This window comes from Amycolatopsis ultiminotia (genome assembly GCF_039536925.1).
GTDB lineage: Bacteria > Actinomycetota > Actinomycetes > Mycobacteriales > Pseudonocardiaceae > Amycolatopsis > Amycolatopsis ultiminotia.
Genome location: NZ_BAAAZN010000016.1, coordinates 1 through 230,686, shown reverse-complemented (window position 1 = coordinate 230,686; position 230,686 = coordinate 1). Strand labels below are relative to the sequence as shown.

The following is a 230,686-nucleotide window of genomic DNA, read 5'->3' as shown; positions in this document are numbered from 1 at the left end:
CGAGGAGATCGGGCGGATGAGCGAATCGAGCGGTCGAGACCTCTGGCGGCCTGGGCAGGACTGTCAGGCGGTAGCCACGGCGCTGGCGCTGGGCCAGGACGTGGATCGGATCCACGGAGCGCCGTGGGGTGTCGTCGGAACCCTGGGTGACAGCATTTGCTATGTCGGTGTGAACGACAAGGTCGATGCCATCCACGCCGCCATGGGACGCCGGATCGCGGAGCGGGACCTGCCGGTCCGGTTGCTGGCGCCGAACTACTCGGGCGGGATCTCGGACGGGCAGCGCAACGGCACACCGCAGATGCGCTACTCGCTGATCGGCCGGGAGACGACCAATGACGGGCTGTCCCTGCACTTCGAGGGCAGCGACATCCGTGGTGTGGTCGCCGTCGTCGCCTGTGACAAGCCGCCCGTCGGTACCACTGCGGCGATCATGGAACGCAACGTTCCCGCCGTGGTGCTTTCGGACGGCTCCATCCGTCCGGGCACGGATCCGCTGACCGGCGAGACGATCGACCTCGTCAGCTGCTTCCAGGTCGCGGGAGATCCGGATGCGGCGAAGCGCGAGCGCTGGGCCCGCAATGCCTGTCCCGGGCACGGCAGCTGCGGCGGGATGTTCACCTACAACACCATGCAGACCTTCATCGCGCTGCTGGGGCTCGAACCGCTGCACATGGTGTCGCCCGCGTCCGAGGACCCCCGCCGGACCGAGCTGTTCCCCGAGCAGCTCGTGGACTGCCTGGAGATCATGACCCAGCGGGACATCACTCCCCGCGACCTCGCCACGCCCGCCGCGTTCCGCAATGCCACGGTCGTGGCCATCGCAATGGGCGGATCGACGAACGTGCTGCTGCACGCCCCCGAGATCGCCCGGGCCACCGGGATCGACTTCTGGGCCGAGGTCATGTCGCAGCACGAGTTCAACCAGCTCTCCCGGACCGTGCCGGTGCTGATCAACGCCCGTCCGTTCGGGAAGTACAGCATGGTGGACATCGACGCGGTCGGCGGTCTCCCGGTGATCGTCAAGGAACTCCTCGACCACGGCGTTCTCGACGGCTCGACGCTGACCTGCACCGGCGAGACCCTGGCCGAGCAGGTCGCCCGCCTCGACCCGCCGGCACCGGACGGCGAGGTCGTCCTCGGCGTGGCCGCGCCGTTCAAACCGACCGGTGGGCTCCGCCTGCTGTCGGGCAATCTCGCCCCGAACGGCGGTGCGGTGATCAAGCTGGCCGGTGTCGAGACGGGCATCGTGGACAACCGGTTCGTCGGGCGTGCACGGGTGTTCGACAGCGAGCGGGACCTGTTGAGCGCGCTCGTCGACACGCCGGACGTATTCGCGGATCAGGACATGGTCGTCATTCGCTACGAGGGCCCGCGCGGTGCGCCCGGAATGCCTGAGATGCTGGATCCGACGTCGCGCATCACTGCCCTGTGCAGGCGGAAGGGGATCTCGGTCGCGCTGATGACGGACGCGCGTTTCTCCGGCGGATCGGTCGGCCTGGTCATCGGGCACGTCGGGCCGGAGGCCGCTCTCGGCGGGCCGATCGCGTTGATCGAGGACGGGGACACGATCACCGTCGACCTCGACCACGACACACTCGAGTGCGCCGAATTGGCCGACTCGGCGACGCTCGAGGCGAGGCTGCGACGTTGGCAGGACGAGGCCACCTCTCACGGCGGCGAGCATCCCCTTGTCCGGCCGGTCGCGACGCGGTTGTTGCGTCGCATGCGCGCCGCTGCCGCCACGGCTCTGGAGGGCGCCGGGATGGCCACGCCTTCCGGTACCTAGCGCCGAGTCACAGGTCCCCGGTACAGAGGCCCCGCGCTGCATCTCAGGGCAGCGGGATACGTGAACGTCCTGCGCGTTTCCCGGACATACCACCGGGCGGTTGCTGCATCCATCGACGCATTGCACGAGCTACTCGTTGGCGCGGCCCCCGGCACCCTAGCTCTGGCCCATCCGCTGTTCGTGATAACCGGTGCCGAGATCGAAACTCCCACAGTCCTACAGGTTCTCTCCGCACGGCCAGCCTGTAACCACGGTGACGACCTGTGCCGGGCCCATCGTCTCCGGTTACGGTTCGCCGATCTGCCCGTTGACGATGTGTCATCGGAGTCGGCGCTCGCCATCTTCCAGGTTCATGCCCGCCCGGAATGGGATGCCGGGGGACCAGGTACTGGCGCGTTGTCTTGAGCAGTACGAGCTGCTCGCTCTGGTCGGACTGCGGACCGTAGCGCGTTCTTGTCGCGGTAGCTTCGCGGATGGGTGCCCGGTGCCGGACACGTCAGCACGGTAATCCTGTCGGCGCTCCTGGAACTTGCGGGCGAGCCGCGCACTGCCCGTCGACGATCGTGGCGAGAAGCCCTTGAGTGAAGCGTCTGGCATCGATCTCCGTTCCGCGTTCGGCTTGCGGATGCTCTTGGTTCCGCGGAGGAGCGAGGTAAGCCTCTGGCTTGTTCTCTTGGTGGTGTTCTGGACCTGTCGGCGGTATGCGGATGACGGCGCATCCCAGTTCGCAGATGACGCTTCGTCCAAAGCGCCTTGCCAGCTGGTGACACGCTAGCACTTGGCCCTGCGACGACATCCGCTTGCCGGAGCGAGCACACTGCCTCGGCTTGAGGCGATCGTGGATCGGCTCAAACCGGAGTCCGCGCTGTGTCAGAGGTGTTGGCACTATCCGAGTACGCCGAGCCGCCGCAGGCGTGCCGGCGCGGCGGCGGTGTGCTGGCGCAAGACTTCGTCCAGGTCGCGGCGCTCTGCTGGCAGAGCTTCCGGCGATACGAAGTACTCGTCGACTTCGGAGACCAGTTCGTCGAGGATGGCGAGCACGTCGTCGGGGTGCAGAGCCTCGTTGTTCTTCATCAGGTCGAGGTATTGCTGCTCGAACTGGCCAGCGTCGATGGTGTGGTCGACGAACCGTCCGATCAGCGTGCCGTAGTCGGCCGCGTCGCGCTTGTTCTCTGCGGAAGTGCTCATCTTCATCCTCCACCCAAGGATCCTCGGTTGATCACGTTGCGAAGCTGCTGGACGTTCAGTTTCCAATCCGTCAAGTGCGACGCCGTCGACGTGTACGAGGTACGGAAGATCAACGCACCGAACATCGGCGTCGCCGCGAATGCGGAAAAGTTCTTAGGTCGGCGCGGTTGGGCATCGATTCGGTCGACGTGATCGGTACGTCGAACCCGGTGGTGGCGCACGCCTGGTCCTGCGGCTGTGCCGGTTGAGCGGGCGAAGCTGGCGGAGCGGTTCCCGCATCTGCATGATAGGCCCAGCCGGTGGTACCTCGAGGCCGCACCCGCGGCCATCACCTTTGATCGCCGTTGAACGACGAATGAAGAGGGACAGGAATTCTGACTTGCGAATACTGCTCGTGCGCAGTGGCGGCTTCGAGTGTTGATTCCGGCTGAGCTGCGGTACGACGGACGACGACCCACGCGGCGCGGATGGCCCGCTCGCCCGGCGCCAGCACGCCGCCCTTCGTGATGACCGGCGCGGAGTCCGGCGTGAGGAACCGCAGGTCGATCGGCGCACCGGTGACCCGGGTATGCGCGAGCGTGCCAGCGATGGCTGTCGTCATGTAGGCCGGGATTTCGTCCTGTCCTTTCCGGTGTACCCCGGGAAGGATCATCGTTCCGTCGGGGGTGAACGTCCTGGCGAACGCGTCGCTGTCCTGCTCGGCCCACGCCGCGACGATCTGCACGGGGACAGCGTTGACGGCAGCCTGGTCACTCTCGAGGTTTGTAGTCATATCGTTGAAGTCTCAGCTTTCTAGGTCGACTGAGCTGGCTCTGCGGACGGGAATCGATGTCCGCACAGACTTGCTGGTGCGGCCCGACGGTGGTCTCCGGCGGGCGCCGGACGGGCCGAAGAGGACCGCAACCGACCTTGCCAGCCGCGACTCGGCCGCCGCATCTCTGCGATTGCCTTGTGTCTGGAAGGGGTCTGAACTGCGAAGACCTTATCCACGGGGCGGCACGGCCACCGCTCGATCGGAGTAACCCGACGACCGCTTCCGTGGTGGGTCTTCGGGCGGCAGCTACTTGAAACGCTCTAAACTGGGACACGGTGTCCGGTCGGAAGGGTCGGCTTCGACGTCCCCGTTGACAGCCCGGCACGCAGGTGCCGACGCGACCGGCAGAGGGAGAAGACGTGAAGTACATGATCCTGGTCAACGGATCACAGCAGGACTTCGAGACCGACCTGCCCGCGGAGGAGATGAAGGCGATCGGCGCGGCGCTCGATGAGTTCAACGACAACCTGCGCGAATCCGGTGAGTTCCTCGACGCCCAGGGTCTTGCCGCACCGGCCGAAGCCCGCAGGATCAAGATCAAAGAAGGCATTCCGGTCGTCACCGACGGTCCCTACGGCGAAACACAGGAAGTGGTCATCGGCTACTGGCTGGTGGAATGCGAGAGCTACGACCGGGCGACCGAGATCGCCGCCCAGCTGGCCCGCTGCCCCGGACCCGAGTCCGTCATCGACGTCCGCTCGATCATGGAGTAGAGAACCGAATTTCCATGCGGGAAACAACCGAGGTCGAGGGCCTGGTGCGCCGGCTGGCGCCCCAGGTCCTCGGCGCGGTGGTACGGCGCTACGGACACGTCGACCTCGCCGAAGACGCCACCCAGGAAGCGCTGCTCGCAGCGGCGACCCAGTGGCCCGCCGAGGGCATACCCGAAAACCCGCTCGGCTGGCTGATCACCGTCGCCGCCCGCAGGCTCACCGACCTGCTCCGGCGCGAGCAAGCCCGGCGGCACCGTGAAGAAGCCAGCTTTGCGTGGACACTGCCCGACCAATGGCTGGCCCCCGCCGCGGACAGGGCCCCCGAAGACTCCGACGACACGCTGATCCTGCTGTTCCTCTGCTGCCACCCCTCGCTCTCACCCGCCTCACAGATCGCGCTGACCCTGCGCGCCGTCGGCGGGCTGACCACCACCGAGATCGCCCGCGCGTTCCTCGTGCCCGAAGCGACGATGACACGCCGTATCACCCGGGCCAAACAACGCATCACCGCCAGCAAACTCCCCTTCGGCATGCCCTCCGGTGCCGAACGAACGGCACGCCTCAGCGCCGTCCTCCACGTGCTCTACCTGATCTTCAACGAGGGCTATGCCCCGACCTCCGGACCGAATCCCTATCGCCGCGACCTCTCCGTCGAAGCCATCCGCCTCACCCGCATCGTCCACCGGCTGATCCCCGAGGACGGCGAAGTCACCGGGCTGCTGGCGCTGATGCTCCTGATCGACGCGCGTAGCGCCGCCCGGATCGGCCCGGACGGCGCACTCGTCCCGATGGCCGAACAGGATCGCTCCCAGTGGGACGCCGAAGCCATCGCCGACGGGACAGCACTCATCACCCAAGCGCTGCCACACGGCCCGACCGGCCCGTACCAGCTGCAAGCCGCCATCGCAGCGGTCCACGACGAAGCACCCACCGCCGAACAGACCGACTGGCCCCAGATCACCGCCCTCTACGAACTGCTGATGCGCACCACCGACAACCCGATCATCGCGCTCAACCACGCCGTCGCGGTCGCCATGACCCACGGCGCGCCCCAGGGCCTCGCACTGCTCGCGGAACTCGAGACCGAGGAACGGCTCATCTCCGACCACCGCCTGCACGCAGTACGAGCACACCTCCTGGAAGCCGCCGGCGAACGGGAGGGCGCGCGCGAGTCCTACCTCACCGCCGCCGAGCTGACCGGCAACGCCCTTCAACAAGACTACCTCCGGACGAATGCCACCCGGCTGGACTCGACCAGCCAGTGTCCTGCGTCGGAAATCCGGTGACCAGAAGCGTGTCTTGCGTGGAGACCATCGCTTCTGAGCGATGACCTCGGCTGGGCCTCGGCGGCGCCGTCGATCCCGTTGTTCGAGCCTGACAACCGGGCGGTGGTGCTGCTCCGCCGGCCGACCGTCAAGGTGGGCGGCCCTCTGAACGGTACTCCGGGATCGACTTCGATCTGCGGCGAGGTCGCTCCTCCTGGACGAGTGGGCCACGATCGGCTGGCCTCGCCGGCGCTGATGGCCCCGGCTGATCACCGGAGAACGTTCAGCTCACGGCTTCGGCGGCGAGCCGGGTGCCCTCCACCCGCGCCACGATCTTCGCGAAAGCGAGGTCACGCGAGGTCGAGAGGTCGTCGGCGAAAGGCGAGAACCCACAGTCGTCGCAGGTACCCAGGCGCGCCGGCGAGATGATCTTCGCCGGCTCGAGGACCCGGTCGCGTAACTCCTCCGCCGTCTCCACCCGGGGGTCGATCGGATCGATGACCCCGATGAAGATCCGCTGCTCCGACCGCGCGTGCTGCTGGACCGTCTTGAGGATCTTCCGCGGATCCGTCTCACTGGCCATCTGCAGGTAGAAGTTGCCTGCCCGCAGCTCGAACAGCATCGGGATCAGCTCGCCGTAGTCGACATCGAGGCTGTGTGGGGAATCCTGATCCCCGCCGGGGCAGCTGTGCACCCGGATCTTCGCCGCCTCGTCATCGGAGAACCTCTCCAGAACGCTGTTGGTTGAGGTCGATGAACGAGCGCAGCAGCACACTGCTCGGATCAATTTTCAGCGCGAGCCGGGCTGCACTGGCCTTCAGGCTTCGCCGAATTTCGGTATCGGCCTCGTTCGCCAGGTCCGCTATGAATTCTACTTTCGAATACCTGTCCAGCCCATTTGTCGGGTATATCAGGCTCAGTGCGGAAGCTGCGATGACCGCCTAGTTGACCGGTGTCGCCGCGGCAACCCGAGCCCGATCGGCGCGCAGTCGACTGCGCGCGGTTCGGGACCGGTGCACAACAGGTCGAACGTGACTTCCGCGGTGTCGAGCACCGCTCGGGTCCGGGCAGGATCGTCGCCGGTGGGGTGGTCGCGAATTGGCTCGCCGCGTTCGGCGCGCGGACTGATGTGTGGCATCGCAGGACTCCCGGTGTGCGGGCCGACCTACGCCCGCAGGCAGAGTGGATCGGACAGGTCGCTTGACGCCGTCCGGCCCGCCCGAGACCGCTTGCTGAAACCTTCCCTGTTGATCTTGAAAACCCGGGCGCAAGAAACCGGCAGGAGGTGCTCCGCCGGCTCGGCGCACATCACCGGCCGACTTCGTGTGCCGCACGATCTGGGATGAAAGGAATCCGCAAGGCGCTACATGCGGTCTCGTGTGCCCGCCCGGTGCTTCGGCGAAGAAAGCGGCAAAGGATCGAGCGATGCCGTGCATGCAGGCTGCTGGCTGCTGGGTGAGAGCGTGTGCGCGAGAGAGCGTTGCTGTGGTGCGCCTGATCTGAACTTGCAGTTACTGTCGGGCTCCGAGTCCCCACTGTCGGCCCCCTGGCGGAGCGCTGCCGAACACGACGCGGTCCGGGTGGAGTGAACTGTCTTTGAGGTGACCTCGGCGGCGAGCGCGCGACAAGTAGCACGCGCAGGGGTCGCCGCCCTCTGCGCGCCGAGTGAACGTCTTCGCCGGCGGCGCGAAAGTGAGCTGACAGCAGACCGCTCTCGTATGTCAGAACCTGGCCGATGGGCAGTCGTCGCAGCGGCATGGGGCGTCCGGTTCGACGTTCGCGGCGGAGCGGCGCCGTACCCGATGGAGGACATTGCACCGGCGGGGCACGGCCCCGCCATGCGGGTGCAATGTTCGGGAAACGGCTAACTATCTGCCGTCGTGAGACACAGCGGCGGGCCCGGCCGACAAGGACCCGAGTGCAGTTGGCTGCGCGCGTTGATGCCGGGGCGACCGGCGAATGCGGCACCCGGCGACACCGCACAGCCGTGCGCACACTCAAGATCTCGCGGACCGTTGGCCTTCTGCCCTCTGGCAGCGACAGCCACGGTTCGCGTGCCCTTCGGCGCGGGTACGTCGTCCGGGACGGCCGACTCCCGTCTTCGGCAGGGGAGCGAACCCGGAGCCGTCGTCAGCGCCAGCTCTGGGACGCGCCGGGAAAGTTGAACTCGTCTGCAAAATCCGCTCGTGTGCCTCGCTTTAGAACGGTGTCAGAACCCGCCGCAGTGAATTGCTAGGTTGCGCACCATGGGCACTATTCCTGCATCGTCGGAATCCGCTTCGCGAAGCGAGGGGGAACCCGGAGCCGCGGGCGCAGAAAACCGCGTCGGAACCGTTGGGTACCTGGGCGTGCCCGACTGGCGCCGCCGATGAGTACGGGCTGCAACCGTTGATCTAGGGCCTCACTCTCGGACTCGTTGTCCAGGTCGTGACGGTCCTGGCCGGGAGCGGGGACACGGTCACCGTGACCGGTCCGGACGCGGGGCGAATCGCAGCGGTCGCAGACTCCGTCAGCGACCGCCGGATTCTTTGCGTCGATCCGGAATCGGTGACTGCGGACAGCCGTCGCAGCCGGGTCGGGGGCGGCGCGCACGAGCCGGAGGCCGGGTCGGTCGATCTCGTACTGGCGGCCGAGCTGCCTACCCCGTGGGTAGACGTGTGCGGCCAGCCGCACCGGACGTGGCGCAGTGGCTGGCACCGGGCGGAGCGTTGGTCGTTGCCACCCACAACCCGGAGCAGGCCGGTTCGCCGATTACGCGGGCGCGGTGGTCGCCGCCGCAACGAACGCCGGACTGTCCTTCCGACAACGCATCATCGTCGTACTCGACGGCGTCGAGGGCGACTGGCTCCTGGCGTCGAGCCCGCGCACCTCGGTCACGGTGCCCCGCTGGCGCGGCGCATACCGACCTGCTCGTGTTCGGCAGCGATGCCGGAGCCGCATGATGCGCGCGCCATGCGAGTCAGGTGCCGGGGCGGAGTACCTCCTGTCGATGCTGACCGCTGGTTCCTCGGAATCGAATGCGCCGGCAACGGGTCTTCCGGTCGCGACGTTGCTCGAACCTGTACCGGACAGTTCGCTCTACTTCGTGGTGACGGTGGTCGACCATCGTGGACGCGCGGCTGACGGGTCGCCGGTGCGCGTCCTCGGCTGGGCCCGTCGTGCCCGACTTCGATCAGGGTCGTCGGTAGTGCTGTCGTCGTCGTGACGCGCTCGGCCGGGCCGGACGCCGTCACCGGGCAGGGGCATCTACGGTTGCCTGCGTGGGTCTGCCATGCCTGCCGCATCGACACGGGCGCTCGCGTTCTGGTCACCGCTGTGCGAGCCCAGGACGTCCTTTTCATCTATCCTGCGGCGGCGGTCGAGGTGAGCCTGCGGGGCGTTGCGCGATCGGGCTGTGCGATGAATGACGCGGAGATCAGCGCGGCTCGTATTCTGCTCGACCGGTTCGGAGTTGCTCCCGAACAACTACTCGCCGCTCCCGCGGATGTTCTGGTCGCCCCCGCAGGTGGCAAGACGATGCCGTTGATCCGGGATTACGTCGACCGTGTGTCCGCTGCGGTTCCGGCTGGGACGCGTCGGGTCTATGGCACGTATTGGCGCAAGGTCGTGGATGCGTGGGGGCGATCGGCGGCTGGACGAGCCGATGCCGTTGGAGATCGAAGCCGCGGGTCAGCCCGGCCAGCCGTGCGGCCATCGGGTGGTCGTGCAGCAGTTCGGGAAGGTCGGTGCGCAGCGCTGCGGTGCAGCTGGGTTCGAGCCCGACGATCGGGATGTTCCGCTCGAGGGCGGGGGTGAGCGCACCGAGTGCCCTGCCCGCGATCCGCTGCGCGATTCCCAGCTGCCCGGTGGTGATCCAGGTCAGCCCGCAGCGGCGGCACCTCGACCCGGTAACCGGCGTCTTCCAGTACCGCGACACCCGCGCGGAGCACGTCCGGGCTGAAGTGGTTGTTGAACGAGTCGACCCACAGGACGACAGGACCGCGGCCGCCGTCGCTTCGGGGCACGCGGGAACGGAACCAGCCGAGGAAAGTCGACTCGGCGAATCGCGGCAGGGGCCAGCCCATCGAGTAGTGCGACGCCGGGCGAAGCTGCCGTTTGTAGTTGCTGGTGCAGGAACTCGGATTTGTTGCTGGCCACATCGACGCCGACCGGTCAGTCGGAGCTGCATCCTTTGCACGACAGGCAGAGGCCGAGGGCATCCCGGACTTCGGTGGAACGCCATCCTCCGGTGACGGCCTCGCCCTGAGCCATTTCGTAGAGCGTCCGGGCACGGCCGCGTGTGGAATCGCGTTCGTCGCCGGTGGCCCGGTAACTCGGGCACATCGCACCGTCGCGGGGCGAGCCGGACCGGCTCTTGCCGACGCCGACGCAGGGGCGGGTCGCCTTGGCGAAATCGCCGCCGGCCGCGTGGAAAAGCAGCACCGTGGCCAGCGGCAAGGACTTGCGCGCGGGGCTGACCCGGAGGCCCGCGTCGAGGGGGTGCAAGATCATCCCGGAGTTGAGCTTGTTGCCGGGATCCCAGGCCGCCTTGAGCTTCGCGGCGTCGGTGGGGAGGGCACGGAACTGCTCAGTTCCCTCTCGGGTCGTGAAGTCGAAATCGATCCGGACGTGCAGGCAGCCCTCGCCGAAGTGTCCGTAGACAGGCCCGCTGAGTCCGTGCTGGTCGAGCAGCGCGGTGAAACCCCGCAAGTACGAGCCCAGGCGGTCAGGCGGGACCGCAGCGTCCTCCCGTCCGGGCCAGGCCTCGTCGCCGTCGGCGGTTGTGCCGAGTTCCGCGGACAGCCAGGTGTTCGCCGGGGGGAGCGTTTCGATGGTGGCGCGGATGGTGGCCCGGGTGACAACGCCGGTCAGGGTTTGGTCGAGACCCTCGAGCGCCAGAAGGCCGGGCTGGGCGTCGGCCGCAGCGCAGGCGTCGGTGAACCCGGGCACGACCAGGCGCCGCGCAGCGGGAATGGTGACCAGGCGCAGGGTTGCGGAGAGGATCACCGCGCAGGTTCCTTCGGAGCCCACCAAGGCGCGGGCGAGATCGAACCGGTGTTCGAGGGCCAGGTGTTCCAGCGCGTAGCCGGATACTTGGCGCGGGAACCGGGCCAAGGCGGGTGCGGAGTGTGGGCAGGTTGTCCTGGGCGAGTTGGTGCAACTGTTCGATCAGCTTGCCGCGTCGACGGCTGTCCGGATCTGCGCGCCCGTCATTTCCCCGGCGGTCAGCACGGTGCCCTGGTAGGTGAGCACTTCTAGTTCGAGGACGTTGTCGGAGGTGCGGCCCCAGGCCACCGAATGGGATCCGCAGGCCTTGTTGCCGATCATCCCGCCGATTGTGCAACGGCTGTGGGTCGAAGGGTCGGGCCCGAACAACAAGCCGTGCTCTCGCGCGGCGGACTGGAGGTCGTCGGGCACCATGCCGGTCTCGCCCACGGCGCGCGGCGTCCGGCGTGCGCGCCAGCCTGGCCGCCGAAGCGCCGACAGCAATTCCTCTGCCGGTCGGATCTCCGCCACTGCCGGTAGCTCCCTCCGCTCGTCCCGGATCCGGTCCGGGGCTGGGGACAACCATGCGGGCAGTAAGCCAAGGGCCAGGAGACCGCGACAATGGAGAGTCAAGCACAAGATACACTTGTGCTAAGGGTCGATCGGCCGGTTCCGGCACGGTGGGAGCGATGTACAAGTTTCAGCACCTGGAAACGTTGCGGGCGGTGGTGCGAACGGGATCGTTCGCCACGGCGGCGCGCGACCTGGGCTACACGTCGTCCGCTGTGTCACAGCAGATCGCCGCGCTGGAAAAGGCGACCGGGCTGGTGCTGTTCGAGCGGGAGGCGCGGGGGATCCGGACCACGGCCGCGGCGACCACGCTGGTCGGACTGGGCCGGAATGTCCTGGCCGGCCTCGCGGAACTCGAGGCGCAGGCGCGTCTGCTGGCGACCGGTGCGATCGGCGGGATCCGGCTGGGCAGCTTCCCCACTGCGAGCGAGCGCGTGGTGCCCGCGATGTTGTCAGGGTTCGCGCGGGCGTTTCCGAAGGCCGAGATCAGCCTGGCGGAGGGCGAACCTGACGAGCTTCTCGACCTGCTTCTCGACGGTGGCCTCGACCTCGCGTTCGTCTATGAGTACGGCCTGACTCCGCGGTGCTGGCCGGACGGGACGGTCACGTGCCCGCTGCTGCGCGAGGACTTGCTTCTGTTGACCCGTGCTGACGATTCCGCCGCGGCGGGCGTGGAGCTCTCCGAGCTGAGCCGCCGATCGTGGATCACCAGCCGCGAGGGTACGGCAGGCGCGGATTCGGTCGACCGGCTCTGCGCCGTGGCTGGCTTCACCCCGCGGATCCTGTACCGCAGCAACAACTACGACGTGGTGCGCGAATTGGTGGCCGCGACCGGGGGCGTGGCGATCCTGCCCGCGCTCGGGCACCGGGCCGATCCGCGGATCACCGCCCGGCCGGTCGTGCGCGAGGCAGCGCATCGCCGGGTGCTGATCGTCCATCGGGCGGGGAGCACGAACCCGGTGCTGGCCGAGTTCCTTGCCATGATCCGCGCGGCCTCGCCGATCACCCTGCCGCATGTCTCATCGCTCGTGCCGCCCGCCGGCGGCTAGGGCCTGTTTCGATGTGCTGACTGGCGGAGTTTGTGGCAAGCGTTGCTGGGTGCGGTGTGTCGTGGGTCGAATGGGTGAGGTCTGCGGTGGACCGATCAACGACCAAGCTGATCAAGAACACTGGAGACCTCGTGTGCAGCGTAGCTGTGTCGGGGCGAGCCGATCTGGCTGACGCGCAGTGGGCGATCCTGGAACCGCTGCTGCCTGTGGGTAAGAGGCCCGGCCGTCCACCGCTGTGGAGTAGACGCCAGCTTGTGGACGGCATTGGTTGGCGGGTTCGTGTCGGTTCGCCGTGGCGTGATGTTCCACCCGGGTAGGGCTGCTGGCGACCCGTGTATGGCTTGTTCCGGCGCTGGCGGCGTGCCGGTGTGTGGGTGCTGATCCTGGCGGCGTCGCAGACCCGGGCCGACGCTGCCGGGCTGATCATCTGGGAGGTGAGTGTGGATTCCATGATCAACCGGGCGCATCAGCACGCAGCCGGGGCGCGCATCGAGAGCGATCTGCAGAAAGAACCACCAGGCGGTATCGGCGAGCCCGAACCGGCCGACCACGCGCTGGGCCGGTCGCGGGGAGGCTTCACGACCAAGCTGCACCTGGCCACCGAACAGGGTCAGAAACCGTTGGCGTTGCTGGTGACCGCCGGTCAACGGGGTGATTCACCGCAGTTCGAGGCGGTGCTGGCCAGGGTCCGGGTCGCCCGGATTGGTGGTGGGCGAGCCCGGAGCAGGCCGGATCGTGTCTTGGCGGACAAGGCCTGCAGTTCCCGCGCCAGCCGGGCCTATCTGCGGCGGCGCGGGATCGCGTGCACGAGCCCGCTGATCAGGTTCGGCATCGCCGCAACCGCGGCCGGGCCGGTGGCCGGGCACCGGCCTTCGACCCAGAGGTCTACAAGCAACGGCACGCGGCCGAGTGCGGCACCAACCGCCTCAAACGCTACCGAGGCGTCGCCACACGGTTCGACACACTCGCCGTCCGCTACGAGGCAACCGTGCACACCGCGGCGATCAACGAGTGGCTACAACACTGAAACAGGACCTAGATCAGGTTGCTCGGCCAGTCCGCGCAGTACGTTCACCACCGCGGCGACGCTCGGCCGGTCTTGGACCGCGGAACGCACGATGGCGACGATGTGCCGTTCGAACGGCTCGGCGAGGGCAAGCACGTCGAAGCGCGACGGGCGCAGCCGAAGCATCAGATCAGTGGTCGGACTGACCCCGATCCCGGCTTCGACGAGCGCGAGCGATGCCGCTGTGTCGGTCACTTCGTGGCGCACCCGCGGCTCGAACCCGGCGCGCCGGCACACTGTGCGGATCGCTTGGCCGTAGTAGCTGGACTCGGGAGGAAGGATCCAATCCAGCGACGCAGTTTCCGGCAGGCTGATCAGCCGTGTGTCCGGCAGCGAGCCGGCAGGCACGGCGAGGGAGAACTTCTCGCGGTACAGCCGGACCAAGCGTAGCGACGGGTCGCGCCGTATGGGCACGTCCGGGTAGTCCAAGCCTACCGCGAGACCCACCGTTCCGGAGGCGACGGCATCGTAGACGTCGTCGACGTCGATTTCGTGGCTTCGCACCGACAAGCGCGGATGGTGCTGGCTCAGCTGGGCCAGCATCAGGGGAAGAATGTCCGCCGCCGCAGTGGCGAACATCGCGACCCGAAGCTCTCCGGCTGCTGCCCGGTCACTTCGCTCCAGCGCGGTGGCCGCCTCGGCCTCGATGTCGAGGATGCGCTCGGCGTGCCCGGCCAGGGTCAACCCAGCCTCGGTCAGTTCGACACGACGGCCCACCCGGCGGGTCAGCGTCGTGCCCGCAGCCCGCTCCAGGGTCGTCAGCTGCTGAGAGACCCCGCCCGGGGAATAGCCGAGGGCCTCGGCGACCGCGCTGATCGTGCCGCGCCTGCGCAGCTCGACCAGGGACCGCAGTTGAACGCTTGTCCACTCCACGACGTGGATTCTGGCAAAAGCAATAGCTCAGCTAAATATTTAGAGGCATTTTTCGTCAATAGACGTGAACCTTCGAGGCGGTGCACCATGAGCCTGTCTCCGGCCGGGGCATCAGCCAGGTCCCGACTTCGCCACTACCGCCGCACGGGTGCCCCTGCTGCGGACCGAAGGAGAAAGCCGTGACCATCCCGTACGCCCGCGCTCTCCCGTCGGTCGCCGAGGTCGTTATCGTCGGCGGCGGTGCCATCGGCACCAGCATCGCCTTCCACTTGGCCGAGGCGGGCGTGACCGACGTCGTGCTCCTCGAACGGGACCGGCTCGGAACCGGTTCCACGTGCAAGGCCGCAGGCGGGGTCCGCGCCCAGTTCTCCGACCAGATCAACATCCAGCTCGGAGCACGCAGCTTGGAGGCGTTCGCCCGCTTCGGACGGCGTCCGGGCCAGGAGATCGATCTGCACCGGGTCGGTTACCTGTTCTTGCTGTCCACTCCGGACGACGTCGAGTCCTTCGAGCGTGATGTCAAGCTGCAGAACGAACTCGGCGTCACCAGCCGGATGATCGACGTGGCCGAGGCCAAGCGGCTGTCCCCGCTGATCCGTACCGACGGTCTTCTGGCCGCGGCCTTCTCGCCGGAGGACGGTCACTGCACGCCCGAGTCGGTGGTGCTCGGCTACGCGAGCGCCGCGCGCCGGCTCGGCGCCCAGCTGCTCACTGGCGTCACTGTCACCGGGATCGACGTGGAGGGCGGCGAAGCGCGGACCGTGCACACCGAACACGGCACGATCACCGCGGGAACTGTCATCTGCGCGGCGGGCGCCTGGTCTCAGCCTCTCGGCGAAATGGCGGGTACCGAGTTGCCGGTCACCCCTGTCCGGCGCCAGATCATCTTCACCGAACCCATGTCCGATCTCGCCCCGCTGGTGCCCTTCACCATCGATTTCGCCACCTCCTACTACTTCCACCGGGAGGGACGCGGACTGCTGATGGGCATGTCGGACCCGGACCAGGTTCCGGGCTACGACCTGCGGTACTCCGAGGAGTGGCTTCCGCGGCTCGGCGACGCGATCGCCGCCCGGACCCCGAGCCTGCTCGACGTCGGCCTGGTGCACGGATGGGCCGGGCTCTACGAGATCACCCCCGACCACAACGCGCTGATCGGCCGCTCGTCGCAGACGCCGAATTTCCTTTACGCCACCGGGTTCTCCGGGCACGGGTTCCTCCAAGCCCCGGCGGTGGGCGAGGTCATCCGCGATCTGTATCTGGACCGCGAGCCGTTCGTCGACACTGCTCCGCTCAGCGTGGAGAGGTTCCGCGACGGGGCCGCGGCCCGTCCCGAGTCCCACATCGTCTGAGCACGCCACCGACCACCTTCAAGGGCCGTTCCGATGGCAGTAGTCGAGCAATGGCAGCTGCGGGCGAGCTTCGCCCGCCGGCTGTCGCAGATGTACGGGCGGGAAGTGCCCGCGTACACACGACCCTGGTCGAAGTGTCGGAGGAGGTGAATCGTGAGGTGGCCGAAAAGGACGATGTGAACGCCGAGCGGCTCGGAACGATTCGCCGCATCACCGCGGAGCGGCACGGGGCCATCCGCGTGGGCACGCCCGGCGAGCTGAGCCAGGTGGCCCGCATCTTCGGAGCCCTCGGCATGCTGGCCGGTGGGTTTCTACGATCTGCGGGAGGCGGCGTCCAGCGCCGTGCCCGTGGTCTCCACGGCCTTCCGGCCGATCGAAGCCGACGAACTCGCCCTGGACCCGTTCCGGGTGTTCACTTCGATGCTCACTCCGGCGGATCCGCGGTTCTTCGACCCGGAACTCCGTGCCCAGCTGGAAGAATTCCTGTCCCGGCGCGAGCTGTCCAGCCCGGAGCTGCTGTCACTGGCCGACCGTGCGGAGAAGGAACCCGAACTGCCCGAGCACGACGCCGAACGATTTCTCGACCTTGCCGTGGGCGCGTTCCGGCTTTCGGGCGAACCTGTCGAGCGGGCATGGTACGAGCGGCTGGAGAAGGTGTCCGCCGTCGCCGCGGACATCGGGGGTGTGCGCAGCACTCACATCAACCACCTGACGCCCCGAGTCCTCGACATCGACGAACTGTATCGACGAACTGTACCGACGAACTGTACCGACGAACTGTACCGGCGGATGTCCGCCCGCGGCATCGAGATGATCGACGCGATCCAAGGTCCGGCGAAATGGGAGGGGCCGGACATCCTGCTGCGCCAGAAGTCTTTCCGGGCTCTGGCCGAACCTCGCACGCTGCGCGAACCGGACGGCCGGGTGACCGGTGGAGCGCTGCGGGTCCGGTTCGGCGAAGTGGAAGCTCGTGGAATCGCGCTGACCCGGCAAGGCCGTGCCGTCTACGACACGCTGCTCGCGCAGGTGGATCGGAACCTGGCAGCCTCGCCCGGCAAGGAGCAAGACGACGCCGCGCGACGGGTCTGCCGGCGACCGAGAGCGGCCTGCTCGCGAGTGACCTCGCCCTCTTCACCTTCCGCGTCCGCGAGGACCGGCCAGGCGGCGTCCCGCCCGGAGACCTCCTCGGGCTCGTCTTCGGCGGATGTTCACGTGTCTGGAACGAAACGTACATTCAGCGGCTCGATCCATCCCACAAAAGATAGCGTCGTCATGGTTTCGTCTGACGTTTTCGAGAAGTTGCTCAAGGAACTCGAAGATTCAATGTCCACCGAGCCTGATCCGAAGAAACGCAAACAAATCGCCAAAATACTAGGAGATTCACGCATGGCAGGGAGGAGTATCGAAATAGGATCAGGTGAGCCCGTGCCAGAAGAAGGTTGAATGGATTTATTAGTCCGCCGCCGCCGCCGCCGCCGCCGTGGCCGAGGCGGCCGGGGCACCCGCCGTCGACAAGAGCTCCGAGGTCTACCGGGAAGCCCGCGCTCTCGTCGAAGCGGTGCTGGACCTCTCACCCCGGCTCGGGCCGGCACTGGTGACCGCGTTCGAGCGAGGGGTGCTGGACGTGCCCTACTGCCTGCACCCGGACAACCGCGGCGCGGCGCGCAGCTGCATCGACGGTGACGGGCGGCTGCGGTGGACGCGGATCGGCGGCCTTCCCATCGCCGGGATTGCCGCTGCCGGGACCGGTTCGCCGATGACCGATTCCGGCCTGCTGGAAGCCCTTTCCTACGTCTCGCGCCGTTCCGACGAAGGCGCCCTCGAACACCACGAATACCGGACCGTCAACACAGGGAGCAGTTTGTGAGCACGACGACCGAGAGCACAGCCGCCATCCGCGAGCCGAGCGGGACGAACGGGATCGGCGTCCCGGACCGCTGGTACAACGTGCTGGCCGACCGCGGTCTGGAGCTGCCGCAGGCACAGCAGGCACCCAACGCGAGCGGCGGCGGGTCGGTTTCGGCCGCGGTGCCCAAGGCCCTGGTCCGGCAGAACCTGCCGATGCGGGCCTGGGAGCCCATTCCGGAGCCGGTCCGGGACGCCTACCGGCAATGGCGGCCGACGCCGTTGATCCGCCTGCGCCGCCTGGAACGGGAACTGGGCACGACGGCGGCGATCTACATGAAGTACGAAGCGGGCAACGTCGCCGGCTCCGCCAAGTACAACACGGCCGTGGCCCAGGCCTACTACTACGCCGAAGCCGGGGTCCAGACCTTGATCACCAGCACGGCCGCGGGCCAGTGGGGCACCGCGATCGCCGCGGCCGCCGCCCGGTTCGGCATGGACTGCGTGGTGCACATGGTGCCCGGCAGCTATGACCGGAAGCCCGGCCGGCGGATCGCGATGGAACTACTCGGCGCGGATGTGCGGCGTGGCACCGAAACCGCGCCAGGACGCTCGACCGCGCTGAGTGACGTGATGAGCGAGGCCATCGAACACGCCGGCCAGACCAAGGCCGCGCGGTGGATCCTCGGCGGCAGCGAACCGTTCGCCATCCTGCACTCGACCGTCATCGGCCAGGAAACCCGCGAACAGCTGCGGGCCGTGGGCGAGGAGCGGGAACCGCTGCTGATCGGCTACCTCGGCGGAGGCAAGAATGTCGGCGGCCTGGGCCTGCCGTATCTGGCCGAAGGCGGCACTGCCCGGCTGGTCGCCGTCGAATCGACCTCGTACCCGGTGCTGACCCGGGGCCGGTTCCGTTACGACGCGACGGATCGGGCCGGGCGCAGCGCGTCGGCGAAGATGTACACCTTGGGCGCTGCGTTCGCCGGAGCGCCCATCCAAGCTGAGAGCATGCGGTACCACGCGGCACCGAAACTGTTCAGTGTCTTGCGTGAGGAGGGCCTCGTGCAGGCAGTCGCCTACGACGAGGGACCGGTCTTCGACAGTGCCAGGCTGCTGTTGCGGACGGAAGGCTTCCTGGCCTCGGCCGAGGCCGCTTACGCCGTCCACGCAGCTTGCGAGCAGGCACGGGATCCCCGGAACGACGGCCAGGCCATCGTGTTCTGCCTGTCTGACCACGGCCACCTCGACACAGACGCGTATCGCGCCTACCTCGACGGGCGGTTGGAGGGCCGCGTGCCGCTCGACAGCGAAATCGAGTAGTGATGGGGTGCGCGGACGCTGTCGAGGTCGCGGATCGGGTCTGGGTGCGTGCGCGTCGGATGTCCCCGCGGTGGCCGCAAACCACCGCGGAATCTTCGGCAGCCGTTCGTGTGGTCCTGCGTGACCTGTTGTGGCTGGTGGCCCCTGGATCGTGCGGTGTGGCACTGGGCCGTTCCCCGGCTGGCGCTCCGTACCTCGTAGGGCGGCCGGGTATCGGGATCAGCCTGTCCCACGACGGGCCGTGGATGACGGCGGCCGTCGCTGTCGGCCGGTCGGTCGGGGTGGATGTGCAGCTGCCGGTGGCGGGCTCCGCGCGACGTCTGGCCCGGCGGTGCCTCGGCGCCCGGGCGTCCCTGCTGGCGGGCCTGCCATCGGCGGTCGCTGACGAAGAGGTCGCCTGGGTGTGGAGTGTCCAGGAGGCCGGTGCGAAGGTCGCCGGCCGGGGCCTGGAATGCCGGCCGTGGACCTTCCCTGTTGCACCGGTGTGCCCGGCCGGAACCTTGCCCGGGGTGCGCTGGCGGCAGCTGCGCGGATCGGCTGCCCTGCCGCTCAGCTGCGCTTGGTCCGCCTGATCTGAGGGCCACCACCGGCAGCGGATAGCGCTTTCCCCGCGGTGAGCGCAGTGAAAGCGTCATCAGCGATAACCAGCCGGCCTCGGGCTGGGTGGGCCGTCAATGTGCCGACGCGCGCAGATCTTCATGGTCGGTAAGGATTTGCCGGTACACCCCAGCCGCGCCCGGCCCGGGATCGGCCCCGTAGGACTCCACCAGCCGCATGCGGAGGTTCTTGTATACATCGCAAGCTTCGGCGCGTCGTCCGCTGCGGTAGAGGGCGATCATCAACTGCTCGAACGCCCGCTCTCTCGGAGGATCCGCTTCACAGCTGACGCGTAATTCGGGAATCAGCTGGCCGCCGAGGCCGAGGCCGAGCTTGGCGTCGATGAGCGCCTCGGACAGCAGTTGGTGCTCTTCGGCCAGCTTCATGACCAACGGAGTGGACCGGGGACTGTCCGGCAGGTCGGCGAGCATCGGCTCGCGCCACAAGCAGGCCGCGCGCTCGAGGAGCGCCTCGGCCTCAAGGAAGTCCTGCCGGCGCAGTGCTTCGTGCCCCCGGCGGGCGAGCTCGCGGAATTCGGCTACGTCCGACTCGCCCTGGCTGGTCTCGACGGTGTACCCCGCAGCCTCCGTCCGGACCCGCTCGGCTCCCGGGCCCAGTGCCCGGCGCAGTGCCGCGACGTGGGTGCGCAGCGTGCTTCCGGAAATCGGCCGGGCCCCGGTGGAAAGCCAATGCCGCAGCACGTCCTCGGATACCGGGCCGTCGTGTATCAGCAGGATCGCCAGCAGATGTCTCACCCGGCCGCGCGGCAGCTGCACCGGACGGCCGTCGTCGCCGGTGACACGCACCGGACCTACCACATGGAACTGCAATTTCCCCCCAAGCTGTACGGCGGCCCCAGCCCGCTCGCGTGCCTTCCACTGGACGCCGTCAGTGGCGAGAACCCCGCGATCCGAAGCTAACAGAAAGCGGATGAACCTCTATCCGGCGAACGGGTGACTGGCTGTGGTGTTGCTTTATAATTTCCCAACCGTTCAAACACTTTGTTACTATTTTATCGAGAGGCGGGAGCGTGATCGCGCGCCAAATCGGACATCGGCGACGATGGCTACCGCTTCGGGCGGGCGGCTTCCATTAATTGGGAAATCCCGATGGTGGCTTGACGGAACGGTTCGTCGCTGTCGGCCAGGCGGGCCAGGGTGTATGCGCCTTGGCGAATGGCCAGAATGGTGACGGCCAGCGCCTGGACATCGGTGTCCGGCCGGAGTTCTCCGCGTTCCACGCCGTCGGTGAGCATCGTTTCCAGGCGGTCCTGGATCCAGGCGTAGGTCTCGGCGATGGGTTTCATAAGGTCGGGATTTCCGGCGACTTCCTCGTCCTGGACGAGCCGGCCGAGCCGGCAGCCGCGTGTGACCACGCCGTCGGGGGCGAGATATGACTGGACTCGGTCCAGCGTCTGCTCGCGGTCGACGAAGCGTTGTTCGACCTCGGTTTTGAGGTCTTCGCCCATCCGGATTTCCGCGGCCAGTGCGAGCCCGGCCTTGCCCTGGAAGAAGTGGTACATGCTGCCCTGTCCCGCGCCCGCGCGCCGCTGCACTTCCGCGGGCGTGGTGCCGGAGTAACCACGCTCCCACAGCAATTCCTGCATGCTCTGAATCAGCAGTTCTCCCTTGCTTGGCCGCTCGCTACCAGCGGCACCGGCGCTGCGATCGGCCTGCACATCCATACCCCAACGCTACCACGTCGTACTTGTAGGTACAGTGTACCTGTGAGTACGCTGTACTCACAGGTACAGACGGGCGGAAGACAGAGACGGCGGGCCGTCGTCAGGAGGAGGAGCCGGATGGGGACCGTCGACCAGGAGCGTGCGGCCGCACCACCCCGGAGCGCACGCGCTGCGACGTATGCGTTGTTTTCGGTGTGCCTGGGCTACTTCATGGTCCTGCTGGACGGCAGTGCGCTGAACATCGCGCTGCCGTCGATCCAGCAGGACATCCAGGGGTCACTGGCCACGCTGCAGTGGCTGGTGAACATCTACACGATTCCGTTGGCCTGCCTGCTGCTTTCGGCGGGTGTGCTGGCGGACCGGGCCGGATCGCGGCGGGTGTTCATGATCGCGTTGGCGGGGTTCGTGCTGATGTCGCTGGCGTGCGCGTTGAGTATCGACGCCCGGATGCTGATCATCTGCCGGGCGTTGCAGGGCATCAGCGCGGCTGGGGTCCTGCCGACCACCCTGGCGATCATCGCCCGGAGCTACCCGGTGCTGGCTGACCGGGCCAAGGCGATCACCGCGTGGGGCGCCACCGGGGGCATTGCCCTGGTCCTCGGCCCGATCGGCGGCGGCTGGCTGACCCAGGCTCTGGGCTGGCGGGCGATCTTCCTGGTGAACGTGCCGGTCGGGCTGCTCGCGCTGTGGCTGTCGTTCCGCTACGCCAAGGAGACCGAGCGACGAGCGGTTGCCTCGTACGACCTGCTCGGCCAGGTGACGGCGATTGCGGGACTCGGTCTGACCGTCGCCGCGTTGATCGAAGGCGGGGCGCGTGGCTGGGACGACCGGATCACTCTGCTGCTCGGCGCGGGCGGGCTGCTCGCGCTCGGATTGTTCGTGTACGTGGAAAACCGGGTGCAGTCGCCGATGCTGCCGCTCCGGATGTTCCGCGCCCCTGCGTTCACCGCGGCGGTGGTGGCGGGATTCGCCTATCAGTTCGGTGCGTTCGGGCTGCAGTTCATCGTGGCCATCTTCGTCGAAGAGGCTTGGGGTTACTCGCCGGTGCGGGCCGGGGTGCTGTTGCTGCCGTTCGCGATCCTGTTGACGATCGGCACCTCTCTGCTCAACCGGCGATGGAAGACACGGGGAATGCGCTGGCTGCTCGTCAACGGCGCGCTGATCGCGACCGCGGGCACCCTGGCGTGCCTGGCCGCGTCGGCTCCGTCGAGCTGGCCGGCCCTGGCGATCGGGTTCGCCTTCACCGGCCTCGGTGGCGGAATCCTGGCGCCCAGCATCAACGGCGCGGCACTGGCCGAAGTGGACAATCAGTTTGCCGGCCTCGCGTCGGGTGTGCTCAACACCTTCCGGCAGATGGGCCTGGCGATCGGCGTGGCCGTGCTGGGCGCGGTGCTCAGCACAGCCGGGCCCGCCACCGGCTTACGCATCGACCTGGTGATCGGAATCGTCTGCTTCCTGGCCGTCGCCGGTCTCGCCGCCCGCTACATCCGCCGCTGACTCCGCCTCTTTCACCATCTCGTGAGCCGCCTTGACCCGGCGTCTCCGCACCTGCCGCTCAACCTGCACACGGTTCACACACTCGTGGCCAGCCGCCCTGCTCTGCTCAGTGAACACTCCGCTGCTCGTGACGCGCTGCCCGCAACGCTAGAGAGCCTCACCTCTGCCGGCATGCTGACCCGTGACGGACGTGACCAGGTCGCCGGGCTTCACTACGCTCTGCGTCTCGCCGATCGATAGGGAGAACACACCTCATGCCAGACGAGTCCACCGCACTCGCCGCGTTCGGCTACGAACTTGGGTTGCTCAAGCGCATCCGGCGCGCAAGCTGGTGGCACGCGGGCGTCCGCGATCCCGAGTCGGTCGCAGAGCACAGCATGCGTGCCGCTCAGGTCGCGGCACTCCTCGCGGCGGAGGAAGGCGCGAGTTCCTGAGCGGGCTGCGTTCCTCGCGCTCTGGCACGACACACAGGAGACTCGGACTGGGGACCTGCCGCACACCGCGGCGAAGTACCTGAGTAAGCCCGAGCCCCGCGAGATCGCCGCCGACCAGACGGCCGCTCGGCCGGGCGCCTCCCGCGACTTGGTCCGGGCTGCGGTCGAGGAGTACGAGACCCGGCAGACCCCTGAGGCGCGGTGCGCGAAGGACGCGGACAAGATCGAAATGCTGCTCCAAGCCGTCGAGTACCGAGACATCGGAGTCGAGCGTGTCGCCGGATGGATCGAGTCGGCACGCACGGGCCTCACGACCGAGACCGCTGAACGTATCGCCGAGGCCGCCGTCACTCTGTCTCCACTGGCCTGGCGGGACCGCTGAGAACCAATCCGCAAACGCAGGGAGCCCGGTTCCCGCTCAGGTGACCGGGCTCGCTGCGATATCTGGCGAAGGTCAGTACGAGCAATCCCAGCCGAACAACGGGGCCACGCTGGCCGGAGCTGTTGCGTTTGCGGTGGTGGCCGTCCGGGCCGGTGACTCGTTGCCGCAGGCCGAGCGCGACGACAGTCGCCCCGGTGAGGTGCGCAATACGCTTGATCATGGTGATGTCGCGGGGTGTGGTGTGTCGGGAAGTCAGATGCGGGCGCCGAGGCGCACCGGCGCTCAGGCGTACGTCACTCGGTGCGCAAAACGGGTATTGGTGTGTTCCCGCGGAACGCGTTCCGTGCCGGCGATTCGGTGATCGTCGTAGAGGATTGCGCATCGATCGGGGCGGCGACGTGAAGGGGTTCCCTGCCCGTCGGTACGCGGTCCTGAGCCGAATCGTCATCGCCGTGGCGACGGTCGGCAGGGTAGTACCCGTTCGCGCGATCGTGGAGGACCCAGGTACACCGGGTACGGGGTGGTCGGACGGTGGACGAAACAAGATGTGTTGCTCGACCCTGACGACGTCGAGGAGGGGAGTGTGGTGCGGTTTCGGCGTTCCCGGCCGGAACGTACGGTCCGGTCGCGGCGCCGCGCTCATCCGGAGATCGTGTCGGTCGAGGTCTTCGTCCAGGCGCAGCTGCTTCCGCGAGCCAAGGGCGGAATCTCGGCCGGAACAGGCGAAAGCGAGCGGGCTGGGCGTGCGGGGAGGTGCGTCTACCTGTGTCGTGGAATGCTTCGGTGCGCGATGTGCGGCCGCAAGATGGAAGGGTCACCGAGGAAGAGCTACATGCTCTACCGGTGCCTCGCCTCGAGCTTGGCGCTGTGGGCGGGCCTGGATCACCCTCGGTCGATCTGCCTACGGGAGGACCGGATTCGGCGTCGGGTCAGCACGGGGTCGGCCGTCTCGTCAGGAAGGGCGCGTTGCCGTCGGGGTCGATCAATCCGCGCGGGGAGGAAGGTCCGGGGGACAGCGGCCGTCTAGTGCTCGCTGAGGCGTGTATCGGCCTGGGGGTGGTGCGGTCCTCGTGGACCGTGGCCCGTGGACGTTGTTGTCGCTTCGGGACTGTTGCGGCGTTCTGGGTGTGGAGGCACCTGCCACCGGGTCTGGTGTCTAGCCCTCCTGCAGTGTTGGTGATTTTGTGCTGCGGAGGTTGGGTCATGAGGGCAACGCCGGAACGTGAACCGGAAGCCGTGGTCCCGGTTGCGGGGGTTGACGGACGGTCCGGGCGGCGCAGGGTCGCGGACTCGGCGTTGGTGCCGCCGGGGCGTCCGGCGCGATGGCAGAGGACGCCGCCGCTTCCGCTGCCTGGGCTGCATAGCTTTCAGCCGGACTCGTCGGTGGTAATGGGTCTCGGCCGGATCGACGGATCGGTTGCCGTGCCGGTGAAAGCTGTACTCCGCGCCCTGGACTGGCAGTCAGGCCGTTCGATCGTCTACCGGGTCGAGGCGGGACTGGTTGTTGTCGTCGCCGATTGCCGCGGTGCGGGGAGCGTGCCGGTCAAGGGGAATCTGGTGGTGCTCTATCCGCAGGAGAAGGTGAACGAGATGGTCGCTGGCTTCCACGATGCGCTGCGAAGGAGTTTGTCCTCGTCGGCGTGATCGCGGGTCTGCGCCGGTGGTGCGGGTGCGAGGGGTGTGGGCACCCGCACTCCGGGTCAGGTCGTGGGTGTGAGTGGGTGGGGTTCGCCGGTGAGGGTGCTGAGTGCGGTGGCGATTTCGGGCGTGTCCAGATGTAGTCGTAGCGGCGCCGGGTGATGGGGGCGCCGTTGGCGTAGCGCAGGAGTTGGTCGTCGCGGTGGCCGGTGCCGCGTTCCTCGGCGTCGGCGAGCAGGTGCCGCATGAGGGTGGGGGAGACCGGTTGCCATCGGGTGGTCTCGTCTTTCTCCCGGAGGTAGATCAGGCATTGGTCGCGGTCGAGGTCGCGTGGGCGGAGTGTGAGGGCTCCGCCGCGGCGGCAGGCGGTTTCTTCGTGTAGCCGGACGATGAGGGCGTCGAGTTCGGGGTTGTCGCCGGTGGTGGAGACGATCTCGTTGAGTTCGGCGATCCGTGCGTCGGGTAGTGCTCGGCGGGTGGATTTGTTGCGTCGTGGTTTGGTGGCGCGGCGGGCGGGGTTGCGGCGTTCGTCGATGGTGCCGTCGGCTTCGGCGTGGCGGTAGAGGCAGCGCATGGCGGCGATGAAGTTTTCCGCGGCGTTGCGGCCTGCGCGGGAGTTGCTGCGCACGAGCGCGGTTGCTTTGACTTTTTCCGACATGGTTTTGATGTCGGAGGCGGTGATCTCGTCGAGTCGCCGCTCGGGCCGTGCGGCGAGTGCTTTCTTCCAGTAGGAACCGTACGAGCGAGCGGTATTGGGGGAGACCAGCTCGGCCACGACGGGAATCCACGCCGCCAATGTCGGGGCTCGCCGGGTGGACTCGGCGGGTCCGTTGGGGGTGCCGGGGTAACGAGGTCGCTGGGGTCAATACCCATCTTGGCGAGCAGTAGCCGTGCCGCGTCGAGTTCGGCAGCGGTGGTTGCAGACTCGCTCATGCGTGTCCACCTCCGGCGAGCTGGGTGTGGAGGTGGGAGAGCATCGCCGCGACCGCGGCAGGAGGGTGCACGAGGAGCGCGTCCTGCGCGGGATCGGCGGCTACCAGGACCCGGCTGCCGGCGTGGAGTCCGCACCGTGCCCGCACGGGTGCGGGTACGACGACGTAGGGCTTGGCGGTCATGGTGAACACACCGTCGGCGCGGCGTTGGTAGACCGCGGAGGTCTCCACGACCGTGATCATCAGACGGTCACCGGGCAACCACCCGAGCGCGGCGACCGCGTTGCGGTCGTGGACGCGTCCGGAGCGGTCCATACCCGCGGTCCCGTAGTACAGCGCCCGGGCGGACACCGTACGCAGCAGGGGAAGAGCCAACGGAGCGGCTGATGCCGCCGGACTAGGTGAGGTGTTGGCAGGCTGGGCGATTTGCCCGGGAGGAGTCAGCGGCGTGATGGCACCGGTCATGACACACCTCCCCGGGAAGGACCTGCAGGGGAGGATGCCGCCGCGCTCAGCCTACCGGCGACCGCAAGCATGTTGAACGACGAAAGACCCACCGTAATGGGTCCGTCACTGACTGGTGCGGGAGATTTACCGCATTTGAGTGTCCGAGGGAGAGTTGCACACTAACCACACGCCTTCGCCTGGCCCCGTGAACGACTAAGCTTTCCCGCAGAAGCTAGCCCGTCGGTTCGGCTGTGGCTTACCGTCGGCGGAAGATGATTCCACGGCCGTAGCGCGCGTTGGTTATCCGAGTGCGCCGAGCCGCTGCAGGCGTGCCAGCGCGGCGGCGGCGTGCTGGCGCAAGGCTTCGTCCAGGTCTTGGCGCTCTGCCGCTGAAGCCTCGGGCGATACGAAGTATTCGTCGACATCGGAGAACAGCTGGTCGAGGACGGCGAACACGTCGTCAGGATGCAGGGCCTCGTCGTTCTTCATCAGGTCGAGGTATTGCTGCTCGAACTGGCCAGCGTCGATCGTGCGGTCGACGAACCGCGCGATCAGCTCGCCGTAGTCGGCAGTGTCGCGCTTGTTCTCTGCGGCAGCGCTCATCTTCACCCTCCACCCAAGGATCCTCGTTCGATCACGTTGCGAAGCTGCTGGACGTTCAGTTTCCAACCCGTCCAGTATGTTCCATCAGGCCTGAGCACCTCGCAGACGCGGGTGTTCTCGTTGTAGATCAGGATCGCGGGCTCCCCGCGGTAGCGGCCGACGTCCGCCGTCTTGATCGAGTTGGCGGAGTCTTCCGCGAACTTCCGCAGTGCGTCCTCGTATGCTTTGGCACCGGCGTTGCTCCAGTTCTGGTCGACGCCGAAGTCCTTCGCGTGTTTGAAGTGGCTCTGCGGCTGGCCTTTCGGATAGTTCGGTTCAGGGACTTCCTGCGCGGCGAGTTCGTCGCTGATTTTTGCCGCGTCGGAGCTTTCGATGTTCGGGTTCGGGGTGCTGCTCATCGCTGTTTGCATGGCGGGCACGACGCCTTGGGTGATGGCGATCGCGCCGCCCGCGGTGATCAGGATGGCTTCGGCTGCGGTGACGACTTCGGCGACCGGTGCGACGAGTGCGCCGGCGGCGTCGACGCCGAAGAGTTCCAGTCCTTCGATGACGGCGGCGATGAGGACGTCGAGGGCGCCGTCGGTGGCGATGCTGCCGATGACGAGGATGACGCCGACGACGGCCATGTCGTCGACGACTTCTTTGATCTTGTCCTTGATTTTCTCCTGGGTGTCCACGTTCCAGACGCGGAAGTCGACCAGGCTTTCGCTCAGCTTCCCAGTACGGCAGGCAGTTCGGCGAGGATCGACCGCGGTCCTGCGGCGCGCTGCCAGAATTGCTCGAGCGCGGTCAGGTCGTCGGAGGTGTTGTTGCCGACCAGGCTTTGCAGTTGGGTGTGGAGGCCGTTGACGAGGTCCTGTACTGCTCCGCCCGCGTTGCGGCATGCTGTCGCAGCGTCGTCGAGCCGGTTGGTGTCTGCGGTGGGGATGTATTTTTCCAGGAAGCCGGGCATCCACCAGGGCGAGTCGCCGGTGAGGACCGTGAAGTCGGTGTTCCCCGGCCATTGTTGCGGTGTCAGCGGTGCGCGTGGTGGTCCGCCCTGGTTGCCGGGGACGCTCGACTGGTCGGCGCCGACGTGGTTGAGGGCGGAGACATCGATGCCCTTGCCGATCGAGCCGAGAAGGTCGAAGGCGGTGCGGAAGCCGTCGTTGACGATCGAGTCCATCGCGGCTGCCCAGCCGTTCTGGTACTGGTGGGCGCCCTCGCACGCCCCTGCGGCGCCGGAGGCGGCGTCGAGAGCGTTGAGGAAGTTCTGCCGGATCTGTTCCAGTCCGCCTTGGGCGTCGACGAAGCGCTGCGCCACGGAGTGGAAGTCGGGGGGCGCGATGCTGACCGGTGTCGTCGGCGCGGCTTGAGCGGCTGCCGCGGGCGGCATCAGGACGCCCGCCAGATCGAAATGTTGGCGTGCACTGCCCGCGCGTGGTTGTCGTGGGTGTTCAGGACGACCTCTCGTACCCAGTGCAGCTGGTCGCGAAGCTCGCGACCGGAACGCGACCATTCGTCGATCGCGTCGTGGAAGCGGTCGTGCGCTTCGCCGTGCCAGCTCCGCCCGAGGTCGCGCACGAGTTCCTCGACGCCGTCAAGGTGCTCGGTCGTCGCATCGATGTGCCTGGCGATCGAATCGGCGAGATTGCGGAGCACGGCGAAGTCCACCGTCAGCTGATCCACTGGCCTCTCCCTCGGAAGGTCCGCACCTTCTCCCCGACGCCAGGCTAAACCAGCGAAGGGCCAGCTGTGATGCTTTTCCGTAGTCAGTCCATAACGCCCGGTATTGTCCGGTTTCTCAGCCAAGGTGGCCTCGGCGTTCCTGAGCTGGTTGCGCCGGCGCCGTGGCGCCGTGCTACCCGACCACTCGTGTGCATCTGGGGATTGGCCAGGGCATGGTGCACGGGGTTCGCCTGCGTCACGGCCGGGCCGAGTGATGTCGCAACCGGTTCGTCCGTATGCCCGGCTTCGCTCACATGGTGCACGCGGTTGAGCACGCCCGGCGCACCTTCGCCACGTCCGAAGGCGGCCCGCTGCCCGCCGAGCTGGACGAGAAGCCGAACACCGTGGGCGAGTGCGCGCTCGGAGGGACCGTGGAAGCGTTCACGGTGGGGCGCACTCCAAGCACGACCCGCTCACCGGCGAGCTGCGAAGGCAATGCGGTCACCCCAGGCTGGGGGCGGTCCGTCGGACGGCCCGCCCCCAGTACAGCTTCCGTGCGAGGAGGAATCGCGCCTGCCGCGGGTCTGGTCAGCGCTGGCGGCGTGCCCACGGACCGGTCGGATCCGAGGCACTTCGCCGCGCAGTGTCTCCAGGCCGGGTCCGGCGGAGGTCGTTGGCCGTTCCGCTGAACACCGGCCACTACATGTCCACAGTGTCCTCATCGGCCGTGCCGCCGCCGGCTTTGCGCTGCGCATTCGGATGAACCATGTCGCGGAAGTGCTGCAGCGCGAGTCCTCAGAGTGCTGACCTGGGGCGGAAGCGCCGTGTGAGCCGAGTTCTATCGCCCCACGATCGGCGGCTAGACATTGCACACTCTGTGTACTCGACTTTAAACAACGGGTAGTAGGGGGTGTGATGGGAGCACTGTACATGCCGATTCTGAAGGGCAAGGGCGGCGAGTTCGAGGCACTTGCCCATATGGCCCGAAGTACGGCGAGTTCAGTCACGCCGCTGATCGAAGCGGTGCCAAAGTCCAGCGCTACAGAACTTGACGTGTCCTGGTTCGTCCGTGAAATCAGGACCGTTTGGCCGCTTAGCGAGATGGTGGTCATCGATCTCTGCCATCTTGGCGCCGCCGGTCAGCCAGCGTTGTGGGAAGAGGTGCTCAGCGAGGCTCGGCACTACCAGGCCAAGGTCGTTCCTGCCGTGCATTTCGATGACGAAGCATCAGTTGTGGAGTTGCTGGCTCGGGCATTGGCGGTGGACAGACGTGGCTGCTGCTTGCGCGTGGACGCGGCGGACCTGCTCGCTGACCTGCGCATCGAGCCCGATGAAGCGGACTTGGTCCTTGACTTCGGCGCGCTGAGCGACGACCAGACCGTCTCACACGCAATCGAACGAGCCATCGAACATCTAGAGCGGCTTCCGCGGCTGGAGCGGTGGCGTTCTGTCGTGGTCGCCGGCGGAGCTTTTCCCGAGAACCTGTCGAAGGTGGATTCGTGGTCGCTGACGTCGTTGCCCAGGCGGGAAGCCGACCTGTGGGCAGGCTTGGCATCGCGGAAGAGTTTCTTTCGTCAGCAGCCTATTTTTGGCGACTATGGCGTCGCCTACCCGCCGCACACTCGCCCAGTTCGGGCCAATCCTCCGCCGAATATCCGCTACGCAGTAGATGGTCACTGGATGGTTTTGCGTGGCAGGAAAAACGATCCGCGAGGAAACGAGCAGTATCGCGAGATCTGCCGGGTCATGTCTCAGCTACCGGATTTCGGGGGCGCAGGACTGAGCTGGGGCGATGTGTGCATCGCCAAGGTCGTCGCCAACGAGATAGGCCCGGGTAATCCTAAAAAATGGCGGGCGTACGGGACGAGTCATCACCTCGAATACGTCACGAGCAGGCTTGCCAGTCTGGGCGCGCCATGATTGCAGCGTGCACGGTTCGCTGAATGTCATCGATCGACATCGTGTCCGCCATGCGCTCCCAGAGCCGGAAGCGAGTCGCCGAAGAGAGCCCCCGATGGAGGCCGCGCAGGCGCAAGGCGGCCATAGCCTCGTCGCGCCAGAGCAACTGAGCGACGGTGTAGGGGTCGGGGGACGGATTGCGTAATGCCCCACGTATCGGCTGGAAGGTAATCTGGCCGTCGCGGTCGTCGGCTACCCAGATGCCCCACCAGGCGGGCAGCATGGCTGATGCCTTGGCTTCGTGACGAGGTCCGCAGACTAGGGTGGCAAAGTCGAGGACCTGGCTGTATCGATCGATCTGGCCTGGCAGCCGGTCAAGCCTGTCGCGGTCACTCTTGATCTCGAACCCGGCGAGAGTATGCCCGATGACCGCGATATCGACTCGGGTGTCTCCCAGGCACAGCCCGAGTTCGTCGCGGATGATCGCACCGCTTAGCGTTGCCGACTCGAGGTGCGCGCGCAAAGCAGTCCGGATGTCGCGGTCGTTCACTTGAGCACCATACGTCACATCTGCTCAGCCCAGCCGCGGGCCGACTACTACCTGAACGCTCCAGGAGCTCGACCCGCGGCAGTGGCGCGGCCAACTCGGGCCTCCGAACGCCAGCTGGACCGACAAAGCCTCCCCCTGTCCTTCCGTATACGACCAGCCGGACGGTCTGCGGCCAAGTGCTATCGGGACGCTCGCGGCGAGGCTCACGGACACGGACCAGGCGGCAGTCGTAGCTCGATTAACCCATCAGGTTCGTCGTTGGCCTGGCAAGAGGTGACCGACCTCGTTCCACTCGGCAGGTCAGACGATCGGTTTCCCCACGGAGCAGCAAAGGCCGGTGGCTCTGATCCTCACAAGGATCAGAGCCACCGGCATCGAGACACGGGTTCAAGTCCAGAGGGACTTGAACCCCCACGTGCCCGAGGGGGGACTCGAACCCGGAATTGTCGCATCCATGCGCAGGATGCGTGTTCATGCGACGAATTGTAGCTGTGTTCGGCGACGACGCAATCGTGTCTTCGGCCGGGTTGAGCATGGGGCGAGATGTCCATTGTGTTCGTGCAAGTTTCCCCGGCTGCTGGTCGTCAGCCGTCGGTGTGCGGGCGCGGGCGGGGAGCGCCTGTGGAGGCGGATGGGGGTCGGGGCGCAGCCGTGGTTCGATCGGGTTGCGCTACGGGCGTGCCGAGGGGGCAGTGCCTGAGGTCGGCTCGGCTGCAGGCACGTCGGTCGGTCTGGTTGGTCGGCCCGGTGCCGGAGTGACCGCACATCGTCTGGAAGCTCGCTACCTGGACATGACGCCGACTCTGCCCGGCCTGATCGTCGAGCTCGCCCGTGCCTCCGCCCAGGGCACAGGCGAGTCCCGTCGTCACGCCAACGGCCCGCTGACCCTGGCGTACCGCGCAGCGGACGGCATGGCGTACAAGTACGGCTTCCAGGATCTCTCCGCGCGCATGATCGACCGGATGCGCGCCGCCGCGCTGAAGGCGGAGGATCCGCTGCTCGTCGCTGCTGTGGCGTATGTGCGGACCGAGACGTTCTTCGCGACCCGGGACCTCGAAACTGCGACCGGAGCCTTGGTCAGGGCAGCCGACACTCTGCGTGAAGCCGGACCTACTGGCGTGCCGGGTATCGCCGCGGATGGCGCGCTCCACATGCGTGCGGCTGTCGTCAACGGGCGAGCAGGCAGGTCCGACTCGGCATGGAACCACCTCGCCGAAGCACGGCGGGCAGCCGCGCGTGTGCGTGACGGCGTGTACTTCGGCACTGTGTTCGGGCTGTCCTCGGTCGGGATCCACGACCTCGCTGTCGCGACCGAGCTGAAGGAGAGCGGCACTGCTGTGGAACGGGCCGGATCTTGGACCCCTCCCGTCCGCCGCCCGGCTGAACGACGATCGCACTACTACATCGAGCTAGCCGGAGCACAGCTCGACATCGGGCTTCACGAGGACTTCTGCCGATCGGTGGAGCTTGCTCGGGAGATTGCACCGCAGCACACACTGGAACATCCCGGGGCGCGGTCTCTGGTCAAGCTGGTGCAGAGCCATCCGCGTCCGAGCGCGAATGCGCTCGCCCTCGCGGACTGGGCCCACGTCCTCTGAGTTCCGACGGCTCTCACCCGGCAAGAAGCACCGGCAGTTCGTCGAGAGAGCTGATGACCCAGTCTGCATGCTGGCACGTTGTGGGGTCGTCAGCCCAGAGATGTCCCCACGGACCGCGCCGGATCAATGCAGTGCGCAGGTCCGCCGCCTTCGCGGGCACGACGTCGTTGTCACGGTGGTCGCCCGCGTAGACAATCTCGTCAGGCGCGCCGGGGGCCAACTCCGCGAGCCTCTCGAAGAAGCGCGGATCCGGCTTCGCCACTCGCCCGACGTGGCAATGTGGTCGACCGGCAGCTGCAAGGCCCGCAAGAGGCCACCGGCACGGACGGTCTGGTTCCCGGCGATGCCCAGCCAGAGCCCGAGTTCGCGAAGAGCGCAGAGCGCGGACCGCACGTCGGAATACAGATCGCTCTCATCGATCTGCTGACCGCAGCCGGTCTCTTCGCGCAGCTCCCGCTCGCGCGCGAGATCGAAACCGGGACGGAAGTACTCGAAGGTCTCGGCGTTGTCCCGGCCCGCCACTGTGACCGCACCGAGCACCGCGGAGAAAGTATGACGGCGCACATTGAGCCAGTCGGCCCACGCACCCCATTCGCGCGAGTCGTCGAGCAACGTTTCGCCGACATCGAACACCACGGAAGTGACCATGTACTACTCCTACGCCGTAATCGCCCCAGACATTCTGCCGGGCGGGGTCCTTCCTCGCGAAGCCCCTGCGGCGGAGGTCTGATGGTCGCTGACCTGCGAGGAATGACGCAATGCCACGGTGCAGGCGGCACGATCGTTTGGGCGAGCTGAGCACGGGGCCGCTCGAGGCTACAGTCCGCGGAGGCGAGTGACAGAGCTACGGCGATGCTGCATCCGCCGCAGCGCAAGGGCCTGAACGCCTCGTACGGAGGCGGAACCTGATCAATCGCGGCGCGCCCGTGCACCTGACCGCGGCTGTCGCGCGCAGCCGGAATTCCTACCCGCTCAGCCATCGCCCCCCTAGGCGCCGACTCGCCAATTGACATCGACACTAACTGGGATAAACACTCACGAGGCCTGTTAGACGTCCCGCCGGCGCAGTGTCAGGTAGCCGCCTAGCACGGCTGCCACAGCCCAGCACAGTGCGATGACGATCGCCCCCGGCCTGCCGTAGTACTCGTTGGGAATCCCGGACATCAGCACCGATCCGGCCTTGCCCTGCAACATCGCGCCGACCACCTTCAGCCCCACCGAGGGCAGCAGGGACGGCAGGATCAGCAGCAGGACGAACGCGGCCACGGTGGCGCTCGCCGCGCTGCGCAGCATCGTGGCCAGCCCGAGGCAGAACACCCCGACCATCGGGAGGTAGAGGGCGATGCCGAGGACGACCTCGGTCGCGTAGGACAGGGGGTAGGGCTCGCCGAACTCGCCGAGCCCGATGATCGCCCCGCCGATTCCGACCACGCCGACCGCCAGGCCGACGAGGAACAGGATCGGCACCAGGACCAGGACCTTCGACATCAGCATGCGCCCTCGGTTGGGCACCCACTGCAGGGTCGTGCGAATGCTCCCGGTGCTGTACTCGCCGGCGATCATCAGCACCGCGAGGATCACCGCCGCCCACTGCACCAGGAAGTCCGCGGTCTGCGCCGCCACGTACGGCGCCGAACTGGAGAAGGCGTCCGCGCCACCCGCCGCGTGCTGTGACCTCGTCGACACCGACGCGACGATGACACCCGCGGCGAGCAGGGCGAACGCGACGCCGAGGGTCCACCAGGACGAGCGCAGGGTGCGGAACTTCGTCCACTCGCTGCGCACGGCCCCGAGCAGGCCCGCCTTGCCTCGTCCGGTGTCCGCGCGGCCGGCGGCCACTTCGTGCGCGACCGTCATGACTGCCCCACCTTCGCCTTCTGTTCCATCAGCGCCCCGGCTTCGGGGACCCGCTCGACCGGTGCGGCGTACTCGGCCGCTCCCGCTGTCAGCTCCATGTACACGTTCTCCAGCGAGGCTTCTGAGCTCTGCAAGCGGTGCACCGGCACGCGATGGCGGAAGCACGCGTCGCCGACTTGCTCCGGTGCAGCGCCGCGGACCACCAGTTCGTAAGGCGAGGGACGGCGGACGTCGTGGAACGCCGCGCGCAACTGCTCGGCGACGGCGCCGAGCCCGCGCGTCTCCGGGCTGCGCACGGTGACGGTGTTGCCCTCGTTGTTCCTGATCAGGTCGGCCATCGAGGTGTCCGCGATCAGCTCGCCCCGGCCGATGATCACCAGGTGGTCGGCGGTCAGCTGCATCTCGCTCATCAGATGGCTGGACAGCAGCACGGTCCGGCCTTGCCCCGGCCATCGCGCGAACCAGCTCGCGCACCCAGCGCACCCCGTCCGGGTCGAGACCGTTCACCGGCTCGTCGAACATCAGCACCTCGGGATCGCCGAGCAGCGCGCCGGCGATCCCGAGCCGCTGGCTCATGCCCAGCGAGAACTCGCCCGCGGGCTTGCCCGCGACCTCGGTCAGGTGCACCTCGTCCACCCGGCGAGCGGGAATGCCGTGGCTGTGCGCTTGGGCCAGCAGGTGATTGCGGGCCGAACGCCTCGGGTGCAGCGATTTGGCCTCCAGCAGCGCGCCGACCTTGCGCAGCGGGTCCTTCAGCTCGCGGTAGGGCTTGCCGTCGACGAGGGCGGAGCCCGACGTGGGGCTGTCCAGCCCGAGGAGCATCCGCATCGTGGTCGACTTCCCGGCGCCGTTGGGGCCGAGGAAGCCGGTGACCTTGCCGGCTTGCACGGTGAAGCTCAGGTCGTTGACGGCGACCCGGTCACCGAAATGCTTGGTGAGTCGTTGAATGGAGATCATGGTCGTCCTTCGGTCGCATGCGAGCGCAGGGGGCAGACGGCACGCCGTTCCCGTTGCTGCCGCAGCTGGTCCTCGACGTGGTGCCGGAAATGCCCTGCGGTGAGGGAGACATCCGGGTCCAGTGCGCTGTCCGGGAAGCGGACGCCCAGCTGTTTCTCCAGCCGCAGCACCAGTTCCACCACGCCGATCGAGTCCAGGCCCGCTTCGGAGAGGTCTTGGTCGTCGTCGATCGTGGGCTCGTCGGCCAGCGCGGGGATCAGATCCCGCATGATCCGGTCGAAATTCGCCCTCTGGTCGGTTGAGCGCATAGGCCACCTCCACAGTGGACGCGGCACCGGCTCGGTGCCACGGAGGTGCGGCCCTGGAATCGGAGTCAGACCCGGATTCCAGGGCGACGTACGGTCACCGGTGATCGCGGCTGCGCGGGTCGAAACCGGGCCGCGGCTCGGCGCGGCCGTCCGAGGGCCAGGCGGTCTGTCCCCGGTCCGGCGGCGTCTGGCGGGACTGCGGGGGGCCAGACCTGCGGGGCTGGTCGCCGTAGCCGTGGTCGGCGGGCCGGTTCTGCCGCGGGTGCCGCATCGGTTCTTGAACGTTCGGCGCCTGCCGCGGCGCGGGGCGCCCCTGCGGCTGCATCGGCTGGCCCTGCCGTGGCCTCCGCAGCTGCTCCGTGGGCTGCTCGGCCGGGTTCGCGACGCGCCGGGCCGAGGGAGCCCTGGCGGCAGCACGCTCGCTCGGTTCCGCCTGGGCCGGGGCCTCGGCCGTGAGCAGCTTGCCCACCAGGGGGTGGCCGGTGAACCGCTCCACGAGGCCGGTCATCACGCCGGTCGAGAAGTACACGGCCGCCGCCGCGACCACCGCGCCGAGCAAGAGCCCGACGAGCACGTCGTGCGGGTAGTGCACACCGACGAAGACCCGGGAGAAGGTCATCAGCAGCGCGATGGCGATCACCCACGGCATCAGCTTGCGCCAGGCGAAGATCAGCCCGACCGCGCCGGCGGCCGCGATCGTGGCGTGGTTGCTCGGCATCGACCAGTCGCCGACCTCCGGGCACTCCACCACCGTGGCGGTGCCGGGCAGTCCCCGGCACGGGCGGTCTTCGCTGACGAGGGTCTTGACCACTTCGCTGATGATGTAGGCGACGCCGGTGGCCAGCGGAGCGAGGATGGCCAGCGCAACCTCCCGCGGATTGCCGGGACCGCGGCCGCGGGCACGCCACCAGGTCACGAGGTACAGCACGGCGATGATCAGCAGACCCGCCTTGGTGAACGCCGCGCCGAGGCTTTGCATCCACGACGGCGTGCTCGCCGCGAACTTGATGACGGCGTCGTACAGGCCGTTGCCGGTGCCCGCGCCGATCGCGTCCGGATCGGCGGCGGCGTAGGCCGGAGCCGCGCCCAGCACACCGATCGCGGCGGCGATCCCGCCGGCCGCACCCACCTTCTTGATCATCGCTGTCCTTCCCCGTTCGGCTCGCGGTGTTCGCCGCGCTGCCTGGCTTTCATGATCACCACGGTAGGTAACCGAACGGGTCCGGCGCTGCGATCGATCGGCAACGGCCGCCGCATCCTTCGTCAGGTCCTCACCTGACTTTCGTTATAAAGCCCTGGTCACGACCTTCCAGGTAGCCGGCGAGCAGACGTCCGATCCGGCCGGTGGGCGCGGACTCGGTGAGCAGCTGTTCGTGCTCCGCGTCGATCTCGTGCGTGCGCACCTCGCCTCGCAGGTAGGGCGCCCAGGAGTGCGGCCCGAGCACGCCGGCCAGCTTCGCCGGGACTCGCGCCGCGGTGAACAGCACGGCTCCGCTGTCCAGCACCCCCGGCCGGTAGCCCCGCATCAGGCGAACGTTGTTGACGTAGACGTCCTTGAGCCCGCCGACGCGGTCCTCGCCCACGCCGCCCATGGCCTGGCCGGTCTCGGCCAGATGACGGACGAACCGGGCGAGCACGGCATCGGGGTCCGCGGCCAGTTCGCGGTCGTCGACCTCGAAACCCGCCGCCCGCAGGTTGCCCGCGACGAGGGAGTGCTCGTCCAGGTCCCCGGGATCGAGCCCCTGCTGCGGAGGGAAGGCGTCCACCAGCGCCAGCAGGGACACCTCCTGACCGCTGTCCTGGAGCAGGCGGGCGGCCTCGTGGGCCACGAGTCCGCCGAACGACCACCCGAGCAGCCGATAGGGCCCTTCCGGCTGGATCCGCCTCAGCTCGGCGACGTAGCCGGCGGCCATTTCGGGCACGCTCGCCGCGAGCGGGTCGGCCCGGTCCAGCCCGCGGGCCTGCAGCCCGTAGACGGGCACTGTCCGCGGCAAGTGCGTCATCAGCCCGGCGTAACACCAGCTCAGCCCCGCGCCCGGATGGACGCAGAACAGCGGCGGCTCGTTTCCGGTTCCGCGCAACGGAAGCAGGGCGTCGTACGAGCCCGCCGAGCGGCGCTCGCCGCCACGCCGGACCTCCTCGGCGAGCAGCCGCACCGTGGGTGCTTCGAACAGGCTGCGCACCGACAGTTCGACGCCGACCCTGGACTTGATCCCGGCGACCAGCTTGGTGGCACGGAAGGAATGGCCGCCCAGCGCGAAGAAGTCGTCGTCGATCCCGGGCTCCGGCACTTCGAGGATCTCGGCGAACAGCCCGCAGAGGGTCCCCTCGAGCGGGGTGCCCGCGGCAGCGCCGCCGCCCGCGCTCTCGGGCTCGGGCAGGGCACGCCGGTCGAGCTTGCCGTTGGGGGTCAGCGGCAGCGCTTCCAGCACCACGAACGCCGAGGGCACGAGATAGCCGGGCACCCGTTCGGCGAGATACTTGCGCAGGACTCCCGCGTCCGGCGCGGCCAAAGCCGGCACGACGTAGGCGACGAGCCACAGTTCCCCTCCCGCCGCGCGCTTCGGCACCACTGCCGCCCGCGCGAGCTGCGGGTGCTCGGCCAGCACGGCCTCCGCCTCGCCCGGTTCCACCCGGACGCCGCGGATCTTGACCTGGGCATCGGACCGGCCGACGTACTCCAGCAGCCCGTCGGCACGCCAGCGGGCCAGGTCGCCGGTGCGGTACATCCGCGAACCCGGCACCCCGCCGGTCGCGGCGACGAACCGCTCCGCGGTCAGCCCTGGCCTGCGGTGGTAGCCGCGGGCCAGCGCGGCGCCGGAGAGGTACAGCTCTCCGGGCACGCCGGGCGGGACGGGCCGCAGCGACGCGTCGAGCACGTGCGCGCCGGCGCCCGGCACGGGCCTGCCGATCGGCGGTGCGGCGGGCCACCGGTCCGGATCGCCTGCGACGGCGGCGCTGGTGACGACGTGGCTCTCGGTCGGTCCGTACTGGTTGACCAGGTCCCGGTCCGGCCCCGTGCGGTACAGCGAACGCAGCGCGGCGCGTGGCACGAGCGCCTCGCCCGCCTGCACGATCCGGCGCAGCGCAGGCAGTTCCGCACCGCGGGCGAGCGCGGCTTCGGCGACGGCCTCGATCACCAGGTTCGGGGCGAACAGCTCCACGATCTCCTGTTCGGCCAGCCAGCCTGCCATCCGGTCCGGGTCCGTGCGCACCTCCTCCGGGCAGACGACGAGGGTCCGGCCGGTGGCCAGTGCCAGCAGCATTTCCTGCACCGAAACGTCGAATCCGACGGCAGTGGCCAGCGCGGTCCGGGTGCCCGGCTCGGCGGGCAGCTGCGCCCGCTGGCCCTCGATGAGGTTGACCATCGCTCCGCCGGGCATCGCGACGGCCTTCGGCTGCCCGGTCGAGCCGGAGGTATAAAGCAGGTACGCCAGCTGCGCCGGTCGTACTCGCCCGGAGAGGGCGGCGGCCGGCTCGCCGAACGCGGCGAGGTCGAGCCTGATCGCGTCGGTCTCCTCGGGCAGCAGCCTTTCGTGACCGGGGGCGACAAGCACGACGGCGGGCTCGGCGTCGGCGAGCATCAGCTCGATGCGTTCGGCGGGCAGGTCCGGGTCGAGCGGGAGGTAGGCCAGGCCCGCGTGCACCGTGCCGGCCAGTGCGACGACCAGCTCCGCCGAGCGCGGTGCGAGCACCGCGACGACGGCGTCCGGCTCGGCCCCGGCGGCGAGCAGCGTGCCTGCCAGCCGTCTGGCGGCGAGGTCCAGTTCGCGGTAGGTCAGCCCGGTGTCCGCCACGGCGACGACGTCCGGGGTCCGCGCGACCTGGTCCCTGAGCAGGTCGGACAGCGTGCGGCCGGGCAGCGGCCGGGGGAGCCCCGACCATTCGGCCAGCGGCCCGCGCTCGGACTCGTCGAGCAGGGGAGCCGCGCCGATCCGGCGGGCGGGCGCGGAGACGAGCGCGTCGAGCAGCCGGACCAGCCGCGACATCATGACCTGCACCGTGCCGCGGTCGAACAGGTCCGCGGCGAACTCGGCGGACCCGCTGATCCCGCCGGGCAGGCCGGTCTCGGCGTAGCGCTCGGCGAAGGACAGCATCAGGTCGAACTTGGCGATCTGCTTGCCCGGGAGTTCGGGGGTGACCGCGAGCCCGGCCGGGCCCGTGGCGAGCGCGCCGTGATCGTTGTTGTCCCAGGAGAACATCACCTGGAACAGCGGGTGCCTGGCCAGCGAGCGCTCCGGGTTGAGCGCCTCCACCAGCCGCTCGAACGGCACGTCCGGATGGTCGAACGCCGCGAGGTCCCAGTCCCGCACCCGGCCGACCAGTTCGGCGAACGCGGGGTCGCCGGAGGTGTCCGTGCGCAGCATGAGGGTGTTGACGAAGAAGCCGACCACCCGGTCCAGCGCTTCGTCGGAGCGGCCCGCGACGGGAGTGCCCATGACGATGTCCGGCCCGGCGCCGAGCCGGGACAGCAGCGCCGAGACCGCCGCCTGCACGACCATGAACGCGCTGGCCCGGTATCGCCGCGCCACGTCGAGCACCTTGCGGTGCACCTCGGGAGGCACTTCGAAGCGCACCGAGCCCCCGCGGTGCGAGGCGACCGGGGGCCGGGGCCGGTCCGCCGGAAGCCGAAGCTCCTCCGGGGCGTCGGCGAGCGCGTCCCGCCAGAAACCGAGCTGACCGGCGACGACGCTCGCCGGGTCGTCCTCGTTGCCGAGAAAGTCCCGCTGCCACAAGGCATAGTCGGCGTACTGCACCGGCAACGGCGTCCAGCCGGGCGCGGTGCCGCGGTCGCGGGCCTGGTAGGCGGTCAGCAGGTCGCCCGAGAGCAGCGGCAGCGACCACCCGTCGCCCGCGATGTGGTGCAAGACCAGGACGAGGACGTGCTCCTCCGGCCCGATTTCGAGCACGGCGACCCGCAACGGAGGTTCGGTCAGGTCGAACGGTTCGTGGACGATCTCGTCCACGGCGGCGGCCGCCTCGTTCGCGTCGATCCGGGCGACCCGCACCGGCGGAGTCTCCGTCGCGGGCAGCACTCGCTGGAACGCGTCCTGCTCGCCCTCGCCGAACACGGTGCGCAGTACCTCGTGGCGCGCGACGAGGTCGGCGACCGCCGCGCTCAGCGCGTCCACGTTCAGCTTTCCGGACAGACGCAGCACGACCGGCATGTTGTAGACCGGGCTGGCGCCCTCCAACCGGGCGAGGAACCACAGCCGTCGCTGCGCGAACGACAGCGGCAGCCGGTCCGGCCGCTTGGCTCGGACGACCGCGGGCCGGACCGGCCCGTCGCCGTCGAGGATCTCCGACAGCGCCGCGACTGTCGGAGTGGAGAACAACTGGCGCAGCCCGAGCTGCGCGCCCAGCACCGAGCGGACGCGGCTGACCAGCTTGGTGGCGAGCAGCGAATGCCCGCCGAGGGCGAAGAAGTCGTCGTCGATGCCGACCCCGCCGACGCCGAGCACCTCGGCGAACAGTCCACAAAGGACCTCTTCGCGGGCGTCGCGCGGGCGGCGGCCCGCTCGGGCCAGCTCGAAGGAGGGCGCGGGCAGGGCGTCGCGGTCGAGCTTGCCGTTCGGCGTCACCGGCAGCACCGGCAGCGGCACGAACGCCGCGGGCACCATGTAGTCCGGCAGCTCGCCGGCTAGCTGCTCCCGCAGCACCTCGGCATCCGGCGCCGCGGCGTCCCCGGTCGCCAGGTACGCGACAAGCCGGGGAGAGCCGGGCTGGTCCTCGCGCAGCAGCACCGCCACCGAGGCCAGCCCGGACACCCGGGACAGCGCCGTTTCGACCTCGCCCAGTTCGATCCGGAAACCCCGCAGCTTCACCTGGCCGTCGGCCCGGCCCGCATACACCAGGTCGCCGGATTCGGTGGCCCGTACGAGGTCTCCGGTGCGGTACAGCCGGTCACCGGGACGGCCCCACGGGTCGGCCACGAAGCGGGAGGCGGTCAGCCCCGGCCGGTCGTGGTAGCCGCGGGCCACGCCGGTCCCGCCGAGATACAGCTCGCCGAGCGTCCCGGCCGGAACGGGGCGCAGGCTCCGATCGAGGACGAGGGCACGCGTGTTCTCCACCGGCACGCCGATCGGCACGGCCTCGGACACCGTGTCTCCCGACCACGCGGTCGCGTACACAGTGGCTTCGGTGGGGCCGTAGATGTTGGCGATCCGCGCCGTCGGCGCGGTCGCGCGGAGCTGGTCGAACAGGGCAGGCGGGAAGGCCTCCCCGGCGAGCACGACGGTGCCGGCGCCGTCCAGCGCCGCCGAGTCGATCACCGGCGCCAGCGCGCTGGGCACGCCGCTGACCAGGCAGCCCGCCGGCAGACCGGGCAGCTCGCCGACGGCGAGCGCGTCCCGGACGACGCGGATGCTGCCGCCGCAGGTCAACGGGGCGAACAGCTCGAAGACCGACACGTCGAAGTTCAGCGAGGTGGACGCGATGACGTGCACCGGCCCGAACTCGCGGTGTGCCCAGGCGAGCAGGTCCGCCACGCTCTGCTGGGCCACCACGACGCCCTTGGGCCGCCCGGTCGAGCCGGAGGTGTAGATGACGTAGGCGGCGTTGCCGGGCCCGGTCGCGGTGACCGGGACGGTGTCCGGGCGGCCCGCGGTGTCCGGCAGCCGGTCGAGCACCAGCACCGGCTTGGCGTCCGCCAGCATGAACTCGATCCGGTCGGCCGGGTAGCCGGGGTCCACCGGCAGGTAGGCGCCGCCCGCGGCGGCCACCCCGGCGAGATAGCTGTTGGTGGAGAGCACGTCGTGCCGGTAGGCCGCGCCCACCAGCTCCGCCCTCTCCGGCTTGAGCTCGTCCAGTTCCACATAAGCGCTTTCGCGCAGCAGGCGCGCGGTGATCGCCCGGTTGTCCACCCCGTCGAGCTCCGCGTTCTCCGCCCGCAGACCGGCCAGGTCGTCGAGCAGCATGGCTCCGAAGAACACTCGGTGCGGCGGAGTGCCGTCGCGTTCGAGCAGCCTGGTCAGTGCCAGCGCGTGCGCGGCTCCCGCGCAGTGTCCCCAGATCAGCAGCGGGCCGCTCGTCGCGCGGCCCAGTTCGCTGTGCACCCGCCGGGCGATGTCCTCGACGTCGGTGAGATCGTCGCCGACGGCGAGATCGTGGCCGGGCAGTTCGACGCCGTACACCGCGATCCCGTCCTGCTCCAGCTCTTTGGCCAGCTGCTGGAAGTTGACCGCGTTCCCGCCCGCGTAGGGGAAACACACGAGCGTCGCGGTCGCGCCGTCCACTGTCCCGGACAGTTGCTGGAGCAAGCCGGAACCGGCGGGCTCGGACCCGGCATCGGCCGCGTCGATGGCCGCGGCCAGATCCTTCAGCACCGGGGTGCGCACGAGGTCTTTCAACGAGACGAGCCGGTCCAGCGCCACCACCAGGCGCACCGCGGCCAGCGAAGTGCCGCCGAGCGCGAAAAAGTCGGCGTCCCGGCCGACTCGCTCCAGCGGAACGGTCAGCACCTCGGCCCACGACGTCGCCAGCAGCCGCTCGGTCGCGGTGTCCGGCGCGGCGTAGGAGGCCTCCCCGTGTCCGAGCGTGCCGGCGAGGTGGGTCAGTGTTTTCCGGTCGACCTTGCCGTTCTCGGTCAGCGGCAGCTTGTCCAGGCGGTGCACATAGGTCGGCACCATGTAGTCCGGCAGAGATTTGCCGAGGAACTCGCGCACCGCGTCGCCGCCGAGATCCGCCGGGCCGCCGAAGAAGCCGACGAGGTTGCGGCCGCCGTGCTCCCGGTCGATCACCACGGCCGCGTCGCGCACGCCGGGCATCGCGAGCATCCGGTTCTCGATCTCGCCGATCTCGATCCGGAAGCCCCGGATCTTCACCTGATGGTCCTTCCGGCCGAGGAACTCGACCCTGCCCTCGGGCAGCCAGCGGCCGAAGTCGCCGGTGCGGTAGAGCCGTTCGCCGGGGAAGTACGGGTCCTCGCCGAACGCCTGGGCGGTCCGCTCGGCGTCGTTGACATAACCGCGGCCGACGCTGATCCCGGCGAAGGCGATCTCGCCCGGCGAACCGAGCGGCACGAGCCGCAGCCGCTCGTCCAGCACGTAGACGCGGACATTCCGCAGGGCGCGGCCCACCGAGACGAAGTCGCGTCGCGGCGCTTCGGTCAGCACCTCGTGCATCGTGTCGTCGGAAACCTCGGTTGCGCCGTAGGCGTTGACGAGCGCGATCTCCGGCTGCACGGCGAACCACCGCTGTACCAGCTCCAGCTTCAGCGCCTCGCCGGTGATCGAAATGACGCGGACCGCGCCCAGCGCGCGGTGGTGCTGTTCCAAGTGGGACAGCACGATCTCAAAATAGGAGGGTACGAGCTGCAGCACGCCGACGCCGGCGGTGACGATTTCGTCGAGGAAACTCGGCACGTCCAGCAGCACGTCAGTGTCGATGATCCGGACCCGGCCGCCGACCAGCAACGGGGCCGCCAGCTGCCACAACGAGATGTCGAAGCACTGTGACGCGGTCTGCGCGACGAGGTCGCCCTCGGCCAGCCCCAGGTCGTCGACCTTCATGTGGAGATGGTTGAGCATGCCCCCGTGCTCGCACATCGCGCCCTTCGGCTTGCCGGTGGAACCGGAGGTGAAGTAGATGTAGGCCAGGCTTTCCGCGGCGATCGCGACGCCAGGATCGGTCGTGGGCCTGCCTGCGGCGTAGACGGCCGAGACGGTGAGCGCGACGGGCCCGTCCGGCCGGGCGGCCAGCGCCGCCTCGATGTTCTCCGTGCCGTGCTCCGCGCTGATCAGGAAACGGCAGCGGCTCTGGTCGAGCTGCGTGCCGATGCGCTCCGCCGGGAATTCCGGCTTGGTGGGCAGGTAGACGCCGCCTGCCTTCAGCACGCCGAGCATCGCCGCCAGCCAGTCCAGGTCGCGCTCCATCACGACCGCGACCACTTCCTCGGCGGCGAGCCCCCGGCGGAGCAGCTCGTGCGCGATCTGGTTGGCCCGGTCGTTGAGTTCGCGGTAGGTCAGCCGCAGGTCGCGGTGCGCGGCGGCCTCGGCGTCCGGCCTGGCTCGGACCTGCGCCTCGAACTGCCGCACGAACATCTCGTCCGGCAGCGGTTCGCGCTTGCCTGCCAGTTCCTCGAGCTGGGTGTGCAGTTCCGGCTCGGACAGCAGCACGGCGGCCCGGTGGTCGGCCGAAGGCTCGTCGAGCAGCGCGGCGAGGGCGCGCAGGTGGTAGCCCGCGACCCGGTCGGCGTAGCTCGCGTCGAGGTGCCCGCTGTCGTAGCCGATCCGCAGCCGGAGTTCGCCCGCCTCGCCCTCGTAAGCGATCCACAAGGCGGCGTCTCCGTCGCCCGGCTGGGCGGGAGCGCCGAACGACGAAAGATCCAGCACCGCCCCGTGCGTGGTGCCGGACCTGGCCGAACGGGCTTCGAGCCGGGCACGCTCGGCCAGCGTCCGCCGGTAGGTCTCGGCCGCGAAAGCGACCAGTTCGGCCCAGGAGCCCTCCGGCAGCTCCACGGTCACCTGGGCCGGCGGCCCGCCGTCCGCGCGCAGTGCCGTGCACAACTGCGGCTCGCCGGTCAGCACGCCGAGCACCTTCAGATGCACCGCGAGCAGAACAGCGCCCGGAGCCGTTCCCGCCTCCGCGGTGAACCGCTCGATTCCGCCGGCGAGCCGCCCGGGGACCGCGATCATGACCTGGGCTCGTCCCGGCTCGGCCGCCGCCCCGGCGGGCAGCCACGAAGGCACGGGTGTGCACGCCTGCTCATTCTCTGCCACTTCGTCTCCCCAGTCGGGCGGTGCGGCCGCTGCGAAAGAAATGCGAAGTGCCATGCCGAATGACGTTCGCCAATTCCTTCGGGGACGCACCGTCAAGCCCTGAACATAGTCAAGCCCATTTGATCGTGAAGCTAGTCAGTCGGAAGAAGGGCGGTCAAGCCCTGGCGGAGCGGTTTAATGCTGTGGCAAAACTGTCCTTTATGGATAGTCAGGTCCGGGTGCGGGCATTGCGCAGGACGCTGGAAATGGGTAGCCTTCGGGAAGATTCGGGGATTTTTCCAGCCATTTCGGCGACTGCCTTTCTCGGGCGGGGAACCTGCGCGGAGAAAGGACGAGGGGACTTCATGGGCGACGTGGTCGTGGAGGCCGTCGAGGTCACGAGAACGTTCGGGCGGGTACGCGCCCTCGACAACGTCAGCCTCGCCGTGCCGAGAGGTGCGGTGCTGGGGCTGCTCGGGCACAACGGCGCGGGCAAGACGACCCTGGTGCACATCCTGGCCACGCTGCTCCCGCTGACCAGCGGAGCGGCGAGCATCGCGGGCTACGACGTCTGCACGCAGGGCCGCGAGGTGCGCAGGCGCATCGGGCTGACCGGGCAGTACGCCTCGGTCGACCAGCAGCTGTCCGGCCGGGAGAACATCCGGCTGATCGCCAGGCTGCTCGGCGCGAGCAAGGCCGAGGCGCGGCAGCGCACGGACGAACTGCTCGAGATGTTCGACCTCGCGCACGCCGCCGACCGGACGGCGAAGACCTACTCCGGCGGCATGCGCAGAAGGCTGGACCTGGCGGCGAGCCTCGTCGGCAGGCCGGACGTGATCTTCCTCGACGAGCCGACGACCGGGCTCGACCCGACGAGCCGGACCGCGCTGTGGGAACACGTGGAGCGGCTGGTCCGGGACGGCGCCGCGGTGCTGCTGACCACCCAGTACCTCGACGAGGCCGACCGGCTCGCCGACCGGATCACCGTTCTCTCCCAAGGAAAAGTGGTGGGAGCCGGGACGGCGGCCGAGCTCAAGGCGCAGGTGGGGGAGAAGGCGCTCCGGATCACGCTGCCCGCGGACGCCGACCTCGCGGTGGCGAGCGACGCGCTGCGCCGCAGCGGGTTCACGCCCGCGGCCGACGAGAAGGACTACGCGCTCAGCGTCCCGGTGACCGGATCGGCTCGACTGTCCACTGTGGTCCGCGCGCTCGACGAAGTCGCTATCGACGTGGTCGAGGCCACCGTCACCGAACCGACCCTCAATGACGTGTACCTGAACCTCGCGGGGGAAACCCCGGCAGCGGCGAGCACGGCGGGAGCGACCGCATGACCACCCTCGACACGACCGCCGCCACGCGGCACCGAAGCTGGCGCGGCAGCAGCGTGCGGGTCCAGCTCGCCGTCCTCACCGGGCGCTCGCTGCGGGCGATGGCGGCCGAGCCCCGGCTGATGATCCTCGGCATGCTGCAGCCGCTGCTGATGCTGCTCGTGCTGAGCGAGGTCTTCGGCAGCATGGCCAACCCGGCGCTGTTCCCGCAGGGGGTGGCCTACGTCGACTATCTGATGCCCGCGATCCTGCTCAACACCGGTCTCGGCGCCGCGCAGGTGGCGGGCATGGGGCTGATCAAGGACATGGACAACGGGGTGCTCGCCCGGTTCCGCTCGCTGCCCATCACGATGTTCTCGGTGCTGTTCGCCCGCAGCGTCGCCGATCTCGGGGAGGAACGACCACTCGCCGCGCACCCCGGAGACCAGCTTGGCCAGCACGTTGGTGAAGCCGCTGAGCTCGTAGGCGAACCCGTGCCCGTCCACCGTCTCGGTGAGCCGCTCGTCGGCCCTGGAGCCGTCGGTGAACCAGGTCTGGCGCGAGGTCCCCGGCCGGTCCCAGCTGCCGGTCTGGCCGCGCACCTCCGCGACGCCGGGGAACGGTCCCCACGGCTTGAACACCCGGGGGAGGTCGATCGGCGCGATGACCCGGTAGGTGTGGGCTGGGCTGGCCGCGGTACGGGCGAAGACGGTGATCGGAACGCTCTTTTTCATCATGCCACGAGCATCGCGGGCCGCGCGTGCCCGAGGCAGACACCTGTCAGTACATACCCTCGCGCGAGGGCCGGCTTGGCGGCCTTTGCGGCGTGGTCCGTGAGGGAATCAGACTCCCTCAGGGTTCCCTTCACGGACGAGCTTCCGCGCGGTCTCAGCCGAGGGTGACGGTGAGGTCCGCGACGGCGGATTCGGCCGCTGCCACCGCGTCCAGCAGGGTCCGGTTCGCAGCGACCACGTAGGCGACCCGGTCCCGGAACGAGCCGGACGGCCGGACCGGGGCGCCGGGTACGGCGGACGGCTCGGCGATCGCGATCCCGGGCCGTGAGCGGGCCGCGTCGAGCCCGTGCACGCCGCGCAGCACACCCTGTCCGGCGGGCAGGACGAACCGCACGCAGCCGGAGCCGGGCCCGCCCGCGGGCGCGGGCCGGTCCTGCCCTGTCGCGGCCGCGACCACCGCGTCCACCAGGTCCAGTCCCGTGGCGGCCCGGATCATCGCGGGGATCATGCCGCCCGCCAGCCGCGGGTTGACCTCGATCACCGCCGGACCCGCGGCGGTCAGCCGCAGTTCGGTGTGCGCGGCGCCCCAGCCGAGGCCCAGCGCGGCCAGCGCCGCGCGGGTGGTCGCGGCCAGCACGCGCCGGTCGGCCTCGGGGACGGGGGCCGGAAAGTCGTGCCCGGTCTCCACGAAATGCGGTGCGGGGCCGAGATGCTTGGCCACCACCGCGACCGCCTCGCCGTCGAGGGACTCCACCGAGAACTCGGGGCCGTCGGCGAAGGATTCGACGAGGATTCGCGCCTCGGCGGGCAGTCCTCGCTCGTTGACCGTCGTGCCGAGCAGCTGCTCGGCGTGGCTGGCCACCTCCGTGCTCGTCGCGCACAGCCGCACCCCGACCGAGCCGGAGCCCGCGGTGGGTTTCACTACCGCGGGCAGGCCCAGCTCGCCTGCCGCCCGCACGGCTTCGGCGACGGAAGTCGCGATCCGGAACTCTGGCTGGCCGACACCCGCGCCGGCCAGCACCTCGCGCTGGCGGTCCTTGTTCCGGCACCGCGCGATCGCGTCGGCGTCGGGGCACGGCAGGCCGAGCTTCGCCGCCACTCGGGCGGCGACCGGCACGAAATACTCCGAGCTGGAGCTCACCCCGGCCAGTCCCTGCGCGGCGAGGTCGTGGCAGCGGTCGGCGACGGCGTCGGGATCGGCCGTGTCGAGCACCAGCACGTCGATGCCGTCTTCGGCCAGGTAGGGATAACGGGCGGGGTCGGCCGCGAGCACGACCGGGCGCAGCCCGCGGGCGCGGGCGGCCCGGCAGAATTCCCGGCCGGACCCGGTGGTGTTGCTCTCCACCAAGGCGAACCATTGTTCTCGCCGGGTGCTCATTTCGCGGTCTCCCCGTTCATCATCGCGGCGACAGCCATGTCGAGTTCCTCGCGGGCCGTTTGCTGGGCCGTGCGCGCCGCGGCGAGCCAGCTGCGGTGCTCGGACCAATCTCGGCACGCTTCGGCGAACACCTCGTCGAACGCGCCGGGCCCGCCACCGAAGGACGCCGCTTCGGCGGCCGCGGCGACGTCGTAGGACCGGCCGGACATCGCGGCGCGATGGTCCTGCGGCAGGTCCGCCGCCTCGACGGCCGAGCCGCCGCGTTCGAGCGCGGCGCGGACCGCGGCGCCCACGAGATGATGCGCGGCCCGGAACGGCACTCCCGCCCGGACGAGATCGTTGGCCAGTGCCGTGGCGGTGACGAATCCGCGCTCCGCCGAGGCCCGCATCCGGTCGGGCATCGGACGGGCCCCGCTCGCGACCACTTGCGCCAGCAGCACGCCCTCGGCCACCGCGTCCAGGCCGGGCCAGATCGCGGCGACCGCCTCGGTGCCGGTTTCGATGGAGTTGGTGAACGGGGTCGACTTCATCGTGCTGGCGGCCGCGGTCCACGCGCCGATCGCGTGCCCCGCCTTCGCCTTGAGGTGTTCGAGCAGGAACGCGTTGCGCTTTTGCGGCATCGCGGAGCTTCCGCCGACCAGCCGCTCGGGGAACGTCACGAACCCGAACTCGGCCGACGACCACAGTTGCAGGTCGGTGGCGAGCCTGCTCAACGTCACGCCCAGCCCGGCGACCGCGCCCAGCACCCGCAGCGGGACGTCCCGGCTGGCGACCGCGTCGAGCGCGTGCCGGGCGGGCCGGGCGAACCCGAGCAGCCGGGCGACCGCCGCCGGATCGATCGGCAGGTCGGTGCCCGCGACCGCGCCCGCGCCCATCGGGCACCGGTCGAGCCCGTCCGCGGCCTGCCGCAGCGCGGCGAGGTCACGGCCGAGCAGCTGGGCGATCCCGGCGAGGTAGTAGCCGTAGGTGATCGGCATGGCGGGCTGGAAGTGCGTGTGCACCGGCATCACGGTGTCCCGGAACGTCCTGGCCCGGTTGAGCAGAACGGCCTGCAGCCGCACGGCCTGCTCGCCCGCCTCGCGCACCCAGCGGCCCAGCCGCAGCGCGGTGCAGGCGGCCTTGAGGTCGTTGCGGGACCTGCCTGTGTGCAGCATCCCGCCCGTCCGCGCACCGAGTTCGGCGACCAGGAAGTCCTCGTACATCAAGTAGAGCCCGCGCGGGGCGGGCCGGCCGGCCACTTCGGCGAAGTTCCCCTCGCGCAGCCGCGTGATCAGCCGCAGCAGCTCGGCCGCGGCGGGTCCGTCGAGCAGGCCCTGCCTGGCCAGCATCACCACGTGCGCGAGGTCGACGGTCGTGCTCAGTTCGAGCTCGGGAGCGATGTCGTGCTGACGGGACGTGCCGAAGACAAGCGACCCCGTCCGGCGACCGAGTCCTGCCTTCAGCCGTCCGGTGTCGGTCACTGCCGCCCCGCCGAGGGCGCCGTCCCGAGAACCTCCGAGTACTCCCGCCTCGCCCAGCGGAACCGGTTCCAGTCGCCGTCGGCCGCGCGCGGTTCGGACACCTCGACCGGCTCGGCGGCCGGCAGCACGGCCGTGAGACCCTGACCGGCCAGCCACTGGTCGTCGTAGACGGTCTCCTGGTAGCGGTAGCCCTCGTCGGGCATCATCACCACGCACAGGGCGTCCGGGTTCTTGGCCGCCCACCAGCGCGCCGCGACGTAGGCGGCGCCGCTCGTCGGCCCCTGGAACAGGGCATGCCTGCGGTGCAGCTCGCGGGTGGCCGCGTACGCCTGGCCCGCCGAGCACCAGTGCACCTCGTCGAAGATCCGGTGGTCCAGGTTCGCGGGCCAGAGACTGTTGCCGAGCCCGCGCAACGGGCGGACCCCGTCCTCGTGTCCGAAAAGGACACTGCGATGGGTGTCCACCGCGACCGCGGCGGTCAACGGCGACCCCGAACGCAGCGCGGACACCGTGCCGCACAACGAACCTCCGGAGCCGACCGGCCCGATCACGCAGTCGATCTCGCCGAGCGAATCCCGCAGGTGCTCGGCCACGACCTGATAGGACTTCGGGTTGTCCGGGTTGGTGTACTGCTCGGGGCAGAACGTGTCGGGCCGCTCCGCGCGGATCTCGGCGAGCCGCCGCAGCCGCGCGCCCTGATGGCCCCCTTCGGCGGCGGGCTGGTCGACGATTTCGACCTCGGCCCCGAGATCGGTGAGCCTGCGGTACAGGTTCCGGTCGATCACCGGATCGCTGACCAGCACCAGTTCGCGTTCCAGCAACGCGGACTGCATCGCCAGCGCCAGCCCGAACGTGCCGGACGTCGTTTCGACGATGACCGTGTCCGGCCCGATTTCGCCCCGGTCGTAAGCGGACCGGAGGATGTAGCGGGCGGGCACCAGCTTCATCAGCGTGAACACGGCGCCGTAGAGGTTGGGACCGAGCCGGACCAGCCGGGGCAGCGACTGCGCCTCGGTGATTTCCCGGAAAGGTGTTTTCGCTGCGGTCATGACTTCCTTCGTCGGGTGTGGTGGACGGTCAGCGCAGCGCCGCGGGCTCGAACGGGTCGGCGAAGGCCGCCACGACGTCCCGTTCGCCGCGGTAGGGCTCCCTGCTGTGCGCCATCCGGATGTTGTCGACCAGCCGCAGGTCGCCGCGCTGCCACGGTTCGCGCGAGGTGTGCTCGCCGTAGACTTTGTTGACGAGGTCCACAGTGGCCCGGTCGAGAGGTTCGCCGTCGCCGAACCTCGTGGTGAACGGGAGCCCGGCCGGGCCGAACGCCGCCAGCAGGTAGTCGCGGACGTCGGGTTCCATGGTGTGCTCGTTGAGGAAAGCCAGCTGGTTGAACCAGCAGCGCTCGCCGGTGCCGGGATGTGTCACCACACCGGGCCGGAGCTGGCTGGTGCGCAGCCCGCCGTCCGTCCAAGCGAACTCGATGTCGTTGTCCCGGCAGTACTTTTCGACCGCGGCGCGGTCAGAGGTGCCGAAGGCCGCTTCCCAGGGAACGCCGATCTCCTCGTGGTAGTTGCGGTCCAGCCACCACCCTTCGCCTGCCACCCGGCGCACGAGGTCGCCGGGCAGATCGCCGAGCACCGCGGCGGCGTCGGCGACGGCCGTGGCGCCGCCTTCGCCCGGCGCGGTCAAACACGAGAACATCAGCAGGCTCGGCGCGGTGCGCAGGTAGCTGAGCTCGTGGTGCATGCACATCACTTGGTCCGAGGGCCATTTGGTGCCGGAGTAGAGGTGGCGTCTGCGCTGTTCCCTCGGCGCGAAGCCTTCTCGCTCGACCATGACGCTCGTGCTGAGCAGCCTGCTGGCCAAATCGATCCGGGGCAGCTCGACCAATTCGAGCCCGCGTACGACCACGGCGCCGTGGCCGGCCACAACGGACCGGATCCGGTCGCACTGCCGCTCGACCCACGCTTCGGGACCGCCGACCCGCTCCGGCTTCGCCAGGATCACGGCGGGCTTTCCCCGCTCCGTTACGACATCGAACTCTTCGCGGCTTTCCGTCATGCTGTGTGAGTCCCCCTAGAAGTGGCAGAACGGCCGGCCCGGCCATGACATCGTCAGCCCCGCGCCGATTCAACCTGGCTCCGCGCGGAGCCGACAAGGCTTTAAGCCGACCGTTAACCACGTGGTGTCCCGCTCCGGCGGGCACTAGCGTTCGAGCCGAAACCGGTTCGAGACGAGGTGCCCGCCGTGCCCAGCAGGATCGACGTGGTCTGCCCGACCTACAACAGGGCCGAGCTGCTCAAGGCCGCGGTGCTGAGCGTGCTCGAACAGAGTGTGCGCGACTGGCGCCTGATCATCGTGTCGGACGGGTCGACCGACGACACCGAGGAAGTCGTGCGGTCGTTCGACGACGCGAGGATCAGCTTCGTCGCGGCGCCGCACAGCGGGCACCCCGGCGGACCCCGCAACCGGGCGCTGGAGTTGGCGACCGCTCCGTACGTGGCCTATCTCGACGACGACGACCGCTGGCGGCCGAACCACCTCGAAGTGCTGCTCGGCCTGCTGGAGCGGGGTGCCAGGTGGGCGGGCACCGGCAACGTGCACGTCGCCGGGGACGGCAGGGAACTGAACAGCCCCAGTCTGTTCGGCACCGTGTGGCATCCCGATCTGCAGCTGATGCTGCCGATGTACGAGCCGTCGCGGATCGGCCACGTGCGGGGCATCGCCGAGGCCGCGGGCGGCTGGGCGACCGAGCGCATCGCCATGGAGGACTGGGATCTCTGGCTGCGGCTGGCCGAAGCGGGCGAGCGGCTGACCGTGACCGGCGAAATCACCGTGGTCACCAGGTTCGACCCGAAAAGCAGGCAGCGCACGGCCGAAGAGGGCTTCGCGGACCTCGTGCTGGGCACCGTGCCCAGCGAAGAAGCCGCCGAGCGAGTACTGGCCGAAGCGCGCTCCGCGCCCGTTCGCGCCGAGCTGCGCCGGTTTTTCCACGAGGACATGCGGAAGTGGCTGCTGGACATGTACTCGTCCGGGTCGATGTCGCTTCCCGCCGGCCGTACCGATCGCGATCTGGTGCGGGCGTGGGACGAGATGGACGCCAAGATCCCGGTGACCGCCGAACTTCCCCTGACCAGTGCGCTCACCTTCCGGCCCGGCGCGGGCGGCTATGCGGTCGTGATCCCCGTCCCGTGCCTCGGCGGCACGCACGCCGACCGGGTCCGCACCTTGCTGTCCACAGTGGACCGCCGGCGGCTGGACCGGCTCCGCGACCTCGTCTTCTCCGGCAAGGACGAAGCCGCCTCGGGACGCTAGCTCAGTTTCTCGACCACTCCGGCCTCATAGGCGATGATCGCGGCCTGCACGCGGTTGCGGACGTCGAGCCGGTTGAGGATCGTGCTGACGTAGCTCTTCACCGTGCCCTCGACGAGGTAGAGCTCGCGCCCGATTTCCTGATTGGAGCGGCCCGCGCCGACCAGCGCGAGCACCTGGAGTTCCCGCTCGGACAGCGCTTCGATCCGTTGCCTGGCCGCGTCGCCGCGGGCGGTCCGGTCGTCGTTGAACGAGCCGATCACGGTCGTGGCCGCGTGCGGCGAGAAGTAGGCGGCGCCGTCGGCGACGGCCCGCACCCCGGCGATCAGCTCGCGCGGGTCGCCGGACTTCACCAGGAACCCGCTGGCCCCGGCCCGCAAAGCCTTGGCGATGTAAGTGCTTTCGGAGAACGTCGTGAGCATGATGACCGCGGTCCGGTTCGACTCGGTGGCGCAGATCCGTTCCGCCGCGGCGAAACCGTCGAATTTGGGCATCCGGATGTCGAGGACGGCCACGTCGGGCCGGTGCCGGGCGACCAGTTCGATCGCCTCCAGCCCGTTGCCCGCCTCGGCGACCACTTCGATCTCCGGATCGGTGGTCAGGATCCCGCAGACCCCAGTGCGCACCATGGCCTCGTCGTCGGCGAGCACCACTCGGATCATGCTTGTGCCTCCTCATGTTCCGCGGCCATGCTAGCGGACCGCCGTTGTCCGCGGCGCCGCCGCAACTATTATGGACCTTGTGAAGATCGCCGCCGCCCGCGTCGCGAGATTACGCGCGCTCGCCACCGACAGGACGTACCGGGAACTGGGCATGTGGGCCGGGCTGATCCTGCTGGTGCTGGCCGAGCGCACGCTGCAGGGGGAGCGGGGCGTGCCGTGGCTGTCCCTGCTCGCCGGGGTCGGCGCGCTCGCCGTCGCGGGCGCGCTCGCCAGAGCGGTGCCGCTGGTCTCCTGGCTGCTCGTGGGAGCGGTCGCGCTGACGCAGGTCTCGAACCTGAGCATCAGCCCGCCGTTCCTGCTGTCCTACGTCGTCGCGCTGGTCGTGGTGAGCTACCGCATCGGCCGCACGGTCGATGCCGTCCGCGGGCCGCTGCTCGGCTTCTCGTTCAGCGTGCTGGCCGGGCTGCTGGTCGCGGTGGCGGCGGGAGTGCTCAGCGGCGGCTCGCTGCCGCGGATCGCGAGCAATCTGCTCTACTGGTTCTACTTCCTCGCCGCGCTGCTGTTCCTCGGCGTGCTGCCGTGGCTGGCCGGCCGGTACCGCAGGCTGTACGCCGGATTGATCAGCGCGGGCTGGGAGCGGGCACGTCAGCTGGAACGCGAGCAGGAGATCACCGCGGAGCAGGAACGGCTGCGGGAGCGGGCCAGGATCGCGCAGGACATGCACGACTCCCTCGGCCACGCGCTGAGCCTGATCGCCTTGCGGGCCGGGGTTTTCGAGGTGGACCCGGCGGTGGACGAGCGATGCCGCGAGTTCGCCGGGGACATGCGGCTCGCGGTGACCAACGCGACCAAGGAGCTGCGCGCGGTGGTCGGGGTGCTGCGGCACGATCTGGCGCCCGCGCCGGCCGAGCCGGTGCACGAGAGCGTCGCCGAACTGGTCGAGCGCACCCGGGAATCCGGTCTCGCCGTCCGGCTGGAGCACGAGGGCGAACCGGTCGAGCTGGCCCCGCTCGCCGACCGGGCCGCCTACCGGGTCGTGCAGGAGTCCCTGACCAACGTGACCAAGCACGTGCCCGGCGCGCAGGTGCTGGTCAAGCTGGTTTACCACGCTGATCAGACGGAAGTGACCGTGACCAACGGCCCCGCTCCGGGCAGCCCGCCGATCTCCGCGGTGCGGGGGCGGCGAGGACTGATCGGCTTGGAGGAGCGGGTGCGGCTCGCGGGCGGCGAATTCGCCGCCGAACCGCACGACGGCGGATTCCGGGTCACTGCACGGCTTCCGCACGGCGAGGGGATCGCTGTGCGGACGTCGGCGGGCGCGGCGGGCGAAGCCGGGTCGCCGACGGCGCGCGGAATGGCACGCGCCCAGCGGCGCATCCGCTGGCGGCTGGTGAAGGGGATCGCGCTCCCCGTGGGCATCAGCGCGGCCGCGACGATGCTGGTGCTCGGCGTCTACGCGGTCTGGGTGTTCAACACCGTGCTCTCGCGCGCCGACTTCGACCGGCTGAGCATCGGCGAGACCAGCGAACAGGTGGAGAAGTCGTTGCCAGCCTTCGAATTGAGCGCACCTGAGCTCACTGACGAGGTGCCTCAGCCCGCCGCGGCGTCCTGCCGCTATTACCTGACCGGGGCCGCGATCGTGCCCGCGCCGGAGTCGTTGTACCGGTTGTGTTTCCGGGACGGTCAGCTGGCCGGCAAGGATTTCGTGCGCACTGGGCTGGGCTGAGCGCCAACCGTCCGCCCCAGCACCGCGTCCCCGAGCTGGGTTCCCGGGGTGCTCAGGTCGAGCGGCAGGTCGAAGTGGTTGCGCTCCCGCGCCACGAAGTCGGTCAGCGACGCTGCCCTCGGGCGTGCGGCGGCCACGAACTCGTCGTGCTGCCAGGCGAAGGCGTCGGTCTCGTTGTCGCCACGCGCGACCACGAGCGGCGGCAGGCGCTCCGGCAGCAGCGCGATCGGGCTGTTCCGGTCGGCCGCCTCGGCGTCGAGGCCGACAGCGTCGTTGATGTAGGTCCCGCGCAGCGGGTCGAGCAGGTAGACGCCGCTGAGCAGGGTCGCGCTGGTGAAGACGTCCGCGGGGTGCAGTCCGTCCGGCAGCCAGCCCGTCAGCAGGGCCATCGCGATCAGGTGAGCGCCGGCGGAGCTGCCGCTGAGATGGATCGCGCCCGGCCGTCCCGGCAGTCTGCCCGCCGTGCGGAGCAGCCAGAGCAGGCCCTCCCTGACCATGGTCACGATCTCGTCCAGCGAGTAGCGCGGGGCGAGGCCGTAGCCCAGCGCGGCGAAACCCGCGCCCGCCCGCAGGAAACCTGGCGCGGGGAAGTGCGAGTCGTTCTTGTCGAGCTGCTGCCAGTACCCGCCGTGGATATAGACGTGCAGCGGGGCGCCCTCGCCGGTCGGCGGAAAGTAGTCCAGCAGCTGCTCGGGACGGGGACCGTAGCGGAGGCAGTGGCGCCGGGGGAAATAGGCGCGGACCTGCCTGCTGCGCACGGCGTACTCGTCGAGATAGACGCCGATGTCAGGAATGCGCGAGCTGGGCGAGTATTCGCGGTCGAGAGTGTCGCGGTCGAGTGCCGGACCGAACGCCATGACGAGTTCCCCCTCGGTGCGCGAGCGGGCGGAACTGCCGCTCCACGCCGAATGATCGGTTCGCCGCCGCCGGGCCGTCAATCTGTTTAAGCAGGGAGTTAACATTTCTCGCGCCGCATATTTAGGCTGTTCTTGACCTGCTTGACACGTTTATCGTCGACTATAGGCTGCCATTGTCCGAGGGGAGGTCAGCGGTGGTGGAAATGGCTGCGGTGAAACTGGACCTGGTCGACGGCTTCGCGTGCTACGCGACCGTCGATCCGGCAGGCAAGTACGCCGAGATCAACTTCATCTACGACGAGGTGTTCACCCGGCGAAGCTATCTTCGGGAGGGGATCGACATCCCGGACCGCGCGCTGGTGGTGGACGTCGGCGCGAATGTGGGACTGTTCTCCTTGTTCGCGAGCAAGGAGGCGGCCGAGGTCGACGTGCTGGCCTTCGAACCGCATCCGGCGCTCGTGGCGGCCCTGCGCGCCAACCTGGAACTGCACGGAGCCGACCGGGTCCGGGTGTTCCCGTCCGGGCTGGGCGAGCGCGCGGAGGCGGGGGTGGACTTCACGTTCTACCCGCAGCTGCCCGGCAATTCCACGCGGTACCGGGAACTCAAGGAAGGCCCGCTGCTCGATCTGGTCGGCGAACGGGTTTTCCAGGAGGTGACCACGACCGGAGCGTTCCGGAGCGAGACGGTTCCGGTCGAGATCAGGCGGCTGTCCGACGTCCTCGCCGAGGTCGAGCCGACGCGCCCGATCGACCTGCTGAAGGTCGACGCCGAAGGCGCCGAGGTGGACGTGCTGCGCGGACTGGACGAAGGCGACTGGGCCCGGATCCGGCAGGTGGTCGCCGAGATCCAGGACACCGGCGGGGCGCTGGCCGCCGCCGAGGCGCTGCTCGGCGAGCGAGGTTTCACTGTCACGGCCGTGCTCGCCGACGACCTGCCGGACGGCATCGCCATCTATACCCTTTACGCCTCGCGCTGAGCGTCCGCGCGAGTCGCTCCGTTTTCGCGGTGCGCGGGCCTTTTGCGCGCCGCCGAAGCCGAACACATCCGCGGCTAGCCGGGAGATCGGCCCCGGTGCACCTGCCGCCGTCGTCGGAGAGGCGAAGTTTTGGCCGAAGACATGGACAATCTGGTCGACGGCGCCACCTATCTCGACGGCCTGCCGTTCTCGCTGTGGCAGTGGATGCGCGAGTACGAGCCGGTGGCCTGGCACGAACCGGCGGCGTTTCCGGGATTCTGGTCGGTGACCCGGTACGACGACGTCAAGGCGGTCCTGCGCGACCCGGAGCACTTCCGTTCCTCCTCGGGGATCGTACTGCGGCCTTCGGCGCAGGGAGCCGATCCCGGCGGCAATCGCACTTTCGCGCTGTCTGATCCGCCGAGGCATGCGGTGATCCGGGAAGCGGTCGCGGCCTGGTTCGCCCCGCGGCATCTGAATACCTTGCAAGCCGAGCTGGACGTCGCTGCTCACCGCATTGTGCAGAAGGCGGTCGAAGCGGGCACGATCGACTTCGTCGCCGATGTCGCCGCGCAGTTGCCGGTGGATTTGATCTGTGCCTTCCTGGACCTCCCCGAGGCGGACCGGCCCGCGGTGGCCGGCTGGACCAATCAAGCCTTCTGTGCCGGCACCGCGAGAGAGCGCAGCCTCGCGCATGCGAAAATCCTCGGCTATTTCGCGGACCTAGCGGCGGAGCGCCGGGAGAAACCGGGAGACGACCTGGTCAGCGCGCTCGCTTCGCTTGCGGTCGACGGCGAGCTGATGTCACTCGACGAGGTGGTGCTCAATTGCGACAACCTGCTGGTCGGCGGAACGGAAAACGTCCGGCTCGCCACAGCGAGCGGAATGCTCGCCCTCCTGGAGCACCCGGAGCAATGGGAGCTGCTGCGCCGGCGTTTCGACGCGGTGGAAAGCACTGCTGTCGACGAGATCCTGCGGTGGACCTCAAGCGCGACGCATATGATGCGAAAGGCGGTCGCCGACACCAGGGTCGGCGATCAGCAGATCCGCGAAGGCGATCTGGTGGTGTGCTGGCTGCCGTCGGCGAACCGCGATCACCGGCAATTCGGCGATCCGGACGTGTTCGACCTCCAGCGCTCTCCTAACCGGCATCTCGCGCTGGGAGCCGGACCGCATTTTTGCGTGGGCAGCCGGCTGGTGCGGCTCGAGATGCGGACCATCTTCCGGGAGCTCTGCGCACAGGTCGGCTCGGTCCGGTCCGCGGGAATTCCGGAGCGGCTGGATTTGATCGTGGTCAACGGTCTGCGAAGCCTTCCACTGACGTTACAGCCAAACAAATAATGCGCGACGCTCGTCAAGGAGTCTTTCGAGTTCTTTGCCGTGCGGCCGAAGTATCTGTAAAGTCCGATCTGGCGCAGGCAGGCGCCGGTCCGTGAGACAGTCAGGCGAGCGTACGGCCGCCTTCGAATGTCCCTTCCAGTTTTCCTTTGAACGTCATTGTCGCGGTGGGCGCGCGAACCAGGAGCGCGGGACGGCCGACCACGTGAACTGAGGTGCTGATGTGAGTGCGAAGAACCCTGACCGGGTGGTCATTGTCGGCGGCGGCACCGCCGGGTGGATGACCGCCTCGTACCTGAAGGCTGCGTTCGGCGACCGGTTGTCGGTGACCCTCGTCGAATCCGGGAAGATCGGCACTATCGGGGTCGGCGAGGCGACTTTCAGCGATATCCGGCACTTCTTCGAGTTTCTCGACCTCAAGGAAGAAGACTGGATGCCGGCGTGCAACGCCACCTACAAGCTCGCTGTCCGGTTCGAGGACTGGCGCGGGCCGGGCCATCACTTCTACCATCCGTTCGAGCAGCTGCGCTCGGCAGGCGGGTTCCCGCTGACGGATTGGTGGCTGCGGAACGGACCGAGCGAACGCTTCGACAAGGACTGCTTCGTGATGGCGTCCTTATGCGACAACGGACGCAGCCCGCGGCGGCTGGACGGCTCGCTGCTGGATCAGGATTTCGCGGAGGGGGCCGGGGAACCCGCCGGGCTGACGATGTCCGAGCACCAGGGCAAAACCCAGTTCCCGTACGCCTACCACTTCGAGGCGGCGCTGCTGGCCGAGTATCTCGCCGGGTATTCGATCGACCGGGGAGTCCGGCGCATCGTCGACGAGGTGCGGCACGTGCGGCTCGACGAACGGGGCTGGATCGACCACGTCGTCACGAAGGAACACGGACAGATCCACGGCGACCTGTTCGTCGACTGCACCGGGTTCCGCGGCGTTCTGCTGAACCAGGCGCTCGACGTCCCGTTCGTGTCCTATCAGGACACCCTGCCCAACGACAGCGCGGTAGCCCTGCAAGTGCCGCTGGACACGGAAAAGGCAGGCTTCCGGCCGTGCACCACCGCGACCGCGCAGAAGGCGGGCTGGATCTGGACGATCCCGCTGATCGGCCGGATCGGCACGGGTTATGTGTACGCCAAGGACTATTGCGAGCCGGAGGAAGCCGAACGCACTCTGCGCGAGTTCGCCGGCCCGAGGGCGGCCGAGGTCGAGGCCAACCACATCCGGATGCGGATCGGCCGCAGCGAGCAGTCGTGGAAGAACAACTGCGTCGCCGTCGGACTGTCCAGCGGATTCGTCGAGCCGCTGGAGTCCACCGGGATTTTCTTGATCCACCACGCGATCGAGCAGCTGGTGAAGCACTTCCCGGCGGCTGACTGGCATCCGAGGCTGCGAGAGCGGTACAACTCCGCCGTCGCCAACGTGATGGACGGCGTGCGGGAATTCCTTGTCGTGCACTACAAAGGCGCGGCCCGCGACGACACGCGGTACTGGAAGGACACGAAGACCCGCGCCATGCCCGACGCGCTGGCCGAGCGCATCGAACGGTGGCAGGTGCAGTTGCCGGATTCGGAGAACGTGTTCCCGTACTACCACGGGTTGCCGCCGTACTCGTACATGTGCGTCCTTCTCGGGACCGGCGGCATACCGCTGCGTCCTTCTCCCGCGTTGAACATTTCCGACGAAACGGCCGCGCGCAAGGAGTTCGCCGCGATCCGGGACAAGGCAAAGTTCCTGGTGGACACGTTGCCGAGCCAGTACGAGTACCTCGCCGAGCTGCGCGCATGACCGGTATCGAGGCCGTGCTCCGGACTTCGCACGTGCTCGCGGCGCTGGTCGTCGTCCTCGCGATCGGCTGGCTGGGCCGGACCGCGGCGCGACGGCTGCGCCAGCCGGAGGTGATCGGCGAGATCGTGGCGGGCCTGCTCGCCGGTCCCGTCGCTGTCGCGCTGCTGGGCCAGGCGTCGTTCGCGACGGTCCTGCCCGCCGAGGTCAGCAAGATCCTGTCGCTGTTTGCCGAGGCGGGTCTGGTCCTGTTCCTTGTCGGGCTCGCGCACAAGCTTCGTCTCGGCGGACAGCAATTCTCCTGGCGTACAACGGGATGGGTCGTCGCTGGTGGGTTCGTGCCCGCGCTGCTGTCGGGAGTGCTGTTCGCGTGCTGGGTCATCTTCGTCGAGGACGGACAGGTGCGCGGCAGCGCGCCGCTGCCTGCGTTCGTGCTGATGTGCGCGGTAGCGCTGTCGATCACCGCGGTGCCGGTCCTGGCCAGGATCCTCGCCGACCGGGGCATCAGCGAAACGGCGGAGGGACGGCTGTCGATGACGGCCGCGGTGGTCATCGACGTCGCGGGCTGGTTGCTGCTGTCGGTCGCGGTCGGGCTCGGTTCTGGCCGGATAGACGGCTTCCTCCAGGCTGTCGCGGTGCTCGGCGGCGGTGCGCTGGCCGCCTTGGCGGTGCGGTACGCATTGCGCAGCCGGGCCGCGAGTGTCCTTTGCGGACGCTGGCCGATGGTCACCGCTGCCGGGCTCGGGACGCTCGCGGTCGGGGTCGCGATCGCGGTCGAACGGCTTGGCCTGACAGCGATCTTCGGCGCCGTGCTGGTCGGGCTCGCGGTGCCGCACGATGCTGCGTGGGCGAAGGTGGTCACCGCGGTGACCAGAGTGGGAAAAGCGCTGATTCCGGTGTTCTTCGTGGTGACCGGCCTGACCGTGTTCTCATCGGGGATCGGTTCTCTGCCTTGGGCGCTCATTGCCGTCGCGGTGCTGATGGCCGTCCTCGGCAAGGGCGGCGGAAGCTACCTCGGCGCCAGGCTGGCCGGAGAATCGAACCGGACGGCCGCGAAGGTCGGGACCTTGATGAACACCCGGGGTCTGACCGAACTCGTCGTCCTCAAGGTCGGATACAGTGCGGGGCTGCTCACCGCGCCGATCTTCGTCGCGCTGGTCGTAACGGCGGTCGTGACGACGATGATGACGGGTCCCTTGCTGTCGCTGCTCGAGCGGAAGCCGGTCTTGGCCGGCTTACCGGATCCGGAAGGCCTTTCCGGCTCGAATGGTGATTCGCCCGATACGACGCGCACTCCGCGCGAAAAGTCTGGGAGTTCCTGACGTGCAGGACAGAAAATTCCGTTGTTCGCATGAACCCGGTGAGTCCGGGAAATCCGCGGCTGACCGGGCCGGCCAGGCGCTGGAGTGGATGGAGAGCTTTGTCGCCGCGCCGCACCCCGATCTCGGCAGGCCGGGCGATGTCTGTCCGTTCATGCGCAACGCATTGCGGAACGGGCGAGTGGAGCTGCGGCAGTGGGACGCGACCGCAGGCCGGGCCGAGCTGGACCGGATTCTGGTTAGCGTGCGCGAAGAACTCGCTGGCGACGAGTCGGCCGAAGCAGCCCGCCGAAGCGTCGTCGTAGTGCCCTACGGCATTCCGGACGACGAGCTGATCGGCCTGGTGCAAAGTGTCCAGCGCGAATTGAAGTCGAGCTTTGTCGAGTCCGGGCTCATGCTCGGGGAGTTCTTCCCCGGCAATGCCGCGGCAGGCCTGCACAATTCGGAATTTCACCCGTTGGCGAGCCCGGTGCCGCTGCTCGGCGCGCGGCATATGGCACCCACGGATTTGGCCTTCCTGGCCGCTTCGGACATTCCTGGGGACGAAGCCCTCCGGTTGCTCGGGCACTATCGGCGGATCTTCGCCGGTACGCTCGGCGATGCCGCGGAACGCAAGCTGGCCGAGGCGGAAGAGCGGGCGCGCGCGGTGGTTCTCGCTCCTTCGGAGGCGCGCAGGCTGCGTTCGCTGGCCGACCCGGCTCCCGGGCGGGTGCTGCACGCCCTGGCCGTCCTCGGGGTGGCCGATCACCTGGCCACGCCGCGGTCCGCCGTCCAGCTGTCCGAACTCGTCGGTGCACCGGTACCGGTACTGGACCGGATCCTGCGGGCCGCGGCGACGCTGGACGTGGTGGCGCCGGGGCCGGGGGACGAGTGGCGGCTTCTTCCCGCGGGCACGCTCCTGGCGACTGACACGCCGGGAAGCCTGCGGGCGGAGTTCGCCGACAACGACATGTTCGCCCTGTGGACCGGCTTCATGCACAGTGTCCGCACCGGCGAACCCTGCTATCCGGAGGTGTTCGGCGCTCCCGTGTTCGAGCGGATCACGGACACGCCCGAAAAGCTCGCCGCGTTCCATCGCCAGATGCACAGCCGCGCGCACGAAATGTACGAGCCGTTGCTGGAACTGCCGGTGTGGCCCGGCACCGGGCTGATAGTCGATGTCGGCGGCGGCACCGGCGCCCTGCTGGAGCTGCTGCTCGGTTTGCGCCCCGGGCTGCACGCGGTCTTGGTGGACCTGCCCGAAGTGGTGGCGCTGTCCGCACTTCCGGAGCATCCGCTGCTGTCGGACCGGGTGCGCCTGCGAGGCGCGGACATGCTGACCGACGAACTTCCCCGGGGGGATGTCGCTGTACTGGCCGCGGTGCTGCACAACTGGCCGGACGAACGCGCTGTCGACATCCTGGCCGCCTGTCGCGACGCGGCCCCGCGCCTGCTGATCGTGGACCGGGTGCTGGCCGAGACCGGAGACCGGTCCGGGCGCCTGAACGATCTCCTCATGTTGTCAGCCTGCGGAGGCAGGGAAAGAACCCGATCCGGCTGGAGCGAACTGCTGGGTGCGGCCGGGTTTCGGCTCGAAGGCGTGCACGAGATGCCGGGCGCTGAGCTGTCGGTGATGGAATGCGGCGTGGCTTGGCCCGGCCGCGCGGGGAGGCGACCTTGAGACCGGCGAGCCGTGGCGCAGCTGGCGGTCCGTCTATCCCGGTCCTGTTCCGGCGCTGGGTGCGCGAAACTCCGGAGGCCGTCGCGGTCGAACTCGGCCGGCGGAAGCTCACCTACCGTGAACTGGGCGCCGCCGCGAACCGGGTCGCGCGGGCCCTTGTCCAGGCAGGCGCGGCCGCGGAATCGGTCGTCGCGGTCGCAGCGGAACGCTCCCCCGACTGGGTCGCCGCGGTACTCGGCGTGGTCCAGGCCGGGGCGACCTACCTGCCGCTCGACGCGGACTACCCAGCAGAACGCATCAGCTTCATCGTGTCCGATTCCGGCTGCGCAACGGTGTTGACGGACTGTGCGACCAAGGCGAAGCTGCCTGAACTGGCAGTGCCCATACAGGAGCTGCCTGTACAAGAGCTGCCCGAGCTTCGAGCCGGTGCTGTGCGGCTGCCCGAGGTCAGGTCCGCGCAGTCGGCGTATGTCATCTACACCTCAGGTTCGACCGGGCAGCCGAAAGGCGTGGCGGTTACCCATTCCGGCATGGAGGCGCTCGTCGCGCAGGCACGCGGCCATCTTCGGATAGCGCCGGGCAGCCGGGTCCTGCAAGCCTCGTCGCCCGCGTTCGACACCTCGGTGTGGGAGCTGTTCGCCACGCTGCTGTCCGGCGCGACGCTGGTGCTGGCGAAGAAGGAGGAACTCGAGCCGGGCCGCCCGCTGGCCGGCACGATCGACCGGAACGGGGTGACCCATGTCGCGCTGACGCCCTCGGTCGTCGTCCCGCTGCGTCCGGAATGGGTACCGGGCCTGCGATGCCTGATCGTCGCCGGCGAGACGACCAACCCCGATCTCGTGGGGACCTGGGCGCCCGGACGCACGATGATCAACGCCTACGGTCCGTCGGAGACCACAGTCTGCGCCAGCATGAGCGGTCCGCTGGCCGTCACCGGGAAAATGCCCACGATCGGCCGTCCGGTCGAGAAGGCGTCGATTCAGGTGCTGGACGGACGGCTCGCTCAGGTCCCGCCCGGTTCGATCGGCGAGCTCTACGTCGCCGGACCGGCATTGGGACGCGGCTATCTGAGCCGCCCGAAGCTGACGGCGGAACGGTTCGTCGCGAATCCGTTCGGCGGTGCGGGCGAACGGATGTACCGCACCGGCGATCTGGCCTCGTGGACGGCGGGCGGCGAGCTGATGTTCCACGGCAGAGCCGATTCGCAGATGAAGATCCACGGCGTCCGGATCGAACCGCACGAGGTCGAGGCGGTGCTGACCGGCCATCCGGGGGTCGCGGACGCACTGGTGACTTCGCTCGACCTGCCGCGGGGCAAGCAACTTGTCGCCTATGTCGTGCCCGCCGCGGAGACCGGCCTCTCGACGAGCCGCGATTACGGGTCCATCGCGCTGGATTCCGAATTCGTGCACAGCGAATTGCGCCAGCTCGTCCTGAGCAGGCTTCCCGCCCCTTTTGTCCCCGCCTCTTTTGTCACGGTGGACCGGATACCACTCACGCTGAACGGCAAGCCGGACCTGTCCGCGCTTCCTCAGCCCGCGCCCCGCCGCACGGAGTACCGGGCGGCGCGCAATGAAATCGAAGAGAGCTTCGCCGCGCATTTCGCGGAAGTGCTCGGGTTAGGCCAGGTCGGCATCGACGACGACTTCTTCGCCATCGGCGGCGACAGCATCCAGTCGATTCAGGTCGTCTCCCGGGCAAGGCGGCACGGCGTCGAGGTCAGTGCCAGGGAGATCTTCGAGAAGCGAACGGCCGCGGCGCTCGCCGCTCTGGTGGCATCGCGATCGGCCTCCGGGGCCGCGCCTCGCCCGCCGGAACTCGAGCACGGCAGTGCGGGCTCGTTCCCGCTTCTGCCGGTCGCGCAATGGATCCGGGGCTGGGGAGCGGGCTTCGACCGGTTCCTGCAAGCGATGGTCGTGCAGTTGCCGGAGGGGATCGACAGCACGACGCTGACTGCGACATTGCGAGCTGTTCTCGAGCATCACGACATGTTTCGGATGCGTCTGACGGCCGACGAGATCGTCCTGGCGCCGCGGGGGACTGCGGAGCCTGCACTGGACCGGGTCGAGTGGACCGGCCAGTGGGGCGCTGAGTGGCAGGCCAGCGTGCGGCAGGAACTGGAACGGGTCGCGGCCGGACTGAACCCGGCTACCGGTGACGTCGCCCGGTTCGTCTGGTACGACGGCGACCCGGGAAGACTGCTGATCGCGTTGCACCACTTGGTGATCGATGGCGTGTCCTGGCGCATCCTGCTGGCCGACCTCGAGGACGCGTGGGCAGCCGTTCGCGAGGGACGCCGGCCCGAACTGCCGAAGGCCGGGACTTCACCAGGCGTCTGGGCGCGCGCCCTTGCCGAAGAAGCACGCAGTTCGCGGCGCGCGGCGGAGTTGCCGCTCTGGCAGTCGATCTTGGCGGGTCCGTCCTCGTCGCTCGGAACGCGGTCGCTGGATCCGGACGTCGATACGCTGGAAACCGTTGTCCGGACCTCGATTTCGTTGCCGGCGGCGGTCGCCGAGTCGCTGCTCACCGCGGTGCCGACGGCATTCCGTGCGGAGGTCATGGACGGCTTGACCGCCGGTCTGGCTCTCGCCTTGGCGAAGTGGCGAAGCGACAAGGGAATGGACGAAAGCTCTCTGCTGCTTCATGTCGAGGGGCATGGCCGGGAGGAGGAAGCTGTTCCCGGCGCGGAGCTGTCCCGGACCGTGGGTTGGTTCACCACGGTGTTTCCGATCCGGCTCGATCTCGCCGGAGCCGACCTCGAAGACGCATTCGACGGCGGTGCCGCAGCAGGCAAGGCAGTCAAGCTCACCAAGGAACTGTTCCGGTCGATTCCCGACAAGGGTCTCGGCTATGGATTGCTCAGGCATTTCAACCCCGACACCGCCGCCGAACTCGACGGCCCGCCTCTCGGCGAGATCTGCTTCAACTATCTGGGGCGCTTCGCGCCGACGGACTCCGGAGCCTGGAGCCAAGTCGAAGTGCCCGCGCTGACCGTGCTGGATGCCGCGCAGGACCCGAAAATGCCCGCTTCGGCGAGCCTGGAAGTCACTGCGTTGCTCAAAGCCGGTCCGGAGGGGGAACGGCTGCAGGCTGTGCTGGCGGCGCCGAGCGGCCTGCTGTCCCAGGACGAGCTGACCGCACTGGCCGGTCTCCTGACGGCCGCGTGGACGGGGCTGGCCCGGCACGCGAGGGCGGCGGCCTCCTCGTTGACTCCGTCCGACGTGCCGCTGGCTCCGGTCGCGCAGGACGATCTGGACCAGTGGGCGCACGAACATCCGGGTCTCGCCGAGGTGTGGCCGCTGCTGCCGTTGCAGGCGGGGTTGCTGTTTCACAGCCTGCACAGCAATTCCGGCGCCGACGCCTATCAGATGCAGTACGTTTTGCGCCTGACGGGCGACCTCGACCCCGGGCGGATGCGGGCCGCGGCACAGGCGCTGCAGGACCGGCACGCCGGATTGCGGACGACCTTCGCCCCGGACAGCCGCGGCGAGCTGTTTCAGCTGGTGCTCGAGTCGGCGGCGCTGCCATGGGAAACGAGGGATCTGTCCGCCCTCGACGCGGCCGAAAGGGATCGGCTATTCGAGCGTTTCCTCGCGGAGGATCTGCGCGATCGGTTCGCTCTCGGCACGCCGCCGATGGTGCGAATGACCCTGATCCGGATGTCGGAAGGCGAATCCGAACTCGTCCTGACCGTGCATCACGCGATTCTCGACGGGTGGTCGGTGCCGGTTCTGGTGCGAGATCTCTTGCTGCTCTACGGTTCGGCGCCTGCCGGACTGCCCAGGGCCGGAAATCAGCGGGATTTCCTGGCCTGGTACGCGAAACAGGACAAGATCGAGGCCGAACAAGCCTGGAAGCGCGAACTGGACGGCGGGCAGCCGACGCTGGTCGGCGACGCGGCGGGACGTCCCGGCGGCACCGACACCATCCGAAAGGCGCACGTGCCGCTCGACGCCGCCGACTCGCGTGCGCTCGTCTCGGCCGCCGCTGATCTGGGCGTCACCGCCAATACTGTCTTCCAGGCCGCTTGGGGCATGCTGCTTTCGCAGTTGACCGGCCGTGCGGACATTATCTTCGGCGCGGCGGTTTCGGGCCGGTCGTCGCCGGTTCCCGGCATCGAAACAGTGGTGGGCATGCTGCTCAATACGGTCCCCGTGCGCGTGGACTGCTCCCCGGAGCGCACCGTCGGCGGTTTGATCGTCGCGCTGCAGGCTCGGCAGGCCGCATTGGTGAGTTATCAGCACCACGGGTTGAGCGAGCTTCAGCAACTGACTCGCAGGCGGACCTTGTTCGACACCATGGTTTCCTTTGAATCGTTCCCGCTCGATCGGGCCGGGATCGCGCAAGAGGGGGAAAGCGCCGGCGTCAGCGTGACCGGCATCCGTGCCTTCACGCCGAATCACTATCCGTTGTCGCTCGTGGTCTATGCGGATTCGGAGAGTCCGTTGCGCGCCATCGTGCACTACCAGAGCCACATTTTCGATGCCGACGCGGCGGCATCGATCGCGAACCGGCTGGCCGCGATCCTTCAGCAGATGGGAAAAGACGTCGCGAAAAAGGTCGGCGCCTTGCTGCTCGAAGGTGCTGCGGGAGACGCGAGTGCGGCTGACATCAGGAGGCTTGGATGGAACGCGAAGTGACAGGTTCGAACAGCGTCAATGCGGGCGCACCGCAGGACCTCAAGACCGCTTGGGAGCTGTTCGCGGAACAGGTTGCGGCACACCCTGAATCCATTGCTTTGGCCTGCCCCGGGGAGCAGGTCTCTTACCGCCGGTTGGCGGCCGACGCCGAAGGGCTGGCCGCCGAGCTGCTCCGGCGGGGCGCGGGCCCGGAGTCGATCGTCGCGCTGAGTTTCCCGCGTGGCCGCGCCCTGATCACGGCGATGCTCGCGGTGTGGCGCGCTGGAGCGGCGTACTTGCCGGTCGACCACACCTATCCGGCCGAGCGCATCGAGGCGGTGCTGAGCCAGGCCAGGCCCCGGCTGCTGGTGCGCGCCCGGGACATCGCGGTGCCCGGCTCGGAATTCGACTGGCTGCCGACCGTGGTCGTCGATGACCTGGCGGGCGGCGACCCGGCCGGCGAAGTCCCGGCCGTCCCGCCTTGCCTGCCCGCGCATCCCGCGTACGTGATCTATACCTCCGGCACGACCGGGGTGCCCAAGGGCGTGGTCGTCACCCATCAGGGCCTGGCGAACCTGGTCTTGTCGCATGTGGAGCCGCTGAAAGTCGACACTCGGTCCCAGGTGCTGCAGTTCGCGTCCACGAACTTCGACTCGCCCATGGCGGAGGTCGCGATGAGCCTGTTCGCCGGCGCGACCTTGGTGGTCGCCCCGGCGGAGCAACTCACGCCTGGCCCGGAGCTGGTCAAATTGGCCGCCCGCACCGGCACCACCCACTTGACGGTGCCGCCCTCCGCGCTGTCGGTCATGAAGGAGACCGAGCTGCCGTCGGTGACCACGCTCGTAGTCGTCGGCGACACGGTTACCGGCTCGACGGCGGAGCGCTGGGCACCCGGTCGCCTGATGATCAACGCGTACGGTCCGACGGAGAGCACGGTGTGCGCGACGATGAGCCGAGCGCTCGCCGGCGCGGAGCGGCCGCCGATCGGCAGCCCGATCGCCGGGACGACGGGGTACGTGCTCGACGATGCACTGCGCCCGGTTCCTCCCGGCACCGTCGGCGACCTCTACCTCGCGGGCACCGGCGTCGCCCGGGGCTACCTGCAGCAGTTCGGTCTCACCGCGCAACGCTTCGTCGCGTGCCCCTTCGGGTCGCCCGGCGAGCGCATGTACCGAACCGGCGATCTCGCCCGCTGGCGCGACGACGGCCAGCTGGACTTCCTCGGCCGCACCGACGACCAGGTCAAGGTGCGCGGCTACCGGATCGAACCGAACGAGGTCGAGTCGGTGATCGGCAGCCACCCGGATGTGGTGCACGTCGCGGTCGCCGCGCACGAAGACCTGCTTGTCGCCTACGTCGTGCTCGCTCCGGACCGCGGGGACGCGAAGACGGTGAAAACCTTCGCCAAGAGCAGGCTGGAACCGCACCTGCTGCCGGATCGGTTCGTCGCGACGGACAAGCTTCCGCTGACCCCGTACGGAAAGATCGACCGCAGGGCCCTGCGCGCCCCGGCCGGCGAGTACGCGCCGAAGGGCGAGGCTCCGAGCACGTCGTCGGAGCGCGGGCTGTGCGAGGTGTTCGCCGAGGTGCTCGAGTTGCCGTCGGTGGGCGTCGACGACGATTTCTTCGACCTCGGCGGGCATTCGTTGCGCGCCACCAGGTTGATCATGCGCGCGCGGGCACGGCTGGGGCTGGAGATCACGATCCAGGACCTGTTCGATTGGCCGACGCCGGCGGGTTTGGCACGGTTGATCGACGGCGTCCCCGATCAACCGCCGCCGGGCCCGGAACCGGCGCCGTTGTCCTTCGGGCAGCGCCAATTGTGGTTCCACCACCGCTTCCACGGCCCCAGCCGGACTTACAACATCCCGCTGGCCTTGCACCTCGAAGGCAGGCTCGACGTCCCGGCGCTGCGATCCGCGATCCGCGATGTCGCCGACCGGCACGAAACACTCCGCACGATCGTGGCGGAAAGGGACGGCGATCCCTTCCAAGAGCTCGCCTCAGCCGAGCGAATCGAGTTCCGGCACCACGAAACAGCGGCGGCCGACCTCGACGCCCGGCTCGCGCACGCCGCCCGGCTTCCGTTCGACCTGGAAGCCGAGCTGCCGCTGCGAGCGGAATTGTTCACGACTGGGCCGGAATCGCATACTCTGCTTCTTCTCCTGCACCATATCGCCGCCGACGGATGGTCCTTTCGCCCGCTTCTCGCCGACCTCGGCACGGCGTACGACGCGCGCCTGGACGGCACTTCGCCGAAATGGGCGGAGCTTCCCCTTACCTATCGCGAATACACGCGTTGGCAAGCGGAGCGTCTCGGTGAGGTGACCGATCCGCACAGCATCGCGCATCGCCAGCTGGACTACTGGCGTGACGCCCTTTCCGGAGCGCCCGCGCAGCTGGAATTGCCGGTGGACCGTTCGCGACCGGTGGTGCCGGCTTACGAGGGGGAGGTGCATTCCTTCGGAATCGACGCCGCCCTGCGCAAGCGGCTTCTCGCCCTGGCCAAGGACACCGGCACGACCCTGTTCATGGTGATGCAGGCGGGCCTCTCCGCATTGCTGACGCGGCTCGGCGCGGGCACTGACCTCCCGCTCGGCACTCCGATCGCCAGCCGCGCGGACGAACGGGCGGACGATCTGGTCGGGTTCTTCATGAACACGATCGTCCTGCGGACCGATACCGCCGGCAATCCGGAATTTCGCGAACTGCTCGGCCGGGTCCGAAAGACCGGACTGGCCGCCTACGGGAATCAAGACCTGCCTTTCGAATTGCTCGTGGAACACCTCAGCCCGCATCGCTCCGGCACCTATCAGCCGCTGTTCAACGTGATGATCACGATGGACCGCGATGACGGCGCCGAAATCGATCTGCCGGGTCTGGCCGTGCGGTCGAGCTTCGTCCCTTTCGGAGTGTCGCGGTTCGACCTCTCGCTGTCGGTCACCGATCGGCCGCGCGGCGGACGCGGGGAGGGCGAGATCGAGTGCCATCTGGAATTCAACACCGCGATTTTCGAGAAGGAGACGATCGCCGCCTTCTCGTCCCGGCTCCTGGGCATCCTCGGGCAGGTGGCCGGCGGACCTGACATCGCGCTCGATGCCCTGGACGTGCTGACTCCGGGTGAGCGGGCGGCTTTGACCGCGGCGGACCAGGCCGGTGCCGACCACGGCACGAGCGGCACTGTCGCGAGCGCATTCGAAGAGCGGGCAGCGGAAACGCCGGACGCCGTGGCTCTCGTCGCCGGTGCGCAACAGCGGACCTTCTCGGAGCTCAATGCCGCCGCGAACCGCCTCGCTCGCGTGCTGGCCGGTCATGGCGCCGGGCCGGAAACCGTGGTCGCCGTGCAGTTGCGCCGCGGTCTGGCGCTGGTCGAAACCCTGCTCGCGATCAGCAAAGCGGGCGCGGTCTATCTGCCGGTGGATCCGGACTATCCGGCCCATCGCGTCGCCAGCATGCTGAACGACGCGAAGCCGATCCTCGTCGTGCGCGACTCCTCGACGAGCACGCCGGCTCCAGGCGACTGCCCGGTACTGCTCGTCGAGGAGAATCCCGGAGACGTGCGGGCGGACAATGTCGCCGACGCTGAACGACGTTCGGCGCTGCGTCCGGACCACCCCGCGTATCTGATGTACACCTCCGGTTCGACCGGACGCCCCAAAGGGGTGCTGGTGCCGCATCGCGGCGTGCTCAACCTGCTCGCCGGGTCCCGGACCCAGCTGGGCCTGCTCGGGCCGGACACGGTCCTGCTCCACTCCACGTCGCCGAGTTTCGACACGTCGTACTGGGAAATCGTCGTCACGCTTCTCGCGGGCGGGCGGGTCGTCCTGTCGCCCGCGGGCGGCTGGAACGCGGGGCGCGACCTGGTGCCGCTGATCGCCGAGCATGCCGTCACGCACGTCCCGGTGCCGCCCTCCTTGCTCGCGGCTTTCCCGGCGGACGCCATCCCGGACGGCACGACGATCATCGTCGGCGGCGAGCCGTGCCCGCCGCGTCTCGTGCGGGAATGGAGCGGGCGGTGCCGGATGTTCAACGCCTACGGCCCGACCGAGGCGACGATCGCCGCGACGGCCGCGGGCCCGCTGACCGACGGCCCGCCGCCGATCGGCAAGCCGCTGCACGGCGTGCGGACCTATGTGCTCGATCAGCGGCTGCGCCCGGTGCCGACCGGCGTCGCCGCGGAGCTTTATCTCGCCGGCGCCGGTGTCGCCCGGGGCTACCGCGATCTTCCCGCCGCCACCGCGGAGCGGTTCGTGGCCGACCCGATCGGTCCCGCCGGCTCCCGCATGTACCGCACGGGCGACCTCGCGCGGCTGCGTCCGGACGGCGAGCTGGAGTTCGTGGGCCGGTCCGACGAGCAGGTCAAAGTCCGCGGCTACCGGGTCGAACTGGGCGAGGTCGAGGCGGTGCTTCAGGACTGCCCGGGCACGGCGGGTTCGGCCGCGACGGTGCACCGGGGCACAGGCGGCGCGCACCTTGTCGGCTACGTCGTTCCCGGTGCGGGCGAGGCACTGGACCCGGCCGCGATCCGCGCCTTCGCGGCGGATCGGCTGCCCGCCCACATGGTGCCCGGCACGGTACTGGTGATCGAGGCGCTTCCGTTGTCTCCCAACGGGAAACTGGACCGAGCTCAGCTCCCTGAGCCGGATTTCGCGCAGCTGGCGGACGGGCGCGCGCCGCGGACCCCGCTGGAGGAGGCGCTGACCGGTCTCTTCTCGGACGTGCTCGGCGTGCCATCGCTGAGCATCGACGACAACTTCTTCGATCTCGGCGGGGACAGCATTGGCGCGATTCGCCTCAGCAGCCGCGCGCGCAAGGCGGGAGTGGAGTTCGCCCCGCGCGACGTCTTCCGGCACGGAACGGTCGCCGGACTCGCGCTGACGGCCAGGCAGGCGAGCGAAGAATCGCCCGCCGAGCCCGACGACGGCATCGGCGAACTGCCGCTCACCCCGGTCATGCACTGGCTTCGGGAGCTCGGAGGGCCCAGCGCGGGCTTTCACCAATCGATGCTCGTGGTGACGCCGTCCGGGCTCGGCCGGGACACGCTGGAGTCCGTGCTGCGGGTCGTCGTGGACACTCACGACGCCCTGCGGCTGCGGCGAACCGTCCGCGGCGCCGAATGGTCGCTCGAGGTCGAGCCGGCGGGAGTGCCGGTCGAGCTGCGCCGGGTGGAGGTCGCGGGACTGACCTCCGGCGCACTGGCCGATGTCGTCGCGGCCGAGTCCTCGCGTGCGGTGCGGAAACTTGATCCCGACGCGGGCCGGGTCGTGGTTCCGGTCTGGTTCGATGCCGGCGAGACAGCGCAGGGACGCCTGTTCGTCGCGATACACCATCTCGCGGTCGACGGCGTGTCGTGGCGGGTTCTTCTGGACGACCTCGGCGACGCGGCCGCCGCGGCGGCCACGGGCCGGTCGCCGCTGCTGCTCCCGCCGCGAACGTCGTTCCGGCGTTGGGCGAAGACCCTGACCGCCGAGGCACGCCAACCGCGCCGAGTCGGCGAATTGCCGTACTGGCGGCAGGTTCTTTCGCATCCGGAACCCGCCGATCTCGTGCCGGTTCCCGGCCGGGACACCACGGCGACGACGGACCGGTTGACGGTCACGCTGGCCAGTGACCACACCGCGCGGCTGCTCGCGGAGGTGCCGGCGAAGTTCCATTGCGGAATCGACGACCTGCTGCTCACCGCGCTGGTGCTCGCGGTCGCCCAGTGGCGAGGCGACTGTCCGGTCATCGACGTCGAAGGGCACGGCCGAACCGATCTGGCGGACGTCGACACCTCCCGCACAGTCGGCTGGTTCACCAGCGCGCACCCCGTGCACGCGGACCTCGGGGGCATCGACGCGGGCGCGGTGCGGCAGGGAGGCCCGGCGCTCGGCACCGCGATCAAACACGTGAAGCAACAGCTGCGCCGCACTCCGGGCGACGGCCTCGGTTACGGTTTGCTGCGGTACCTGAATCCGGAGACCGCGCCGCAGCTGGCCGGACGGCGGCCGCGGATCGCTTTCAACAATCTCGGCCGGTTCTCGCTGGGGCAGAACAAGGATTGGTCGACAGCCCCGGACGCCGGATCCTTCGGCGGCGGTGCCGGCCCCGAGCTGCCCCTCCAGCACGGGCTGGCCCTGGACACGATCGTCGAAGAGCGTCCGGAGGGGCCGCTGCTGCGCGCGACCTGGACCTGGCCCAGCGCGCTCGTGCCGGAAGCGACGGTCGGCGCCTTGGCCGGCTCGTGGCTCGCGGCTCTCGTCGCCATGGCCGCGCTCGGGGACGACGCCGGCGGCTTCACTCCGTCCGATCTGGCGCTGGTCGAACTGGACCAATGCCAGATCGAACGCCTCGAGAACGCTTGGCGGCGGCCATGACGGCATCCGGGATCGCCGATGTGCTTCCGCTGTCCCCGTTGCAGGAGGGCCTCTTCTTCCACACCCTGTACAACGAAGACGGCCCCGACGTCTACGTCACCCAGCTCGTGGTGGAGCTGACCGGCAGACTGGACCGGGACGTGCTGCGCGCCGCGGTCAACGCGCTGCTGTCCCGGCATCGGCACGTCGGCGCCGCGTTCGTGGTGGAGCATGTCGAGCGCCCGGTGCAGATCGTCCCGCGCGAAGTCGCGGTTCCGGTGCGCGAGGTCGACGTCGCCGATCAAGCGGAGCTGGCCGGACAGCTGGCCGCGGAAAGGGAATCCCGCTTCGTTCTGTCCGAGCCTCCGTTGCTGCGGCTGCTGCTCGCGCGGCTGGGCCCCGAGCGCAGCGAACTGGTGCTCACCGGTCACCACATCCTGCTGGACGGATGGTCGCTTCCGGTCCTCGTGCGGGAACTGCTGCAGCTGTACCGGACCGCCGGAGACGTTTCCGGATTGCCCGCCGCCCTGCCGTACCGCGAATACCTGCGGTGGCTGGCGGGCCAGGACCGGGAGGCCGCGCGCGCGGCGTGGCAGGCGGAGCTGTCGGACCTGGACGAGCCGACGCTGGTGGGTTTGCCGCGGCACGCCCGGAACCAGCCCACGCTGCCCCGGCAGGCCGTCGCGGAACTGTCCGCGGGCACCACCGCGGCGCTGCTCCGCAGGGGACGCGCCCGCGGCGTGACCCTCGCCGATGTCGTGCAGGCAGCGTGGGGCATCGTGCTGGGCCGGTCGACCGGCCGGGACGACGTGGTCTTCGGCACGGTGACGACGGGGCGGCCGCCGGACCTGCCGGACGTCGAGCAGATGGTCGGGCTGTTCGTCAACACCGTCCCGGTCCGGCTTCGCCTGCGCCCGGACGCGCCGGCGTGGGCCGTCGCGCGGACGGTGCGGGACCGCCAGCTCGAGATGACGCCGTTCCAGCATGTGCCGCTCGCCGAGATCCAGGCCCGCGCCGGGCTGGACGAATTGTTCGACACGATCGTCGTGTTCGAGAACTATCCGGTCGAGCCGCTGGACGCCGAGGACTTCGGCGGCGTCCGGGTCGCCGGGGTGCGCGGGCTGGACGCCTCGCATTACCCGCTGATGCTGGCCGCGATCCCCGGCGAACGGCTGCGGCTGCGGCTGGACTATCAGGCGGACGCGGTCGGCCGGGACGCCGCGGAGACGATGCTCGCCGCGCTCGAATCGGTTTTCGAGACCCTCGCGGCGGATCCCGGCCGCCTGCTCGGCAGCCTCGACCCGCTGGGACCGCGGTCGCGAACGTGGCTGGAGACGGGCAACGCGACGGGGCGGGACCTCCCGGCCGCCACTGTCGCCGAGCTGATCGAGGATCGCCGCGCCCGCCATCCGGACCGCGTCGCGGTGCTCGCCGGACCGCTGGAGCTGACCTATGCCGAGGTGAACGCGCGGGCGAATCAGCTGGCCCGGTTGCTGGTGGCCCGCGGGGCCGGTCCCGAGCGGACCGTCGCACTGGCGCTGAGCCGGTCGGCGGATCTGGTGGTGGCGCTGATCGCCGTGCTCAAAGCTGGCGCGGCCTACCTGCCGGTCGACACCGCTTACCCGGCCGAACGGATCGCTTACCTGATCGGGGACGCCCGGCCGGTGCTCGTGCTGACCGACGCGGACGGGATCCCGGCGACCGAGGCGCCGGTGGTGGACCTGCGGGACGTCGTGCTGACCGGGTTCCCCGCCGGCAACCTCGCGCCCGCCGAACTGCCGGGCGGTCGCACCGCGGAGTCGGCCGCGTCGGTGCTCTACACGTCCGGCTCGACCGGCCTGCCCAAGGCGGTGATCGGCACTCAGGGCGGGCTGGTCAACCAGGTGTCGTGGTATCGCGATCTGCGTCCGTCCGACGGCGACGGCGTCGTGTGCGCGCGGACCTCGATCAGCTTCGTCGACGGCCCGCTTGAGCTGCTTCGCCCGCTGGCGCACGGCGGACGCGTCGTACTGGCCGACGAGGAGACGGCGCGGGACATGGCGGCGCTGGCGGACCTGATCGCGGCGAGCCGGTCGAGCGTCCTCACCGCGGTGCCCACGGTGTTGCTGGCGTTGCTGGACGAGGCGGGCGGAGACCACCGGCTGGCGACGCTGCGCCTGGTGGGCAGCAGCGGCGAGCCCATGCCCGCGGAGTTGCCCGCTCGGCTCGCGGCCGCGAGCCCCGATGCCAGGCTGGTCAACCTTTACGGCTGCACGGAGGTCAGCGGCGACAGCCTGTTCGTCTTCTGCACCGAAGACGACCGGCCGGTCGGCCGTCCGCTGTGGAACACCCGGGCGTACGTGCTGGACGGGGCTCTGCGGCCGGTGCCGATCGGGGTGGCCGGAGACCTGTACCACAGCGGGATCGGCGTCGGCCGGGGCTACGCGGAACGGCCGGGAGCGACTGCCGCGCGGTTTGTCGCGGATCCGTTCGGCCCGCCGGGCGAGCGGATGTACCGGACCGGGGACCGGGTCCGGCGGCGCCGGGACGGCGCGCTGGAGCATCTGGGGCGGGCGGACGATCAGCTCAAGGTGCGGGGCGTGCGGATCGAGCCGGGCGAGGTCGAGGCCGCGCTGGCGCGTCATCCCGGCGTCGAGCGCGCGGCGGTCGCGGTGCGCGCCCGGCCCGGTGCCGGACCGGCGCTGGTCGGGTACATCGTCGGCACCGCGAAAGCGGCGGGCCTGCGCGCGCACGCCGCCGAAGTGCTGCCCCGCGCGTTGGTGCCGAACGACTTCGTCTCCCTCGACCGGCTGCCCACGACGCCGAACGGGAAACTCGACCGACGCGCTCTGCCGGTGCCGGAAGCCTCACCGGAAGCGTCGCCGCCCGCTACTCCCGCCGAGCAGGTGATCTGCGAATTGTTCGCCGAAGTGCTCCAGCTCCCGTCGGTCGGCACGCAGGATGACTTCTTCGCGCTGGGCGGCCATTCACTGCTGGCCACCCGGTTCGTAGCCCGTGTGCGAACAGTGCTCGGCTACCGGCCGACAGTACGGATGTTGTTCGCCGCGCCGACTCCCGCCGCATTCGCCGCGCGGCTGGGAACCGCTGCCGCGGAAGGGTCCCTCGACGTGCTGCTCCCGCTGCGAGCCGGCGTCGGGAGGCCGCTGTTCTGCCTGCCTCCGGCCAGTGGATTCAGCTGGTGCTACGTGGGTCTGCTCCGCTACCTCCCCGTCGACCGGCCGATGTACGGGCTTCAGGCCCGTGGCCTGACCGACCCCGGCCGGATCGACGCGACGATCGAAGACGTGGCCGCCGACTATCTCGCGCAGATCCGTGCTGTGCAGCCGAAAGGACCGTACGACCTGCTGGGCTGGTCGCTCGGCGGCCAGTTGGCCCATGCCGTCGCCGTCGGGCTGCGCGGACTGGGGGAGGAGGTGTCGCTGGTGGCGATGCTGGACTCCTATCCACCCGGACAAATTCCGCTCGGCGAACCGGCGGCCCCGGATCAGGGCCTGCGGGCGCTTCTCGTCGAATACTTCGGTCTCGACGCGGTGCCCGAAGGGCCGCTTCGGCCGGCGGCGGTCGCGGAGATGCTGCGAGCACGCGGGATCGCGGATCTCAGCGAAACGCTCCTGTCGGCGATGAGCGAAGTGCTCACGGCGAGCGTTTCGCTGGCGCGGTCGCACCGGCCGGAAATGTTCGACGGCGACGTCTTGTTCTTTCGCGCCGCACAGGGATGGCCCGGCGCCCCGCCCGATCCGCAGGCGTGGCGCACCCTTGTGTCCGGCCGGATCGAGGTGCACGACGTGCGGGCAGCGCACGGAGCGATGACGAAACCCGCGTCGCTGGCCCAGATCGGCCAGGTGCTGCGCACCCGGCTCGGCCGATGAACGCCGGAAGCGAACCGGTTCCCGGTCCCGTGCCGGGAAGAGCAGAGGAATTGTCGATGAGTTACCGAAGGAATGGCTTTTCCGGTGTTCGGCCCTTGGTGGACCCGGCCCCGCTCGAGGACCGGGGCGGGGGAGGGCCGGAGATCGGAGCCGCGCACCGGGTGTACGAACACTTGATTTCGCTCTGGGCTCCTGGCGTGATCGAGGCGGCGCACGACCTGGGCGTGTTCGTCGAGCTCGCCGGGGAGCCGCGTTCCGGAGCCGAACTCGCGCGGGCCCTCGACGCGGATCCGCGGGCGATGTCGGTCTTGCTCGACGCGCTGTGCGCCTACGACCTGCTCGTGGAGGACGGGAACGCGCGCTACGCGCTGCCCGCCGAACTCCGGGAATGCCTGCTCCCGGACGGATTGTTCAGCCTGGTCGGGAAAATCGAATACGACCGGACCCTCGCTTGGCGCGCGTGGCGGAACCTCGCCGATACGGTGCGCGCGGGCACCCGCGTCGAAGACGGCTCCGATGCGCCGAACCAGATCGGCGAAACCGAATACCGGTCGCTGGTGCACGGCATCAACTTCTGGGCGCCGCCGATCGTGAACGTGCTCGCCGGAGCGCTCGCCGAGCGCGGCTGGACGCCCCGGCGGCCCGTGTCGCTGGTCGATGTCGGCTGCGGCAGCGGCATCTACAGCCACCTGCTGCTCCGCCGGTTTCCGGCGCTCACCGCGACCGGGATCGACGTCCGGCGGATCATGCCGCTGGCGCTCGCCCAGGCGGACCGGCTGGGGGTCGCGGACCGTTTCCGGCCTGCGGTGATGGACTTCTGGTCGGAAGACTGGGGCCTCGGCTACGACCTCGCGCTGTTCGTCAACATCTTCCACCTCCAGACCCCGGCCTCGGCTGAAGAACTGTTGCGCAGGGCGGCAAAGTCGCTGGCAGGCGGCGGCCTGGTCGCCGTTGTCGACCAGATCGTCACCGGCGACGCGCACTCCGCCCAGAACCGGTTCTCCCGGCTGTTCGCCGCGTCGATGCTGGCCACCGGCGGCGGCGGGGCGTACCGGACGGAGGACTACGACCGCTGGCTCGACGGCGCCGGGCTGACCAGGGTGGCGCTCCTGGACACCCCCATGCATCGCGTCCTGCTCGCCGGGCCGCGGTAGCCGGAGGATGACCATGGAAACCGGAGAACCGTTCGGCCCGTTGCTGTGGCGTTACGGCAGCGGAAACCCGGAACGCACGTTCGTGCTGGCGCCGTACGCCGGGGGCAGCAGCTTCGGCTTCGCCGAGTGGGTGCCCCCGCTGGTCGGGCCGGACGAGGCCGCGCTCGTGCTCCGGTACCCGGAACCGCGGTCCGGGGAGGACAGCGCGCTCGCCGCGTTCGCCGCGGAGGCCGCCGAAGCGGTGGCCGAGGCCGCGACGGGACCGCTGGTGCTGCTCGGGCACAGCATGGGCGCGCTGGTCGCCTATGAGATGGCTGTCCGCCTCGGCCGCCGGTCCCGGTCGCCGCTGCTGCTGGTGGTGTCGGCCAGCCGGCCGCCCGGCCAGCCGGCCGCCCGGCCAGCCGGCGATCACCGAGGCGGAGGTGCTGGGCAGGACCGGCGAGCAGTGGCGCGCAGAGGTGCTCGCGCAGGGAATTGTCGACGAGGAAATGCTCGATTCCCCGCGAGTGCTGGATTTCGTGGTGTCCCGGCTGCGCGCGAACTGCTTGCTGGCGGCGCGGTACCGGCCGAGTGCCGAACGGGTTTCGTGCCCGCTGCTGGCGATCGGCGGAGACGCTGACGCCTTGGCGCCTCCTGAGCTGCTTGCCCGCTGGGCCGCGCACACCTCGCGCGACTTCCTGTCGAAAACCTATTCCGGCGGCCATTTCTACTACCGGGACCAGTTGCCGTCGGTCTGCCGGGAAGTCTTGGCCGCGGCCGGATCGGGCGCTGCCCGGAGAACGGAGCGACCGTCTTGACAATCGAGGGCGAGAATCAGAAGGCTGGAGATCGCACGATTTATTCGGCCGGCGGCGGCGAATCATTTCGGCGGGCCGGCGACGCGCGTTCCGTGCCTCCGAAGAACGGGGTTGCCGCGATGGCGGAGCACGATCTGTGCATTCATGAGCTGGTGGCGGAGGCAGCGGCCCGGAATCCCGATTCGGCCGCGGTGGTCGCGGGCGAGACCGTGCTGAGCTACCGGCGGCTCGACCGGGCCGCCGCCGTGCTCGCCGGGGACCTGCGCGCACTCGGCGTCGGTCCCGAGACGGTCGTCGGCGTGCACGCCCGCAGATCGCCCGCCCTGGTCGTCGGGGCGCTGGCCGCGCTCAAGGCAGGCGGCGCGTACGCCCCGATGGACCCGGACGGCCCGGCGACCCGGGCGCTCGGCCGGAATTGGGGCGCGATCCTGACCGAACGCGAGTCGGCCGCGCGGTTCACCGGTAGCGGCCTGCCAGTGCTGGATCTCGACGAGAACCGCGACGACCGGACCCCGGCTGGGCTTCCGGGCCCCGCGGCCGCCCCCAGGAACCTGGCCTACGTCATCTACACCTCCGGGTCCACCGGGCGGCCCAAAGGCGTCGCCGTCGAGCACCGCTCGATCGTCAACTCCACCCGCGCGCGGCTGGCCGCTTATCCGCCGTACCGCAGGTTTCTCCTGTTGTCGTCGGTGGCGTTCGACAGCGCCGTCGCCGGGGTCTTCGGCACGCTGGCCGGCGGCGGGACGCTCTACCTGCCGCCGACAGGAACCGAAAGCGACGCACGGGCGCTCGTCCGCCAGATCGCCGACCACCGCATCGACACGGTGCTGGCGCTGCCGTCCCTGTTCGATCTCGTGCTCGAAGCCGCGGGCCCGGACGAGCTGGCCTCCCTGCGGACAGTCGTCCTGGCAGGCGAAAGCTGCCCGCCCGCACTCGTTCGCCGGGCGCGGCAACGGGTTCCGGACGCGCGGCTGGCGAACGAATACGGTCCGGCGGAAGGCACCGTGTGGAGCACCGCCTGGCACGCGCCGTCCGGTGTGCTGCCCGAACTCGACACCGTGCCGATCGGCCGCTCGATCCCCGGCGTGCGAGTGAGCGTGCTCGACGAGTCCGGCCGTCCGGCGCCCGCGGGCGAGATCTACCTCGCCGGTGCCGGGCTGGCGCGCGGATATCTGGGCAGGCCGGGCGAGACGGCGGCGGCGTTCGTCGCGGACCCCGACGGCGTTCCGGGCGCGCGAAGGTACCGGACCGGCGACCGCGGCCGGTGGCGCCCCGATGGCGAACTGGAGTTTCTCGGCCGGACGGACCGCCAGCTGAAGATCAACGGCTACCGGGTGGAGCCCGGGGAAGTCGAGGCGGCGCTCCTGGAGTTCCCGGGCCTCCGGCAAGCGGCGGTCGTCGAATCCCCGCGCGCCCCGGGCCGCGCGCTCGCGGCCTGCGTCGCGCCGTCCGGGACCGACCTGCCGGCCTTGCGGGACTTCCTCGCCGGCCGGCTGCCCGCGTACCTGGTCCCGCCGGACATCCGGCCGGTGCGAGCGCTCCCGGTCAACCTGAACGGAAAGGCCGACTACGCGGCGGTGCGAGCGCTCCTCGCGACGCCGGTGCCCGCCGCGGTGGAACCGCCGCGCGGCGCGGTGGAACAGGCGGTCGCGCGAGTGTGGTGCGACGTGCTCGGCCTGCCGGACGTCAGCCGCTCGGCGGGCTTCGCGGACCTGGGCCGCTCGATCGACGCGATGCGCATTTCCTTGCGCCTGTCCCGGATCTTCGGCGTCGAGGTGCCGCTGCTGTGGGTGTACGAGGCCGCGAGCGTGGCGACTCTGGCCGCCTGGCTTTCCCGCACCGCCCCGGACGCCGGCGTCGCCGCGGAGAAGCGGCTCGCACTCGACCCGCCCACCCCATGAGGGACGAACAAACGACACGAGGGACGCACATCATGGATCAATCGGCACACCCCGAGTTCGACGTCATCGTGGCCGGCGGCGGGCCCGGCGGGGCGACGGCGGCGACGCTGCTGGCCAAACGCGGACACCGGGTCCTGTTGCTGGAGAAGGAAAGGTTCCCGCGCTACCAGATCGGAGAGTCCCTGCTGCCCTCGACCGTGCACGGGGTGTGCGAGATGCTCGGGGTCTCCGACGAGCTGGCCCGCGCCGGGTTCCCGGTCAAACGCGGCGGCACTTTCCGCTGGGGAGCCAATCCGGACCCGTGGACCTTCACCTTCGCGCTGTCGCGGAAGCTGGCCGGGCGCACCTCGACGGCCTACCAGGTCGACCGTGCGCGGTTCGACCAGATCCTGCTGGAGAACGCGCGCAAGCACGGCGTCGACGTCCGCGAGGAGCACGAGGTGCTCGCGCTGATCGAAGAGGACGGCCGGTACCGGGGCGTCCGGTTCCGCGACGATTCCGGCGCGGTGGCCACCGCCGCCGCGCGGTACGTCGTGGTGGCGGCGGGGAGCTCGACCGCGCTGTACAAGGGAGTGGGCGAACGAGTCTATTCGGACTTCTTCCGGAACGTCGCGGTATTCGGCTATTTCGAAGGCGGGAAACGCCTTCCCGCGCCGAACGAAGGCAATATCCTCTGCTCGGCCTTCGACGACGGCTGGATGTGGTACATCCCGATTTCGGACACGCTGACCAGCGTCGGAGCCGTGGTGGCGAGCGAGCGGGCGGCTACGATTCAGAAAGACCGCGAAGGCGCTTTGCACGGTTTCGTCGACTCGTGTCCGATCGTGCGCGATTATCTTTCGGAAGCGCGGCGCGTGACCTCCGGGAAATACGGTGAGGTGCGGGTGCGCAAGGATTACTCGTACCGCAGCACCCGATACTGGCGGCCGGGGGCGGTCTTGGTCGGGGACGCCGCGTGTTTCGTCGACCCGGTGTTTTCCACCGGCGTCCACCTGGCGACTTACAGCGGTGTGCTCGCCGCGCGATCGATCAGCACCGTCCTGTCCGGGAGCCTGCCGGAAGCGGAGTGCTTCCGGGAATTCGAACGGCGGTACGCCCGGGAATTGGAGGTGTACCACACGTTCCTGCAGGCGATGTACAACATCAACGAATCGGAATCGTCGTACTTCTGGGAAGCGCGCAAGGTGCTCGGCACCGACCAGCCGGACGAGGAGGCGTTCGTCGACCTGGTCGCCGGGGTGTCCGCGCCCGGCGCGTCGCGGTTCGGGGACGCGCTGCGAGACGCGACGCGGCCGGAATCGCTCGACGAGGGGGACGCCGTGTTCGCAGGCGAAGGGACCAGATTCCTCGGTTCCGTGCTGCGCGAGGCCGGGGATCTCCAGTTGCGGGCGGTTGCCGGCGAACAGGACGGGCCGGAGCCGGGAATGTTTCCCGACGGGCTCGTGTCCTCGGCGGACGGTCTCTCCTGGGAACGCCGCGCCTGACGGGTCCAGTGATCGGTATTTCTTTCGCGCGCGAAATTCGACGGGAACCGGCCGCGCCTTCGAAGCGGCCTGGACGAAGTGGAGGCCACAACGGATGAAATGCTTGAGCGGTGGACCGGGCGCGAGCGGATGTCGGCCGGAGGCACGGTGAGCGGGGTGCCGAGGCCGGCGGATTTCCGGGAACTGCCCAGCGTTTTCGGTGCCGTCCGGAGGCTGGGCGGTCAGCCCGTCCCGCCCGCCGATTCGCCTTATGTCCGGGTGCTGCGCGCCCAGGCGTCCGGGGACGCACTCGACGTGGCGTTCGACGAGATGTGGTGTCACGTGCGCCCGGACGGCGCGTCCCATCCCGTGCAGGGCTGGAAGATCCACGTCTCCGCGACGACCGAGGCGGCGGCCGAAGTGCTGGACCGCTCGGCGGAGGTCCTGCTGCGGAACCGGTGCGTGTTCAAGTTCGCGAGTTCCCCGGACCGGCTGGCCCTGCTCAATTCCGCCCATTATCCGCGGCAAGGCGCGGCCAAGTTCATCACCTGCTACCCGCGTGACGACGAGCATTTCCGGCTGCTCGCCGAAGAGCTGCACGAGGCGGCCGAAGGACTTCCGGGTCCCCTCATCCTCTCCGACCGCGCGTACCGGCCGGGAAGCCCGGTGCACTACCGCTACGGCGGTTTCTCGCCGCGCCGGATGCTGACCAATGACGCGGAACTGGTCGGAGCGCTGGTGGTTCCCGGCAGCGGAACGGAACCGGTGCTGGTTCCCGACCGCCGCGAGGCCTGGTTCGCCCCGCCGCCGTGGGCGCGGGATCCGCTGGCGGACCCCGCGGCGCCGAGCGCCGCGCCCACCGGGCCCGCTCCGCGGGTCGAAGTGCTGCTGGGCGGCCGGTTCGCCGCGGCCGAGGCGATCCGCCACTCCAGTCGCGGCGGGGTGTATCTCGCGACAGACCGGGAAAACAGCACCGGCGTCATCGTGAAACAGGCCCGCCGGCATGTCACCGGAAACTCGGGAAAAACCGCGCAGACGGCGCTGCGGCACGAGGCCGCGGTGCTCGGGGAACTCGAAGCGCTGGGGCACACTCCGGCGAAGCTGGCCCTGTTCGAGCAAGACGGGGATCTCTTCCTGGCTGAGGAAAAGATCGAGGGAGCGGCGCTGCGGCGGTGGGTCCGCGAGCACAGCGGGGTCGTCGGCGCGCAGACGCGTCGCGAGCCGGGCGTCCCGCTGCCTGCCGCGCGCGCCATCCTGCGGCAGCTGGCGGACGTGGTGGAATCGGTGCACCAGGCCGGTTGGGTGCTGCGCGACCTGAGTCCCGGCAACGTCATGGTGCGGCCGGACGGCACCGTCGCTCTGGTCGACCTGGAGTTCGCCGCCCCGGCCGGCAGCGACGCGCAGCCGGGCGGCACACCCGGGTACGCCGCCCCGGAACAGCTCGACGGCGCCCCCGCGGCCGCCGCGGCGGACTGGTACAGCGTCGGCGCACTCGGGTTTTTGCTGGTGATCGGCACGGACCCGGTGTTCCCGGCGGACAGCCCCGAGCCGCGTCCGGCGCGGGACCGGATGTCGCCCTGGCTGGCAGCTGCGAACTCGGCGGGGGCGGCCGCGCTGACCCCGTTGATCATGGGGCTCGTCGATCCTGACCCGCAGCACCGGTGGACCGGCGGCGAGATCCGCGCATTTCTCGCCGCCGAGACGCCAGCGGCGCGGCCGGCGACGCCCGGTCACTGGCCGGATTCGACCGCGCGGCGGGTGCTCGCGGACGGCCTCGCCCACCTTTGCGCCACTTTCGACCAGCAGAACACGAAGCACGGGCCGTGGCCGAGGACTTGCACGACCGGGTTCGTCGACCCGGCCAACGTGCAGCACGGCGCCGCCGGTGTGCTCGCCGTGCTGACCACTGCCCTCCGGCAGCAGCCGGACCAGGGACTGCGCGACACCGTCCAGACGGCTTCGCACTGGTTGCGCGACTACGTGGCGACGGAGTCCCGGCGGCTTCCCGGTCTGCACTTCGGCCGCTCGGGCACGGCCTGGGCCATGCACGACGCCGCCGGAGCGCTCGGCGACCGGCAGCTCGCCGACGCGGCGGTCGCACTGGCCAAACAGGTCCCGACCGACTGGGAAAACCCCGATGTCGCGCACGGGGCCGCCGGAGCCGGGATCGCGCAGCTGCGGTTCTGGCAGGCGACCGGCGACCCCGAATTCCGGGACCGGGCCCAGTCGTGCGCCGAAGGTCTCGCCGCCAGGGTCGTCCGCACCGGAGACGGAATCCGCTGGCCCATTCCCGCCGCATTCGCCTCGCGGCTCGCCGGGCTGACCCATCTCGGATTCGCGCACGGCACCGCGGGAATCGCCTGTTTCCTGCTGAGCGCAGGACTGATCTGCGACCGGGACGACTGGGTCTCGCTCGCGGCCGACGCCGGCCGTAGCCTGGTCGCCGCCGCGGTCGGCGCGGACGCCACCGCCGCGTTGTGGCCGTCCTCCGCGGACGACGACAGCGATCCGATGGAACACTGGTGCAGCGGATCGACCGGTGTCGCGACATTCCTCCTCAGATTGTGGGAGGCGACCGGCATCCAGGAATTCTTCGACTTCGCCGACCGCGCGGCCACCGCCGCTTACCGGCGGCGGTGGCACGCCTCCCCAGTGCAGTGCCACGGGCTGGCCGGAAACGGGGAATTCCTGCTGGACCTAGGCGACGCGACGGGCGACCTCCGCTACCGGCAATGGGCCGAAGAACTTGCCTCGACCGGCTATCTCCGGCACGCGCTGGTCGAGGGCAAGGTGCTGATCCCCGACGAAACCAGCGTCGGATTCGGCACTCAGTACGGTGTCGGCATGGCCGGGTATCTCGGCTTTCTCCTGCGGCTGAGGTATTCCTTGCCACGACAATGGATGGTGACGACGCCAGCACCGCGCCGGCACCGGGACGGCGGTGCCGCCCCGGCGGAACTGTCGTCTGAATTCGCGTGATTCCACCACACAAGAAAGGGAAAACGGAATGGTCACGACCGACGTTTCTCAGCTGCAAGTTCTGCCCGAGCGAGAAGCTCTGCCCGCCGGCGCGCATGTTGCCTTGTCGTGTCACGTAACCTGCCCGGTCGACACGAGCGACTCGCTGCCCAGCGACAACTGCCTGGGCTGATTGACCAGCACCCGAAACCGGAGGAGCGCGGTTGGCCGCGGTCAACCGCGCTCCGCCGGATCTCTTCCGCGGCAAGCCGGCAGCGGACAGTGCTCGGCCACACCGGCCGCCGCGCCGCCGTGTCCCGCCGCTCGCCACGCGCCGCCCGCCACTCGCCGCCCGTCGCCCGTGCGGTCCGCGGCAGTGCGGGTGGGTGTCGTGAGTGTTTATCCCGGTTCGAGCCAACACTCAATTGGTTGCCTATCTGTGACCTGGGCATGCAGGCAAGGGAACCCGGCACCCGCCACTGCGACTGGCCGCAGCGTCAAGCATTGTTGATCAATATCTAGCCGCCTGCTGGCGACCCCGGCAGGCGGCTAACCTTCCTGGCGCAGTCCCCCCGATAGTGGATCGTCGTTCTCGCGCTAGACCGCGAGTGCGCAGCTCGCGCTCCCGCGTGACGGAGCCTGCCCTCCGTCCCCTCAGGAGGCGTCGGCTCCGTTGCCAGAAAAGCTGGAGGGGCCGTTGACGTAGATGTTGGGCGAGTCCTTCGTAGCCTGGGAAAAAGCCTTGGATTCGGCAAGGGAAGAGATATCGGATAGCGATGTGGGTGAACAGCCAGCAAACTGGATTGCGATAGCCGCACGCAGCGAATCCTGCACAGCGATATTTTGAACTTGGTCAATTACGCCAAGCGCACTGATGAATTGCCTGTCAGCTTCACGATCAGTCCGCAGGCGATCGATCATGGCAATCATCAGGTCTCTCGCTTTGTCAGCGCGCTGGAAGAACAGGAACCCGATTGCCTCGTTGACTGCTCCGGCAACGGTGGCGATGATGGCACCGCCCGCCTGGTCCGGGTTGCGCAGGTAACTGGCCGCGGCGAGGCCGAAGACGACGAACCCGATGACAGCGAAGGAGATGCTGAGCATAAAGCTAATAGCGGTTTGTTGACGGGCGTGCACGTAGTATTTGACTGTGAGTCGAGCGTTGCCGTCGGAGTGCTCACGTAGCGTCTCGGCAAGTTGCTCGGTCGACATAGTCTGACCGGAGGATATGTTGATCTCGACTGGCTGGTGGGCTGTCGGACTTGCCGGGGAAGAAGCGGCATCATCTTGGGCTTGCCCTTCGACCCCCTCTGTCGCCCGCTCGGCATCCCCTGGAGGCATTGCAGGCTCGGCCTCGTCCGGCGATGGTTCGACGTTGAGGGCTCGCAGTGTCCTGCCCTCTCTGTTGTGGATTCCGCAGCGTTGCCAGGGTAGGCGAACCGAATTCCGGCATGTGTCGCCAGATCGGGCGGTAGCGCCACATCGCCACATTGGCCGCAGTCCCCGTAATCGCATAAGGGAAGCTTGCCTTATTGCCCGCCGGCATCCGACCGGGCCCGCCTGGAGCAGTCGCCGCCTGGCGGCGACTGCTCCAGGTCCGACATAGCTAGTAAGCCGCCAATCGGGGCGGGAACAGGCCGGCGTCTTGCGAAAGATGAGCCGAAAAGTCAAACAGCCTTCCCGTTGCGGCCTCGTGTATATTATTTTTGATAATTCCACTTGAAGGACTTCCGGAAACATCCTCAGTATGGTGCGATTGTACCGCTGCGCAATGGGCGCAGATTCAACCGATCAGTCACTGTTGGATGAAATTCGTTGCTCGCACACCGCGTGGCAGATTATTGACGACCATGGGTAACATCGCAAGCTTTCGGTTTAATGGAACGAAATAGAACAGGATCGTGCATGCTGATGCCTGAAAGGAAGAGTGCGGGCTGCTGCAAGTTCAGTCGGCGTGGTTATCGTGACCAGTCGGGCTCGCCTGCGGCGCGCGAGGCGGTCTGCTGAGCAGGGGTTTTCGCTGACCCAGGGGGTCTGTCGGGGATCGTCTCTTGGATGACGGGCCGTAGGCGTCCGGGACGACCGTGCGAGCGACGCCCCATCGACGCTGGTGTCTGGACGGCTATGATTGATCGACGGGACTTTGTTGCCGAATTGCGAACCGTGGGGTTGGAGTAGTTGTTCGAAGTAGTTATTCGACAATGGGGTCATGTGCGCACTGATGGAGATCTGTCAAATATGGAACCGGTGTCAGGCTCGGGTTCTAGGTCGATTTCACGCAGGCTTGCACGTAGGCGCTGATAGGTGCTGTAAGCGGCATCAGGTCGGCCTAAATCGCGTTGCAGGATAATGGTACGCCGATAGAGCGCTTCAGTGTAGGGGTCCCAGGAAATCGCTATGGCGAGCGCATCGAGGGCTTCGTCCGGGTTGTCGCTGCGGACCGCGTCTGCGAGGGCAACGAGTGCGTCTATGACGTGGCTGCGCCAGTGTTCGGCCACTGGTTCGGCCCAGGAGTAGGTAGCACCGTCCAACGGCGCTCCTACTCGGCACAGTTGCGCGAGCTGGCGCAGGAATTCCAGACGGATGGCGGGTTCGCTGCTGGTGCGGGCGAGAATGAGGGTGCGGTCGAGGTCCCAGACGTCGGCGACGACGCTGGCCGGGTCGAGGCGGTAACGGCCGGATTCCGTGAGCACGAACCGTTCGTCGTCGAGGCCGGTGGCGGTGCGCAGCGCGCCGCGGGCGAAGGAGACGGCCTCGTGCAGGCGTGCGGCGGGTTGCTCGGGCAGGATTGCCTCGTGCAGGGCGTCTGCGGTGGTGCCGTTCTGGTGGGCGGCGAGCTAGGCCAGGACTTCCCGGGCTCGGGCGCGTAGTCCTGGGACATGGTTGCCGCGCGTCTCGACGCGCACACCTCCGAGCAGGCGGACCAGGACGGCTGGTGCTGCCGTTGCTTCGGTGCTGTCCGGTGGGGGGTCACCGGCCAGTTCGTCCGGGTCATCGAGGTCGTGGGGCTCGGTGTCTGTAGCGGGGTGTGGGGTGGGTCCGCGGGCTGAGGCGAGCAGGCGCCACAGTTCGTCTGCCTCTGCGGGGCTTAGGACTTCGGTACGGGCTCCGACTTCGATGCTGTGTTCGCCGCGCGCGGTCTGGACTGTGCCGTCAGCGTCGACGGTCAGGCCCGCGAAACCGGCGTTGTGGAGATCGTCGTCGCCGAGGAGCAGGATGTGGACGCCGACGTCGCTTCCTAGAGCGCCGACCGCGGCCCACTCCCGGTGGTGCTGCGCGGACGGCAGCGCTAGCACCAGCAGCAGCGGCACCGGGGCAGCGTGCTGACTTGCGGAGCGGGTATCGGGCTGGACATCGGCGTCGAACTGGTCGGTGTCGCGGAGCCGGACGCGCTGGGCAATCACGGTGTTGAGCTTCGCCAGCGCGGTTGTCTCGTCGTCCACGATCTCGACGCCGGGAGCTTCGTGCAAGGACGTCTGACCAGGGAATCCGGCGATGAGTTGAGCTGTTTCGGGGCTGGCTAGCAGTGCTTCGGTCGGGTAGCGGGCGTCGACCGCCAACACAGCGGCAAGCACGGCTCGGGCCGCAGATGCCGCACCGGGGCCAGCCAATACAAGTCCGCCGGACTCGCCCAGGTCCGCGGATTGCGTGGTGGTGCCGGCGTATGCGGTGAGGACAGGAGCGGGAGGCGGCCACACCCGGCGGTTTCGTGCCACGACGTCGATCGTCCTGCTCGAATCGGCTTCGTCCTCGTCCAGGTCGGCGTGGTGAGCGGCGGTTGCGAGCGTTGCGACAGCGGCACCGGGCGGGAGCGCTTCGGCTCCGTTGACGTCGGCTGGCGGCATGAGGCAGCCGGTTGGTGTGCGGCGTGCTCGCCGACGGCGACGGGCCAGGTAGAGCAGGACGAAGACGCTGAGTGCGAGCCCGAGACCGACGAGGCCTCCTCCGGGAAGTGACACCTGTTCGGCAGTGGGCCGGGTGTCGTGCGCGGACTTGGGCGACGACGAGTTGGTGTTGGGTCGCGGAGCGGTCGATCGGGGCGGTCCGAGCGGCACTGGCTCGGCCGCGGGCCGTTGTTCGTGGGGTTCGGCGAACGGCGACGCGACAGGCAGGTGCAGTTGCCAACCGGGAAGCAGTTGGCTGGGGTCTCGCAGCGCGCGCCCGTCAGGTTGAACGCGGCCTGCGTTGAGGTCGAAGAGAGTCCGCCAGACGTACGGGTTGCCGAGTTCCCGCTCGGCGATGCCGGTGAGCGTGTCCCCGGGTACTACGTCCACGGTGCGGCCGGTTGGCGCGGTCTCGGCGGGCCGAGGTAACCCCACGGCATCTTCGGGGAGCTGAAGCGTCCACCCTGGCTCCAGTTCGTCCGGTGTCGTGCGCAGGCTGGGGTTGAGCTGCACGATTTCGTGGTAGCGGATGCCCTGGCCCAGATGCCGTTGGGCCAAGCCCCACAAGGTGTCCCCGTGCACCACGACGTACGGCACGACGTGCTGGCCGTGCTGTTGGTCGGAACCTGTTGCGGCGTCGGGGATCGAAACGGTCGCGGCCTGCAGGCGAGGTTCGGGCGTAGCGCGATGGCGGTCGGGCCACGGCGGAGCAGTGGCCGCGACTGGTGCCGCCGGAAGGCCGGAAGCAGCAGCGGTGCCTGCGGAGGCGGCGATGAGCACGGCGGCGACGAGGCCGGCGATCCATCGGCCGCGCGGAACCCGGTTCAGCAGCCCGCGCGCGGTACGGACACCTTGTCGAGTCTGGCGGATCACCTCGACAACGACGGAGACGGTCAGCAACAGCCAGCCTGCCCACGCCGCGGCGACGACCAGCCAGAGCACGAGGTCGCCGGTCAGCCACGCCCAGCGCAAGGAGGTCCAGATCCGTCCGGGCCACTGGCTGATCGGCACCGGGTCGGGCCAGCGGTCCGGAAGCAGCCGCGAGGGATCGGCGCCGAGTGCAAGGAATCCGCAAGGCACCCCGGCGACGAACGCGAGCAGCGCCAGCGCGGCCAGCGCCCCGCGTATCCGTTGTGCCGCTGTGGCGGTCATGGCAGATTGCCGCTGCGCGTGCCGACGCCGAGTACGGCGACGGCGGTGCTGGTCGCTTCGATGGTGCCGCCGAGCAACCCGATAGGGGCTGGTTCGGTCACCGTCACGGTCACCCGCACTGTGCGGGGGCCGGTGATGGTGACCCGTCCGGCGTGTCCGGCATGGGCGAGGTAGCCGGACGCGGTGCGGGCAGCGGCGGTGGTGTCGATCCCGATGCTGGAGCTGCGGATGTCGACGGCGGTGTTGGCCGCGCGGGCACCCTCTGCGGCGAGGGCGTCGGCGCGGGCGATCGCGCGCAGCCGTGCGGAACCGTCGACGACCAGAGCGAAGACGAGCAGCAGCGCGGGCGCTAGGACGGCGGCCATGATGCTGACCGACCCGGCGTCCCGCGGCGTCTTCCGGGGAATCATGTGATGCCTCGGTACGGGTCTGCGGGGCTGGTGAAGCTGCCGGTGATCGTGCGGGTGCCTTCGGGAAGGGGAAGGGCGAGGTCGCTGAGCGCGACGCGGCACTCGACGGTGGCCCGGACGTGTCCGGCGCGGCCGAGGGCGATCTGGCTGGCATCAACTTCCACCCGGGAGTCCTGGCTGGACATGCCTTCGTGCTGGAGTCGTTCGCGGGCCACACGGGTTCCGGATTGCTGCGCAGCGGCGGGGCTGCGCGCGATGGAGGCAGCTCTCGCTGCGGCGCTGGCGGCGTTGTCGACTGCCTGCTGCGCCGAGCTGACCCGGGCTCCCGCGACGATCAGCAACCCTGTGAACAGGACGACAGGCACGAGGACAGCGGCCTCGACGCTGACTGAACCCTCGTCGCCCCAGCTGCGGCTCGTTCGGGTCCGGTGGTTCACGATCCACCGCCGGTGGCGAGCGCGGGAACGGTGAAACGCTCCCGAACAGCGCGCGCAGACGCTTCGACGCGGAAATCCAGCCCCGGAATCGGGACCAGGCGGGCGGCGGTGCCGGACACGGTGACCCGGACGGTGTCCACAGAGACCGTTGCGCGGATCGCTGGGTTGGTGAGCACACCCCGTCCGGCACGCGCAGCGAACGACCGAGCAGCTTCGGCTGCCGTGGCGTTCGTTCCGTCGACCGGACGTCCGGCGTCGACACCGGCCTGCGCGGCTTGCGTGACGATGGCATGCGCGTGCCACCACAGACCTCCTTGCACCGCCGAGAGGATCAGCACCAGCACGACCGGGAACAGCACGGCCAGCCCCGCCGACTCCGACCCGCCGTCAGCACTTGCCTTCGCGCGGGAGAAAGCTCTCCGCACGATGCGTTCCGCTGTCCGGATCGGCGTCTCGGGCTGCATTAGGCCACTTCCTTTGACGATGTTCCAACTGTCTCTGGCGTGCGAGGAGGTGCCTTTGGCGCGGCGGTGTTTTCGGTGCTCGGCGCGCGGGGCGCGGGCGGCTTCGGCCGCTGGACGTTGTTCGCGCCGGATACACGGGCTGGCTTCTTTTGCTTCGTGCGCCGGGTTTTCCGGTTCTTCACCTGGCTGTCTCGCCATCGGGCGAGGGCTACTGCCGGGATGTCGGTGAACTGCGAGAGTTCGCTGATCTCGATGACGGTGCTGGAGTTCACGAGGACTTCGCCGAGTTCCCGTTCGACGTCGTCGAGTTCGTTGACGATGGTGGTGCGGCGTGCTGCGAGTTCGCCGATTCGTTTCGCCACGGTCGTCCTCTGGGCGGTGCGGGGCGAGTCGTGGGATTCGACGCGGTTCTCGATTTCTTCGCTAGTGGCCATCGCGGGTCCTGTCTCCTTTGTGCTATTGGTGATCTGGCCTTGGTACTTCTGCACGACGGCGCGGATCGCGAAAGCGAGTCCGATGGCGACTGCGAGTCCGATGGCGACGAGGACGGCTTTGTCCACGCTCTCCGATCCGCGGTCGCCGGTGGCGCGGATGCGTTCCCAGCGGTTCGCGAGGGCAGCGGACAGCAGCACGAGGCTGCCGACGGTGAGTGCGAGGTGCGCGGCGCGGTGGCGCGCGGCGGTGAGGTCGCGGTCCGGAATCGTGTTCATGACGGTTCATCTCCCTGGTGGTTCGACGTGATCTGGTGCGCTGCAACGCTTTTGCGGTCATCCGCTTGCGGGCAGCAGGCGGGTCAGTGCCGGGTACATGGCTGTGAGGAGGAATGCGACGAGCAGAACGGCGACGGGGAGCGCGAGGCGTTGGGAGCGGGAGTTGGCGTCGGTTTTGTCGGCGGCGAGCGCGGCGGAGCGCAGCGCGCTCGCTTTCGCGATGAGGGTGCTGTAGATCGCGGCCCCGTCGGCGGCGGTGGCGAGGATGTCGGCCAGGTCGCAGAGTTCGACCACGTCCATCCGTTTGCCCAGCCGGGACAGGGCTTCCCAGGGTGTGTGTCCGGCGCGGGTGGCTCGTCCGAGCGTGCGGCTGATCGGTGCGAACGCCCAGGAGTCGCCGACGGCGGCGGCGCCCAGCGCTTGGCTGGGCGCGCGTCCGGTCGCGCGTTCCTGGGCCACGAGGTCGAGGTAGGCGGCGGTGGCGCGCCGGAATTCCTCTCGGGCGCGGTCGGCGTCGCCCCGCACGGCCAGGACCGGCACGACCGACCCCTCGACGGCCGCGGCGAGCACCGCCAGCGCCGTGACCGGACCGGGCACGCCGATGCCGCCTGCCCACGCGAGCACCGTGACCGCCAGGACTGCGGCGGCGGCGCCGGCGGCCCATGCCAGCCGACGGGTGAGGTAGCGTTCGGCGGTCTGGTCGAGCACGTCGAGGTCGCCGGCCGGGACGCCCCACCACCGGTTGGACGAGCGGGCCGCATACCGGGCCAGGCGGCGCATCCGAGCGGCCCGGCGGCTATCCGGCACGGCGGGGTCCGTGTCGTGCGCGGCGCGGTCGTCCAGTGCCGCGACGGCGGCGGCGAGGTTGACCGGTGCCGGACGCATCAGCGCGAGGATCAGGCATACCAGCGCCGATCCGGCCAGCGCGCCGAGTATCGCGGCGACGGCTCCGGGGCTCATCGTGGCGCCTCCGCATCGGGCTGGGCGACCGCGGACGGTGCGGGTGTCGTGCCGGTCGGCGTGCGGGACGCGGGGCCGAGCAGCCGGGCGGGGCGTTGGGTCCGGGTCAGGAGGTGCATCCACCATCCGGCCGCGGCGAGCAGACCTGCGATCCCGGCCATCACCGCTTGGCCTGTCGCCCCTTCGAAGGGGGAGAGGAATTCCCGGGCGAACAGGACGAGCCCGGTCAGCAGGACGATCGTGATGGCGAGGATGGCGCGCACGTCGGTGCGCGGTTTCGCGCGGTCGGCTTCGACGTCCCGGCGCGCGACGACCTCTCGTTCCAGGGCGGTGGCTTTGGCGTCGAGGACGTCGACCAGGCCGCGTCCGCCGGCTCGGGCGCGCAGGATGAGGGCGAGGACGACCTCGTCGGCGGCGTCGTCGGCGAAGGCGCGCAACGCTTGTTCCAGGCCGCGGGTGCGCAGCCGCACCGCGAGGGTCTCGACCTCGGCGGCCAGGGCGTCGGGGGCGGTGCGGACCGAGCTGGTGATCGCCTGTTCCAGTCCGCCCGTGCCGGAGGCGAGCACGTCGGCCAGCCGCCGGACCCAGGTGGCCAGCGCGTCCAGCCGGGCGATCAGCTGTTGCGCGTCGTGTCGGCGGGCCAGGGTCGGCACGGTCACTGTCCCGGCGACGGCCACGGCCGTCGCGACCGGCCATCCCGTGGCCCACCACACCGCGGCGCCCACCGCCAGCGCCGCCGCGACCCGCCGCACCGGCCAGTGCCGCACGAGCGAGCGCGACCGCGGCCCGCTCGGCCGTGCCGGTCGGTGAGCGGCGGGGAGGAAGGCTGCGATCGCGCAGGCTAGGGCCGCCACGACGGCGATGCCGGGCAGTCCCGGCCACACGCCCGTCATCGTCGGTCCCCGGCCGGGAAACCGGTGACGTTCCCGGAGCTTGCCCGCGTGTCGGCGGGGTCGAGGCGGGTGCGGTCGAAACCGTGCCGTTCCAGGCGTTCCAGGCGTTCCAGCAGATCACGGCTGGGGGCGTATGCGGGCACCGCGGGGCCGTCGGCGGGGTGCGGCGCGAAGATCCTGGTGGTGTCCGGGCGGCCGGAGTCGCCGACGGGGCCGACTTCGACGATCTCGCAGACGTGCCGCTGTCGAGGGCGGGGTCGTTGCCGGTGGTGGCCGCTACCTGGTTTATCTGGGCGAGTTGGTCGCTGGCGACGGCGCGGCGGGTGGAGGGGAGTCGGGCGGGTTTGGCGACTTTGCGGGCGGGGTTGTCGGCGGTGGTGATGAGGTTGTCGTCTTCGGCGTGTTTGTAGAGGCAGCGGAGGGCTGCGATGAGGTGTTCGCCTGCGCTGCGTCCGCCGCGGGCGTTGCGGCGGGCGACGACGTTGGTTTTGGCGTCTGCGAGGAATTGTTTGATGTCGGTGGGGGTGGGTTCGTCGAGGCGTCGGTCGCCCCAGCGGTCGACGATCCGGTTCCAGTAAGAGCCGTAGACGCGGCGGGTGCCGGCGGTGACTGCGGCGGAGACGACGGGAACATATTCGGCGAAGGTCGGCAGCGGCCGTTTCGCGCGTGGTGTGTTGAGGAGGTCTTGCGGGGTGAGGCCCATCCGGTCGAGCAGCAGCCGCGCGGCGTCGAGGTCGGCGTTCCGGCCCGGGTCGGTGCTGTGGTGGTGGGTGGTCATGCGGGATCACCGCCCAGCAGGGTTGCGTGGCTGTCGGCGAGCAGTCGGTCCAGCTGTGCGGGCGGGTGGGCGAGGAGCACGCCGTGTCCGGGATGCGCGGCGAGGAGTATGCGGTCGCCGGGGGCGAGGCCGCAGCGGTGCCGCACCGAGGCGGGCAGGCGCAGATCGCACTGGCGGGTCATGGCGAGCACGCCGCAGGGGTCGGCGGCGATCACTGCGGTGTCGTGTTCGACGTTGAGGGCCAGCCGTGTTCCGGGTTCCCAGCCCAAGGCGGCGAATACTGTGCGGTCGCCGATCCGGCCATTGGAGCCCACGGCCGCGAGCCCGTACACCGCAGTGCTTGTTCGAGGGAGAAGGACGGCCGCCAGCGGCAACGGCCCGGTCAAGGAGACGCTGTGCGGCCGTCGATCACGAGCCGACGTAGAAGGAATCGCCACAGGGGCGATCACAGTCCCGGTCATACCCACCACCGCCGAAGCGGTGGCCGACGAAACGCCGGTTCAGGGTGTTCAAGCGCCTTCTGGCACCAGTACGCTGTTTGGAGCGTGTACGCAACAAATCTGTGTCCGAGGGGGGACTTGAACCCCCACGCCCGTTAAGGGCACTAGCACCTCAAGCTAGCGCGTCTGCCATTCCGCCACTCGGACTTGCTGGTGAAGACACTATACGACGGCTCGGTGGGTCTTTCAGGGGGGTGGGCGTCCTTTCGGTGTGGTGGCGTGGGATGGTCAGGTGTTGCGGGCATCCGGGTGCGGGGGCTACTTCTCCAGGCCCAGGTGGTGGCGCAGGGTCGGGCCTTCGTAGTCCGTGCGGAAGGAGCCTCGTTCCTGGAGCAGGGGGACGACTCGGTCGGCGAACTCGTCCAGGCCGCCCGGGGTTACGTGGGGGACCAGGATGAAGCCGTCGGCTGCGTCGGCTTGGACTAGGTCGTCCAGGGCGTTTGCGACGGTTGCCGGGGAGCCGATGAAGTTCTGCCGGCCGGTCACCTCGATGATCAGTTCGCGGCTGGTCAGGCTCTTCGCCTCGGCCAGTGCACGCCATTCGTGTGCGGTGGCGATCGGGTCCCGGTACATGCGGACGCTGGCGCGGCCCTTGGCGATCAGGGAGTCGCCGACCACCGGGTCGAAGGCGGGCAGCGGGCCGTTCGGGTCGTGCGCGCTCAGGTCGGTGTTCCAGAGTTGTTCCAGGAACTTGATCGCGGTTTGCTCGCTGACCTGCGCCAGGCGCACCTCGTGGGCCTTTTCGTGGGCCTCGGCGTCGGTGTCGCCCAGTACGAAGGTCGCGGCGGGGAGGATCACCAGCTGGTCGTTCGTGCGGCCGTGTTTCGCGAGGCGGCCCTTGACGTCGGAGTAGAACGCCTGGCCGGCTTCGAGGGTGCCGTGCCGGGTGAAGATGGCGTCGGCGGTGGCGGCGGCGAATTCCCGGCCTTCCTCGGAATCGCCTGCCTGCAGGATGACCGGGCGGCCCTGGGGGCTGCGCGGTACCGGAAATCGGCCCTGGATGTCGAAGTGCCGGTCGTGGTGCGAGAACGCGCCGGCGTCCGGGTTCGAGAGGAAGCGGCCGGTTTCCTTGTCCGCCACGACTTCGTCGCCGTGCCACGAGTCGAACAGCTCCCACGCGGTACGCATGAACGTCTCGGCGCGGGAGTAGCGCTGGTCTTGCGGCAGGTAGCCGCCGCGGCGGAAGTTCTCGCCGGTGAAGGCGTCCCACGAGGTGACGACGTTCCACGCGGCGCGCCCGGCCGAGAGGTGATCCAGCGAAGCGAACTGGCGGGCGACCTCGAACGGCTCGTTGAACGTGGAGTTGATGGTGCCGGCGAGGCCGAGGCGGTCGGTCACGGCGGCCAGCGCGGCCAGTACGGCGAAGGTGTCCGGCCGCCCGACCACGTCGAGGTCGTAGATCCGGCCGTTCTGCTCGCGCAGCCGCAGGCCTTCGGCGAGGAAGAAGAAGTCGAACTTCGCGCGCTCGGCGGTCTGTGCCAGCTTCACGAACGAGCTGAACTCGATGTGGCTGCCTGCCTCGGGATCGCTCCACACGGTCGTGTTGTTGACGCCGGGGAAGTGGGCCGCGAGGTGGATCTGCTTGCGGGGCTTGGTCATCTCGTCTCCTCGGGCTCAGGCGGCGTAACGGTTGGCCGGACGGGAGAGGCCGAGCAGGCCGCGCAGCGTCGGCGCCTCGTAGCCGGTCCGGAACGCACCGCGTGAGCGCAGTTCGGGCACCAGCCCGTCGGTGATGGCGGTGAGATCGTGCGGCAGCGCGGCGGGCCGCAGGCGGAAGCCGGACAGGCCGGTCGCGTGCCAGTCGAGCAGCAAGTCGGCCAGCTCGGCCGGGGTGCCGGTGAAGATGTGCGCGTCCGAAGTGAATTCCGCGCCGGCCCGTTCGTCGAGACGGGCCTTGCGGTCCGCGGCGGCCTGCGCGGTCTCGTCGAGGAACACCACGAGATCGGCGAAGACGTGCAGGGAATCGCCGGTACGGGCGGCCTGCGCCTCCTGCACCTCGGCGAGGATCGACGCGCTGCCCGCACGGTCGGCGGGGGTCACGTAGACGAGGTCCGCCTGCCGGGCGGCGAGGCGGTAGGCGACCGGGATGTGCGCCAGCGCGGCGACCAGCGGCTGGCCCTGCGGCGGACGGGGCGTGATGGACGGGCCCTTGACCGAGAACCAGCGGCCCTCGAAGTCGATGTAGTGCAGTTTGTCGCGATCGATGAAGCGGCCGGTGGCGACGTCGCGGATTTCGGCGTCGTCCTCCCAGCTGTCCCACAGCCTGCGGAGGACCTCGAGGTAGTCGGCGGCCTCGTCGAACAGCGCGTCCACGCCTTCCGGCTCACGGCGGCCGAAATGCCGGAATTCCTCCGCGCTGCCGGATACTTGCGCCCGGATGCCGGCGCGCCCGGAGCTGACGTAGTCGAGCGTCGCGATCGCCTTGGCGGCGTGGAACGGCTCGGTGTGGGTGACGACGGTGGTCGGGACCAGCCCGATGTGCGAGGTGAGCGGTGCGACGCGGGAGGCGATGAGCACGGCGTCCAGCCGGGTCTGGACGACGTCGGTGCGCACGGTGGAGTCCGACGGCGTGCGCAGCGAGAGGAAGTCTTCGAAGGTGACGAAGTCGAGCCGGGCCGCCTCGGCCTGGCGGACCAGGTCGGCCCAGTACCCGGCGGTCAGCACGTCGCCAGGACGGGCTTCGGGCTCCCGCCACGCCGCCGGATGCCAGCCGGTGCCGTCGAGCGCGACCGCGAGCCGTGGTCCGGTAACCCCTGTCATGGTGGCGTCCTTCCTCGTCGTCCGACACCCGAAGTGTGCGCCGGATCGTCGATCGCGGCAGCCGTACCCAGCGTCTGGGATTTCCGCCGCGACCGGGAATAACCGGCGGGATGGCGGAAAACCGTCCGCCGGTCCGGGTAGTCGCGGGCGGGCACGGGTTCCGGTACCCCGGCGAGGCGGAAATCCGCCTGGGGACGCACTGGTGGTGCGGTTGCCTCGTCGTGGCTGGGCAGCAGACGGCATCGAGCACGAACAGCGATGGCTGCTGCGGCGGTCCGACAGCTGACGGGGCCGGTCGCCCGGCAACCTCCTGCTGGAACGTGGACGGCTGATCCCAGCTGCGGTACTACCGCGAGACGAACCCCGTGCCGGTGCGCAACGCTCGGCACACCATCGGCGCGGTCATTCGAGATCGACGCGGATGGTCAGCAGGTCGGCGCCGAGGGTGCGGACCGCTGCGCTGTTGAGCCGGGGCAGTGACTTCAGCCGGGCGCGGGCGTCGTCCTCGGGCAGCAGGTGGGCGACGCCGCGGTGCCAGCGGCCGTGCAGGCGCAGCCGGACGTGCGGGTCCGCTTCGATGTTGCGGACGTAGTGCGAGCGCAGGCCGAACTCCGACACCAGCCAGAACTGCCCGCCCGTCCGGCGGCCGCCCAGCGGAGTGCGGCGGGGGAGTCCCGAACGGCGGCCGGTGGTCTCCAGCAGAGTCTGGCCGGGCAGCCGGGAGACCAGCGGGTTGCCGAGGTGCCGCTGAAATCGGGTGACGATGCGGTGCTGGCGCGCGCCGCGGTCGGTGCCTGCCGCGACGCGCCGCAGCCGGGCGGGGATCAGCCTCCGGTGGAACGGCACGGCGAGCGACCACAGCAGGCGGGCGGGGGACCGGTCGAAATCGACGTCGGTGGTCCACCGCACGTGCGTTTCGTCGAGCCGGACCACGTTGCGGGAGGTCATGATCCGCGCCGGGACGGTGAGCACGACGTGGTCCGGTCCGGACTCGGCGACCGTCCAGCCCAGCACCCGCTCCGGCGCGGGATCCGCTCGCAGCCCGAGACAGCGCCAGCCGACCCGCAGGAACGTCCGCACCGGCCGTGGCGCGTCTTCCCAGACCGCGCGGGCCCACTGCTGCGCGGTCCGCCGGTCCCCGGCCGGGCGCGCGATCTCCAGCGTGGACGTGTAGTCCGGCACGACGCCCCCTTGGTGCACCTGTGTCTACCGGCGCGACGCTAGCACTTGCTGTACACGTGTCAAATAAGCTGCCGGGATGAGCAGGCGACGCCTCGCCCCCGAACAGCGGCGGGCCCAGCTGATCGACGTCGGCGCACGGCTGTTTGCCGAGCGGCCCTACCACGAGGTGCAGATGGACCAGGTCGGCGCTGCGGCCGGGGTGTCGCGCGGGCTGGTGTACCGCTATTTCCCGAGCAAACGAGACCTCTTCGCGGAGGTCTACCGGCGCGCCGCCGACGAGCTCGTCACCGCGACCGGGGCGAGTGCTGCGGGGGCGCCGGAGGACTGGGTTGCTGCCGCGCTCGACGCGCATTTCGACTACTTCACCGCGAACCGGACGACGGTGCTCGCCGCCAACCTGGACCTCGCGGGCGACCCGGTGGTCCAGCGCATCATCGCCGACGAGCTGACGACCCTGCGCGCCCGGTTGCTGGATGCGCTGGACCTGTCCGGGCACCGCCGGGAGGTGGCCGGTGTGGCACTGCCGGCGTGGCTGTCGTTCGTGCGGGTCAGCAGCGTGGAATGGTTGCTGCACGGGCGGATCAGCCGGGCCGAGCTGCGCGCGCTGTGCCTGCGCACGTTGTCCGCCGCGCTCGGGTAGCTCGGGCAGTTCGGGACCGCGGAGCCGACGTTCAGGCCGCCGGTTTCCACCCGAGCGCCGGGCCGAGCCGGGTGGCCAGATCGGTGAGGATCTGGACGTAGTCCTCGTGCTCGAAGGTGAACGGCAGGGCGAAGGCGACCTCGTCGATCTCGCGGAACGCGGCGTGCGCGTACAGCCGTTCGGCGAGTTCGGCGGAGGTGCCGACGAAATCCGGGGAGAACAGCATCCGTGCCGGTCCCTGCGGCTCGGTGGTGCGGGGCAGGCGTTTCGCCGCGTACTCCTCGTACTTGGCGCGTTGTTCGGAGGTCGCGGTGTCGGTGGGGATCACCACCAGGCCCTGTGACACGCGGGCGCGCTCGCCATCGGGGTGCTGTTCGCGGAACGCGTGCACGTGCGAGCGCTGGATCTCCTCGAAGCTCCCGGGTCCTTCGGCGCGGACGACACTGCTGGTCAGGAAATTCATCCCGTGCGCACCGGCCCACTGCGCAGAGCGGGTGCTTGCGCCGCCGTACCACATCCGGCGGCCGAGGCCGGGTGAGTGCGGCTGCACGCGGTCGGAAAACTCTTCGATGCCTTCGGTGCCGTGGAAGGAGGACGCCGGCTCGCCGCGGATGAGGGACAACAACCGGGACACCCGCTCGTAGCCGAAGTCCTCGCGGTCGCCGGTGTCCGGGTACAACGCGGTCTGCACCCGGTCGTAGTGCATCGGCGGCCCGACGCTCAGTCCCGGGTTGAGCCTGCCGCCGGAGAGGATGTCCACGGTGGCCAGATCCTCGGCGAGCCGCAGCGGGTTCTCCCAGCCGAGCGGGATGACGGCGGTGCCGAACTCGATCCGGCTGGTCCGCTGGGTGGCCGCGGCGAGCACCGCGACCGGTGAGGAAATGCCGTACTGCAGGTGCCGGTGCCGCACCCAGGCGCTGTCGAAGCCCAGCTTCTCACCGAGCTCGATGATCCGCAGCGTGGATTCGTGACCGGGACGGGGATCGTCGCCGTCGAACAGCCCGATGGTGAGGAAACCGAGTTTCCGCAGGGGTTGTGTGGTCGACGGCACGGCGGGTCCTCCCTCGTGGACAATCCTGTGCCGGGGCCAACACCGGACCCGCGGATGTTGTTCCGGACGGGCCGTGCCGGGGGATACCGCCGGACGGGCGGACCCTGATTGCGGGCCACCCGACGTTCGTCGGTGGGGACTTGACAGCACGCGCAAGTGGTATGAACCTTTCTTGCGGCCCGGTCGTGCGCCCCCGCGGCGTTCCGCCCTCGTGCCGAGCCTGTTCGACCGTGCGCCGCCGCCGGTGGCTGTGCGGGCCGCTCGTCGCGCCAGGAGGAACCATGCCTGCCATTACCCGCCGCCGGACCGCGTTCGCCGCGGTCCTCGCTCTCGCCGCGCTGGGGCTCACCGCCCCGTCGGCGACAGCCGAGACCGCCGGCAGCGCCCCGCCCGATGAGTTCTGGGGGGACACCGGCTCGATCCCTCCCGCCCAGAACGTGCTGACCGTCAAGGTGCTCAACCAGACCAACGGCAAGTACCCGGACGACCAGGTCTACTGGACCTTCGGCGACCAGACGCACTCGATCGCCGAGCAGCCGACGGTGGACATGGCGGCCAACTCGGCCGGGCGGATGGTTTTCCACCTCGGCTCACCGGACAGCGAGTACACCGACTTCGTCGAGTTCACCGTCGGCGACGACGTGTTCAACGGCAACACCACCCGGGTCGACGGGTTCGGCCTCAAGCTCGCCATGCGGCTGCACGCGCACGACGGTTACGACGTGCAGGTCGGCGACGACTACGAGACCTTCCAGGAGGACCGCGACGCGACGTTCGCGAAGTTCAAGGACGAGGTCCCGGACGAGTTCAAGGGCCTCGCCGACAGCAACGCACCCGCGTTCATCCCGGCTCCCGGCAAGAGCCCGGACTTCCAGCCGGACGGCAAGTCCGGGAACTACTTCACCGACTACGCGAAGTCCGTCGGGGTGGACGAGACGACCGCGAACATCGCCGCGTGCGCCGGCTCGCTGGCCGAATCCGCGGACAAGTGCGCGGCGCTGAACCGGCACACCGCGGACCTGCCCGAGGACCAGCAGCAGGACCCGGCGAACTACTACAAGGCCGCGCCGGCGAACTACTACGCGAAGTTCTGGCACGACCACGGCATCGACAACCGCGCGTACGGGTTCCCCTATGACGACTCGGCCAGCCAGTCGTCGTTCGTCTCGCACAACGACCCGGAGTGGCTGGAGGTCGCAGTCGGCTGGTGACCCCTGCTCGTGCCGCCGCCGGTCCTGCGAGTACTGCTCGCGGGACCGGCGGCGGCGTGTCGGCCGGTTCATCTGCGCCGGAGAGCGGCAACCTCCACCGCGGGCGGTGTCGCCGCGTAGGTGTCCGCGGGGTCGAGGTCGGTGCCGGGCGGCACGATTTCGTCGATGCGGTCGAGGACGTCGCCGGGCAGCGTGCGGCCGGCGCCGGTGAGCAGGCCGTCGAGCTGCTCTGGAGTGCGCGGTCCGAGCAGTACCGTCGTGACCGCCGGATGTGCGCGGACGAATGCCGTCGCGAGCTGGGGGAGGGTGATTCCCGCTTCGCCGGCGAGCGCGGCGAGTTTCGCCACTGCCTCGGTTTTCGCGGCCCCGGTCGGTGTCGTCGGGTCGTAGTGGGCGGGCAGCACCGGGGCCATCAGCGCGGCGCGGTGGCTCTGCCCGAGCTCCGGCCTGCCGGAAAGCCAGCCGCTGTTGAGGGGGCTGAAGGCGAGCACGCCCATTCCGTGGCGTTGCACGGTCGGGAACACTGCGGCTTCGGGACGGCGCGTGAAGACGGAGTACATGGTCTGTTCGGTGCTGAACCGGTGCGAATGCTGCTCGCGTGCCGCCCACTGCGCCTCCACGACCAGTTCCGCCGGGAACATCGACGAGCCGAACGCCCGGATCTTCCCGGCCCGGACCAGATCGGTCAGTGCCTGCAGGGTTTCCTCGACCGGCGTCCGGTGGTCCGGGCGGTGCAGCTGGTAGAGGTCGAGGTGATCGGTGTCCAGGCGGCGCAGGCTGTCCTCGACGGCACGCACGATCCACCGCCGCGACGCACCACGCCGGTTCGGGTCGTGGCCCATCGGACGGCCGAACTTGGTCGCGAGCACGACCTCGTCGCGCCGGCCCCGGATGGCCTTGCCGACGATCTCCTCGGATTCGCCGCGGGAGTAGACGTCGGCGGTGTCGACGAGGGTGATCCCGGCGTCGAGCGCGCGGTGCACCATGCCGATCGCCTGGTCGTGGTCGGGGTTGCCGAGCGAGCCGAGCATCATCGCGCCCAGCCCGAACTCGCTGACGGAGATGCCGGTAGCGCCGAGAATCCGGTGTTCCACGGGAGAGTTCCGGTCCTTTCCTTGCCGGTGAGCGGGTGGTTCCCATCCGATCACCGGAGCCGTGCCCGGACGTAGCCACATCCGGGCACCGGCTTGCCCGATCGTGGCGGGTTGCCGGGGGTGCCGGTGGCGGCGTCCCGGCCGGGGTGCTTGGCTCGGCACGTGCACCCGCTCGACGAACTCCGGCACCTGGTGGTGCGGCACGCGGGCGGCCGCGGACTGCGGAAGGTGCGCGTGCTCGACGGCGTGTCGGTGACCTGCACCGACGAACCGACCGAACTGGTGCCCGCCATGTCGGAGCCTTCCCTCGCGATCGTCGCACAGGGCGTGAAGCGGACCGTGCTGAACGACGTGCCCTACGACTACGCAGCCGGTCAGTACCTGGTCGTCTCGGTGGATCTCCCGGTTTCCGGGCAGGCACTCGCCGCGTCTGCCGACGAGCCGTTCGCCGTGTTCAGCATGGCGCTCGAGCCGAAAGCACTCGCCCCGTTGCTGCTGGAGACGGCCGATTCGACGACGCCGCAACGGTTTCCGGGGCTCGCGACGAGCACCGCGACACCGGATCTGCTGGATCCGGTCGTGCGGCTGCTGCGGCTCGTGGACCGCCCGGCCGATCGCCGGGTGCTCGAATCCGGCTGCCGGCGGGAGATCCTCTGGCGGCTGGTGACCGGCGAGCACGGCGCGCTCGTCCGGCAGATCGGCCGGGCGCACGGCACCGCCGGGCACATCGCACGGGCGATCCGCCGGATCCGGCAGGAGTACGCCGAACCGCTGCGCGTCGCGGATCTCGCCGCGCTCGCCGGGATGAGCCCGTCGATGTTCCACCGGCACTTCCGCGCGGTCACCTCGATGACGCCGATCCAGTACCAGAAACGGATCCGGCTGCGCGAGGCCCGGGTGCTGCTGGCCACCGCAGCGGCGAACGTGGCGGAGATCGGTTACCGGGTCGGGTACGAGAGCCCCTCGCAGTTCAGCCGCGAGTACCGGCGGGAGTTCGGCGTCAGCCCGAGCCACGACACCGGTCGGCTGGTCCTCCGGTTCTGAACACCACGATCGACCAGGATCCCGGCCGGCGCAACGCCGGGTTGCCGGGCATCCTCAGCCGCGCCGCAGCAGGTCCAGGACCAGGGCGAGCGGCGGCCAGGCGGCCCGGCCGCGCCGGGTGCAGGTGTAGGCGCGCATCCGCACGTCCGGGCCGGTCAGCGGGAGCACCGTGACGTCCGGCCGGGTGGTCTGGTCGAGGGGGAGCAGGCCCACCCCGCCGCCTGCGGCGATCAGGTCCGCCACGAGTTCCAGGCTGTCCGCGCGATGGGTGAAGCGGGGTGCGAAGCCGGCCATCGAAGCGAGGGTGCGTACGACCTCCTCGTCCGCACTGTTGCGGGAGTTGCCGATCCAGTCGTGCTCGCGGAAGGCTCGGAATACCGCGAGTGTGCCGTTCCCGTGGAGGTGGCGGGTGTCTTCCGCGCGCACCCCGAGTCCCCACGGCGTGGTCCACAGCACCGCCGCGGCCACGGACCGCTCGGTCGTGGCAGGTGCGAGGTCGTAGTCGTAGGTCAGTGCGAGGTCGATGTCGTCGGCCATCAGCCGGCTCAGCGCTTCACCGGGTTCGTGTTCGCTGACCATGAGCTGCACCTCGGGATGGCGCCGGGTGAGCCGGTCGGCGACCGGCAGCAGGGAGCGGCGGACGGCGAGGCCGAATCCCGCGACCCGGACCGTCCCGGCGGGCTCGGCCTCCGGGTCGAGATCCACCCGCGCCGCCTCGACCGCGGCGAGGATGGTGACCGCGTGCTCGGCCAGCCGCCGTCCGGCGGGGGTGAGCCGCACCCGCCGTCCGTCCGGTTCCAGCAGCGGTGCGCCGGTTTCCCTGGCCAGCACGGCGATCTGCTGGGAAACCGACGAGGTGGTGGTGCCGAGCACATCCGCGACCGCCCGCATCGAGCCGAGCCGGGACAGCTCGAGGAGAAACTGCAGCCTGCGCGTGTCCATCGGCGCATTGTCCAGGATTCCCGGACGGTACGTCCACGATCGGCACGTGGACACGAACGGTCCGGATACGCTCTCCTGGGCCCGTGGTCTCCTCCTTCCTCTCCTCCGCAAGGGCCGGGGCGGCGCTCGCGGTCGGCTCGATGCTGTGCGTCCAGCTGGGCCTCGCGGTTTCGGTCGACCTGGCGAACGAGGTCGGCCCGGCCGGTGTCGCGTGGTTGCGGCTGGCCTGGGCGGGCGTGCTGCTGCTGGTGCTCGTGCGTCCGCGGCCCTCGTCGTTCCGCAGGCCAGTGCTGGGCGCGTGCGTGGTGCTGGGCGTCGTGACCGCCGGGATGACCATCCTGTTCATGATCGCGGCCGCCCGGCTCCCGCTCGGCACCGCGAGCGCACTGGAATTCCTCGGCCCGCTCACGGTCGCGATCGTCCGCGGCCGCGGCGGGCACCGGATCTGGCCGGTGCTCGCCGCGGCCGGGGTCGTGCTGCTCACCGAGCCGTGGCACGGTGGCGCCGACCTGATCGGGGTGGGCTGCGCGCTGGCGTCGGCGGTGTGCTGGGGCTGTTACATCCTGCTCACGCAACGGGTGGGCGACGAGGTGGCCGGCATCCGCGGCCTCGCGGTGTCCATGCCGGTGGCCGGACTGGTTGCGACGGTGGTGCACGGGCCGTCGATGATCGGCGGGCTGAGCTGGCCGCTGGTGCTGGCCGGGCTGGGCCTGGCAGTGCTGGTGCCGGTGGTCCCGTTCAGCCTGGAGATGCTGGCGCTGCGCAGGCTGACCACGTCGGCGTTCGGCACGCTGATGAGCCTGGAACCGGCGATCGCACTGATGATCGGGTTGCTGGTGCTGCACCAGACGCCCGCGGTGCCTGCGGTGGCGGGGATCGTGTTCGTCGTCGTGGCGGGCATCGGCGCACAGCGCAGCGGTGCCCGGGAACCGGTGACCGCGGGCTGACCGGGTGCCGGCGCGGCGCCCGTGTGCGCGCGAGAAGCCTTGCGGTCACGGGGTTTCCCGCGCCGCAGGTGCTCATTCACCGGGGATGCCCGCCGGTGGGATCCGCTCGGCGATCGCGCGCAGGGCCTCGACGTGGTGGCGGAAGCGGTCGCGTCCTTCGGCGGTGGCGCGGACCGAGGTCTTGGGCACCCGGCCGAGGTATTTGCGCTGCTGTTCCACCTGTCCGCTGTTCTTCAGCGTGCTCAACTGCTTGGACAGCGCGGAATCCGAGAGATCCACGGTGTCGCGCAGGAACGCGAAGTCGCACCAGTCCACCGAACACAGCACGGACATGATCGCGAGTCTCGTCGGATCCGAGAGGAGCCGGTCCAGGCCCTCGGGTGGTCCGGCCGTCATCGATCCGCTCGCTTGCGGAGGATCCCGAGCGCGAACTGGCTGAGCGCGAACAGCAGCGTGAACGCGGCGCCGAAGACCACTCCGGCAACGGTGTCGGGATAGCCGGGCAGCCCGACCGCGTCGGCCAGTGCGGTGGCAACGGACCCGCCGTAGCTGATGATCACCCAGACACCGGCGGCGCCGACGACGACCAGCGTGGCGAAAGCCCACTGCGGGATCTGCTGCCGCGGCTGCACGCCGCGGACCCGGCTCAGCGGCGCGGTTCCGCGCCCGAGCAGGCCGGCCACGAAGGTGACGATGAGCAGCACCACCACCACGGCGGCGATGAACTTGGCCCCGGCCAGGTCGACGAAGTCGTTCGCGGCGCTCAGCCCGGCGCTGGCCACGAACGTGAGCGCGTAGACCCACCAGGGCAGCCGCGCCGCCTTGTCCGCCCTCTCCTGGTGGGTGCGCACCGCGGCCAGCGCTTCGGCCGCCTTCCGCGGATCGTTCCGCTCGTCCATCACGACCTCCTCCGGCTACTTGCCTCCTCGGAATGTAGTCACTTCTTTCCGGATCGGCAAGTAGCTGGCGCGGGGGTCAGCCGGACCAGCCGCTGAGCCGGTTCAGCAGCCGTTCGAGCACCTGCGGGTCGGCGGCCACCGGCTCACCGGAGACCGGCTCGTCGACCAGGGTCCGGCGGCCCTGCCTGCGGGGGAGCTGCACCTGGCCCGCGGACATGCCGCCGGGCAACGGGATCTCGCACCAGCTCACCCGGCCGCCGCCCGACCGGGGGCGCACGCCGATCCGCTCGTCGTCCGGCGGTCTCGGTGCGGGCAGGTCGTCCTCGACCTCCACGACCAGCAGTTCGCCGCGTACTTGCAGCCGCACGGTGACGAAGGCGGGCGTGGACGGATGGCTCTGGTCCACCACGTCGCCCACCAGCCGCGTCGCGGTGGCCGAGGCCCGTTCCAGCATGGGCAGCAGGGACCAGTCCGCCAGGATCAGGCGGACGAACAGTTCGGTGCACGGGACCGCGCTCGGCTGCGCCACCAGCCGGAGGTCGTCCACCTGGGTCGTGCGCGTGCTCACCCGTCCCCTTTCCTCGGCGGCCCGCGGCCGGGGATGGCCGGGAAACCGTGCGGGCATCATGCCATCGGCTGTCCGGACCGGTACGGCGGGGCGGGGCAGTGCCGCGACGGCGGCCGCGCTCAGCTTCTCCGGCGCAGCCTGCGGCCCGCGGCGACCGCGGGGAACGCGAGCACGGTGCCTGCGGCAAGCGGAAGTCCTTGCTGCCACGCGGGTGCGCCGAGCGCTTCGGTCTGCTGCGCGTTCTGCGCGCTGACCACCCCCCATCGCGACGGCGGCAGCACGATCAGCCGGGCCTTGCCGATGACGTCGTCGACCGGCACCGTGCCGCGCACCCCGCCGCCGCCCTGGCAGCGGGAATCGCACGAGTTGCCGCGGTTGTCGCCCATCACCCACAGGCTCCCGTCCGGAACGGTGACCGGCGCGAACGGCTTCCGGTCCGGAGCGGCCGGGTTCGCCTGGTGCACATAGGGCTCGTCGAGCGGTTTCCCGTCCACGATCACCCGGCCCTGCGGATCGCAGCACTGCACGGTCTGGCCGCCGACCGCGATCACCCGCTTCACGAAGTCGTGTTCGTCCGGCGGTGCGAAGCCGACGAGGGAACCCAGGCCCTGCACCGCTTTCGCGAAGAACCCGGCGGGCTGCTGCGGCGCGATCTCGTTGGTGCTCCACGTCGGCGGGCCGCTGAACACGATGACGTCGCCGGCGCCCGGTTCGGTGAAGTCGTAGGTGACCCGGTCCACCAGCACCCGGTCGCCGAAACAGCCGGTGCAGCCGTGCAGGGTGGTCTCCATCGACGCGGACGGGATGAGGAAGACCTTCGCCAGGAACTGCTGGATGAGGATGGTGAGCACGAGCGCGGCCCCGATCAGGATCAGCAGCTCCTGCCAGAACGGCCGCTTGCGCTTGGCCCGCCGACCGTCCGAAGCGGACGGACCGGGCTGATCGGGACGGACCGGATCGGGTTCGTCGGGGACGGGGTCGTGCGCGAAGGGGTCGGCCACCGCGTCAGGTTACCGATTCCGCCCGACCGGCCCGCGCGGCACCGGCCGGGCGCCTGCGGGTGGGCGGCCGGTGCCCCCCGATCGGGGGGCGGCGTGCCCGGCTTTTCCACAGTGGACGCGTTCGGTTCACCCACGTGCGCCACACGGCCGATTGGGAATCGGCCGGGTGGGGCAGTTCATGATCACGACGACGGCCGGTCGGGGCGGTCGTGCGGCGGGACGGGAGACGGGCGATGTACCGGAGGATCACGGCAGTACTGGCAGGGGTGGCCGCGGCGGCGGCCACGATCGGGTTCGCCGGGAGCGCGGCGGCGAGTGTCCCGTGCGGCGCGCAGGCCAAAGCGTGCGTGAAACTGTCCTCGAACACCGCGTGGCTGATGGACGGTGGCAAGGTGGTGCGCGGCGGCGTGCCGGTGACCGTGGGCAAATCGGCGTATCCGACGCCGGCCGGGACTTTTCACGTGCAGTACAAGGACATCGACCACTACAGCAAGGAATTCAACGGACCGATGCCGTACTCGGTCTTCTTCACCACCACGGGGGTGGCCTTCCACCAGGGCAGCCTGAAGGTGCAGTCGCACGGCTGCGTGCACCTTTCCCACGCGGACGCGGTCGCCTTCTACGACACTCTGCACCCAGGGGACGTGGTGCAAGTCGTGAAGTGATCCGCGGCGGGCAAGAAGACCCCGCTCGGGCACGGTGCCGGTGCTGGACTGCGACGAGGTGCGCGGACGGCTCGTGGCTGCGTTGCTACCGGCGGTCTACATCGGACCTCGGGCGAAGGTGGTGGCCGGTGCTCTCGCCCGGCACTGGCGGCGGTATCCGGCGGTCCGGCACGGCTGGTGCGTGGCGGATCGTTCGCCCGGCAGGCGGGCCGGTGCGGCATCCCGGCAGGGCCCGTCGGGCAGGCGGAGCGTCCGGTGGTTTCGCGGATGCAGGCGCCGGATGTCGTGCTCCGGGGTCAGCCGACCGGCGCGGGCCGGCGGAGTTCCTGCCGGCGCAGCCGGGTGAAGGCGCGGGGGAGGTTGAGCGCGAACACCGCCGTGGTGCGGCCTTCGCGCCGGAAGGTGGCCGCGAAGGCGTCGTCCTCCACGGTGCCTTCGGTGAACACGATCTCGTCGCCGGGCTCGGGGTGCCCCGCCAGCTGCAGAGTGCCTGCGTACTGGTCGGACCACAGGTAGCCGCTCGGGGTGTACTCGCGGACCGGTTGCCCGGCCAGGAGGTTCGCCACCGCGACCGGGGCCTGCTCGCTTGCGTTGGTCCAGTGCTCGTGGCGGCACCGGCGCCCGGTTTCGGCCGAGGTGTATGCCGCGACGTCGCCGACCGCGACCACGTTCGGCAGGTCGGTGACCAGCCCGGCAGTGGTGTGCACGCCGCCCGCGTTCTCCAGCCCGGAACCGGAAAGCCAGCCGGTGGCGGGGACCATGCCGATGCCGACCACGACGACGTCCGCCGGGAGGGTTTCGCCGGAGCCGAGCCGGACTCCGGTCACCCGCTGTCCGGCGCCGTCCGCGACCGTGTCGAGCCCGGCGACGGCGGCGCCGCAGCGCAGGGTGGTGCCGTGCCGGTCGTGCAGCCGTGCGCAGGCTTCGGCGAGCTGTGGTCCGAGGATGCGGGCCAGCGGTGTCTCGAGCGCTTCCAGCACGGTGACCTCGAGGCCGAGTGCGCGGCACGTCGATGCCACTTCTGCGCCGATGAAACCGCCGCCGACGACCACGATGCGGGCTCCTGCAACGAGTTCCTGCTGCAGCGCGAGTGCGTCGTCGAGGGTGCGCAGCACGTGTACGCCGGCCACCGATTCGGTTCCCGGCAGGGTCCGGGGTCGGCCGCCGGTCGCGAGCACGATCCCGTCCGCGGCCAGTTCCCCGTCGGAGAGTACCAGCCGGCCGGTTGCCGGGTCGAGTCGTTCGGCGCGAGTGCCGAGCCGGAGTTCCAGTGCGGCGAGATCGTCGTCGTCGAGCAGGTCGAGAGATTCCCGGGACGCCGTGCCGGCGAGGAATCCCTTGGACAGCGGCGGCCGGTCGTAGGGCAGGTGTGGTTCCTCGCCGACGAGCACGACCCGTCCGTCGAAGCCCTGCGCCCGCAGCTCCTGTGCGGCCCGTGCGCCGGCGAGTGAAGCGCCGACGATCGCCACCGTCTTCACGCGGCCACCTCCGCGGCTTCGGTGCGCACGTAGATGACGCCGTCCTCGACGTGCACCGGGTAGGTCCGGACCGGCTTCTTGGCAGGCAGGCAGCTCGGGACGCCGGTGCGCAGGTCGAACAGCGCGGCGTGCAGCGGGCATTCCACGAAGCAGCCCTCCAGCCACCCGTCCGCGAGCGACGCGTCCTGGTGACTGCAGGTGTCGCTGATCGCGTACAGCTCGCCGTCGGCGTTGAACACGGCGATGGGCTCCGGCCCCGCGATCCGGACGGACTCACCCAGGGGCAGCTCGTCCACTGTGCACGCGCGCAGCATCTTGTCCTCCGACGAAGGGGATGGGTTGTTGCGTATTAAGGAACGCTGAACGTGATACGCAACAAAGTGTGGGCGGCCGGGAGGAGTGCCGTCAAGAGCTGCGGGCGACGAGTTCGGACGAGTTTTGTGGGGCGCCGGATAGGGGTGAAACCGGTGGTCGGAGGCCGTTCCGGTGATCGGGTGACGGCACGGCCCGCGGCTTGACAGCGCGCCCGGCTCGCCGCATCGTGTTCCGGACAGGGCAACGTGAAGCGCTATACGCAACAAATGAGCACGGCCGGCGAAGCCGGATGCGAGCCCGGACGCGGGGGTGCGGCCGGTTCGCCTCCGTCGCCGATCCGGTGCGCGGTCAGGCGGGGGAGGACCGGGCGGGGAAGTTCAGTCCCTCGGCGCCTCCTTCGCGGGACCGGCCCGGTCGCAGGGCCGGACCGACGGCGGAGTGGTCTCGTTCACGGGCGGGTGGCTTCCCGCGGCGTCCTGTTCTTCGGCGGGTTCCTTCGCCGGACAGGTTCGTTCCGGGGCGAGTCCGTGCCCGGCCACCCCGGACGGCCTTGAGCAATTCCCGACCCCCCCGACGACCTTGTCCTTCCCGAGAGGAGCACTGCCGGTGACCACCACCGACCTCCCGCAGAGCCTGCTGCCGACGTTGTCCGGCCGGCATTACACCGACCCGGGGATCTTCGCCCGGGAGCAGGAGCGGATCTTCGAAACCGAATGGTGCTGCGCGGTCCGCAGTGCCGACCTGCCCTCGGCGGGTTCGTTCGAGACTGTCCAAATCGGACGGGAAAGCGTGATCGTCGCGCGCGGGCGGGACGGACGGCTGCGGGCCTTCCTGAACGTCTGCCGGCACCGCGGCGCCCGGCTCTGCGCCGAGGAGAAGGGCTCGGTGAAGCGCGCGTTCCAGTGCATGTACCACGCCTGGACCTACGGGCTCGACGGGAAGCTCGTGGCCGCGCCGAATCTCACCGGGATGCCCGACGTGGACCGGACCGAGTACGGCCTGACCGAGGTGGCGTTGCGGGAATGGCTCGGTTATGCGTGGGTGTGCCTGGCCGCGGAGCCGCCGTCGTTCGCCGACACCGTGCAGGCCGACGTGGGTGCGCGGCTCGGCGGACCGGGGGAGATCGAGGCCTACCGGATCGACGAGCTCGAGCTGGGCCGTCGCATCGAGTACGACGTGCGGGCCAATTGGAAGCAGATCATCGAGAACTTCATGGAGTGCTACCACTGCGCCACGATCCACCCGGAGCTGACCGAGGTGCTGCCGGAGTTCGCGGACGGCTACGCCGCGCAGTACTACGTCGGCCACGGCGCGGAGTTCGGCGAGGACGTCTCGGGGTTCACTGTGGACGGCAGTGCCGGGGTGGAGCGGCTGCCGGGGGTCGGGGCGCACCAGGACCGCCGGTACTACGCGATCACCGTCCGGCCGCAGGTGTTCGTGAACCTGGTGCCGGACCACGTGATCCTGCACCGGATGTTCCCGCTTGCGCCGGACCGCACGCTGGTCCGCTGCGACTGGCTCTACCTGCCGGAGGTGGTCGCCTCCGAGGTGGACCTGTCCCGTTCGGTCGAGCTGTTCCACCGGGTCAACCAGCAGGATTTCGAGGCGTGCGAACGGTGTCAGCTCGCGATGGACTCCCGCGCCTACGCCCGCGGCGGTGTGCTGGTGCCGAGCGAGCACCACATCGGGCTGTTCCACGACTGGGTGCGCGGACGGCTCGAGGACCGGTGAAAACTAGATGAGGACCCGGATCGCCTTTTCGAAGCTGATCACGTGGTCGAGGGTGAGCTCCGCGGCTTTGTCCGCGTCGCCCTCGGCCACCGCGGTCAGCAGTGGCAGATGCTCGCCGACGTGGCCGGCCATCCCGTGCAGCCTGGGCAGGAACACACACCAGATGCGGGTGGCGAGGTTGTCGTAGTGGATCAGGGTGTCCTCGAAGAACGGGTTGTGCACGCAGCGGTAGATCGCCCGGTGCAGGTCGAGGTCGGTGCGCAGCAGTTCGCGATTGTCCGCCGAAGCCGCGGTGCCGAGCCGGTCGCGCAGCGCGGCGAGCTGCTCGCGGTCGTGGTCGGTCGCGTTGGTGGCGGCGGCCGCCGCGGCGGTGGGCTCCAGGATGTGCCGGACCTGGGAGATGTGCGCCAGATCGGAGATGTTGACTTCGGTGGCGAACGTGCCGCGCCGCGGGTAGGCGATCACGAGGCGTTCGGTCTCCAGCCGTTTCAGCGCTTCGCGGATGGGGGTGCGGCCCATGCCGAGCGCGCTGCTCGCCCACTCCTCGTTGATCGGGTCGCCCGGTCTGATGCCGAGCATGACCAGCTGGTCGAGGAGGAACTCGTAGGCGCGATCGGCCAGCGACGGTGCGGTGGCCGGAATGACGTGGTTGACCGTGGTACTCACCCGGCATACTCTACCTCGAAGATTGATATATCAGTAGTCGGCCAGCTGGTCCGCGAGGGAGGCAGGAATGGCGACGCACTCGCACGCAGGTGCTCCGATGACGGGTGCGCACCCGCCGGAGGACCCCGGGTTCCGGTGCCGCGGCCCGCAACCGCGGGGTGCGGCGTGGCTCGCGGACACCGCGCTCGACCACCGGGAGGCGCTGTCATGACCCACCACTTCACGCTCACCCTGCACTGCCCGGAACGCGCCGGGCTGGTGCACGCGGTGACCACCTTCCTCGTCGGCCACGGCTGCGACATCGTGGAGCACCAGCAGTTCGACGACGACGTGCACGGGGAACTGTTCCTGCGCACCGAATTCACCTGTGCCGCCACGCTGACCGAGGACGAGCTGACCCGCGAGTTCGCGCCGATCGCCGGGGACTTCGGCATGCGGTTCCGGTTCTGCTCGCCGTCGGCGGACCGGATACTGGTGATGGTGTCGAAAGCCGGGCACTGCCTCAACGACCTGCTCTTCCGCTGGCGGGCCGGCGGCCTCGGCGGGGACATCGCGCTCGTGGTGTCCAACCACGAGGACCTGCGGCCGATGGCCGAGGCGGCCGGGGTGGCGTTCGAGCACGTGCCGGTGACGCCCGCGACCAAGGCCGAGGCGGAGCAGCGGCTGCTCGACCTGGTCGGCGAGCATCGCATCGACCTGGTCGTGCTGGCGCGGTACATGCAGGTGCTTTCGGACGGGCTGTGCCAGAAGCTGCAGGGCCGGGCGATCAACATCCACCACTCGTTCCTGCCCGGTTTCAAGGGTGCGAAGCCCTACCACCAGGCCTATGACCGCGGGGTGAAGTACGTGGGCGCGACCGCGCACTACGTGACCCCGGAACTGGACGAGGGCCCGATCATCGAACAGGAGGTGCAGCGGGTGGACCACAGCCATTCACCCCGCGCACTCGCCACGGTCGGCCGCGACGCCGAGGCGCTGGCGCTCTCCCGCGCGGTGCGCTGGCACTGCGAACGGCGGGTGCTGCTGGGTGGCACCCGCACCGTCGTGTTCCGCTGACCCGTTCTCTTGCAGGGAGTTCTCATGACCCGTGTGGTGATCATCGGGGCAGGCATCGTGGGTGCGAACCTCGCCGACGAGCTGACCGCGCGCGGCTGGACCGACGTCACGGTGCTCGACCAGGGCCCGCTGCCGCTGACCGGCGGCTCGACCTCGCACGCGCCGGGCCTCGTGTTCCAGACCAACGCGTCGAAAGCGATGACCGAGTTCGCTTCCTACACCGTGGGCAAGCTGCGGGAACTGGAGGTGGACGGGCTGCCGTGCTTCAACCAGGTCGGCGGGATGGAAGTGGCGAGCACCCCGGCGCGATGGGAAGACCTGAAGCGCAAACAGGGCTGGGCCACCGCGTGGGGGGTCGAGGCGCGGCTGATCGACCCGGGCGAATGCGCCGAACGATGGCCGTTGCTGGACAGCACAACCGTCTTCGGCGCGCTGTACGTGCCCACCGACGGGCTGGCCAAGGCTTCCCGTGCGGTGGTGGCGCTCGCCCGGCGTGCCGAAGCCAACGGTGCGCGGTTCGTCGGAGCCACCCGGGTGACCGGCATCCTCGAATCGCACGGGCACGTCACCGGCGTGCAGACCGCCGACGGAGAGATCCCCGCCGACATCGTGGTGTCCTGCGCGGGCTTCTGGGGTCGTGAGATCGGCGCGATGGTCGGCATGCCGGTACCGCTGCTGCCGCTGGCGCACCAGTACGCGAAGACCGGGCAGGTGCCCGAACTGCGCGGCCGCAACACCGAGCAGAGCGAGGCGAGCCTGCCGATCCTGCGGCACCAGGACCGGGATCTCTACTTCCGCGAGCACGTCGACCGGATCGGGATCGGCTCGTACGCGCACCGCCCGATGCCGGTCGACGAGTTCGCCGAGCCGGGGCGGGTGACCGAGTCGGCGATGCCCTCGATGCTCCCGTTCACCGAGGACGATTTCGCACCGTCGTGGGAGGAGAGCAGGCTGCTGCTGCCCGCGCTGGGGCGGACGAAGGTGGAGGAAGGCTTCAACGGCATCTTCTCGTTCACCCCGGACGGTCAGTCGCTGGTCGGCGAATCGTCGCAGGTGCGCGGGTTCTGGCTGGCCGAGGCGATCTGGGTGACGCATGCGGCCGGGATCGCGAAGGCGGTCGCGGAAACCCTCGTGCACGGGCGTGCCGAAACCGATCTGCACGAGCTGGACGTGCACCGGTTCGAGGACGTCCAGCTGGCGCCGGAGTACGTGCGGGAAACCGCGCAGCAGAACTTCGTGGAGATCTACGACGTGCTGCACCCGCTGCAACCCCGGCTGTCCCCGCGGGAGCTGCGGGTGAGCCCGTTCCACGACCGCCAGCGTGAGCTCGGTGCAGTGTTCCTGGAGGCGGGCGGCTGGGAACGGCCGCACTGGTTCGAGGCCAACGCGCCGCTGCTCAAGGATCTGCCGCACGATTTCCTGCCGCCGGCGCGCGACGGCTGGGCCGGGCAGTTCCATTCGCCGATCGTGGCCGCGGAAGCGTGGCACACCCGCAACGGCGTGGCGCTGTACGACATGACCCCGCTCAAGCGGGTGGAGGTGAGCGGCCCGGGTGCGCTGGAGTTCCTGCAGGGGCTGACGACCAACCAGCTGGACAAGTCCGTCGGCTCGGTCACCTACACGCTGATGCTCGACGAGGCCGGCGGGGTGCGCAGCGACATCACGGTGGCGCGGCTGGAACCGGAGCTGTTCCAGGTCGGGATCAACGGCGGCATCGATGTCGCCTACCTGCGCGCGCATGCGCCGGAAACCGTCCGGGTCCGGGACACGACCGGCGGCACGTGCTGTATCGGCGTGTGGGGGCCGCTCGCCAGGGACCTCGTACAGCCGTTGTCCCGCGAGGACCTTTCGCACACCGGGCTCAAGTACTTCCGCGGCCGCCGGGCCCGGGTCGCCGGGGTCCCGGTCACCATTCTGCGGCTGTCCTATGTGGGCGAACTCGGCTGGGAGATCTACACCGACGCGGACAACGGCCGCCGGTTGTGGGACGCGCTCTGGGCGGCCGGACGCGAACTCGGCGTGATCGCCGCCGGACGCGGGGCGTTCAACAGCCTCCGGCTGGAGAAGGGCTACCGGCTGTGGGGCACGGACATGACCACCGAGCACGATCCGTACGAGGCCGGGGTCGGCTTCGCGGTGCGTCCGGCGAAGGGTGAGTTCGTGGGACGCTCGGCGATCGACGGCCGCAGCGAGGACACCGCGTCCCGGCGGTTGCGCTGCCTCACCATCGACGACGGCCGGACTGTGGTGCTGGGCAAGGAACCGGTGTTCGTCGGCGGAGCAGCTTCCGGGTACGTGACCAGCGCGGCCTACGGCTACACCATCGGGCGGCCGATCGCCTACGCATGGCTGCCCTCCTCGGTGGGCGTCGGCGAACCGGTGGCGATCGGCTACTTCGGCCGCCAGGTGGCCGCGACGGTCGCCGCCGAACCGCTGGTCGATCCCGAGATGACCCGTATCCGCCGCTGAACCGGCCGACCCGTCCCGGCAACCGGGACCGAACGGGAGGAGGACCCGCCGTGCGGGACCAGATCGTGAGCGATTTCCTGAACTCGCTGGCGCGGCCGGCGGTGCCGGTCCCGGCCGGGGCGACGGTCGCGGCACTCGCCGTCGCGCAGGCCGCTGCGCTGCTCAGCCGGGCCGCGGGCGGAGACGCCGAGGCGGACCGGCTGACCCGGCACGCGCTGCGGCTGGCGGAGAAGGACGCGCATGCCGTGGCGCATCCGTCCCGATCGTGGGCGGACCCGGCCCTCGAGGTGATCGGCGCAGCAGGCGAGGTGATCGGGCTGGCCGAGCGGTTGCTGTCCACTGTGGACCGGGCAGCGCTGGTCGACGTGTCCGCGGCCGCGGAGATGGCACGCTCGTCCGCGATCGCCGCGCAGGTCGCGGTGGAGGCCCGGGACGGCACCGGATCCGACGTCGACGCACTGGCCGAGCGGGCGGCGCGGGTGACCGGGACGGTCCGCGCGACCGGCGTGCGCAGCGGGGTGTGAGCGGGGCGGGGCAGGGGAGTGGCAAGATCGGCGGTGTTCCCGCAAGACCGCAGACGTCAGAGACCCCGCAGACCCTGCAGTGAGGATCGCCGGATGGCTGTGCCGCCCCTGCTCACCCTGAACAACTCCGTCACCGTCCCGCAGCTCGGATTCGGCGTCTACCAGGTCCACGCCGCGGAGGCGGAAAAGGTGGTCTCGACCGCGATCGAGGCCGGTTACCGCAGCATCGACACCGCCACGCTGTACGGCAACGAAGCCGAGGTCGGCGCGGCGGTCCGGGCGTCGGGCCTGCCCCGCGAAGAGTTCTTCGTGACCACGAAGCTGTGGAATTCCGAGCACGGCTACGACAACGCCCTGCGTGCCTTCGACCGCAGCGCGGCGGCGCTCGGGCTCGGGACGGTCGACCTCTATCTCATCCACTGGCCGCAGCCGGGGCTGGACCGCTACGTCGAGACCTGGCGGGCGCTGGAGCAGCTGCTTCGGGACGGGCGGGTGCGCGCGATCGGCGTGTCGAACTTCGGTGTCGCGCACCTGCGCCGGCTGCTGGACGAGACGGACGTGGTGCCCGCGGTGAACCAGGTCGAGCTGCACCCGTGGCTGCAGCAGGTGCCGTTGCGGGAGTTCCACGCCCGGCACGGCATCGCCACCGAGGCGTGGAGCCCGCTGGCCCGCGGGCGGCTGCTGGGCGACCGGGTGGTCACCGCGCTGGCCGCGAAGTACGGCAAGACGCCCGCGCAGCTGGTGCTGCGCTGGCACCTGCAGCTGGGCACGATCGCGATCCCGAAATCGGCCACCCCGGCGCGGATCCGGGAGAACCTCGCCGTGTTCGACTTCGAACTGGCCGAGGACGACCTGCTCGCGCTGGCCGAACTGGACGACGGCACGCGCACCGGACCCGATCCGGAGCGGCTGGGCTGATCAGCGGGCCGCTGCGCCCGCGGCCGCGAGATCGGCCAGCTGCGCGGGCTCCTTGAGGAAGGCGCGGAAGCTCTGCGTGGCGCGCTGCCGGGTTTCGTCGGTCGACGGGCCGTTCAGCGCCACGAACAGGTAGCCGCCTCCGGCCGGGCCGCCGCCCACGGACATCGCGGGCGAGCCGATCACGTCCGGGGTGGTCTGGCTCAGCTTGGTGACCCAGTACGGCGATTCGGAGATCCAGCCGTCCGGCACTCCGCCGATGGTCTCCGGCCCGGCTTTCCCGCTCAGCGCGGTGAGCACCTCGGGAGCGGGCCTGGACTGCACGTCCACGTGCACGCAGCTGCCGTGCACCACGGTGAGGTCCTGGTTCCAGCGGGTGGCCGCGGTCTGTACCGGGCGGGCGACCTGCGGGGTCACCACGATCCGGACGTCGGTGCGGCCGCCCGAACAGCTGGCGGCCTGCGCCTCGGCGCGGTTGTTGAGCTCGCCGTCGGCCCAGTTCCAGCCGACGATGCCGAGCGCCACGAGGACGACCAGACCGGCCACGGCGATCGGCCACTTCGCAATCCGCCGCCGGGTGCTCTGCTTCCCGACGACCCGGTGCGAACCGGTCGTCTCACTGCGGCCCGCGGACCGCGAAGGCGGGTCGAGGGGGTGCGGCACCGGCTCCTCGGCCAGGTTGTGTCGCCCCATCGTTGTCCTTTCGTGACGTAAACATTACGTGCGGTAATGCAACTCCATCGTTATCACTCTAACAGGTCAGAAACCCGCGGTGAACATTGTGACTGAGAGTTGCCTGGTTACTCGAGTGGCGCGAACCGCCCGTCGAGCAGCGTGCGGCACACTTCGATCAACCGCGCGCGCAGCGGCTCGGCCCGCCGCGTGAACGCCGCTTGGGCCCGCGCGTAGTCCGCCCGGCCTTCCGCCGTTTCCACCCGGACCGGCGAGTAGCCGTACCCGCTCAGATCGTACGGGCTCGCGCGCATGTCCAGCTCGCGGATGTCCGCGGCGAGCTCGAAACAGTCCCCGACCAGCTCGGCAGGCACGAACGGATCCAGTTTGTACGCCCACTTGAACAGATCCATGTTGGCGTGCAGACAGCCCGGCTGTTCCAGTTCGACCTGGCTTTCCCGGGTGGGTGCCAGCGTGTTGCGCGGCCGCGCCGGTCCGGTGAAGAACCGGAACGCGTCGAAATGCCCGCACCGGATGTCCATCGATTCGACCACGGCGTCGGTGTCCGCCGAGCCGAGCCGCAACGGGACCTGCGCGTGCCGCACCGAGTCCGCCGGTTCGCGATAGACCATGGCCCACTCGTGCAGCCCGAAACAGCTCAACCGCGGCGACCGGGACGCGGTGGCGGACAGCAGCCGCAGTACGAACTCCGCGGTCCGCGCGCGCCGTCCGGTGAACGCGCCCGGATCGAGCGCGACGCCGTGCGCGGACTCCGCATACCCGGCCCGGTCGAGGAACCGGCGCCCGGCCGGGCCCGCGAGCACCACCCCCGGTCCCGGCTGCCAGCGCTCGAGGTGCCCCGGCCGGTACGAGTAGTAAGTGAACAGGAAGTCCAGCACCGGATGCTTTTCGCCACGGGCACGGCGTTCCTGGTGCGGAACCGTCCACGCCCGCATCCGCTCGGCGTGCGCCAGCTCCCGCGCCCGCCACTCGCCCTCGGCGAGCACGACCGCGGTACTCATGCCGCCTCCGCGGGAGGGAGTGCGTCGGCGGTGTTTGTTGCCGCCTCCGCGGGAGGGAGTGCGTCGGCGGTGTTTGTTGCCGCCTCCGCGGGAGGGAGTGCGTCGGCGGTGTTTGTTGCCGCCTCCGCGGCAGGAAGTACGTCGGCGGTGCTCATGCCGCCACGTGGGTGCCGTCGCGCACGGTTCCCACGTACTCCTCGACCAGGTCTTCGAGTGCCACCACACCGACGGCGCGGCCGTCGGTGTCGAGCGCTCGCGCGAGATGGCTGCCTTCCTTGCGCATCGCCGACAGTGCGTCGTCCAGGCGTGCGTCGGAGCGCAGTTCGGTGAGCGGGCGGGTCCGGCGGTCCGGCACCGCGGTGTCCGGGCTCTGTCCGACGAGATCCAGAATGTCCTTCACGTGCACGTAGCCGGTGAGCGAACCGTCGTCGGTGCACACCGGGAACCGGGAGAAGCCGGTGGACGACACCGCGCGTTCCACGTCGCCCAGTGTCGGACGGCACGGCAGCGTGGTCAGCTCTTCAGTGCGCACGAGCACGTCCGCGACCGTCTTCGCGGCGGAGGACAGCGTCTGCGTGAGCCTGCGGTGCTCGGACTGTTCCAGCAGTCCTTCCCGGCGGGATTCGCTCAGCAGCTCGGCCAGCTCGGCGGAGGTGTAGGCAGTCTCCAGCTCGTCCTTCGGCTGCACCTTCACCGCCCGCAGCAGCGAATTCGCGACGAAGTTGAGGAACACGATCACCGGGCTCGCCAGTTTGACCCACCCCACGTGCACCGGGACGAGCCACAGCGCCAGCCGCTCCGGTTCGGCGATCGCGAGGTTCTTCGGCACCATCTCGCCGGCCAGCACGTGCAGCATCGTGATGAACGCCAGCGCGAGCGCGAACGAAATCGGGTGCAGCAGCTGCTCGGGCAGGCCGAGCAGATCGAAGAAACCGGAGAGCCGGTGTGCCACCGCGGGTTCGCCGAGCCTGCCGAGCAGCAGGGAACAGATGGTGATGCCCAGCTGGGCGCCCGCGAGCATCCTGGACACGTGCCTGCTCGCGTTGATCACGATCCGCGCGCGGGTTTTTCCCTGCTCCAGCAACGCTTCCAGCCGGTCGCGCCGGGACGAGATCAGGGTGAATTCGGCGCCGACGAAGAACGCGTTGGCCAGCAGCAGGACCACGACGAGTGCGATGTTCAGCCAGTCGTTCACGCGACCACCTCGCCGGCCGGCTCGACCGGCCGCACCTGCACCTCGGCGATGCGGTGCCGGTCCATCGAGGTGACCGAGAGCCGCCAGCCCCCGACCTCGGCCGCGTCTCCCTCGTCCGGGATCCGGCCGAGCCGTTCGAGGATGAGCCCGGCGATCGTCTCGTAGTCGCCCTCGGGCATCCGGAACCCGGTGACCTCGCTGACCTCGTCCGCACGCAGCTGGCCCGACACCAGCCAGCGGTCCTGCCCGACCTGCTGCGAGGCGGGTGCTTCGCGGCCGTCGTGTTCGTCGCGGACGTCGCCGATGAGCTCCTCGACCACGTCCTCCAGGGTGACCAGTCCGGCCGTGCCGCCGTACTCGTCGACCACGATGGCGACCTGGAACCGGGAATCGCGCAGCCGGTTCAGCAGTGCGTCGCCGGACAGCGACTCGGGCACGGTGGGCACCGGCCGCATCGCCGAACGGATCCGGGTGGTCGCACGGTCGGCCGCGGGCACCGCGAACGCCTGTTTGACGTGCACTGCGCCCTGCACGTCGTCGAGGTCCTCGGTGTAGACCGGGAACCGGGAAAACCCGGTGCGCCGGGAGATGTCGATGAGGTCGTCCACGGTGTCGTCCACGGTGAGCGACTCGACCTGGACCCGCGGCGTCATCAGCTCGTCCGCGGTGCGGTCGCCGAAACGCAGCGAACGGTCGAGCAGTTCCGCGGTGGAGGTGTCGAGCTTCCCGCTTTCCGCGCTGGAGCGCACGATCGAGCCGAGCTCCTGCGGCGACCGGGCCGAGCGGAGTTCCTCCTGCGGCTCCACGCCGAACTTGCGGACCACGAAGTTGGCGCTGTTGTTCATCAGCGTGATCAGCCAGCGGAACAGCGCGGAGAACCGCGCGTGGTACCCGGTCACCGCGCGCGCGGTGGGCAGCGGCCGCGCGATCGCCAGGTTCTTCGGGACCATCTCGCCGAGCACCATGGACAGGAAGGTGGCCAGCAGCAGCGCGACCACCAGTGAGATCCCGGACGCGACCGGACCGGGCAGTCCGGTCGCCGCGAACAGCGGGTGCACCAGGTCGCCGATCAGCGGTTCGGCGAGGTACCCGGTGATCAGCGTGGTCAGCGTGATCGCGACCTGTGCGCCGGAGAGCTGGAAGCTGAGCGTGCGATGTGCCTTCTGCACGGCGACCGAACGGCGGTCACCGACCTGGCGGACGGCGGCGTCGACCGTGCTGCGCTCGAGCGTGGTGAGCGAGAACTCGGCGGCCACGGCGAGGCCGGTGCCGATGGTGAGCAGCAGGAAGAGCACTACCCCGAGCACGGAGAGCAGGACGTGGGTCATGCCGCACCGCCGGGGAGGAGCAGTCGGGCGGTGGACGGGAAGCCGGGTCTGGAACCCGGCCCGGTACTGTCACCGGGCGATGGCGCGGCGCGCACGGATGGAGTCACTCCTCGGACAAGCGGTGTGTACTGCGACGATGCCGGTAATCGTACCGGGTGCACGGGCGGACCCGCCGGGGAACGCGCGGTTTCAGCGCGGGCGCCTGCCCAGCAGTGCCACCAGCCGCGCGGGGGCGCCCGCGGCGGGGCTGACCGCGACCGGCGGATCGACCAGCCCGCTGCCCTGGATGTCCTCGACCATCGGGCGGACCACGTCGAGCAGCCGGGTGGCCAGCTCCGCGGGCACCGGGTTCGGCTCGCCCAGCGCGGTGGCCAGGTCCCAGCCGTGCACCGCGAGGTCGATCGTCATCTGCCAGCCGTACTCCTCGGCGGGCAGGAGACCGGCGGACACGTGCACGGTGCGGCCCGGCACACCGGGGGAGAGCCAGGCGGAGCGGGCGGCGGCCGCGGCACTTTCCCAGGTGGCGACCGGATCGGTGCCCAGCACGTCGCCGTCGAAGCGGTCGCCGACCTCGTCGAGTGTCGCCCCTGCCAGCAGGTGCGGGGCCCAGAGCTGCTCGGCGACGAGGTGGTTCACCAGATCGCGGACCGACCAGGCGGTGCACGGCGTGCCCCGGTCCCAGTCCTGCGGCCCGATGGCGTGCACGGCCCGGTCGAAGAGGTCCAGTGCGTTCCCGTGCGCGGCGAAGAGATCCACAGCCACATTCAACACGAAGTGCCCGGCGCCGCAGTGCGGGGAACCGTCCGCGCGGCGCCGGGACGGTGCCGGCGCACCGTCTCCTCCACCAGGTCGAGCACCGGGCCGAGATCGTCGCCGGGAAGGCCCATCGCCAGGTGCGAGACCAGCCCCTCCAGTACCAGCTCCAGGAACGCGGTGAGCACGTCGACGTCCACGTCGTCGCGCAGGTTGCCCGCCTCGCGCTGGCGTTCGAGGCGTTCCCTGGTCGCGGTGGTCAGCTGCTGTGAGCGCTCGGCCCAGCGGGCGCGGAACTCCGGATCGGTGCGCAGCCTGCGGGAGACCTCCAGCCGGGTGCCCAGCCAGTCCGCCGGATGCGCGCTGCGGCCGGCCAGCAGATCACGCATCACCTGGACGAGGCCCTGTTCGGCGACGACGTCGGCCATCCGCACCGCGTCGTCCTCGGCGAGCGCGAGGAACAGCGACTCCTTGTCGCGGAAGTGGTGGAAGATCGCCCCGCGGGACAGGCCGGTGGCCTCCTCGAGACGGCGCACTGTGGCACCCTCGTAGCCGTGCCTGGCGAAGCACACGCGTGAGCCGTCGAGGATCTGGCGCCGGCGTGCGTCGAGGTGATCCTGGCTGACCCGTGGCATCCTGGAATCCTGACACTAGGAACCGGGTTCTCGCAATCCGTACGTACGTACTGTGACTGTCGGTGCCCGCCGTGCCGTGCGGTCCTCGTCACGCCTGTGAAACCCCTGTGTTCGGCTGACACGGACTTGCCGTTTGGCTAGGCTGGCGCATCGTCACGATGCGTGATGCACGGGGAAAGGAACGGCCTTGGCCAACGGCGGAGCGGACCCCGCGGGCAGCGGCTTCGCCATGGACGCGGCCGAGCTGACCGCGGTGATCGGCCTCTGGGAGGACCAGCTCGAGAAGGTCGCCGCGGACGGCCGCGCGATCGAGGAGATCCTGGCGGTCTTCCGCGCGCCCGCGGCGGACCCGGCGAGCGCGGAGTACGCCGCCTCCGGCGCCGATTCCCTGCGCACGCTGCGGGACCAGAACGAGTCGATGCGCCGGTATGTGCAGGACTACCTGGGCAAACTGCGGGCGGCGCGGGACCGCACGGTCGGCACGGACCGGGAGAATGCCGAACTCGGCCGGATGCGGTGACCGGCGCGCTGCGCGTACAAGACTGCCCGGTACGGGCTCCGGGCGGGGCACGAAGGGAACCAGGTGGACGGCAAGCAGATCTTCGACAACTTCCGCGGCGGTGACACGTCCGGCCTGCGTGCCGCGGCGGCGAAGGTGCGGGAGCTGTCGGCGGCCTACCTCGAGCGCGCGCACGGCATCAAGGATCTGCAGGACCGGATGGCGCGATCCTGGACCGGTGCGAGCGGGGAGGCGGCGCACGCCGGAGCGGGCCCGCTGGAGACCGCGTTCCGCGAGTCGGCCGATCCGCTCGACATGACCACGGCCTCGGCGGACACGCAGGCGAGCAGCTTCGAGCGGTCCGCGCACGAGGTCGTCGACGTGCCGCCGAGGCCGGAGCGGCCACAGCCGTGGGCCGCCGGGCTGCACGCCGCCGCGCCGCTGACCGGCACGACGCCTGCCGCGGTCGTCCCGCAGTCCTTTCAGGACGGTCTGGCCGGCCACCACGCGGCGAACGAGACCAATGTCCGGGTCATGGAGCAGTACCAGGGCGTCACCACGAACACGAAATCCGTGCTGCCTGCGCAGTACCGGCTGGTCGGCCCGGATCCCGCCCCGGTGCGCCGGGCAGGCGGGGACGGGACGAGCACGCAGGCGGCCGCGGCAGATCACGGCGCGGCCGGCACTGCCGTCACCCCGCTGCCTGCGGCGCCGGCGGAACCGGCACGGGGCAGCGGGCAGGCCGGCGCCATGGCAGCCGCGCCGGGGACCGGCCGCGGTGCGGCCGACCGGCGCCGCGATCGACCGGATTACCTGGTGGAGCGCGATCCCGAAAGCACCTTCGGCGCCGACCGGCCGGCCGCCCCGCCGGTGCTCGGGGAGGAGTGACGGGTGACCAGGCAGGCGGACCGGGTGGACGTCCCGGTCGAAGCTCTCGCCGCGCTCGCCGAACGGGAACAGGTCGGCAGGCTGCACGTGACGTTGCGGCCGGATCCGGTGTGGCGGTCGGAGACCGAACACGACGACGCCGCCAAACGGGTCGACGACGCGCTCGGGGTGGCCGGCCTCGTGGACGAGCGTGGCCGGGCCACCGCCGAACTGCTCGACTGGCTGCCGCTGCTGGTGCATCCGGTGCTCGAGTACTACGGCTGGGTCGCCACCGGGGACCACACCTACGGCGTGCTCGCCGCGGCCAGCGGGGTGCAGGCGGTGCTCGCGGTGTCCGACGGGGACCAGATCGGTGTCCAGGAGATCGATCGGGACCAGGTGCTGGAGACGCTCGTCGCGCAGCTGCCCGCGGTCGGCCCCGGTGGCGGGCAGCCGCGCAGCGTCCGGGTCGGAGATCTCACCGAAGCCGCCCGTCTCGGCGCGGACGCCCATCCGCTCGATCCGGTGCTCGCCGACGTGGTCAGCCTTGTGCAGCGTCCGGTGCACGGCAGCGGGGAGCTGTATGCGGGTCGCCGTGACGAGGTCGGCCGGTACACCCGGCTCGAAGAACCGCTGCACTACGCGGACACCGACTGGGGCCGTTACCTGAGCTACACCGTCGGCGCCGGCTCGGACGCGATGATCCGGATCAGCCCGGCCGGGCCCGCCGAGCTCTGCGGTGCGCTGCGCGAGCTCGCCGGTGGTTTGTCCTGATGCGCTACCCGGAGATCGAGCCGTACGAGCACGGCGTGCTCGACGTCGGCGACGGGCACCGCGTGTACTGGGAAGCCTGCGGCAACCCCGGCGGCAAACCGGCGGTCGTGGTGCACGGCGGGCCCGGTTCCGGCTGCAGCACCGGAATGCGCCGGTTCTTCGACCCGCAGCGCTACCGCATCGTGCTTTTCGACCAGCGCGGCTCTGGCCGCAGCACCCCGCACGCCGGGGACACCGTCGAGGCGCTGAGCGCGAACACGGCCGGGCACCTGCTGGGTGACCTGGAACTGCTGCGCACCACGCTCGAGATCGAAAAGTGGCTGGTATTCGGCGGTTCCTGGGGCTGCGTGCTCGGCCTGACCTATGCGGTACGGCATCCCGGCCGGGTGAGCGAAGTGGTGATGTCAGGACTCGCCACGGACCGGCGCGCGGAGATCTCGTTGCTGACAGGCGAGCTCGGCGGCCTGTTCCCGGATGCGTACGCGCAGTTCAGCGAAGGCGTCCCGGAAGACGAACGCGACGGCGACCTGGCGGCCGCCTACCACCGGCTGTTGATCGACCCGGATCCTGCGGTGCACGAGGAGGCCGCGCGGCGCTGGTGCGAGTGGGAGACGGCGATGCAGCCAGGCGTGCCGCCGTCGCCCCGCTTCGCCGAACCGCGGTTCCGGCTCGGATTCGCCCGTCTCGTCACGCACTACTTCTCGAACGGCTGTTTCCTCGAGGACGGCGCGATTCTGTGCGACGCCGGACGGCTCGCCGGCATCCCGGTCGTGCTCGCACAGGGACTGCTGGACCTGAGCAGCCTGGCCGGCACCCCGTGGCTGCTGGAGCGGGCGTTGCCGGACGCGGAACTGGTGCTGGTCGGCGGCGCCGGGCACACCTCCTCCGCCCCGGCGATGGAGGACGTGCTGATCGGCGCCACCGACCGGTTCGCACTCAGGGGATGGTGAGCGCCGGCGCTCCGCCGGGCGTCATCGCCTCCTCGGCACGTGCGGTACGGGTGGTCTCGGCCAGCTTCAGCCCGGTTACCCGCGGCGGCACGCGGTCGAGGTTCCATTCGGTCAGCAGCAGCGCGACCTTCGCCTGCATTTCGGTGCGCAGCCGGAGGAACGAGTCCGCCGGGTCGGCGCCGACCTCGCCGAGCAGCAGCCACCAGGCCCAGGCGGCAGCGCCTGCGTTCGCCACGAAGTCCGGGATCACCGCGACCCCGCGGGCGGACAGCGCGGCCTCCGCCTCCGGGGTGGTCGCCGCGTTCGCGGCCTCCACCACGACCTTGGCCTTCACCAGGTTTTCGTTGTCCACGCGGAGTGCGTACGAGATCGCAGCCGGCACGAAGATGTCGGCATCGGTGCTGACCACGGCGTCGCGCGGCAGGCTGCGCACGCCCGCCGGCAGGCGGTCGCGGTCGACCTCGCCGAAGCGGTCGCGCAGGTCCAGCAGCGCCGGCACGTCCAGGCCCTCCGGGTCGTAGAGGGTGCCCGCGGCGTCCGCGACCGCGACCACCTTCATCCCGGCCTCGTGCAGGTACCAGGCGGCCCCGCCGCCCATGGTGCCGATGCCCTGGATCGCCACCGAGGTGTCGCGCACCGCCCAGTCCCACGCGTTCGCCGCGCCGAGGCAGGCCTGCGCCACCCCGTAGCCGCCGATGACGTCGCCGAGCAGCAGCCCACCGGGCACCGGGGCGTTGAGCCCGGCCTGGACGCGCCGCAGGGTGCGCGCCGGTTCGGCCGAGCGGTGGATCGCCGCGTGGTAGGACTGCTCCAGGCCCAGCTCGGCGAAGACCTCGTCGATCAGGTGCTGCGGCACGCCGAGGTCCTCCGCGGTGACCCAGCTGGCGTCGAGCCACGGGCGCAGGAACTCGCAGAACCGGGTCAGCACGCCGAACGCGCGCGGGTCCTTCGGGTCGAAGTCGAGGCCGCCCTTGGCGCCCCCGACCGGGAGATTGAAGGTGGCCGTCTTGTTCGCCATGCCTCGGGCGAGGTCGGCCACCTCGTCCATGGTGCAGCCGGCGCGCATCCGCGTGCCGCCGGTCGCGATGCCGGAGACGAGGGTGTGCACGACCAGGTAGCCGTGCGCGCCGGTGACGGGGTCGGTCCACGTGAGCCTCATCAGCGGTTCGGCGTTCCGCGGGAGCATCTGGCCACTCACCTCCAAGTATCCGGGGCGGCACCGGTGCACCGCCTTCCCTTTCGAGGGTGCGTCCGGGGGACCGGTGGCGTCCATTTAACGAAGCTGCACGAACTTGTTTAGGCTTCGTGCATGGAGCTTTCGCTGCACCGTCTGCGGATGCTGCGCGAGCTGCGCCGGAGGGGGACGGTCACGGCCGCGGCCGCGGCGCTGCACTACACGGCTTCCGCGGTCTCCCAGCAGCTCGCGCAGCTGGAACGGGACGTGGGCGCGAAGCTGTTCGAACGGCTCGGCCGCCGTGTGCAGCTGACCGAGCTGGGTGTCCTGCTGACCGAGCACGCCGAGGAGATCCTGGGCTCGGTCGAACGTGCGACGCTGGCGCTCGAGGAGGCGCAGGGCAGCATGTCGGCGCGGCTGACCGCGGGCGTGTGGGCTTCGGTCGCTTCGGGGTTGCTGCCGACCGCGCTCACCGCGTTGGCCGCCGAACATCCGGGAATCCAGGTGCGTACGCGGGAACTGGCCCCGGAGGCCACTGCGGAGGCGGTGCGCGACGGCACGCTCGACCTGTCGTTCGTGATCGACTACTCGGACGCGCCGATGCGGTGGGACACCGGGCTGGAACGCGCAGTGGTCGCCGTGGAACGGTTGCACGCCGCGGTGCCTGCGGGTGCGTTGCCGACGGCCGCGGTGTCGCTCGACGCGTTGGCCGAGCACCCGTGGATCCTCGCGAGCGCGAAGTCGCACTTCGGCCGCGCCGTCCGGATTGCCTGCCACCGGCACGGTTTTCAGCCGAAGATCAACCACGAAGTCGAGGAACAGTCCACCGCGATGGCGATGGTGGGTGCCGGTCTCGGTGTCACGCTCGTGTCGGACCTCGGGTTGCGGCTGTTGCGCCCGCCCGGCATCGACGTCGTCGCGCTGACGACTCCGTTGCTGCGCACGGTGTCGATCGCCTACCGGCGCACGGAGGTCCGGCGTCCCGCGCTGCAGCTCGTGGTCGCCGCGGTGCAGACCGCCGCGGCGGAGCTGGGGCTGGGCACCGAACCGGAGCTGCCCTGAGCGGGGCCACCCGGATGGAGCAGCCCCGGCGGACCCGGTGCGGATCGGGAATCGCCTGGTCGGCGGTGGTTACGAGGTTCTTATCGATCGGCTCCGGCGGCGTACGGCCCTGATTTTGTCGGACCCCGCGTGTAGCGTCCGAAGCCGAAAGGTCCCGACCCGTGGACCTCCCTACGAGGACGGCAGAAGATGACTACGATGCACGATTTTCCGGAGAGTTCCGGGAGTGTGTCGGACCTGGACGCGCGGGCGCTGTCGAACCGCGCGGCCGGGGAGAGGTACGTCGCCTCGGTGTGCTTCAAGCACGGGCCACCGCGGCTGCTGGGCGTGGAACTGGAATTCACGGTGCACCACACCGGGGACCCGGCCCGCCCCCTCGATCCCGACCTCCTCGCCACCGCGCTCGGCCCGCACACCCCGCGGACCCTGCGCCCCGAAAGTCCCGCGGTCCCGCTTCCGGCCGGCTCGCCGGTGAGTCTCGAACCCGGCTGCCAGGTGGAGATCTCCGCTCTGCCGCAGGCCGCACTGGCCGATCTGCACGCGACCGTCGAAGCCGATCTCGCCCATCTCGTCGCGCTGCTCGCCGAATCCGGTCTCGAACTCGGCGAGTCGGGCATCGACGCGCACCGTCCGCCGCTGCGGCGGCTGCGCACCCCCCGCTACGCCGCCATGGAGCGCCGGTTCGCGCCGCTCGGCAAGGGCGGGATCACCATGATGTGCAGCACCGCGGGGCTGCAGATCTGCGTGGACGCGGGAGAAGCAGACCAGACCGCGTCCCGCTGGGCGGCCGCGCACCTGATGGGCCCGCCGCTGCTGGCGTTGTTCGCGAACTCGCGGGTGCACGACGGCCGCGACACCGGGCACGCCTCCGCGCGCTGGCTCGCGGTGCTGGAGACCGAGCCGGTCCGTACCCGTTCGGCCGAGCCCGGTGCCGATCCGGCGGGTGAATGGGGCCGCCGGATGATGGACACCCCGCTGATGGTGCTGCCGCGGGGCGACCGGCCGTGGGATGCCCCGGAGGGGCTCACCTTCGCCGACTGGATCGGCGGCCACGGCGCGGCCGGGATGTTGCGCCGGCCCACTGCCGCCGATCTGGACTACCACCTCAGCACGATGTTCACCCCGGTGCGTCCGCAGGGTTACCTGGAACTGCGGTACCTCGATGCACAACCACCGGGGCAGTGGCTGGCGCCGGTCGCGCTGGTCACCGCGCTGTTCGCCCGTCGGTCCACAGTGGAGGAAGTGAACCGGCGCTGCGCACCGGTGGCGGGACGCTGGGCCGAAGCGGCGCGCTGCGGGCTGGCCGCGCCCGGAATGGCCGACGCCGCACGGGATCTGCTGGAGCTCGGCATCTCCGCCCTGGCCGACACCGGACTGCCCGCGGAAACCATCGCCGAGATCACCACCGGGCTGCGCGCCCGGATCGACGGTTCGAGGAGGTACGAGCCATGAGCGTCACCCCCGAGCAGAACCCGCTGCTCGAGCTCAGCCCACAGGACCTGCGGGCGCACGCGGCCACCGCATTGAACAGGGCCCGCGCGCGCAGCGTCGGTCTCACCGACGCGGTCGACGACGAAGACCTGGTGCGCCAGCATTCGAAGCTGATGTCGCCGCTGGTGTGGGACCTCGCGCACATCGGCAGCCAGGAGGAGCTGTGGCTGGTCCGCGATGTCGGCGGCCGCGAGCCGCTGCGCCCGGACATCGACGATCTCTACGACGCCTTCCAGCATCCGCGGGCGGACCGGCCGGCGCTGCCGCTGCTGGGTCCGGCGGAAGCCCGCGCGTATGTGCGCGAGGTCCGGGAGAAGGCGTTCGACGTGCTGGAGACGGTGCCGTTGGACGGGCGCAGGCTCACCGAGAGCGCATTCGCCTTCGGCATGGTCACCCAGCACGAGCAGCAGCACGACGAGACCATGCTGGCCACTCACCAGCTGCGCAAGGGCGAACCGGTGCTGCACGCGCCGGAGCCGCCGCGCGCGCCGTCCGGCCGGCTGCCCGCCGAGGTGCTGGTGCCCGGCGGCCGGTTCACCATGGGCACCAGCGCAGAACCGTGGGCGCTGGACAACGAGCGCCCGGCGCACGAGGTGGACGTGCCGGCGTTCGTGCTCGACACCACCCCGGTGACCTGCGGGGCGTACCTGGAGTTCCTCGACGGCGGCGGGTATCACGAGCGGCGGTTCTGGAGCGAGCCCGGCTGGGCCTACCGGCAGCAGCACGACATCGTCGCGCCGCGGTTCTGGTACCGGGAGCCGGACGGCTGGTGGCGCACCCGCTTCGGCGTGCGGGAGCCGATCCCGGTGCGCGAGCCGGTGATGCACGTGTCGTACTACGAAGCCGAGGCGTACGCGAACTGGGCGGGCAAGCGGCTGCCCACCGAGGCGGAGTGGGAGAAGGCCGCGCGGTTCGACCCGGCCGAAGGCCGGTCGCGGCGGTTTCCGTGGGGCGACGAGGAACCGACCGCCGAACACGCCAACCTGGGCCAGCGGCACCTGCGCCCGGCCGAGGCCGGGGCGTACCCGGCAGGTGCGTCGCCACTGGGCGTGCACCAGCTGATGGGTGACGTGTGGGAGTGGACCAGCACCGGCTTCCACGGTTACCCGGGCTTCTCGGCATTCCCCTACCGGGAGTACTCCGAGGTGTTCTTCGGCGGGGACTACCGGATGCTGCGCGGCGGGTCGTTCGGCACCGACGGGGCGGCCGTGCGCGGGACGTTCCGCAACTGGGACCATCCGATCCGGCGGCAGATCTTCGCCGGGTTCCGCTGCGCCCGCGACCCGCGTCCAGGGGAGGCGGGCTAGCCGGGATGTGCCGTCACCTCGGGTATCTGGGTGAGCCCTGCGCACCGGCCGAGCCGGTGTTCGCCGCCCCGCACGCACTGCTGGTGCAGTCGTACGCGCCGCGGGACATGCGGGGCGGCGGGTCGGTGAACGCCGACGGGTTCGGCCTCGGCTGGTACCCGGAGCCGGGCGCGCCACCGCAGCGCTACCGGCGCCGGGAGCCATTGTGGACCGACGAGACGCTGCCCGCGCTCGCCGCCTCGGTGCGCAGTACCGCGTTCGTCGCCGCGGTGCGCAACGGCACCACCGGGATGCCGGTCACCGAGGCGGCCGCGGCTCCGTTCACCGCGGATCGCTGGCTGTTCAGCCACAACGGGGTGGTGCGCGGTTGGCCGCAGTCGATGGCCGGGCTCGGCGGGCGGCTCGACGTGACCGAACTGCTGACCCTGGAAGCCCCCACCGACTCGGCACTGCTGTGGGCACTGCTGCGCGCGCGGCTGCGGGCCGGCGAGGACCCGCTCGCCGCGGTCACCGCGCTCGTCGGCGAGGTCGAGGCGGCAGCGCCCGGGTCCCGGTTGAATTTCCTGCTCACCGACGGCGAAACGCTTGTCGGCACGGCGTGGACGCACGCATTGTCGTGGCGGCGTACCGCGACCGGTGTGCTGCTGGCGTCCGAGCCGTGCGACCCCGACCCGGCGTGGCAGGCCGTACCCGACCGGCATGCGGTCCGGGTGAGCACGGCCGAGGTCGAAATCCTTCCCCTGAAAGTGGAATCCCTCGAACGGAGTCCCGTCCGATGACCGAAGCTGATCTGGAGAGTCATCGCACCGACGTAGCCGCCGAGCTGCGCGCCGACGTGCGGACCGGTCTCACCGCCGAGCAGAAGTGGTTGCCGCCCAAGTGGTTCTACGACGCCGAGGGCAGCGAGCTGTTCGAGAAGATCACCGCGGTACCGGAGTACTACCCGACGCGCAGCGAACGGGAGGTGCTCGCCGCCCGTGCCGCGGAGGTCGCCGCGCGCACCGATGCGCACACGCTCGTGGAGCTGGGCTCCGGGTCGAGCGAAAAGACCCGGTTGCTGCTCGACGCGCTCACCGCGCACGGCACGCTGGAGACGTTCGTGCCGATGGACGTGTCGGAGTCGGCGCTCGCGGAGGCGACCGCGGCGATCTCGGCGGACTACCCGAAGCTGGAGGTACGCGGGGTGGTCGGCGACTTCACCCGGCATCTGCGGCTGTTGCCGGGCACCGCGCCGCGGGTGGTCGCATTCCTCGGCGGCACGATCGGCAACTTCCTGCCCGCCGAGCGTGCCGCGTTCCTGCGGTCGGTGCGGGAGGTGCTGGCCGCGGGGGAGTGGCTGCTGCTGGGCACCGACCTGGTGAAGGACCGGGAGACGCTGGAACGGGCGTACGACGACGCGGCCGGGGTCACCGCGGCGTTCAACCGCAACGTGCTGCGCGTGATCAACGCGCAGCTGGGCGCGGACTTCGACCCGGACGGCTTCGACCATGTCGCGCGGTGGGACGCCGGACACGAGTGGATCGAGATGCGGTTGCGCGCGCAGCGGGACACCACTGTGCGTATCCCGGGGGCCGGCCTGGTGGTCGAGTTCGCCGAGGGGGAGCACATCCGCACCGAGGTCTCCGCGAAGTTCCGTCCGGCCGGGGTCACCGCGGAGCTGGCCACGGCCGGATTCGCGGTGGAACGCCAGTGGACCGACTCCCAGCAGCGCTTCGGGGTGAGTTTGGCAAGATCGGTGCGTGCCTAACCCCCTCGCGTCCCTCGCCCGCAAGCTCGGTACCCAGCCACGGGTGATGGCGGCCTCGCGCGCCATCATCGCGACCGACCAGCGGCTGCACCGGTGGTTCGGGGGACGGGTGAGCCTGGTCGGCATCGCGGGCCTGCCCTCGCTGCGGCTCACCACCACCGGGCGCCGCAGCGGCCTGCCCCGGAGCACCAACCTGCTGTACTACCCCTACGGCCGCGATTTCGTGCTGACCGGCTCCAACTGGGGCCGTCCGCAGAACCCCGCGTGGACGCACAACCTCCGCGCCAATCCCAGCGCGACGGTCTCACTGCGCGGGCACGAGGTGGAGGTGAAGGCCCGCGAACTGGAGGGCGAGGAGTACCACCGGATGTGGGCCGAGCTGCTGGAGTTCTGGCCGGGTTACGCGATGGAACGGACCGCCGCCGCCCGGGAGCTGCCGGTGTTCCTGCTGACCCGGCAGTGATGGCTTGGCCCGATGGTGATGGCCTGCCCGGCGGTGCCCGTCTGATCCGGCGGTGATGGCCTGACTCGGCGGGGACGGGCCTGACCCGGCAGTGATGGCTTGGCCCGATGGTGATGGCCTGCCCGGCGGTGCCCGTCTGATCCGGCGGGGACGGCCTGGTTCGGCGGTGACGGGCCTGACCGGGCAGTGATGGCTTGGCCCGATGGTGATGGCCTGCCCGGCGGTACCCGTCTGATCCGGCGGGGACGGCCTGACTCGGCGGTGACTGTCTGATCCGGAAGTGATCGCCGGGTAAGCCGATAGTGGCAGGTGCTCCCTCCTTTCGGACGGTGCCGGGTTGGCCGGTTTGTGCCAGTCTCGGCCCCGTTGGCGTGTCGTGCCCGGCTTGCGGTGCGACAGGGGAGCAGGGAGGTCGATGTGCGGGGATCGAGAGCGGTGCGCGCGGGCACGCTGGTCGTGGGGGTGGCCATGGCGGCGGCCGCGGTCACCGGCACCGCGTCCGCGGCGCCGGGCGGCGCCGGGGTCCGGGCGGCGGAGGTCGCCACCACGGCGGCGGTGAAATGGGGCGAATGCACGAAGGACCAGCTCGCCGGCGTGCCTGCCGACCAGGTCAAGCTCTACAGCTGCGCGCGCTACGGGGTGCCGATCGACCACGACGACGCCTCGCTCGGCACGATCGACATCGCGCTGATGAAGCGTGCCGCGAAGGTGCCCGGCCAACGGGTCGGCTCGCTGTTCCTCAACCCCGGTGGCCCCGGCGGGTCCGGGCTGACCATGCCGACCGCCGCCGACCAGTACTTCCAGCCGCAGGTAGCCGACCGCTTCGACCTGATCGGCTTCGACCCGCGCGGGGTCGGCGAGAGCAATCCGCTGCGCTGCTTCACCACGGCTGAGGACGCTGCGGACGTGCAGGGCGCGCTGGTGCCGGTTCCGTTGTCCCGCACGGAGATCTCCGGCACCCTGGCGGCCTACCGCGACTACGGCGAGTTCTGCCACCGCAACGCCGGAGCCCTGCTCGACCACATGTCCACCCGGGACGTCGTGCGGGATCTCGACACCCTGCGTGCGGCGGTCGGCGACCGGCAGCTGACCTACGTCGGCTTCTCCTACGGCACGCTGATCGGCTCCACCTACGCCGCGATGTTCCCGGAGCAGACCCGGGCGATCGTGATCGACGGCAACGTCGACCCGCAGCTGCGCACGAACGACGGCGTGACCTACGACCTCGGCCGTGCGCAGGGCTTCGAGATCTCCCTGGACGCCTTCCTGAAACGCTGCGGCGAGGCAGGCAAGGCCTGTGCGTTCAGCTCCGGCACCCCACGGGCGAAGTTCGACGAGCTGCGGGAGCACCTGCGCACCGAGCCGATCACCCTGCCCGACGGCAGCAAACTGAACCTCAGCGCGTTGACCAGCCTGGTATCCGGCGCGCTGTACTCGCCGGCCAGCTTCCCCCAGCTCGGCGAGGCCCTGCAGCAGGCCTACGACGTCCTGCACCCGAGCGCGCAGAGCCAGTCCCGCGGGAAGTCCGCATTCGCCGGGCTGCCCACCCACGGCGGGGTCGCGGACGTGCGCCCGGACAGCCCGTACACCGCCGATGATTCGTACTTCGGCGTGAACTGCGCGGACAAGCCGATCGGCATCAGCCAGGACCAGGTGCCCGGCATCGCCGCCGACGCGGACCGGCAGTCCCCCACTTTCGGGCGCTACCAGGTGTTCTCGGACATTGCGGCCTGTCCGGTGTGGCCGGCCGCGACCACTTCCGATCCGTACCGCGGCCCGTGGCAGTCGCACACGGCGACGCCGGTGCTGGTGGTCAGCAACTACTACGACCCGGCCACCCAGTACAAGTTCGGGCAGCGGATGGCGGCCGAACTCGGCAACTCCCGGCTGCTGTCGGTCGACGCGTTCGGCCACTGCATCCTCGGCGACTCCCAGGGCGTGGACGACGCGACCGCGGCGTACCTGATCGACCTGAAGGTGCCCGCCGACGGTCAGGTGTTCCAGCCGGACGTCCAGCCGTTCAGCACCCCCGAAAAGAGCTGAACGCGAGACGACCTTCGGACGGAAAACCGGGCATAACGGGACAACCCTCTTGTCACGGATGGCCGGACGCGTGAAAGTGTCCGCCAGATGTTCACCTGAGGGGAGTTGACGTGCTGCGGTGCGTGGTCCGGTGCGGGGGCTCCGCCCTCGTTGTCACCGGGGTCCTCGCCACCGCGGCGGCCTGCGCGGACGAACCCGCGCAGGCCGGTCCGATCGAGGTGTCGCGGGCGGCGTGCGGTGCGGGCTGGACTGCGCCGTCCGCGGGCCCGCAGACGCTGCGGATCCGGAACAACGCCGCGGTCACCATGGAGGTCGAGGTCGTCGATCCGGCGACCGGCACGGTGTTCGGCGAGCTCGAGGGCGTCGGGTCGGGTACCACCCGGGCGTTGCCGGTCAACCTCGGCAACGGCGCGTACGCACTGCGGTGTGCACCGGAGGACGGCACCCCGTTCGTCGGCCCGGCGGTGCGGGTCAGCGGGGGTGCGGAACGTCCCGGCCCGGCCGTGGTCCCGGTGACCAACGCCGACCTGCTCGCGCCGCTCAAGCAGTACCACGCGTACGTGGCAGACGGGCTCGCCACGCTCGTCCAGCAGACCGGGTCGCTGAAGCAGGCGGTGCACGGGGGAGACCGGACGGCCGCCCGGAACGCCTGGCTCACCGCGCACCTGACCTACGAGCGGCTGGGGGCTGCCTACGACGCGTTCGGTGATGCGGACGCGGCGATCAACGGCACCACCGACGGGCTGCCCGATGGCGCGGTGGATCCCGGCTTCGCCGGGTTCCACCGCCTGGAGAACGGGTTGTGGCACACCGAGTCCACCGCCGCGCTCGCCCCGGTAGCCGATCAGCTCGACGCGGATGTGCGGCAGCTGCAGAGCGACTTCGCCGACGCCCAGGTCGACCAGAACGACCTCGGCCTGCGGGCACACGAGATCATGGAGAACACGCTGCAGTTCGAGCTGACCGGGCGGACCGACTACGGCAGCGGTTCGAACCTGGCCACCGCGGGTGCCAACCTCACCGGCACCCGTGCCGTGCTCGACGTGCTGCGCCCGCTGCTGACGACCCGCTTCGCCGGGCTGAAGGACCTCGACGCCTGGCTCGCCCGCACGGAACGCGACCTGCATGCGGCGGCGGACCGGCCACTGTCCGCAGTGGACCGGCAACAGCGGGAACGAATCAACGGCGACGTTGCGGAGCTGACCGAGCGCCTCGCACCGATCGCGGCGATCGCAGAGCCGAGGAGAATCTCGTGACACTGGCGAGGCGCGCGTTCCTGCGCGGCGCGGCCGCCGCGGGTGTCGGCGCGGGACTGTCCGGGCTGGCCGGCAGCGCTGCCGCGGAAGATGCCGCCGGGGCCGTGCCGTTTCACGGACCACGTCAGGCGGCGGTCCTGGCCGAGCCGGCACGGCATTCGGTGGTGGCGGCGTTCGACGTGATCGCGCAGGACCGGACGGAACTCACCGAACTGCTGCGCGCACTGACCGACCGGGCCAGGTTCCTCACCTCGGGCGGCCCGCCGGCCGCGCTGGGCATCACCGGACCGCCTGCGGACTCCGGGGTGCTCGGGCCGGAAGTCCCGGGTGGCGCGCTGTCGGTGCTCGTCGGTGCGGGGGCAACCCTGTTCGACGAGCGATTCGGGCTCGCCGCGCGGAAGCCGCCGAAGCTCAAGCCGATGCCCACGTTCCCGGACGACGCGCTCGACCCGCAGTGGTGCCACGGCGACCTCAGCCTGGTGCTGAACTGCGCGGAACCCGACACCGCGCTGCACGCACTGCGCGACATCGCCCGCGCCACCAGGGGCGGGATGCAGCTGCGGTGGAAGATCGACGGGTTCAGCTCACCGCCCCGGCCGTCCGGCACCCCGCGGAACCTGCTCGGGTTCAAAGACGGTACGGCGAACCCGGAGCCTGCCGAACGCGACCGTCTGGTGTGGACCGGCGACGGCGGCAGCTATCAGGTCATCCGGCTGATCCGGATGCTGGTGGAATTCTGGGACCGGGTCTCGCTCGCCGAACAGGAGAACATGATCGGCCGCCGCCGCGACACCGGCGCCCCGCTCGACGGCGAGGCCGAATCGGACGCGCCGCGCTACGGCCAGGATCCGGTCGGCACCGTGGTGCCGCTGACCAGCCACATCCGGCTGGCGAACCCGCGGACCGCGCAGACCGACGGCGAGCGCATCCTGCGCCGGTCGGTCAACTACGACCGCGGCGTGGACTCGAACGGCAACCTCGACATGGGGCTCGTCTTCACCTGTTACCAGCGCGATCTCGAGCGGCAGTTCGAGACCGTGCAGGGGCGGCTCGCCGGCGAGCCGCTCACCGACTACGTCTCGCCGTTCGGGGGCGGGTATTTCCACCTGTTCCCCGGCGTGACGGATCCGGCCGACCACTACGGCCGGGCACTGCTGGGCTGAAAGGGAAGGGGCACGGAGTGGACGGGACCAGAAGGCGGCGCACGACGGCCGCGGCCGCACTGGCCGCGACGGCGGCACTGGCGGCGGCGTGCTCGAGCAGTTCGGCGGCACCGGCGCCGCCTGCGCACGCGGTGGCGGCGGAGACGTTCGCCACGGCCACCCCGATCAAGCACGTGGTGGTGATCTTCGGCGAGAACATCTCCTTCGACCACTACTTCGGCACCTATCCGAACGCCACCAACGAAAACGGCACCCCGTTCCAGGCCGCACCGGGGACCCCGGCGGTCGACGGGCTGACCCCGCAGCTGCTGCACGACAACCCCAACGCCTACAACCCGAAGCGGCTCGGCCCGGACCAGGCGCTCACCTGCGATCAGGCACACGACTACAACAAGGAGCAGGCCGCCTTCAACGGCGGGAAGATGGACAAGTTCGTGGAGAACACCGAAAAGGACAAGTGCACCGGGCAGCCGGTGCTGTTCGGTGAGCCGGGCCTGGTGATGGACTACTTCGACGGCAACACGGTGACCGCGATGTGGAACTACGCCCAGCACTACGCGCTGAACGACAACTCCTTCGACGCCGTGTTCGGACCGTCCAGCCCCGGTGCGATCAACCTGGTCTCCGGCCAGACCCACGGCCTGCAGCCGGTGGATTCGGTGACCGGGGACCCGAAGGTGGACCCGAACACCGCGGCCTCACCGGATTCCCGTGGCGTCGGCACGATGATCACCGACCCCGATCCCGCGTTCGACGACTGTTCCGACAACAATCACGCCGCCACCGACAACCTGGGCGCGTTCCAGGGCCGCAACGTCGGTGACCTGCTCAACGACCGGCAGGTCACCTGGGGCTGGTTCGAGGGCGGTTTCCGGCCCACCGGCGAGAGCAACGGCTACGCGGTGTGCGGTACGAAGCATCCGAACGTCGGCGACCAGGAGGCGGTGGACTACAGCCCGCACCACGAGCCGTTCCAGTACTACCGCTCGACGGCCAACGAGAAACACCTCCCGCCGTCCTCTCCGCAGGCGGTGGGACAGCCCGACCAGGCGAACCACCAGTACGACGTCGCGGACTTCGACGACGCGCTCGATTCGGGCGCCATGCCCGCGGTGAGCTTCCTCAAGGCACCGTCCTATCAGGACGGGCACGCCGGGTACTCCGACCCGCTCGACGAACAGGCCTTCGTGGTCGACCAGGTGAACCGGATCCAGGCTTCGCCGCAATGGGACTCGACCGCGATCGTGCTCGCCTACGACGACTCCGACGGCTGGTACGACCATGTCCCGTCGAAGATCGTGAACGGTTCGCAGGACGACGGTCAGGACTCGCCGGTGTGCAGCTCGAAGCCGGTCGGGCTCGGCGGTTTCGCGGACCGCTGCGGCTACGGCCCGCGGCTGCCGCTGCTGGTGCTCTCGCCCTACAGCAAGGTGAACCACGTCGATCACACGATGACCGACCAGACCTCGGTACTGCGGTTCATCGAGGACAACTGGCAGCTGGGCCGCATCGGCGGCGGCTCGTACGACGCGCTCGCCGCACCGATGACCGAGATGTTCGACTTCTCCCATCCCCAGGCGAAACCACTGAAACTGGACCCGAAGACCGGGGCGGTGGTCGGCTAGCGGCGGTCCGGCACGCGGTCGCGCCGGACCGCCGCCCCGGCCACGTGCCGGACTGCTTCTAGGTTCGCCGGACCGGCCGCCCGGTCCCGGCCGCGGTCCAGCTCTCGCCGAATGCCAGGGGGACGACCTCGATCGGGTCCTCGGCAAGGTTCGCGGCGAGTTGTGCCGGCATGGCGTCGCCGGGGACGTGGTGGACGGGGAGCACGGTCGAGACCCCGAGCCAACGGGCTGCCACCGCGGCGTCCGCGGGCGGCAGTTCGACGACGCGGGTCGCGCCCAGCCAGATTCCGCCGATGCCGAGTACGGCCGTCTCCGGACGGTAGAGCTCGCCCCAGGTCCGCAGATCCTGGGACAGCGAGGTGTCACCGCCGCAGAACACCCGTGCGCCCTCGGCTGTGGTGAGCAGAAACGACTGCGGCTGGTCGGCGACGAATGCTCCTTCGGCGCTCATGCTCGACTCGTGCCGGGCGGGCAGGGAGCGCAGCGTCACGTCCCGGTGCCGCACCTCGACGCCGGAGACGGTCACCGCAATCCGTTCCCCGGGGACACCTGCCGCGCGGGCGGACGCGCCCAATGCCGTTCCGCACACCAGGACGGCGTGTCCGGAGGTGACGATTTCCAGCGCCTGGCCGCGGTGGTCGAAGCCTGCGTGGGTCACCACCACCACGTCGACGTCGGTCAGCTCGGCCGGCCGGATCGGACTTTCCGGGAGCCCGTGGTGGATGCCCTCGCTGCCCGAAAGGTAGGGATCCACCAGGATTCTGGTCCCGCGTTCGGTGGTGACCACGTAGCTCGCCCAGCCGACCCGCCGGATGGTCAGCGGAGCGCGTACCGCATCTGCCGGACGACGGGCGAGGTGCTCGGTGGTGAACTCGGCGATCCTGTCCAGCAACTGGCTCGCCGCATCTGTACCGAGGACCGGGAAGCCGTGCGGCATGCCGTCGTACAGTTCGAGGGTGACCTCGGTGCCGGCGGCCACGGCCCGCTCGGCAAACCGCACCGTGTCGTCCAGCAGCCGCTCGACGCTGCCGCAGGCCATCATGAGCGGGGGCAGATCCGGGCACACCCCGCTCAGCGGCGAAACCGCACCGGCCGGGTCGGCGTCCCCGAGAAGCGCTTCCCGTACCTGGTAAAGCTCCTGGTTCGTGACCACGTCATCATCGCCGATCGCGATGCTCGCACCGCTGAAGGTGAAGTCGGTGATCGGTGAGACAGTGACCGCCGCGGCCGGCAGCGGCGCACCGGCCGCGCGGAGCCGCAGCAACGCCTGCAACGCCAGCGTCGCCCCGGCGGAGTGGCCGACGAGCACGATGCGGCCGGCGGGAAAACCCTGTTCCAGCAACGCCCGGTAGGCATCGAGGGCGTCCTCGAGCGCGGCCGGGTGGGGATGCGCGGGGGCGAGCCGGTAGCGGGGCATCAGCACCGGCCACCCGGTGGCCGCGGAGAGCTTGCCGGCGAGCACGTCGGCCGGCTCCTCGAACTGGAAACGACGGCCGTGCAAGTACAGGACGACTCCGTCGACAGCGGTGCCCGGCGCGGCGACCCATTCGCCGGTCAGACTGCCGGTGCGAAACGGTCCGGTCGCGATGGTCGGTGAAGTGTCCTCGCCGGCGGCAATGCTCACGAGGACCTCTCCGGTGTCGACGGCGCCCTGTGCGCTCGCCCGGACTTTCGCCATCCGCAAGGCGTCGCTCTCGGACAGGGGATGATGGGTGGCGTGCACAGCAGAACTCCTCACCGGCTTACCCGGCCCGGTCTTCCCCTCGCGGCGGCATCGACCGGGTCCGGCGGATCCTGAGTAGTGTGTGCAATCCGGCGGCGGGTCACCAGTTGCCGGACCTTCCTGGTATCTGCGATTACCCGGCTCGGGCGGAGTGTTCTGTGGCTATCGACAATCCTGAACGCAGGCGGGAACTTGCCGCTTTCCTGCGGGCACGGCGCACCGCGATCGATCCGGCGGCCGCGGGCTTCCCGGTGACCGGCCGTCGGCGGACGGCCGGGTTGCGCCGGGAAGAAGTGGCAGCACTGGCCGAGATCAGCACCACGTTGTACACCTGGCTCGAACAAGCACGCCCGGTGCCGGTTTCCGCCGCCGCGCTCACCCGTGTCGCCGCGGCACTGGCTTGCACCGACGAGGAAACACAACTGGTGCTCACGCTGCTCAGCGGCCGCGGACCGGCCGCACCGGCGCACGACGGCGCGGAGGGCGCACCCGAAGGGCTGGTCCGCTTGGTGGCGCACCACGACCCGGCCCCGGCCTGGCTGATCGGGCCGCGCTGGGAAGGCTTCGGCCAGAACGAGAGCGCGCGGCTGCTGTTCGGCGACTGGACCCGGCTGGACGTCGCCGACCGGGGCCTGCTGACGCTGATGTTCACCGATCCGTTCATCCGGACGCTGTTCCGGGACTGGCGTACCCAGGCCCGGCGGCTGCTCGCGGAGTTCCGGCTGAGCACGGCGCTGCATTCGGGCGATCCCGTGCTCAGCGCCATGGTGGACCGGGTCGGCCAGGCGAGTCCCGAGTTCCGCCAGTGGTGGCAGGAATACCCGGCGCAGACCCGCGGTGAGGGCACCACCACGCTCGACCATCCCGAGCTGGGGCCCCTCGTGCTCCAGTACGTGCCCATGCGGACCCAGGACGGCACAGGTATCCGCGCAACCTTCCTGGTGCCCGCCGACGAAGCGACCGCAGACACCCTGCGGTCGACCGGAATCCGGCCCCGCTTCAGCCCGACAGCGGCCGCCAACCTCCCGGCAGACAGGCACTGATGCCTGTTCCAATGCGTTGACCAGTGAAGCCGTTGAACGTCAGAACGGTGCTGCTGCCCGTCGGCGAGAAGGCTGGCCGTCCATGAATGTGGAGCGAACGTCAGCTTCCCAACGGCATCTCCTGGCGGACACGGGTTGGTTCGTTCTGGTGTGAGGTTTCGTTGGATTACGGCTGCTGGCAGGGCGGCGACCCGAAAAGCCTTCTCCGGAAAGCGCCTTGTCCGGAAAGCACTGTGGCCCGCCCCGGACTGTCGGGGCGGGCCACAGCTGGTGGTGCGCGTCAGGCGTTGGTCATCTTCCGCAGCACGTACTGCAGGATGCCGCCGTTGCGGTAGTAGTCGGCCTCGCCGGGGGTGTCGATGCGGACGTCTGCTTCGAACTCCACCTTCGTGCCGTCCTCCTTCGTGGCGGTGACGTGCACGGTGCGCGGCGTTTCGCCGTCGTTGAGCTTCGTGATGCCCGAGATGTCGAACGTCTCGGTGCCGTCCAGCTTCAGTGACGCGGCGGATTCACCCTGCGGGAACTGCAGCGGGATGACACCCATGCCGATCAGGTTGGAGCGGTGGATCCGCTCGAACGACTCGGTGATCACCGCACGCACGCCGAGCAGCGAGGTGCCCTTGGCTGCCCAGTCGCGCGACGAACCGGAGCCGTACTCCTTGCCGCCGAGCACGACGAGCGGGGTGCCCTGTGCCGCGTAGTTCTGCGCAGCGTCGTAGATGAACGACTGCGGGGCGCCGTCCTGGGTGAAGTCGCGGGTGTAGCCGCCCTGCACGTCGTCCAGCAGCTGGTTGCGCAGCCGGATGTTCGCGAAGGTACCGCGGATCATCACCTCGTGGTTGCCGCGGCGGGAACCGTAGGAGTTGAAGTCCTTGCGCTCGATGCCGTGCTCGGTGAGGTACTTCCCGGCCGGGGTGTCCGCCTTGATCGCGCCGGCGGGGGAGATGTGGTCGGTGGTGACCGAATCGCCCAGCTTCGCCAGCACCCTGGCACCGGAGATGTCCTGCACCGGTGCCGGTTCGGCGGTCATGCCCTCGAAGTACGGGGGCTTGCGCACGTAGGTCGATTCGGTGTCCCACTCGAAGGTCTTGCCCTCCGGGGTGGGCAGTGCCTTCCAGCGCTCGCCGCCGTCGAACACGTCCGCGTAGTCCTTGGTGAACATCTCCTGCGTGATCGAGGAGTCGATGGTCTGCTGGATCTCCTGCGGCGTCGGCCAGATGTCGGACAGGAACACGTCGTTGCCGTCGGTGTCCTGGCCCAGCGGCTGGTGCTCGAAATCGAAGTCCATGGTGCCGGCCAGCGCGTAGGCGATCACCAGCGGCGGCGAGGCCAGGTAGTTCATCTTGACGTCCGGGTTGATCCGGCCCTCGAAGTTGCGGTTGCCGGAGAGCACGGAGACCGCCGTCAGGTCGTTCTCCTGGATCGCCGCGGAGATCTCGTCCGAGAGCGGGCCGGAGTTGCCGATACAGGTGGTGCAGCCGTAGCCGACCAGGTGGTAGCCGAGCTTCTCCAGGTACGGCCAGAGACCGGCCTTGTCGTAGTAGTCGGTGACGACCTGCGAGCCCGGCGCCATCGAGGTCTTGACCCACGGCTTCACCGTGAGGCCCTTGTCCACCGCGTTGCGCGCCAGCAGCGCGGCACCGAGCATCACCGACGGGTTCGAGGTGTTGGTGCACGAGGTGATCGAGGCGATCACCACGGCGCCGTGGTCGAGCACGAAGGAGCCGCGGTCACCGGTCGTGACCCGGATCGGGTTGGTCGGCCGGCCGGACGCGCCGTTGGCGGCGGACTGGAGGTCGACCGCGTCCTCGTCCTTGAACGAGAGCGAGGCCGGGTCGCTGGCCGGGAAGGACTCCTCGACGGCCTCGTCGACCTTGGTGTGCGGGGTGCGCTGGTCGTCGTCCACGTAGTCGTGCACCGACTTGCGGAACGAGGACTTCGCGTCGGACAGCTCGATGCGGTCCTGCGGGCGCTTCGGGCCGGCGATCGAGGGGACGACCGTGGACAGGTCCAGCTCGATGTACTCGGAGTACTGCGGCTCGTGCGCCGCGTCCTGATCAGCAGAGTGCCAGAGCCCCTGTTCTTTGGCGTAGGTCTCGACCAGCGCGACCTGCTCCGGTGAGCGGCCGGTCAGCTTCAGGTAGCGGACGGTCTCCTCGTCGATCGGGAAGATCGCCGCGGTGGAGCCGAACTCCGGGCTCATGTTGCCGATGGTGGCGCGGTTGGCCAGCGGCACCGAGGCGACACCGTCGCCGTAGAACTCGACGAACTTCGACACCACCCCGTGCTTGCGCAGCATCTCGGTGATGGTGAGCACCACGTCGGTCGCGGTGACGCCGGTCGGGATCTCACCGGTCAGCTTGAAGCCGACGACGCGCGGGATGAGCATCGACACCGGCTGGCCCAGCATGGCCGCCTCGGCCTCGATGCCGCCGACGCCCCAGCCCAGCACGCCGAGGCCGTTGACCATGGTGGTGTGCGAGTCGGTGCCGACGCAGGAGTCGGGGTAGGCCTGGCCGCCCCGGGACATCACGGTGCGCGCAAGGTGCTCGATGTTGACCTGGTGCACGATGCCGGTGCCCGGCGGGACGACCTTGAATTCGTCGAAGGCGCCCTGGCCCCAGCGCAGGAACTGGTAACGCTCGCGGTTGCGGCCGTACTCGATCTCCACGTTGCGCTCGAAGGCGTCCGCGCGGCCGAACACGTCGATGATCACCGAGTGGTCGATGACCAGTTCGGCAGGCGCCAGCGGGTTGACCTTGTCCGGATTGCCCCCGAGGTCGGTGACCGCCTCGCGCATCGTGGCCAGGTCCACGACGCAGGGCACGCCGGTGAAGTCCTGCATGATCACGCGTGCGGGCGTGAACTGGATTTCGACCGACGGGTCCGCTTCGGGATCCCAGCCGCCGAGTGCGCGGATGTGCTCGGCGGTGATGTTGGCGCCGTCTTCGGTCCGCAGCAGGTTCTCGAGCAGGATCTTCAGGCTGTAGGGCAGTCGCTGCGAGCCTTCGACCTTGTCCAGGCGGAAGATCTCGTACGAGTTCTCGCCCACCTTCAGCGTGTCTTTGGCGCCGAAGCTGTCCTTGCTGGCAGGTGCAGTCACGTCTAACTCCAGTGGCATGGACTCGCGCCGCGGCGGCGTGGGAGTCCCGGGTCAGTTCGGTGGTGTCGTGGCCGTCGGGCCGGCCTCGACCGAGTCTTGCGCACCCCCACGGTAGGGCCGGAAGCGGGAGGGCACACCTCGTCATCGCCCTAAACAGTACGCGTGTCCTGTATTTCGTTCAAGCCGACCCGCGGGATCGGCTCCGCCGTGCCGGACGCGCCGCGCACAGGTCCCCCGATGTGGGGAAATGGTGTCTACGGTGTGGGAGTTCTCAGTGGGGCTTGTGATAGTCGTGTGACTACGGTGACATGCGATGTGTCCGGCGCCGGTGGCGCTCGTGAGCGGAGGTGACGGGTCGTGCAGGTCCGGCGGGGACGGGACGGCGCATCCGGAGCGCGCGGCAGGCGCAGCGCGACCGGGGTTCGCCGTGGGCTCGCGATCGGCACCTTCGCACTGGTCGCGTTGTACGGTGCGGCGGGAACGGGGCTGGCGGTGCCGCCCCCGCCGCCGAATCCGAGCGATTCGGAGATCGACTCCTCGAAGGACGCGGCGAATGCCAAGGCCGGTGAGGTCGGCAGGCTGACCAACCAGCTCGCCCAGGCGGAGCAGAAGCTCAGCTCGCTGCAGGACGACGTCGAGCTGAAGCAGGAACAGGCGATGAAGGCGCTGGTCGACCTGCAGACCGCAGAGGACGCCGCCACCAAGGCGCAGCAGGACGCGCAGTCCGCGCGACGCGAGGCGGATGCCGCGGCAGGTGCGATCGAGAAGTCCCGTGAAGACCTCAAGAAGTTCGCCGCCGCCAGCTTCGAGCAGGGCAGCACGATCGGCTCGGTCTCCGCCTACCTCACCTCGGACAGCCCGAAGGACCTGCTCGCCCGCGCGCAGCTGCTCGACTCCATCGGCGGATCGCGGCTCAACGCGCTCGACCGGCTCGAGCAGGCGCAGACGGCGAAGGCCAACAAGGACGCGGCGGCCCGCAAGGCACTCGAAGTCGCCGAGGAGAAGCAGGACGCGGCCACCAGGGCGAAGAGCGGGGCGGATGCCGCACAGGCCGCCGCCGTGTCCGCACAGCAGGAGCAGGCGACCCAGAACACCAAACTGGAAGCCGACAAGAACTCCGTGGAGCAGCAGCTCTACACGGCACAGTCCAAGGTCAACGGCCTGCAGGGCCAGCGGCAGCGGTACCAGGACTGGGTCGCGCAGAAGCAGCGGGAGGACGACGAGCGCGCCCGGCAGGCGGCATTGCAGGCGAGCGGCAGCCACTCCAGTGGCGGTGGTGGCGGCAGCAGCCGTCCGTCGCCCGCGGCCGGCAGCTCGATCGAAGCGGTGATCGCCAGGGCGCTGTCGCAGCTCGGCCGCCCGTACGCATGGGGCGGCGGCAACGGCAGCGGCGCGACGCGCGGTATCCGCGACGGCGGGGTCGCGGACATGTACGGCGACTACCGCAAGATCGGCTTCGACTGCTCCGGCCTGATGATCTACGCCTTCGCCGGCGTGAAGTCCCTGTCGCACTTCAGCGGCTACCAGTACACGTCCGGACGCCACGTCCCGCTGTCCCAGATGCGCCGCGGCGACATGCTGTTCTGGGGTGGTTCCGGCGGTATCCACCACGTCGCGCTCTACCTGGGCAACGGCCAGATGGTCGAGGCACCGCAGTCGGGTTCGCACGTGCGGGTCGCGTCGGTCCGCTACGGCGGCATCATGCCCTACGCGACCCGGCTCATCGGCTGATCGGCAGCCGGGCGTACGGCGTCGTCGTGGTGACCGCGACGAAGCCGAGCCGTTGCAGGATCGGACGGCTCGTCGGGAGCGCGTCCACGAGCAGGTACCGCACGCCGTGCGCGCGGGCGACGCGGACCCGGTGGGCGACCAGGGCGCGGTAGAGGCCGCGGCCGCGCCAGCCGGGCAGTGTCGCGCCGCCCCAGAGCCCGGCGAAACCGGTACCGGGAACGAGTTCCAGCCGTGCTGCGGAGACGAACCGGCCGTCCACCTCCGCGACCACGTGTGTGGTGATCCCGGTGTCCGCACGGGCCCGCGCGAGCAGATCCGCGGCGACAGCGGCCTCGTCGTGGCCGAAGACCCGCGCGCTGAGCGTCGCGATGCGGAGCAGATCGTCGGGTCCGGAGGCTTCCCGCACCCGTACGCCGTCATCGGGCGGCGTGGTGGCCGCGATCGCCTCGGCCGGGGCGATCAGCACCGTTTCGGTGGGTTCGGCGGTGAATCCGGCTGCGAGCAGCCGTTCCGGCAGGTCCGCCGGACGGTCGTGGCCCCTGGTCTTCCACTCGAACTCCTCGCCTCTGGCGGCGAAAAACGCGCATTGCCGGGCGATCAGCGATTCGAGGTCCGCACCGTGCACGCCGAGGTCCGGCGGTCCGGCGACGAGCCCGCGCCGCCCGCCGGTGAGCCGGGTGAGCGGGCCGTCGGTGCTCAGCCGCAGTCCCGGCTCGGGGCGGGTCAGCTCGGCGGGGCGCAGCTCGGTGTCGTAGGCGGCGAGCAGCCGGGTCGCTTGGCGCACCTGCGCAACCTAACCCGGGCGAACCCCGGTCGCGCAGTGGCTTCCGGGACCGGCACGCTGGGCACATGACGGAGCTGATCGAAAGGGTCGACCACACCGGGATCACGGTGCCCGACCTCGAGGCCGCGCTGCGGTTCCGGCGGGACGTGCTCGGGTTCGAGGAGACCCACCGGGGGCGGCTCGACGGCGAGTTCGCCGCGGAGGTCGTGGGCGTGCCGGAAGCGGACATCCGGATGGCTTCCCTGCTCGGCCACGGGCACCGCATCGAGCTGCTGCAGTACGACGCCCCCGCGGACCGGCAGCACCTACGGCCCCGGTCCTGCGACGTCGGGTCGGTGCACCTGGCGCTGCGTGTACGGGATCTCGACGCGTTCGCGCGGCTCGTGGCGCCGCACGGCTGGGAGGCGGCCGGGGCACCGCAGACGTTGGAACGGGGAGCGCGGCAGGGGAGCCGGTTCGGCTACTTCCGCGATGCCGCCGGCACGACGATCGAAGCGATCCAGCCGGCATGAGGTTCGCCGGGATCGTGCTGGCCGGCGGGGCCGCCCGCCGGATGTCCGGAGTGGACAAACCGGAACTGGTCGTGCGCGGCAGTTCGCTGCTGGCACACGCGCTCGCCGCGCTGGCCGGGGCACGGCCGCTGGTCGTGGCCGGGCCGCAGCGCCCCGGCTATCCCGGCGTGGTCTGGACGCGGGAGCCGGTGCCGGGAACCGGCCCGGTGGCCGCGCTGGCGGCGGGACTCGAACCGGTCACGGACGCTGCGGTGACCGTGGTGCTCGCCGGAGATCTGCCCGGGATCCGCGCGTCCACAGTGGAGCGGCTGCTGGCTGCGCTGGACGCGACAGCCGACGGGGCGGTCCTGCTGGACGCGGCCGGACAGCGGCAGTGGCTGGCCGGTGCGTGGCGCACCGCGGCACTGCGCGCGGCGGTGCCGGACGACCCGGAGAACCGGTCGCTGCGTCGCACCCTGGGCGTGCTGCGGATCGCCGAAGTCCCGGCGGAGCCGGGCGAGGCGGACGACATCGACACTCCCGAGGACTTCGAACGGCACCGCTGAGACCGGCTTCACAGCTGTCACACCGGCGGTGCGGTTGGCTGGCACCAGCGACCGTCGCGGATTCAGCGTGCCGCGCGGACGGCGGCCGCCGCGAAGCAGTACGGTCGCGGGCGAGTCCGCAGACGTGGAACCACAGGAGGAAGAGTGACCGAGCCCGGCTACGCCGAGGGCGGGAACGGGCAGCAGCCCGGCACCCCGGCGCGGGACGCCCAGCTGCTGGAACGGACCGTGTTCGAGGTCAAGCGCGTCATCGTCGGCCAGGACCGGCTGGTGGAGCGCATGCTCGTCGGGCTGCTGGCGAAGGGGCACCTGCTGCTCGAAGGCGTGCCGGGGGTCGCGAAGACGCTGGCCGTGGAGACCTTCGCGCGGGTGGTCGGCGGATCGTTCTCCCGCGTGCAGTTCACCCCGGACCTGGTGCCCGCGGACATCCTCGGCACCCGTATCTACCGGCAGGGCGCGGAACGGTTCGACGTCGAACTCGGCCCGGTCGTGGCCAATTTCGTGCTGGCCGACGAGATCAACCGCGCACCGGCGAAGGTGCAGTCGGCGATGCTCGAGGTGATGGCGGAGCGGCACGTGTCCATCGGCGGCAAGACCTTCCCGATGCCCGATCCGTTCCTCGTGCTCGCCACCCAGAACCCGATCGAGAACGAGGGCGTGTACCCGCTGCCCGAGGCGCAGCGCGACCGGTTCCTGTTCAAGATCCTGGTCGAGTACCCCTCGGCCGAGGAGGAGCGCGAGATCGTCTACCGGATGGGCGTCACCCCGCCCAGTCCGCACGAGGTGCTCAGCCCGGCCGAGCTGGTCCGGCTGCAGGGCGTGGCCTCGCAGGTGTTCGTGCACCACGCGCTGGTCGACTACGTGGTGCGGCTGGTGCTCACCACCCGCACGCCGAACGACCACGGTCTCGCGGACGTGGCGGGCTGGGTGTCCTACGGTGCTTCGCCGCGCGCGAGCCTCGGCATCATCGCCGCGGCGCGGGCACTGGCGCTGGTGCGCGGCCGGGATTACGTGCTGCCGCAGGACGTGGTGGACGTGGTGCCGGACGTGCTGCGGCATCGGCTCGTGCTGTCCTACGACGCACTCGCCGACGGTGTGCCGGTGGAGCACATCATCACCCGCGTGCTGCAGACCGTGCCGCTGCCGCAGGTTTCGGCCCGTCCGCAGGGCGGGACCGGCCCGGTGGCCGCCGGTGCGCCCGTCAGGTAGCCGCGTGGCAGGCAAGAACCAGAGCGACCGGCGCCCGTCGTGGGCGCCACCCGTGCTGCGCGGCGAGCGGATGGCGGCCGGGCTGCGCACACTGGAGCTCGACGTGCGCCGCCGGCTCGACGGGCTGTTGCAGGGCAACCACCTCGGCCTGGTGCCGGGTCCGGGATCCGAACCCGGGGAGGCCCGGCCGTACCAGCCGGGTGACGACGTGCGCCGGATGGACTGGGCGGTCACCGCGCGCACGACCACCCCGCACATCCGCGAGACGGTGGCCGACCGCGAGCTGGAGACGTGGGTGGTCGCCGACTTGTCGGCCAGCCTCGACTTCGGCACCGCGCTGTGCGAGAAGCGGGATCTGGTGGTCTGTGCGACGGCCGCGGTCGCGCATCTGACCGGCGGGGGCGGCAACCGGATCGGCGCGCTGATCTCCAACGGCCAGGGCAGCACCCGGATTCCCGCGCGCGGCGGGCTCGCGCACGCACGCGGCCTGGTCCGCCGGCTGGCCGAGACCCCGCGGGCGCCCGAGGGCGTGCGGGGTGACTTCGCCGGTGCGCTGGAGCAGTTGCGCCGTCCGCCGCGGCGGCGCGGTCTGGCCGTGGTGATTTCGGACTTCCTCGGTCCGGGTGACTGGGAGCGCCCGCTGCGCGCACTCGGTGCCAGGCACGAGCTGATCGCGGTCGAGGTGCTCGATCCACGGGACGTCGATCTGCCGGAGGTGGGCACGGTCGTGCTCGCCGACCCGGAGACCGGGCGGCAGCGCGAGGTGCACGCTTCGGCGTTGCTGCGCAAGGAATTCGGCGCGGCGGCGCATGCGCACCGGCAGCAGGTCGCGACCGGGCTGCGCCGCGCCGGGGCCGCGCACCTGGTGCTGCGCACGGACTCGGACTGGATCTCCGACCTGGTGCGGTTCGTGGTGGCCCGCAAGCGCCGCTGGTCGGGGGGTGCCGCGTGAGCACCGCCGACGTGGTCTTTCCCGCGGAGGCGGCGGTGGATGCTGCCGACGTGGTCTTTCCCGCGGAGGCGGCGGTGGATGCTGCCGACGTGCTCTGTCCCGCGGTGGCGGTAGTGGGCACCGCCGATGTTCTTCTTCCCGCGGAGGCGGTATGAGCTTGAGCGGATTCACCGCGCCGTGGTGGTTCCTGCTGCTGATCGCGGTTGCCGGGGTCGTGGTTGCGTACGTGCTGGTGCAGCGGGCGCGGCGCAAGCGGGTGTTGCGGTTTGCGAATCTGGAGCTGCTGGACCGGGTGGCGCCGAAGGCGCAGGGCTGGATCCGGCACGTGCCCGCGATCCTGCTGGTGCTGTCGATGCTGGTGCTGACGGTCGCGCTGGCCGGGCCGACGGCCGAACAGCGGGTGCCGCGGAACCGGGCGACCGTGATGCTGGTGATCGACGTGTCGTTGTCGATGAAGGCCACCGACGTCGCGCCGACCCGGCTGAAGGCGGCGCAGGACGCGGCGAAGCAGTTCGCGGAGAACATGACCCCCGGTATCAACCTGGGCCTGATCTCGTTTGCCGGTACGGCGACGGTGCTGGTGAACCCGACCACCGACCGGGCGGGCGTGGCGAAGGCGATCGACAATCTGAAGCTGTCCGAGTCCACCGCCACCGGCGAGGGGATTTACGCGGCGCTCCAGTCGATCCAGAACTTCTCCGCCGTGGTGGGCGGGGCGGAGGGCCCGCCGCCGGCGCGGGTCGTGCTGATGAGTGACGGCAAGCAGACCGTGCCGCAGGACCTCTACGCACCGCGGGGCGCCTACACCGCGGCGCAGGCGGCGAAGCAGGCGCAGATGCCGATCTCGTCGATTTCGTTCGGTACCACGCACGGTTCGGTCGACATCGAGGGCAAATCGCAGGACGTGCGCGTGGACGACGATTCGCTGCAGGAGATCGCGCGGCTCTCCGGCGGCCAGTTCTACAAGGCGGCGAGCGCGGACGAGCTGAAACGGGTGTATGCCGATCTGGGCGAGCAGATCGGCTACGAACTCAAGGACGCGGACGCGAGCAAGCCGTGGCTGGTCGCGGGCACGCTGATCCTGATGATCGGCGCGGGTGCGGCACTGCTGGTCGGACAGAGACTTCCCTGAGCCGGCACCGGGTCAGGGGGTGCGGAATCCGTTCTGCCGCCACGCCTCGTACAGGCTGATCGCGGCGGTGTTGGCCAGGTTCAGCGAACGGCTCGTGGGCAGCATCGGCAGCCGCACCCGCTCGGTGATCTCCGGGGCGTGCTGCACCTCGGCGGGCAGGCCGGTGGACTCCGGGCCGAACAGCAGTACGTCGCCCGGTTCGTAGGCCACCTCGGTGTAGCGGCGGGTCGCCGACGCGCTGAACGCATACACCTTGGCGGGCATCAGCGCGTGCCACGCGGAGGCCAGGTCGCGGTGCACCCGCACGCGGGCGAGGTCGTGGTAGTCGAGCCCCGCGCGACGCAGTTGCCGGTCCTCCAGCGTGAAGCCGAGTGGTTCCACCAGGTGCAGTTCGCAGCCGGTGTTCGCGGCCAGCCGGATGGCGTTGCCGGTGTTCGGCGGAATTTCCGGATGGTAGAAGAGCACGCGGAACACGAGCGGCCTCAGTCGTTGTCGGCGGCGGGCAGGAACGACGCGTAGCGGTCGCGGATCTCCGCCGGCGGCCGGGCCGGCCGCATGGCCACCCGGTCGACGAACACGTAGCGGGTGCGGACTTCGGTGGTGAGCAGCTCGCCGCGGCGGATCTCGAACTCGAGGACCAGTGACGTGGTGCCGAGGTGGGTGAGGAAGGCCGAGACCACCAGCTCGTCGTCGAACCGGCAGGGCGCGAGGTAACGGAGGTTCGACTCGGCGGCCACCAGGTCCACCCCGGCCGCGAGGACCGTCTGGTGCGAGCCGAACAGCGCCTTCTCCACCTCGAACGCGGTCATGTCCACGTAGGCCAGGTAGTGCGCGTTGAACACGACGCCCTGGCCGTCGCATTCGTGGTAGCGCACGCGCAGGGGCATTGCGGCGAGGGCGCGGCGATCGGTCACCCGCCCAATCCTGCCACTGCCGATCACCCGTGGAGGGCGCGGTAGGTGCCGGCCGCCCCGGGATGCAGCGGAACCGGTTCGGTGCCGATGAGGGTGCGCACGTCGAGGAACTGCGTGCCGACCGCTTGCGCGGGCACCAGCGCGGCCGCCCGGCCGGTGAGGACACCCACCACCGCCGCGGCCACGTCGGTGGCCAGCCCGGGGGAGCAGACCAGCAGGTTGGCGACCCCGATCGTGGCGAGTGCCCCCATCCCGCGGTAGGCGCCCGCCGGCACCTGCACCTGCTCGTACAGCGCGCCGTGCGCCTGCCGCAGCCGAGGCAGCAGTGACGCGAGCGGGAGCAGTGCGAGCGGGGTGGTGCGGTTCAGCTCGGTCAGTGCCGGTGTGGGCACGCCGCCGGACCATACGAAGGCGTCGATCTTCCGGTCGCGCAGTGCGGCGAGGGCATCGACGAATCGCAGGCGCAGCGCCCGGACGGACACGTCGGCGGCGGCGAGTACGCGTTCGGCCAGCTGTGCCGCGCCCGAACCGACGGGGCCGAGCGAGACCGGACGGCCGGCGAGGGCAGATAAGCCGGTGATGTGTCCGTCGGCGCGGACGACGAGCTGGAGGTAGTTCTCGTAGACCCGGCCCAGTGCGCGCACCGGGACTGCACCGGGGAACGGCGGTTCGCCGGCGAGCGCGGACTGCGCGACGTCGGCGAGGACGAGCCCGAGATCGGCCGTTCCGTCCCGGACCCGCTCGACGTTCTCCACGCTCGCTTCGGTGGGAAGGGCGACGCATCGCAGCCGTGGTTCGGCCCGGGTCACCTCGGCGGCGAGTACGTCGGCGAACGCGAGGTAGAAGCCGCCGGACTCGCCGGCTGCGATGGTGACCGTCCGCTCCGGACCGCGGTAACCGCTGTCGCAGGCACCGAGTGCGAGGCCGAGACCGCCGAGGAGTGCGGCGCGCCGGGTGAGACTCATGACGTGCCCACCGCCGGCAGAGTGACCCGCACCTGGAGCCCGTGCGGCTCGACCGCGCGCAGTTCCAGCACGCCGCCGCGAGCACGGGTCTGCTCGCGGGCGATCGCCAGCCCGAGCCCGGTGCCCCGCGGCGCACCTTCCCCTCCGGCGCGCCAAAACCGTTCTGTGGCACGGGAAAGATCCTCCGGAGGCAGACCGGGTCCGTCGTCGGTGACCAGCAGCGTGACAGTTGCCTCGCCGGTTTCCCATCCGGCGGTGATCGTCGCGCCGCGGCCCGCGTGGTGCACGGCGTTGTCGAGCAGCACGTCCAGCAGCTGGGCCAGTTCGCTTTCCGGCGTGCACACCAGAACCGGGTCGGTGTGCCCGGCGCGGGGCACGAGGGTGGCGCCGGCTTCGTCCGCGGACAAGCGCCAGGCGTCCACACGTTCGGCGACGACTGCGGCCAGGTCGGCGGGTTCGGCATCCTCTCCGGCGGCGAGCCGGGTCGAGGTGCTTTCCGCGGTGGCGAGGGTGAGCAGTCCGTCGAGGATCCGGTCCAGCCGTTCCACCTCGGCGACCGCCGCGTCGTAGGTGGGATGGGCGCCGACGTCGGCGGCTAGGGAATCCAGCCGCAACCGCAGCGCCGCCATCGGGTTCCGCAGCTGGTGGGAGGTGTCGGCGACCAGGCGTCGCTGCTGGCCGGCGGCCTCGACCACGGCTTCGGACATCCGGTTCACCGACGCGGCGAGCGAACGCAGCTCGCGTGGCCCGGACCGTTCGGGCACCTGGGCCCGGCGGCCGCCGGCGACGGCCAGCACCCCGTTCTCCAGCTGGACCAACGGCCGCACCATCCACCGCGCGAGCAGGATCGACAACAGCACGAACAGCGCAGCCACCAGTAATGCGCCTGCCGCGACGGCGCCCCAGCGGGCGCCGACGTCCGCGGCGGCCCGGGTTGCGGACGCGCGCAGCACGACCACCCCGGACACCCGGGTGCCGGTACCGACCGGCCGGGTGAACAGCACCGGCTCGTCGGACCACGGCGTGACCTGCTCCACTCGCGGTCCGGGCTGATTGCGCAAGGTCGCCTCGACCAGGCCCTGCAGCGACGGATCTTCGGCAGTGAGACCACCCGTTTGCACGAGCGGAACCCGCTGCGTGTCCACCACCAGAACCGCGTCGCCGTACAGCCAGGAGTAGCGCCGGGCCTCCGCGGTCAGCGCCATCAGGTCCCCGGAATCCACCGCCTGCTGGGCCAGCACGACGAACCGTTCGACATCGCTGCTGCGCGAGATGATCAGCTGCTGGGTGCGCTGGTCCGCGGTCGCCGACAGCAGCGGCACGGCGAACGCGGCCACCCCGGCGAGCGCGAACGTGACGAGCACGGCCAGCAGACGGGCGCGCACCGCTCAGCCCCGGCCAAGGCGGTATCCGAAGCCGCGGATGGTGGTGAGCAGCCCCGGCCGGTCGAGCTTGGCGCGCAGCTGGGTCATGTGCACGTCGAGCGACCGCGAGACGGCGAGGTAGGCGTCGCCCCACACCTCGTCCATCAGCTGCTGCCGGCTGACCGCGGTGCCCGGCCGCGCGGCGAGTACCGCGAGCACCGCGAACTCCTTGGCGGTCAGGGCGGCGTCGTGCCCGCCGACCAGCACCCGGTGCCCGCCGAGGTCGATCTCGACGTCTTCGATCCGCACCACACGTTCGTCCGGCGCGCTCCCGCGGCTGCCCGCCCGGCGCACGACGGCGTCCATCCGGGCCAGGAGTTCGGCCAGCCGCACCGGTTTGGTGAGGTAGTCGTCCGCGCCGAGGCGGAGGGCGCGAACCACGGACCGTTCGTCGTCGCGGGCGGTGAGCACGATCACCGGCACCGGCGAGACCTGGCGGATCTTGCGCAGCACGTCCACTCCGCCGAGGTCGGGCAGCCCGAGGTCGAGCAGCAGCACCTCCGCGTCCCGGTGCCGGTTGAGTGCGTCCGCGCCGCGGCCGACGGCAGTGACCGTGTGCCCGTGCGCGTGCAGTGTCTCGGCGAGTGCTCGGGCGACTCCGGTGTCGTCCTCGACGAGCAGCACGCGCACGGTCGTCCTCCCGGTCAGTCCTCACCGCGTTCGAGAGCGGACGAACGCGACGTTTCCCGCATTGTCGCGTACACGATCAGCGACACGAGGATGCAACCCGCGACGTACCAGAAGAACAGCGACTCGTGCCCGGCCTTCTTCAGCGCTTGGGCGATCAGTTCCGCAGTACCGCCGAAGACGGCGACGGTGAGCGCATAGGGCAGTCCGACGCCGATCGCACGGATCCTGGTCGGGAAGAGCTCCGCCTTCACGATCGCGTTGATCGAGGTGTACCCGGTCACGATCACCAGCGCGGCCAGCAGCAGCAGGAACGCGAGCACCGGCTGGGAGGTGTGCGCCATCGTGGTCATGATCGGCACGGTCGCCACCGTGCCCGCGATGCCGAAGAACAGCAGCAGCTTGCGCCGCCCGATCCGGTCGGAAAGGCGGCCGGCCAGCGGTTGCAGGATCGCGAACAGCAGCAGTGCGACGAAGAGGAGCACGGTCACCGTGCGCCGGGGGATGCCCGCGGTGTTCTCCAGGAACTTCTGCGTGTAGGTGGCGTAGGTGTAGAAGGCGACCGTGCCGCCGAGCGTGAGGCCGACGACGAGCGCGATCTCCCTCGGGTACTTCACGAGCTGCCGCAGCGTGCCGCGTTCGCCCGCGGCCCGCCCGGACCCGGCGTCGTCCGCGACGCGCCGGTAGCTCTCCGATTCGTCCATGCTCCGGCGCAGCACCATCACGATCACCGCGGCGAGCGCGCCGACCACGAACGCGATCCGCCAGCCCCATTCGCCCATCTGCGTGTCGCTGAGCGTGCTCTGCAGGATCAGCTGCAGACCGAGTGCGAGCAGCTGCCCGCCGACGAGCGTCACGTACTGGAAGCTGGAGTAGAACCCGCGGCGCCCGGGACTGGCCACTTCGGACAGGTAGGTCGCGGACGTGGAGTACTCACCGCCCACCGAAAGTCCCTGCAGCAACCGGGCGAACACGAGCAGCACCGGTGCGGCGACCCCGATCGTGGAGTACCCCGGCGTGGCGGCGATGAGCAGCGAACCGCACGCCATCATCGACACCGACAGCACGAGCGCGGAGCGACGGCCGAACCGGTCGGCGAACCGGCCGAGCAGCCAGCCGCCGAGCGGGCGCATGAGAAATCCCACGGCGAACACTGCCGCGGTGTTGAGGAACTGGGCGGTGGCGTCGCCGCCGGGGAAGAAGGATTTGGCGAAGTAGGTGGTGAACGCCGAGTACGCGTACCAGTCGTACCACTCGACGAGATTGCCCACCGAGCCGCGCAGCACATTGCCTGCCACGCGCCGTTCGTTTCCGCGTGCGCCGGAACCCTGGATCCGGGTAGTCATCGTTGACCTCCTGTGTTGCGGCTCACGGTGACCAACCGGCGGGTGACCGGCAAGGTCGGGACGCGGTTCCTTACCTGCGCTTAGGACGGTCGGACGCCGGGTGCGGTGCCCGTGCGCGCGGCCGATAGCCTGCTGTCGCGCAACCGCGACAGCAGACGGACGAGCAGGGGAGTGGCAGTGGGACGGTCGGTCTTGGTCACCGGCGGCAACCGGGGCATCGGGCTTGCGATCGCCCGTGACCTCGCCGCGCAGGGACACCAGGTGGCGGTCACCCACCGTGGATCCGGCGCACCGGAAGGCCTGTTCGGCGTCGAGGCGGACGTGACCGACCTCGAGCAGGTCGACGTCGCGTTCAAACAGGTCGAGGAGCACCAGGGCCCGGTCGAGGTGCTGGTGTCCAATGCCGGGCTCACCGACGACACGCTGCTCATGCGGATGTCCGAGGACCAGTTCGAACGGGTGCTGAACGCGAACCTCACCGGTGCGTTCCGCGTCGCCAAGCGCGCTTCCCGCGGGATGCTGCGCGGCAAATGGGGCCGGTTCGTCTTCATCTCGTCGGTGGTCGGCCTGTCCGGGTCCGCGGGCCAGGCGAACTACGCGGCGTCGAAGGCCGGGCTCGTCGGGTTCGCCCGGTCGCTGGCACGGGAACTCGGCTCGCGCAACATCACCGCGAACGTGGTCGCCCCCGGCTTCGTGCGCACGGACATGACCGAGACCCTGAGCGAGGACCGGCGCAAGGAGATCCTCGGTGCGGTGCCCGCGGGCCGGTACGCCGAACCGGCCGAGATCGCGGCCGCGGTCCGCTACCTCGCCTCCGACGAGGCCGGCTACGTCAACGGCGCGGTGCTGCCGGTCGACGGCGGCCTCGGCCTCGGCCACTGAAATCTCCCCGAACGTTCCGAGACCAACCCAGGATCTGGAGGACCCGTTGCCCGGACTGCTCGAAGGCAAGCGGCTGCTGATCACCGGCGTCATCACCGATGCCTCGCTCGCGTTCCACGCGGCCCGGATCGCGCAGCAGGAGGGCGCGCAGGTCGTGCTGACCGGATTCGGCCGGCTGTCGCTGGTGGAGCGCATCGCGAAGCGGCTGCCCGAACCGGCGCCGGTGCTCGAACTGGACGCGACGAACCAGGAACACCTCGACTCGCTGGCCGACCGCGTGCGCGAGCACGTGGACGGGCTCGACGGGGTGCTGCACTCGATCGGCTTCGCGCCGCCGAGCTGCCTCGGTGCGCCGTTCCTGGACGCGCCGAGTGACGACGTGAAGGTGGCGGTGGACGTTTCGGCGTTCTCGTTCAAGTCTCTGGCGGTGGCGACACTGCCACTGCTGGAGCGCGGTGCCTCGATCGTCGGCATGGACTTCGACGCGCGGGTGGCGTGGCCCGCCTACAACTGGATGGGCGTCGCGAAGGCCGCGCTGGAGTCGGTGAACCGCTACCTGGCGAAGGAACTCGGCCCCCGCGGCATCCGGGTCAACCTGGTCAGCGCGGGCCCGATGAAGACGATGGCCGCGCGGTCCATCCCCGGTTTCGAGGAGCTGGAGGCCGGCTGGGACGAGCGTGCCCCGCTCGGCTGGGACTCCACCAATCCGGACGCGACCGCGAAGACCGTCTGCGTGGCGCTGTCGGACTGGCTGCCCGCCACCACCGGCTCGATGATCATGGTCGACGGCGGGGTGCACGCGCTCGGCATCTGAGGCCGGGGGCGACGGCCCCGCGGGATGGCTTCCGCGGGGCCGTCGTCGTCAGGCGGGGACGTCCTGCGGTTCGGATGCCGGGGCGGGAGCGTGCTCGCGGCGGTGCAGGAAGAGCGAGACGGTGAGGGCGGCGACCGCGAGCACGCCGAGCGCGACGCTCACCCACGCGACGCTCGCGAAACCCAGTCCCGCGGCGATCGCCGTGCCGCCGAGCCAGGGGCCGACGGTGTTGCCCACGTTGAACGCGGAGGTCGTGCCCGCACCCACGAGTGTCGAAGTACCACCGGCGATCGTGTAGGCGCGCACGTTCAGCGCCGGGTTGGCGGCGAAGCCGGCGGCGCCCAGAACGAGGACGGCGATGACTGCGACGACCGTGTTGCCGGTGGCGGCAAGGGTGGACAGCGCAGCGATGGCCAGTGCGAGGCTGCCGTAGAGAGTCGCGAACGGGTGGACGTCGGCCAGTTTGCCGCCCGCGACGATGCCGGCCAGCGCACCACCGCCGAAGAGCGCGAGCACGACGGGGACGCCGGACTCCGGCAGTCCGTCCACGGCCACCAGCAGTGTCGCCAGGTAGCTGAAGGTCGCGAAGACCATGGCCTGCAACAGTGCGATGACCCCGAGCGCCAGCCACAACCGGCCGTTGGCGAAGACGCGCAGTTCGGTGCGGACCCGGGCCGGTCCGGTGGCGGTACGGGGAACGAACGCGAGCACGGCCACCGCGGCCATCGCGCTCAGTGCGGCCACCGCCCAGAACGCGCTCCGCCATCCCGCGTGCTGCCCGAGCAGCGTGCCGGCGGGGACTCCGAGGATGTTCGCGACGGTGAGCCCGCCGACCAGCACCGACAGCGCCCGGCCGCGCCTGGCCGCCGGGACGATCGAGGCAGTGGTGGCCGCGGCGACCGCCCAGAACCCGGCGCAGGCGAGCGCGCTGACGATCCGGGTGGCGAACAGCAGCCCGTAGCTGCCGGCCATCGCGCCGACCACGTGGGTCAGCCCGAACACCACGAGCAGAGCGAGCAACGTCGTGCGGCGGGGCAGTCGCAGCGTGCCCACCGCCAGCAGCGGCGCGCCCAGCACCATCCCGATGGCGAACGCGGAGATGAGCAGTCCCGCGTCCGGGATGCTCACGCCGAGGTCGGCGGCCATACCGGGGAGCAGTCCGGTGATCATGAACTCGGAGGTACCCAGCGCGAAGATGCTGAGCCCGAGCACGAAGACGGCAATCGGCACGGAAATCTCTCCTTCTGGAACGCGTAGTACAAAATTTCCGCACGACGTTGTGCGCGGGATTCCGGGGCTGACCCGGGGCCGGGTTCAGCGGCGGGCGACCGCGGCCACTGCGATATCCGCCACGGCTTCGAGCGCGGAACGTTCCGCGCCGCGCCGGGACATCACGCGCAGTCCGGAAACCGTGCTGTGCACGAACTGCGCGAGGTCGTGGGCGTCGCGGTCGCGTGTGACGCTGCCGTCGGCCTGCCCGGTGCGGGCGACGTGCGTGATCGCGGAGAGGTAGGCCTGGCTGTCGGCCTCGACCTGCGCCGAGATCTCCGCGTCGGTGGTCCCGAACTCGGCGACGGTGTTCACGATCAGGCAGCCACGCCTGCCGTGCGCCAGTTCGTCTTCGATGACGTCGGTGAGCAGCCGGCGGATCGCGTCGAGCCCGTCGGCGGCGCCTTCCAGTAATGCGGCGCGGCTTTCGGCCCCGCGCAGCCGGTAGTGGTCGAGGGTGCGCCGGAAGAGCTCTCGTTTACTGGAAAACGTGTTGTAGATACTGCTGCGGCCGAGGCCGGTGGCGGTGCACAGGTCGTCGGTCGAGGTCGCTTCGAATCCGCGTGCCCAGAACGCGTTCATCGCGCCTTCCAGTGCTTCGGCTTCGTCGAACTCGCGTGGGCGGGGCATGGCGGCGACGTTACCAGGTTTTAGATCGTGCAGTACAGAACAAGGCCGCCTCGGCGTGCGCACCGCCACAGCGGCAAGATGGGCGGGTGGGTTACGACGCGTTGTTATGGCTTTCGTTCGGCGGTCCCGAGGGGCCTGACGAGGTGCTGCCGTTCCTGGAGAACGTCACTCGCGGCCGGGGGGTGCCGCGGGAGCGGTTGCTCGAGGTCGCCGAGCACTACCAGCACTTCGGCGGCGTCTCACCGATCAACCGGCTCAACCGGGCAGCCATCGCCGCGGTGGAGAAGCAGCTCGTGGCCGAGGGGCTCGAACTGCCGGTGCACTTCGGCAACCGCAACTGGCGGCCGATGGTCGAGGACACGCTGGCCACGATGAAGGGCGAAGGCGTGCGCCGCGCGCTGGTGTTCCCGACGAGCGCGTACGGCGGCTATTCCGCGTGCCGGCAGTACGACGAGGACATCGAGCGAGCCCGCGCCGCGGTCGGTGCCGGTGCGCCGGAGCTGGTGAAGCTGCGCCAGTTCTTCGACCACCCGCTGTTCGTTTCCGCGGTCGCCGACGCGGTCCGCGCCGCGCACGCCGAACTTGGCGACCGGCCCGGCATCCGCACGGTGTTCACCGCCCACTCCATTCCGGAGAGCGCCGATCTGGCCGCAGGCCCGCCCGCCGAGGGCGGCAGGCTGTACTCCCGGCAGATCGCCGAAGCGGCCCGGCTGGTCGCCGCCGAGGCGGGGATCGCGGAGTACGACGTGGTGTGGCAGTCCCGGTCGGGCCCGCCCCAGGTGCGATGGCTGGAGCCGGACATCGTCGATCACCTCGACGCACTGCACGAGCAGGGGGTGGCGGCCGTGGTGGTGAGCCCGATCGGCTTCGTGTCGGACCACCTCGAGGTGATCTGGGACCTCGACAACGAAGCGGCGGAACGCGCCGGGGAACACGGTATGGCCTTCGCCCGCGCCGCGACCCCGGATGCGGATCCGCGCTTCGCGGAACTGGTGGTGGAACTGATCCGCGAACATGTGGCGGACGCCCCGGTTCGTGCCCTGTCGGCGTTCCCGGCTGCCGGCTGCACGGTGAACGGTGCCCCGTGCGCGGCGGGTTGCTGCGAACCGGCGAAACGCCCGGCCCGCTGACCCGTCCGGCCCGCCCGGGTGGACTGCGGCAGCTGAACGGCGAACCGTCCGCCCGGTGACCCGACGTGCGGCGCGGACCTGAGGGGTGAGCTGTCCGGTGTGCTTTCGCGACAGCCGCTGAAGCCACTTCTGCCGGCTGTTGCGGGTACTGCTCGCCGGCCGCGGTGTCGGAGGGAACCGGGCAAGGGTGTTCAGGGGCGCCGGTCGGCCTGCTCGGCGAAGACCCGGACCGCCTCGTTCACCGACGCCGTGCGTGCGGTGCGGACGGCCTCGGCGAGCGGGCGCAGCGCTTCGGCGCGGCGGTTCGCCGCCGAGGCGGACATCGCGCCGCCGGGGTCGTCGATCTCGGCGATGGCGAGGATCGCCGAGATCTCCTCCGCCCGCTGCAGTACCCGCAGCGACCGGCCGGGCATGCCGGCCGGCCACTCGACCTGCGGGCGGGCCCGCAGGTGCGCGGACAGTTCGGCCCGCACGCCCGGCCGGTCGCGAGCCACGTCCAGGGTCTGCAGCGCGCCCGCGCTCGCGCGGATCGCGTCGGTCAGGCCGTGCTCGGCGTCCGGCAGGGACTGGTACTCGAGCGGGACCGCCGCGCCGACCGAGTAGACCGTCCAGCGCATCAGGCCTTCCGCGATCGGCTCGGGCACCAGGCCGAAGCCGAGTGCGGACAGCACCACTGCCTCGCCGCAGCGCAAGCCGGCCTCGGCGAACGGGCCCGCCCCGCCGAGTCCGCGGACGTCGCCCGGGACCGGCAGTACGAGTTCGGCACCGGTCGCGCCGAGCGTGCGCAGCGCGAGCAGCAGCTGCACGGGCGTCGCGGCACGGTGGAAGGCCAGCGGCAGATCGAAGGCGTCGGCGGCGGCCGGATCGGCCGCGACGACGTCGTGCGCTTCACCCCAGGCCTGCAGGGCGTCGAGGACGTCGTCGGAAGCCGCGGTCCCGTTCAGCCATGCGGAGGACCAGACAGCGAAGGTCGCACTGGGTCGGCACACGACAGCCCATCTTAGAGGCCGCGGGGCGAACCCACTTCGCCGAGGGCGGCGGAGGGCGGAGCGATCCGGCCGGCCGCCCCACGCTGGAGTCGCTCCACGTCGACGGATGCCGGAACGGTCAGTAGCGTCAAGGGGGTGAACGCAGTTCCCGAGGCACTTCCCCGTACCGCAGGCGAGCTCCGCGCTGCCGGCCACACCCCGCGCCCGATCGCCCGCGAGATCCACGACAACCTCCTTGCCGCGCTGCGCGAGGGCCGGGACGCCTGGCCCGGCATCGTCGGGTTCTCCCGCACCGTGCTGCCACAGCTCGAACGCGCCCTGCTGGCCGGCCACGACGTCGTCCTGCTCGGCGAACGCGGCCAGGGCAAGACCCGGCTGCTGCGCACCCTCGCCGGTCTGCTCGACGAGTGGACACCCGTGATCGAGGGGTCCGAGCTGGGGGAGCATCCGCTCGAGCCGATCACCCCCGGATCGCTGCGCCGCGCCGCCGAACTCGGTGACGATCTGCCGGTCGCCTGGCGGCACCGCAGTGAGCGCTACACCGAGAAACTCGCCACGCCGGACACCAGCGTCGGCGACCTGATCGGCGACGTCGACCCGGTCAAGGTCGCCGAGGGCCGCAGCCTGGGCGATCCGGAAACCATCCACTTCGGACTCGTGCCGCGTGCGCACCGCGGCATCGTGGCGGTCAACGAGCTGCCCGACCTCGCCGAGCGGATCCAGGTTGCACTGCTGAACGTGATGGAGGAGCGCGACATCCAGGTCCGCGGCTACACCCTGCGGCTGCCGCTGGACGTGCTGCTGGTCGCCACTGCGAACCCGGAGGACTACACCAACCGCGGGCGGATCATCACGCCGCTGAAGGACCGCTTCGGCGCGGAGATCCGCACGCACTACCCGCTCGACGTGGCCTCGGAGGTCGCCGTCGTGCGCCAGGAGGCGAACCTCGTCGCGGAGGTCGGCGAGCCGCTGCTGGAGGTACTCGCCCGGTTCGTGCGGAACCTGCGCGAGTCGCCGGTGATCGACCAGCGTTCCGGGGTGTCCGCGCGGTTCGCGGTCGCCGCGGCGGAGACCGTCGCCGCGGCCGCGCTGCGCCGGTCCGCGCTCACCGGTGAGGAGCCCGCGGTGGCCCGGCCGGTCGACCTCGACGCGGTGCCGGACGTGCTGCGCGGCAAGATCGAGTTCGAACCGGGCGAGGAGGGCCGCGAGGTCGAGCACCTGGTGCATCTGCTGCGCCGGGCGGTCGCGGAAACCGCCCGCGAGCGGTTCGCCGGTCTCGACCTGCGGCCGCTGTCCGACGCGGTGGCCGACGGGCACCTGGTGGCCACCGGCGAGCGCGTACCGGCCAGTGAAGTGCTCGCCGCACTGCCCGAACTGCCGGTGCTGCACGAGGTCGCCCAGCGTGCCGGGGTGTCCTCGGACGAGCCCGCCGGCCGGATCGCGGCCGCGGTCGAACTCGCACTGGAGTCGCTGTTCCTCGCCCGCAGGCTGGCGAAGGACTCCGACGACGCGACGACGGTGTACGGCGAGTAATGCCCCTCCTTCCGGAAGGCTATGCCTACGGCCCGTGGCACGACGGGCCGGACCCGCTGGCGCCGCCCGCGGATCTGCGGGACGCGCTCGACGAGATCGGCCGCGACGTGATGGACGGCGCGTCCCCGCGTTCGGCGCTGGAAGAGCTGCTGCGCCGCGGTACCGAGCGCACCGCCGGACTGGACGAGCTGACCCGCCGGCTCTGGCAGCGCCGGTCGGAGATCCGGCGGCGGCACCGGCTCGACGGCACGCTGGAGGAGGTGCAGCGGCTGCTGCGCGAGGCGCTGGACGCCGAGCGCCGGGAGCTGTTCCCCGACCCGGACGACGAGGCCCGGTTCCGCGAGGCACAGCTGGACGCGTTGCCGCCCGGCACCGCGGCTGCCGTGCGGGAGCTGAACGAGTACGACTGGCGCTCGGCCGAGGCGCGGGACAAGTACGGGCAGATCCGCGATCTGCTCGGCCGCGAGATGCTCGACGCCCGGTTCCAGGGCATGAAGCAGGCGATGGAAAACGCCGGCCCGCAGGATGTCGAGCAGATCAACCAGATGCTCGGCGACCTCAACGCGCTGCTGTCCGCGCACGCGCAGGGGGCGAGCGACATCGACGAGCGGTTCGCCGAGTTCATGCGCAGGCACGGCGAGTTCTTCCCGGAGAACCCGCGCAACGTCGACGAGCTGATCGATGTGCTGGCCGCGCGTTCGGCCGCCGCGCAGCGGATGTTGAACTCGATGTCCGAGGAACAGCGGGCCGAGCTGGCCGAGCTCGCGCAGCAGGCGTTCGGCGATCCGCGGCTCGCCCAGCAGCTGTCCAACCTGGACTCGCAGCTGCGGGCGCTGCGGCCGGGGGAGGACTGGACGTCGTCGGAACGCTTCCGCGGCCAGGATCCGCTCGGTCTCGGCGAGGGCGCGCAGGCGATGGCCGACCTCGCCGAGCTGGATGCGCTGGCCGAGCAGCTGGGCCAGTCCTATCCCGGCGCCCGGTTGGAGGACATCGACCTCGAGGCGCTGGAGAGCCAGCTGGGCCCGGACGCGGGCGTCGACGCGCGGCGACTGTCCGAATTGGAGCGTGAGCTGCGTCGGCAGGGCCTGTTCGAGCGTGCCGCGGACGGCACGCTCCGCTTGTCGCCCAAGGCATTGCGCCGGCTCGGTGAGACCGCGCTGTCCGATGTGGTCAACGCGCTGCGCGGCAAGACCGGGGAGCGGGAGACCGAATCGGCGGGCGCGGCAGGAGAACCGACCGGGGCGAGCAGGGCCTGGCGGTTCGGTGACATGCAGCCGTGGGACGTGCCGCGCACGGTGCGCAACGCGGTGCTGCGGTCCGCGGCGGTCGGCTCGTCCGCGGTGCGGCTCGACGTCGAGGACGTCGAGGTGGTGGAGACCGAGCACCGGTCCCGGGCAGCGGTGGCGCTGCTGGTGGACACGTCGTGGTCGATGGTCCAGGAGGGCCGTTGGCTGCCGATGAAACGCACCGCGCTCGCACTGCACCAGCTGATCAGCACCCGCTTCCGCAACGACGCGCTGCAGCTGATCACGTTCGGCCGCTACGCGATGCCGGTGGAGCTGCCCGAGCTGGTCGGCCTCGAAGGCACCTGGGAGCAGGGCACGAACGCACACCACGCGCTGCTGCTCGCGGGCAGGCACCTGCGCCGTCATCCGGACGCCCAGCCGGTCGTCCTGATGGTCACCGACGGCGAGCCCACCGCGCACCTCGAACCCGACGGCGAGGCCGAGTTCTGCTATCCGCCGGAGCCGCGCACCATCCACAAGACACTGTCCGAAGTGGACCGGATAGCGAAGCTGGGTGCGTCGGTCACGGTGTTCCGGCTCGGCGACGACCCCCGGCTGGAGGCGTTCGTGGACATCATCGCCCGCCGGTCCGGCGGCCGGGTGGTGGCCCCGGACCTGGACGGTCTCGGCGCCGCGGTGGTCGGCGACTACCTGCGCACCCGCCGCCGCTGAACACCGCCCGCACCCGCCGCTGAACACCGCTCGCGGCGGTTGAAGGGGTGTCCGGTGAAGGTCTGCACGGCGGCCGCGGGCCGGGCAGCAGGGACGTGCGGCCACCGGCGATGCTCCGTGCCGTGCCGTGCCGTGCCGTGCCGTGCCGTGCTGGGCTGGGCGGGTGCGAGACCCTCGCCGCGCATCGCGGAGGTGGTGGTGTGCGAGCGCGGCCGGCGCACCTCGTTCGCGGGGACCGGGCATCGGGATGTACGTGCGTGAGGCCGTCCGGGCGAACGGTGGCGGCCAGTCGTCCTGATCGTGGTGGGCGGGGAACGACCAGGGGGCCTTCCCTCCCACCGGGTGAGAAAGCGTACGGCCGTCACGCTTACAGTCGGAGGTATGCAGACTTGGTCATCGGTGGCCGTGCCCCGGCTGCCCGGCACCCCCCGTCCTCTCCGGCTCCACGACACCGCGACCGGGCAGGTCCGCCCGACGGCCCCGGGGCCGACCGCCCGGATGTACGTCTGCGGCATCACCCCCTATGACGCCACGCACCTCGGCCACGCCGCCACCTACCTGGCCTTCGACCTGGTCAACCGGGTGTGGCGGGACAACGGCCACGAGGTGCACTACGTGCAGAACGTGACCGACATCGACGAGCCGCTGCTGGAGCGTGCGCACCGGGACTCCGACGACTGGGTCGTGCTCGGCATGCGCGAGACGGCGCTGTTCCGCGAGGACATGGTGGCGCTGCGGGTGCTGCCGCCGCGGGAGTTCGTGGGTGCGGTCGAGGCCATCCCGGAGATCATCGAGGTGATCGGGAAACTGCTCGCCGACGGCAGTGCTTACCGTGCAGACGATCCGGAGTTCCCGGACGTCTACTTCTCCCGCGATGCGACCGGCCGGTTCGGCTACGAGTCCAACTACGACGCGGAAACCATGGCGAGGTTCTTCGCCGAACGAGGCGGCGACCCGGACCGTCCCGGCAAACGGCATCCGCTGGACGCGCTGCTGTGGCGGATGGCGCGCGAGGGCGAGCCGTCGTGGGAGTCGGATCTGGGTGCGGGCAGGCCGGGCTGGCACATCGAGTGCAGCGCGATCGCCGCCAACCGGCTCGGGATCGGCTTCGACCTGCAGGGCGGCGGTTCCGACCTGATCTTCCCGCACCACGAGTACAGCGCGGCACACGCCGAAGCGGTGGCGGGGGAGCACCCGTTCGCGCGGCACTACGTGCACGCCGGGATGATCGGCCTCGACGGCGAGAAGATGTCGAAGTCCCGCGGGAACCTGGTGTTCGTCTCGCGGCTGCGCGCCGACGACGTCGACCCCGGCGCGATCCGGCTGGCGCTGTTCGCCGGGCACTACCGGGAGAACCGGGCGTGGACCGAGGCGTTGCTGGCCGAGGCGCAGGAGCGGCTGGCCCGCTGGCGCGAGGCGGCCGCGCTGCCCGCCGGACCGGACGCGGGCGACACCGTGGCACGGCTGCGTGACCACCTCTCCGACGATCTCGACACCCCGAAGGCGCTCGCTGCGGTCGACTCCTGGGCGACCGCAGCGCTGCGCCGGGACGGCACCGAGGCCGACGCGCCCGGCGTCATCCGCGCCGCGGTCGACGCCCTCCTGGGCATCGAGCTCTGAGAACGGCCCAGGGCGTGCCGGATGTATAACGACCTATACGCGCGGGCGTTGGTCAGCCTCCAGTAGGTACGTGGTCACCCACCCAACGCCCGCGCAGTTGCCGAACAACCCAAGCAACGACGACAGCGTCCGGCGCGCTGTCGAGCGCTTCTGACAGCTCCTGGAGCAGGAAGCCGACGCGATCACCGCCGGGCCGGGTCAGCCGGCTATTTCGCCGCTCTCTCCCCGGCGCAGCTCGGTCGCGGCCCGGTCCGCGGCCGCTTCGCTGTCGGCCAGGAACGAGACCAGTGCGGCGAGCTGCCTGCGGTCGAACGTGGCGAGCTTCTCGCCCAGCCTGCCGACCAGCGGTGCGTACAGCTCGGTGAGCTCGGCCATCCGCTCGGGGCGTGCGCGGACCCGCAGCCGCCGCCGGTCGCCGGGATCGGGCACCCGTTCGACGAGCCGGGCGCGTTCCATCCGGTCGAGCAGCCGGGTGAAGGCGCCGGTGGTCAGCCCGAGCAGCCGGGCCAGTTCGGTGGGGGAGTCGGTGACGCCGCTGTGCACCAGCTGCAGGCAGTGCAGTTCGGCCGGGGTGACGCCGAGCCGGTCCGCGACGGCGGTGTGGAACCGGACCGTGGAGCTGACGAACCGGGGCAGCGTCAGTGCGGCGGTGGTGGCGAGTTCTCGCTGGTTGGGCACGGTTCGTTCCTCGGCTGCGGGGTGACTGACACGCACAGTCACTGCTTCGTGCAGTGACTGTGCGTGAGAATAGCGGACCAGGTTGACGCCGGGGCAGCCGGATGCAACTGTGAAAGGACTCTTTCGAAATTATCCTTTCAGAAAGGTCGACGACTGATGGCCGAGCTGCCGCCGCGTACGCGGGTCGATGACGCGGACCTGCTGCGCGCTCTCGCGCATCCGTTGCGGTCTGCGCTGGTGCACCACCTGATGGCGGTCGGTCCGGCCACCGCGAGCGAATGCGCCGAGGCGGTCGGTTCCACGGCGTCGAACTGCAGCTGGCATCTGCGGCGGCTGGCCGGGCACCGGCTTGTCGAACGGGTCGAGGCCGATGACGGCCGGGAACGGCCGTGGCGAGCGGTACCGGTCGGTCTCGACCTCGGTGAGCCGGGCGCCGATCCGGCGCTCGACGCGGCTCGGCTGGCCGTGCTGGGCACGCAGCTGGCGGAGGAGCAGGAGCTCACCCAGCGGTACCTCGACACCGTCGAGGATCTCGAGCCGGACTGGCGCGCCGCGGGTGGCCTGGCGTCTTACTCGGTACGGGTGTCGGCCGCGGAGCTGGAGTCGCTCCTGGCGAAGATCGACGAGCTGGTGCGCCCGTACGTCAGCACGATCCGGCAGGACGCGCCGGCCGACGCTCGGCCGGTGTACGTCGGTCTGCGCGCGTTCCGCCGGATCGCGCACGACGGCACGCCGGCATCGTGAGACGGCTGTTCGCGATCCCGGCCTTCGCCCGGCTGTGGGTTGCGGCGTTCTTCAGCGAGACCGCGGAGTGGATGCTGCAGGTCGCGCTGCCGGTCTATCTGTTCGCCAGCACGGGGTCCGCGGTCACCACCGCGCTGAGCATCGTGCTCGGGCTGCTGCCGGCGGTCCTGTTGAGCCCGGTCGCCGGGGTGGTGGCCGATCGCCGGAACCGGCGTGTGGTGCTGGCGCTGGTGTGCGGCGGGCAGGCCGTGGTGGTACTGCCGCTGCTGGCCGGCGACGGGTTGCCGGTTGCGGTGATCTACCTGGTGATGGCCGCGCAGGCCGGCCTCGCGTCGGTGTTCGAACCTGCCCGGAACGCCCTGGTGCCGGAGCTGGTCGGCGTCGGGGAAGTGACCGCGGCGAACGGCCTGATGAGCGTGGTCGGCAGCGTTGCGCGGCTCGCCGGTGGCTGGGCCGGGGGAGTCCTGCTCGGCTGGGGTGGCCTGGGGCGTGTGGTGGCCGGGTACCTCGCGGCGCTCGCCGTCGCCGGGGTGGTGCTCGCGGCACCGTTGCGTGGCCGAGCGCCCCGGTCGCCGACGGCGGCGCGGCGGACGGAGTGGCTTGCCGGGTTCCGCGAACTGGGGAGCGAGCGGCTGCGGGTGCCGAGCGTCTCGACGCTGCTCACGTCGATCGCGCAGGGCATGTTCCTGGTGCTGTTCGTGGTCTTCGTGCTGGATCTGCTGTCCGGCAGCGAGGCCGACGCCGGGCTGCTGCGCGGGGTACAGGCGATCGGCGGCCTGGTCGCGGGGCTCGCGCTGACCGCCGTCGCGCGCCGGGTCGCCCCGGCCGCTCTGCAGGGCTGGGGCCTGCTCGCGATGGGCGTGGTGTCCGCGGTGATCTGGAACCTGCCGGGACTGACCACGGCGCTCGGCGTCTACGTGGGGCTGTTCATGCTCGTCGGGGCGCCCGGTGTGGTGGCAGGCGCCGGGCTGCTGGCCCACGTGCAGGCGGTGACCTCCGCGGACCGCGCGGGACGGGTGCTGAGCACCACGTTCGCGCTGATGGCGGCGGGCAACGCGGCCGGGTCGCTGCTGGCCGGTGCGCTGGTCTCGGTGACCGGTCCGGGGGTGCTGCTGAATGCGCAGGCCGGGATCCACGCGGTGGCGGGTTTGCTGGTGCTGGGGTGGGCTAAGGGGCGGTTCCGGCGTTCCCCGCGCGCGGAAGTCGTTACGGTGGGGTAGTGCCCTCTCTTTTCGCCACCTCCGACCTGCACGTGACCCACGAGGGCAATGGCCCGCTCGTGGACCGGGTAGTGCCCGACGGACCGGACGACTGGCTGCTGGTCGCCGGCGACGTCGCGGAACGCGCTTCGGTCATCCGGGACACCCTCGCCACGCTCCGCGAGCGGTTCGCGAAGGTGGTGTGGGTGCCGGGCAACCACGAACTGTGGACCACGCCGAAGGACGAATGCCAGCTGCGCGGCCAGGCCCGCTACGAATTCCTGGTGGAGCAGTGCCGGGGGATCGACGTGCTGACCCCCGAGGACGAGTTCCCGGTGTGGGCGCACGGACCGCGGCCGCTCACCATCGCGCCGCTGTTCGTGTTCTACGACTACAGCTGGCGGACCCCCGCGGCCGAGGGGCAGAGCCGCGAGGTGGCGCTGGAGCAGGCCCGCGAGGCCGGTGTCGTGTGCACCGACGAGTACTTCCTGCACCCGGACCCGTACCCGTCCCGGCCCGCGTGGTGCGAAGCGCGGTTGAAGGCCAGCCGGGACCGGCTCGACGCGATCCCGGCCGGCCACGGCACCATCCTGATGTCGCACTGGCCACTGCACCGGCATCCGACGGCACCGCTGTACTACCCGGAGTTCGCGCTCTGGTGCGGGACGACGGAGACCGAGGACTGGCACCTGCGTTACCGCGCGGAGCTGGCCGTGTACGGCCACCTGCACATCCCCCGCAGCACTTCGGCCGACGGCGTGCGGTTCGAGGAGGTCTCGCTCGGCTACCCGCGCGAGTGGAGCAAGCGGGCCCGCGGCGCGGTGCCGGTGCGGAAGCTGCTCACTGCGTGAGCGCTCCGCGCCGGACCCGACGTCCTGCGCAGGCGACCGCGCGCGTTGGGCGGCGGCGCGCACGAGCGTTCGGCGGCGCCGCCGGCCGGGCGTTCGGCCGCGGTGCCGGGCGGGCGGGTCAGCGCAGGCCGAATCCGCCGCTGTCCGGACCGGGCCGGCGACGCCGCAGGTAGCGTTCGAATTCGGCGGCGATCTTGTCGCCCGACATCTCCTCCATGGTGAAGTCGGTCTCCGCGTCGCCGCGCTCCTCGAGGCTGCGCACGTACTCGCTGATCTCCTCGTCCTCGTCGGCCATCTCGCTGACCGTCTGCTGCCACTCCTCGGACTGTTCGGGCAGCGCGCCGAGCGGGATCTCGACGTCGAGCACGTCCTCCAGCTTGTGCAGCAGCGCCAGCGTGGCCTTCGGCGACGGCGGATGCGACACGTAGTGCGGCACGGCCGCCCAGATCGACACACACGGCACCCCGGCCTGCACGCAGTAGTCCTGCAGCACGCCCACGATGCCGGTCGGCCCCTGGTAGTTGTTCAGCTCCAGGTGGAACCGGCTCGCGGTGTCCTTGTCGTAGGCGGTGCCGGTGACCGGGACCGGCCGGGTGTGCGCGGTGTCCGCGAGCAGCGCGCCGAGCGCGACGACGGTCTCCACGTCCAGCTGCACCACGTGCTCGACCAGTTCCGCGCAGAACGCCCGCCAGCGCATGTTCGGCTCCGGACCCTGCACCAGCACCACGTCGCGGTCGAGCCCCTCGGGACGGCAGACCGAGAGCCGTGTGGTGGGCCAGTCCATCCGGCGGCTCACCCCGTCCACCAGCCGGACCGAGGGGCGGCTCACCTGGAAGTCGTAGTACTCGTCCGGCTCCACCTCGGCCAGCGGGGTGGCATCCCAGGTGAGCTGGAGGTGCTCGACGGCACGGCTGGCCGCGTCACCCGCATCGTTCCAGCCTTCGAAAGCCACGACCATCAGAGGACGGTTCGATTCCGGGCGGTCGCGTTCCGGGGCTGCGGGGGTCTGCTCGACTGGGTCACTCACCTGGCCAGCCTACGACCTTCCGCCCCTACGCTGCGCGACGTCCCCGGCCCCGGCGGGTCACCGCCGGTCACGCTCCGGTGTGGCACCGGTCACCCCGGTTCTCGTGGGACCCTGGACCGCAAGGCGGTCCGCGCGGGCCGTCCGCCGGACAGCCCGCTGGGAGAAGGAGAAACCGTGACTGCACCGTCCTCGCCGGACGGACTGGCCGCCGTGCTCTGGGATATGGACGGCACCCTGGTCGATTCCGAGAAGCTGTGGGATGTCGCGCTGTACGAGGCCGCCGAGATGCTCGGCGGCACGTTGTCCGAGGAGATCCGGCTGACCCTGGTCGGGTCGAACATGGACGCCACCGCGACGGTGCTGCTCTCCGCGACCGGCCGCCCGGTGACCCCGGAGTCGGTCGCGGAAACCGGAGAATGGATCCGCCGCCGGACCGCGCGGCTGTTCGACGGCGCGCTGCCGTGGCGTCCGGGCGCTCGTGAGGCACTGTCCGCGGTGCGGGCCTCCGGCGTCCGCTCGGCGCTGGTCACCTCGACCGAACGGGCGCTGACCGAACTGGCGCTCAACTCGATCGGCCGCGAGTTCTTCGATGCCACGGTCTGCGGTGACGAGGTCGGTGGCGAGAACAAGCCGCTGCCGCGGCCGTACCTCAAGGCGGCCGAACTGCTCGGCGTGCGCCCGGCGGAGTGCGTTGCGGTGGAGGATTCGCCACCCGGTGCGGAAGCGGCCGAACGCGCCGGGTGCGCGGTGCTCGTCGTGCCGAACGACGTCGAGGTGCCTGCCGGATCGCGGCGGGTCTTCCGCGGATCGCTGGTCGGGGTCGATGTGCCCGCGCTGGCGGCCCTGCTGGCACAGGTGTGACCCCGGCGGCTTCCGGGTCACCCGGGGCGGCGCAGGCGCGGGCGGGATGGAAGGATCGCTCACCGTGAAGACCTTCGATGAGCTGTTCGCCGAGCTTGCCGGGCGCGCGCGTACCCGTCCCGACGGGTCCGGCACCGTCGTCGCACTCGACGCCGGGGTGCACGCACAGGGCAAGAAGGTGCTCGAAGAAGCCGGCGAGGTGTGGATCGCCGCCGAGTACGAGTCCGACGACCGGCTCGCCGAGGAGATCTCGCAACTGCTGTACCGGGTCCAGGTGCTGATGCTCGGCCGGGGGCTTTCGGCCGAGGACGTGTACCGCTACCTCTGACCCCTGCGCGTACCGGAAAATCGAGGAGAGAGCGAAATGCTGCGTGTTGCCGTGCCGAATAAGGGAGCCCTCGCCGTCGCCGCGGCGGAGATGCTCGCCGAGGCGGGCTACCGCAAGCGCCATGAGCAGCGGGACCTGACAGTGCTCGATCCGGTCAACGAGGTCGAGTTCTTCTTCCTGCGGCCCAAGGACATCGCCATCTACGTCGGTTCCGGGGAACTCGACCTCGGCATCACCGGACGGGATCTGGCACTGGACTCCGGCGCGCCGGTGGAGGAGCTGCTGGCACTCGGCTTCGGCGGGTCCACCTTCCGCTACGCCGCCCCGGCGGGCCGCGACTGGAAACCGGCCGACCTGCACGGAAAGCGGCTCGCCACGTCCTATCCCCGGCTGGTCCGCGACGATCTGGCCCGGCACGGCGTCGAGGCCGAGGTCATCCGGCTCGACGGCGCCGTGGAGATCTCCATCCAGCTCGGTGTCGCGGACGCGATCGCCGACGTGGTGGAGTCCGGCCGTTCGCTGCGCCAGCACAACCTGGTCGCCTTCGGCGACCCGATCTGCGCGTCGGAAGCGGTGCTGCTGCAGCGCGCGGGCAGCGACGCGGAAAAGGCCAAGACCCAGCTGGCGGCACGGCTGCGCGGGGTGGTGTTCGCGCAGCAGTACATGATGCTGGACTACGACTGCCCGCGGGATCTGCTGGACCGCGCGATCGCGATCACGCCGGGCCTCGAGTCGCCGACAGTCGCGCCGCTGGCCGACGAGAAGTGGGTGGCCGTCCGCGCGATGGTGCCACGCAAGGAAGTGAACCTGATCATGGACGAGTTGTCCGAAGCCGGTGCGAAGGCCGTACTGGCCTCGGACATCCGATCCTGCCGGTTGTAGCCCTTCGCCTCGGTTTCGCCGAGGTGCGCGAGATCGTGCGGTGCCGGTCCCTTCCGCCTGTGCGGGGAAGGGACCGGTTGCACCGCCCGGTCCGGAAACCGGTACGAGCTCGCGGCTTGCCGCCGGTTCGCCGTCCACAGTGCACGGTGCCGAGCAGACGGTGGACTCAGCGCGGGCGGCCCGGCCGTTTCGGCATCAGGTCGTAGAGCTTCTTGCGGGCGCCGTTGTCGTTGGCGTTGCGGGCCACCGCGACCTCGGAGATGAAGTCCTCGAAGACGAATTCGTCGTCGGCGGGTACTTCGGTCGGGCCGGGGTTCTGCGCCAGGTAGCTGTCGAGGGTCGCGGCGATCTCGCGGAACGAGACGGCCTGGATCGTCTCCGGCGCGTACGTGGTGACCGGTACCCCGTTCGCCGCGGCCTCGTTCATCACCACACCGAGCGGCACGTGCGACAGCATCGGGATCCCGAACGAGCACATTTCCTGCAGCGCCGCGGCCGCGTAGTGCGAGATCGGCCTGCGGTACAGGCCGGGCACGATGCCGTACCACGCGATCGGCCCGCGGCCGGTGGTCTGCTCCACGTAGCGGACCTGGTCGGCCAGCAGGCGCAGCGCGCGGATGCTCGTCTTGTCCGGCTGCACCGGGACCAGGATGCCGTGCGAGGCGGCCAGCGCGTTGTTGGTGAGCACGTCGAGTGCGGGCGGGCAGTCGATCACCACGTGGTCGTAGTGCGCGAACTGGACCACCCTGGCCAGCTGCCAGCCGGGCACCCGGAACTGGTCGAGCCTGCGGATCAGATCGAACATCCCGGGCGAGGTCGGGATCAGATCGAACGTGCCGCCGCGGCCGATGTTGCTGCGCGGATGCGGCACCGCCAGTTCCTCGACCGAACCCTTCCACAGCTTGGTGAGTGCCTTGGCCAGGCTCGGCTGGTCGGACGGGACCTCGGGCATGCCGAGCATCTCGGTCGTCGCGTGCCCCTGCGGATCCAGGTCGATCAGGAGCACGCGTCTGCCCCGTTCGGCCAGGGCCGCGGCCGCGCCCACGCTCAGCGAGGTCTTGCCGACCCCGCCCTTCTGGTTGACCACCGAGGTGATCTGCATGCCGGAGCGCTCCTTGTCGGTCGTTCCGCGAAGGGTATCGGACCCGCCCGCAGGCGCGCGCTCATCCGCCCCCGGCCTGTCGCGGCCGGACGAGCAGCGCCTGCGCCCCGGAGCCGACCGGCCCGGAAACGTCGTGCAGCGTACTCGTGGCGGTGCCGATCCCGTGCGGTCCGACCAGGGTGACCGCGTCCAGCCCGATCCACTCGCCTTCCGGCCCGCGGCGCAGGTGCACGGTCAGTTCCGAGTTGATGAACCACCACCGGCCGGCGTCCAGGAAGTGCGACACTCCGTTGCCGGAGTCGGCGATGGCGAACAGCCGCTGCAGCCCGCTCGGCTCCTCGCCGTCGACGAGCGGGATCCGCTGCCGTCCCCACACCGCGGCAGGCCCCGGCGCGGACACCGCGCCGCGGACTGCGCGCCATTCGATGGCCTGCAGATAACCGCCGTGCCAGCCGTCCGGGAACGCGGTGGCGGCTCCGGCGTCGGCGGAGGGCAGCAGCGGACCGCCGTCGGTCGCGATCGGTGCGGTGTCCGAGGTGCCGATGCGCCATGCGGACGCACGGGCGACGAGCCTGCCGTTCGCGGACAGCTCGGACTGCAGCAGCTCGACCGACCGGCCCGGACGCTCGATCCAGGACCGCTGTGCGAGCTCCGCGACCGGTGCCGGGCCGAGGATTTCCACGGTGACCCTGGCAAGCTGCGCGGGATGGGTGGCCTCGAGGCCTTCCAGCCCGCGTACGAGCAGCGCGGACGGCGGGCCGAAGTGCTGGGCGTCCGGATCCCACGGACCGCTGGTGTGCTCGGTGGCCGTGTACCGATCGTCGCCGAGCGGGACGAAGAACGCGTCGGCCATCAGTCGGCCCGGTCCAGTGCGGTCTCTTCGCCGGGATCGGGTTCGGGCCAGCCGGGGTAGTCCGGCGGGGTGCCGCCGAACTCCGGGCAGTGCGCCTGGTGGTCGCACCACGAGCACAGCTTGCTCTTGTTCGGCCGGAAGTCGCCGGACTTGCCCGCCCGGAGGATGGCCTGCCAGATCGCCTCCAGGGTGCGTTCGAAGCGCACCAGCTCGGCCTCTTCGGGGGTGTAGGCCAGCGACTGGCCGTCGGTCAGGTACATGAGCTTGAGCTGGCGCGGCACCACGCCCCGCAGCCGCCACAGCACCACGGCGTAGAACTTCATCTGGAACAGCGCCTTGGCCTCGCCGATCTCCCGCGGCGCGGCACCGGTCTTGTAGTCCACGACCCGGATCTCGCCGGTCGGCGCGACGTCCAGCCGGTCGATGTACCCGCGCAGCCGCACCCCGGAGCCCAGCTCGATCTCCACGTGCAGCTCGCACGCCTCCGGCTCCAGCCGCCGCGGGTCCTCGAGCTCGAAGTACGAGTCGAGGAGCTTCTCCGCGGACGAGAGCCACGCGTCGGCCTCGCCCGGCGCGGCATCCGCGAACAGCTCCGTCCACTCCGGACTGGCCGCGGACAGCTCGGTCCAGGTGGGCGCGAGCAGTTCCTTCGCGCGCGGCGCGCGGCGCTCGTCCGCAGGCAGTGCGAAGAGCCGCTCGAGCACCGCGTGCACGAGCGTGCCGCGCAGCTGTGCGCGGGTGGGCACTTCCGGCAGCCGGTCGACCGCGCGAAACCGGTAGAGCAGCGGGCATTGCTTGAAGTCGCTCGCCCTGGACGGCGACAACGCAGGCCGCCGTCGCCGGACGGGCGCGTCGCCGGCGTCCGGTGGGCTGGTGACCGTGGCGGTATCGGACATGGCCAGAGCGTAACGCCGGGCACCGACAGTTCCGTGACCCCGACGCGCGGACGGCCCGGACCGGCTTGCCGAAGCAGGCCCCGCGCCGTTTCGATGCCGGTATGCGCGGGACGACACCACTCGTCCGTGCTGCCCGGGTCACCGGGTTCCCACACCCCGGCCTCTAGGCTGAACGGCATGTCCGCGACCAGTCAGCACGGCGCCGGGCCCGCACGGTCGGCGGCAGGCGGGGACGGTGGTCTCCTGCTGTTCCGGGTCGGCGGGGTTCCGGTCGTGCTCGCCCCGTCCTGGTGGGTGGGTTCGCTGATCATCGTGGTGCTCTACGCACCGCTCGTGGGACGGCTGCTGCCGGAGGTCTCCACGCTCACCGCCTGGCTGCTGGCCGCCGCGTTCGCAGTGCTGCTCGGGCTGTCCGTGCTGGCGCACGAACTGGGCCACTGCGTGGTCGCGCTGCGGCTGGGTATCCCGGTGCGGAGGCTGCGGCTGTTCCTGCTCGGCGGGTTGTCGGAGGTCGCACGCTCGCCGCGGCGGCCGGGCCAGGAAGGCCTGGTCGCCGCGGCCGGGCCGGTGGTTTCGCTGCTGCTGGGCGGGTTCTGCGCGCTGCTGATGTTCGCGGTGCCGCCGGACGGCGCGGTCTGGCTGCTGGTCGCCGAATGCGCCGTGGCCAACCTTGCGGTCGGCGTGTTCAACCTGCTGCCGGGCCTGCCGCTGGACGGCGGCAGGCTGGTGCGGGCCGGGGTCTGGGCGGCCACCGGACTGCGGGCCAAGGGAACGCGGGCCGCGGTGGCCGGTGGCGCGGTGGTGGCGACCGGCCTGATCGTCTGGGCGCTGTGGGGGCTGGCCACGCAGAGCCCGGACCGCTGGCTCCGGCTGGGCGTGTGCCTGGTGACGGCCTGGTTCGTGATTCTCGGTGCCCGTTCCGAGCTCGCCGCGGAGGCCCGCCGGGGCTGGCCCGACGGGCTGCGGCTGGCCGAGCTCGTCCGTCCGGTGCTGCAGCTGCCCGCGGAGAGCCCGGTGTCCGACGCGCTCGCCGCCTCGGCCGGCCGCGGTGTGGTGCTGGTGCGTGCGGACGGGGTCGCGGCAGGTCTGCTGGACGAACAGGCGGCGCAGCAGCTGGCGGGCACCAGCCCGCACGCGCCCGCCGAACTGGCCGCGGAGCCGATCCGCGCGGAGACCGTGCTGCTGGCGTCGGAACCGGGGGAGGAGATCGCCGAGCACGTGCGGGAGACGCCTGCCTGGCAGTTCCTGGTGGTCGACGACGAGGGCCGTCCGGCCGGGGTGCTGCGCCGCGAGGACCTGCGTGCCGCGCTCGCCCGGGGGCGGCGGGCGTACTGAGCTCGCACCCGGGCACCGGTCCGTGCGGGCGACCTGCGAGGATTCCACCTCGGTGTGTCCCGTGGGTCCAGTGGAGGAAGAAGTTGTCGGTCAGCGGACCGTTTCGTGCAGGTGACCGGGTTCAGCTGACCGACTCGAAGGGCAGGCACTACACCCTCACCCTCACCGGCGGCGGGGAATACCACACGCATCGGGGTGCGCTCGCGCACGACGACCTGATCGGACGTCCGGAGGGCTCGGTGGTCACGTCCGCGGGCGGCAGCACGTACCTCGCGCTGCGCCCGCTGCTGCCGGACTACGTGCTCTCGATGCCGCGCGGTGCCCAGGTGATCTACCCGAAGGACGCCGCGCAGATCGTGATGTGGGGCGACATCTACCCGGGCGCGCGAGTGCTGGAGGCCGGTGCCGGTTCGGGTGCGCTGACCTGCTCGCTGCTGCGCGCGGTGGGCCCGGCCGGGCAGGTCTGCTCCTACGAGATCCGGGACGACCACGCCGAGCACGCCGAACGCAACGTGGCGAAGTTCTTCGGCGCGAAACCGGAGAACTGGACGCTCACCGTGGCCGATCTCGCCTCGCACGCCGGCGAGGTCGACCGGGTCGTGCTCGACATGCTGGCCCCGTGGGACCAGCTGCCGAACGTCGCGGAGCACCTGGTGCCCGGCGGGGTGCTGACCGTCTACGTCGCCACCGTGACGCAGCTGTCGCGGGTCACGGAATCCCTGCGCGAGCAGCAGTGCTGGACCGAACCGGAGTCGTGGGAGACGCTGATGCGGCCATGGCACGTGGTCGGACTGGCCGTGCGTCCCGACCACCGGATGGTCGCGCACACGGCATTCCTGCTGACCGCCCGGCGACTCGCCGACGGCACGGTCTCGCCCCGCGTGTCGCGCCGGCCCAGCAAGGGCAAGGGCTAGGCTTTCGATCCGCGGCTGGGTGGCCGCAGAGTGCGGCGTGCGCCGCGGTGGTCCTGGCGCGTCGGTGTCGCATCCGTTGACTGAGCGGGCGATCGTCGGCACAACTGTTCCCGGAATCGGGCTCCGGGACCGAAGCCCCCCGTCGACCGCTAGTCGGCGAGGCACCACCGGCCGTGCTCCCGGTGCAGCGGAAACGCGGTGTCCTGGTGCCCGCCGGTGGCCTCCACGTGGACCGTCACGGTGGCTTCCTCGCCGGACACCACCGGCGGGCCGGTGAGCGTGACGTGCATCGGTCCTGCCGCGTCCCAGCGTGACTGGAGTGCGGCCAACGCCTGCGCGGTCTGCGGCCGGCAGGCGAGCTTTCCGAATCCGGCCGAATCCGCATCCGCGATGGCCTGCACGAGCGCGTTCGCCAGGACGGTGGTCGCGACGCGATCCGCCTCCGGCGCCGGGGACGGTGCGGTGGTCCGCGGTGCCGGAGGCGGGACAGCGCTGGTGACCGGAGGGCCGGACCCGGCCCGTCCGACGAGGAACAGGCCGAGGAACCCGCCGGCCACCAGCGCCGCGAGCACGATCAGCGTTGCGGCGAGCCCGCGGTTCACTGGTGGTCCGCGGCGACCTTCCCGATGCACCAGAGGCCGCCTTGCCGGTAACCGGTCAGCGTGCCGTCGGCGGTCTTGCTTCCCTGGGTCACGTGGTACCGGGCGGTGGCCTGGTCGCCGGTTTCCTGCGGGCTGCCGGTGATCTCGAAGTGCACGCCGGAGGGCAGATCGCCGTCCGAGGGCTTCTGTCCCTTGGTGAGGTCGGTGCAGAGCATCGAGAAGAGGGTGTCCTCGTCCGAGTTGTTGTACGCCTCGGCCGCCGCGGTGAACAACTCGCCCGACGACGGCTTTCCGCCCGAAGCTGCCTCGCCGTCGCCGGTGCCGGTGCCGCTCGACGTCGGCGCGCTGGAGGCTCCGCTGCTCGGTTCGGTGAACCGCGGCGGGCCCGGCTCCGTCTGCGAGGACGAGGACGGCGGCGCGGCGGTGTTGTTCCCGGAGTCGTCATCGCCGCCGGAGAGCCCGATGACGAGCCCGATCGCGCCGCCGACCACGACCACGGCGCCGACTGCGATCCCGATGATCAGGCCGGTCTTTTTCTTCTTGGGCGGCTCCTGGCCGAAGTCGCCGAACTGCTGCGGACCGCCCGGCTGCTGCCCCGGCGCACCGAAACCGCCCTGGTTCCAGCCCTGCTGCTGGCCGCCCTGGTCCCAGCCGCCCGGCTGGGGCTGGCCGCCCTGCTGCCCGCCCTGGTTCCAGCCGCCGGGTTGCTGCTGGCCGTCCCAGCCGGGCGGTGCCTGGCCGGGTGGCGGCTGGTTCCAGCCGCCCTGCTGCCCCTGCCCCGGCGCGGGCTGCTGCCCGTAGGGATTCGGCTGCTGCGGCTGCCCACCTGGGTTCCAGCCCCCGGGCTGCTGCGGCGGGTAGGTCATCTCGATGCCCCCTGCGTTTTCGTGATCGTGGTCCCCGTCCACCGTGGTGGTGGTCACGACGGATGCTAGCCAGCACCGCCGGTACCGGCGCGGCCAGCCCGCAACGCTGTCTGTTTCGCCCGGATTCCGGACCGGTGCCGGATTGGCCGCGGTGGCGCCGGGGTCCTCGCCGGACGCTCGGGCAGCGCGGGCGGAACCCGGGGTAACGGTGCCGGGTCCGCGGTACCGAAACGGACGCTTGCGCGCTCGCCGCGGTCGTGCTGGGCGGGCACCGGAAACGCGACGCGCCGATCTTGTGATGCGGAAAGGCCTTTTCTTGTCGGTGATCGCCGGTACCGTGGAATGAAAAGCACTCCGAGGAGGTGCCCAATGCACCATGACCTTCCCGGAGGTCGGCGCGAGGAGGCCGACCCTTCAGCAACAAGCGGAACTGAGCAGACAAGCGATGAGCAGGCACGGCAGATCCGCTTTCTCGAGGAGGAAGTGGCACTGCTGCGCCGCAGGCTCACCGATTCACCACGCCAGAACCGCGTTCTCGAACAGCGCCTCGCCGAGGCAACGGAACGGGTGAATCAGCTCACCGAGCGCAACACCAAACTGGTCGAAACGCTGCGTGAGGCCAGGGGGCAGCTGCTTGCCCTCCGGGAGGAAGTCGACCGGCTCGCGCAGCCGCCGAGCGGGTACGGGGTGTTCGTCGCCTCGTACGAGGACAACACGGTGGATGTCTACACCGCGGGCCGCAAGATGCGGGTTTCGGTGTCGCCGGCCGTGGAGATCTCGTCGTTGAGCCGCGGTCAGGCGCTGCGGCTGAACGAGGCCCTGACCGTCGTCGAGGGCGGGGACTTCGAGCGCACCGGTGAGGTGTGCGCGCTGCGCGAGGTACTCGCCCCGGATGTCGAGGACGGCAGTCCGCGGGCGCTCGTGGTGGGCCATGCGGACGAGGAGCGGGTGGTCCTGCTGTCCGATCCGCTCGCCGAGCAGGCGCTGAAACCGGGCGATTCGCTGCTCGTGGACTCGAAGGCGGGCTATGCCTACGAGCGGGTGCCGAAGGCGGAGGTCGAGGACCTCGTGCTGGAAGAGGTGCCCGACGTCCGCTACGAGGACATCGGCGGGCTCGGCAGGCAGATCGAGCAGATCCGGGACGCGGTGGAACTGCCGTTCCTGCACGCCGAGCTGTACCAGCAGTACCAGCTGCGCCCGCCGAAGGGCGTGCTGCTCTACGGCCCGCCGGGCTGCGGGAAGACGCTCATCGCGAAGGCGGTGGCGAACTCGCTGGCCAAGAAGGTCGCCGGGGCCCGCGGTGAGGCGGCGGACGGGAAGTCCTACTTCCTCAACATCAAGGGCCCGGAGCTGCTGAACAAGTTCGTCGGCGAGACCGAGCGGTCGATCCGGCTGATCTTCCAGCGGGCGCGGGAGAAGGCGTCGGAGGGCACTCCGGTGATCGTGTTCTTCGACGAGATGGACTCGATCTTCCGCACGCGTGGTTCGGGCGTTTCGTCCGATGTGGAGACCACCATCGTGCCGCAGCTGCTGTCCGAGATCGACGGCGTCGAGGGGCTGGAGAACGTCATCGTCATCGGCGCCTCCAACCGCGAGGACATGATCGACCCGGCGATCCTGCGTCCCGGCAGGCTCGACGTGAAGATCAAGATCGAGCGTCCGGACGCCGAAGGTGCGAAGGACATCTTCTCGAAGTACCTGGCCGAGGGCCTGCCGATCCACTCCGACGACCTGGCGGAGTTCGGCGGGGACCAGAAGGCCACGTTCGACGCGATGATCCAGCACACCGTCGAGCGGATGTACGAGGAGAGCGACGAGAACCGGTTCCTCGAGGTGACCTACGCCAACGGGGACAAGGAAGTCCTGTACTTCCGCGACTTCAACTCGGGCGCGATGATCCAGAACATCGTGGACCGGGCGAAGAAATCCGCGATCAAGTCGGTGATCGAGACCAGCCAGCCCGGTCTGCGCGTGCAGCACCTGCTGGACGCGATCGTGGACGAGTTCGCGGAGAACGAGGACCTGCCCAACACCACCAACCCGGACGACTGGGCCCGGATCTCCGGCAAGAAGGGCGAGCGGATCGTCTACATCCGCACGCTGGTCACCGGCAAGAACCAGGAATCGGGGCGGGCGATCGACACCGCCACGAACACCGGTCAGTACCTGTAGGCAGTACCTGTAAGCAGCGCGATCCGAGGGCCCGCCGGCAGCGTCCGGCGGGCCCTCGGCGTTGTGGTGTGAGATAGGTCACCGTCCTGACTTCGCTGAGTGACCGCCACGCCGGGGAAGCGGGCGTAACCGGGAAATGGTCGTATAACGCCCTATACTCCGCAGCTGTGCCGACCGATGATTCCCGCCCGCGCCCACCGGTCACCGAGACCGACATCCTGGCCTGGCTGGAGACCACAGCCGCCGCGGTCCGCGCGGGGGAGCTGGCCGCGGACGAGCTCATCGAGCTGATCGGGGAGTTGCGGCGTGCGTCCGCGGCGTGCGCCGACGCGTCCGACTGGGCTCTCCTCGCGGCCCGTGAGGAAGGCGCGAGTCTCCGTCAGATCGCCCCGGTATTCGGCAAGGGCTACGTCCGGGCACCCGCCGCACGGCTGGAAAAGCTGCACCGGCAAGCCCAGAACTCCAGCCAATGGCTCGCCATCCTGCGGCACAACCAAAGTGTATAACGACCTATACATCAGGTGATTAGCCGAGTATCCCAACGACAACCGCCAAAACCCCGCAACGACGGAGAGACCTTCATGGAGCAGATCGCGGTAGGACTCGCGGCGCTCGGCCGTCCGGCCTACCTCAACCTGGGCCGGGACCTGCCGGTGGACCGGGACGTACCGGCGATGCGGGCGGCGACACACGCGGTGCTCGACGACGCGTATCGGGCGGGTGTGCGCTGGGTCGATGTCGCGCGTTCCTACGGCCGGTCCGAAGAATTCCTCGGCGGCTGGCTCGAGGAACGCGGCCATCGTGACGTGACGGTCTCGAGCAAATGGGGCTACCGCTACGTCGGGGAGTGGCGGATCGACGCGGATGTGCACGAGGTCAAGGAACACAGCCTCGCGCGCTTGCGGGAGCAGTGGGCGCGCACCCGTGAGCTCCTGAACGGGCACGTCGACCTGTACCAGGTGCATTCGCTCACTGTGGACAGTCCACTTTTCACCGATGCGCCGCTGCTCGACGCGCTGGCCGGGCTTTCCGCAGACGGCGCCGAGGTCGGCTTCTCCACGTCCGGACCGGCGCAGGCGGACGCGGTGCGCAGGGCGTTCGAGCTGACCGTGGCCGGGCAGCCGGTGTTCACCTCCGTGCAGTCCACCTGGAACGTGCTGGAGCCCTCGGCGGGCGCCGCACTCACCGAGGCACACGAGGCCGGGAACCGGGTACTGGTCAAGGAAACCCTGGCGAATGGGCGGCTCGCGGTCGAAGCACCGGAGCCGGTGCGGCGGATCGCGGCGGAGCACGAGGTGGGGCCGGACGCGGTCGCGGTGGCCGCGGTCCTGGTGCAGGACTGGGTTTCGGTCGCGGTGCTCGGGCCGTCGAGTACTGCGCAGCTGGCGGCGAACCTGGCCGCGGTGCGGGTGCCGAAAGCTGCGCTGGCCGAGCTGGGTGCGCTGGCACAGGATCCGGGGGAGTACTGGGCGCAGCGGTCCCACCTCCGGTGGAACTGAGCGGCTGCACTACCCTCGGGCGCATCGCGGACCCCGGGTGGTCCGGCCGCGGAGTGTGCGGAGGGGTGGCAGGTGCGTCATCGGCAGGTGCCGGCGGTCGCCGTACTGGTCGGGCTGGGGGCGTTGACGCTGGCCGGCTGCGGGAACCGGCCCAACGATCTGGAGACCTATTACGACGATCCTTCGCCGGTCCCGGAGACGAGTGCGCCGGCCCAGCCGCCTGCCGCGGCACCGGCGCCTGCACCCGCGTCGCCGAAGAGTTCCGGTGCGGTCGCCGATCCGCAGCGGGGGCTGCTGTCCGATGAGGACGTTGCCGAGGAAGGCGTGACACCGGGCGCGGGCCGGGTTTCCGGATGCCTGAGCGGGCTCGCGGCCGGGGAGCGGCGTTCGGCGAGCTGGGTGTATCCGAGTGGTTCGGTGCTGACGAACGATGTGACGGCGTACCCGGACCGGGCGGGCAGGGACGTGGTGTCGGGTGCGGAGTGTGCCGGCACGGTGGTTTCGCTGCCTGCCGCAACGGGAGTCGCCGAACAGCGGGCGTGGTGTGCAGGTGCCACCTGCTCGGTGTTGCTGGCGAAGGGAAACGTCGTGTCGGCGCTGAGCGTGGCGGCGAGTACTCCGGCTCGGGCGCAGGATGCGGCGAAGCGCCTGCTGCCGAAGCTGGCGGCGAAGCTGGCGGTGGTTCAGCCGTAGCGGCGGAACCACTCGTGTACTCCGGCGCGTCCGTCCGGGATGAACGGGCTGGCCGGGTCGTCGACCCAGGCGCGCAGCTGATCGAGCGGCATCCAGCGGCCGTCCACGATCTCCTCGGGCTGGTGGCGGATCGGGCCGTCCCAGCGGACTTCGAAGGCGAAGTTGTGGCAGCGCACGGTGCCCTCGTCGTAGATCTTGGTGAACAGCGGAGTTGGTTCCACTCCGTGGACGCCCAGTTCCTCGGCGAGTTCGCGGCGGGCGCAGGCGGCCGGGGTTTCGCCTGCCGCGACCACGCCGCCTGCCCAGCAGTCCCAGGTGGACGGGAAGACGTCCTTGTCGGCCGTGCGCAGGTGCACGTAGACCGACCGGCCGTCGCCCGATCGGACCAGCACGACGCCCGCCGCGTGCCAGAGGCCTTCCGCGCGCACGCGTGACCGCAGGGCTTGCCCGGCCGGCTGGCCGTCGCGGTCATAGAGGGCAACGAGTTCGTCACTGCCTGGCATGGGGGCATCGTCGCACGCGGTCAACCCGTAGGGTGGTGGGTATGCGTCGGATCATGGGAACCGAAGTCGAGTACGGCATCGCCGTGCCCGGGGACGCCACGGCGAACCCGGTGCTCACCTCGACTCAGGTGGTGCTGGCCTACGCGGCTGCGGCGGACATCCCGCGGGCGCGGCGGGCGCGCTGGGATTACGAGGTGGAGTCGCCGCTGCGGGACGCGCGCGGGTTCGATCTGACCGGTCCGGGCGGGCCGGGGCACGATCCGGACGTGGAGGATCTGGGTGCGGCGAACGTGATCCTCACCAACGGGGCGCGGTTGTACGTGGACCACGCGCATCCGGAGTACTCGGCGCCGGAGGTCACGAACGCGCGGGACGCGGTGATCTGGGACAAGGCAGGCGAGCGGGTGATGGAGGAGGCCGCGTTGAAGGCGGCGACCGTGCCCGGACAGCCGCCTTTGCAGCTGTACAAGAACAACGTGGACGGCAAGGGTGCCAGTTACGGCACGCACGAGAACTACCTGATGGCGCGGTCGACGCCGTTCACCGCAGTGATCGGGGGGCTCACGCCGTTCTTCGCCTCGCGGCAGGTGATCACCGGTTCCGGGCGGGTGGGGATCGGGCAGCAGAGCGAGGAGGCCGGTTTCCAGCTCTCGCAGCGGGCGGACTACATCGAGGTCGAGGTCGGGCTGGAGACCACGCTCAAGCGCGGCATCATCAACACGCGTGACGAGCCGCATGCGGATGCGGACAAGTACCGGCGGCTGCACGTGATCGTCGGGGACGCGAACCTGGCGGAGTACGCGACCTACCTGAAGGTCGGGACGACGGCGCTGGTGCTGGATCTGATCGAGGCGGGTATCCGGTTCGACGATCTCAAACTGGAGGAGCCGGTGCGCGCGGTGCACCGGATCAGCCATGATCCGACGCTCAAGGTGAAGGTCGACCTGGCGAACGGGAAGAAGTTCACCGGGCTGGACCTGCAGTTCGCCTACCACGAGGTGGTGGCGGCGAACCTGGAGCGCACCGGCGCGGACGAGGCGTCGAAGGAGGTGCTGCGGGTCTGGGGCGAGGTGCTGGACGCGCTGGCACGAGACCCGGCGGAGTGCGCGGACCGGCTGGACTGGCCTGCGAAGCTGCGGTTGCTCGAGGGGTACCGGGAGCGGGACCAGCTGGCCTGGGGTGCGCCGCGATTGCGGCTGGTGGACCTGCAGTACTCGGATGTGCGGCTGGGGAAGGGGCTGTACAACCGGCTGGTCACCCGGGGTTCGATGAAGCGGCTGGTCACCGAGGAGGAGGTGCGCGCGGCGGTCACCACTCCGCCGTCCGACACGCGGGCCTACTTCCGGGGCAGGGCGCTGGAGAAGTACGCGACGTCGATCGCGGCGGCGTCGTGGGATTCGGTGATCTTCGACGTGGGCCGGGAATCGCTGGTGCGGATCCCGACGCTGGAGCCGCTGCGGGGGACGAAGGCGCACGTCGGGAAGCTGCTGGACGCGTCGGCCACGGCGGAGGAGCTGGTCGAGGCGATCACCGGTTCGGACTAGCCGAAACCGGCACTGTGGCGGGCGCGTGGGCACCGATTGTCCGGCTCGCTCGGTAGGCTTAAGGGTATCGGCCACACCGGGAGGCGACATGGCGCAGGAGAAGATCGAGAAGCACGGTGGCGGGGACTCCGACGAGGAGTTCGACGAGACCGGCGCGGCGGGCCAGGAGCGGCGCGAGCAGCTCGGCGAGGACGTGGACACGATCCTGGACGAGATCGACGACGTGCTCGAGGAGAACGCCGAGGACTTCGTCCGCGCGTACGTGCAGAAGGGCGGCGAGTAGCCGCTTGCCCCGCGGTGCCGGTTCCGGATCGGGCCGGTGTCGCGGGCGGCACGGGTGGCAGGCATGCTTCGGTGCCGGTGGTGTCCTGGTGGGCGTCGTCGGTGCCGGACACGGGAGAGATGGGAACCAAGAGCACGTATGGACAACACCTCCGCTGGGGCGGGTTTTTCGGGGCCCGGCCTGCCGTCGGCCTATTTCTCGCCGGCGTCGTCGTCGTTTTCGGACTTCGTGCGGGCGGCCGCGCCCGAGCTGTTGCCGGGGCGGCAGGTCTCGGCCGGGGCGGCCGGCCTGGACGTGCCGCACGGCACCACGATCGTGGCGTTGACGTTCGCCGGTGGGGTGCTGATCGCCGGTGATCGGCGGGCGACGTCCGGGAATCTGATCGCGAGCAGGGACATCGAGAAGGTGCACGTCACCGACGAGTATTCGGCGGTGGGGATCGCCGGGACCGCGGGGCTGGCCGTGGAGATGGTCCGGTTGTACGGGGTGGAGCTGGCGCACTACGAGAAGATCGAGGGTGTGTCGCTGTCGCTGGACGGCAAGACGAACAAGCTGGCCGGGATGGTGAAGGCCAACCTGGAGATGGCGATGGCCGGCCTGGCGGTGGTGCCGTTGTTCGTGGGGTACGACCTGGAGGCCGAGGACGCGAAGCATGCGGGCCGGATCGTGTCGTACGACCCTGCGGGCGGGCGGTACGAGGAGTATGCCGGGTATGCCGGGGTCGGGTCGGGTTCGCTGTTCGCGAAGTCGGCGCTGAAGAAGCTGTACGACCCGGATGCGGACGAGGAAGCGGCGGTGCGGGCCGCGGTGGAGGCGTTGTACGACGCGGCGGACGACGACACCGCGAGTGGCGGGCCGGATCTGGTGCGGCGGATTTTCCCGAGCGTCATCACGATCACCGCGGAGCAGGGCGCGGTGCAGCTGCCGCCGGAGCGGACCGCCGCGGTGGCGGAGGCGGTGGTGGCCGGCCGGGCCGAGCACAACCACCATCGGGCGAGCTGAGGTCGCCGATGTTCCTGCATGCTGATCAATCGAGCGCCGGTACGCCGGAGAACGTGGAGCCGACACCGTGACGATGCCGTTGTATGCCTCTCCCGAGCAGTTGATGCGGGAGCGTTCCGAGCTGGCGCGCAAGGGGATCGCGCGGGGGCGGAGCGTGGTGGTGCTGAAGTATGCCGGCGGGGTGTTGTTCGTGGCGGAGAATCCGTCGACGACGTTGCACAAGGTGTCGGAGATCTACGACCGGATCGGATTTGCCGCGGTGGGCCGGTTTTCGGAGTTCGAGAACCTGCGGGTGGCGGGGATCCGGCACGCGGATCTGAAGGGGTATCAGTACGACCGCCGGGATGTGAGTGCGCGGGCGCTGGCGAACGCGTATGCCGCGACGCTGGGCAGTATTTTCACCGAGCAGCTGAAGCCGTTCGAGGTGGAGGTGTGCGTGGCCGAGGTCGGGGCGAGTGCGGCGGAGGATCAGCTGTACCGGCTCACCTTCGACGGGGGCATTTTCGACGAGTCGCCGTTCGTGGTGATGGGTGGTCAGACGGATCCGATCAGCACGAAGCTGAAGGACGTGGTGGATCCGGAGCACGATCTGCGTACCGCGCTGGCCACTGCGATCGAGGGCCTGCGGGCGACCGCGACGTCGTCGAACGGTAATGGCGCATCGGCGGAGGCGGACCAGATCAAGCTGGAGGTGGCGGTGCTGGACCGGGCGCGGCCGCGGCGGGCGTTCCGTCGGCTGTCCGGTGCGGCGTTGGAGGCGTTGCTGCCGGAGCCGAAGGGCGATGAGCCCTCCGGTGAGGAGAAGGACGGCGCGTCCGAGAAGGGTTCTTCCGGGGGCACCGCCGAGAAGGAGTGACCTGTGGTGTGACGGCGCCGTCCGGGTGTTCCGGGCGGCCCCGTTGTCGTCGGCTGGGTCCGGGGGGTGTCACTTTCGCGGCTGTGTGCGGCGGCGGAGGAGGGCGCGTTCCGGTTCGGTGCGTGCGGATCCGAGGGCGTGCCGGTAGGCCTCGGCGGCTTCGGTGTGGCGCCCGGCCCGTTCGAGCAGGTCGGCGCGGGCCACGTCGTACGGGTGGTAGCCGCGCAGGGCCGGTTCGTCGGCCAGGGTGTCGAGCAGCGCCAGTCCTGCGTCGGGGCCGTCGCGCATGGCGACTGCGGCTGCGCGGTTGAGCGCCACCACGGGGGACCGCGTGCGGGTGGCCAGTACGTCGTAGAGGGCCACGATCTGGGGCCAGTCGGTGCGCCGGACGTCGGGGGCTTCGTCGTGCAGGGCGGCGATCGCTGCCTGGACGGCGTACTGGCCGGGTGGGGTGCCGCCGAGTGCGTGCGGCAGGAGTGCGCGGCCTTCGGTGATGAGGCTGGAGTTCCAGCGGGTGCGGTCCTGGTCTTCGAGCAGGACCGGTGAGCCGTCGGGAGCGGTGCGGGCGGGGTGGCGGGCGTGCACGAGGAGCAGTAGTGCCAGCAGACCGGTGGCTTCGCGTTCGGCCGGGAGGAGGCGGTGCAGGATCCTGGCCAGCCGGATGGCTTCGTCGGCGAGGTCGAGGCGTTGCAGGTGCGGGCCGGAGCTGGCGGCGTAGCCCTCGGTGAAGATCGAGTACAGCACCGCGAGGACGCCGGGCAGCCGTTCGGTGAGTTCGTCGTCGCGGGGGACGCGGAACGGGATGCGGGCGGTGCGGATGCGGTTCTTGGCGCGCACGATGCGTTTGGCCATGGTCGGGGTGGGGACGAGGAACGCGCGTGCCACCTCGGGAGTGGTGAGCCCTGCCAGGCAGCGCAGGGTCAGTGCCAGGCGGTCCTCGGCGGCGAGTGCGGGGTGCGTGCAGGTGAAGAAGAGCCGGAGCCGGTCGTCGGGGAGTCCGTCCTCGGCGGTGGGGGCGGGCTCGGCGCGGTCGAGTTCTGCTTGCAGGACGGCGAGTTTGGCGGCGTGGGCCTGGTCGCGGCGGAGCCGGTCGACGGCTTTGCGGCGGGCGGTGGTCATCAGCCAGGCGCCGGGGTTGGGCGGGACGCCGTGCGCAGGCCAGTGCACCAGTGCGGCTTCGATCGCGTCGGCGGCGACGTCCTCGGCCAGGTCCAGGTCGCCGAACCGGTGGACGAGGGCGCCGAGCAGGCGGCCGTGCTCCTCGCGGAACACGGCCGCCACGGACGCGTGTGCGGTCCGTGGCGGCATCTGCTCAGGCGCCGAAGTCGGCGATCGGGCGGACCACGACCGATCCGTCGCGGGCTCCGGGACAGCGGGCGGCCCAGTCGAGTGCGACGTCGAGGTCGGGGACGTCCAGTACGTAGAACCCGCCGAGGAGTTCCCTGGTCTCGGCGAACGGGCCGTCGGTGGTGATCGAGCGCGTGCCGTCCGGGCCGACCTTGACGGTGGTGGCGGTGACCAGGTCGGCGAGTGATTCTCCGGTGACGTACACCCCCGCGTCGCGGACTTCTTTGTCGTAGGCGATCCAGTCGGTGGGCTCGCAGCCGGTGGGGCTGCCGTTCTCGTCGAGTGCGGAGGCGTGCACCAGCAGCAGGTACTTCATGGCGTGCTCCCTTGCAGGTCGGGTGCGGTCCCGGTGGCCGCACGCCGGTACCACGAGCGGCGGCGGCCCGGATGGACACCTCCGGCGAAGATTCTTCCGGAGCATTCCGGTCCGGGGCGGCCGCGTCGAGTGGTTTCCGGATCAGGGGAGTGCAGTCCGGGCGTTATTCGGTTTCGTCGGGATTGCGGTAGATGGTCAGCGCGCTCGGCCGGGAGCGGAACCGGAACTCGCGGCCGAGGGGGCCGACTTCGCCGTCGGTGGCCACCCGGCGGTTGCCGTCGTGCAGGCGGACGCGCAGTTCCGGCAGGTCGTGCTGCTGGTAGACGTGGCTGGCGTGCAGGCTGCTGGTGATCATCGCGAGCAGGAACCGGGCGCGCGAGTAGGGCAGGTCGGCCCGCAGGTAGCGCACGTCGAGCAGACCGGTGTCGAGTGCGGGTCGCCGGGACGGTGCGAAGCCCTTGGGGGAGTAGGTGCCGTTGCCGACGAAGAGCAGCCAGATCTGTGTGGGTTCGCCGTCCAGGTCCACCCGCAGCGGTTTCGCCCGGCGCAGGACCCTGGCGAGCGCGAGGGCCGCGGCCGGCCATTTGGGGTGTTTTTCCTGGAGTTTTTCCCGGAGCCGCACCATTTCCGGGTAGCCGCCGAGGCTTGCGGTGTTGACGAACCAGCGGTGTGCGAACCCGTCGCTGCCGCTGATCTCGACCTCGCCGAGGTCGACGCCGACGGCGTGGCCGCCCTCGGTTGCCGCGTCCGCGTCGGGCATCGAGCGCACGCCGACGTCGCGGGCGAAGTGGTTGAGCGTGCCTGCCGGGATCAGCGCGAGCGGGAGCCCGCGTTCCGCGGCCAGCGACGCGACCGAGGCGACCGTGCCGTCGCCGCCGGCGACGCCCAGTGCGCGGACGTTGCCGTGTGCGTCGATCTCCTCGGCGAGCAGGTCGCGCAGGTCACAGGAGGGGTCCGGATAGCGGAGGGTCGCCTTCGGCCAGGCGTAGCGGACGTCCTCGGTCGGGTCTTGGCCGTCGACGCCGGAGTGCGGGTTGACCAGTGCGAGCATGTCCTCGCCGTCGCGCATCACCGGTGCCTCGGCCCGGTGCGCGGTGCGGGCCCGCAGGTCCGGGCGCAGCGGCCACCAGTGCCGGGTCAGCGCGGCTGCGCCGAGGCCGATGGCCAGGCCTGCGCCGACGTCGCTGGGCCAGTGCACGCCGGTGTGCACGCGGGAGTAGGCCACCAGACCGGCCAGCGGGGCGAGGGCGAGCCCGGCGCGGGGCGATTCCATGGCGACCGCGGTGGCGAACGCCGCGGCCGAGGCGGCGTGCCCGGACGGGAACGACGAGGAGGTCGGGCGGCGGCGCAGCCTGCGGTGCTCGGGCACCTCGTCCTCGGCCGGGCGGCGGCGCGGGAGGAGCGGCTTGCCCACCAGGTTGGCCGCGGCGCTGGCTCCGGCGATCGCCGCGATCCCGCGCAGTGCGCCCCGGCGGGCGGGGCCCTTGCGGGCGGCGAGCACTGCTGCCACGCCCCACCAGAGCCGGGATTTGTCCGCGCTTCGGGACAGCAGCGACAGCACGTCGTCGGCGCGGGTACGGGGGAGCGCGGCACTGCGCCGCATCAGCTCCCGATCCCCTCGGCCTACCTGCCGGAATGCCTGGCCGAGCTGGTGCAACGCGGTTGCCGGGGCACGGTGCGCGAACGGGGTCCGGTCGCCAGCGGCAACCGGTTTCCGGCAGGTTTTCACCCAACGCAACGTACCGACCGCGTGTCGACGCCCGAACGGCGCACCGGTGGAGGGGGTGCAGCGCCTACTCTGGTGGCATGCAGCGGCGGATCTTTGGCATCGAGACCGAGTTCGGGGTCACGTGCACCTTTCACGGCCAGCGCAGGCTCTCCCCGGACGAGGTCGCGCGCTATCTGTTCCGGCGGGTCGTCTCCTGGGGACGCTCGTCGAACGTGTTCCTGTCCAACGGCTCGAGGCTCTACCTCGATGTGGGCTCGCACCCGGAGTACGCGACCGCGGAGTGCGACGACCTCACCCAGCTCGTCACGCACGACAAGGCGGGTGAGCGGATCCTGGAGGACCTGCTGACCGACGCCGAGCGGCGGCTCGCGGACGAGGGCATCGGCGGGGACATCTTCCTGTTCAAGAACAACACCGATTCGGCGGGCAACTCCTACGGCTGTCACGAGAACTACCTGGTGACGCGGGCGGGCGAGTTCTCCCGGATTGCCGATGTGTTGCTGCCGTTCCTGGTCACCCGCCAGCTGATCTGCGGTGCGGGCAAGGTGCTGCAGACCCCGCGTGGCGCGGTGTACTGCCTGTCCCAGCGTGCGGAGCACATCTGGGAGGGCGTTTCGAGTGCGACGACCAGGTCGCGGCCGATCATCAACACCCGGGACGAACCGCATGCGGACGCCGAGCGGTACCGCAGGCTGCACGTGATCGTCGGCGACTCCAACATGGCCGAGCCGACCACCATGCTGAAGATCGGATCGGCGAACCTGGTGCTGGAGATGATCGAGGCCGGGGTGCAGTTCCGGGACTTCACCCTGGACAACCCGATCCGGGCGATCCGCGAGATCAGCCACGACCTGACCGGGCGCCGCCAGGTGCGTCTCGCGGGCGGGCGGGAGGCGTCCGCGCTGGACATCCAGCGGGAGTACCACGCCCGTGCCGTGCAGCATCTCAAGGAGAACGGTTCGACGCCTGCCAACGAGCGGGTGGTCGAGCTGTGGGGCCGTGCGCTCGAGGCGGTCGAACAGCAGGACTTCAGCAAGATCGACACCGAGATCGACTGGGCGATCAAGCACCGTCTGGTGGAGCGCTACCGAGTCAAGCACGACCTGGACCTGTCGAGCCCGCGGGTGGCGCAGCTGGACCTGGCCTACCACGACATCCGGCGCGGCCGTGGCGTGTTCGACCTGCTGCAGCGCAAGGGCCTGGTCCGCAGGGTCACCGACGACGGGGAGATCGAGGCCGCGAAGGACACCCCGCCGCAGACCACCCGTGCCAAGCTGCGGGGTGATTTCATCGCCGCCGCGCAGTCGGCCGGGCGCGACTTCACCGTCGACTGGGTGCACCTCAAGCTCAACGACCAGGCCCAGCGGACCGTGCTGTGCAAGGACCCGTTCCGGGCGGTCGACGAACGGGTGGAACGGCTGATCAGTTCGCTGTAACCGACGAAAGTCGCCGGGCGGATGCGGCAGGATCGGCGCATGCGTGCGGTACGTGCGGTGCTGGTCCTGCTGGCGGTGCTGTCGGTGGCCCTTTCCGGGGTCGCGGCGGCGACCGGTCTCCCGTCGTGGCGGCTCACCCCCACCGGGGTGAGTGCGCAGTTCCGCGGCCTGTCCGCGGTCAGCGCGCACGTCGCGTGGGTGAGTGGCACCGAGGGGACCGTGCTGCGCACCGTCGACGGCGGACGCAGCTGGGCCGCGGTCGGTCCGCCCGGCACCGGTGCGCTGGAGTTCCGGGACATCGAAGCGTTCGACGCGGACCACGCCGTGGTGCTGTCGATCGGTCCCGGCAGCGATTCCCGGATCTACCGCACGGACGACGCGGGCGCGCACTGGCGCCAGACGTTCGGCAACCCCGACCAGGCCGCGTTCTACGACTGCCTCGCGTTTTTCGATCCGTGGCGCGGCCTGGCGATGAGCGATCCGGTGGACGGCCGGTTCCGCATGCAGGCGACGTCCGACGGCGGACGCAGCTGGCGGCAGCTCCCGGACGACGCGTTCCCGCCCGCGCTGCCCGGAGAAGCCGGGTTCGCCGCGAGCGGCCAGTGCGTGAGCACTTCCGGCCCGTTCGATGCCTGGCTGGCCACCGGCGGCGGTGCACGCGCCCGCGTGCTGCACTCCGGCGACGGCGGACGGCACTGGAGCGCGTCGGACACGCCGCTGCCCAGCAGTGCGTCGGCCGGAGTCTTCGCGGTCGCGTTCCGGACACCGTGGCAGGGCGTGGCGATCGGCGGTGATTACGCCAGCCCGGATACACCCGGCCCGGCCGTGGCGTTCAGTGGCGACCGCGGCCACCGCTGGCACACGCCGCAGCAATATCCGCCGGGCTATCGCTCCGGCCTGGCCTGGCGCGGGGGCACGGTCGTGGCAGTCGGTCCCGGCGGCAGCGACCTCAGCCACGACGGCGGGCACGCCTGGACCCCGTTCGACACCGGCAGCTTCGACACCGTCGACTGCACCCCCACCGGCAGCTGCTGGGCCGGCGGAGTCGACGGCCGTGTCGCCCGGCTGGTGCCCTGACGGACCTGGCCGGCGCACCATGAGGTCGTTGACGTCCACCACCGGCGGCTGCTGCACCGCGTAGCCCGCGTGATGTCCTCGACAGCCAGCTGCGGCTTTGCCGGCAGCTCGGCGCCGGGCACCAGAAGTACTCGCTCGCTCCTGCACCCGGGCGGGGCTGTGCGACGCGCGAACCCCGGACCTCACGATCGGGCCGGTGCGTGCGAGCTACAGTCGTCTGGTGTCCACCGCACGCGCCGAACGGCTGGTCAATCTCGTGCTGGCCCTGTTGTCCACCCGGCAGTACCTCACCGCCGAGCGGATCCGCGGCATCGTGCCCGGGTACGCCGACGCGGCCAGTGACGACGCCTTCTTCCGCACGTTCGAACGGGACAAGACCGAACTGCGGGAGCTGGGCATCCCGCTGGAGACCGGCCGCAACTCCGCCTTCGACCCGGTCGAGGGTTACCGCATTGCCCGGCGCGACTACGAGCTGGGCGAGATCGACCTGGCCCCGGACGAGGCGGCCGCGGTCGGGCTCGCGGTGCGGCTGTGGGATTCGCCCGAGCTGACCGGACAGGCGCAGGGTGCGCTGGTGAAGCTGCGCGCGGCCGGGGTCGAGGTCGACGACCAGGCGCCGACCGTGATCGAGCCCCGGGTGCGCGCCGAACCGGCGTTCGGGCCGATGCTCGCCGCGGTGCAGTCCGGGCAGGCGGTGCGTTTCGAATACCGCCGCAGCGGCTCGCCGGAACGCCGTATCCGCACCCTCGAACCGTGGGGTGTGGTGTCCTGGCGGGCCCGGTGGTACGTGGTCGGGCACGACCGGGACCGCGACGCGTCCCGCTGCTTCCGGCTCTCCCGCGTCACCGGCCGGGTCACGCCGTTCGGCCCCGCAGGCGCGGTCACCCGGCCGGACGGGGTCAACCTGCTGCAGCTGGTGTCGGTCACCGGCGGGGACGAACCGTCGCCGGTCACCGCCGCGCGGTTGTGGGTGGCCGACGGCCGCGCCGCGGGCGTGCGCCGTCGCGGAGACGTCGTGGGCCGGGAGACCGTGGGCGGTGCAGTGGGCGATGTCGTCGAGATCGGCCTGTACTTCCCCGAGTCGGCCGCCGACTGGATCGCCGCGCAGGGCGCCGACGTGCTCGTGCTGGAACCGGACGTACTGGCCAAGGCCGTGCTGCACCGGCAGGAAGCCGTCCTCGCCCGCGCCGAACAGGGGAGCGGCCGGTGAGCGGATCCGGAGAGCGGATGCCCCGGCTGCTGGCACTGGTGCCCTACCTGCTTGCCCGCCCCGGCATCCGGATCGACGAGGCGGCCCACGACTTCGACGTCACGCCCCGGCAGCTGCGCAAGGACCTCGAGCTGCTGTGGATGTGCGGCCTGCCCGGCTACGGTCCCGGCGATCTGATCGACCTGTCCTTCGAGGGCGACACCATCGTGGTCACCCACGACGCCGGGATGAACCGGCCGCTGCGGCTGACCGGCGGTGAGGCGACCGCGCTGCTGGTCGCGCTGCGCGCGCTCGCGGAAACCCCGGGCGTGGCCGACGGCGACGCGGTGCGCCGGGCCATCGCCAAGATCGAGGACGCGGCAGGACAGGCGCGCCCGGCAGGCGTGGTGGTCGGTGGCGGGGTCCGCGAGGGCGCCCGCGCTGCGCAGACCAGGGAGGCCGTCGCCGGTGCCCTGCAGGCGGGCCGTGCGCTGCGGATCCGCTACTACACCGCGTCGAAGGACCAGATCACCGAGCGCACCGTGGACCCGATGCGCCTGGTCATCGTGCAGGCGGTCGGCTATCTCGAGGCCTGGTGCCGCCGCGTCGAGGACGTCCGGCTGTTCCGGCTCGACCGGATCGACGGGCTGACCGTGCTGGACGAGCCGGCCGCGCCCCCTGCGCACGCCCGCGCCACCGATCTGTCCGACGGGGTCTTCTCGCCCCGTCCGGACCAGCAGGTCGCGCACCTGGTGCTGGAACCGGACGCCCGCTGGGTCGCCGAGTACTACCCGTGCGAGGAACTCGCCGAACTCGACGGCGGGCGGCTGCGCATCGCGATGCGCTACAGCGACGAGCCCTGGATGGTGCGGCTGGTGCTCAGCCTCGGCGGGGAAGCGCTGGTGGAGACCCCGGACGAACTGGCGGCCGCGGTCCGCCGCCGGGCCGCCGAGGCGGTGGCCAGAGCCCGTCACCTCACGTCCACCTCGGACCGTTAAGGTGACGGCGTGCCGTACCTGCCCACCTACGTGCTGCTCGCCGTCGGCCTGCTCCTGCTGGTCGTGCTGCTGGTGCGGACGATCGGAGTCTTGCGCCGCCTGCGCCGCACGGTGAGCATGGTGAGTGCGGCCGCCCACGACCGGACCGGGCTGCTGCGTGCCCGCTCCGCGGCCCTGCGGGTGGCGGTGGCACAACGCCGCGAAGCACCGCGGACCCAGTACCATCGGCAGTGACCCCAGAGAAGGAGGGCAGACGACCATGAACGCGCTGCAGCCGTGGCACATCATCATCCTGGTGCTCGTGGTGGTTCTGCTGTTCGGAGCGAAGCGGCTGCCGGACGCCGCCCGGTCCATCGGCAAGTCCATGAAGATCTTCAAGGCCGAGACCAAGGACCTCTCCGGCGAAGCCAAGGCAGGCGAGAACGACGCCGAGCCCGCCGAGACCCGCCAGATCCCGCCTGCCGCCACCACGCCGGCCCCGTCCGCTCCGTCGGCACAGGACCAGCAGGTCGCCGACCTCCAGCGGCAGCTCGACGAGATGAAGAAGCAGCAGGCGTCCGCCGACCAGCCGCAGAAGAACGCGAGCTGACCTCCGCGGAGCACTCTTCCCGGTTTCCGGTCCACGCGACGCGCTGAGCACCCGGCGCGTCGCGCGGGGCTACGACGAGAACGGAACGATCAGTGGCGGAAGCCGTCAACGGCGGCCGGTCCTCGCGGAGGAGCCGGCGCAGCCGCCGGGCCAACCCGGACGGCACGATGACGCTCATCGAGCACATCTACGAATTCCGCCGTCGGCTCGGCTGGGCCCTGCTGTTCGTGGTTGTCGGCGGCATCTTCGGGTTCATCTGGTTCGAACAGCACCTCGGGGTGATCCCGTCGCTCGGCGACATCATGAAGGGCCCGTACTGCGCGATCCCCGCGCAGCAGCGGTTCGACGGCGGCTCCGGCGGCTGCAAACTGCTGCAGACGGTGCCGTTCGAGGCGTTCATGGTGCGGTTGAAGGTCGGTGTCGCGGCCGGGGCGGTCCTGCTCTCCCCGGCCTGGCTGTACCAGATCTGGGCGTTCATCGCGCCGGGTCTCTACGCCAGGGAACGCCGGTACGCGACGATCTTCGTCAGCTTCGCCTCGGTGCTCTTCGCCGCCGGTGCGGTGCTGGCCTACCTGCTCGTCCCGCATGCGCTCGCGCTGCTCGCCGGGTTCGGCCAGGAGCAGTTCGTCACCGCGCTCACCGCGGACAAGTACATCTCGTTCATCCTGTCGCTGCTGGTGATCTTCGGGGTGAGCTTCGAACTGCCGCTGCTCGTGGTCATGCTCAACCGGGTCGGCGTGCTCAAGTACCAGCAGCTCAAGAAGTGGCGCCGCGGCATCCTGTTCGCGCTGTTCGTGTTCGCCGCGTTCGCCACCCCCGGCTCGGACCCGTTCTCCATGCTCGGCCTCGCCGCCGCGCTCACCCTGCTGTTCGAGATCTCCATCCAGATCGCCCGTTTCCACGACCGCAAGCTCGGCAGGGAACGCGCCGACGAGGGCTGGGACAAGCTCGCCGACGACGAGGCCGCACCGTTCGACTACACGCCGAGCAGCATCGAGGACGACTCGACGACCACGCCGGGGCCGTCCTCCCGCTCGACCGACGACATCACCTGACCCCCGTGGGCCTGCACGCGGCGCTGGCCGTGCACCCCGCATCCGGCCGTGGTGCCGCCGCGCGCGTCGCGGAAGCCGTGGCCGCCCGGCTTCGCCCCGCGGTCGACCGGCTGGACGTGCTCACCGCGACCAGCGTCGAGGAGTCCCGTGCGCTGATGCGGTCCTCGCACGCCGAGGGTCTCGACGTGCTGATCGTGCTCGGCGGAGACGGCGCCGCGCACCAGGGTGTGCAGTTCTGCGCCGAGCACGACGTGGCACTCGGCCTGGTCCCCTCCGGCACCGGCAACGACCTCGCCCGCGCTCTCGGCATCCCGGCCGATCCGCGCGCCGCCACCGACCGGCTGGCCCGAGCGCTGCAGGCGGGCCACCGCCGCCGCATCGACCTCGGCAGGCTCGCCGACGCCTGGTTCGCCACCGTGCTGTGCAGCGGATTCGACGCCGCGGTCAACGCCCGCGCCAACCGGCTGCGGTGGCCGCAGGGACCGCGCCGCTACGACGTCGCCATCCTCGCCGAACTCGCCGCGTTCCGGCCCCGGCCGATCGTCCTGCACACCGATGAGGGCACGCTGGAACTCGAAGCCACCCTCGTCGCGGCGGGCAACACCCCGTACTACGGCGGCGGCATCCCGGTCTGCCCCGGCGCCGACCCCGGCGACGGCCTCTTCGACGTCACGGTGATCGGCTCCGCCGGCCGGTTCGGGCTGGTGCGGATGCTGCCGGGGCTGCGCACCGGCCGGCACCTCGGGCACCCCGCGGTGCGGACCCTGCGCACCCGCACACTGCGCGTCGAGGCACCCGGCTGGCCCGCCTACGCCGACGGCGAGGACCAGTCCCGCACCCCGGTCGAGGCGACCTGCGTGCCGTCCGCGCTCACCGTCGTCGTTCCGAGGTGACGACCGGCGGCACGCCGCCTGCGCGTGCACCGCGTCGTGTGGAACCCTGACGGGGTGGCCACTAGCCCTTCACCATCACCGGCCGAGGCCTATGCGGCCTCGCGGCGCCGCGCCAAGTACCCCCAGCTGACCCGGTTCGCCGGCGAGGTGTCGTTCGAGTTCGACGACTTCCAGGTCCGCGGCTGCGAAGCCCTCGAAGACGGCCACGGCGTGCTGGTGTGCGCGCCCACCGGCGCAGGCAAGACCGTGGTCGGCGAATTCGCCGTGCACCTGGCGCTGGCCGAGGGCCGCAAATGCTTCTACACCACGCCGATCAAGGCGCTGTCGAACCAGAAGTACACCGACCTCGCCGGCCGGTACGGCACCGACGCGGTCGGCCTGCTCACCGGCGACACCTCGATCAACGGCAACGCCCAGGTGGTCGTGATGACCACCGAGGTACTGCGGAACATGCTCTACGCAGGCAGCCCGGCCATCCCCGAACTCGGCTACGTCGTGATGGACGAGGTGCACTACCTCGCCGACCGGTTCCGCGGTGCGGTCTGGGAAGAGGTCATCCTGCACCTGCCCGAGCACGTGCGCGTGGTCGGGCTGTCGGCCACGGTCAGCAACGCCGAGGAGTTCGGCGAATGGCTCGTGGAGGTCCGCGGGGACACCACCGTGGTGGTCGACGAACACCGTCCGGTGCCGCTGTGGCAGCACATGCTCGTGGGCAACCAGCTGATGGACCTGTTCGCCGGGCAGAACGCGGCCGACCCGGGGGAGCAGCTGCGGATCAACCCGACCCTGCTGCGCCGCGCCGAGGACCTCGGCCGTTACGCTCCGGCCTTCCGCGGGCCCCGCGGCGGCAGGCGCGGGGCACCGCAGCGTGGCCCCCGGTTCCGGCCGCCGTCCCGCGTGGACGTCGTGGACCGGCTCGACACCGCCGGCCTGCTGCCCGCGATCGTGTTCATCTTCTCCCGCGCCGGCTGCGACGCCGCGGTCGCCCAGTGCGTGCGCTCCGGTCTGCGGCTCAACGATCCCGAACAGGTCGAGGAAGTCCGCCGGATCGTCGACGAGCGCACCGCCGAACTACCCGAGGGCGACCTCGGCGTGCTCGGCTACTGGGAATGGCGCGAAGCACTCGAACGCGGCATCGCAGGTCACCACGCCGGACTGCTGCCCGCGTTCAAGGAGACCGTCGAGGAACTGTTCGTCCGCGGACTGGTCAAGGTCGTCTTCGCCACCGAAACCCTCGCGCTCGGCATCAACATGCCCGCCCGCACCGTGGTGCTGGAACGGCTGGTGAAGTACAACGGCGAAGCGCACGTCGACCTCACCCCCGGCGAATACACCCAGCTCACCGGCAGGGCCGGGCGCCGGGGCATCGATGTCGAGGGACACGCCGTGGTCGCCTGGCAGCCCGGGGTCGACCCGAAGGCCGTCGCCGGACTGGCCTCCACCCGTACCTACCCGCTGCGCTCGTCGTTCCGGCCCGGCTACAACATGGCGGTGAACCTGGTCGCGCAGGTCGGTGCGGACGCCGCGCGCGATCTGCTGGAACAGTCGTTCGCGCAGTTCCAGGCCGACCGCTCGGTGGTCGGCACCTCGCGCCGGATCGAGCGCAACAAGGAAGCACTCGCCGGCTACGCGGAGGCGGTCACCGGGGACTTCGACCAGACGCTGGAGTACGTGGAGCTGCGCGCGAAGATCTCCGCCCGCGAGAAGGCACTGGCCAGGCAGAACACCTCGGCCCGCCGCGCGGGCACCGCCGAATCACTGGAGAAGCTGCGCAAGGGCGATGTCATCGCGGTCCCGGCAGGCCGCCGAGCCGGCCTCGCCGTCGTGGTGGACCCCGGGCTCGACCCGATCCGCGAACCACGCCCGGTGGTCGTCACCGAGGACCGCTGGTCCGGGCCGCTTTCCGTCGCCGACTTCCCGGCCCCGGTCGAACCACTCGGCCGGATCCGGCTGCCCAAACACCTCGAACTGCGCTCCCCGAAGACCCGCCGAGACATCGCGTCGTCGCTGCGCAACGCCGGTATCGAGCCGCCCGGCAGGCAACGCCGCCGCACCGGCACCGGCGACGACGCGGAACTGGCCGCGCTGCGCCGCGCGCTGCGTGCGCACCCGTGCCACGGCCTTGCCGAACGTGAGGCGAACCTGCGCTGGGTCGAGCGTTACCAACGGCTGGTCACCGAAACCGAGCAGCTGGAACGCAAGGTCGCCGCGACCACGCACTCGCTGGCCCGAGCGTTCGACCGGATCCTGCGGCTGCTCGGCGAACGCGGCTACCTCGGCCCCGGCACCGGCGAGGACCGCGTCACCGAACACGGCCGCCGGCTCGCCCGGCTCTACAGCGAATCCGACCTGCTCGCCGCCGAATGCATCCGGCACGACGTGTGGTCCGGCCTCGGCCCGGCCGAACTGGCCGCGGTCGTGTCCACCCTGGTGTTCGAGGCCCGCCGGGACACCGCGGGCGAACCCCGGCTGCCCGGTGGTGCGGTGCCCGGCGCCTGGCAGGAGACCAGCAGGCTGTGGGTCGAACTGACCGAGGACGAACGACGGCACCGGCTCGAGCGCACCCGCGAACCGGACGCCGGATTCGCCTGGCCGGTGTACCGCTGGGCGCGCGGGGAATCGCTGGAGAAGGTGCTCACCGCCGCCGAGACCAACGGACAGGAACTGTCCGCCGGTGATTTCGTCCGCTGGTGCCGCCAGGTGATCGATCTGCTCGACCAGATCCGCGACGTCCTCGGCAAAGCCGACCCGGTCGGCGCCACCGCCGCGGCCGCGGTCCGCGCGCTGCGCCGCGGCGTCGTCGCGGCCGGCAGCGCGTGAGGATCCGGGCAGCCCGCGGGGACCGGCCGGACACCGTGCGCGGGGGCGCGTGTGCTCGGCCCGCACCTGTGGTTGGATCGCGCACGGACGCACGCGAATGAAGGCGGAGGCAACGATGAGCACGCCGTATGGCGGCAACGACCCGCGGCAGCAGCCCCCGTACGGGCAGCCCCAGTACGGGCAGCAGCCGGGCGGCGCCTATCCGCCGAGCGGGCCGCAGCAGCAGCCCTACCAGCCCCAGCAGTACGGCCAGCAGCCGCAGTACGGCGGCTACCCGCAGCAGCAGGCCCCGCAGCAGCCGCAATGGGGCCAGCAGCCACCGCCCCAGCAGCAGCCCTACGGGCAGCCCTACGACCCGAACCAGCAGCCCTACGACCCCAACCAGCCGACCTACGGCGGCCCGCCGCCCGGCGGCGCGTACCCGCCGGGCGGCCCGCAGCAGCCGGGGCAGTACGACTACGGTCAGCAGCCCGGCAGCGCACCGGAACCCGCGGCCAAATCGAAGAAGGGCCTGTTCATCGGGATCGGCGCGCTCGTGGTCGTGGTCGTCGTGGTGGCGATCCTGGGGTTCGTCGCACCCGGCTTCTTCAAGACCCAGGTCTTCAACAACACCACGATGCAGACCGACGTCGCGAAGCTGCTCACCGGCACCTACAAGATCCAGGGCGTCGACGGCGTCACCTGCCCGGCCGAGCAGAAGGTCTCCGACGGCGCCAAGTTCGAGTGCACCGCCACGATCAACGGCAAACCGCAGCAGGTGCCGATCACGGTCAAGGGCAGCGACGGCAACTACGAGGTGTCTCCGCCTGCTGCGCAGTGAGCCGGTGAATTCGGTGGCTGCGGACCGGCCGGCCCGGCAATGATCGGGGGATGAGCGACCACCACGTCCGCACCCTCCGCCCTGACGAGCACCGCGCGGCCTGGAACCTGTTCCGGGCCGCGCTGCACGTCCCGCCCGGCAGCGACGAGGAATGGGACCGCGCCGCCGCGGTCTACGCGGACGGCCACATCCTCGGCGTGTTCGGCCCGGACCTGATCGGCACCGCCCGCTCGTTCGACGCCGAGATGACCGTCGCCGGCGGGGCGAAAGTCCGGCTGGCCGCGGTCACCGGCATCGGCGTGCAGGCCGGGCGCACCAGACGAGGTGTGCTCACCACCCTGCAGGCCACGCAGCTGGCCGACTTCGCCGAGCGCGGCGTCGTGGCCGCGCTGCTGCACGCGACCGAAGGCGCCATCTACGGACGCTACGGCTACGGCATCGGTACCTTCGCGCAGAACGTGGTGGTGGACCGGCATCGGGCCCGGTTGCGTCCCGAAGTGCCCTCCGGCGGCGAGGTGACCGTCCACGACCTGGACCAGGCAAGCCCCCGTTGGCCCGAGTTGCACACCGCGACCGGTTCCTCCCGCCCCGCCGCCATGACCCGGCCCACGAGCTACTGGGGCGCCCAGGAAAACTCGCTCCGCCGGATCTCGAAACTGATCCTGACCGCAGTGCACCGCGGCGCGGACGGCGACGACGGCTACCTCGTCTACCACGTCGAACGCGGTACCGGAGAACCGGCGAAACTGCACGTCCTCGCGTTCGAGTACACCAACGCCGCGGCGTTCGCCGGGCTGTGGCGGTTCCTGCTTTCGGTGGATCTCGTCGACGAGATCCACCTGCTGGCCCGCCCGCTCGACGAACCGACCCCGCTGCTGTTCACCGACCCGCGCACGGCGAAGATCGAAAGCGTCGACGACGAGAGCTGGCTCCGGCTCGTCGACGTGCCCGCCGCGCTGGCCGCCCGCAGCTACCGCCCGGCCGGCCCGGTGGTGATCGAGGTCCGCGACCGCACCCTGCCGGCCAACGACGGCCGCTACCGCATCGCACCGGGCGGCGCCCGGCCGACCGACGAGGAACCCGCACTGCGGCTCGAAGCGGACACCCTGGCAATGCTGTACTTCGGCGCCTGGCGTGCGTCCGCACTCGCCGACGCCGGCCGGATCGAAGTCCTCGACCCGGCCGCCCCCGCCGCTGCGGACCTGCTGTTCAGTACCCCGGAATCGGCGTGGAACGGCACCTTCTTCTGACCGTGACCGGGACCGTCGGCACGAACCGCCAAAAGCGGTGGCCGAACTCCGGTGCGGGCTGCTGGGATCGAGGCATGAGCGACTACACGGTGCGCCCGATCACCGAGGCCGAACGACGGCCCGCCCTCGACGTCCTGCTCCGGTCACTGCACCGGCCCGCGGTCCCGGACGGGCGTTGGGCCGCGGTCGCCGACGCCTGGGCCGCCGACGGCACCACCGGCGCATTCGACGGCGACCGCGTGATCGGCGTCGCCTGCTCGGCAGCCACCACGATGACGGTGCCCGGCGGCGGCACCGTGCCGATGGCCGCGGTCGACGGGGTCGGGGTCAGCGCGGACCGGACACGCCGTGGGGTGCTCACCGCGATGATGGGCGCCCAGCTCGCCGAGTTCGCCGAGCGCGGTTACGTCGTCGCGGGCCTGCACGCGAGCGAGGCGGTGATCTACGGCCGCTTCGGGTACGGCGTCGCCGTCCGGGCCGCCACCGTCCGGGCCGAGCTGCCGGTCCGTGTCCGCGACGGGATCGCCGCACCCGGCGCGGTGGCGCTGCTCGACGGCGAGGAGGCGATCGCGGCCGCGCCCGCGATCTACGAACGGATCGGGCAGCACCGGCCCGGCATGATCACCCGGCCGGCCCGGTGGTGGGCGATTTCCTCCGACTGGCACCTCCGCGAGGAAGGCTTCCGCCTGGCCGTCCACACCGGACCCGGCGGAGCCGACGGGTTCGCCGTGCTCCGCACGACGCCCCAGGACCGCGGTGTCCGGCTGGAAGTCCGTGATCTGCACGCGGGCAACGCGGCCGCGGTCGCGGGGCTGTGGCGGTTCCTGCTGTCCATCGATCTCGTGACCACGGTCATCGCACCGGACCGCCCGGTCGACGAGGAAGTGGGTGTGCTGCTCACCGACCCGCGGCGCGCCCGCACCGTGGCAATTCGCGACCACCTGTGGCTCCGGCTCGTCGACGTGCCCGCGGCGCTCGCCGCGCGGACCTACGGCACCGCGGAACCGGTGACCCTCGAGGTGCACGACCGGATGCTGCCTGCCAACGGCGGCCGCTACCGGCTCGGCCCCGGCGGAGCCGAACGCACCGAGGCACCCGCGGACCTGCATCTCGACGCCGAAACCCTCGCCATGCTCTACCTCGGCGAATGGCAGCCGGCCACGCTCGCCCTCGCCGGCCGGATCACCGGCGCCGACGAGAACGTGCTGGCGCGCACGGCGGCACTGTTCGCCACCACGCAACGCCCGTGGTGCGGCACGCCTTTCTGAGGCGCCGCTCAGGCGCCGGGCAGCGCGGCCAGCAGCCGGTCGACGGATCGGCCCAGATTCCAGCGTTCGGCCAGCATCGCAACGCGGTCCGGATCGGCGGGCACGGCCGGTACCGCGTCCGGGCCGGACTGGTCCACCGGCGCGTCCACCGCGACCTGCACCACGGTCGGCGCCACGGCGAGGTAATCCGCGGCTTCGGTCAGCCGCAACCGCGTCTTCAACGGCACGCGGGAGTCGCCTGCCGAGGACGCGGCCAGCAGCTGTGCCAGCGAACCGAACTGGGTGATGAGTTTCGCCGCGGTCTTCTCGCCGATCCCCGCGACGCCCGGCAGGCCGTCCGACGGATCACCGCGCAGCGCGGACATGTCCGCGTATGCCGGTCCCGCGTGCTCGACGGGCACGCCGTAGCGTTCGGCGATCTCGGCCGGGCCCAGCACCTCGGCCTTGGCCCAGCCCTTGCCGACGTACACCACCGACGCCGGGGTCGGCTCGGCCCGCACCAGCTGGAACAGGTCGCGATCGCCGGTGATCACCTCCACCGCGGCCGTCCGCTCACGGGTGGCCAGCGCGCCGATCACGTCGTCGGCCTCGTACCCGGCCGCCTCCGCGGTGGCGAACCCGAACGCCGCCAGCACCTCCAGGATGATCGGCACCTGCGGGGTGAGGGTGTCCGGCACCTCCTCGACGTCGGCTTCGCCGTGCCCAGGCACCGCGACCCGGTGCGCCTTGTAACTGGGCAGCAGGTCGGTGCGGAACTTCGGCCGCCAGTCCGCGTCCAGGCAGGCGACCAGCCGTGAGGGACGGCGATCGGTGAGGATCCGCGCGAGCGTGTCGGTGAAGCCGCGCACCGCGTTCACCGGCGTCCCGTCGGGCGCGGTCATCGAGTCCGGCAGCGCGAAGAACGAACGGAAGTACAGGCTCGCGGAATCGAGCAGGGCGAGTGGTCCGGTCACCCGCACAGCCTGCCACGCGGCGCCGCGCACCTCATCCGACGCGCCGGACCGGCGAGTGTCCCGGCCCGGCTCCGGACGGCTAGGCTCGGGCGCATGTCGCGCCGATCCCTGCACACGCCTGCCCCCGACGCCGCCGCGCTCCGTGCCCGGCTCGTCCGCGCTGCCGAGGCCGCGGCCGCCGCGGACACCGACGCACTGCTGGTCGCGCCCGGCTCCGATCTGCGGTACCTGCTCGGCCAGGCCGGGGGCTCGTTCGAACGGCTGACCACGCTGGTGGTGCCCGCCGACGGCACCCCCGCCCTCGTGGTGCCGAAGCTCGAGGCACCGGGGTTCGCCGACGTACCCACCGCCGACCTCGGCATCGAGGTGCTCACCTGGGTCGACGGCGAAGACCCGTACCGGCTGGTCGCCGACCGGCTCGGCAAGCCGGGCCGGGTCGCGGTCAGCGACTTCACCCCGGCACTGCACGTGCTGGCGCTGCGCGGCGCACTCGGCGAGGCCGAGCAGACGCTGGGCGGCCCGATCGTGCGCGAGCTGCGGATGCGCAAGGACGCCACGGAAATCGCCGCGCTGCGTGCCGCGGGCGAAGCGATCGACCGGGTGCACGCGCGGATGGGCGAGTGGCTGCGTGCCGGGCGCACCGAGGCCGAGGTGGGTGCCGACATCACCGCGGCGATCGTCGCGGAAGGGCACACGCACGCCGACTTCGTGATCGTGGGTTCCGGGCCGAACGGCGCAAGCCCGCACCACGACGTGTCCGACCGCGTCATCGAGCGCGGCGACGTGGTCGTGATCGACATCGGCGGCCCGGTGCCCGAGGGCTACAACTCCGACTCCACCCGCACCTACGCAGTCGGCGAGCCGCGGGACGCGGACGTCGCGGAGACGTACGCGGTGCTGCAGCGCGCACAGCAGGCCGCGGTCGACGCGGTCCGCCCCGGCGTGCCCGCCGAGCGGGTCGACGCCGCCGCCCGCGAGGTGATCGAGGCCGCCGGGTTCGGCGAGTACTTCATCCACCGCACCGGCCACGGCATCGGCCTCGACGTGCACGAGGACCCCTACATCGTCGCGGGCAACCCGCTGCCGCTGGAGCCCGGCATCGCGTTCAGCGTCGAGCCGGGCATCTACCAGCCGGGCCGCTGGGGCGCGCGGATCGAGGACATCGTGGTGGTCACCGAGACCGGCGCCGAGGCGATGAACACGCGTCCGCACGAGCTCGTCGTGCTGGACGCATGAGCGGCCCGCTGGAGCCGCTGGACCAGGCGATCGTGCAGGAGCTGGCGGCGGACGGACGGCGCAGCTTCACCGATCTGGCCGAACGGGTGGGGCTGTCGGTGTCCGCGGTGCACCAGCGGGTGCGGCGGCTGGAGCAGCGCGGCGTCATCCTCGGCTACACCGCACGGCTCGACGGCGGGCAGATCGGCCTGCCGCTGACCGCGCTGATCTCGCTGACCCCGAACGACCCGGCCGCGCCGGACGACTACCCGCAGCGGATCCAGCACATCACCGAGATCGAGTCCTGCTACTCGGTTGCCGGCGACGAGTCCTACATCCTGCTGGTGCGTGTCGCCTCCCCGCTGGGGCTGGAGGACCTGCTGCGCCGGATCCGCGAAGCGGCGAAGGTCTCCACCCGCACGACCGTGGTGCTGTCCACCCCGTTCGAAGGACGTTCGCCCACGTTGTGACCCCGCGTGCCACTGGTACGATAAAAAGTATGGCAACACGTAAGGTGACCCTCTCCCTCGACAGCGGGGCGCTCGAGTTCGCCGAGCGGGCCGCGAAAGCACACGGCATCTCGGTCTCGTCCTGGCTGTCGAAAGCAGCCCGGCGCGAGGCGGTCCGCACCGGCTACACCCCCCAGCGCGGGCAGGCCGCATCGGCGGCCGAAGCGGACGAGGCCGAACGGACGGCGGCGGAAAAGGACATGCGTGCGCAGGGGTGAAGTCTGGACCTACCACCCGCCGACCGAACCGGCCAGGGCCCGCACCGTGGTGCTGCTGTCCTCGGACGGCGTGAACGAATCCGAACGGCCCTGGCTGCTCGGCGCCGAACTGCTCGACCGCGACCCGCAGGACATCCTCGGCGTCGCCATCGACGCCCGCTACTGGGTTTCCACGCTCAACCTGACCCGGCTGTACCGGCCGTGGTTCGACGAGCGCATCGCGGAGATCGACCAGGACGTGCAGGAGCAGATCGACATCGCGCTGCGCGCCGCGCTCGACCTGTGACACACCGTCCTGGCGGGAAACGAGTTCACCGCTCGCGCTGACACGGCTCCCGTTCCCTGGGGAAGTGCAGCCGATCGGGGGGCACCTCGGAAGCAGCCGAGCGCGACGGTGGTGAATCGGATGCGCTCTTCGCCGAAGCGGAAAAGCTGCAGATGGCGTCTCCGAAGCTTGTGCGGCCCACTTCAAGGCGCGGACAGCCGACGTGCCGGGCGCCGCCTCCCGGTGTGCGGAGCCGCAGTGAAACCGTCGGTGACCGGGGTGTGCCACCGAGCCGTGCGGGCTTCGGCTCAGCCGCCCGGTATGGCGTGCAGATTGCCGTCCTGGCCGCCGCGGCAGGAGGCGCTGCCGTCCCGCGTGGCGAAGAACTCCGAGAGGCAGCCCGCGATCGCGGCATGTCCGGCTGCGTTCGGGTGGAACGACTCCTGCACGGCGTGCTGCGCGCGATCGACCTGGGTCAGATCGGTCAGATGCAGGGTCAGCCGGGTGAACCACTCCGCCGCCTGATCGGCGCCGCCGCTGCACGCCTCGTGCTGCTCACCGGCGCGCGCGAGGTCGAGGAACCGCGCCCCGGACTGCACGGCCGCCTGCCGGATCCCGGCCGAGAGCGTGGCGATCCCGGTGGTGGAAATCCACTTCAGGTCGTCGGTGCGGAACGGGCAGCCGTTGAGGCTCTGCAGATCGGCCGGGATGCCCGGACCGACCGGGGTGGCGTAGGACTGCAGCACCAGCTGGTAGTCCGCGGGCACGTACCCCGCCTGCGCGAGCACCTTCTTCACGTCGCCGACCGCGTTCACCACCTTCGGCACCATTGCGTCCACTTTCGACTGCCAGGTGCTGCGCAGCGCCGCGTTGCACGCCGGGGCACCCTGATCCAGCCAGGCCCGGAAGCAAGCGGTCACCTGCGCGGAAAACTGCGGGTCGTCGTTCGCGCCCACGGCGATCACCACGGCGCTCACCCGGTGGTCCTTGATCACGTCGGCCAGCTGCGCAGCCTGCGACCGCTCACCCCACTGCTTGCCGTCACCGAGCGCCACCTGCCCGGACGGCGCACCGGAACAGGCGAGATTGACCCGCGCGCTGACGCCGGGGACACGGACCTTCTGCACGAACGCATTGGCCGAGCGGTGACACCAGTCGCCGTTGCGGCCGTCGGTATCCGGGGTGTACGCACCGGCGCCCTCCCCGGAGACGGTGCTGTCGCCCATCGCGACCACAGTCAGCGGACCGCGGCCGGGCGGCCCCTGCCGGGGCTGCGGCGTCCCGTTCTTGCTCTCCGAACCGAAGAACACGAAAGAACCCACGAGCAACGCCACACAGACGAGGACCAGCGCCCCCCACCACCACCGGAATCTTCGCATCGCCACCCGAGTCTAGCGAGCACCCGGACGCACTGGTCACCCCTCACCGGCCCCTGCCCGCCGCGCGACCACGGCCCGCGTCGCGCACCACCACCCGGATGGTCCACAGTGGACACTGGGCGCCGACCGGACGAGCCGGGTGGTCAGCGTCCGCGGGCCGGGCGGATGACCACCTCACTGACATCGACGTCCGCGGGCTGGGCCAGTGCATAGGCGATGCTGCCGGCGATCGCCGCCGGTTCGATCGCGTGCTCGCGGTAGCCCCGCATGTACTCGCGGGCGGCCGGATCGGAGATGGACTCCGCGAGCTCGGACGTCACGACACCGGGGGAGACCGTGGTGACGCGGATGCCGGGCTCGCACTCCAGCCGCAGGCCCTCGGTGATCGCCCACGCCGCGTACTTCGTGCCGCAGTACACCGCGGCGGTCGGGCTGACCTGGTGCGCGCCGACCGAGGCGACGGTCACGAAGTGTCCCGCGCCTTGGCGGGTGAAGTGCGGCAGCGTGGCGTCGATCCCGTGCAGCAGGCCGCGGATGTTGACGTCGATCATCCGGTCCCACTCCTCGACCAGCCCTGCGTCGAGGCGCGACAACGGCATCACGCCGGCGTTCGCGACGAGTGCGTCGATCCGGCCGTGGTCGCCGGCCGCGCGGTCGGCGAATTCCGTCATGGCTGCCCGATCGGTGACGTCCAGGCGGTGCACGTCGATGCTGCCGCCGTCCTGCTCGATCGTCTTGGCCAGCGCGGCCAGCCGGTCCTCGCGGCGGGCGCCTGCCACGACGTGCCAGCCGTCCGCGGCGAGCCTGCGGGCGGTGGCCTCGCCGATCCCGCTGCTGGCTCCGGTGATCAGGGCGATCTTCGTGCGCACGGTTGCTCCTCTGGAAGGTCGGCACCGGGGGTGCTCTCGGGCCGGTTTTCGGCATGGGCCTGCCCCGGATGAAATGCGGAATGGACAAAAACGAAAAAGTCAGCGCCCGGCGGAGGGCGCACCGGCGGCCAGCGCGCCGAGCAACCGCAGCGAGGACTCCGACGGGCTGCCCGGATCCGCCTGGTACACCACGAGCTGCTGGCCGGGTGCGCTGTGCACGGTCATCGACTCGTAGTGCAGCGTGAGCGGGCCGACCTGCGGATGGCGGAACCGTTTCGTCTCGTGGGTCTTCTGCCGGATGTCGTGGCGCGCCCACAGCCGCCGGAAATCGGCGCTCTTGAGCGACAGTTCACCGACCGTCTCGATCAGCAGCGGGTCGTCGAGGTCGGTGCCCGCCGCGGACCGCAGCCCACCCACCGTGTTGAGCGCGACCTGGTCCCAGTCCGGGTAGAAATCCCGGGCGTGCGGATCGAGGAACACCAGCCGCAGCAGGTCTGCGCTGTGGGTGTGCCCGGCGAACAACGCCTGCCCGAGCAGGTTCGCCGCGAGCACCGTCATGCACCTCCCCAGCACCACTGCGGGGGTGTCCGGCCACGCGTCCAGCAGCTGTGCCAGCCGTGGGCTGGCCCGTTCCCGCTTCGCCCGCTTCCTCCCGCGCGCCCCCGGCATCGGCCGCGCCAGCGAGTGCAGGTGGGCAAGCGCCTCGGCGTCGAGCTGGAGGGCACCGCCGAGCGCGTCCACGACCTGCGCCGACGGGGTCCGCTCCCGGCCCTGTTCGAGCCGCATGTAGTAGTCGGTGCTCACCCCGGCGAGCTGGGCGACCTCCGCCCGGCGCAGTCCGCGCACCCGCCGCCGGGGCCCGATAGGCAGGTCCACCGCGGCCGGGCCGGTGACCTCGCGCCGGGCCCGGAGGAACTCGCCGAGGAGGTTGCCGTCGTTCATGCATTCAGACTAGAACGGCGGGCAGGGCCGCGGAGAGCGCAACGGGGGTGGGCTGCACCCACCCTCGGCGTGGCCGCGCACCGTTCCCCATCGAGCAGTGGTTTAAACCTTTCCGGTGCGGCTCTGCCCGCCCGGACGCGAGGGTCGGCCCGGTGAGGCAGTGCGCTTTGACCGGTTCGGTCGGCTGTCCGAGCCTGGTGAGCGAGTTTCCCCTCCCACCCCATGGAAAGGCGAATCATGCGACGAAGCCGAACCCGCCTGCGCCAGGCTGCCCTCGCGCTGGCCGCAGTCGCGGTCCTGCCGCTCACCGCGGCACCCGCGCAGGCGGCCGACGACTGGACCACGGTGTTCTCCGACGAATTCGACGGCGCGGCCGGCACCGGCCTCGACCAGCAGAACTGGCTCTACGACACGGGAACCGGCTATCCCGGTGGTGCGGCCAACTGGGGCACCGGGGAGATCGAGACCTCGACCGACTCCACCGACAACGTCTACCACGACGGCGACGGGCACCTGGTGATCAAGCCGACCCGCGATGACAGCGGGGCATGGACCTCCGGGCGGATCGAAAGCCAGCGCACCGACTTCGGCGCCCCCGAGGGCGGGCAGATGGAGATGAGCGCGACGCTGCAGCAGCCGAATCCGGACAGCGGGCTCGGCTACTGGCCCGCGTTCTGGGCGATGGGTGCCGACGCCCGCCCGGTCGGGGCGACGAACTGGCCCAGCATCGGCGAGCTGGACATCATGGAGAACGTCAACGCACTGGACAAGCACTCCAGCACGTTCCACTGCGGAGAGTGGCAGGGGGAGTGTCACGACCCGGACGGCATCACCAGCGACCTGCAGGACTGTGCGGACTGCAAGACCGGCTACCACACCTACTCGGTGGTGGTCGACCGGCGGGACGCCGCGGCCGAGGAACTGCGGTTCTTCCTCGACGGCACGCAGACCTTCGCGGTGAAGCAGAACGAGGTGTCCGACGCGACCTGGAAGGCCGCGGTCGACCACGGGTTCTTCGCGATCTTCGATGTCGCGATCGGCGGCTCCTACCCGAACAAGGTGTGCGGCTGCACCTCACCGGACGCGAACATCACCCCCGATGCCGGGATGAGCATCGACTCGTTCTCGGTGAAGGTCAGCAACAGCTGACCTGACGCAGTGGGCCGCCTTCCCCGCACGGGGAAGGCGGCCCACTGGCGTCTCAGGGCTGTCACATGGAGGTCACGGATAGTTCGGGACGTTCACCGGCGTCGTGCCGTCCGGGGTGACGTCCCCGGCATCGTTGACGACGTGGGTGATCGTCCCGCGGTGGTTCAGCGAGACGGTGAGCAGGCTGTGCAGCTTCACCCCGTCGTTCTGCGGCACCTCGAACGCGTGGTAGCTCGAAACGTCCGGGTTGGTGTCGAAGAAGCAGTAACTGCCGAGCCCCCACGCTTCGTGCGAGGTCACGTCGTCACCGACCTTGTAGGCGGCGTATCCGGCGGTGTCCGGCGACGAGTTCCACGAACCCTGGTCCGGTACGTCGTAGGGCATCTCGTTCTGGAAGAAGATCGTCTTCCCGCGCTGGCCGTTCCAGAGCACCTGGAACTTCTGGTAGTGCTCGACGAACAGGCCGGTCGCGGTCACGTCGTCGCCGTTGACCACCACACCGGTGTCGGCGGTGTTGGTGGTCCAGCCGACGGTGCCGTCGTTGCCGTGGTCGGCCCGCCAGGCCCACGCGTGGTCGACGATCGTGTCGTCGCTGTTGACCACCAGACTGTTGGTGGCCTTGCCCGCGATGTCACCGCCGACGCGGAAGAACACGTCCTGCAGCGACACCGGGTCCGCCGCGTGGTCGGTGTGTTTGCCTTCTTCCCCGACAGTCAGCAGCGACTTCGAGTTCGTGGTGCCCGCGTCGAACAGCAGGCCCTTGACCCGCACGCCGTCCGCGTCCGCGACGTGCATCGCGTCCACCCCGTTGTCCGGGATCAGCGTGGGATAGCCGACGCCGAGCACGACGGTGTCCGGATTGGTCACGTTCAGCGTCTGGTCGAGGTGGTAGACGCCGGGGGTGAAGAACAGGTTGCAGCCTGCCGCGAGCGAACTGTTGATGTCCGCCGCGGTGTCGCCCGGCTTGACTACCCGGAACTGGTCGATCGGAAGGGAGTCACCGGGGGTGGGCCCGTTCGCCCAGCTCGGCCCGGACGCGTTCGTGCGCAGCTCCGGCCGGAACACCTGGTATTTCCCGCTGTCGTCCACGTAGAGGTAGGGCACGTCGCGCGAGACCGGGGTGTTGTCCAGCGTGGTCTCCGGCGGGTCCGGGAAGCTGTTCGCCGGCGCGCCGCTGGTGCCGGAGAAGACCATGTTCCACACGCCGCCGTCCCAGCTGCCGAGCGCCGAATCGCGCGTGTACCACTGCTGCTGGGAGATCGAGGCGGCCTTGCCGGACACCTTGGTGTCGGCGAGGTAGCCGCCGCTGGCGTAGCCGTAGCTGGCCGGGTAGAGCGCCAGGTCGCCCTGGACGTCCATCCGGCGGAACGGCGCGGCCTGCGATACGGCCCAGCGCTCGGTGCCGGTGGACGGCTTGACGGCCAGGTTCTCCGCCGAACGCCAGAAGTTCTGCAGTGCGGAGCCCTCGTCCGAATCGTTGAAGGCGTCCACCGTGACGTCGCCGTTGATGTTCACGTCGTCCGGGTTCTGCCCCAGCCCCGCCACCGACGTGTAGTAGCCGACGTTGTCGTGTACCGAGTAGTCGCCGGGTTTGAACAGGTGCGCCACCCGGCCGGAGGAGAACTGCGCGGTCTGGGTGTCTTTCTGTGCCTCGAAGTCCTTGTCGAGCTGCGCCTGGATGGTCTCGCTGGACATGCTGGGATCGAAGATGTGCACATTCGGGCCGAAGTCCGGCTCGTCGGGCTGGCCGCAGTCGGCGGCCGCGCCGGTGGCCGCGTGCGCGGCCGGGGTGCCGGGCCCGGCACTCGCGAGTCCTGCGCCCGAGAGCAGCGCCGCAGCGGTCAGCGCGAGTGCGGCGATCGGGCCGCGCCTGCGTCGTCGTTGCCGTCCATGAGTGGGGTCCACGCCGAGATACCTCCGCCGTTGGGGATTCACCGGATTGGTCGTGATCAGAGCGAAAGTAACCACGTGCACACCGGCGGGAGGTCACGCCGGGGTAACGGTTGTCTGGACCATTGAGTGTTGCCCGTTTGGCCACGAACGAGTGACCCGTCGTCGCGCGGGGACGGCCGGGCACCGGCACGATGGCGAACGGGGCAGTGCGGAACGGAGGCGGAATGGGCCGGACGGAGCAAGGAAACCGGTGCGGATGGCGGCGGGTGGCACTCGCCGCGGCCGCGCTGGCGTTGCCGTGGACGGTGGCGGCCGCGGGACCGGCCGCGGCGGCCGACTATTCGAAGGCGGGCGGGAACTACGCGGGCTCGCAGATCGCGCGTTACGAGGGTGTGCACGGTAGCCCGGCACGAGCGGATCTCGCCGCGGGGCAGACGCTCGGGCACGACGTGAGCGGCCATCAGGGCGCAGTGGACTGGGGGAAGGCCGCAGGCGCGGGAGCCCAGTTCGCCTACGTCAAGGCAACCGAAGGCACCGGGTACGTCAACCCCCAGTTCATCCAGCAGTACAACGGCGCGCACCACGCGGGCATCATCCGCGGCGCCTACCACTTCGCGCGTCCGGACGTCTCCGGTGGCGCGGAACAGGCCTCGTACTTCATCGCGCACGGCGGCGGCTGGGGCAACGACGGGAAGACGCTGCCGGGCGCGCTGGACCTGGAGTACAACCCGTACGGCGACGCTTGCTACGGCAAGAGCCCGGCGGACCTGACTGCGTGGATCGCCGACTACGCCCGCACCTACCTCGCGAGAGAAGGCCGCAGCACGGTCATCTACACCTCGACGTCCTGGTGGAAGCGGTGCACCGGGAACACCGCGCGGTTCGGTGACACGAACCCGTTGTGGCTGGCGCGCTACGCCTCGGAGATCGGGGAGCTGCCCGCGGGCTGGGACAAGCAGAGCATCTGGCAGTTCGCCCGATCCGGTGGCCTGCCCGGCGACCAGAACTACTACAACGGTCCGATCGGCCGGGTGCAGGCGCTGGCCCGCGGCGGTTCGACCGCCGCCTGACTCACCGCGCGCGGGTCAGCCGGCCCAGCAGCCGGCCGGCCCGCGGTGAACGTCGCACCGGCAGCCGTCCGGAAGTGATGTCGTCGACCAGCGCCGCCACGGTCTCGCGTGCGCAGGTCCGGTTCGCGCCGATCCCGCCCGAGGGGCCGCGCTTGATCCAGCCGACCACGTAATGCCGCGGCTGTCCGGCGACCCGGCCGCCGGTGTTCGGGATGGTGCCGGTCGCCTCGTCGAACGGCAGCCCCGGTACCGGCGTCCCGCGGTAGCCGACCGCGCGCACGACCTGGCCGGCGGCGATCTCGACCGGACCCGCCGGCCCGGTCGCGCGCAGCCCGCGCACCTGGGTGTCGCCGGTGATCCCGGACGGCGCCGAGTGGAAACGCAGCACGATCCGGCGCGGCCCGTCCGGCGGCGGCGCAGTCCAATCGACTGCCTCCCGGTCCAGGCCGCGCAGCAGACCGGCTTTGCCGTGTCCGGTGTCGATTGCCGCCGCGGTACGAGGATCTTCGTCGTCCACCACGAGGGGCACGCTCTCCCGCTGGGTGAGCGCGAGCAGTTCGGGGGAGGTGCACGCGGCGTCTTCCGGCCCGCGGCGCGCGAGGAGCACGACCTCGCGGACCTTGCTCGAGCGCAGCCGCTCCAGTGCGTGCGGTGCGATGGACGTGCCGGCCAGTTCGCCGGGATCGGCGGTGAGGATCCGGGCCACGTCGAGGGCGACGTTGCCGGTGCCGATCAGCACGACCCGTTCCGCGGACAGGTCGATCGCGTCCGCGGGTACGTCCGGATGGCCGTTGTACCAGCCGACGACCGTGGTCGCCGCGACGCTGCCCGGCAACTGCTCGCCGGTCAGCCCGAGGCTGCGCGCGGCGGACGCACCGACCGCGTAGATCACCGCGTCGTGCCGCTCGGCCAGTTCGGCGGCCGTCACGTGGCGGCCCACCTCGACGCCGAGCCGCAACCGCAGCCGCGGATGGCTGTGGAACCGGGAGAAGGTCTCGCCGATCCGTTTCGTGGCCGGGTGGTCCGGGGCCACACCGTAACGCACGAGCCCGCCGGCGACCGGCAGCCGGTCGATCAGGGTGACCTGCGCGTCGGTGTGCAACAGCAGGTCCTCGACCGCGTACATGCCCGCCGGGCCGGTACCGACCACGGCGACGTCCGGTGCGGTGAAATCGCTCGGGACGGCCCGGTCGAACGACGGCGGACCCCACCGGTGGAAGTTCGGCGCGGGATTCACCGCGGCCGCCGCGTCCTGGCCGGCGAAGTAGTCCGCGTTGATGCCCGCGTACACCTCGAGCGGCCCGGTGAGCAGATCCGTCGGGAAGATCGCGTCCACCGGGCAGGCGTCCGCGCAGGCTCCGCAGTCGATGCACGTCGCGGGATCGACGTAAAGCATCTCCGTGGTGCCGAAGTCGGGTTCGTCCGGCGTGGGGTGGATGCAGTTGACCGGACAGACCGAAACGCAGGACGCGTCGTTGCAGCAGGTCTGGGTGATCGCGAAGGCCATGTCAGATCAGGTTCGCCCGCTTGTAGAACACGGTCGCGCCGCGGGTGAGGAGCCCGCACGAGGCCAGGAATTCCATCAGACCGGCGCAGCTGGAGCGCAGCATCGACTTGTGGTGCTCGTTGGCCTTCGCCTCGTGCACCGCACGCCGGGTGTCGAGCCCGGCGCGCGCGTACACGCCCGGGTTCACCATGCTGCTGACGATGAAGTACGACGCGATGGACACGACCAGCGCGTTGTACTGGCGGCGGAGCTTGCCCGCACCTTCGAGCCGCTGCCGGGTCTCCTCCCTGGCGAACTTCATGTGCCGGGACTCCTCGACCACGTGGATGTTGTTGATGGTGCGCACGAACGGCACCACCCGCTCGTCGCGCATCCAGTCGCGCTGCATCACGTCGAGGACCTCTTCGGCGACGAGGATCGCGGCGTAGGCGGCTTCCCCGCCCGCGGTCGCCTTGAAGACCCGGCCCAGCTCCACGGCCAGCTTCCGCGGCCGGTACGGCGGCGCACCGAGCTTCGCGGCACCGCGGGCGAACATGATGGAGTGGCGGCATTCGTCGGCGATCTCGGTCAGCGCCCACTGGAACGCCGGGTCGGTCGGGTCCTTGGCGTAGAAGTCGCGCAGCACCATCTGCTGCAGGATCATCTCGAACCAGATCCCGGTGCTCGCGACCGAAGCCGCCTCCTGCCGGGTCAGCTCCCGCTGCTGCGCCGGGGTCATCTCGTCCCAGTAGCTCGTGCCGTAGAGGGTGCTCCACTCCGGGCTCGCGCCGTGGAAGTCCTTGTCCAGCGGTGTCTCCCAGTCCACCTCGTGCACCGGGTCGTAGGACAGCGTCTCGGACGAGTCGAGCAGCCGCTGCGCGGTGTCCCCGCGGTCGGCCGGGTGGACATCGGCGCTGGTCATGCGGACCTCCCTGGACGGTGTTCAGACGTTACCGAGATTCACTGTTACCTAAGGTAACACCTATCTGGCCGTATCGCGAACGGGGCGGCACACTGTCGGCGTGCCCCTTCGCGAACTGGTGCTGGCCACGCCCCGCCTGCGGCTGACCACCTGGTCGGCCGCCGATCTCGACGATCTGGCCGCGGTGCACGCCGATCCGGAGGTGATGCGGCACCTCGCGACCGGGCCGCAATCCCGAGAGGCGACCGAACAGCGGCTCGCGACCTTCATCGCCGAGCACGACCGGCGAGGCTGGTCGAAGTGGCGGGTGGAAACGACCGGCGGCGAGTTCGTCGGCCGCGCCGGGTTCGGCATGGCACACGGAACGGGACACCGCGAGCTGGGTTACCTGCTTGCCCGTGCGGCGTGGGGCGGCGGACTTGCCACGGAGCTGGCACGGGCGCTTCGCGGCTGGCACGAGGCGCATCCGTCGCCGGAGGTGGCACCCCAGCTGCGCGCCTACGTGTACGCGGGCAACGAGGCCAGCCGTCGGGTGCTGGAGAATGCCGGGTTCCGCCTGCTCGGTGAGCGTGATGGGGAACTGGTCCACGAGACGAGCTGAATTGTTTTCCGCAGACCATTGTCCTGCGGTGCCAATCAGATGCCTGCCTGATCGAGATTCTTTCGCGAGAAATTGTCGCGGGCGTATCCGGGTGGTCAGGATTTGGATTCTGCTCTATGCTCGGGAGTAGTCACGAATCCGTAGTGCGCACTATTTCCGGGGAAGTGCCGATGAATTCGACCGAAACGGAACCACTGGCCTATCCGTTCAACGAGGAAAAAGGGCTCGGGATCGACGAGGCCTATGCGCTGGCGCGGGAAACCCCGGGGCTGCTCAAGGTCCGGCTGCCCTACGGCGAGCCGGTGTGGCTGGTCACCCGGTACGCGGACGCCCGGACGGTGTTCAGCGATCCGCGGTTCTCCCGCGCGATGGTGTCCGAACGGGACGCGCCCCGGCTGTCGGCCGGGCGGCGGTACGTGGGGCTGCTGGAAATGGATCCGCCCGAGCACAGCAGGCTGCGCGCGCTGCTGACGAAGGCGTTCACCATGCGCCGGATCGAAGCGGTGCGCCCGCGGATCGCCCGGCATGCGGCCACCCTGATCGCCGAGATGAAGGCGGCGGGCCCACCGGTGGATCTGGTGGAGAACTACGCGTTGTCCATCCCGGTCATCGCGGTGTGCGAGATGCTCGGCGTGCCGCTGTCGGACCGGCCGAAGTTCCGGGTGTGGAGCGATGCGGTGCTGTCCACCTCGCGGCTGACCGCCGACGAGTTCCGGCACAACCTCGAGGAGATCCGCGCCTACATCCGGACCCTGCTCGCCGAGCACCGCGCCGATCCGCGTGACGACCTGATGACCGCGTTGATCGAGGCCCGCGACGTCGGCGACCGGCTCAGTGAATTGGAACTGGTCGACATGTGCAGCAGCGTCCTGGTCGCCGGGCACGAGACGACCGCGGGGCAGATCGCGAACTTCGTCCACGTACTGCACGAGCATCCGCAGCAGTGGCGCAGGCTGTGCGCCGACCCGGACCTGGCGCCGGACCTGGTCGAGGAGCTGCTGCGGTTCATCCCGTTCGGCTCCGGTGCCGAGTTTCCCCGCTACGCCAAGGAAGACGTCGAACTGGGCGGCACACTCGTGCGTGCGGGCGAGCCGGTGCTGGCGGTGATCAGCTCCGCCAACCGCGATCCGGACCGGTTCGAGGATCCGGCGACGCTGTGCCCGGAACGCACGAACAACCACCACGTGAGCTTCGGGCACGGCCCGCACCACTGCATCGGCGCGCCGCTGGCGAGGCTGGAACTGCAGGAGGCGCTGCGGGCGCTGGCCCGGGAGATGCCGGACCTGCACATCGCGGGCGAGGTGGAGTGGAAGACCGGGACGCTGCACCGGGGACCCGAAGTCCTGCCGGTGTCGTGGTGACCCGCGCGAGGAGGACGGGGCATGACTGAGACCACCGGCCGGGCAGGCCTCGAATTCCCGCTGCGCCGCGAATGCCCGTTCGCGCCACCGCCGGACTACCGGCGGATCCGCGAGGAGCACCCGGTCCAGCAGGTCCGGCTCGGCGGTACCCGGCGGGCCTGGGTGGTGTCCCGGCACGAGCACGTCCGCGCGGTGCTGACCGATCAGCGGCACTTCACCGCGAACCGGCAGCATCCGGAATTCCCCAGCCAGGTCCCGATCGGCGAGGCACGGCCGGGCGATGTGCGGCCACTGCTCTCGCTCGACGGTGCCGAGCACAACCGTGCCCGCCGCGGCGTGCTGAGCGAGTTCACCTTCCGGCAGCTGGAAGGGCTCCGGCCGCGCAGCCAGCAGATCGTGGACGCGCGGATCGATGCGCTGCTGGCCGCCGGCAAACCCGCCGACCTCGTGGAACAGGTTTCGCTGCCGGTGCCGTCGCTGGTCATCTGCGAACTGCTCGGCGTCCCCTACGCCGACCACGCCTACTTCGAAGCGAAAACCCTGACCCTGCTGCGGCGGACGACCTCGCACGAGCAGCGCCGGGCCACCTTCGGCGAGGTGAGCGCCTATCTCACCGAGCTGATCGCGAAGAAGGAAACCGATCCGCAGGACGATCTGCTGAGCAGGCAGATCGCCAAACGCCGCGCGGAAGGCAGCTACCGGCCCGACGAGCTGACCGCACTCGCGTTGCTGCTGCTCGTCGCCGGGCACGAGACCACGGCCAACATGATCTCGCTGAGCGTGCTGGCGCTGCTGGCGGACCCGGCACGGCGCGCCGCCGCGTTCGCCGGGCCGGGCAGCATCCAGGCGACAGTGGAAGAACTGCTGCGCTACTTCACCATCATCGACATCATCCCGCGGCTGTGCGTGGCCGACACCGAGATCGGCGGGGTACCGGTCCGGGCCGGCGACGGAGTGCTCGTGCTGGCACATGCGGCGAACCGGGATCCGCGGGTGTTCTCCGAACCCGACGTGTTCGACGCCGGGCGGGGCGGCCGTCAGCATCTCGCTTTCGGTTTCGGCCCGCACCAGTGCCTCGGCCAGAACCTGGCTCGAATGGAGCTCGAGATCGTGCTGGAAACCTTGTTCCGGCGGGTACCGCAGGTGCGCCCGGCCGACGATCCCGAGGCGTTGCCGTTCAAGGACGACGCGGTGATCTTCGGCCTGTACCGGCTCCCCGTCACCTGGTGACCAGACGAGAAATGAGGAATTCATGACTGCCGAGTACCAGGCCGTGGTCTACACCGAATACGGCGGACCGGAAGTGCTGCACGTCGTAGACAGGAAAGTCACCGATCCCGGGCCGGGCGAGGTCCGGATCGCGGTGCGCGCCGCGGGGCTGAATCCGCTCGACTGGAAGATCCGCACCGGTGCGATGGCCGCAATGCGCCCGGTCGAGTTCCCGGTGGTGCCCGGAATGGACGTCGCCGGCGTGGTCGAGCAGATCGGTGCAGCCGTGACCGAGTTCCGGCCGGGTGACGAGGTGCTCGGCACCACGGCGCAGGGCAGCTTCGCCGAGTACGTCCTCGCGGAAACCGGCACGCTGGCGAAGAAGCCCGCCGGGCTGAGCTGGGATTCCGCTGCCGCGCTCCCGGTCGTCGCGACCACTGCGTACCGCGTGCTGAACTTGCTGGAGCTGAAGCCGCAGGAGACGCTGCTGATCGACGGCGTCGCCGGCGGCGTGGGCACGATCGCGGTGCAGCTCGCCGCGAAACGCGGGCTGACCGTGATCGGGACCTGCCGTGAGGACAACCACGAGTACGTCCGTTCGCTGGGCGCGACGCCGGTGTCCTACGGCGACGGCCTCGCCGATCGCGTCCGCGCGGCCGCTCCGCAGGGCGTCGACGCAGCCCTCGACGCTTCGGGCCGCGGCTCGCTCCCCACCCTGGTGGAGCTGACCGGCGACGCCGGCCGGGTGATCGCCATCGCAGGCCGCCCGGCCGTGCCCGGGGTCCGGTTCAGCGCGGGCAACGACGGCGAGGTGCCCGGGAGCCTGGCCGAAGCGGCGGAACTGGCCGCGCGAGGCGAGCTGAAGCTGCCGGTGCACAGCGAACCGTTCTCCGCCGAGGGCGCCGCGGAACTGCACCGCCGCAGCGAAACCGGCCACACCCGGGGCAAACTGGTGCTGCACTTCGGAGCGTGAGCGGATCCGCCGCGAGACCGCCGGACAGGGGTCTCGCGGCGGCACCGCGGGAAGGCGGCTCGCCGCTTCCGGTGGTCGATCCGCGGCGGGGCGGCGCCACGGTCCGCAGCAGGGCCGTCGGCAGCTGCCCGGATCCATTGGGAAGTGCCGAGAAAGCCGGGGTTCGGCCGGCAGCGCTCGGACTCTCGGTGGCTGTGGCTGTGGCTCGGCTCGTTCTACCGCGCGCTGAGCAGGGTCGCGAGCTGGGTGCTGTAGCGCTCGGCCAGCTCGGCCGGATCGGCCTGTTCCCCGAACAACGCACGGACGATCTGCGGGTAGACCACGAGCGCATTCCCCGCGCCGAGCAGGATGAGCAGCAGCACGGCCGGCTCGGTCCGTGCGTCGATTTCCCCGGCCTGCTGCCGGGCTTGCAGCTGCCCCGCCACTTCCTGCAGTGCGGCGCGGAGCTCTCCCTCGTCCTCGGGCTCGGGGTGCTCCTCGAGCCCTTCCCACGCGAGCAGCCGGGCACCGGAACGCAGGTCGGCGCGGGAGCGGACGTAGCGGCGGATCAGCTGCGCGAACGTGGACCCTTCGGAGGCGTCCCGTTTCAGCCAGGTCCGCCACTGCCGCCGCGCCGCGCGGTAGAGCCCTCGCTTGCCGTCGAAGTAGTAGGAGATCAGCTGCTGGTTCACCCCGGCGCGAAACGCGATGTCGAGCACTCGTGTCGCGGCGAAACCGTTGGCGGAGAACTCTTCCACGGCCGCCGACAGCAGCTGCGCTTTCGATCGTTCGGAGTCCCGTTGTTTCGCGCGGCTCAGCAGCGCCGGACGGCCGGTGGCGCTCGCGGTCACGGCTGTGTCTCCGGTTCCGGGATCCAGTAGATGCTCAGCACCTTCACCGCACCACCGCGCGCGTGCACGGTGTGCCGTTCGCCCGGTTCCAGCAGCACCGCGGATCCCGTGGGCACCTGGGTGTCCTGACCGTCCACAGTGAACGTCGCTTCGCCGTCGACGACGATCGCCAGCTCGGTTTCGGGGTGCACGTCCTCGGCGCTGCTTCCGTCGGCGGGCACTTCGAACCACATCGCGCCGAACGGCCGCGGGCCGAGCCCGGTGTACTGCGTCCAGCGCCCGATGCGGATCCCGTTCTCCGGGCTGAGCACCGCGTTGTCGACTGCGAGCTGGTACATGGTCGTCCTTCCGGTAGTGCAGGAATGCGGTTGGCAGTGCTCGGCGCTGTCCTCACCAGTCGATGCGCGCCCCGTCCCCGCCGCGGAGGAACGCGCCGGTGGGCCCGTCGTCGGCCAGTGTCGCGACGTTCGCGATGCCGACCGCGGCCTCGGCCGGATCTCGTTGGGCGTGCGGCATCATCCGGGTCTTGGTGATGCCGGGGTTGACCGCATTGACGAGCACGCCGCTGTCCGCGACCGCCTGCGCGAGCAGGCAGGTGACACCGTTCAGGGCCGCTTTCGACAGGGAGTAGGCCGGGGAGCCGGTGAAGAGGCCGTGGTGGAACGATCCGGTGCCGCTGGAGACGAAGACCAGCCGGCCCCATCCCCGCGACACCATGCCGGGCAGGAACGCCTGTCCGACCCGCCAGGCACCGAGCACGTTCACCGCCAGGGTCCGCTCGACGAGGTCGATCGGCACCTGCAGTGGATCGTCACCCCGGTCGAACAGGGCACCGGCGTTGGAGACCACGATGTCGACGTCGCCGAGTGCGGCGGCCGCGGCCTCGACACTGGCCGCGTCGGTCACGTCGAGTTCGTGTGCGCGCACGTCCGGCCCGATTTCGGCGGCCGCGGCGGTGGCGTCTGATTCCTTTCGCGCGGTCACGATGATCTGCACTCCACGGGCGTGCAGTTCCGCGGCGACCGCGCGGCCGAGCCCGCGGTTGGCGCCGGTGATCAGCGCGACGCGGCCCGGTGCTTCTCCTGTGCTCATCTGGCTGCCTCCATCAGTGGATAGCGGGTTGCCTTGCCGTGACGGCGGTGTAGCGGCGCAGCAGGGAATCGGCGGCGGACGCGCTCGCCGCGAGCGCGGTCTTCGCCGCCCCACCGCTGCCGCCGGTGAACGTGTGCACGCCGGGAACGCTCGTGCGCAGCCGGAGCCGTCCGTCGGGTGCGTAGGAATCGACCGCGGCCACCAGTTCGACCGGCCGGCCCAGCCGCAGCGACGGAAACCGCCGCCGGGCTGCTGCCAGCACCGCTTCGGCCTCTGCCGGTGCGATCGGGCCGGCGCCGGATCCGGGGACGAGGTCCCACCGGTCGGTCGGCAGGCCGAGGAACAGCTGCCCGAGGCCGGCGGGACGGCCGTAGAGCCCGCTGTGCTCGTCGACGAACGGTGGCGGCATGATTCCCTCGACCGGGTACCTGCCGTACTGGATGGCTTTGGTGCGCAACCCGGAGGCGGAAAGGCCGCTGTCGGCGAGCAGCGGACCGGTCCACGCACCGGCGGCAAGGACCACGACGTCGGTGCCGACCCAGCGGTAGTCCTGTTCGTAGCCGCCCGGTCGGACGCGGCGGACCTCGGCGGGCACGACTTCGACGCCGAGCCTCGGCAGCAATGCCACCAGCCGGTGCCGCAACCAGCCGGGATCGAAGTATCCGGCGTGCCGTTCCAGTACGACCGCGCCGCCATCGGGCACGTCCGCAATGCCGAAGCGCGCACGCGCGGTCCGCGGGCCCGCGATCGAGACCGACCCGGGGAGGCGTTCGGCCAGCATGGCGAGCACCGAGGGGGACGGTCGCGTGCTGGTGAAGTACGCCGATCCGGTTTCCCGGTAGCCGGTCATCGACCGCAGCGCCGGATCGGCGCGGATCTCGCGCAGGCCGCGGATCGCGGCCTCTGCGTTCGACGGGTCGGGTTCGAAGCCGCGGACCATGCCGCCGGAGGACCTGGTCGCGTCGGCAGGCGAGGGCGGACCGGTCACCAGCCGGACGTCCACTCCGCGCCGCCCGGACAGCCGCCACGCGAGCAGGGCGCCGGCGAGGCCGCCGCCGAGTACGCTAATCCGCACCGCACACCTCACGGGGAAGGGTGATCAGGACCCGGCGACCATCCACCGGCGGTCTCAACACGACCTCGAACCCGCTTCAGCGGCTGGTGAGTTCGGCCGCGAGGTCCTCCTGGGCCCGCGCTGCACAGGTGAGGAAGTGCAGCACCGTCTCGAGTTCGGGTTCGGCGTAGCCCTCGCACAGCCGCGCCAGCTCCTCGGCCCATCCGCCGAGCAGCGGCCGCAGCGGCCGGATCCGGTCCGCGCGTCCCTCGATCAGCACCCGGCGCCGATCCGTCGGATGCCGGCGCCTGCGGGCGAATCCCTTGTACTCCAAGCGATCCACCAACGCGGTGACGGTACCGGTGGACAGCTGCGACCGTACGGCCAGCTCACCGGCGGTGAGCGGGCCGAGTTCGTCGATCAGCCGCACCGCGCGGTGCTCGGCCGGGCTGAGCCCGCTCCGGCCCGCCATCGCCTGGTGCAGCAGCACCGAGGCTGCGCTCAGGGTGCGGCCGGCGGACATCACCCGGTCGGTCAGCGACGGCGGGCCTGCCGACGGTGCAGCCACGACATCCTCGGCCAGGCAACGGTCACTGCTCACCCGTACTCCCCGCATCCGGCTCCGGGCCCGTCCCGGACGTGCCCGGACGGTCTCCGGTGGTACTGGAAGTTCCCTCGACGCGGGCGCAGGGACGCAGGCGCTGCGGCCGGATCGAGGGGCCTTCGAGCCGGTCCGGCGACGCTGCCCGCAACGGAACCGAACCGGGAGGCTTGGGATGTGCGGGATCGCGGGATGGGTCGACTTCGGGCGTGATCTGACCGCGGAGCGGTCGGTGGTGGAGGCGATGACGGTGGCGTTGTCGCGGCGGGGTCCGGATGCGAGTGGGGTG

The 230,686-nt window shown here is 70.4% G+C and carries 196 protein-coding genes, 1 tRNA gene and 7 pseudogenes; 110 read left to right on the top strand and 94 right to left on the bottom strand.

From position 1 onward, the window contains the following. Window positions 1–169: 169 nt before the first annotated feature. Entirely contained in the window at window positions 170–1,789 is a 1,620-nt protein-coding gene (locus ABD793_RS31390; protein WP_344866573.1) for a dihydroxy-acid dehydratase domain-containing protein, read from the top strand. Window positions 1,790–2,674: 885 nt separating this feature from the next. On the opposite strand, the gene ABD793_RS31385 is transcribed toward ABD793_RS31390, so the two are convergent. Further along, window positions 2,675–2,977 (bottom strand): colicin immunity domain-containing protein, encoded by a 303-nt coding sequence (locus ABD793_RS31385; RefSeq protein WP_344866571.1) that lies wholly within the window; start codon window positions 2,975–2,977, stop codon window positions 2,675–2,677. Window positions 2,978–3,305: 328 nt separating this feature from the next. Continuing rightward, window positions 3,306–3,749: an SgcJ/EcaC family oxidoreductase gene (locus ABD793_RS31380; protein ID WP_344866569.1), complete on the bottom strand. Its 444-nt coding sequence runs from the start codon at window positions 3,747–3,749 to the stop codon at window positions 3,306–3,308. A gap of 410 nt (window positions 3,750–4,159) precedes the next feature. Here ABD793_RS31380 and ABD793_RS31375 point away from each other — a divergent pair, with 410 nt between their 5' ends. Beyond that, window positions 4,160–4,504, top strand: coding sequence for a YciI family protein (locus ABD793_RS31375; protein WP_344866590.1), 345 nt, complete (start codon window positions 4,160–4,162; stop codon window positions 4,502–4,504). A gap of 14 nt (window positions 4,505–4,518) precedes the next feature. Then, on the top strand, window positions 4,519–5,790 hold the full coding sequence (locus tag ABD793_RS31370; RefSeq protein ID WP_344866567.1) for an RNA polymerase sigma factor: 1,272 nt from the start codon (window positions 4,519–4,521) through the stop codon (window positions 5,788–5,790). Window positions 5,791–6,052: 262 nt separating this feature from the next. On the opposite strand, the pseudogene ABD793_RS31365 reads toward ABD793_RS31370, so the two are convergent. After that, a pseudogene (locus tag ABD793_RS31365) lies at window positions 6,053–6,710 on the bottom strand (uroporphyrinogen decarboxylase/cobalamine-independent methonine synthase family protein); the annotation flags it as partial. 1,823 nt (window positions 6,711–8,533) lie between these two features. On the opposite strand from ABD793_RS31365, the gene ABD793_RS31360 reads away from it, so the two are divergent. Next, a complete protein-coding gene (locus tag ABD793_RS31360) occupies window positions 8,534–8,974 on the top strand; it encodes a hypothetical protein (RefSeq protein ID WP_344866565.1) in 441 nt (146 codons plus the stop codon). A 947-nt stretch (window positions 8,975–9,921) separates the two neighbouring features. Here ABD793_RS31360 and ABD793_RS31355 read toward each other — a convergent pair. Both ABD793_RS31355 and ABD793_RS31350 read right to left on the bottom strand, forming a co-directional pair. Further along, window positions 9,922–10,863, bottom strand: coding sequence for an FAD-linked oxidase C-terminal domain-containing protein (locus tag ABD793_RS31355; protein ID WP_344866563.1), 942 nt, complete (start codon window positions 10,861–10,863; stop codon window positions 9,922–9,924). Window positions 10,864–10,917: 54 nt separating this feature from the next. Further along, window positions 10,918–11,265 carry an FAD-binding oxidoreductase gene (locus ABD793_RS31350; RefSeq protein WP_344866562.1) on the bottom strand — a complete coding sequence of 116 codons (348 nt, stop codon included), beginning with the start codon at window positions 11,263–11,265 and terminating at the stop codon, window positions 10,918–10,920. 158 nt (window positions 11,266–11,423) lie between these two features. On the opposite strand from ABD793_RS31350, the gene ABD793_RS31345 reads away from it, so the two are divergent. From ABD793_RS31345 to ABD793_RS42840, 3 genes and pseudogenes are all read left to right on the top strand, one after another. Next, window positions 11,424–12,353, top strand: a complete 930-nt coding sequence (locus ABD793_RS31345) for a LysR family transcriptional regulator (RefSeq protein WP_344866560.1) — start codon at window positions 11,424–11,426, stop codon at window positions 12,351–12,353. A gap of 32 nt (window positions 12,354–12,385) precedes the next feature. Further along, complete coding sequence (locus ABD793_RS42845) at window positions 12,386–12,670, top strand: transposase (protein ID WP_425548798.1); 285 nt, start codon at window positions 12,386–12,388, stop codon at window positions 12,668–12,670. A 132-nt stretch (window positions 12,671–12,802) separates the two neighbouring features. After that, window positions 12,803–13,474, top strand: a pseudogene (locus ABD793_RS42840) (transposase); the annotation flags it as partial. On the opposite strand, the gene ABD793_RS31335 reads toward ABD793_RS42840, so the two are convergent. Next, complete coding sequence (locus tag ABD793_RS31335; protein WP_344866558.1) at window positions 13,369–14,292, bottom strand: LysR family transcriptional regulator; 924 nt, start codon at window positions 14,290–14,292, stop codon at window positions 13,369–13,371. The pseudogene ABD793_RS42840 and the gene ABD793_RS31335 overlap by 106 nt on opposite strands. Window positions 14,293–14,471: 179 nt before the next feature. Here ABD793_RS31335 and ABD793_RS31330 point away from each other — a divergent pair, with 179 nt between their 5' ends. The 5 genes and pseudogenes from ABD793_RS31330 (at window position 14,472) to ABD793_RS31315 (ending at window position 18,809) form a co-directional block, all read left to right on the top strand. Beyond that, entirely contained in the window at window positions 14,472–15,644 is a 1,173-nt protein-coding gene (locus ABD793_RS31330) for an NAD(P)/FAD-dependent oxidoreductase (protein ID WP_344866556.1), read from the top strand. A 50-nt stretch (window positions 15,645–15,694) separates the two neighbouring features. Beyond that, window positions 15,695–15,892: pseudogene (locus ABD793_RS42835) on the top strand (2-oxoadipate dioxygenase/decarboxylase family protein); the annotation flags it as partial. A gap of 55 nt (window positions 15,893–15,947) precedes the next feature. Continuing rightward, a complete protein-coding gene (locus tag ABD793_RS31325; RefSeq protein WP_344866554.1) occupies window positions 15,948–17,087 on the top strand; it encodes a 2-oxoadipate dioxygenase/decarboxylase family protein in 1,140 nt (379 codons plus the stop codon). 37 nt (window positions 17,088–17,124) lie between these two features. After that, window positions 17,125–17,511, top strand: coding sequence for a hypothetical protein (locus ABD793_RS31320; RefSeq protein WP_344866552.1), 387 nt, complete (start codon window positions 17,125–17,127; stop codon window positions 17,509–17,511). Next, complete coding sequence (locus ABD793_RS31315) at window positions 17,508–18,809, top strand: TrpB-like pyridoxal phosphate-dependent enzyme (protein ID WP_344866550.1); 1,302 nt, start codon at window positions 17,508–17,510, stop codon at window positions 18,807–18,809. The genes ABD793_RS31320 and ABD793_RS31315 overlap by 4 nt, the downstream gene beginning before the upstream one ends. Before the next feature lie 671 nt (window positions 18,810–19,480). Here the strand turns inward: ABD793_RS31315 and ABD793_RS31310 are convergent. Both ABD793_RS31310 and ABD793_RS31305 read right to left on the bottom strand, forming a co-directional pair. Further along, window positions 19,481–20,182, bottom strand: a complete 702-nt coding sequence (locus ABD793_RS31310) for an AfsR/SARP family transcriptional regulator (RefSeq protein ID WP_344866548.1) — start codon at window positions 20,180–20,182, stop codon at window positions 19,481–19,483. A 290-nt stretch (window positions 20,183–20,472) separates the two neighbouring features. Further along, on the bottom strand, window positions 20,473–21,090 hold the full coding sequence (locus ABD793_RS31305; protein WP_344866546.1) for a TetR/AcrR family transcriptional regulator: 618 nt from the start codon (window positions 21,088–21,090) through the stop codon (window positions 20,473–20,475). Between the two features lie 117 nt (window positions 21,091–21,207). Between ABD793_RS31305 and ABD793_RS31300 the strand changes: the two genes are divergently transcribed. Together ABD793_RS31300 and ABD793_RS31295 are read left to right on the top strand one after the other, a co-directional pair. Continuing rightward, window positions 21,208–22,587 (top strand): MFS transporter, encoded by a 1,380-nt coding sequence (locus ABD793_RS31300; RefSeq protein ID WP_344866544.1) that lies wholly within the window; start codon window positions 21,208–21,210, stop codon window positions 22,585–22,587. A 254-nt stretch (window positions 22,588–22,841) separates the two neighbouring features. After that, window positions 22,842–23,403 (top strand): annotated as a pseudogene (locus ABD793_RS31295) (HD domain-containing protein). A 1,543-nt stretch (window positions 23,404–24,946) separates the two neighbouring features. Here ABD793_RS31295 and ABD793_RS31290 read toward each other — a convergent pair. The 6 genes from ABD793_RS31290 to ABD793_RS31265 all read right to left on the bottom strand — a co-directional run bounded on the left by ABD793_RS31290 (window position 24,947) and on the right by ABD793_RS31265 (window position 28,691). Next, window positions 24,947–25,816 carry a tyrosine-type recombinase/integrase gene (locus ABD793_RS31290; RefSeq protein ID WP_344866542.1) on the bottom strand — a complete coding sequence of 290 codons (870 nt, stop codon included), beginning with the start codon at window positions 25,814–25,816 and terminating at the stop codon, window positions 24,947–24,949. Between the two features lie 154 nt (window positions 25,817–25,970). Next, window positions 25,971–26,438, bottom strand: coding sequence for a hypothetical protein (locus ABD793_RS31285; protein ID WP_344866540.1), 468 nt, complete (start codon window positions 26,436–26,438; stop codon window positions 25,971–25,973). A gap of 282 nt (window positions 26,439–26,720) precedes the next feature. Beyond that, complete coding sequence (locus ABD793_RS31280; RefSeq protein ID WP_344866538.1) at window positions 26,721–27,023, bottom strand: colicin immunity domain-containing protein; 303 nt, start codon at window positions 27,021–27,023, stop codon at window positions 26,721–26,723. A 2-nt stretch (window positions 27,024–27,025) separates the two neighbouring features. Next, window positions 27,026–27,700: a colicin D domain-containing protein gene (locus ABD793_RS31275; RefSeq protein WP_344866536.1), complete on the bottom strand. Its 675-nt coding sequence runs from the start codon at window positions 27,698–27,700 to the stop codon at window positions 27,026–27,028. Between the two features lie 32 nt (window positions 27,701–27,732). Beyond that, window positions 27,733–28,326, bottom strand: coding sequence for a hypothetical protein (locus tag ABD793_RS31270; protein WP_344866534.1), 594 nt, complete (start codon window positions 28,324–28,326; stop codon window positions 27,733–27,735). A gap of 71 nt (window positions 28,327–28,397) precedes the next feature. Further along, on the bottom strand, window positions 28,398–28,691 hold the full coding sequence (locus ABD793_RS31265) for a WXG100 family type VII secretion target (protein ID WP_344866532.1): 294 nt from the start codon (window positions 28,689–28,691) through the stop codon (window positions 28,398–28,400). Window positions 28,692–29,600: 909 nt separating this feature from the next. On the opposite strand from ABD793_RS31265, the gene ABD793_RS31260 reads away from it, so the two are divergent. Further along, a complete protein-coding gene (locus tag ABD793_RS31260) occupies window positions 29,601–30,590 on the top strand; it encodes a beta family protein (protein WP_344866531.1) in 990 nt (329 codons plus the stop codon). Here the strand turns inward: ABD793_RS31260 and ABD793_RS31255 are convergent. Continuing rightward, window positions 30,556–31,119 carry a sce7726 family protein gene (locus tag ABD793_RS31255; RefSeq protein WP_344866529.1) on the bottom strand — a complete coding sequence of 188 codons (564 nt, stop codon included), beginning with the start codon at window positions 31,117–31,119 and terminating at the stop codon, window positions 30,556–30,558. The genes ABD793_RS31260 and ABD793_RS31255 overlap by 35 nt on opposite strands. A 755-nt stretch (window positions 31,120–31,874) precedes the next feature. Here ABD793_RS31255 and ABD793_RS31250 point away from each other — a divergent pair. Then, on the top strand, window positions 31,875–32,717 hold the full coding sequence (locus ABD793_RS31250; protein ID WP_344866527.1) for a hypothetical protein: 843 nt from the start codon (window positions 31,875–31,877) through the stop codon (window positions 32,715–32,717). A 13-nt stretch (window positions 32,718–32,730) separates the two neighbouring features. Here the strand turns inward: ABD793_RS31250 and ABD793_RS31245 are convergent. The 6 genes and pseudogenes from ABD793_RS31245 to ABD793_RS31220 form a co-directional block, all read right to left on the bottom strand. Continuing rightward, window positions 32,731–33,365 (bottom strand): annotated as a pseudogene (locus tag ABD793_RS31245) (HAD family hydrolase). A 399-nt stretch (window positions 33,366–33,764) separates the two neighbouring features. Beyond that, entirely contained in the window at window positions 33,765–34,574 is an 810-nt protein-coding gene (locus ABD793_RS31240; protein ID WP_344866525.1) for an ABC transporter permease, read from the bottom strand. Then, a pseudogene (locus ABD793_RS31235) lies at window positions 34,571–35,531 on the bottom strand (ABC transporter ATP-binding protein). Before ABD793_RS31235 ends, ABD793_RS31240 begins: the two are co-directional and overlap by 4 nt. Then, on the bottom strand, window positions 35,528–35,839 hold the full coding sequence (locus ABD793_RS31230; protein WP_344866523.1) for an acyl carrier protein: 312 nt from the start codon (window positions 35,837–35,839) through the stop codon (window positions 35,528–35,530). Before ABD793_RS31230 ends, ABD793_RS31235 begins: the two are co-directional and overlap by 4 nt. Before the next feature lie 94 nt (window positions 35,840–35,933). Continuing rightward, the gene (locus tag ABD793_RS31225) at window positions 35,934–36,980 is read right to left on the bottom strand and encodes a phosphatase PAP2 family protein (RefSeq protein ID WP_246458781.1); all 1,047 of its coding nucleotides are present in this window, start codon (window positions 36,978–36,980) and stop codon (window positions 35,934–35,936) included. 130 nt (window positions 36,981–37,110) lie between these two features. Beyond that, complete coding sequence (locus tag ABD793_RS31220) at window positions 37,111–45,558, bottom strand: amino acid adenylation domain-containing protein (RefSeq protein WP_344866519.1); 8,448 nt, start codon at window positions 45,556–45,558, stop codon at window positions 37,111–37,113. Window positions 45,559–45,902: 344 nt separating this feature from the next. Here ABD793_RS31220 and ABD793_RS31215 point away from each other — a divergent pair, with 344 nt between their 5' ends. Continuing rightward, window positions 45,903–46,868 (top strand): ATP-binding cassette domain-containing protein, encoded by a 966-nt coding sequence (locus ABD793_RS31215; RefSeq protein ID WP_344866517.1) that lies wholly within the window; start codon window positions 45,903–45,905, stop codon window positions 46,866–46,868. Next, window positions 46,865–47,746, top strand: a complete 882-nt coding sequence (locus ABD793_RS31210; RefSeq protein WP_344866515.1) for an ABC transporter permease — start codon at window positions 46,865–46,867, stop codon at window positions 47,744–47,746. Before ABD793_RS31215 ends, ABD793_RS31210 begins: the two co-directional genes overlap by 4 nt. Here ABD793_RS31210 and ABD793_RS31205 read toward each other — a convergent pair. The 4 genes from ABD793_RS31205 to ABD793_RS31190 are packed head-to-tail and all read right to left on the bottom strand — an operon-like array spanning window position 47,733 to window position 52,471. Further along, window positions 47,733–48,956, bottom strand: coding sequence for an ATP-grasp domain-containing protein (locus ABD793_RS31205; RefSeq protein WP_344866513.1), 1,224 nt, complete (start codon window positions 48,954–48,956; stop codon window positions 47,733–47,735). The two genes, ABD793_RS31210 and ABD793_RS31205, sit on opposite strands and share 14 nt — an antisense overlap. Next, window positions 48,953–50,416 (bottom strand): argininosuccinate lyase, encoded by a 1,464-nt coding sequence (gene argH / locus ABD793_RS31200; protein WP_344866511.1) that lies wholly within the window; start codon window positions 50,414–50,416, stop codon window positions 48,953–48,955. The genes ABD793_RS31205 and argH overlap by 4 nt, the downstream gene beginning before the upstream one ends. Further along, window positions 50,413–51,465 carry a cysteine synthase family protein gene (locus tag ABD793_RS31195; protein ID WP_184778458.1) on the bottom strand — a complete coding sequence of 351 codons (1,053 nt, stop codon included), beginning with the start codon at window positions 51,463–51,465 and terminating at the stop codon, window positions 50,413–50,415. The genes argH and ABD793_RS31195 overlap by 4 nt, the downstream gene beginning before the upstream one ends. A 28-nt stretch (window positions 51,466–51,493) precedes the next feature. Next, on the bottom strand, window positions 51,494–52,471 hold the full coding sequence (locus ABD793_RS31190) for a TauD/TfdA family dioxygenase (RefSeq protein WP_344866507.1): 978 nt from the start codon (window positions 52,469–52,471) through the stop codon (window positions 51,494–51,496). 186 nt (window positions 52,472–52,657) lie between these two features. Between ABD793_RS31190 and ABD793_RS31185 the strand changes: the two genes are divergently transcribed. Continuing rightward, window positions 52,658–53,725, top strand: coding sequence for a glycosyltransferase family 2 protein (locus ABD793_RS31185; RefSeq protein WP_344866505.1), 1,068 nt, complete (start codon window positions 52,658–52,660; stop codon window positions 53,723–53,725). Here the strand turns inward: ABD793_RS31185 and ABD793_RS31180 are convergent. Continuing rightward, on the bottom strand, window positions 53,722–54,384 hold the full coding sequence (locus tag ABD793_RS31180; RefSeq protein WP_344866503.1) for a response regulator: 663 nt from the start codon (window positions 54,382–54,384) through the stop codon (window positions 53,722–53,724). The two genes, ABD793_RS31185 and ABD793_RS31180, sit on opposite strands and share 4 nt — an antisense overlap. A 79-nt stretch (window positions 54,385–54,463) precedes the next feature. Here ABD793_RS31180 and ABD793_RS31175 point away from each other — a divergent pair, with 79 nt between their 5' ends. Next, window positions 54,464–56,110 carry a sensor histidine kinase gene (locus tag ABD793_RS31175; protein WP_344866501.1) on the top strand — a complete coding sequence of 549 codons (1,647 nt, stop codon included), beginning with the start codon at window positions 54,464–54,466 and terminating at the stop codon, window positions 56,108–56,110. Here the strand turns inward: ABD793_RS31175 and ABD793_RS31170 are convergent. Beyond that, complete coding sequence (locus ABD793_RS31170) at window positions 56,068–56,967, bottom strand: alpha/beta hydrolase (protein ID WP_344866499.1); 900 nt, start codon at window positions 56,965–56,967, stop codon at window positions 56,068–56,070. The two genes, ABD793_RS31175 and ABD793_RS31170, sit on opposite strands and share 43 nt — an antisense overlap. A 203-nt stretch (window positions 56,968–57,170) precedes the next feature. Between ABD793_RS31170 and ABD793_RS31165 the strand changes: the two genes are divergently transcribed. From ABD793_RS31165 to lanL, 14 genes and pseudogenes are all read left to right on the top strand, one after another. After that, window positions 57,171–57,944, top strand: coding sequence for an FkbM family methyltransferase (locus tag ABD793_RS31165; RefSeq protein ID WP_344866497.1), 774 nt, complete (start codon window positions 57,171–57,173; stop codon window positions 57,942–57,944). A 129-nt stretch (window positions 57,945–58,073) separates the two neighbouring features. Further along, a complete protein-coding gene (locus ABD793_RS31160; protein ID WP_344866495.1) occupies window positions 58,074–59,264 on the top strand; it encodes a cytochrome P450 in 1,191 nt (396 codons plus the stop codon). Window positions 59,265–59,484: 220 nt separating this feature from the next. Continuing rightward, window positions 59,485–61,050, top strand: coding sequence for a tryptophan halogenase family protein (locus tag ABD793_RS31155; RefSeq protein WP_344866493.1), 1,566 nt, complete (start codon window positions 59,485–59,487; stop codon window positions 61,048–61,050). Beyond that, complete coding sequence (locus tag ABD793_RS31150) at window positions 61,047–62,369, top strand: cation:proton antiporter (RefSeq protein WP_344866491.1); 1,323 nt, start codon at window positions 61,047–61,049, stop codon at window positions 62,367–62,369. The genes ABD793_RS31155 and ABD793_RS31150 overlap by 4 nt, the downstream gene beginning before the upstream one ends. 88 nt (window positions 62,370–62,457) lie before the next feature. After that, window positions 62,458–64,026, top strand: coding sequence for a DUF6875 domain-containing protein (locus tag ABD793_RS31145; protein WP_344866490.1), 1,569 nt, complete (start codon window positions 62,458–62,460; stop codon window positions 64,024–64,026). Then, the gene (locus ABD793_RS31140; protein ID WP_344866487.1) at window positions 63,996–68,666 is read left to right on the top strand and encodes an amino acid adenylation domain-containing protein; all 4,671 of its coding nucleotides are present in this window, start codon (window positions 63,996–63,998) and stop codon (window positions 68,664–68,666) included. Before ABD793_RS31145 ends, ABD793_RS31140 begins: the two co-directional genes overlap by 31 nt. Beyond that, complete coding sequence (locus ABD793_RS31135; protein WP_344866485.1) at window positions 68,651–75,001, top strand: amino acid adenylation domain-containing protein; 6,351 nt, start codon at window positions 68,651–68,653, stop codon at window positions 74,999–75,001. Before ABD793_RS31140 ends, ABD793_RS31135 begins: the two co-directional genes overlap by 16 nt. Next, a complete protein-coding gene (locus ABD793_RS31130; RefSeq protein WP_344866483.1) occupies window positions 74,998–78,849 on the top strand; it encodes an amino acid adenylation domain-containing protein in 3,852 nt (1,283 codons plus the stop codon). The genes ABD793_RS31135 and ABD793_RS31130 overlap by 4 nt, the downstream gene beginning before the upstream one ends. Window positions 78,850–78,905: 56 nt before the next feature. Further along, window positions 78,906–80,003: a methyltransferase gene (locus ABD793_RS31125; RefSeq protein WP_344866481.1), complete on the top strand. Its 1,098-nt coding sequence runs from the start codon at window positions 78,906–78,908 to the stop codon at window positions 80,001–80,003. A 7-nt stretch (window positions 80,004–80,010) separates the two neighbouring features. Beyond that, window positions 80,011–80,334: pseudogene (locus ABD793_RS42830) on the top strand (thioesterase domain-containing protein); the annotation flags it as partial. Window positions 80,335–80,425: 91 nt separating this feature from the next. Continuing rightward, window positions 80,426–80,800, top strand: coding sequence for a thioesterase II family protein (locus tag ABD793_RS31115; protein ID WP_344866477.1), 375 nt, complete (start codon window positions 80,426–80,428; stop codon window positions 80,798–80,800). Between the two features lie 119 nt (window positions 80,801–80,919). After that, a complete protein-coding gene (locus tag ABD793_RS31110) occupies window positions 80,920–82,701 on the top strand; it encodes a non-ribosomal peptide synthetase (protein ID WP_344866475.1) in 1,782 nt (593 codons plus the stop codon). 32 nt (window positions 82,702–82,733) lie between these two features. Beyond that, a complete protein-coding gene (locus tag ABD793_RS31105) occupies window positions 82,734–84,185 on the top strand; it encodes an FAD-dependent oxidoreductase (protein WP_344866473.1) in 1,452 nt (483 codons plus the stop codon). A 99-nt stretch (window positions 84,186–84,284) separates the two neighbouring features. Then, the gene (lanL, locus tag ABD793_RS31100) at window positions 84,285–87,143 is read left to right on the top strand and encodes a class IV lanthionine synthetase LanL (RefSeq protein ID WP_344866471.1); all 2,859 of its coding nucleotides are present in this window, start codon (window positions 84,285–84,287) and stop codon (window positions 87,141–87,143) included. 633 nt (window positions 87,144–87,776) lie between these two features. On the opposite strand, the gene ABD793_RS31095 is transcribed toward lanL, so the two are convergent. The 15 genes from ABD793_RS31095 to ABD793_RS31025 form a co-directional block, all read right to left on the bottom strand. After that, the gene (locus ABD793_RS31095; RefSeq protein ID WP_344866469.1) at window positions 87,777–88,334 is read right to left on the bottom strand and encodes a TRADD-N-associated membrane domain-containing protein; all 558 of its coding nucleotides are present in this window, start codon (window positions 88,332–88,334) and stop codon (window positions 87,777–87,779) included. Window positions 88,335–89,329: 995 nt separating this feature from the next. After that, window positions 89,330–89,815 carry an AfsR/SARP family transcriptional regulator gene (locus tag ABD793_RS31090; protein ID WP_344866467.1) on the bottom strand — a complete coding sequence of 162 codons (486 nt, stop codon included), beginning with the start codon at window positions 89,813–89,815 and terminating at the stop codon, window positions 89,330–89,332. 144 nt (window positions 89,816–89,959) lie between these two features. Continuing rightward, window positions 89,960–92,158: a LysM peptidoglycan-binding domain-containing protein gene (locus ABD793_RS31085; protein ID WP_344866465.1), complete on the bottom strand. Its 2,199-nt coding sequence runs from the start codon at window positions 92,156–92,158 to the stop codon at window positions 89,960–89,962. After that, on the bottom strand, window positions 92,155–92,568 hold the full coding sequence (locus tag ABD793_RS31080) for a hypothetical protein (RefSeq protein WP_344866463.1): 414 nt from the start codon (window positions 92,566–92,568) through the stop codon (window positions 92,155–92,157). Before ABD793_RS31080 ends, ABD793_RS31085 begins: the two co-directional genes overlap by 4 nt. Beyond that, the gene (locus tag ABD793_RS31075) at window positions 92,565–93,005 is read right to left on the bottom strand and encodes a TadE family protein (RefSeq protein ID WP_344866461.1); all 441 of its coding nucleotides are present in this window, start codon (window positions 93,003–93,005) and stop codon (window positions 92,565–92,567) included. Before ABD793_RS31075 ends, ABD793_RS31080 begins: the two co-directional genes overlap by 4 nt. Further along, window positions 93,002–93,469 carry a TadE family protein gene (locus ABD793_RS31070; RefSeq protein ID WP_344866459.1) on the bottom strand — a complete coding sequence of 156 codons (468 nt, stop codon included), beginning with the start codon at window positions 93,467–93,469 and terminating at the stop codon, window positions 93,002–93,004. Before ABD793_RS31070 ends, ABD793_RS31075 begins: the two co-directional genes overlap by 4 nt. Next, window positions 93,469–94,179 (bottom strand): hypothetical protein, encoded by a 711-nt coding sequence (locus tag ABD793_RS31065; RefSeq protein WP_344866457.1) that lies wholly within the window; start codon window positions 94,177–94,179, stop codon window positions 93,469–93,471. Before ABD793_RS31065 ends, ABD793_RS31070 begins: the two co-directional genes overlap by 1 nt. Before the next feature lie 57 nt (window positions 94,180–94,236). Next, window positions 94,237–95,139, bottom strand: coding sequence for a type II secretion system F family protein (locus ABD793_RS31060; protein WP_344866455.1), 903 nt, complete (start codon window positions 95,137–95,139; stop codon window positions 94,237–94,239). Further along, window positions 95,136–96,032, bottom strand: a complete 897-nt coding sequence (locus ABD793_RS31055; RefSeq protein ID WP_344866453.1) for a type II secretion system F family protein — start codon at window positions 96,030–96,032, stop codon at window positions 95,136–95,138. The genes ABD793_RS31060 and ABD793_RS31055 overlap by 4 nt, the downstream gene beginning before the upstream one ends. Further along, window positions 96,029–96,175: a hypothetical protein gene (locus ABD793_RS31050; RefSeq protein ID WP_344866451.1), complete on the bottom strand. Its 147-nt coding sequence runs from the start codon at window positions 96,173–96,175 to the stop codon at window positions 96,029–96,031. Before ABD793_RS31050 ends, ABD793_RS31055 begins: the two co-directional genes overlap by 4 nt. Before the next feature lie 631 nt (window positions 96,176–96,806). Further along, the gene (locus ABD793_RS31045; protein WP_344866449.1) at window positions 96,807–97,142 is read right to left on the bottom strand and encodes an AbrB/MazE/SpoVT family DNA-binding domain-containing protein; all 336 of its coding nucleotides are present in this window, start codon (window positions 97,140–97,142) and stop codon (window positions 96,807–96,809) included. A 231-nt stretch (window positions 97,143–97,373) separates the two neighbouring features. Beyond that, window positions 97,374–97,457 (bottom strand) — tRNA-Leu (locus ABD793_RS31040). Between the two features lie 111 nt (window positions 97,458–97,568). Next, window positions 97,569–98,909, bottom strand: coding sequence for an NtaA/DmoA family FMN-dependent monooxygenase (locus ABD793_RS31035; protein ID WP_344866447.1), 1,341 nt, complete (start codon window positions 98,907–98,909; stop codon window positions 97,569–97,571). A 15-nt stretch (window positions 98,910–98,924) separates the two neighbouring features. Then, the gene (locus ABD793_RS31030) at window positions 98,925–100,070 is read right to left on the bottom strand and encodes an LLM class flavin-dependent oxidoreductase (RefSeq protein ID WP_344866445.1); all 1,146 of its coding nucleotides are present in this window, start codon (window positions 100,068–100,070) and stop codon (window positions 98,925–98,927) included. Window positions 100,071–100,472: 402 nt separating this feature from the next. Then, window positions 100,473–101,252: a nitroreductase/quinone reductase family protein gene (locus ABD793_RS31025; RefSeq protein ID WP_344866443.1), complete on the bottom strand. Its 780-nt coding sequence runs from the start codon at window positions 101,250–101,252 to the stop codon at window positions 100,473–100,475. A gap of 76 nt (window positions 101,253–101,328) precedes the next feature. Here ABD793_RS31025 and ABD793_RS31020 point away from each other — a divergent pair, with 76 nt between their 5' ends. Next, window positions 101,329–101,892 carry a TetR/AcrR family transcriptional regulator gene (locus tag ABD793_RS31020; RefSeq protein ID WP_344866441.1) on the top strand — a complete coding sequence of 188 codons (564 nt, stop codon included), beginning with the start codon at window positions 101,329–101,331 and terminating at the stop codon, window positions 101,890–101,892. A gap of 31 nt (window positions 101,893–101,923) precedes the next feature. Here the strand turns inward: ABD793_RS31020 and ABD793_RS31015 are convergent, their stop codons facing one another. Continuing rightward, window positions 101,924–102,943, bottom strand: a complete 1,020-nt coding sequence (locus ABD793_RS31015) for an LLM class flavin-dependent oxidoreductase (RefSeq protein WP_344866439.1) — start codon at window positions 102,941–102,943, stop codon at window positions 101,924–101,926. 281 nt (window positions 102,944–103,224) lie between these two features. On the opposite strand from ABD793_RS31015, the gene ABD793_RS31010 reads away from it, so the two are divergent. Continuing rightward, a complete protein-coding gene (locus ABD793_RS31010) occupies window positions 103,225–104,154 on the top strand; it encodes a glycoside hydrolase family 64 protein (RefSeq protein ID WP_344866437.1) in 930 nt (309 codons plus the stop codon). Window positions 104,155–104,222: 68 nt separating this feature from the next. On the opposite strand, the gene ABD793_RS31005 is transcribed toward ABD793_RS31010, so the two are convergent. Continuing rightward, a complete protein-coding gene (locus ABD793_RS31005; RefSeq protein ID WP_344866435.1) occupies window positions 104,223–105,248 on the bottom strand; it encodes an aldo/keto reductase in 1,026 nt (341 codons plus the stop codon). 162 nt (window positions 105,249–105,410) lie between these two features. Between ABD793_RS31005 and ABD793_RS31000 the strand changes: the two genes are divergently transcribed. Then, window positions 105,411–106,292, top strand: coding sequence for an AraC family transcriptional regulator (locus tag ABD793_RS31000; protein ID WP_344866433.1), 882 nt, complete (start codon window positions 105,411–105,413; stop codon window positions 106,290–106,292). A 54-nt stretch (window positions 106,293–106,346) separates the two neighbouring features. Here the strand turns inward: ABD793_RS31000 and ABD793_RS30995 are convergent, their stop codons facing one another. After that, window positions 106,347–107,234, bottom strand: a complete 888-nt coding sequence (locus ABD793_RS30995; protein WP_344866431.1) for a LysR family transcriptional regulator — start codon at window positions 107,232–107,234, stop codon at window positions 106,347–106,349. An 83-nt stretch (window positions 107,235–107,317) separates the two neighbouring features. Between ABD793_RS30995 and ABD793_RS30990 the strand changes: the two genes are divergently transcribed. Further along, window positions 107,318–108,181, top strand: a complete 864-nt coding sequence (locus tag ABD793_RS30990; protein ID WP_344866429.1) for an EamA family transporter — start codon at window positions 107,318–107,320, stop codon at window positions 108,179–108,181. Window positions 108,182–108,253: 72 nt separating this feature from the next. Here ABD793_RS30990 and ABD793_RS30985 read toward each other — a convergent pair whose 3' ends face one another. The 4 genes from ABD793_RS30985 to lepB form a co-directional block, all read right to left on the bottom strand. After that, window positions 108,254–108,514: a transcriptional regulator gene (locus ABD793_RS30985; RefSeq protein ID WP_344866427.1), complete on the bottom strand. Its 261-nt coding sequence runs from the start codon at window positions 108,512–108,514 to the stop codon at window positions 108,254–108,256. 59 nt (window positions 108,515–108,573) lie between these two features. Beyond that, on the bottom strand, window positions 108,574–109,080 hold the full coding sequence (locus tag ABD793_RS30980; protein WP_344866425.1) for a hypothetical protein: 507 nt from the start codon (window positions 109,078–109,080) through the stop codon (window positions 108,574–108,576). A 76-nt stretch (window positions 109,081–109,156) separates the two neighbouring features. Next, window positions 109,157–109,648 carry an ATP-binding protein gene (locus tag ABD793_RS30975; protein WP_344866423.1) on the bottom strand — a complete coding sequence of 164 codons (492 nt, stop codon included), beginning with the start codon at window positions 109,646–109,648 and terminating at the stop codon, window positions 109,157–109,159. A gap of 119 nt (window positions 109,649–109,767) precedes the next feature. Continuing rightward, window positions 109,768–110,649, bottom strand: a complete 882-nt coding sequence (gene lepB / locus ABD793_RS30970; RefSeq protein WP_344866421.1) for a signal peptidase I — start codon at window positions 110,647–110,649, stop codon at window positions 109,768–109,770. Window positions 110,650–110,882: 233 nt separating this feature from the next. On the opposite strand from lepB, the gene ABD793_RS30965 reads away from it, so the two are divergent. After that, window positions 110,883–111,314 (top strand): L,D-transpeptidase, encoded by a 432-nt coding sequence (locus ABD793_RS30965; protein ID WP_344866419.1) that lies wholly within the window; start codon window positions 110,883–110,885, stop codon window positions 111,312–111,314. Window positions 111,315–111,610: 296 nt separating this feature from the next. On the opposite strand, the gene ABD793_RS30960 is transcribed toward ABD793_RS30965, so the two are convergent. Beyond that, window positions 111,611–112,792 carry an NAD(P)/FAD-dependent oxidoreductase gene (locus ABD793_RS30960; protein ID WP_344866417.1) on the bottom strand — a complete coding sequence of 394 codons (1,182 nt, stop codon included), beginning with the start codon at window positions 112,790–112,792 and terminating at the stop codon, window positions 111,611–111,613. Then, window positions 112,789–113,106, bottom strand: a complete 318-nt coding sequence (locus ABD793_RS30955) for a bifunctional 3-phenylpropionate/cinnamic acid dioxygenase ferredoxin subunit (protein WP_344866415.1) — start codon at window positions 113,104–113,106, stop codon at window positions 112,789–112,791. The genes ABD793_RS30960 and ABD793_RS30955 overlap by 4 nt, the downstream gene beginning before the upstream one ends. A gap of 607 nt (window positions 113,107–113,713) precedes the next feature. On the opposite strand from ABD793_RS30955, the gene ABD793_RS30950 reads away from it, so the two are divergent. Beyond that, complete coding sequence (locus tag ABD793_RS30950) at window positions 113,714–114,838, top strand: aromatic ring-hydroxylating oxygenase subunit alpha (RefSeq protein ID WP_344866413.1); 1,125 nt, start codon at window positions 113,714–113,716, stop codon at window positions 114,836–114,838. 3 nt (window positions 114,839–114,841) lie between these two features. Here ABD793_RS30950 and ABD793_RS30945 read toward each other — a convergent pair whose 3' ends face one another. After that, on the bottom strand, window positions 114,842–115,504 hold the full coding sequence (locus ABD793_RS30945; protein ID WP_344866411.1) for a GntR family transcriptional regulator: 663 nt from the start codon (window positions 115,502–115,504) through the stop codon (window positions 114,842–114,844). Window positions 115,505–115,711: 207 nt separating this feature from the next. On the opposite strand from ABD793_RS30945, the gene purU reads away from it, so the two are divergent. The 4 genes from purU (at window position 115,712) to ABD793_RS30925 (ending at window position 120,471) form a co-directional block, all read left to right on the top strand. Beyond that, window positions 115,712–116,560 (top strand): formyltetrahydrofolate deformylase, encoded by an 849-nt coding sequence (purU, locus tag ABD793_RS30940; protein WP_344866409.1) that lies wholly within the window; start codon window positions 115,712–115,714, stop codon window positions 116,558–116,560. A gap of 24 nt (window positions 116,561–116,584) precedes the next feature. After that, a complete protein-coding gene (locus ABD793_RS30935) occupies window positions 116,585–119,029 on the top strand; it encodes a GcvT family protein (RefSeq protein ID WP_344866407.1) in 2,445 nt (814 codons plus the stop codon). 50 nt (window positions 119,030–119,079) lie between these two features. Then, the gene (locus ABD793_RS30930) at window positions 119,080–119,553 is read left to right on the top strand and encodes a hypothetical protein (RefSeq protein ID WP_344866405.1); all 474 of its coding nucleotides are present in this window, start codon (window positions 119,080–119,082) and stop codon (window positions 119,551–119,553) included. A 93-nt stretch (window positions 119,554–119,646) separates the two neighbouring features. After that, complete coding sequence (locus ABD793_RS30925) at window positions 119,647–120,471, top strand: aldo/keto reductase (RefSeq protein WP_344866403.1); 825 nt, start codon at window positions 119,647–119,649, stop codon at window positions 120,469–120,471. Here ABD793_RS30925 and ABD793_RS30920 read toward each other — a convergent pair whose 3' ends face one another. From ABD793_RS30920 to ABD793_RS30895, 6 genes are all read right to left on the bottom strand, one after another. After that, the gene (locus ABD793_RS30920) at window positions 120,472–121,161 is read right to left on the bottom strand and encodes a hypothetical protein (RefSeq protein WP_344866401.1); all 690 of its coding nucleotides are present in this window, start codon (window positions 121,159–121,161) and stop codon (window positions 120,472–120,474) included. It abuts the gene before it with no gap. A 107-nt stretch (window positions 121,162–121,268) separates the two neighbouring features. Beyond that, window positions 121,269–122,162 carry a 3-methyladenine DNA glycosylase gene (locus tag ABD793_RS30915; protein WP_344866399.1) on the bottom strand — a complete coding sequence of 298 codons (894 nt, stop codon included), beginning with the start codon at window positions 122,160–122,162 and terminating at the stop codon, window positions 121,269–121,271. 151 nt (window positions 122,163–122,313) lie between these two features. Then, entirely contained in the window at window positions 122,314–123,357 is a 1,044-nt protein-coding gene (locus ABD793_RS30910; protein ID WP_344866397.1) for a hemolysin family protein, read from the bottom strand. Then, entirely contained in the window at window positions 123,354–124,685 is a 1,332-nt protein-coding gene (locus tag ABD793_RS30905) for a hemolysin family protein (RefSeq protein ID WP_344866395.1), read from the bottom strand. Before ABD793_RS30905 ends, ABD793_RS30910 begins: the two co-directional genes overlap by 4 nt. Window positions 124,686–124,874: 189 nt before the next feature. Further along, a complete protein-coding gene (locus ABD793_RS30900) occupies window positions 124,875–125,441 on the bottom strand; it encodes a TIGR03086 family metal-binding protein (RefSeq protein WP_344866393.1) in 567 nt (188 codons plus the stop codon). An 8-nt stretch (window positions 125,442–125,449) separates the two neighbouring features. Then, window positions 125,450–126,073, bottom strand: coding sequence for a TetR/AcrR family transcriptional regulator (locus ABD793_RS30895; protein ID WP_344866391.1), 624 nt, complete (start codon window positions 126,071–126,073; stop codon window positions 125,450–125,452). 187 nt (window positions 126,074–126,260) lie between these two features. On the opposite strand from ABD793_RS30895, the gene ABD793_RS30890 reads away from it, so the two are divergent. The 4 genes from ABD793_RS30890 to pip all read left to right on the top strand — a co-directional run bounded on the left by ABD793_RS30890 (window position 126,261) and on the right by pip (window position 129,163). Next, window positions 126,261–126,593 carry a hypothetical protein gene (locus tag ABD793_RS30890; protein ID WP_344866389.1) on the top strand — a complete coding sequence of 111 codons (333 nt, stop codon included), beginning with the start codon at window positions 126,261–126,263 and terminating at the stop codon, window positions 126,591–126,593. A gap of 63 nt (window positions 126,594–126,656) precedes the next feature. Then, entirely contained in the window at window positions 126,657–127,460 is an 804-nt protein-coding gene (locus ABD793_RS30885) for a hypothetical protein (RefSeq protein ID WP_344866387.1), read from the top strand. A 24-nt stretch (window positions 127,461–127,484) separates the two neighbouring features. Continuing rightward, complete coding sequence (locus ABD793_RS30880; RefSeq protein WP_344866588.1) at window positions 127,485–128,213, top strand: ESX secretion-associated protein EspG; 729 nt, start codon at window positions 127,485–127,487, stop codon at window positions 128,211–128,213. Continuing rightward, entirely contained in the window at window positions 128,213–129,163 is a 951-nt protein-coding gene (gene pip / locus ABD793_RS30875) for a prolyl aminopeptidase (protein WP_344866385.1), read from the top strand. Before ABD793_RS30880 ends, pip begins: the two co-directional genes overlap by 1 nt. Here the strand turns inward: pip and ABD793_RS30870 are convergent. Further along, window positions 129,150–130,349 carry a Glu/Leu/Phe/Val dehydrogenase dimerization domain-containing protein gene (locus ABD793_RS30870; protein ID WP_344866383.1) on the bottom strand — a complete coding sequence of 400 codons (1,200 nt, stop codon included), beginning with the start codon at window positions 130,347–130,349 and terminating at the stop codon, window positions 129,150–129,152. The genes pip and ABD793_RS30870 overlap by 14 nt on opposite strands. A gap of 123 nt (window positions 130,350–130,472) precedes the next feature. Between ABD793_RS30870 and ABD793_RS30865 the strand changes: the two genes are divergently transcribed. The 10 genes from ABD793_RS30865 (at window position 130,473) to ABD793_RS30820 (ending at window position 142,494) form a co-directional block, all read left to right on the top strand. Beyond that, window positions 130,473–131,399, top strand: a complete 927-nt coding sequence (locus ABD793_RS30865; protein WP_344866381.1) for a LysR family transcriptional regulator — start codon at window positions 130,473–130,475, stop codon at window positions 131,397–131,399. 189 nt (window positions 131,400–131,588) lie between these two features. Further along, entirely contained in the window at window positions 131,589–132,851 is a 1,263-nt protein-coding gene (locus tag ABD793_RS30860; protein ID WP_344866380.1) for a glutamate-cysteine ligase family protein, read from the top strand. Further along, window positions 132,848–134,197, top strand: coding sequence for an ergothioneine biosynthesis protein EgtB (gene egtB, locus ABD793_RS30855; RefSeq protein ID WP_344866378.1), 1,350 nt, complete (start codon window positions 132,848–132,850; stop codon window positions 134,195–134,197). The genes ABD793_RS30860 and egtB overlap by 4 nt, the downstream gene beginning before the upstream one ends. Before the next feature lie 5 nt (window positions 134,198–134,202). Continuing rightward, a complete protein-coding gene (gene egtC / locus ABD793_RS30850; protein WP_344866376.1) occupies window positions 134,203–134,976 on the top strand; it encodes an ergothioneine biosynthesis protein EgtC in 774 nt (257 codons plus the stop codon). Next, the gene (gene egtD, locus ABD793_RS30845; RefSeq protein WP_344866374.1) at window positions 134,973–135,944 is read left to right on the top strand and encodes an L-histidine N(alpha)-methyltransferase; all 972 of its coding nucleotides are present in this window, start codon (window positions 134,973–134,975) and stop codon (window positions 135,942–135,944) included. The genes egtC and egtD overlap by 4 nt, the downstream gene beginning before the upstream one ends. Then, entirely contained in the window at window positions 135,937–136,407 is a 471-nt protein-coding gene (locus ABD793_RS30840) for a nitroreductase family deazaflavin-dependent oxidoreductase (protein ID WP_344866373.1), read from the top strand. Before egtD ends, ABD793_RS30840 begins: the two co-directional genes overlap by 8 nt. A 468-nt stretch (window positions 136,408–136,875) precedes the next feature. Continuing rightward, entirely contained in the window at window positions 136,876–138,450 is a 1,575-nt protein-coding gene (locus ABD793_RS30835; RefSeq protein WP_344866586.1) for an alpha/beta hydrolase, read from the top strand. 110 nt (window positions 138,451–138,560) lie between these two features. Next, window positions 138,561–139,706 carry an EfeM/EfeO family lipoprotein gene (locus tag ABD793_RS30830; protein ID WP_344866371.1) on the top strand — a complete coding sequence of 382 codons (1,146 nt, stop codon included), beginning with the start codon at window positions 138,561–138,563 and terminating at the stop codon, window positions 139,704–139,706. After that, window positions 139,703–140,869, top strand: coding sequence for a Dyp-type peroxidase (locus tag ABD793_RS30825; RefSeq protein ID WP_344866369.1), 1,167 nt, complete (start codon window positions 139,703–139,705; stop codon window positions 140,867–140,869). Before ABD793_RS30830 ends, ABD793_RS30825 begins: the two co-directional genes overlap by 4 nt. Before the next feature lie 17 nt (window positions 140,870–140,886). Beyond that, entirely contained in the window at window positions 140,887–142,494 is a 1,608-nt protein-coding gene (locus tag ABD793_RS30820; RefSeq protein ID WP_344866367.1) for a phospholipase C, read from the top strand. A 58-nt stretch (window positions 142,495–142,552) separates the two neighbouring features. Here ABD793_RS30820 and ABD793_RS30815 read toward each other — a convergent pair whose 3' ends face one another. After that, complete coding sequence (locus tag ABD793_RS30815; RefSeq protein ID WP_344866365.1) at window positions 142,553–144,217, bottom strand: alpha/beta hydrolase fold domain-containing protein; 1,665 nt, start codon at window positions 144,215–144,217, stop codon at window positions 142,553–142,555. Between the two features lie 158 nt (window positions 144,218–144,375). On the opposite strand from ABD793_RS30815, the gene ABD793_RS30810 reads away from it, so the two are divergent. Further along, complete coding sequence (locus ABD793_RS30810) at window positions 144,376–145,260, top strand: helix-turn-helix transcriptional regulator (protein WP_344866363.1); 885 nt, start codon at window positions 144,376–144,378, stop codon at window positions 145,258–145,260. A gap of 280 nt (window positions 145,261–145,540) precedes the next feature. Here ABD793_RS30810 and acnA read toward each other — a convergent pair whose 3' ends face one another. Beyond that, entirely contained in the window at window positions 145,541–148,381 is a 2,841-nt protein-coding gene (acnA, locus tag ABD793_RS30805; RefSeq protein WP_344866361.1) for an aconitate hydratase AcnA, read from the bottom strand. A gap of 339 nt (window positions 148,382–148,720) precedes the next feature. Between acnA and ABD793_RS30800 the strand changes: the two genes are divergently transcribed. Continuing rightward, a complete protein-coding gene (locus ABD793_RS30800) occupies window positions 148,721–150,094 on the top strand; it encodes an NlpC/P60 family protein (RefSeq protein WP_425548797.1) in 1,374 nt (457 codons plus the stop codon). Here the strand turns inward: ABD793_RS30800 and ABD793_RS30795 are convergent. Further along, a complete protein-coding gene (locus ABD793_RS30795; RefSeq protein ID WP_344866359.1) occupies window positions 150,084–150,878 on the bottom strand; it encodes a GNAT family N-acetyltransferase in 795 nt (264 codons plus the stop codon). The two genes, ABD793_RS30800 and ABD793_RS30795, sit on opposite strands and share 11 nt — an antisense overlap. A 65-nt stretch (window positions 150,879–150,943) precedes the next feature. On the opposite strand from ABD793_RS30795, the gene ABD793_RS30790 reads away from it, so the two are divergent. The 6 genes from ABD793_RS30790 to ABD793_RS30765 all read left to right on the top strand — a co-directional run bounded on the left by ABD793_RS30790 (window position 150,944) and on the right by ABD793_RS30765 (window position 155,228). Then, window positions 150,944–151,390, top strand: coding sequence for a VOC family protein (locus tag ABD793_RS30790; RefSeq protein WP_344866357.1), 447 nt, complete (start codon window positions 150,944–150,946; stop codon window positions 151,388–151,390). After that, window positions 151,387–151,935, top strand: a complete 549-nt coding sequence (gene mobA / locus ABD793_RS30785) for a molybdenum cofactor guanylyltransferase (protein WP_344866355.1) — start codon at window positions 151,387–151,389, stop codon at window positions 151,933–151,935. Before ABD793_RS30790 ends, mobA begins: the two co-directional genes overlap by 4 nt. Window positions 151,936–152,079: 144 nt before the next feature. After that, window positions 152,080–153,144 (top strand): AAA family ATPase, encoded by a 1,065-nt coding sequence (locus ABD793_RS30780; RefSeq protein WP_344866353.1) that lies wholly within the window; start codon window positions 152,080–152,082, stop codon window positions 153,142–153,144. A gap of 70 nt (window positions 153,145–153,214) precedes the next feature. Next, entirely contained in the window at window positions 153,215–154,096 is an 882-nt protein-coding gene (locus ABD793_RS30775) for a DUF58 domain-containing protein (protein ID WP_344866582.1), read from the top strand. Beyond that, window positions 154,093–154,251: a hypothetical protein gene (locus ABD793_RS30770; RefSeq protein WP_344866351.1), complete on the top strand. Its 159-nt coding sequence runs from the start codon at window positions 154,093–154,095 to the stop codon at window positions 154,249–154,251. Before ABD793_RS30775 ends, ABD793_RS30770 begins: the two co-directional genes overlap by 4 nt. Further along, window positions 154,248–155,228: a VWA domain-containing protein gene (locus ABD793_RS30765; RefSeq protein WP_344866349.1), complete on the top strand. Its 981-nt coding sequence runs from the start codon at window positions 154,248–154,250 to the stop codon at window positions 155,226–155,228. The genes ABD793_RS30770 and ABD793_RS30765 overlap by 4 nt, the downstream gene beginning before the upstream one ends. A 12-nt stretch (window positions 155,229–155,240) precedes the next feature. Here ABD793_RS30765 and ABD793_RS30760 read toward each other — a convergent pair whose 3' ends face one another. The 6 genes from ABD793_RS30760 to ABD793_RS30735 are packed head-to-tail and all read right to left on the bottom strand — an operon-like array spanning window position 155,241 to window position 160,504. Continuing rightward, window positions 155,241–155,702, bottom strand: a complete 462-nt coding sequence (locus ABD793_RS30760) for a tRNA (cytidine(34)-2'-O)-methyltransferase (protein ID WP_344866347.1) — start codon at window positions 155,700–155,702, stop codon at window positions 155,241–155,243. A gap of 8 nt (window positions 155,703–155,710) precedes the next feature. After that, on the bottom strand, window positions 155,711–156,115 hold the full coding sequence (locus ABD793_RS30755; protein ID WP_344866580.1) for an acyl-CoA thioesterase: 405 nt from the start codon (window positions 156,113–156,115) through the stop codon (window positions 155,711–155,713). Between the two features lie 50 nt (window positions 156,116–156,165). Next, window positions 156,166–157,107: a TAXI family TRAP transporter solute-binding subunit gene (locus ABD793_RS30750; RefSeq protein WP_344866345.1), complete on the bottom strand. Its 942-nt coding sequence runs from the start codon at window positions 157,105–157,107 to the stop codon at window positions 156,166–156,168. Beyond that, window positions 157,104–158,492 (bottom strand): sensor histidine kinase, encoded by a 1,389-nt coding sequence (locus ABD793_RS30745; protein ID WP_344866343.1) that lies wholly within the window; start codon window positions 158,490–158,492, stop codon window positions 157,104–157,106. The genes ABD793_RS30750 and ABD793_RS30745 overlap by 4 nt, the downstream gene beginning before the upstream one ends. Before the next feature lie 3 nt (window positions 158,493–158,495). Beyond that, window positions 158,496–159,161, bottom strand: a complete 666-nt coding sequence (locus ABD793_RS30740; RefSeq protein ID WP_344866341.1) for a response regulator transcription factor — start codon at window positions 159,159–159,161, stop codon at window positions 158,496–158,498. 14 nt (window positions 159,162–159,175) lie between these two features. Continuing rightward, the gene (locus tag ABD793_RS30735) at window positions 159,176–160,504 is read right to left on the bottom strand and encodes an MFS transporter (protein WP_344866339.1); all 1,329 of its coding nucleotides are present in this window, start codon (window positions 160,502–160,504) and stop codon (window positions 159,176–159,178) included. Between the two features lie 177 nt (window positions 160,505–160,681). Here ABD793_RS30735 and fabG point away from each other — a divergent pair, with 177 nt between their 5' ends. Both fabG and fabI read left to right on the top strand, forming a co-directional pair. Continuing rightward, window positions 160,682–161,386 (top strand): 3-oxoacyl-ACP reductase FabG, encoded by a 705-nt coding sequence (fabG, locus tag ABD793_RS30730; RefSeq protein WP_344866337.1) that lies wholly within the window; start codon window positions 160,682–160,684, stop codon window positions 161,384–161,386. 46 nt (window positions 161,387–161,432) lie between these two features. After that, window positions 161,433–162,200: an enoyl-ACP reductase FabI gene (fabI, locus tag ABD793_RS30725; protein WP_344866335.1), complete on the top strand. Its 768-nt coding sequence runs from the start codon at window positions 161,433–161,435 to the stop codon at window positions 162,198–162,200. A gap of 48 nt (window positions 162,201–162,248) precedes the next feature. On the opposite strand, the gene ABD793_RS30720 is transcribed toward fabI, so the two are convergent. Together ABD793_RS30720 and ABD793_RS30715 are read right to left on the bottom strand one after the other, a co-directional pair. Then, the gene (locus ABD793_RS30720) at window positions 162,249–163,430 is read right to left on the bottom strand and encodes a Cmx/CmrA family chloramphenicol efflux MFS transporter (protein ID WP_344866334.1); all 1,182 of its coding nucleotides are present in this window, start codon (window positions 163,428–163,430) and stop codon (window positions 162,249–162,251) included. 84 nt (window positions 163,431–163,514) lie between these two features. Next, window positions 163,515–164,099, bottom strand: a complete 585-nt coding sequence (locus ABD793_RS30715) for a TetR/AcrR family transcriptional regulator (RefSeq protein ID WP_344866332.1) — start codon at window positions 164,097–164,099, stop codon at window positions 163,515–163,517. A gap of 86 nt (window positions 164,100–164,185) precedes the next feature. Between ABD793_RS30715 and ABD793_RS30710 the strand changes: the two genes are divergently transcribed. Continuing rightward, window positions 164,186–165,229 carry a ferrochelatase gene (locus ABD793_RS30710; RefSeq protein ID WP_344866330.1) on the top strand — a complete coding sequence of 348 codons (1,044 nt, stop codon included), beginning with the start codon at window positions 164,186–164,188 and terminating at the stop codon, window positions 165,227–165,229. Window positions 165,230–165,420: 191 nt separating this feature from the next. Here the strand turns inward: ABD793_RS30710 and ABD793_RS30705 are convergent, their stop codons facing one another. Beyond that, window positions 165,421–166,218 (bottom strand): hypothetical protein, encoded by a 798-nt coding sequence (locus ABD793_RS30705; RefSeq protein WP_344866328.1) that lies wholly within the window; start codon window positions 166,216–166,218, stop codon window positions 165,421–165,423. Window positions 166,219–166,353: 135 nt separating this feature from the next. Here ABD793_RS30705 and ABD793_RS30700 point away from each other — a divergent pair, with 135 nt between their 5' ends. From ABD793_RS30700 to mshC, 3 genes are all read left to right on the top strand, one after another. Then, a complete protein-coding gene (locus ABD793_RS30700) occupies window positions 166,354–167,751 on the top strand; it encodes an ATP-binding protein (RefSeq protein WP_344866326.1) in 1,398 nt (465 codons plus the stop codon). Beyond that, a complete protein-coding gene (locus tag ABD793_RS30695; protein ID WP_344866324.1) occupies window positions 167,751–169,709 on the top strand; it encodes a VWA domain-containing protein in 1,959 nt (652 codons plus the stop codon). The genes ABD793_RS30700 and ABD793_RS30695 overlap by 1 nt, the downstream gene beginning before the upstream one ends. 381 nt (window positions 169,710–170,090) lie before the next feature. Then, window positions 170,091–171,329 (top strand): cysteine--1-D-myo-inosityl 2-amino-2-deoxy-alpha-D-glucopyranoside ligase, encoded by a 1,239-nt coding sequence (mshC, locus tag ABD793_RS30690; protein ID WP_344866322.1) that lies wholly within the window; start codon window positions 170,091–170,093, stop codon window positions 171,327–171,329. 198 nt (window positions 171,330–171,527) lie between these two features. Here the strand turns inward: mshC and ABD793_RS30685 are convergent, their stop codons facing one another. Beyond that, complete coding sequence (locus tag ABD793_RS30685) at window positions 171,528–172,007, bottom strand: MarR family winged helix-turn-helix transcriptional regulator (protein ID WP_344866320.1); 480 nt, start codon at window positions 172,005–172,007, stop codon at window positions 171,528–171,530. Window positions 172,008–172,163: 156 nt separating this feature from the next. Between ABD793_RS30685 and ABD793_RS30680 the strand changes: the two genes are divergently transcribed. Genes ABD793_RS30680 through ABD793_RS30670 form a run of 3 tightly spaced genes read left to right on the top strand, consistent with a single transcriptional unit; the run spans window position 172,164 to window position 174,801 of the window. Then, on the top strand, window positions 172,164–172,751 hold the full coding sequence (locus ABD793_RS30680; protein ID WP_344866318.1) for an ArsR/SmtB family transcription factor: 588 nt from the start codon (window positions 172,164–172,166) through the stop codon (window positions 172,749–172,751). Continuing rightward, window positions 172,748–173,971: an MFS transporter gene (locus ABD793_RS30675; RefSeq protein WP_344866316.1), complete on the top strand. Its 1,224-nt coding sequence runs from the start codon at window positions 172,748–172,750 to the stop codon at window positions 173,969–173,971. The genes ABD793_RS30680 and ABD793_RS30675 overlap by 4 nt, the downstream gene beginning before the upstream one ends. After that, complete coding sequence (locus ABD793_RS30670) at window positions 173,971–174,801, top strand: metallophosphoesterase family protein (RefSeq protein WP_344866314.1); 831 nt, start codon at window positions 173,971–173,973, stop codon at window positions 174,799–174,801. The genes ABD793_RS30675 and ABD793_RS30670 overlap by 1 nt, the downstream gene beginning before the upstream one ends. Before the next feature lie 118 nt (window positions 174,802–174,919). On the opposite strand, the gene ABD793_RS30665 is transcribed toward ABD793_RS30670, so the two are convergent. Beyond that, window positions 174,920–175,828: a PAC2 family protein gene (locus ABD793_RS30665; protein ID WP_344866312.1), complete on the bottom strand. Its 909-nt coding sequence runs from the start codon at window positions 175,826–175,828 to the stop codon at window positions 174,920–174,922. A 174-nt stretch (window positions 175,829–176,002) separates the two neighbouring features. Here ABD793_RS30665 and ABD793_RS30660 point away from each other — a divergent pair, with 174 nt between their 5' ends. The 3 genes from ABD793_RS30660 to hisG all read left to right on the top strand — a co-directional run bounded on the left by ABD793_RS30660 (window position 176,003) and on the right by hisG (window position 177,899). Next, entirely contained in the window at window positions 176,003–176,689 is a 687-nt protein-coding gene (locus ABD793_RS30660; RefSeq protein WP_344866310.1) for an HAD family hydrolase, read from the top strand. Window positions 176,690–176,753: 64 nt separating this feature from the next. Then, window positions 176,754–177,017, top strand: coding sequence for a phosphoribosyl-ATP diphosphatase (locus ABD793_RS30655; protein WP_344866308.1), 264 nt, complete (start codon window positions 176,754–176,756; stop codon window positions 177,015–177,017). A 36-nt stretch (window positions 177,018–177,053) separates the two neighbouring features. Then, the gene (gene hisG, locus ABD793_RS30650) at window positions 177,054–177,899 is read left to right on the top strand and encodes an ATP phosphoribosyltransferase (RefSeq protein ID WP_344866306.1); all 846 of its coding nucleotides are present in this window, start codon (window positions 177,054–177,056) and stop codon (window positions 177,897–177,899) included. Window positions 177,900–178,065: 166 nt separating this feature from the next. On the opposite strand, the gene ABD793_RS30645 is transcribed toward hisG, so the two are convergent. From ABD793_RS30645 to ABD793_RS30635, 3 genes are all read right to left on the bottom strand, one after another. Next, window positions 178,066–179,001, bottom strand: coding sequence for a ParA family protein (locus ABD793_RS30645; RefSeq protein WP_344866304.1), 936 nt, complete (start codon window positions 178,999–179,001; stop codon window positions 178,066–178,068). Window positions 179,002–179,062: 61 nt separating this feature from the next. Continuing rightward, window positions 179,063–179,854: a thioesterase family protein gene (locus ABD793_RS30640; protein WP_344866302.1), complete on the bottom strand. Its 792-nt coding sequence runs from the start codon at window positions 179,852–179,854 to the stop codon at window positions 179,063–179,065. Beyond that, the gene (locus ABD793_RS30635) at window positions 179,854–180,750 is read right to left on the bottom strand and encodes a RecB family exonuclease (RefSeq protein WP_344866300.1); all 897 of its coding nucleotides are present in this window, start codon (window positions 180,748–180,750) and stop codon (window positions 179,854–179,856) included. Before ABD793_RS30635 ends, ABD793_RS30640 begins: the two co-directional genes overlap by 1 nt. 177 nt (window positions 180,751–180,927) lie before the next feature. On the opposite strand from ABD793_RS30635, the gene ABD793_RS30630 reads away from it, so the two are divergent. Both ABD793_RS30630 and ABD793_RS30625 read left to right on the top strand, forming a co-directional pair. Continuing rightward, complete coding sequence (locus ABD793_RS30630; protein ID WP_344866298.1) at window positions 180,928–182,085, top strand: M50 family metallopeptidase; 1,158 nt, start codon at window positions 180,928–180,930, stop codon at window positions 182,083–182,085. 83 nt (window positions 182,086–182,168) lie between these two features. Continuing rightward, the gene (locus ABD793_RS30625) at window positions 182,169–182,999 is read left to right on the top strand and encodes a tRNA (adenine-N1)-methyltransferase (protein ID WP_344866296.1); all 831 of its coding nucleotides are present in this window, start codon (window positions 182,169–182,171) and stop codon (window positions 182,997–182,999) included. Between the two features lie 149 nt (window positions 183,000–183,148). Here the strand turns inward: ABD793_RS30625 and ABD793_RS30620 are convergent, their stop codons facing one another. Both ABD793_RS30620 and ABD793_RS30615 read right to left on the bottom strand, forming a co-directional pair. Further along, a complete protein-coding gene (locus ABD793_RS30620; protein WP_344866294.1) occupies window positions 183,149–183,601 on the bottom strand; it encodes a hypothetical protein in 453 nt (150 codons plus the stop codon). Beyond that, window positions 183,598–184,524, bottom strand: coding sequence for a hypothetical protein (locus tag ABD793_RS30615; RefSeq protein WP_344866292.1), 927 nt, complete (start codon window positions 184,522–184,524; stop codon window positions 183,598–183,600). The genes ABD793_RS30620 and ABD793_RS30615 overlap by 4 nt, the downstream gene beginning before the upstream one ends. A 312-nt stretch (window positions 184,525–184,836) precedes the next feature. Between ABD793_RS30615 and arc the strand changes: the two genes are divergently transcribed. The 4 genes from arc to ABD793_RS30595 all read left to right on the top strand — a co-directional run bounded on the left by arc (window position 184,837) and on the right by ABD793_RS30595 (window position 188,831). Beyond that, on the top strand, window positions 184,837–186,639 hold the full coding sequence (arc, locus tag ABD793_RS30610) for a proteasome ATPase (protein WP_344866290.1): 1,803 nt from the start codon (window positions 184,837–184,839) through the stop codon (window positions 186,637–186,639). Between the two features lie 167 nt (window positions 186,640–186,806). After that, the gene (locus ABD793_RS30605; RefSeq protein WP_344866288.1) at window positions 186,807–187,145 is read left to right on the top strand and encodes a hypothetical protein; all 339 of its coding nucleotides are present in this window, start codon (window positions 186,807–186,809) and stop codon (window positions 187,143–187,145) included. A 75-nt stretch (window positions 187,146–187,220) separates the two neighbouring features. Further along, complete coding sequence (locus ABD793_RS30600; RefSeq protein WP_344866286.1) at window positions 187,221–188,138, top strand: aldo/keto reductase; 918 nt, start codon at window positions 187,221–187,223, stop codon at window positions 188,136–188,138. A gap of 72 nt (window positions 188,139–188,210) precedes the next feature. After that, the gene (locus tag ABD793_RS30595) at window positions 188,211–188,831 is read left to right on the top strand and encodes a hypothetical protein (protein WP_344866284.1); all 621 of its coding nucleotides are present in this window, start codon (window positions 188,211–188,213) and stop codon (window positions 188,829–188,831) included. Here the strand turns inward: ABD793_RS30595 and ABD793_RS30590 are convergent. Continuing rightward, window positions 188,822–189,334: an NUDIX hydrolase gene (locus ABD793_RS30590; protein WP_344866282.1), complete on the bottom strand. Its 513-nt coding sequence runs from the start codon at window positions 189,332–189,334 to the stop codon at window positions 188,822–188,824. The two genes, ABD793_RS30595 and ABD793_RS30590, sit on opposite strands and share 10 nt — an antisense overlap. Before the next feature lie 41 nt (window positions 189,335–189,375). On the opposite strand from ABD793_RS30590, the gene dop reads away from it, so the two are divergent. The 4 genes from dop to prcA all read left to right on the top strand — a co-directional run bounded on the left by dop (window position 189,376) and on the right by prcA (window position 193,019). Further along, window positions 189,376–190,878, top strand: a complete 1,503-nt coding sequence (gene dop, locus ABD793_RS30585) for a depupylase/deamidase Dop (protein ID WP_344866280.1) — start codon at window positions 189,376–189,378, stop codon at window positions 190,876–190,878. An 88-nt stretch (window positions 190,879–190,966) separates the two neighbouring features. Next, complete coding sequence (locus tag ABD793_RS30580; protein WP_344866278.1) at window positions 190,967–191,161, top strand: ubiquitin-like protein Pup; 195 nt, start codon at window positions 190,967–190,969, stop codon at window positions 191,159–191,161. Between the two features lie 138 nt (window positions 191,162–191,299). Next, window positions 191,300–192,163 carry a proteasome subunit beta gene (prcB, locus tag ABD793_RS30575; protein WP_344866276.1) on the top strand — a complete coding sequence of 288 codons (864 nt, stop codon included), beginning with the start codon at window positions 191,300–191,302 and terminating at the stop codon, window positions 192,161–192,163. 67 nt (window positions 192,164–192,230) lie between these two features. Continuing rightward, window positions 192,231–193,019, top strand: coding sequence for a proteasome subunit alpha (gene prcA / locus ABD793_RS30570; RefSeq protein WP_344866274.1), 789 nt, complete (start codon window positions 192,231–192,233; stop codon window positions 193,017–193,019). A 69-nt stretch (window positions 193,020–193,088) separates the two neighbouring features. On the opposite strand, the gene ABD793_RS30565 is transcribed toward prcA, so the two are convergent. From ABD793_RS30565 to ABD793_RS30555, 3 genes are all read right to left on the bottom strand, one after another. Next, window positions 193,089–194,327 (bottom strand): RNA polymerase sigma factor, encoded by a 1,239-nt coding sequence (locus ABD793_RS30565; protein WP_344866272.1) that lies wholly within the window; start codon window positions 194,325–194,327, stop codon window positions 193,089–193,091. A gap of 4 nt (window positions 194,328–194,331) precedes the next feature. Further along, window positions 194,332–194,682, bottom strand: a complete 351-nt coding sequence (locus ABD793_RS30560; protein WP_344866270.1) for a YciI family protein — start codon at window positions 194,680–194,682, stop codon at window positions 194,332–194,334. A 163-nt stretch (window positions 194,683–194,845) separates the two neighbouring features. After that, window positions 194,846–196,285 carry a bifunctional phosphatase PAP2/diacylglycerol kinase family protein gene (locus tag ABD793_RS30555; RefSeq protein ID WP_344866268.1) on the bottom strand — a complete coding sequence of 480 codons (1,440 nt, stop codon included), beginning with the start codon at window positions 196,283–196,285 and terminating at the stop codon, window positions 194,846–194,848. Between the two features lie 203 nt (window positions 196,286–196,488). Here ABD793_RS30555 and pafA point away from each other — a divergent pair, with 203 nt between their 5' ends. The 12 genes from pafA (at window position 196,489) to ABD793_RS30495 (ending at window position 209,806) form a co-directional block, all read left to right on the top strand. Further along, window positions 196,489–197,847 (top strand): Pup--protein ligase, encoded by a 1,359-nt coding sequence (gene pafA / locus ABD793_RS30550; RefSeq protein ID WP_344866266.1) that lies wholly within the window; start codon window positions 196,489–196,491, stop codon window positions 197,845–197,847. Window positions 197,848–197,886: 39 nt separating this feature from the next. After that, window positions 197,887–198,924, top strand: a complete 1,038-nt coding sequence (locus tag ABD793_RS30545; protein ID WP_344866264.1) for a WD40/YVTN/BNR-like repeat-containing protein — start codon at window positions 197,887–197,889, stop codon at window positions 198,922–198,924. A 220-nt stretch (window positions 198,925–199,144) separates the two neighbouring features. Further along, entirely contained in the window at window positions 199,145–200,134 is a 990-nt protein-coding gene (locus ABD793_RS30540) for a helix-turn-helix transcriptional regulator (protein WP_344866262.1), read from the top strand. Beyond that, complete coding sequence (locus tag ABD793_RS30535; protein ID WP_344866260.1) at window positions 200,131–201,111, top strand: helix-turn-helix transcriptional regulator; 981 nt, start codon at window positions 200,131–200,133, stop codon at window positions 201,109–201,111. Before ABD793_RS30540 ends, ABD793_RS30535 begins: the two co-directional genes overlap by 4 nt. 9 nt (window positions 201,112–201,120) lie before the next feature. Beyond that, window positions 201,121–201,345 carry a bacteriophage holin gene (locus ABD793_RS30530; protein WP_344866258.1) on the top strand — a complete coding sequence of 75 codons (225 nt, stop codon included), beginning with the start codon at window positions 201,121–201,123 and terminating at the stop codon, window positions 201,343–201,345. Between the two features lie 25 nt (window positions 201,346–201,370). After that, entirely contained in the window at window positions 201,371–201,700 is a 330-nt protein-coding gene (gene tatA / locus ABD793_RS30525) for a Sec-independent protein translocase subunit TatA (RefSeq protein ID WP_344866256.1), read from the top strand. A gap of 92 nt (window positions 201,701–201,792) precedes the next feature. Continuing rightward, entirely contained in the window at window positions 201,793–202,755 is a 963-nt protein-coding gene (gene tatC / locus ABD793_RS30520) for a twin-arginine translocase subunit TatC (protein ID WP_344866254.1), read from the top strand. Window positions 202,756–202,760: 5 nt separating this feature from the next. Continuing rightward, window positions 202,761–203,648, top strand: a complete 888-nt coding sequence (locus ABD793_RS30515; protein ID WP_344866252.1) for a diacylglycerol/lipid kinase family protein — start codon at window positions 202,761–202,763, stop codon at window positions 203,646–203,648. Window positions 203,649–203,702: 54 nt separating this feature from the next. Continuing rightward, window positions 203,703–206,468 (top strand): DEAD/DEAH box helicase, encoded by a 2,766-nt coding sequence (locus tag ABD793_RS30510; protein ID WP_344866250.1) that lies wholly within the window; start codon window positions 203,703–203,705, stop codon window positions 206,466–206,468. A gap of 115 nt (window positions 206,469–206,583) precedes the next feature. Next, window positions 206,584–207,288, top strand: coding sequence for a DUF4333 domain-containing protein (locus ABD793_RS30505; RefSeq protein WP_344866248.1), 705 nt, complete (start codon window positions 206,584–206,586; stop codon window positions 207,286–207,288). Window positions 207,289–207,338: 50 nt separating this feature from the next. Beyond that, complete coding sequence (locus ABD793_RS30500; RefSeq protein WP_344866246.1) at window positions 207,339–208,538, top strand: GNAT family N-acetyltransferase; 1,200 nt, start codon at window positions 207,339–207,341, stop codon at window positions 208,536–208,538. Window positions 208,539–208,612: 74 nt separating this feature from the next. Then, complete coding sequence (locus ABD793_RS30495) at window positions 208,613–209,806, top strand: GNAT family N-acetyltransferase (RefSeq protein ID WP_344866244.1); 1,194 nt, start codon at window positions 208,613–208,615, stop codon at window positions 209,804–209,806. Window positions 209,807–209,814: 8 nt separating this feature from the next. Here ABD793_RS30495 and ABD793_RS30490 read toward each other — a convergent pair whose 3' ends face one another. Then, entirely contained in the window at window positions 209,815–210,759 is a 945-nt protein-coding gene (locus tag ABD793_RS30490; RefSeq protein ID WP_344866242.1) for a 5'-3' exonuclease, read from the bottom strand. A gap of 93 nt (window positions 210,760–210,852) precedes the next feature. Here ABD793_RS30490 and ABD793_RS30485 point away from each other — a divergent pair, with 93 nt between their 5' ends. From ABD793_RS30485 to ABD793_RS30470, 4 genes are read left to right on the top strand one after another with little or no spacing between them, the layout of a single operon-like run. Continuing rightward, window positions 210,853–211,995, top strand: a complete 1,143-nt coding sequence (locus tag ABD793_RS30485; protein ID WP_344866240.1) for a M24 family metallopeptidase — start codon at window positions 210,853–210,855, stop codon at window positions 211,993–211,995. Next, a complete protein-coding gene (locus ABD793_RS30480) occupies window positions 211,992–212,444 on the top strand; it encodes an Lrp/AsnC family transcriptional regulator (protein WP_344866238.1) in 453 nt (150 codons plus the stop codon). Before ABD793_RS30485 ends, ABD793_RS30480 begins: the two co-directional genes overlap by 4 nt. Window positions 212,445–212,473: 29 nt before the next feature. Then, window positions 212,474–212,701: a hypothetical protein gene (locus ABD793_RS30475; protein WP_344866236.1), complete on the top strand. Its 228-nt coding sequence runs from the start codon at window positions 212,474–212,476 to the stop codon at window positions 212,699–212,701. Next, the gene (locus ABD793_RS30470; RefSeq protein ID WP_344866234.1) at window positions 212,688–212,987 is read left to right on the top strand and encodes a hypothetical protein; all 300 of its coding nucleotides are present in this window, start codon (window positions 212,688–212,690) and stop codon (window positions 212,985–212,987) included. Before ABD793_RS30475 ends, ABD793_RS30470 begins: the two co-directional genes overlap by 14 nt. 287 nt (window positions 212,988–213,274) lie before the next feature. On the opposite strand, the gene ABD793_RS30465 is transcribed toward ABD793_RS30470, so the two are convergent. The 3 genes from ABD793_RS30465 to ABD793_RS30455 form a co-directional block, all read right to left on the bottom strand. Beyond that, a complete protein-coding gene (locus ABD793_RS30465) occupies window positions 213,275–214,345 on the bottom strand; it encodes a GDSL-type esterase/lipase family protein (protein ID WP_344866232.1) in 1,071 nt (356 codons plus the stop codon). Window positions 214,346–214,488: 143 nt separating this feature from the next. Further along, window positions 214,489–215,214: an SDR family oxidoreductase gene (locus tag ABD793_RS30460; protein WP_344866230.1), complete on the bottom strand. Its 726-nt coding sequence runs from the start codon at window positions 215,212–215,214 to the stop codon at window positions 214,489–214,491. 99 nt (window positions 215,215–215,313) lie between these two features. Continuing rightward, the gene (locus tag ABD793_RS30455; protein ID WP_344866228.1) at window positions 215,314–216,156 is read right to left on the bottom strand and encodes a helix-turn-helix transcriptional regulator; all 843 of its coding nucleotides are present in this window, start codon (window positions 216,154–216,156) and stop codon (window positions 215,314–215,316) included. Between the two features lie 237 nt (window positions 216,157–216,393). Here ABD793_RS30455 and ABD793_RS30450 point away from each other — a divergent pair, with 237 nt between their 5' ends. Further along, entirely contained in the window at window positions 216,394–217,305 is a 912-nt protein-coding gene (locus ABD793_RS30450; RefSeq protein ID WP_344866226.1) for a glycoside hydrolase family 16 protein, read from the top strand. Between the two features lie 72 nt (window positions 217,306–217,377). Here the strand turns inward: ABD793_RS30450 and ABD793_RS30445 are convergent, their stop codons facing one another. Then, window positions 217,378–219,210 carry a hypothetical protein gene (locus ABD793_RS30445; RefSeq protein ID WP_344866224.1) on the bottom strand — a complete coding sequence of 611 codons (1,833 nt, stop codon included), beginning with the start codon at window positions 219,208–219,210 and terminating at the stop codon, window positions 217,378–217,380. A 212-nt stretch (window positions 219,211–219,422) separates the two neighbouring features. On the opposite strand from ABD793_RS30445, the gene ABD793_RS30440 reads away from it, so the two are divergent. After that, window positions 219,423–220,268 carry a lysozyme gene (locus tag ABD793_RS30440; RefSeq protein WP_344866222.1) on the top strand — a complete coding sequence of 282 codons (846 nt, stop codon included), beginning with the start codon at window positions 219,423–219,425 and terminating at the stop codon, window positions 220,266–220,268. Between the two features lies 1 nt (window position 220,269). On the opposite strand, the gene ABD793_RS30435 is transcribed toward ABD793_RS30440, so the two are convergent. Both ABD793_RS30435 and ABD793_RS30430 read right to left on the bottom strand, forming a co-directional pair. Further along, window positions 220,270–221,775, bottom strand: coding sequence for an FAD-dependent oxidoreductase (locus ABD793_RS30435; RefSeq protein WP_344866220.1), 1,506 nt, complete (start codon window positions 221,773–221,775; stop codon window positions 220,270–220,272). Window position 221,776: 1 nt separating this feature from the next. Then, window positions 221,777–222,676, bottom strand: coding sequence for an AurF N-oxygenase family protein (locus ABD793_RS30430; RefSeq protein WP_344866218.1), 900 nt, complete (start codon window positions 222,674–222,676; stop codon window positions 221,777–221,779). Window positions 222,677–222,776: 100 nt separating this feature from the next. Between ABD793_RS30430 and ABD793_RS30425 the strand changes: the two genes are divergently transcribed. From ABD793_RS30425 to ABD793_RS30410, 4 genes are all read left to right on the top strand, one after another. Continuing rightward, window positions 222,777–223,277 carry a GNAT family N-acetyltransferase gene (locus ABD793_RS30425; RefSeq protein WP_344866216.1) on the top strand — a complete coding sequence of 167 codons (501 nt, stop codon included), beginning with the start codon at window positions 222,777–222,779 and terminating at the stop codon, window positions 223,275–223,277. Window positions 223,278–223,447: 170 nt separating this feature from the next. Next, window positions 223,448–224,638: a cytochrome P450 gene (locus ABD793_RS30420; protein ID WP_344866214.1), complete on the top strand. Its 1,191-nt coding sequence runs from the start codon at window positions 223,448–223,450 to the stop codon at window positions 224,636–224,638. A gap of 21 nt (window positions 224,639–224,659) precedes the next feature. After that, window positions 224,660–225,868 carry a cytochrome P450 gene (locus ABD793_RS30415; protein WP_344866212.1) on the top strand — a complete coding sequence of 403 codons (1,209 nt, stop codon included), beginning with the start codon at window positions 224,660–224,662 and terminating at the stop codon, window positions 225,866–225,868. A gap of 22 nt (window positions 225,869–225,890) precedes the next feature. Beyond that, on the top strand, window positions 225,891–226,820 hold the full coding sequence (locus tag ABD793_RS30410) for an NADP-dependent oxidoreductase (protein ID WP_344866211.1): 930 nt from the start codon (window positions 225,891–225,893) through the stop codon (window positions 226,818–226,820). 215 nt (window positions 226,821–227,035) lie between these two features. Here ABD793_RS30410 and ABD793_RS30405 read toward each other — a convergent pair whose 3' ends face one another. The 5 genes from ABD793_RS30405 to ABD793_RS30385 form a co-directional block, all read right to left on the bottom strand. Beyond that, on the bottom strand, window positions 227,036–227,650 hold the full coding sequence (locus tag ABD793_RS30405) for a TetR/AcrR family transcriptional regulator (RefSeq protein WP_344866209.1): 615 nt from the start codon (window positions 227,648–227,650) through the stop codon (window positions 227,036–227,038). Beyond that, a complete protein-coding gene (locus tag ABD793_RS30400; RefSeq protein ID WP_344866207.1) occupies window positions 227,647–227,988 on the bottom strand; it encodes a cupin domain-containing protein in 342 nt (113 codons plus the stop codon). Before ABD793_RS30400 ends, ABD793_RS30405 begins: the two co-directional genes overlap by 4 nt. Before the next feature lie 52 nt (window positions 227,989–228,040). Continuing rightward, the gene (locus tag ABD793_RS30395) at window positions 228,041–228,742 is read right to left on the bottom strand and encodes an SDR family NAD(P)-dependent oxidoreductase (RefSeq protein ID WP_344866205.1); all 702 of its coding nucleotides are present in this window, start codon (window positions 228,740–228,742) and stop codon (window positions 228,041–228,043) included. A gap of 13 nt (window positions 228,743–228,755) precedes the next feature. Next, window positions 228,756–229,817: an FAD-dependent oxidoreductase gene (locus ABD793_RS30390; protein WP_344866203.1), complete on the bottom strand. Its 1,062-nt coding sequence runs from the start codon at window positions 229,815–229,817 to the stop codon at window positions 228,756–228,758. 76 nt (window positions 229,818–229,893) lie between these two features. After that, on the bottom strand, window positions 229,894–230,397 hold the full coding sequence (locus ABD793_RS30385; protein ID WP_344866201.1) for a MarR family transcriptional regulator: 504 nt from the start codon (window positions 230,395–230,397) through the stop codon (window positions 229,894–229,896). Window positions 230,398–230,686: the final 289 nt, after the last annotated feature.

Coding starts and splice junctions, on each gene's coding strand:
- ABD793_RS31385 (WP_344866571.1), bottom strand. CDS start 2,977: ATGAGCACTTCCGCAGAGAACAAGCGCGACGCGGCCGACTACGGCACG.
- ABD793_RS31380 (WP_344866569.1), bottom strand. CDS start 3,749: ATGACTACAAACCTCGAGAGTGACCAGGCTGCCGTCAACGCTGTCCCC.
- ABD793_RS31375 (WP_344866590.1), top strand. CDS start 4,160: ATGATCCTGGTCAACGGATCACAGCAGGACTTCGAGACCGACCTGCCC.
- ABD793_RS31370 (WP_344866567.1), top strand. CDS start 4,519: ATGCGGGAAACAACCGAGGTCGAGGGCCTGGTGCGCCGGCTGGCGCCC.
- ABD793_RS31345 (WP_344866560.1), top strand. CDS start 11,424: ATGTACAAGTTTCAGCACCTGGAAACGTTGCGGGCGGTGGTGCGAACG.
- ABD793_RS31305 (WP_344866546.1), bottom strand. CDS start 21,090: ATGGATGTGCAGGCCGATCGCAGCGCCGGTGCCGCTGGTAGCGAGCGG.
- ABD793_RS31300 (WP_344866544.1), top strand. CDS start 21,208: ATGGGGACCGTCGACCAGGAGCGTGCGGCCGCACCACCCCGGAGCGCA.
- ABD793_RS31285 (WP_344866540.1), bottom strand. CDS start 26,438: ATGACCGGTGCCATCACGCCGCTGACTCCTCCCGGGCAAATCGCCCAG.
- ABD793_RS31280 (WP_344866538.1), bottom strand. CDS start 27,023: ATGAGCGCTGCCGCAGAGAACAAGCGCGACACTGCCGACTACGGCGAG.
- ABD793_RS31260 (WP_344866531.1), top strand. CDS start 29,601: ATGCCGATTCTGAAGGGCAAGGGCGGCGAGTTCGAGGCACTTGCCCAT.
- ABD793_RS31240 (WP_344866525.1), bottom strand. CDS start 34,574: ATGACGGTCGCGCACGAAGTGGCCGCCGGCCGCGCGGACACCGGACGA.
- ABD793_RS31230 (WP_344866523.1), bottom strand. CDS start 35,839: ATGCGCTCAACCGACCAGAGGGCGAATTTCGACCGGATCATGCGGGAT.
- ABD793_RS31225 (WP_246458781.1), bottom strand. CDS start 36,980: ATGATCAAGAAGGTGGGTGCGGCCGGCGGGATCGCCGCCGCGATCGGT.
- ABD793_RS31215 (WP_344866517.1), top strand. CDS start 45,903: ATGGGCGACGTGGTCGTGGAGGCCGTCGAGGTCACGAGAACGTTCGGG.
- ABD793_RS31210 (WP_344866515.1), top strand. CDS start 46,865: ATGACCACCCTCGACACGACCGCCGCCACGCGGCACCGAAGCTGGCGC.
- ABD793_RS31205 (WP_344866513.1), bottom strand. CDS start 48,956: ATGAGCACCCGGCGAGAACAATGGTTCGCCTTGGTGGAGAGCAACACC.
- ABD793_RS31195 (WP_184778458.1), bottom strand. CDS start 51,465: ATGACCGCAGCGAAAACACCTTTCCGGGAAATCACCGAGGCGCAGTCG.
- ABD793_RS31190 (WP_344866507.1), bottom strand. CDS start 52,471: ATGACGGAAAGCCGCGAAGAGTTCGATGTCGTAACGGAGCGGGGAAAG.
- ABD793_RS31180 (WP_344866503.1), bottom strand. CDS start 54,384: ATGATCCGAGTGGTGCTCGCCGACGACGAGGCCATGGTGCGCACTGGG.
- ABD793_RS31170 (WP_344866499.1), bottom strand. CDS start 56,967: ATGGCGTTCGGTCCGGCACTCGACCGCGACACTCTCGACCGCGAATAC.
- ABD793_RS31165 (WP_344866497.1), top strand. CDS start 57,171: ATGGCTGCGGTGAAACTGGACCTGGTCGACGGCTTCGCGTGCTACGCG.
- ABD793_RS31150 (WP_344866491.1), top strand. CDS start 61,047: ATGACCGGTATCGAGGCCGTGCTCCGGACTTCGCACGTGCTCGCGGCG.
- ABD793_RS31145 (WP_344866490.1), top strand. CDS start 62,458: ATGGAGAGCTTTGTCGCCGCGCCGCACCCCGATCTCGGCAGGCCGGGC.
- ABD793_RS31135 (WP_344866485.1), top strand. CDS start 68,651: ATGGAACGCGAAGTGACAGGTTCGAACAGCGTCAATGCGGGCGCACCG.
- ABD793_RS31130 (WP_344866483.1), top strand. CDS start 74,998: ATGACGGCATCCGGGATCGCCGATGTGCTTCCGCTGTCCCCGTTGCAG.
- ABD793_RS31125 (WP_344866481.1), top strand. CDS start 78,906: ATGAGTTACCGAAGGAATGGCTTTTCCGGTGTTCGGCCCTTGGTGGAC.
- ABD793_RS31110 (WP_344866475.1), top strand. CDS start 80,920: ATGGCGGAGCACGATCTGTGCATTCATGAGCTGGTGGCGGAGGCAGCG.
- ABD793_RS31105 (WP_344866473.1), top strand. CDS start 82,734: ATGGATCAATCGGCACACCCCGAGTTCGACGTCATCGTGGCCGGCGGC.
- lanL (WP_344866471.1), top strand. CDS start 84,285: ATGCTTGAGCGGTGGACCGGGCGCGAGCGGATGTCGGCCGGAGGCACG.
- ABD793_RS31095 (WP_344866469.1), bottom strand. CDS start 88,334: ATGTCGACCGAGCAACTTGCCGAGACGCTACGTGAGCACTCCGACGGC.
- ABD793_RS31085 (WP_344866465.1), bottom strand. CDS start 92,158: ATGACCGCCACAGCGGCACAACGGATACGCGGGGCGCTGGCCGCGCTG.
- ABD793_RS31080 (WP_344866463.1), bottom strand. CDS start 92,568: ATGATTCCCCGGAAGACGCCGCGGGACGCCGGGTCGGTCAGCATCATG.
- ABD793_RS31070 (WP_344866459.1), bottom strand. CDS start 93,469: ATGCAGCCCGAGACGCCGATCCGGACAGCGGAACGCATCGTGCGGAGA.
- ABD793_RS31065 (WP_344866457.1), bottom strand. CDS start 94,179: ATGAACACGATTCCGGACCGCGACCTCACCGCCGCGCGCCACCGCGCC.
- ABD793_RS31060 (WP_344866455.1), bottom strand. CDS start 95,139: ATGAGCCCCGGAGCCGTCGCCGCGATACTCGGCGCGCTGGCCGGATCG.
- ABD793_RS31055 (WP_344866453.1), bottom strand. CDS start 96,032: ATGACGGGCGTGTGGCCGGGACTGCCCGGCATCGCCGTCGTGGCGGCC.
- ABD793_RS31035 (WP_344866447.1), bottom strand. CDS start 98,909: ATGACCAAGCCCCGCAAGCAGATCCACCTCGCGGCCCACTTCCCCGGC.
- ABD793_RS31030 (WP_344866445.1), bottom strand. CDS start 100,070: ATGACAGGGGTTACCGGACCACGGCTCGCGGTCGCGCTCGACGGCACC.
- ABD793_RS31020 (WP_344866441.1), top strand. CDS start 101,329: ATGAGCAGGCGACGCCTCGCCCCCGAACAGCGGCGGGCCCAGCTGATC.
- ABD793_RS31010 (WP_344866437.1), top strand. CDS start 103,225: ATGCCTGCCATTACCCGCCGCCGGACCGCGTTCGCCGCGGTCCTCGCT.
- ABD793_RS30995 (WP_344866431.1), bottom strand. CDS start 107,234: ATGGACACGCGCAGGCTGCAGTTTCTCCTCGAGCTGTCCCGGCTCGGC.
- ABD793_RS30985 (WP_344866427.1), bottom strand. CDS start 108,514: ATGTCCGTGCTGTGTTCGGTGGACTGGTGCGACTTCGCGTTCCTGCGC.
- ABD793_RS30980 (WP_344866425.1), bottom strand. CDS start 109,080: ATGGACGAGCGGAACGATCCGCGGAAGGCGGCCGAAGCGCTGGCCGCG.
- ABD793_RS30965 (WP_344866419.1), top strand. CDS start 110,883: ATGTACCGGAGGATCACGGCAGTACTGGCAGGGGTGGCCGCGGCGGCG.
- ABD793_RS30955 (WP_344866415.1), bottom strand. CDS start 113,106: ATGCTGCGCGCGTGCACAGTGGACGAGCTGCCCCTGGGTGAGTCCGTC.
- purU (WP_344866409.1), top strand. CDS start 115,712: ATGACCCACCACTTCACGCTCACCCTGCACTGCCCGGAACGCGCCGGG.
- ABD793_RS30935 (WP_344866407.1), top strand. CDS start 116,585: ATGACCCGTGTGGTGATCATCGGGGCAGGCATCGTGGGTGCGAACCTC.
- ABD793_RS30925 (WP_344866403.1), top strand. CDS start 119,647: ATGGCTGTGCCGCCCCTGCTCACCCTGAACAACTCCGTCACCGTCCCG.
- ABD793_RS30920 (WP_344866401.1), bottom strand. CDS start 121,161: ATGGGGCGACACAACCTGGCCGAGGAGCCGGTGCCGCACCCCCTCGAC.
- ABD793_RS30915 (WP_344866399.1), bottom strand. CDS start 122,162: ATGAGTACCGCGGTCGTGCTCGCCGAGGGCGAGTGGCGGGCGCGGGAG.
- ABD793_RS30905 (WP_344866395.1), bottom strand. CDS start 124,685: ATGACCCACGTCCTGCTCTCCGTGCTCGGGGTAGTGCTCTTCCTGCTG.
- ABD793_RS30895 (WP_344866391.1), bottom strand. CDS start 126,073: ATGCCACGGGTCAGCCAGGATCACCTCGACGCACGCCGGCGCCAGATC.
- pip (WP_344866385.1), top strand. CDS start 128,213: ATGCGCTACCCGGAGATCGAGCCGTACGAGCACGGCGTGCTCGACGTC.
- ABD793_RS30870 (WP_344866383.1), bottom strand. CDS start 130,349: ATGCTCCCGCGGAACGCCGAACCGCTGATGAGGCTCACGTGGACCGAC.
- ABD793_RS30865 (WP_344866381.1), top strand. CDS start 130,473: ATGGAGCTTTCGCTGCACCGTCTGCGGATGCTGCGCGAGCTGCGCCGG.
- ABD793_RS30860 (WP_344866380.1), top strand. CDS start 131,589: ATGACTACGATGCACGATTTTCCGGAGAGTTCCGGGAGTGTGTCGGAC.
- egtB (WP_344866378.1), top strand. CDS start 132,848: ATGAGCGTCACCCCCGAGCAGAACCCGCTGCTCGAGCTCAGCCCACAG.
- egtC (WP_344866376.1), top strand. CDS start 134,203: ATGTGCCGTCACCTCGGGTATCTGGGTGAGCCCTGCGCACCGGCCGAG.
- egtD (WP_344866374.1), top strand. CDS start 134,973: ATGACCGAAGCTGATCTGGAGAGTCATCGCACCGACGTAGCCGCCGAG.
- ABD793_RS30835 (WP_344866586.1), top strand. CDS start 136,876: ATGGCGGCGGCCGCGGTCACCGGCACCGCGTCCGCGGCGCCGGGCGGC.
- acnA (WP_344866361.1), bottom strand. CDS start 148,381: ATGCCACTGGAGTTAGACGTGACTGCACCTGCCAGCAAGGACAGCTTC.
- ABD793_RS30790 (WP_344866357.1), top strand. CDS start 150,944: ATGACGGAGCTGATCGAAAGGGTCGACCACACCGGGATCACGGTGCCC.
- mobA (WP_344866355.1), top strand. CDS start 151,387: ATGAGGTTCGCCGGGATCGTGCTGGCCGGCGGGGCCGCCCGCCGGATG.
- ABD793_RS30775 (WP_344866582.1), top strand. CDS start 153,215: ATGGCGGCCGGGCTGCGCACACTGGAGCTCGACGTGCGCCGCCGGCTC.
- ABD793_RS30765 (WP_344866349.1), top strand. CDS start 154,248: ATGAGCTTGAGCGGATTCACCGCGCCGTGGTGGTTCCTGCTGCTGATC.
- ABD793_RS30755 (WP_344866580.1), bottom strand. CDS start 156,115: ATGCCCCTGCGCGTGCGCTACCACGAATGCGACGGCCAGGGCGTCGTG.
- ABD793_RS30750 (WP_344866345.1), bottom strand. CDS start 157,107: ATGAGTCTCACCCGGCGCGCCGCACTCCTCGGCGGTCTCGGCCTCGCA.
- ABD793_RS30735 (WP_344866339.1), bottom strand. CDS start 160,504: ATGACTACCCGGATCCAGGGTTCCGGCGCACGCGGAAACGAACGGCGC.
- ABD793_RS30715 (WP_344866332.1), bottom strand. CDS start 164,099: ATGCCCCGCCCACGCGAGTTCGACGAAGCCGAAGCACTGGAAGGCGCG.
- ABD793_RS30695 (WP_344866324.1), top strand. CDS start 167,751: ATGCCCCTCCTTCCGGAAGGCTATGCCTACGGCCCGTGGCACGACGGG.
- mshC (WP_344866322.1), top strand. CDS start 170,091: ATGCAGACTTGGTCATCGGTGGCCGTGCCCCGGCTGCCCGGCACCCCC.
- ABD793_RS30680 (WP_344866318.1), top strand. CDS start 172,164: ATGGCCGAGCTGCCGCCGCGTACGCGGGTCGATGACGCGGACCTGCTG.
- hisG (WP_344866306.1), top strand. CDS start 177,054: ATGCTGCGTGTTGCCGTGCCGAATAAGGGAGCCCTCGCCGTCGCCGCG.
- ABD793_RS30645 (WP_344866304.1), bottom strand. CDS start 179,001: ATGCAGATCACCTCGGTGGTCAACCAGAAGGGCGGGGTCGGCAAGACC.
- ABD793_RS30640 (WP_344866302.1), bottom strand. CDS start 179,854: ATGGCCGACGCGTTCTTCGTCCCGCTCGGCGACGATCGGTACACGGCC.
- ABD793_RS30635 (WP_344866300.1), bottom strand. CDS start 180,750: ATGTCCGATACCGCCACGGTCACCAGCCCACCGGACGCCGGCGACGCG.
- ABD793_RS30630 (WP_344866298.1), top strand. CDS start 180,928: ATGTCCGCGACCAGTCAGCACGGCGCCGGGCCCGCACGGTCGGCGGCA.
- arc (WP_344866290.1), top strand. CDS start 184,837: ATGCACCATGACCTTCCCGGAGGTCGGCGCGAGGAGGCCGACCCTTCA.
- ABD793_RS30600 (WP_344866286.1), top strand. CDS start 187,221: ATGGAGCAGATCGCGGTAGGACTCGCGGCGCTCGGCCGTCCGGCCTAC.
- ABD793_RS30590 (WP_344866282.1), bottom strand. CDS start 189,334: ATGCCAGGCAGTGACGAACTCGTTGCCCTCTATGACCGCGACGGCCAG.
- dop (WP_344866280.1), top strand. CDS start 189,376: ATGCGTCGGATCATGGGAACCGAAGTCGAGTACGGCATCGCCGTGCCC.
- ABD793_RS30580 (WP_344866278.1), top strand. CDS start 190,967: ATGGCGCAGGAGAAGATCGAGAAGCACGGTGGCGGGGACTCCGACGAG.
- prcB (WP_344866276.1), top strand. CDS start 191,300: ATGGACAACACCTCCGCTGGGGCGGGTTTTTCGGGGCCCGGCCTGCCG.
- ABD793_RS30565 (WP_344866272.1), bottom strand. CDS start 194,327: ATGCCGCCACGGACCGCACACGCGTCCGTGGCGGCCGTGTTCCGCGAG.
- ABD793_RS30560 (WP_344866270.1), bottom strand. CDS start 194,682: ATGAAGTACCTGCTGCTGGTGCACGCCTCCGCACTCGACGAGAACGGC.
- ABD793_RS30555 (WP_344866268.1), bottom strand. CDS start 196,285: ATGCGGCGCAGTGCCGCGCTCCCCCGTACCCGCGCCGACGACGTGCTG.
- pafA (WP_344866266.1), top strand. CDS start 196,489: ATGCAGCGGCGGATCTTTGGCATCGAGACCGAGTTCGGGGTCACGTGC.
- ABD793_RS30545 (WP_344866264.1), top strand. CDS start 197,887: ATGCGTGCGGTACGTGCGGTGCTGGTCCTGCTGGCGGTGCTGTCGGTG.
- tatA (WP_344866256.1), top strand. CDS start 201,371: ATGAACGCGCTGCAGCCGTGGCACATCATCATCCTGGTGCTCGTGGTG.
- ABD793_RS30505 (WP_344866248.1), top strand. CDS start 206,584: ATGAGCACGCCGTATGGCGGCAACGACCCGCGGCAGCAGCCCCCGTAC.
- ABD793_RS30500 (WP_344866246.1), top strand. CDS start 207,339: ATGAGCGACCACCACGTCCGCACCCTCCGCCCTGACGAGCACCGCGCG.
- ABD793_RS30495 (WP_344866244.1), top strand. CDS start 208,613: ATGAGCGACTACACGGTGCGCCCGATCACCGAGGCCGAACGACGGCCC.
- ABD793_RS30485 (WP_344866240.1), top strand. CDS start 210,853: ATGTCGCGCCGATCCCTGCACACGCCTGCCCCCGACGCCGCCGCGCTC.
- ABD793_RS30480 (WP_344866238.1), top strand. CDS start 211,992: ATGAGCGGCCCGCTGGAGCCGCTGGACCAGGCGATCGTGCAGGAGCTG.
- ABD793_RS30475 (WP_344866236.1), top strand. CDS start 212,474: ATGGCAACACGTAAGGTGACCCTCTCCCTCGACAGCGGGGCGCTCGAG.
- ABD793_RS30465 (WP_344866232.1), bottom strand. CDS start 214,345: ATGCGAAGATTCCGGTGGTGGTGGGGGGCGCTGGTCCTCGTCTGTGTG.
- ABD793_RS30455 (WP_344866228.1), bottom strand. CDS start 216,156: ATGAACGACGGCAACCTCCTCGGCGAGTTCCTCCGGGCCCGGCGCGAG.
- ABD793_RS30450 (WP_344866226.1), top strand. CDS start 216,394: ATGCGACGAAGCCGAACCCGCCTGCGCCAGGCTGCCCTCGCGCTGGCC.
- ABD793_RS30440 (WP_344866222.1), top strand. CDS start 219,423: ATGGGCCGGACGGAGCAAGGAAACCGGTGCGGATGGCGGCGGGTGGCA.
- ABD793_RS30435 (WP_344866220.1), bottom strand. CDS start 221,775: ATGGCCTTCGCGATCACCCAGACCTGCTGCAACGACGCGTCCTGCGTT.
- ABD793_RS30430 (WP_344866218.1), bottom strand. CDS start 222,676: ATGACCAGCGCCGATGTCCACCCGGCCGACCGCGGGGACACCGCGCAG.
- ABD793_RS30420 (WP_344866214.1), top strand. CDS start 223,448: ATGAATTCGACCGAAACGGAACCACTGGCCTATCCGTTCAACGAGGAA.
- ABD793_RS30415 (WP_344866212.1), top strand. CDS start 224,660: ATGACTGAGACCACCGGCCGGGCAGGCCTCGAATTCCCGCTGCGCCGC.
- ABD793_RS30410 (WP_344866211.1), top strand. CDS start 225,891: ATGACTGCCGAGTACCAGGCCGTGGTCTACACCGAATACGGCGGACCG.
- ABD793_RS30400 (WP_344866207.1), bottom strand. CDS start 227,988: ATGTACCAGCTCGCAGTCGACAACGCGGTGCTCAGCCCGGAGAACGGG.
- ABD793_RS30395 (WP_344866205.1), bottom strand. CDS start 228,742: ATGAGCACAGGAGAAGCACCGGGCCGCGTCGCGCTGATCACCGGCGCC.